Source organism: Desulfopila aestuarii DSM 18488 (assembly GCF_900143695.1).
GTDB lineage: Bacteria > Desulfobacterota > Desulfobulbia > Desulfobulbales > Desulfocapsaceae > Desulfopila > Desulfopila aestuarii.
Genome location: NZ_FRFE01000001.1, coordinates 1 through 230,686, shown reverse-complemented (window position 1 = coordinate 230,686; position 230,686 = coordinate 1). Strand labels below are relative to the sequence as shown.

181 protein-coding genes, 2 pseudogenes and 1 riboswitch (1 of these 184 cut by a window edge) are annotated in these 230,686 nt (G+C 50.6%); of the genes and pseudogenes, 117 read left to right on the top strand and 66 right to left on the bottom strand.

All coding sequences use genetic code 11. The features are described 5' to 3' along the window. From BUF15_RS00930 to BUF15_RS00920, 3 genes are all read left to right on the top strand, one after another. Positions 1–320: the 3' end of a hypothetical protein gene (locus BUF15_RS00930; RefSeq protein WP_073611557.1), read on the top strand. 568 nt of this gene lie to the left of the window's left edge; the window shows 320 of its 888 coding nt (coding positions 569–888); its start codon lies beyond the left edge, outside the window; its stop codon occupies positions 318–320. Between the two features lie 92 nt (positions 321–412). After that, complete coding sequence (pyrF, locus tag BUF15_RS00925; protein WP_073611556.1) at positions 413–1,126, top strand: orotidine-5'-phosphate decarboxylase; 714 nt, start codon at positions 413–415, stop codon at positions 1,124–1,126. Between the two features lie 75 nt (positions 1,127–1,201). After that, positions 1,202–2,659 (top strand): TrkH family potassium uptake protein, encoded by a 1,458-nt coding sequence (locus tag BUF15_RS00920; protein WP_073611555.1) that lies wholly within the window; start codon positions 1,202–1,204, stop codon positions 2,657–2,659. Positions 2,660–2,678: 19 nt separating this feature from the next. Here BUF15_RS00920 and BUF15_RS00915 read toward each other — a convergent pair whose 3' ends face one another. Further along, positions 2,679–3,389, bottom strand: a complete 711-nt coding sequence (locus BUF15_RS00915) for a FadR/GntR family transcriptional regulator (protein ID WP_073611554.1) — start codon at positions 3,387–3,389, stop codon at positions 2,679–2,681. Between the two features lie 440 nt (positions 3,390–3,829). On the opposite strand from BUF15_RS00915, the gene BUF15_RS00910 reads away from it, so the two are divergent. Beyond that, the gene (locus BUF15_RS00910; RefSeq protein ID WP_073611729.1) at positions 3,830–5,524 is read left to right on the top strand and encodes an L-lactate permease; all 1,695 of its coding nucleotides are present in this window, start codon (positions 3,830–3,832) and stop codon (positions 5,522–5,524) included. Between the two features lie 14 nt (positions 5,525–5,538). On the opposite strand, the gene BUF15_RS00905 is transcribed toward BUF15_RS00910, so the two are convergent. Beyond that, entirely contained in the window at positions 5,539–8,643 is a 3,105-nt protein-coding gene (locus BUF15_RS00905) for an MATE family efflux transporter (protein WP_073611553.1), read from the bottom strand. Positions 8,644–9,130: 487 nt separating this feature from the next. Here BUF15_RS00905 and BUF15_RS00900 point away from each other — a divergent pair, with 487 nt between their 5' ends. After that, complete coding sequence (locus tag BUF15_RS00900; protein ID WP_073611552.1) at positions 9,131–10,081, top strand: aldolase catalytic domain-containing protein; 951 nt, start codon at positions 9,131–9,133, stop codon at positions 10,079–10,081. Between the two features lie 81 nt (positions 10,082–10,162). Here BUF15_RS00900 and BUF15_RS00895 read toward each other — a convergent pair whose 3' ends face one another. Genes BUF15_RS00895 through BUF15_RS00875 form a run of 5 tightly spaced genes read right to left on the bottom strand, consistent with a single transcriptional unit; the run spans position 10,163 to position 15,222 of the window. Continuing rightward, positions 10,163–10,801 carry an ABC transporter ATP-binding protein gene (locus BUF15_RS00895; protein WP_073611551.1) on the bottom strand — a complete coding sequence of 213 codons (639 nt, stop codon included), beginning with the start codon at positions 10,799–10,801 and terminating at the stop codon, positions 10,163–10,165. Then, entirely contained in the window at positions 10,788–11,720 is a 933-nt protein-coding gene (locus tag BUF15_RS00890) for an oligopeptide/dipeptide ABC transporter ATP-binding protein (RefSeq protein ID WP_073611550.1), read from the bottom strand. The genes BUF15_RS00895 and BUF15_RS00890 overlap by 14 nt, the downstream gene beginning before the upstream one ends. An 8-nt stretch (positions 11,721–11,728) precedes the next feature. Further along, on the bottom strand, positions 11,729–12,601 hold the full coding sequence (locus BUF15_RS00885) for an ABC transporter permease (RefSeq protein WP_073611549.1): 873 nt from the start codon (positions 12,599–12,601) through the stop codon (positions 11,729–11,731). Then, positions 12,601–13,599, bottom strand: a complete 999-nt coding sequence (locus tag BUF15_RS00880) for an ABC transporter permease (protein WP_073611548.1) — start codon at positions 13,597–13,599, stop codon at positions 12,601–12,603. The genes BUF15_RS00885 and BUF15_RS00880 overlap by 1 nt, the downstream gene beginning before the upstream one ends. Positions 13,600–13,632: 33 nt before the next feature. Next, the gene (locus BUF15_RS00875; protein ID WP_143170591.1) at positions 13,633–15,222 is read right to left on the bottom strand and encodes an ABC transporter substrate-binding protein; all 1,590 of its coding nucleotides are present in this window, start codon (positions 15,220–15,222) and stop codon (positions 13,633–13,635) included. Between the two features lie 451 nt (positions 15,223–15,673). Here BUF15_RS00875 and BUF15_RS00870 point away from each other — a divergent pair, with 451 nt between their 5' ends. The 4 genes from BUF15_RS00870 (at position 15,674) to BUF15_RS00855 (ending at position 19,229) form a co-directional block, all read left to right on the top strand. Next, entirely contained in the window at positions 15,674–16,825 is a 1,152-nt protein-coding gene (locus BUF15_RS00870) for an AI-2E family transporter (protein ID WP_084553351.1), read from the top strand. A 167-nt stretch (positions 16,826–16,992) separates the two neighbouring features. Beyond that, the gene (locus BUF15_RS00865) at positions 16,993–17,604 is read left to right on the top strand and encodes a TetR/AcrR family transcriptional regulator (protein ID WP_073611547.1); all 612 of its coding nucleotides are present in this window, start codon (positions 16,993–16,995) and stop codon (positions 17,602–17,604) included. Between the two features lie 11 nt (positions 17,605–17,615). Continuing rightward, the gene (locus tag BUF15_RS00860) at positions 17,616–18,128 is read left to right on the top strand and encodes a PaaI family thioesterase (protein WP_084553301.1); all 513 of its coding nucleotides are present in this window, start codon (positions 17,616–17,618) and stop codon (positions 18,126–18,128) included. A 27-nt stretch (positions 18,129–18,155) separates the two neighbouring features. Continuing rightward, positions 18,156–19,229, top strand: a complete 1,074-nt coding sequence (locus tag BUF15_RS00855) for a hypothetical protein (RefSeq protein WP_073611545.1) — start codon at positions 18,156–18,158, stop codon at positions 19,227–19,229. 29 nt (positions 19,230–19,258) lie between these two features. On the opposite strand, the gene BUF15_RS00850 is transcribed toward BUF15_RS00855, so the two are convergent. From BUF15_RS00850 to BUF15_RS00810, 8 genes are all read right to left on the bottom strand, one after another. Beyond that, positions 19,259–19,912 carry a TetR/AcrR family transcriptional regulator gene (locus BUF15_RS00850; protein ID WP_073611544.1) on the bottom strand — a complete coding sequence of 218 codons (654 nt, stop codon included), beginning with the start codon at positions 19,910–19,912 and terminating at the stop codon, positions 19,259–19,261. A 345-nt stretch (positions 19,913–20,257) separates the two neighbouring features. Then, positions 20,258–23,005, bottom strand: coding sequence for a cache domain-containing protein (locus BUF15_RS00845; RefSeq protein WP_159441193.1), 2,748 nt, complete (start codon positions 23,003–23,005; stop codon positions 20,258–20,260). Positions 23,006–23,561: 556 nt separating this feature from the next. Then, a complete protein-coding gene (locus tag BUF15_RS00835) occupies positions 23,562–24,326 on the bottom strand; it encodes a DeoR/GlpR family DNA-binding transcription regulator (RefSeq protein WP_073611728.1) in 765 nt (254 codons plus the stop codon). Between the two features lie 186 nt (positions 24,327–24,512). Further along, positions 24,513–25,937, bottom strand: coding sequence for an L-fucose/L-arabinose isomerase family protein (locus tag BUF15_RS00830; protein WP_073611541.1), 1,425 nt, complete (start codon positions 25,935–25,937; stop codon positions 24,513–24,515). 16 nt (positions 25,938–25,953) lie between these two features. Then, on the bottom strand, positions 25,954–27,030 hold the full coding sequence (locus BUF15_RS00825; RefSeq protein ID WP_407642587.1) for an ABC transporter permease: 1,077 nt from the start codon (positions 27,028–27,030) through the stop codon (positions 25,954–25,956). 7 nt (positions 27,031–27,037) lie between these two features. Beyond that, positions 27,038–28,582, bottom strand: coding sequence for a sugar ABC transporter ATP-binding protein (locus BUF15_RS00820; RefSeq protein WP_073611540.1), 1,545 nt, complete (start codon positions 28,580–28,582; stop codon positions 27,038–27,040). A gap of 8 nt (positions 28,583–28,590) precedes the next feature. Continuing rightward, on the bottom strand, positions 28,591–29,271 hold the full coding sequence (locus BUF15_RS00815) for a DUF2291 family protein (protein ID WP_073611539.1): 681 nt from the start codon (positions 29,269–29,271) through the stop codon (positions 28,591–28,593). 117 nt (positions 29,272–29,388) lie between these two features. Beyond that, positions 29,389–30,261: a D-ribose ABC transporter substrate-binding protein gene (locus tag BUF15_RS00810; RefSeq protein ID WP_407642590.1), complete on the bottom strand. Its 873-nt coding sequence runs from the start codon at positions 30,259–30,261 to the stop codon at positions 29,389–29,391. Between the two features lie 319 nt (positions 30,262–30,580). On the opposite strand from BUF15_RS00810, the gene BUF15_RS00805 reads away from it, so the two are divergent. The 3 genes from BUF15_RS00805 to BUF15_RS00795 are packed head-to-tail and all read left to right on the top strand — an operon-like array spanning position 30,581 to position 33,860. After that, complete coding sequence (locus BUF15_RS00805; protein ID WP_073611537.1) at positions 30,581–31,408, top strand: transketolase; 828 nt, start codon at positions 30,581–30,583, stop codon at positions 31,406–31,408. After that, entirely contained in the window at positions 31,402–32,349 is a 948-nt protein-coding gene (locus BUF15_RS00800; protein WP_073611536.1) for a transketolase family protein, read from the top strand. Before BUF15_RS00805 ends, BUF15_RS00800 begins: the two co-directional genes overlap by 7 nt. A 20-nt stretch (positions 32,350–32,369) precedes the next feature. Further along, the gene (locus tag BUF15_RS00795; RefSeq protein ID WP_073611535.1) at positions 32,370–33,860 is read left to right on the top strand and encodes an FGGY family carbohydrate kinase; all 1,491 of its coding nucleotides are present in this window, start codon (positions 32,370–32,372) and stop codon (positions 33,858–33,860) included. A gap of 88 nt (positions 33,861–33,948) precedes the next feature. Here the strand turns inward: BUF15_RS00795 and BUF15_RS00790 are convergent, their stop codons facing one another. The 3 genes from BUF15_RS00790 to BUF15_RS00780 all read right to left on the bottom strand — a co-directional run bounded on the left by BUF15_RS00790 (position 33,949) and on the right by BUF15_RS00780 (position 36,241). Then, entirely contained in the window at positions 33,949–34,452 is a 504-nt protein-coding gene (locus BUF15_RS00790) for a response regulator (protein WP_073611534.1), read from the bottom strand. Between the two features lie 321 nt (positions 34,453–34,773). Beyond that, a complete protein-coding gene (locus BUF15_RS00785; RefSeq protein WP_073611533.1) occupies positions 34,774–35,382 on the bottom strand; it encodes a LysE family translocator in 609 nt (202 codons plus the stop codon). Positions 35,383–35,431: 49 nt separating this feature from the next. Next, a complete protein-coding gene (locus BUF15_RS00780; RefSeq protein ID WP_073611532.1) occupies positions 35,432–36,241 on the bottom strand; it encodes an AraC family transcriptional regulator in 810 nt (269 codons plus the stop codon). 284 nt (positions 36,242–36,525) lie between these two features. Between BUF15_RS00780 and BUF15_RS00775 the strand changes: the two genes are divergently transcribed. The 3 genes from BUF15_RS00775 (at position 36,526) to BUF15_RS00765 (ending at position 40,306) form a co-directional block, all read left to right on the top strand. Next, positions 36,526–37,218 carry a PEP-CTERM sorting domain-containing protein gene (locus BUF15_RS00775; RefSeq protein WP_073611531.1) on the top strand — a complete coding sequence of 231 codons (693 nt, stop codon included), beginning with the start codon at positions 36,526–36,528 and terminating at the stop codon, positions 37,216–37,218. A gap of 258 nt (positions 37,219–37,476) precedes the next feature. After that, positions 37,477–39,000: a sensor histidine kinase gene (locus BUF15_RS00770; RefSeq protein ID WP_073611530.1), complete on the top strand. Its 1,524-nt coding sequence runs from the start codon at positions 37,477–37,479 to the stop codon at positions 38,998–39,000. Next, complete coding sequence (locus BUF15_RS00765; protein WP_073611529.1) at positions 38,978–40,306, top strand: sigma-54-dependent transcriptional regulator; 1,329 nt, start codon at positions 38,978–38,980, stop codon at positions 40,304–40,306. Before BUF15_RS00770 ends, BUF15_RS00765 begins: the two co-directional genes overlap by 23 nt. A gap of 109 nt (positions 40,307–40,415) precedes the next feature. Here the strand turns inward: BUF15_RS00765 and BUF15_RS00760 are convergent, their stop codons facing one another. From BUF15_RS00760 to ilvY, 4 genes are all read right to left on the bottom strand, one after another. Then, entirely contained in the window at positions 40,416–40,796 is a 381-nt protein-coding gene (locus BUF15_RS00760; protein ID WP_073611528.1) for a hypothetical protein, read from the bottom strand. A gap of 313 nt (positions 40,797–41,109) precedes the next feature. Beyond that, entirely contained in the window at positions 41,110–42,528 is a 1,419-nt protein-coding gene (gene trkA, locus BUF15_RS00755; RefSeq protein ID WP_073611527.1) for a Trk system potassium transporter TrkA, read from the bottom strand. Positions 42,529–42,711: 183 nt separating this feature from the next. Next, positions 42,712–43,455 carry a 5'/3'-nucleotidase SurE gene (gene surE / locus BUF15_RS00750; protein ID WP_073611526.1) on the bottom strand — a complete coding sequence of 248 codons (744 nt, stop codon included), beginning with the start codon at positions 43,453–43,455 and terminating at the stop codon, positions 42,712–42,714. Positions 43,456–43,472: 17 nt separating this feature from the next. Then, the gene (gene ilvY / locus BUF15_RS00745; RefSeq protein ID WP_073611525.1) at positions 43,473–44,372 is read right to left on the bottom strand and encodes an HTH-type transcriptional activator IlvY; all 900 of its coding nucleotides are present in this window, start codon (positions 44,370–44,372) and stop codon (positions 43,473–43,475) included. Between the two features lie 286 nt (positions 44,373–44,658). Between ilvY and ilvC the strand changes: the two genes are divergently transcribed. Beyond that, positions 44,659–46,131, top strand: a complete 1,473-nt coding sequence (ilvC, locus tag BUF15_RS00740; RefSeq protein WP_073611524.1) for a ketol-acid reductoisomerase — start codon at positions 44,659–44,661, stop codon at positions 46,129–46,131. A 411-nt stretch (positions 46,132–46,542) separates the two neighbouring features. Continuing rightward, the gene (locus BUF15_RS00735; protein WP_073611523.1) at positions 46,543–46,857 is read left to right on the top strand and encodes a ComEA family DNA-binding protein; all 315 of its coding nucleotides are present in this window, start codon (positions 46,543–46,545) and stop codon (positions 46,855–46,857) included. 158 nt (positions 46,858–47,015) lie between these two features. Here the strand turns inward: BUF15_RS00735 and BUF15_RS00730 are convergent, their stop codons facing one another. The 3 genes from BUF15_RS00730 to BUF15_RS00720 form a co-directional block, all read right to left on the bottom strand. Further along, the gene (locus BUF15_RS00730) at positions 47,016–47,408 is read right to left on the bottom strand and encodes a rhodanese-related (seleno)protein (RefSeq protein WP_263577242.1); all 393 of its coding nucleotides are present in this window, start codon (positions 47,406–47,408) and stop codon (positions 47,016–47,018) included. After that, positions 47,405–48,685: a hypothetical protein gene (locus tag BUF15_RS00725; protein ID WP_073611521.1), complete on the bottom strand. Its 1,281-nt coding sequence runs from the start codon at positions 48,683–48,685 to the stop codon at positions 47,405–47,407. Before BUF15_RS00725 ends, BUF15_RS00730 begins: the two co-directional genes overlap by 4 nt. Before the next feature lie 197 nt (positions 48,686–48,882). Next, complete coding sequence (locus BUF15_RS00720) at positions 48,883–49,374, bottom strand: GNAT family N-acetyltransferase (RefSeq protein WP_073611726.1); 492 nt, start codon at positions 49,372–49,374, stop codon at positions 48,883–48,885. 38 nt (positions 49,375–49,412) lie between these two features. On the opposite strand from BUF15_RS00720, the gene BUF15_RS00715 reads away from it, so the two are divergent. Then, entirely contained in the window at positions 49,413–50,879 is a 1,467-nt protein-coding gene (locus BUF15_RS00715) for a sensor domain-containing diguanylate cyclase (protein ID WP_073611520.1), read from the top strand. A gap of 52 nt (positions 50,880–50,931) precedes the next feature. On the opposite strand, the gene BUF15_RS00710 is transcribed toward BUF15_RS00715, so the two are convergent. Further along, complete coding sequence (locus tag BUF15_RS00710) at positions 50,932–51,375, bottom strand: universal stress protein (protein WP_073611519.1); 444 nt, start codon at positions 51,373–51,375, stop codon at positions 50,932–50,934. A gap of 487 nt (positions 51,376–51,862) precedes the next feature. Between BUF15_RS00710 and BUF15_RS00705 the strand changes: the two genes are divergently transcribed. From BUF15_RS00705 to BUF15_RS00695, 3 genes are all read left to right on the top strand, one after another. Then, positions 51,863–52,852: a tetratricopeptide repeat protein gene (locus tag BUF15_RS00705; RefSeq protein WP_159441192.1), complete on the top strand. Its 990-nt coding sequence runs from the start codon at positions 51,863–51,865 to the stop codon at positions 52,850–52,852. Positions 52,853–52,927: 75 nt separating this feature from the next. Beyond that, complete coding sequence (locus BUF15_RS00700) at positions 52,928–53,587, top strand: hypothetical protein (protein ID WP_073611517.1); 660 nt, start codon at positions 52,928–52,930, stop codon at positions 53,585–53,587. 161 nt (positions 53,588–53,748) lie between these two features. Continuing rightward, positions 53,749–54,732, top strand: coding sequence for a vitamin K epoxide reductase family protein (locus BUF15_RS00695; RefSeq protein ID WP_073611516.1), 984 nt, complete (start codon positions 53,749–53,751; stop codon positions 54,730–54,732). Positions 54,733–54,899: 167 nt separating this feature from the next. Here BUF15_RS00695 and BUF15_RS26715 read toward each other — a convergent pair whose 3' ends face one another. Further along, positions 54,900–55,214, bottom strand: coding sequence for a hypothetical protein (locus tag BUF15_RS26715; RefSeq protein ID WP_143170588.1), 315 nt, complete (start codon positions 55,212–55,214; stop codon positions 54,900–54,902). A gap of 530 nt (positions 55,215–55,744) precedes the next feature. On the opposite strand from BUF15_RS26715, the gene BUF15_RS00685 reads away from it, so the two are divergent. From BUF15_RS00685 to BUF15_RS00670, 4 genes are all read left to right on the top strand, one after another. Continuing rightward, the gene (locus tag BUF15_RS00685; protein ID WP_073611514.1) at positions 55,745–56,152 is read left to right on the top strand and encodes a 4Fe-4S dicluster domain-containing protein; all 408 of its coding nucleotides are present in this window, start codon (positions 55,745–55,747) and stop codon (positions 56,150–56,152) included. Between the two features lie 8 nt (positions 56,153–56,160). Further along, a complete protein-coding gene (locus BUF15_RS00680) occupies positions 56,161–57,045 on the top strand; it encodes a CoB--CoM heterodisulfide reductase iron-sulfur subunit B family protein (RefSeq protein WP_073611513.1) in 885 nt (294 codons plus the stop codon). A gap of 68 nt (positions 57,046–57,113) precedes the next feature. Beyond that, positions 57,114–57,896 carry a 2Fe-2S iron-sulfur cluster binding domain-containing protein gene (locus tag BUF15_RS00675; RefSeq protein ID WP_084553295.1) on the top strand — a complete coding sequence of 261 codons (783 nt, stop codon included), beginning with the start codon at positions 57,114–57,116 and terminating at the stop codon, positions 57,894–57,896. Between the two features lie 39 nt (positions 57,897–57,935). Further along, a complete protein-coding gene (locus BUF15_RS00670; RefSeq protein ID WP_073611512.1) occupies positions 57,936–59,612 on the top strand; it encodes an FAD-binding protein in 1,677 nt (558 codons plus the stop codon). A 111-nt stretch (positions 59,613–59,723) separates the two neighbouring features. On the opposite strand, the gene BUF15_RS00665 is transcribed toward BUF15_RS00670, so the two are convergent. Both BUF15_RS00665 and BUF15_RS00655 read right to left on the bottom strand, forming a co-directional pair. Further along, complete coding sequence (locus BUF15_RS00665) at positions 59,724–59,933, bottom strand: rubredoxin (RefSeq protein ID WP_073611511.1); 210 nt, start codon at positions 59,931–59,933, stop codon at positions 59,724–59,726. 1,273 nt (positions 59,934–61,206) lie between these two features. Next, positions 61,207–61,602 carry a GatB/YqeY domain-containing protein gene (locus tag BUF15_RS00655; protein ID WP_073611509.1) on the bottom strand — a complete coding sequence of 132 codons (396 nt, stop codon included), beginning with the start codon at positions 61,600–61,602 and terminating at the stop codon, positions 61,207–61,209. A 373-nt stretch (positions 61,603–61,975) separates the two neighbouring features. Between BUF15_RS00655 and BUF15_RS00650 the strand changes: the two genes are divergently transcribed. The 8 genes from BUF15_RS00650 (at position 61,976) to BUF15_RS00615 (ending at position 71,615) form a co-directional block, all read left to right on the top strand. Further along, entirely contained in the window at positions 61,976–63,577 is a 1,602-nt protein-coding gene (locus tag BUF15_RS00650) for a peptide ABC transporter substrate-binding protein (RefSeq protein WP_073611508.1), read from the top strand. A gap of 146 nt (positions 63,578–63,723) precedes the next feature. Beyond that, entirely contained in the window at positions 63,724–64,647 is a 924-nt protein-coding gene (gene oppB / locus BUF15_RS00645) for an oligopeptide ABC transporter permease OppB (RefSeq protein WP_073611507.1), read from the top strand. A gap of 18 nt (positions 64,648–64,665) precedes the next feature. Beyond that, complete coding sequence (gene oppC, locus BUF15_RS00640; protein WP_073611506.1) at positions 64,666–65,559, top strand: oligopeptide ABC transporter permease OppC; 894 nt, start codon at positions 64,666–64,668, stop codon at positions 65,557–65,559. A gap of 2 nt (positions 65,560–65,561) precedes the next feature. Beyond that, positions 65,562–66,521 (top strand): ABC transporter ATP-binding protein, encoded by a 960-nt coding sequence (locus BUF15_RS00635; protein WP_143170587.1) that lies wholly within the window; start codon positions 65,562–65,564, stop codon positions 66,519–66,521. Position 66,522: 1 nt separating this feature from the next. Further along, positions 66,523–67,548: an ABC transporter ATP-binding protein gene (locus tag BUF15_RS00630; RefSeq protein ID WP_073611504.1), complete on the top strand. Its 1,026-nt coding sequence runs from the start codon at positions 66,523–66,525 to the stop codon at positions 67,546–67,548. 1,172 nt (positions 67,549–68,720) lie between these two features. Next, on the top strand, positions 68,721–69,566 hold the full coding sequence (locus BUF15_RS00625) for an NADH-quinone oxidoreductase subunit B family protein (protein ID WP_073611503.1): 846 nt from the start codon (positions 68,721–68,723) through the stop codon (positions 69,564–69,566). A gap of 2 nt (positions 69,567–69,568) precedes the next feature. After that, positions 69,569–70,882 carry a Ni/Fe hydrogenase subunit alpha gene (locus tag BUF15_RS00620; protein ID WP_073611502.1) on the top strand — a complete coding sequence of 438 codons (1,314 nt, stop codon included), beginning with the start codon at positions 69,569–69,571 and terminating at the stop codon, positions 70,880–70,882. A 157-nt stretch (positions 70,883–71,039) separates the two neighbouring features. Next, positions 71,040–71,615, top strand: coding sequence for a DNA-3-methyladenine glycosylase I (locus BUF15_RS00615; RefSeq protein ID WP_073611501.1), 576 nt, complete (start codon positions 71,040–71,042; stop codon positions 71,613–71,615). Between the two features lie 13 nt (positions 71,616–71,628). Here BUF15_RS00615 and BUF15_RS00610 read toward each other — a convergent pair whose 3' ends face one another. From BUF15_RS00610 to BUF15_RS00585, 6 genes are all read right to left on the bottom strand, one after another. After that, on the bottom strand, positions 71,629–72,312 hold the full coding sequence (locus BUF15_RS00610; RefSeq protein ID WP_073611500.1) for a D-lyxose/D-mannose family sugar isomerase: 684 nt from the start codon (positions 72,310–72,312) through the stop codon (positions 71,629–71,631). Between the two features lie 16 nt (positions 72,313–72,328). Further along, the gene (locus tag BUF15_RS00605) at positions 72,329–73,219 is read right to left on the bottom strand and encodes a ribokinase (protein WP_073611724.1); all 891 of its coding nucleotides are present in this window, start codon (positions 73,217–73,219) and stop codon (positions 72,329–72,331) included. A 122-nt stretch (positions 73,220–73,341) separates the two neighbouring features. Then, positions 73,342–74,268 (bottom strand): ABC transporter substrate-binding protein, encoded by a 927-nt coding sequence (locus BUF15_RS00600; protein WP_073611499.1) that lies wholly within the window; start codon positions 74,266–74,268, stop codon positions 73,342–73,344. Between the two features lie 176 nt (positions 74,269–74,444). Next, positions 74,445–75,461, bottom strand: coding sequence for an ABC transporter permease subunit (locus BUF15_RS00595; protein ID WP_073611498.1), 1,017 nt, complete (start codon positions 75,459–75,461; stop codon positions 74,445–74,447). Positions 75,462–75,474: 13 nt separating this feature from the next. After that, a complete protein-coding gene (locus BUF15_RS00590; RefSeq protein ID WP_073611723.1) occupies positions 75,475–77,025 on the bottom strand; it encodes a sugar ABC transporter ATP-binding protein in 1,551 nt (516 codons plus the stop codon). Between the two features lie 17 nt (positions 77,026–77,042). After that, the gene (locus BUF15_RS00585; RefSeq protein WP_073611497.1) at positions 77,043–78,248 is read right to left on the bottom strand and encodes an ROK family transcriptional regulator; all 1,206 of its coding nucleotides are present in this window, start codon (positions 78,246–78,248) and stop codon (positions 77,043–77,045) included. A 208-nt stretch (positions 78,249–78,456) separates the two neighbouring features. Between BUF15_RS00585 and xylB the strand changes: the two genes are divergently transcribed. The 4 genes from xylB to BUF15_RS00565 all read left to right on the top strand — a co-directional run bounded on the left by xylB (position 78,457) and on the right by BUF15_RS00565 (position 82,937). Next, positions 78,457–79,944: a xylulokinase gene (gene xylB / locus BUF15_RS00580; protein WP_073611496.1), complete on the top strand. Its 1,488-nt coding sequence runs from the start codon at positions 78,457–78,459 to the stop codon at positions 79,942–79,944. Beyond that, positions 79,941–80,843: a carbohydrate kinase family protein gene (locus BUF15_RS00575; protein WP_073611495.1), complete on the top strand. Its 903-nt coding sequence runs from the start codon at positions 79,941–79,943 to the stop codon at positions 80,841–80,843. The genes xylB and BUF15_RS00575 overlap by 4 nt, the downstream gene beginning before the upstream one ends. An 84-nt stretch (positions 80,844–80,927) precedes the next feature. Next, on the top strand, positions 80,928–81,917 hold the full coding sequence (locus tag BUF15_RS00570) for a beta/alpha barrel domain-containing protein (RefSeq protein WP_200802297.1): 990 nt from the start codon (positions 80,928–80,930) through the stop codon (positions 81,915–81,917). Between the two features lie 3 nt (positions 81,918–81,920). Further along, a complete protein-coding gene (locus BUF15_RS00565; protein ID WP_073611494.1) occupies positions 81,921–82,937 on the top strand; it encodes a carbohydrate kinase family protein in 1,017 nt (338 codons plus the stop codon). Between the two features lie 79 nt (positions 82,938–83,016). Here BUF15_RS00565 and BUF15_RS00560 read toward each other — a convergent pair whose 3' ends face one another. The 5 genes from BUF15_RS00560 to BUF15_RS00540 all read right to left on the bottom strand — a co-directional run bounded on the left by BUF15_RS00560 (position 83,017) and on the right by BUF15_RS00540 (position 89,919). After that, positions 83,017–83,511 carry a CBS domain-containing protein gene (locus BUF15_RS00560; protein WP_073611493.1) on the bottom strand — a complete coding sequence of 165 codons (495 nt, stop codon included), beginning with the start codon at positions 83,509–83,511 and terminating at the stop codon, positions 83,017–83,019. A gap of 283 nt (positions 83,512–83,794) precedes the next feature. Next, positions 83,795–85,570, bottom strand: a complete 1,776-nt coding sequence (locus BUF15_RS00555; RefSeq protein WP_073611492.1) for an SLC13 family permease — start codon at positions 85,568–85,570, stop codon at positions 83,795–83,797. 275 nt (positions 85,571–85,845) lie between these two features. Beyond that, a complete protein-coding gene (locus BUF15_RS00550; protein ID WP_084553287.1) occupies positions 85,846–87,669 on the bottom strand; it encodes a PEP-CTERM sorting domain-containing protein in 1,824 nt (607 codons plus the stop codon). Between the two features lie 476 nt (positions 87,670–88,145). After that, complete coding sequence (locus tag BUF15_RS00545; RefSeq protein WP_073611490.1) at positions 88,146–89,144, bottom strand: sirohydrochlorin cobaltochelatase; 999 nt, start codon at positions 89,142–89,144, stop codon at positions 88,146–88,148. Between the two features lie 113 nt (positions 89,145–89,257). Next, positions 89,258–89,439, bottom strand: a riboswitch (cobalamin riboswitch). A 108-nt stretch (positions 89,440–89,547) separates the two neighbouring features. Further along, complete coding sequence (locus BUF15_RS00540) at positions 89,548–89,919, bottom strand: DUF2237 family protein (RefSeq protein WP_073611489.1); 372 nt, start codon at positions 89,917–89,919, stop codon at positions 89,548–89,550. Positions 89,920–90,230: 311 nt separating this feature from the next. Here BUF15_RS00540 and BUF15_RS00535 point away from each other — a divergent pair, with 311 nt between their 5' ends. The 15 genes and pseudogenes from BUF15_RS00535 to BUF15_RS00470 all read left to right on the top strand — a co-directional run bounded on the left by BUF15_RS00535 (position 90,231) and on the right by BUF15_RS00470 (position 111,670). Further along, positions 90,231–91,382 carry an iron-containing alcohol dehydrogenase gene (locus tag BUF15_RS00535; protein ID WP_073611488.1) on the top strand — a complete coding sequence of 384 codons (1,152 nt, stop codon included), beginning with the start codon at positions 90,231–90,233 and terminating at the stop codon, positions 91,380–91,382. Then, on the top strand, positions 91,382–92,575 hold the full coding sequence (locus BUF15_RS00530; RefSeq protein ID WP_073611487.1) for a two-component system sensor histidine kinase NtrB: 1,194 nt from the start codon (positions 91,382–91,384) through the stop codon (positions 92,573–92,575). Before BUF15_RS00535 ends, BUF15_RS00530 begins: the two co-directional genes overlap by 1 nt. Continuing rightward, positions 92,572–93,912: a sigma-54-dependent transcriptional regulator gene (locus BUF15_RS00525; RefSeq protein WP_327021812.1), complete on the top strand. Its 1,341-nt coding sequence runs from the start codon at positions 92,572–92,574 to the stop codon at positions 93,910–93,912. The genes BUF15_RS00530 and BUF15_RS00525 overlap by 4 nt, the downstream gene beginning before the upstream one ends. A 388-nt stretch (positions 93,913–94,300) precedes the next feature. Then, positions 94,301–95,482 (top strand): iron-containing alcohol dehydrogenase, encoded by a 1,182-nt coding sequence (locus tag BUF15_RS00520; RefSeq protein WP_073611486.1) that lies wholly within the window; start codon positions 94,301–94,303, stop codon positions 95,480–95,482. A gap of 88 nt (positions 95,483–95,570) precedes the next feature. Then, on the top strand, positions 95,571–97,298 hold the full coding sequence (locus BUF15_RS00515; protein ID WP_073611485.1) for an aldehyde ferredoxin oxidoreductase family protein: 1,728 nt from the start codon (positions 95,571–95,573) through the stop codon (positions 97,296–97,298). 500 nt (positions 97,299–97,798) lie between these two features. Further along, entirely contained in the window at positions 97,799–98,560 is a 762-nt protein-coding gene (locus BUF15_RS00510) for a type 2 periplasmic-binding domain-containing protein (protein WP_073611484.1), read from the top strand. 25 nt (positions 98,561–98,585) lie between these two features. After that, positions 98,586–100,436: an ATP-binding protein gene (locus tag BUF15_RS00505; protein WP_073611483.1), complete on the top strand. Its 1,851-nt coding sequence runs from the start codon at positions 98,586–98,588 to the stop codon at positions 100,434–100,436. An 80-nt stretch (positions 100,437–100,516) separates the two neighbouring features. Then, positions 100,517–103,111, top strand: a complete 2,595-nt coding sequence (locus tag BUF15_RS00500) for a PAS domain S-box protein (protein WP_073611482.1) — start codon at positions 100,517–100,519, stop codon at positions 103,109–103,111. A gap of 649 nt (positions 103,112–103,760) precedes the next feature. Further along, entirely contained in the window at positions 103,761–104,942 is a 1,182-nt protein-coding gene (locus BUF15_RS00495; protein WP_073611481.1) for an iron-containing alcohol dehydrogenase, read from the top strand. Between the two features lie 75 nt (positions 104,943–105,017). After that, on the top strand, positions 105,018–105,251 hold the full coding sequence (locus tag BUF15_RS00490; protein WP_073611480.1) for a hypothetical protein: 234 nt from the start codon (positions 105,018–105,020) through the stop codon (positions 105,249–105,251). Between the two features lie 9 nt (positions 105,252–105,260). Continuing rightward, positions 105,261–106,259 (top strand): DUF6976 family protein, encoded by a 999-nt coding sequence (locus BUF15_RS00485; protein ID WP_073611479.1) that lies wholly within the window; start codon positions 105,261–105,263, stop codon positions 106,257–106,259. A gap of 123 nt (positions 106,260–106,382) precedes the next feature. Further along, on the top strand, positions 106,383–107,549 hold the full coding sequence (locus BUF15_RS00480; protein WP_073611478.1) for an FIST signal transduction protein: 1,167 nt from the start codon (positions 106,383–106,385) through the stop codon (positions 107,547–107,549). Positions 107,550–107,564: 15 nt separating this feature from the next. Further along, positions 107,565–110,012, top strand: coding sequence for a hybrid sensor histidine kinase/response regulator (locus BUF15_RS00475; RefSeq protein WP_073611477.1), 2,448 nt, complete (start codon positions 107,565–107,567; stop codon positions 110,010–110,012). Further along, positions 110,012–110,353: pseudogene (locus BUF15_RS28265) on the top strand (response regulator); the annotation flags it as partial. The gene BUF15_RS00475 and the pseudogene BUF15_RS28265, both read left to right, overlap by 1 nt. Positions 110,354–110,401: 48 nt before the next feature. Next, positions 110,402–111,670, top strand: a complete 1,269-nt coding sequence (locus BUF15_RS00470; RefSeq protein ID WP_234981070.1) for a PAS domain-containing sensor histidine kinase — start codon at positions 110,402–110,404, stop codon at positions 111,668–111,670. A 35-nt stretch (positions 111,671–111,705) separates the two neighbouring features. On the opposite strand, the gene BUF15_RS00465 is transcribed toward BUF15_RS00470, so the two are convergent. The 8 genes from BUF15_RS00465 to ppk2 form a co-directional block, all read right to left on the bottom strand. Further along, a complete protein-coding gene (locus tag BUF15_RS00465) occupies positions 111,706–112,104 on the bottom strand; it encodes an ACT domain-containing protein (protein ID WP_073611475.1) in 399 nt (132 codons plus the stop codon). A gap of 115 nt (positions 112,105–112,219) precedes the next feature. Next, positions 112,220–112,933, bottom strand: coding sequence for a two-component system response regulator BtsR (btsR, locus tag BUF15_RS00460; protein ID WP_073611474.1), 714 nt, complete (start codon positions 112,931–112,933; stop codon positions 112,220–112,222). Further along, on the bottom strand, positions 112,930–114,624 hold the full coding sequence (locus BUF15_RS00455) for a sensor histidine kinase (protein ID WP_073611473.1): 1,695 nt from the start codon (positions 114,622–114,624) through the stop codon (positions 112,930–112,932). Before BUF15_RS00455 ends, btsR begins: the two co-directional genes overlap by 4 nt. A gap of 120 nt (positions 114,625–114,744) precedes the next feature. Next, on the bottom strand, positions 114,745–116,073 hold the full coding sequence (locus BUF15_RS00450) for a TRAP transporter large permease (protein WP_073611472.1): 1,329 nt from the start codon (positions 116,071–116,073) through the stop codon (positions 114,745–114,747). Then, positions 116,070–116,573, bottom strand: coding sequence for a TRAP transporter small permease subunit (locus tag BUF15_RS00445; protein ID WP_073611471.1), 504 nt, complete (start codon positions 116,571–116,573; stop codon positions 116,070–116,072). Before BUF15_RS00445 ends, BUF15_RS00450 begins: the two co-directional genes overlap by 4 nt. A 98-nt stretch (positions 116,574–116,671) precedes the next feature. Next, positions 116,672–117,745, bottom strand: a complete 1,074-nt coding sequence (locus BUF15_RS00440; protein ID WP_073611470.1) for a TRAP transporter substrate-binding protein — start codon at positions 117,743–117,745, stop codon at positions 116,672–116,674. Between the two features lie 142 nt (positions 117,746–117,887). Beyond that, positions 117,888–119,633, bottom strand: coding sequence for a SulP family inorganic anion transporter (locus BUF15_RS00435; RefSeq protein WP_073611469.1), 1,746 nt, complete (start codon positions 119,631–119,633; stop codon positions 117,888–117,890). A gap of 122 nt (positions 119,634–119,755) precedes the next feature. Next, complete coding sequence (ppk2, locus tag BUF15_RS00430) at positions 119,756–120,574, bottom strand: polyphosphate kinase 2 (protein ID WP_073611468.1); 819 nt, start codon at positions 120,572–120,574, stop codon at positions 119,756–119,758. Positions 120,575–121,527: 953 nt separating this feature from the next. Here ppk2 and pta point away from each other — a divergent pair. Together pta and BUF15_RS00420 are read left to right on the top strand one after the other, a co-directional pair. Beyond that, positions 121,528–123,660 (top strand): phosphate acetyltransferase, encoded by a 2,133-nt coding sequence (pta, locus tag BUF15_RS00425; RefSeq protein WP_073611467.1) that lies wholly within the window; start codon positions 121,528–121,530, stop codon positions 123,658–123,660. Then, positions 123,657–124,862 carry an acetate kinase gene (locus tag BUF15_RS00420; protein WP_073611466.1) on the top strand — a complete coding sequence of 402 codons (1,206 nt, stop codon included), beginning with the start codon at positions 123,657–123,659 and terminating at the stop codon, positions 124,860–124,862. The genes pta and BUF15_RS00420 overlap by 4 nt, the downstream gene beginning before the upstream one ends. Before the next feature lie 206 nt (positions 124,863–125,068). Here the strand turns inward: BUF15_RS00420 and BUF15_RS00415 are convergent, their stop codons facing one another. Beyond that, positions 125,069–127,441, bottom strand: a complete 2,373-nt coding sequence (locus tag BUF15_RS00415; protein WP_073611465.1) for a TrbL/VirB6 family protein — start codon at positions 127,439–127,441, stop codon at positions 125,069–125,071. A 429-nt stretch (positions 127,442–127,870) separates the two neighbouring features. Between BUF15_RS00415 and BUF15_RS00410 the strand changes: the two genes are divergently transcribed. From BUF15_RS00410 to BUF15_RS00395, 4 genes are read left to right on the top strand one after another with little or no spacing between them, the layout of a single operon-like run. Continuing rightward, positions 127,871–128,059: a hypothetical protein gene (locus BUF15_RS00410; RefSeq protein WP_073611464.1), complete on the top strand. Its 189-nt coding sequence runs from the start codon at positions 127,871–127,873 to the stop codon at positions 128,057–128,059. Positions 128,060–128,108: 49 nt separating this feature from the next. Continuing rightward, positions 128,109–129,308: an efflux RND transporter periplasmic adaptor subunit gene (locus BUF15_RS00405; RefSeq protein WP_084553285.1), complete on the top strand. Its 1,200-nt coding sequence runs from the start codon at positions 128,109–128,111 to the stop codon at positions 129,306–129,308. A gap of 12 nt (positions 129,309–129,320) precedes the next feature. Then, positions 129,321–132,479 (top strand): efflux RND transporter permease subunit, encoded by a 3,159-nt coding sequence (locus tag BUF15_RS00400; protein WP_073611463.1) that lies wholly within the window; start codon positions 129,321–129,323, stop codon positions 132,477–132,479. Then, on the top strand, positions 132,472–133,896 hold the full coding sequence (locus tag BUF15_RS00395; protein ID WP_073611462.1) for an efflux transporter outer membrane subunit: 1,425 nt from the start codon (positions 132,472–132,474) through the stop codon (positions 133,894–133,896). Before BUF15_RS00400 ends, BUF15_RS00395 begins: the two co-directional genes overlap by 8 nt. Here BUF15_RS00395 and BUF15_RS00390 read toward each other — a convergent pair. Beyond that, positions 133,883–134,092: a hypothetical protein gene (locus BUF15_RS00390; protein WP_073611461.1), complete on the bottom strand. Its 210-nt coding sequence runs from the start codon at positions 134,090–134,092 to the stop codon at positions 133,883–133,885. The two genes, BUF15_RS00395 and BUF15_RS00390, sit on opposite strands and share 14 nt — an antisense overlap. Before the next feature lie 98 nt (positions 134,093–134,190). Between BUF15_RS00390 and BUF15_RS00385 the strand changes: the two genes are divergently transcribed. The 10 genes from BUF15_RS00385 to BUF15_RS00340 all read left to right on the top strand — a co-directional run bounded on the left by BUF15_RS00385 (position 134,191) and on the right by BUF15_RS00340 (position 148,261). Beyond that, complete coding sequence (locus BUF15_RS00385; protein ID WP_073611460.1) at positions 134,191–134,649, top strand: hypothetical protein; 459 nt, start codon at positions 134,191–134,193, stop codon at positions 134,647–134,649. A gap of 54 nt (positions 134,650–134,703) precedes the next feature. Further along, positions 134,704–135,993, top strand: coding sequence for an alpha/beta fold hydrolase (locus tag BUF15_RS00380; protein ID WP_084553282.1), 1,290 nt, complete (start codon positions 134,704–134,706; stop codon positions 135,991–135,993). Between the two features lie 14 nt (positions 135,994–136,007). Next, positions 136,008–136,769: an MlaA family lipoprotein gene (locus tag BUF15_RS00375; protein ID WP_073611459.1), complete on the top strand. Its 762-nt coding sequence runs from the start codon at positions 136,008–136,010 to the stop codon at positions 136,767–136,769. Positions 136,770–137,000: 231 nt separating this feature from the next. Then, positions 137,001–137,573, top strand: a complete 573-nt coding sequence (locus BUF15_RS00370) for a lipid-binding SYLF domain-containing protein (RefSeq protein ID WP_073611458.1) — start codon at positions 137,001–137,003, stop codon at positions 137,571–137,573. A gap of 124 nt (positions 137,574–137,697) precedes the next feature. Next, positions 137,698–138,705 (top strand): lipoprotein N-acyltransferase Lnb domain-containing protein, encoded by a 1,008-nt coding sequence (locus BUF15_RS00365; RefSeq protein WP_073611457.1) that lies wholly within the window; start codon positions 137,698–137,700, stop codon positions 138,703–138,705. A 2-nt stretch (positions 138,706–138,707) separates the two neighbouring features. After that, positions 138,708–140,618, top strand: a complete 1,911-nt coding sequence (locus BUF15_RS00360; protein ID WP_073611456.1) for an esterase/lipase family protein — start codon at positions 138,708–138,710, stop codon at positions 140,616–140,618. Between the two features lie 64 nt (positions 140,619–140,682). After that, positions 140,683–142,521: an SLC13 family permease gene (locus BUF15_RS00355; RefSeq protein ID WP_084553280.1), complete on the top strand. Its 1,839-nt coding sequence runs from the start codon at positions 140,683–140,685 to the stop codon at positions 142,519–142,521. 406 nt (positions 142,522–142,927) lie between these two features. Then, complete coding sequence (gene ppk1 / locus BUF15_RS00350; RefSeq protein WP_073611455.1) at positions 142,928–145,126, top strand: polyphosphate kinase 1; 2,199 nt, start codon at positions 142,928–142,930, stop codon at positions 145,124–145,126. A 110-nt stretch (positions 145,127–145,236) separates the two neighbouring features. After that, positions 145,237–146,706, top strand: coding sequence for a RimK family protein (locus BUF15_RS00345; protein ID WP_073611454.1), 1,470 nt, complete (start codon positions 145,237–145,239; stop codon positions 146,704–146,706). Positions 146,707–147,064: 358 nt separating this feature from the next. Next, positions 147,065–148,261, top strand: coding sequence for an amino acid aminotransferase (locus BUF15_RS00340; RefSeq protein WP_073611453.1), 1,197 nt, complete (start codon positions 147,065–147,067; stop codon positions 148,259–148,261). A gap of 96 nt (positions 148,262–148,357) precedes the next feature. Here the strand turns inward: BUF15_RS00340 and hypD are convergent, their stop codons facing one another. Next, a complete protein-coding gene (gene hypD / locus BUF15_RS00335; RefSeq protein ID WP_073611452.1) occupies positions 148,358–150,718 on the bottom strand; it encodes a trans-4-hydroxy-L-proline dehydratase in 2,361 nt (786 codons plus the stop codon). Positions 150,719–150,722: 4 nt separating this feature from the next. Further along, a complete protein-coding gene (locus BUF15_RS00330) occupies positions 150,723–151,634 on the bottom strand; it encodes a glycyl-radical enzyme activating protein (protein WP_073611451.1) in 912 nt (303 codons plus the stop codon). A gap of 319 nt (positions 151,635–151,953) precedes the next feature. Between BUF15_RS00330 and BUF15_RS00325 the strand changes: the two genes are divergently transcribed. The 5 genes from BUF15_RS00325 (at position 151,954) to BUF15_RS28005 (ending at position 155,311) form a co-directional block, all read left to right on the top strand. Further along, a complete protein-coding gene (locus tag BUF15_RS00325) occupies positions 151,954–152,358 on the top strand; it encodes a DUF4332 domain-containing protein (protein ID WP_073611450.1) in 405 nt (134 codons plus the stop codon). 307 nt (positions 152,359–152,665) lie between these two features. Further along, positions 152,666–153,001: a sulfurtransferase TusA family protein gene (locus tag BUF15_RS00320; protein ID WP_143170585.1), complete on the top strand. Its 336-nt coding sequence runs from the start codon at positions 152,666–152,668 to the stop codon at positions 152,999–153,001. 3 nt (positions 153,002–153,004) lie between these two features. Beyond that, positions 153,005–153,370: a DsrE family protein gene (locus BUF15_RS00315; RefSeq protein ID WP_073611449.1), complete on the top strand. Its 366-nt coding sequence runs from the start codon at positions 153,005–153,007 to the stop codon at positions 153,368–153,370. Positions 153,371–153,416: 46 nt separating this feature from the next. After that, complete coding sequence (locus BUF15_RS00310; protein WP_234981069.1) at positions 153,417–154,142, top strand: sulfurtransferase TusA family protein; 726 nt, start codon at positions 153,417–153,419, stop codon at positions 154,140–154,142. Between the two features lie 2 nt (positions 154,143–154,144). Then, the gene (locus BUF15_RS28005; protein WP_268753145.1) at positions 154,145–155,311 is read left to right on the top strand and encodes a cobalamin-independent methionine synthase II family protein; all 1,167 of its coding nucleotides are present in this window, start codon (positions 154,145–154,147) and stop codon (positions 155,309–155,311) included. 42 nt (positions 155,312–155,353) lie between these two features. Here BUF15_RS28005 and BUF15_RS00300 read toward each other — a convergent pair whose 3' ends face one another. Further along, complete coding sequence (locus tag BUF15_RS00300; protein WP_234981067.1) at positions 155,354–155,899, bottom strand: SRPBCC family protein; 546 nt, start codon at positions 155,897–155,899, stop codon at positions 155,354–155,356. Between the two features lie 97 nt (positions 155,900–155,996). On the opposite strand from BUF15_RS00300, the gene BUF15_RS00295 reads away from it, so the two are divergent. From BUF15_RS00295 to BUF15_RS00285, 3 genes are all read left to right on the top strand, one after another. After that, a complete protein-coding gene (locus BUF15_RS00295) occupies positions 155,997–157,214 on the top strand; it encodes a hypothetical protein (protein ID WP_073611447.1) in 1,218 nt (405 codons plus the stop codon). Between the two features lie 101 nt (positions 157,215–157,315). Continuing rightward, positions 157,316–158,125: a bifunctional hydroxymethylpyrimidine kinase/phosphomethylpyrimidine kinase gene (thiD, locus tag BUF15_RS00290; protein WP_200802294.1), complete on the top strand. Its 810-nt coding sequence runs from the start codon at positions 157,316–157,318 to the stop codon at positions 158,123–158,125. A gap of 23 nt (positions 158,126–158,148) precedes the next feature. Continuing rightward, complete coding sequence (locus tag BUF15_RS00285; RefSeq protein ID WP_073611445.1) at positions 158,149–158,724, top strand: flavodoxin family protein; 576 nt, start codon at positions 158,149–158,151, stop codon at positions 158,722–158,724. Between the two features lie 3 nt (positions 158,725–158,727). Here the strand turns inward: BUF15_RS00285 and BUF15_RS00280 are convergent, their stop codons facing one another. Together BUF15_RS00280 and BUF15_RS00275 are read right to left on the bottom strand one after the other, a co-directional pair. Then, positions 158,728–161,157, bottom strand: a complete 2,430-nt coding sequence (locus tag BUF15_RS00280) for a PAS domain S-box protein (protein ID WP_073611444.1) — start codon at positions 161,155–161,157, stop codon at positions 158,728–158,730. Positions 161,158–161,358: 201 nt separating this feature from the next. After that, positions 161,359–162,528, bottom strand: a complete 1,170-nt coding sequence (locus tag BUF15_RS00275) for an iron-containing alcohol dehydrogenase (RefSeq protein ID WP_073611715.1) — start codon at positions 162,526–162,528, stop codon at positions 161,359–161,361. 437 nt (positions 162,529–162,965) lie between these two features. On the opposite strand from BUF15_RS00275, the gene ilvB reads away from it, so the two are divergent. The 9 genes from ilvB (at position 162,966) to BUF15_RS00225 (ending at position 173,965) form a co-directional block, all read left to right on the top strand. Then, entirely contained in the window at positions 162,966–164,654 is a 1,689-nt protein-coding gene (gene ilvB, locus BUF15_RS00270) for an acetolactate synthase large subunit (RefSeq protein ID WP_073611443.1), read from the top strand. After that, positions 164,635–164,925, top strand: a complete 291-nt coding sequence (gene ilvN / locus BUF15_RS00265; protein ID WP_073611442.1) for an acetolactate synthase small subunit — start codon at positions 164,635–164,637, stop codon at positions 164,923–164,925. The genes ilvB and ilvN overlap by 20 nt, the downstream gene beginning before the upstream one ends. A 177-nt stretch (positions 164,926–165,102) precedes the next feature. Then, positions 165,103–165,303, top strand: a complete 201-nt coding sequence (locus tag BUF15_RS00260) for a cold-shock protein (protein ID WP_073611441.1) — start codon at positions 165,103–165,105, stop codon at positions 165,301–165,303. 140 nt (positions 165,304–165,443) lie between these two features. Further along, positions 165,444–166,274, top strand: coding sequence for a class I SAM-dependent methyltransferase (locus BUF15_RS00255; protein ID WP_073611440.1), 831 nt, complete (start codon positions 165,444–165,446; stop codon positions 166,272–166,274). A gap of 298 nt (positions 166,275–166,572) precedes the next feature. Then, on the top strand, positions 166,573–168,150 hold the full coding sequence (locus BUF15_RS00250) for an MBL fold metallo-hydrolase RNA specificity domain-containing protein (RefSeq protein ID WP_073611439.1): 1,578 nt from the start codon (positions 166,573–166,575) through the stop codon (positions 168,148–168,150). 1,028 nt (positions 168,151–169,178) lie between these two features. Continuing rightward, a complete protein-coding gene (locus BUF15_RS00240; protein ID WP_073611437.1) occupies positions 169,179–170,330 on the top strand; it encodes a TRAP transporter substrate-binding protein in 1,152 nt (383 codons plus the stop codon). 142 nt (positions 170,331–170,472) lie between these two features. Beyond that, positions 170,473–170,979, top strand: coding sequence for a TRAP transporter small permease subunit (locus BUF15_RS00235; RefSeq protein ID WP_073611436.1), 507 nt, complete (start codon positions 170,473–170,475; stop codon positions 170,977–170,979). A gap of 2 nt (positions 170,980–170,981) precedes the next feature. Then, positions 170,982–172,328 carry a TRAP transporter large permease gene (locus tag BUF15_RS00230; RefSeq protein WP_073611435.1) on the top strand — a complete coding sequence of 449 codons (1,347 nt, stop codon included), beginning with the start codon at positions 170,982–170,984 and terminating at the stop codon, positions 172,326–172,328. Between the two features lie 206 nt (positions 172,329–172,534). Beyond that, the gene (locus BUF15_RS00225; protein WP_073611434.1) at positions 172,535–173,965 is read left to right on the top strand and encodes a sigma-54 interaction domain-containing protein; all 1,431 of its coding nucleotides are present in this window, start codon (positions 172,535–172,537) and stop codon (positions 173,963–173,965) included. 57 nt (positions 173,966–174,022) lie between these two features. On the opposite strand, the pseudogene BUF15_RS00220 reads toward BUF15_RS00225, so the two are convergent. Beyond that, positions 174,023–175,594: pseudogene (locus BUF15_RS00220) on the bottom strand (acyl CoA:acetate/3-ketoacid CoA transferase); the annotation flags it as partial. Between the two features lie 416 nt (positions 175,595–176,010). Here BUF15_RS00220 and BUF15_RS00215 point away from each other — a divergent pair. The 13 genes from BUF15_RS00215 to BUF15_RS00155 all read left to right on the top strand — a co-directional run bounded on the left by BUF15_RS00215 (position 176,011) and on the right by BUF15_RS00155 (position 191,228). Next, complete coding sequence (locus tag BUF15_RS00215) at positions 176,011–176,805, top strand: SDR family NAD(P)-dependent oxidoreductase (RefSeq protein WP_084553274.1); 795 nt, start codon at positions 176,011–176,013, stop codon at positions 176,803–176,805. A gap of 11 nt (positions 176,806–176,816) precedes the next feature. Further along, entirely contained in the window at positions 176,817–178,100 is a 1,284-nt protein-coding gene (locus BUF15_RS00210) for an acetyl-CoA C-acetyltransferase (RefSeq protein ID WP_073611432.1), read from the top strand. Between the two features lie 184 nt (positions 178,101–178,284). After that, a complete protein-coding gene (locus BUF15_RS00205) occupies positions 178,285–178,824 on the top strand; it encodes a DOMON-like domain-containing protein (RefSeq protein WP_084553270.1) in 540 nt (179 codons plus the stop codon). Positions 178,825–178,871: 47 nt separating this feature from the next. Further along, positions 178,872–179,219 carry a DsrE family protein gene (locus BUF15_RS00200; protein WP_073611430.1) on the top strand — a complete coding sequence of 116 codons (348 nt, stop codon included), beginning with the start codon at positions 178,872–178,874 and terminating at the stop codon, positions 179,217–179,219. 81 nt (positions 179,220–179,300) lie between these two features. Further along, on the top strand, positions 179,301–179,954 hold the full coding sequence (locus BUF15_RS00195) for a lactate utilization protein (protein WP_073611429.1): 654 nt from the start codon (positions 179,301–179,303) through the stop codon (positions 179,952–179,954). A gap of 8 nt (positions 179,955–179,962) precedes the next feature. Further along, positions 179,963–181,810, top strand: a complete 1,848-nt coding sequence (locus BUF15_RS00190) for a peptidase U32 family protein (RefSeq protein WP_073611428.1) — start codon at positions 179,963–179,965, stop codon at positions 181,808–181,810. 265 nt (positions 181,811–182,075) lie between these two features. After that, positions 182,076–182,945 carry a putative selenate ABC transporter substrate-binding protein gene (locus BUF15_RS00185; RefSeq protein WP_143170584.1) on the top strand — a complete coding sequence of 290 codons (870 nt, stop codon included), beginning with the start codon at positions 182,076–182,078 and terminating at the stop codon, positions 182,943–182,945. Between the two features lie 71 nt (positions 182,946–183,016). Continuing rightward, positions 183,017–183,640 carry a phosphonate ABC transporter ATP-binding protein gene (locus BUF15_RS00180; RefSeq protein ID WP_073611427.1) on the top strand — a complete coding sequence of 208 codons (624 nt, stop codon included), beginning with the start codon at positions 183,017–183,019 and terminating at the stop codon, positions 183,638–183,640. A 1-nt stretch (position 183,641) separates the two neighbouring features. Then, positions 183,642–185,141 carry a PhnE/PtxC family ABC transporter permease gene (locus tag BUF15_RS00175; protein ID WP_143170583.1) on the top strand — a complete coding sequence of 500 codons (1,500 nt, stop codon included), beginning with the start codon at positions 183,642–183,644 and terminating at the stop codon, positions 185,139–185,141. A 192-nt stretch (positions 185,142–185,333) separates the two neighbouring features. Next, positions 185,334–186,905 carry an RNA-binding domain-containing protein gene (locus tag BUF15_RS00170; protein WP_073611425.1) on the top strand — a complete coding sequence of 524 codons (1,572 nt, stop codon included), beginning with the start codon at positions 185,334–185,336 and terminating at the stop codon, positions 186,903–186,905. 172 nt (positions 186,906–187,077) lie between these two features. Further along, positions 187,078–189,558, top strand: coding sequence for a PAS domain S-box protein (locus BUF15_RS00165; protein WP_159441191.1), 2,481 nt, complete (start codon positions 187,078–187,080; stop codon positions 189,556–189,558). An 84-nt stretch (positions 189,559–189,642) separates the two neighbouring features. Continuing rightward, positions 189,643–190,431 carry an RMD1 family protein gene (locus tag BUF15_RS00160; RefSeq protein WP_073611423.1) on the top strand — a complete coding sequence of 263 codons (789 nt, stop codon included), beginning with the start codon at positions 189,643–189,645 and terminating at the stop codon, positions 190,429–190,431. Positions 190,432–190,586: 155 nt separating this feature from the next. After that, positions 190,587–191,228, top strand: a complete 642-nt coding sequence (locus tag BUF15_RS00155) for a hypothetical protein (protein WP_073611422.1) — start codon at positions 190,587–190,589, stop codon at positions 191,226–191,228. Positions 191,229–191,292: 64 nt separating this feature from the next. On the opposite strand, the gene BUF15_RS00150 is transcribed toward BUF15_RS00155, so the two are convergent. Beyond that, a complete protein-coding gene (locus BUF15_RS00150; RefSeq protein ID WP_073611421.1) occupies positions 191,293–194,757 on the bottom strand; it encodes a DUF748 domain-containing protein in 3,465 nt (1,154 codons plus the stop codon). 312 nt (positions 194,758–195,069) lie between these two features. On the opposite strand from BUF15_RS00150, the gene BUF15_RS00140 reads away from it, so the two are divergent. The 3 genes from BUF15_RS00140 to BUF15_RS00130 all read left to right on the top strand — a co-directional run bounded on the left by BUF15_RS00140 (position 195,070) and on the right by BUF15_RS00130 (position 198,385). Continuing rightward, a complete protein-coding gene (locus BUF15_RS00140; RefSeq protein ID WP_143170582.1) occupies positions 195,070–195,642 on the top strand; it encodes a YkgJ family cysteine cluster protein in 573 nt (190 codons plus the stop codon). A 175-nt stretch (positions 195,643–195,817) separates the two neighbouring features. Next, complete coding sequence (locus tag BUF15_RS00135; protein WP_234981066.1) at positions 195,818–197,782, top strand: polysaccharide biosynthesis protein; 1,965 nt, start codon at positions 195,818–195,820, stop codon at positions 197,780–197,782. A 42-nt stretch (positions 197,783–197,824) separates the two neighbouring features. After that, positions 197,825–198,385 (top strand): sugar transferase, encoded by a 561-nt coding sequence (locus BUF15_RS00130; RefSeq protein ID WP_073611711.1) that lies wholly within the window; start codon positions 197,825–197,827, stop codon positions 198,383–198,385. Between the two features lie 30 nt (positions 198,386–198,415). Here BUF15_RS00130 and BUF15_RS00125 read toward each other — a convergent pair whose 3' ends face one another. From BUF15_RS00125 to BUF15_RS00105, 5 genes are all read right to left on the bottom strand, one after another. Continuing rightward, positions 198,416–199,675: an O-antigen ligase family protein gene (locus BUF15_RS00125; protein WP_084553268.1), complete on the bottom strand. Its 1,260-nt coding sequence runs from the start codon at positions 199,673–199,675 to the stop codon at positions 198,416–198,418. Positions 199,676–199,715: 40 nt separating this feature from the next. Then, a complete protein-coding gene (locus BUF15_RS00120) occupies positions 199,716–200,570 on the bottom strand; it encodes a glycosyltransferase family protein (RefSeq protein WP_073611417.1) in 855 nt (284 codons plus the stop codon). Between the two features lie 235 nt (positions 200,571–200,805). Continuing rightward, on the bottom strand, positions 200,806–201,249 hold the full coding sequence (locus BUF15_RS00115) for a universal stress protein (RefSeq protein WP_073611416.1): 444 nt from the start codon (positions 201,247–201,249) through the stop codon (positions 200,806–200,808). 135 nt (positions 201,250–201,384) lie between these two features. Then, entirely contained in the window at positions 201,385–201,900 is a 516-nt protein-coding gene (locus BUF15_RS00110) for an O-acetyl-ADP-ribose deacetylase (RefSeq protein WP_073611415.1), read from the bottom strand. A 76-nt stretch (positions 201,901–201,976) separates the two neighbouring features. Next, entirely contained in the window at positions 201,977–203,917 is a 1,941-nt protein-coding gene (locus BUF15_RS00105; RefSeq protein ID WP_073611414.1) for an acetoacetate--CoA ligase, read from the bottom strand. Positions 203,918–204,206: 289 nt separating this feature from the next. Between BUF15_RS00105 and trhA the strand changes: the two genes are divergently transcribed. The 4 genes from trhA to BUF15_RS00085 all read left to right on the top strand — a co-directional run bounded on the left by trhA (position 204,207) and on the right by BUF15_RS00085 (position 207,250). Next, entirely contained in the window at positions 204,207–204,896 is a 690-nt protein-coding gene (gene trhA, locus BUF15_RS00100) for a PAQR family membrane homeostasis protein TrhA (RefSeq protein ID WP_200802293.1), read from the top strand. A 126-nt stretch (positions 204,897–205,022) separates the two neighbouring features. Beyond that, on the top strand, positions 205,023–205,577 hold the full coding sequence (locus BUF15_RS00095; protein ID WP_073611412.1) for a DUF4136 domain-containing protein: 555 nt from the start codon (positions 205,023–205,025) through the stop codon (positions 205,575–205,577). A gap of 190 nt (positions 205,578–205,767) precedes the next feature. Continuing rightward, positions 205,768–206,652 (top strand): NAD(P)-dependent oxidoreductase, encoded by an 885-nt coding sequence (locus tag BUF15_RS00090; RefSeq protein WP_407642588.1) that lies wholly within the window; start codon positions 205,768–205,770, stop codon positions 206,650–206,652. A gap of 58 nt (positions 206,653–206,710) precedes the next feature. Beyond that, positions 206,711–207,250, top strand: a complete 540-nt coding sequence (locus tag BUF15_RS00085; protein WP_073611410.1) for a hypothetical protein — start codon at positions 206,711–206,713, stop codon at positions 207,248–207,250. A gap of 108 nt (positions 207,251–207,358) precedes the next feature. On the opposite strand, the gene BUF15_RS00080 is transcribed toward BUF15_RS00085, so the two are convergent. Beyond that, the gene (locus tag BUF15_RS00080; RefSeq protein WP_073611409.1) at positions 207,359–208,984 is read right to left on the bottom strand and encodes an ArnT family glycosyltransferase; all 1,626 of its coding nucleotides are present in this window, start codon (positions 208,982–208,984) and stop codon (positions 207,359–207,361) included. 397 nt (positions 208,985–209,381) lie between these two features. Between BUF15_RS00080 and BUF15_RS00075 the strand changes: the two genes are divergently transcribed. After that, on the top strand, positions 209,382–210,008 hold the full coding sequence (locus BUF15_RS00075; RefSeq protein ID WP_073611408.1) for a DedA family protein: 627 nt from the start codon (positions 209,382–209,384) through the stop codon (positions 210,006–210,008). 4 nt (positions 210,009–210,012) lie between these two features. On the opposite strand, the gene BUF15_RS00070 is transcribed toward BUF15_RS00075, so the two are convergent. After that, positions 210,013–211,359: a sigma-54-dependent transcriptional regulator gene (locus BUF15_RS00070; protein ID WP_073611407.1), complete on the bottom strand. Its 1,347-nt coding sequence runs from the start codon at positions 211,357–211,359 to the stop codon at positions 210,013–210,015. Beyond that, on the bottom strand, positions 211,356–212,951 hold the full coding sequence (locus tag BUF15_RS00065; RefSeq protein ID WP_073611710.1) for an ATP-binding protein: 1,596 nt from the start codon (positions 212,949–212,951) through the stop codon (positions 211,356–211,358). The genes BUF15_RS00070 and BUF15_RS00065 overlap by 4 nt, the downstream gene beginning before the upstream one ends. 407 nt (positions 212,952–213,358) lie before the next feature. On the opposite strand from BUF15_RS00065, the gene BUF15_RS00060 reads away from it, so the two are divergent. Then, positions 213,359–215,953, top strand: a complete 2,595-nt coding sequence (locus BUF15_RS00060) for a PEP-utilizing enzyme (protein WP_073611406.1) — start codon at positions 213,359–213,361, stop codon at positions 215,951–215,953. 45 nt (positions 215,954–215,998) lie between these two features. After that, complete coding sequence (locus tag BUF15_RS00055; protein ID WP_073611405.1) at positions 215,999–218,770, top strand: PEP/pyruvate-binding domain-containing protein; 2,772 nt, start codon at positions 215,999–216,001, stop codon at positions 218,768–218,770. Positions 218,771–218,777: 7 nt separating this feature from the next. On the opposite strand, the gene BUF15_RS00050 is transcribed toward BUF15_RS00055, so the two are convergent. After that, positions 218,778–219,470 carry a metallophosphoesterase family protein gene (locus BUF15_RS00050; RefSeq protein ID WP_073611404.1) on the bottom strand — a complete coding sequence of 231 codons (693 nt, stop codon included), beginning with the start codon at positions 219,468–219,470 and terminating at the stop codon, positions 218,778–218,780. A 457-nt stretch (positions 219,471–219,927) separates the two neighbouring features. Between BUF15_RS00050 and BUF15_RS00045 the strand changes: the two genes are divergently transcribed. From BUF15_RS00045 to BUF15_RS00005, 9 genes are all read left to right on the top strand, one after another. Further along, entirely contained in the window at positions 219,928–220,323 is a 396-nt protein-coding gene (locus BUF15_RS00045; RefSeq protein ID WP_073611709.1) for a cytochrome c3 family protein, read from the top strand. Between the two features lie 36 nt (positions 220,324–220,359). Next, on the top strand, positions 220,360–222,750 hold the full coding sequence (locus tag BUF15_RS00040; protein ID WP_073611403.1) for a molybdopterin oxidoreductase family protein: 2,391 nt from the start codon (positions 220,360–220,362) through the stop codon (positions 222,748–222,750). Between the two features lie 152 nt (positions 222,751–222,902). After that, entirely contained in the window at positions 222,903–223,208 is a 306-nt protein-coding gene (locus BUF15_RS00035; RefSeq protein WP_073611402.1) for a chaperone NapD, read from the top strand. Next, complete coding sequence (locus BUF15_RS00030; RefSeq protein ID WP_073611401.1) at positions 223,205–223,798, top strand: 4Fe-4S dicluster domain-containing protein; 594 nt, start codon at positions 223,205–223,207, stop codon at positions 223,796–223,798. The genes BUF15_RS00035 and BUF15_RS00030 overlap by 4 nt, the downstream gene beginning before the upstream one ends. Beyond that, positions 223,795–224,634: a 4Fe-4S binding protein gene (locus tag BUF15_RS00025; RefSeq protein ID WP_073611400.1), complete on the top strand. Its 840-nt coding sequence runs from the start codon at positions 223,795–223,797 to the stop codon at positions 224,632–224,634. The genes BUF15_RS00030 and BUF15_RS00025 overlap by 4 nt, the downstream gene beginning before the upstream one ends. 510 nt (positions 224,635–225,144) lie before the next feature. Continuing rightward, positions 225,145–225,954 carry a PEP-CTERM sorting domain-containing protein gene (locus BUF15_RS27595; RefSeq protein ID WP_073611399.1) on the top strand — a complete coding sequence of 270 codons (810 nt, stop codon included), beginning with the start codon at positions 225,145–225,147 and terminating at the stop codon, positions 225,952–225,954. Between the two features lie 331 nt (positions 225,955–226,285). Continuing rightward, complete coding sequence (locus BUF15_RS00015; protein ID WP_084553260.1) at positions 226,286–226,987, top strand: transglutaminase-like cysteine peptidase; 702 nt, start codon at positions 226,286–226,288, stop codon at positions 226,985–226,987. Positions 226,988–227,002: 15 nt separating this feature from the next. Then, positions 227,003–228,958 (top strand): bifunctional diguanylate cyclase/phosphodiesterase, encoded by a 1,956-nt coding sequence (locus tag BUF15_RS00010; RefSeq protein ID WP_073611398.1) that lies wholly within the window; start codon positions 227,003–227,005, stop codon positions 228,956–228,958. Positions 228,959–229,457: 499 nt separating this feature from the next. Beyond that, positions 229,458–230,686: retention module-containing protein (locus BUF15_RS00005; protein WP_143170581.1), on the top strand; the 1,229-nt coding region annotated here is incomplete at its 3' end.

Here is a 230,686-nt window from a genome sequence, read left to right as displayed (position 1 = left end):
TGCCGGCACCGATGGCGCCACCTGCGGCTTTAGATCAGGATACAATCCGGTTGGAAGCGGGAATTGTGATCACGTCATCCGGATGGTTGTCCGGGCTTGAGCGCTATTGCCGGGAAAAGCGTTATCATGAAAATCCGGCTCAGTGGAATCTCTTGCGAGAAGAGGGTCTGCAGCTTCGAGAAAGTGAAACTGATACTGTTCTCATGGAAAAACTGTCGGCGATATTAGCAACGATGAACGTCACCACGGAATTGGATGAAGTCATTGTCCAGTGCGGTGTAATCCTGCCGTTACTTGCAGGAGAGGACAAGAAAGAGTAAATAGACCATGCACCGAAAAACGATGGCGTATGACCTGAGTGGCAGGGCCAGAAAAGAGTCTTGCCGGTAAAATTTGTGAAAGAGAGAACACCATGAGTGAACAACATATTCCCTTAAAAGACCGTATTATTGTGGCGCTGGATGTGGACGACCCGGCAAAGGCCAAGGAGATGGTCAAAAAATGCGAGTCGCATATCGGATTCTTCAAAGTTGGTCTGCAGCTCTTTATGGCCGATTGGTTCAACATTGTCGACTGGATTGTCGACCGTGGCCATAAGGTCATGCTCGACCTGAAATTTTTTGATATTCCCGAAACGGTGAAACTGGCAGTAGAGCAGGTCAACAGCCGCGGTGTAACATTTGCCACCATTCATGGCAACGACCCGATTATTCGGGCTGCCGTCGAGGCGCGGGGCGATATGCAGCTTCTGGCGGTGACAGTCTTGACCAGTTTTGGCGAGGAAGACCTGCGAGCTATGGGGATGACCCAGTCTGTTGAGGATCTGGTCTATTTTCGTGCCAAACGGGCGCTTGAATTGGGCTGCGACGGGGTGGTCTCATCAGGGCTCGAGGCAGAGCGGATGCGGCGCGATCTTGGTGAAAAGCTGCTGATAGTCACTCCCGGTATCCGTCCGGGTGCCAATATTGAGGATTCCGGCGATGATCAAAAACGGATCGTCACCGCGGGCATGGCCATCGCTCATGGTGCCAACCATGTGGTGGTCGGCCGTCCGATCACCAAGGCCGAGGACCCGATTCGGGTGATCGAGCTGATGCAGCAGGATATAGTCGCCTCTGGCAGATAGCAGTATGACGAATCAGCAAACCCAGGAGTGTGCCGCCAGGATGTCGGCCAATTACTGCCAAGAGATACATCAGCTATGAATTACCGCTCGATTGCCAACGTCTTCGGTGTGCTCATGGTTGTTACCGGCTGCTCCATGGTGTTGCCGGTTATCTGCTCGCTGATCTACGGTGAGGATGATTTCAAGGCGCTCAGCTTTTCCGCCATGCTGGCCGTGATTGTCGGTGGCATCATCAAGCAGGTTTTCCGGAAGAATTACGATCTCAGCATGAAGGACGGACTGTTTCTCGCCACCTTCGGCTGGGTGATGATATCTGCCGTTTCGGGGCTGCCGTTTATGCTCTACGGTGCCATTCCCTCTTTTACCGATGCCTTTTTCGAGATGATGTCGGGGTACACCACCACCGGTGCCACCATCCTCACCGATATCGAAGTACTGCCACACGGGCTGCTCTTCTGGCGTAGCCAGACCCATCTGCTCGGCGGGATGGGCTTTCTCACCCTGACGCTTATCTTTTTGCCCCACGGCATGGGGGGGGTACGGATCTTTCGGGCAGAATCTAGCCCGGGCCAGGTGATAACCCGCGAGAAATTCAAGGCCAGAAACAAAGACACCATGCTCTGGCTCTGGTCCATTTATCTGGTGCTGAATCTGTTGCAGACTGCGCTGCTCATGTTCGGGGATATGTCACTGTTTGATGCACTCTGCCATGCCTTTGGCACTGTTTCCACCTCCGGTTATTCCACTAAAAATGCGAGTATCGGTGCCTTCAACAGTGCCTATATCGATTGGGTGACCATCGTCTTTATGTTTCTGGGCGGCATGACTTTTGTGCTCTTCTATCAGATGGTCAAAGGTGACTGGCGAGGGGTCGGCATTAACACCGAATTCTGGTGGTATGTGGGGTTTGTGCTGTTCTTTGCTCTGTCTGTGAGCTTTGTCCTGCACAGCAACAACACCTATCCGAGCTTTCTTGATTCCCTCAGGTACGGCACCTTCCAGGTGATGTCGCTGCTGACCACCACCGGTTTTACCACGGCGGATTACGAGCTGTGGCCCCAGGCCTCGCTGATGCTGCTTTTTACCGTCTGCTTTGTCGGGGCTTGCGCCGGTTCTACCACCAGCGGTATCAAGGTGGTGCATTATGTACTTATTTGCAAATATATGTACGCCACTATCCGCAAGATCTTTGTCCAGCCGATGACGGTCAACTCGGTCAGACTGAATGGCAGGCCAGTGGAGGCAGGGGTGGTTGATCTGGCGGTCTGCTATTTTATCATCAATATCTTTCTCGTGCTGTTCGGTGGGGTTGTTGTCGTTTTTCTGGATCCGGTCGATTATGTCACGGCCATGAGTTCGATTATCGCCACTCTCATGAACATCGGACCCGGCTTTGGATTGATTGGGCCCAGTGAGAATTATGCCTTTTTCTCCGATAGCAGTAAATGGTTCCTCTCCTGGAACATGATGGTGGGACGGCTTGAGATGTTTTCGGCACTTGTGGTCTTTCTGCCCGCGTTCTGGAAGAAGTGACGGAAAAGCTGGCGGCTCATCATTCTTTGGTTTTCTCTATAAAATTCTCATAATCCCTCCTGCTGTAGGAGATGTGCAGCCTAACCAGACTGCGGGCATCCTCGGCATCACCGCGTTTGACCGCCTCGAGAATCGGGCGATGCGCCTCGAGTACCTCAACCGGATTGTTTCTGCTTTTCACAAAACCGTTTAAGAACGTGCGGATATGGGCGGTGAGCGCCTCATGCATCAGCACCAGGAAATGGTTGTCGACAATGAGCGCCAGCTCCTGATGGAACTGCAGGTCCAGATAGGCCACCAGTTCGGATGGCGTTGAGCTGTCCACCTCCTGTTCGAGGATCATCTCGAGGCGCCGGATATCGGCTTTGGTACGCTGCTGGGCGGCGAGGCCTGCGATTTCACTTTCTATCATGGCCCGAGCGTCGACCAGTTCTTGCAACCGTTTTGAATCGGACAGAGCGAAGTGGGGAATGAGAATGTTCTTGATGGTGCTGCTCTGCAGGCGGTTCTGGACAAACGTTCCCTTGCCGTGGGAGGTCTCGATAATGCCCAGGGCATTCAGTCTGCTGAGAGCCTCGCGGAGAGCAAGTCGGCCCACACCAAGTTCTTCCTGCAACTTTCTCTCACTCGGCAGCTTGCTACCCGGGCTGTAATCTCCCTTGTTGATACGCTCGGTCAGCATGCTGACCACCATGTCTACGGTAGTTCCTTTCTCGGTCATCTTTTCCATAGTGAAATCTCGTATTGCGTTCTGTTGGCAGAGAGGATGAAGTGTAGGATGAGAACATATCATACCAGATAAAAGTTGATTACGCAGCAAAACTGCGTGGAGAAACAATGTATTGCGGGCAGATATTGTAGTAACAATCAATATAATAAGTAGTTATTAGACGTGTTGGGTGAAGTTTTGAAACATGACTTTCCTGATGAAAGAGGATTGTTCCGGAGATGTTTCATGATGGAACAGAAGTGAATATCTATTAAATAATTGATATACCATTGAAGAACCAAAGTAACGAAGTGTTGACAACTGGTATGATGAGTGGTAAGGGTGCAGATATTCTGTCCCTGAAGGGTGGGGATGAGCCGTATCGGCTGAATATGAAGGGATCAGCAATCCAAGGTATTGCCTTCTCTTTCCTCTTTAAACGAAAATGAGTGCCAATGCCTATGTCCCTACCAATGCTTGCCCTGACTGCCTGTCTGCCGATTGTTGTTGCCCTTGTACTCATGGTGGTTTTTCATCGGCCCGCCACCCAGGCTATGCCGCTTGCCTGGCTCGCTGCCACAATTGCGGCGATCGCGGTCTGGCAGGCGCCGCCGCTGTATGTGGCGGCTTTGACTTTGCATGGTTTTGTGGTTGCCGTCAGCTTGTTGATCATCGTCTTCGGTGCGCTGCTGTTGCTCTACACCTTGAGTGCGAGCGGTGGAATGGAGACCATTCAGGCCGGTTTTCGTTCGATCACAACCGACCCTCGTCTACAGTTCATTATCATTGCTTTTCTTTTCGGCGCTTTTATCGAGGGAGCTGCCGGTTTTGGCACCCCGGCGGCACTTGCCGCGCCGCTTCTGCTCCTGCTTGGTTTTCCGCCTTTGGCTGCCGCTGTGGTTTGTCTGATAATGAACACATTGCCGGTACCTTTTGCCGCTGTGGGGACACCGATCATCATGGGCCTCAGCTACTTGCGAGAGCTGGTGACGGGACTCGTCGCCACTGGCGTGCCGGATCTCGGATTTACTTCTGTCGAAACCTTCAACACCCTTATCGGCAAATGGGTAGCGGTGATCCATTTTCCCATCGGTTTTGTGCTGCCGATTGTCATGTGCGGGTTTCTCACCCGTCATTTCGGGCCGGGTAGATCGTGGACTGAAGGATTCGGCGCCTGGAAATTTTGTCTCTTGGCCTCTGTCTCCTTCTTGGTGCCGTACCTGGTCTTCGCGGTGTTCTTTGGACCTGAATTCCCGTCGCTTATCGGGTCGTTGATCGGCCTTGGCATCATCACCTGGGCAGCACGGCGAGGTATTGCCCGACCGGCAAAGCCGTTTCGCTTTGCGCCTGCAAGTGAGTGGCCGTCGGAGTGGACCGGTATTGTCAGTGCCGACACCGGTCATGAACCGGTGGCACGTATGAGTCAGTTACGGGCCTGGGCTCCGTATCTGCTAATTGGAATACTGCTGGTAGTAACTCGTTTGCCGGAATTGGGAATGAAAGATTTCCTGGCTGCCCGTAAAATCAGTTTTGATCATATTCTCGGGTTTTCCGAGGTGAGCGCCAGTATCCAGTATCTCTATCTTCCGGGGATTATACCGTTTACCCTGGTGGCGCTCTTGACTGTTCCCCTCCATGGCATGACCCTGGGAAAAGCAGCTGGAGCCTGGAAAAAAGCGGCTTTGAGTATCAAGAATCCCACCATTGCTCTGCTTTTTGCGGTGGCGATAGTATCGATCTTCAGGGGAACCGGGGTGAGTGACAACAGCCTTAATCCAAATGGTTACCCATCCATGCCCCTTGCCATGGCAGGGGCGGTGGCCGATATGGCGGGAAGGGCTTGGCCGATGCTCGCCGCCTTTATCGGCGGGGCAGGCGCTTTTATTACAGGTTCAAATACGGTTTCTAACCTGCTGCTGGCCGAATTTCAATGGGGCATGGCGGAAGCACTCAGCCTGCCACGCGATATTATCGTTGCTTCCCAGGTTGTGGGTGGGGCTATGGGCAATATGATCTGTATCCACAATATTGTGGCAGTCTGCGCAGTGGTTGGTCTGTTCGGCAAAGAGGGTGTTATTTTAAAGGCGAATTTCCCTATCTTTCTGTTCTATGGGTTAATGGCCGGCGGGATGACGCTTGCACTGATCGCCATCTGAAATTGCCAGGGGGCCTAAGCCCGGGCATGCCACTGTTGTTTGTCACCGAGTTTTTCCATGTCGGCCAGGTATTCTTCAGCCCGGTCGAGATAGAAGGCAAGGGGTTTTGCGAAATTCCTGCCCACCAGTCCGTCGACAAAGACCTGGCTGATCTCTTTTTGCCGGTTGAGAACCAGCTGAGACCGATAGAAGATCAGCCACTCTTCCTGTGACATCTCTTCAACCAGCATAACCAGCGCCTTGCGGGCCCGCGGCTGGTACATCCAGAAATACATCAGATCAAGGGCGTTGACGATGATGAGCTTCTCCTGGTCCCTTGCTTCATAATCAAGGGTCTGCATCATCATCTTCGGGGAGGCGAGCATTTCAAGCACATCCTCTTCCGGAAACTGCATATCAAGCTTGGAAAAGACGTAAAAGAGCTGGGAGATCTTGGAACGGTAACCGGTCAGTCTGGCCTTGATGTTGGTCTGTCTGTCGGCAAGGCCTTCGATCACGGCGGCAACACAGTCCGAGGCAAATTTTGAGATAATGGCTGCCCACTTTTGCAGGATGCCGCTGACATCCGGGATCCCTGCCATGGCAAGAATAGCGGCAACAAGGGAGTTCAATAGGATGGCGATGGGAATGGCCAGAATCGAGCGGAAAAAATTACCGATGGCGGCGCCTTTGGGTAAGCCGCGCAGGGTGTTGTGACTCGAGATATAGATACCGTTGGCTAGGCCCATAACCGCATACAGGGTGATGGGATCGGTGGCGGTGTTGATGCCGAATCCACGATCAAGCAGTAGGGTCTTGACCAGAAAATCCAGAAGCGGGACAGAAAAACCAGTATAGAGCAATGAGTCGGCTATCCGGCTCCAGCTGACCAGGGAGTTCCAGGGCAGTAGTGGCGAGCGCTTGAGTCCGCCGCCACCCAGCACCGACTGGATGATATTGCGTGAACCGGTGATACCAAACCAGATAAACGCCCCGAAATAGGCAAGCAGCCACCAGTCCTTGGTGAGGGCAAAGGTGAAAAAAGCGGGGATAAGACCAAAAAGGACCTTCAGACTGTTTTTGAGGTTGGTGTTGAGATACTTCCAGCGGTTGCCGATGGATTCAGCCTCTTGCTGTTCGTACATAAGCGAATCGGTTTCCGCTGCTTTGCTTACCCCCCCTAGCGTCGCGATATTGCCGGGTGCACCGGGATGGACCAAAAAACCGTCAATGCTCCAGTCGAACCATTGCTCTTTGCCACCTTTTGGGGAGAATCCCAATCTTTCCAAGAGACCTTCAGCTGTTCCCCCCAATCTTTTGTGCGCGTTTTTGGTCAAAAGAGCACTGACAGGGATACATTCCCGTCCACCTTTCTTCATCTCTTCCCGTACGGTTCGCCGGGCCCTCATGGGCAGGGTGTCGAGGACGACCAACCCCATGCCATGCCTGTATGCCGCCTGTCCGGTTGAACCGGAACCGATCCGAGAACGGAGTGTTCTCTTCTGGTAATAAGTATGAAATGTCTCAAGATTATAGAGGATATTCATCAGATCCTCTTTTCTCTCCACCATCTCTATCAACTCCTGCCGGATATGAGTTGTCTCTGTCTTATCTTCCGGCAGGAACTCAAGCTGCTTTTTTAACCGTAGATACTGTTCATCATGATCCCAGATAATGGCACGGATAACCCGTTTCAGGACGATGACGTTGTCATCGTTCAAGGCCTTTTGCAGGTCGTTGATCAGGTGGTAGCTTTTTTCAGGACTTTTGAGGTCGACCGCATCGCCAGCTGTACCGGGGCCTCCGGATATGAAGGCCGTGCCGTGGGCAGCATTGGTCAGATTATAGGTTTCAACATGGCTGATCATGCCCGCGCAGTTGAAGAGCAACTCAAGGGTGTCCTGGACCGAAAGGTTACTGAGATTGAGGGTAAAGCGTGAGCTGGAGTGAAGCGACAACAGCCGACTGAGCAGTTTTTCAGGTGCAACTGATAGAAGCGGTGGTAGATCGTCGCAATCCTGGGGTCGGGTCGGGTCGTGGAGTTGGGGATTTTTTGACGGTAACAGATAGTCGTTGATAATGGACTCGACCGAAGGTCTTTCAACGCGCCTGTTGGCATCAACAGGTGCATTTTCTGTTGGTGGAGCAGTGGTCGTTTGCAGGGTGTCGTGGATGAAGCGGGCCAGGTGCAGCAATGAAGGCTGACCAACTCCGACAAAAGATAAGAATTCATTGAGATCAAGCGGCGGCAGCGTCACCCCTGCTCTTGCACTTAATGCCAGTCGGTGCTGTTCATTGTATGTGTCCAGCACATCGAAGACGTATTGCTGCTGGTATTTCGAGACCTGGCGCCCATCTCTCATCAGTTCGATGGTCGAGTCTTCTTCTAAAAATTTTAAGAAAGAGTCGTTGTTACTGAAACCGTGAGGTTCCCAGGTAAAGCGCACATACTTGTCGCGAAACCTCGAAGAAATTTCGATGCCGACCTGCACCCGGATGTCAAGAATAGCGCTGGCCTCTATCAACTCCCGGACCACATCGGGACGGACATAATTATAATAAATGACAGTGAGATAGCGAATTCCTTTAATCCAGGCGTCCATGAGCAGGTGGGTCGGCGATTTGCGGCCTTTGGTGTTAGCGTCATGAACATGATCGTCGAAGGCAAACTGATTCCACTCCTCAGGCATCTCCAGCAGGTGGAAGCGGGCGAGTTCAGTCCGGACCTTGCGCGGGTTGCCGGTTGATACCATTCGGAAATCATGGGCCAGCTTCAACTGGCGAAGCTCATTGCCCCGGCTGCGCAGCAGCTCTTTCATTATCTGCAGCAGAACCCGGGCAGTATTCTTCTGGTAGAAGCTGCTGGAGGAGAGAAGCACCTCATCCCGCAGGGAGCGAAGTGCCCGTATTCTATCGCTTGGTGTGCCTTTTTCAAATGAGCCGAGCAGGCTGGCAATGGCATAGGCGATGCGTAGACCACGGGCTGCGGCCATCTCCTTAATCCCCTGGGGGTGCATGTGTTCGTTCAAAAGCGAGTGCAGGGATTGCGACTCGGCTTCCCGGCCGATAACATCATTCACGATTCGAAGGAGCTCGTAATCGTTCTTGTCGAAAAAAATGGAGGTCGATGTGTGTTTCATGGCTCGGACGCGGGATCAAGTTAAGGAAATGGGAAGCAGTGGCAGCGATCGTTTGGGTAATTATATGGCAGAGCTTTTGATATCACAAGAAAATCAGTAGGTGTGGCGTCTTGCGAGCATGATTGGATCTGTTTGCGACTATGGAGGCGACTATTTCATCAAAAAAGACCCTCTCAATTTGTGAAATATCATGGCAAACCTTTTTGTGGAGAAGTTTTGAATAATATTATTTGAAGCGCTATCGAATGTTAACTAAATACGTAAAATGATCGTCGAAGGTGAATAAAAAGCCATTAGCATTGACTATGAAGTTAATTTTTGTTAGTACGTGTTTCTCGTTGCGGATTTTCCCGTTGATGCAGCGGACAGAAATAAAAACATCAAGTGAGCTGCTTGCTTACGAGATCAACATGCAAGGCGACTCCAAAGGCGTTGTGAGAATGGTCTGCCATGGAGTTGGCACAAACACGTGATCAGGAGTTACGGAATGTTCAAGGAAGAGATCAAGGTAATCGATTGCACAGTTCGCGACGGCGGCCTCATGAACAAATGGCAGTTTAGCGAAACCTTTGTGAAAAATGTCTATAATGCCCTGGCTGATGCGGGTGTTGACTATATGGAGATCGGTTATCTCAGCTCAAAAGATGCTTTTGATGCCAAAGTATACGGCCCATGGAAGTTCTGTCATGAAAAGGATTTGAAAAAGGTCATTGGAGATAAGGAGAAGCGAATCAAACTGTCGGCAATGGCTGATATTGGCAGGATCGAGCTTGAGGATATTCCACTGGCTGCTGACAGTTCGCTCGACATGATCCGGATTGCCTGCTATGTCCACCAGGTGGACAAGGCCATCGCCCTGGCCCATCATTGTCAGGAGAAGGGGTATGAGGTCACCATTAACCTGATGGCGGTGTCCACGGTTGGCCTGCGTGAGCTCAATGAATGTCTGGAAGACCTCAACAAGAGCAAGGTCCCGGTCATTTATCTGGTCGATTCCTTTGGGGCCTTCTATTCCGAAGACATCGACACCCTCGCCCAAAAATATATCGAACGGTTGCCGGGAAAAACCATTGGCGCTCATTTCCACAACAACCAGCAGCTGGCTTTTGCCAACACTATCTCTGCCATCATAAATGGTGTCAACTACCTTGATGCCACTCTCTATGGTATCGGTCGCGGCGCTGGCAATTGCCCGCTTGAGCTGCTACTTTCTTTTCTGAAAAACCCGAAATTCAAGGTGCGGCCGGTCGTCAAATGTATTGAGGAGGAGATCTTTCCCTGGAGCCAAAAGATTGATTGGGGCTACTCCATACCATACATGGTCACCGGCACCATGAATCAGCATCCGAGAACAGCCATGGCACTCATGGAGTCGGAAGACAAGGACAAGGTGCTCGACTATTACGACTCAATCTGTAATGGGGGGGCTACTTCCTGATACCGTTGCAGCACTGAAGTCACCTTGAAGACAGTATGAGAACGCATGGTCGCTTTTTGAAGCGGCCATGCGTTTATTGTTTCAGGCGGCTATGGGTTCTCTGAGGTGAGAAGACGGGCTCTGTAAGCAAAATCCATTATCGATTCGATCACAGATACAGTTCAGCAGACTGGCGTCGTGGCTGATGGCGAGCACACCTACCTGGCGGCTTTTTGCCCAGCTGAGGACCGTCTGCCAGATAAGGGCCTGGGTAGCGGGGTCAAGCGATGCGGTCATCTCGTCGGCAATCAGGTAACGGGTAGCCGGGGTCATTGCGCGAATGAGGGTGATCCGCTGCAGTTCGCCGCCTGACAGCTCGTGGGGATAGCGTTCAAGCTGGTTAAGACCAATACCGAACCGTTGTAGAAGTTCCGAACAGTCAGTGTTGCCCTCGGCCAGGATTTTACCGATTTTCCAGCGGGGATTGACGGCCAGCTCCGGATGTTGAAAGATCATCTGTACAGGGGAAAAGCCGCTGGCAGGTAATGCTTGGTCGTTACAGAATATTATCCCGCTTTGGGGATGGTCAAAACCTGCCATTAGCCGCGCGAGTGTTGATTTGCCACAGCCGCTCGGACCTGGCAAGCCGACGATCTCACCGCTATTGATGGTACAAATTACTCCCTCCAGGAGCGGAATATCCTTATCGTAGCGATAACAGATCTTTTCAGCCCGCAACATGATTACACCTCACCAATTTATGATTGACCCTGCGAAGAGATGGTGCAGATTGCCGGCACCCCGGCCTTGCCTGGGGGCACCGCTCGGCAAACAGACAGCCGTTGCGGTTGAGGGTTGAGGATGATGGTGTCGGGGGGAGGCTCATAAAACCGTTTCTGGGCAGGGCTTGCCATAGACTCCTGGTATAAGGGTGCATGATGAGGTCATTTTCTTCCAGGGCCCGCGCTGGAGTTATTTCTACCGTCATGCCCTCATAGAGAACAACCAGTGTATCCGCTATTTGTACTCCGTTTTCGAGATCGTGGGTGATGAGGACCACACCTTTGCCCTGTGTGGCAAGTTCTTTCAGATGAGCTAGTGACTGTTCACTTACTTCGGGATCAAGGCCGGTTGTGGGCTCATCGGCGATGATGAGGTTAGCGTTTCCAGCGGTGGCGGTGGCGGTCAATACCCGCCTTGCCATTCCCCTCGAGATCTGAAAGGGATACATCGATTTTACTGTGTCGGCGAGCTGGTATCGAGCAAAGGTCCGGTCACAGCTTGTATGCGCAGTGTCGGCACACCTCCCACTGAGCCGTGCTGAGCGGTACACCTGTTTCCCAACCCGGGTGAGTGGATTGAGATGGGTAACGGATTGCGGGATAAGGGCGATTTCTCGACCACGCAGTTCTTGTATTCCTGCTGGCGATAACCGCTTGCCTTTAAATATGAACTCTCCTGACATCGTGGCATTTGCCGGTAGTAATCCGAGCAGGGCGTGGGCGACGAGGCTTTTACCGGCGCCGCTTGCGCCGATGAGTGCGACGATCTCGCCAGGTTGCACCGAGAGCGAAATATCCGAAACCACCGAAAGCGTTTCACGATCAAAAGAGGCGCGGTTTCGCTGAAAGGAGATGGAAAGATTATGTATTTCGAGCATGATGGTGGTCACTCCTGAGCGGTTCGAGGATCCAGCAGGGTTCGCAGATTGTTGCCAAGGATATCAAAGAGCTTGACCGTGAAGACCAGTGAAAGACCCGGCAGGATCGCCAGCCACCAGTAGCCTGTCGAAAGGTGTCGCATCGATTCGGAGAGCAGCATGCCGATCGAAGGTTCATGGGGGGTAAGTCCGAAACCGAGAAAGGTGAGACCGGCCGCATGGAGGATAGCGTGGGGAAACATCAGGATCAGGCCGATCATGAACTGGGGCAGTAGGTGGGGCAGCAGATGATGGAGGGCGATCCAGCTCGGCGTTTTCCCAAGTTTTCTGGAAAGGTGGATAAATTCCGATTCCCGCAGCTGCAGCAATTCTGCCCGGATGATTCTTGCCAGTCGTGGCCAGTGTGAAACCGCCACGGCAATGATGATGCCCTGTGGGCCTCCGCCGCAGGCAAAAGAGACGAGAATCAGCAGTACCAGATGCGGTGTAGCCATGACTGTATCGATCAAGAGTGAGAGAACGCTATCCACCCGTCGACCCATGGTGCCGGCCATGATACCCAGCACGATTGAGATGACAGAGCTGCATCCCGCCGCCAGAAGGCCGATGGCCAGGCTGCGACAGAGGCCAAGCACCGTACGGGTAAGCATATCCCGTCCGAGCCAGTCGGTACCGAACGGGTAGGCGAGTGATGGTGCCAGCTTACGATGGAGAAAGTCGATATCAAGTCCGGATCTCCCTAAAAGGGCGGCTGCTACAAAGAGCATCACCAGAAAGGTGATGCATGAAAGGCAGGCGAGCCAGGCCCGTGTGCGGTTGGTCAGTCGGGGAATGGGGGTGACGGCCGCCACTCTCGGTAACGAAATGGAAGGTGCACGCATCAGAGGGGTTCGCTCCTGTTGGTAATTCGTGGATCGAGTTTGGTGTAGAGGAGATCAGCCACGGTATTGCCTCCAAAGACAAAGATAGCACTGAAAAGAGTGATGCCGAGCAGCAACGGTACGTCGCCCCGGATGCCGGCATCGACCGTGGCCTTGCCGAGCCCTGGATACGAGAAGACCTGCTCGGCCAGTACTGAACCGCCAAACAGCTCCCCCAGGGACGCGAACTGCAGAGTGATGGCCGGGAGGGCGATATTCCTGAGAGCCTGGTGGACAGCCACTCCAAATCGGCTATCCCCCTGGGCCATGGCGAACAGCGCGTAGTTGCTGTTCATGGCATCTATCATCTTTTCCCGGGTATGGAGGGCGATCTGGGCAATTCCGATGACCGACAATGTGGCAGCTGGCAGAAGCAGGTGGTGGAGGTGCTGCCACATTGTCGCATCGGCGCTGGTGGTGCCTGGTGGATAGGCGCCGCTGATCGGGGTGATGCCGAGCTGGACCGAAAATATGGCCAGCAAAACCATGCCCATCCAGAACGATGGAGTGGAAGCCACGGTATAGGCGTAGAGTCTGATGCACCGATCAAGCAGTGAGTTTTTATAAAGGCCGGAGAGAACTCCGAGCACAAATCCGAATATACCGGAGAGAAGCCAGGCGCAGGCCATGAGGTTCAGCGAAGTGAGAAACCGTTTGGCGATGACCTCTGTAACCGGTTCGTTGAAGATCATGGACCGGCCCAGATCACCTTTCAATGCATTACCTGTCCAGAGGAAAAAACGCTCTACAGGTCCTTTGTCGAGACCCCAGCGGGCGACGATCAGCTGTTCCTGCTCCTGGCCTATCTGCATCCGGTCCATGCCCAGGTAAGCGGTTACGGGATCGACTGGCGAAAGGTTCACCAGGGTGAAGGCCAGGGTGGCGACCAATGCCAGGGTCAGCATAAGTCGACCAACCTTCTGGAGCCAGAAGCTGTGTATAATGGCTGATGTCTTCATAAGGATCGTTGTAATGGTTTGGTTGAATGCAGTTTAACGCCGCCATTTCCACTGTTCGATATTGGCAGTGATGGGCCAGCCATGGCCATGGGGCTCCACCTGGGAGTTACCGATATCGAGGTCCTTATGGACAAAGTAGGTGTGATCGAGATTGACCAGCCAGGCCCAGGCCGCGTCACCCCTGGTGTTAACCCCGGTGGCTCCGTTCCATTGGGCGGCTTTCCAGAACTGGAGGGATTCGTCAAAGCTGCCGGCGGCAAGTGCCCTTTCGAGGTTGGAGTCTACTTCGGGGTTGGTATAGAATCCGGCGTTGTTGTATTCGATACCTGCATTTTTGCTACTGTAGAGATGATACAGCTCGATGGGATCGTGGGAGCCCCAGCCGAAGACGATGACGTCCCGGTGCATGATCTTCCTGATTTCATCAAAATTATTCTTGCCTTCCACATGAGCTTTAATACCTACTTTTTCCAGCATATCAGCACAGGCCAGCGCCAGATACTGACGGACGAGGCGGCTGGCCGGGTAGACAATGGTGAATTCCGCTTTCAGACCGTCCTTTTCCCGGATACCGTCGTTGTCAGTATCCTTCCAGCCGGCTTTTTCAAGGAGAGTGACGGCACCTGTGAGGTCATTATCACTGATGGCATTTTCCTGATTGTCCCATGGCAATCCGTCACAGACCCCGAAGGCCGGGCGGCCATAGCCTTCCAGGATGCCTTCAACCAGGACCTGACGATTGAGGGCGAGGTTGACCGCTTTGCGGATCGCCGGGTCAGCGGTGACAGAGTTGCCGATGGGATAGCCTTCAGCGGTTTTTTGTCCGGTATTGGGAATAGTAGGAAACATCAGACCACGATTATCGACACTTTTGACTGCCCGCAGTACCATTTCAGGCAACTCCTGATGGGCCAGTGACTGGGGTACGACAACCATGTGAACCTTGCCGGCTTTTGCGGCAGCATATGAGGTGTCCTCATCGGTAAAAAGGAAGACGATTTTCTTGAAAAATGGAGGCTTGCCGAAATAGTTGGGGTTCGCTTCGGCGACCATCTGCTGGCCTTCGGTCCATTCGGTCAGCATGTAGGGACCGGAACCGATTGGCTTTCGGCCGTACCCTTCGCTGTAAGCATGCTTGGGGACGATACCAAGGGTGATCAGCCGGTTGATGAAGGTGGTGTCGCGCTGGTTCAGATAAAGAGTGAGGCTGTAGGGACCGGTGACCTCGACTCTGTCGAGGTGGGCCAGATCGACTTTACCGCCAGCACCTTTAGCGGTTGTGAAGGTGAACGCCACATCCTCGGAGGTGAGTGGTATCCCGTCGGAGAAGACCGCATCTTCCCGGATGGTGAGTTGCCACTGAAGACCATCTTGTGAAAGAGTGTACTTTGTTGCCAGCGAGGGGACAATCTGCAGCTTTTCATCACGTTTTAAGAGGGTGGACTGGAACAGCGGGTTGCCGTAGAGCCCCCAGCCGAGGATCGGATCATAACCTTCTTCCGGTTCGCCCTTGATGGCCAACATCAGGGTTTCCGTGGTAACAGCACCACTGGCGCTGGAGAAGGACAAGAGCAATGCTGTACATATCGAGAGTGCGAGACAACAGAGGAAACGGTTGGGCATGATATGCTCCTTACAGTGTTGAAGTGTTACGTAATCGGAAAACGTATTACTCGGTTGTTCGAAAAAACCGATTTCCAGAGGTATGGGGATGTACCGGAAATCGGCATTAGGGATAAAAGAGTCACACGAAATTATGATACGTGTGAAACCTAACCTTGCAGGTGATTGTTGTCAATACTTTATTTGAAGAAAATATTGTTTGATAATTGTCTGTTACAATGTGGTATTTTTCAATTTGATACACACTGGGAAACAGCTATTGCAGATGGAAATGGGGCATGCTTAATAAAAAATTGGGATGAAAAGAGTTGTTATCACAGACGGTTATCCCCGTTGTGACTGAAAACAGTAGTGTGTTTTATGAGTAAACTGTTATAAATACGGGAAGAATGGCAAGACGATTCTGTGTTGCCAGCTGATTGAGAATAAACGAGTGAGGTGAGTGGGCGGTATGAAGCGGGAACGTGTCCATAAAATTGTACTGTTGTCTCTGGTCTTACTGATTTCTGCGATTTTTTTGCAGATGATACATCAGTTCCTGATGCCGATGTTCATGGCTGGACTCTTTTCCGCCATGGCGATGCCAGGTCATCGGTGGTTGGCCCAGAGATTTGGGGAGCGCGAGAACCTGGCTTCCGTGCTGATTATTCTCGGTATGGTGGTGCTGGTACTGGCGCCGCTCTCCATGTTAATCGGGGTGGTGGTTGCCCAGGCGATAAACGTCGGCCAGTCGGTGACACCCTGGGTGCAATCGTTTATCCAGGAACCAAGCACCATCACGCTGTATCTTGAGAAAATTCCGTATTATCAGGAGATCTTGCCGTATCGTGATGTAATCATTCAGAAGGCCGGGGAGTTGGTGGGAACCCTCTCCACCTTTTTGATCGACTCGCTCTCGTCGGCAACCAAAATGACCATGAACGCCCTGTTCGGTTCGGTGATCATGCTCTATGTTATGTTCTATTTTATGACCATGGGCGAGGTGCTGCTGGAGCGGATTCTCTATTTCCTGCCACTCACCGACGATGACGAACGGATGCTCCTCTACCGTTTCACTTCAGTTACCCGCGCCACCATCAAGGGCACCATCGTTATTGGTATCATGCAGGGGACCATCTGTGGCCTCGCCTTTGCCATTGCCGGCATCAAGGGACCGGTGTTCTGGGGCAGCGTCATGGCGGTGACCTCTATTATACCCGCCTTCGGCACGGCGATTGTCTGGGGTCCGGCACTCATTATCCTGTTGCTGATGGGCGATTTTAGCGAGGCGATCATCCTCGGTGTGCTTTGTGGTGCTGTGGTGGGTAATCTCGATAATCTGGTACGGCCGCGTCTGGTGGGGAAAGACACGGAGATGCATGATCTCTTCGTTCTCTTTGGCAGTCTTGGCGGTATCTCGATGTTCGGGTTGCTGGGTATTATCATCGGTCCGATCATCGCCGCCCTTTTTATCACCATCTGGGAGATCTACGGCAAAGTTTTTCAGGAATATCTTCCCGATGTTGGGTTGATATTACGAAGCGGCAGAATACCAAAAGAGTGTGAAGCGCAACCGGCAGAAGAGAAACCACAATCCACAAAAGAACCGCAAAATCCGTCTTGACCAGCGCAAAAAAATTATCACGTCCATCTCCCCAATAAAAAGACAACGCCATTGATGGTTGACAACAGGCAATTGACTACGCTATTAAATGAATGTTCAATTAATTAGGCCGTGCTTCATTGAGCCAGCAGAAATAGCATTCTTACATAATTCGATGGGAAACAGAGGTGATAGAACGAAAGCGACAGAGCGCCATAGAGCGGAAACCTGCAATCCTGAAAGCTTTTTTTGAAGTTATAGAAAAAGAAGGATTTGAAAACGCCTCCGTGGCCAAGGTTGCCATGAAGGCTGGCGTACATCCAAGCCTGGTTATCCATTACTTCGGTACTAAAGAGAAGATGGTATTGGAATTGGTTGATGAGGTGTTAGCCACCTATGCCGACCTCTTCCGCCGGTTACCGAAAGATGGCCCTCCCCTTGAGAGACTCGAGCGACTGCTGCAGTTGGTCTGGAGCCGTGAGTGGCATGAGGCGGCCAGCTTTGCCGTCGTGTTTTCCTTTTTGGCACTCAGCCAGCGCGATGACGAGGTGCGTAAGCGCGTGCGGAATCTCTATAATAATTACCGTCGTTATCTTCAGGTGCAGGTGTGTTTTTTTGCAGAAGAGGGTGTAATTCGTATCGATGACGTGGAGGCGGCAGTTGAGGCGCTTATTTCCCTTTCGGAAGGATCGCATTATTTCTGTCGGTTTCATATCGATAATGGAACCTTTGACAGCCATTGTCAGCATATGATTGTGGCAGCCAAGAGAATCCTCGGTGTTCAATCGCCCGACATATAATACAGGAGGATATGATGTTTGAAGGAAAAGAGACGATGGCAGGCAACCTCTGGCAACCTTTGATAGCGGTTGATCGCGAGTGTTTCGGCTGTGGTCTGGAGAATCCGCATGGCTTGCAAATGTGTTTTGAGTCAAATGGAACAACGCTCAGGTCCACGGTCAAAATGGAGCAACGATTCAGAGGGTGGTCCAATCTCATTCATGGCGGTATTCTTTCCACTATGCTTGATGAAATGATGGGTTGGACGGTCATGATCCTGACCGGTAAATTCATGCTTACCAGGACAATGCAAGTGGCCTTCAAACGACCGGTATACATCGGTGCTGTACTCACTGTCACAGGCTCGATCAAAGAACGCGTGAGTGAAAAGCGGGTGCTGGTGAAGGCGGAAATTCGTGATGAAGGGGGACTCGTCTGCGCTGAATCGGAAGGGGAGTTTGCCCTTTTTACCCGGGAGCAGTTCCTGCGAATGGGGATTATGCCGGAAGAGGACCTTGCAGCCATGGCTGCTGCCATTTCGTAAAGCACAGGTAATCGTTGGGAGGGAACAATGGCTTCCGATCTACTGTTTCTGGCTGGTCATAGGGCTTATGAACGCATTCGCGCAGATGGCCTCAGCCCGGACGAGGTCCAGATGGTGGTGGGTGCATCTGGTGCCGCCAAATGGCTGGTGCTGCATGGGTTGGAAAGCGCAATTTTCGGACAGTGGTTTTCCGGTCGAACACAACCCCTCCATCTGTATGGGACATCTATCGGTTCATGGAAATCTGTGGCAGCGGCACGCAGAGACCCTGAAGATGGTTTCACCACTTTGGCCAGGGCCTACATTCACCAATATTACCAGGGGAAGATTACCTCCGAGCAGGTTGCACGTGAAACTGGCCGGATACTCGAGGAGTTTCTGGGGCCGGGGGTACCTGAAGAGGTGTTGGCTCATCCGTATTGCCGTCTGCATCTCTCCAGTGTTCGCTGTCGCGGGTTGCTTGCCTCCGATCACCCTCAGATAGAGCTGGCCGGCCTGCTAGCTGCCTGGCTCGCCAATCGATTTTCGCGCAGCCTGTTTCAAAAGCTCTGCCCCCCGACCCTCTTTTATGATCCACGTACTTCGCCGCCGTTTTTGGGTTCTGAAGAATTTGTTGGTGGCGAGGTTCAACTGACAACCACCAATTTCCGCCAGGCGGTTCTTGCCAGTGGCTCCATTCCCTGCGTGATGAAAAGCGTACGCACCATTCATGGAGCACAGCCGGGCTCCTACCGTGACGGCGGGCTATACCACTATCATCCAGCGTTTGATTTTCTTGGCGGTCAAAAAGGCATAGTTCTCTACCCGCATTTCTATTCGGAAGTGACTCTGGGTTGGCTCGATAAAGGGCGCAAAAGCCGTATCGCTGACGGTTGTCGTTTGGCCGATGTCCTGCTGCTTGCCCCATCCCCGCAATTTGTGGCAGAGTTGCCTTTTTCCCGTATTCCCGATCGCCGTGACTTCGTCAGCCTGGCTGGCCGGGATAGCGAACGGGTAGCTGCCTGGAATCGAGCTGTTACCATGAGCCGCAGATTGGGTGAGCAGTTTCTGGAGAGTGTTGAGTTTGGTGCGATCAGGGAGCTGGTGCAGAGAATTCCCTGAGGTGGGGAAAAGAAGTTTCAAATAATCTGTTATTGCAGGTCAGTGGGCAATGGTAGGCCGGCTTCGAGAATCATGGCCCGTGCCAGGGTGGCAGCGGCCGTATGATAGTATTTTTCGCTGAGAGCGTCTTCGCCGCGTGCCATTTCAATGCTTTTTCGCGCCATGCTGTAGAGCAGGATCTGGCCGTAGATAAGATCGGCCCAGGCGGCGGCGGCAGCATCCGATGCCTTTGGTCGAACAGATTGATAAAAGCGGGCCGTGTTTTCATTATCCGGCCGGTAAATGACTTCTATCAGGGTGGACATTGCAATAGTTGGTGAAGCGATTTCCCGCAGCAAAAGTCTTGCCTCCCATTCGGGACGATCCGGCCGGAAATGGTCATGGAATTTGCGAAAAACGGTGGTGCGGATAATTTCTGCCTGTCCTTCTGGGCTTTCCATCAGCCGCGGGTTCTCCTGCAGCACATCGGAAAATGTGGTGTGGTTGCCGCGAGCGTGGGCGGCGAGGCAGGTTTCGGTGTAGAGACTTTCCTTACTGCCGAAATGATAGTGGATAGCACTCTGTTTGACGTCGGCCCGATCAGCAATCATCCTGGTACTGACACCTTCGAAGCCGAACTCGGCAAAAAGTTCTCCGGCTGCGGCGATAAGGGCTGAGCGGGTGGCGGTGGACCTTCTCATCATCGTACTTTTTGATGTTGTCCGGAAGTGGGCCATCGATAAGGCGGATACAGAAAGAGAGTGCTCAAAAAACCCGGGAGGGGAAGGTTAAGAACCTTCCCCTCCCACTTGCGAACCGCTTGTTAAGAGAGATGGGGTAGGGAGATAAGCGATTCGAAAGAGTCTCGTGTATGAAAAATGATGCACCTGATAGAAATGCATCACTGATAGTTATCTGTAAAAACGATCAACCATTCAAGGTCAACTGATCGCCAATTTAGGTCAATCGACCTAAATTGTCAAGAACAGATCGACCATTTTGCCTGGATAAATGCGAAAAATATTCAACTATCCGCTGATGTTGTTGATCTATTGCTCGGTTGTACGCGTCGTGTGCGTCGTTGTATCTGGCAAATATTGTGCTTGAAGAGTCTTTGACAGAGCTGTAGGGCGATTCAGTGCCTGGGCGATGACTTGGCTGACCTGGGTCATGCTATAAGGTTTCCGTATGAAATTGCATAAGCCATGTTCTTTCAGGCTGACGAGGTCTGCAGCACGGGTAAAGCCGGAGGAGATGACGACTTTTACATCAGGGTCTATTGCTTTGAGATTGAAAAAGCAGGATGAGCCATCCATTACAGGCATGAGCATGTCAAGCAGCACAAGCGAAATGTGTTGCTGGTGCTGTTTATAGACTTCGAGTCCTTCCTTACCGTTTTCTGCCTCGAGAACGGAGTAGCCGAGCCGCTCCAGCATGCTTTTCGCAGTGATACGAACCACTGGCTCATCATCCACCACCAGTATACACCCTTCGCCACATACCAGCTCTTCAGGTATCTTTTCAACAGTGTCTTTAACGTTTGATAGTGGGAGGTATAAGCTGAATTCCGTGCCATGATCGATTTCGCTATAAACCGTAATAGCCCCCTTATGCTGCTGGACAGCACCATAGACTGCTGCAAGGCCGAGTCCAGTTCCCTTGTTGATTTCTCTGGTTGTAAAAAAAGGTTCAAAAATCCGTTTGAGGTTTTCCTTGGCGATGCCACAGCCGGTATCTCGAATTGTCACCTGCAGATAGGTGCCGGGGGTAATGTCAAAAGGCATATTCGAGCAGTACATTTCTTCCAACTCAATATTAGCTGTAGAAAATGTTAAGATTCCGCCATCCGGCATGGCATGCCCGGCATTTATGCCGATATTGAGCAGGCTGTTCTGGAGCTGACTCCAGTCCCCCATGACAGTGGTTGACTCAGCCTCAAGACGGGATTCTATGGAAATTCGCTTGTCGAGTGTTCTATGAAGAATATCAGTGGTGTCGGAAATGATGTTATGCACGTTGACAGATACAAAGGTGATCGGTTCCTTGCGTGAAAATGCGAGGAGCTTTTGGATCAACTCGCCGGCTCGAATGGAGGCATCAGTTATGATTTTAACGAGTTGCTGATTTTCGGGACCAACCCGCAGGCGCAGGAGCTCAGCGGAACCAACAATGCCACTTAGCATGTTATTGAAATCGTGGGCGATGCCTCCAGCAAGCTGTCCGACAGCATCCATCTTCTGGCTTTGGCGCAGCCGTTGTTCCATCTCGATACGGTCTGTAACTCGATCAATACGGATGACTGCTCCGGCCTTCTGAGGTGAGAACAATGGTGAAACTGTGATCTCTGAATATTCTGTTTTACCAAACTCGTCAGTTCGAAAATAGGGCAACACGAGAAGAGCTTTCTCACCAATCGATCTCTGCAATTGTTCCTGATGCTCAGACATTTCAGGAAAAACAGTAAACAGTAACTTGCCGTGTGCTTCTTCAGGGTGTAATCCTGTTGCGAGCTGCGCCTGTGCATTCCACAGGGTCACACACAGTATCTGGTCAACACCGATAATGATTGAAGGCATTGAGTTGATCATGCTGTCAAGGAAAAGTCTGTTTTTCTCCTTCTCCTGGTCTGAACGTCTCAGTTCAAGGTTCTTTTCCTCAAGTCCTGCCAGTGATCGGTTAAGCTCAGAGGACATCCGGGAGAAAGCGTAACCGAGGACATTGATCTCATCGATGTTATGGTGCTGCCAGTGAAAACGATCGCGATATGCGTAGAAAAGATCAACACCGTCTTTTAAGGTATGAAGCGGCGTTGAGATCACGTTGCTCAGTCGGATGATGATATAAAACAATGCGATTCCCATGAGCAAAACCATTGCCATGGTCAAGGTTTTCAGGTATTCGATCGGTTCGTAGATTTCACTGAGATACCCTGTGGCGACAAGATACCAATTGTACCCTTCAAGCTTATCGACAAAAGCGTATTTACGTTGTTCCGTCTCTTCTGATGGGTTTTTCCAGAGATAGGTGAGGTAACCGTCTCTGCTTGCCAGAAGAAGCGTGAGAATGTTTTCACCCTTACTGTTGACCAACGCAGTTCCGTCAATATTGGAAAACTCAGGATGAAGGAGGATTGTGCCCTTTTCATCAAAGAGAAAGAAGTACCCGCTTTTGTTGATGCGCACTGGACGTATGAGTCTGCCAAGCTCCTCGACATCGACAAGATCGACAAACTCATCCCGATATGAGGATGCTCCGACGATCCAGTTCCATTCGGGGAATTCGAGTACATAGGCAGCTTTTTTTCTAAAGCTGTTATCTGCAGGATTTTTCCAGTCGTACTCAGTGAATCCATGACGTGTGGCGGCCCAGGTTTTACACCCTTCAGTAGCAGTGCAATTACTCCCCGGGAGAAAAGGATGGAGGTCGAGGAAGAGTTGACTGTTCATTTCTTTGACAGCTACGAGATAACCACTCTTGCCGACGGTCTGCAGGTTGAAATGCATCTGAATTTTATCTTTAGCTTCCCTTTCTGTAAGTTTTCCGAGACGATAGAGGGCATATTGTTCTTCAATAAATTCAAGATTTTTTTCAGTTATGGCTCGCAGATAATTACTGATTGCGGTGCTGAGCAGTTCCTGGGCAGCGCGATGCATGTTCTGCTCAGTTTTTTGCAGCTCGATGTTGGCATTTTCCCTGAGATAAGAACGGACAAAGTGATAGTTTAGAAAAAAGATGGTGCTGATGACGATCAGGATGAAGGGGCCAAGATAGATCGATATCTGTGTTCGTATCTTCATAAAAGCCATCTGAAAAAGGAAAGTACCAACATCGTGTATTTCCATTGTAGGCAATTCCACACCCTTTTACAAAATCGCAGATCTCCAAAGACAGGGGAAAACCTGCTGGCCTGGCATGAAGTTAGACAATATTCTGAATCAATTCTATTTGTTATTGTCTAGCGTTGAAGGCAGAAAAATTCTTTGAGAGGATAGTTTTGGAAAGGGCCAGATGATCTTTCTACAACATCCCGGCCTAGACAACACTCGAGAGATTCGAATACATGAAGGACCTGTGTTATTTTGTCGAACGTTCTTTTAGGATGCCAAGGGCTTGGCCAGAATGGATAAACACCAGAACTGTGGTTGGTGAGCTTGGCACCACCACATCGCAATGGTTGTGCCAGCGCTCTTCATGTTGGAAACCCGTATTTTCTGTTACGCCGGGATGTGACTCAGGAGGAAGTTCTTCGACTGATGGCTGTTGGACTTTGGCAAAAGCAAACATCTGTTTGTGGATTCAGTTTATGCCTGGCGGAGACTGGGAAATGTGACAAAGTAAAAATAAGGAAATCAATTATTCTGCAATAATCACTTCTACTCCCATTTCCTGGAAACGGAGTCTGTCTTCATCTTTTATGGACTTGTCTGTAATAAAATAATCAATCAAATCCAGACCGCCTAAAGAGGCAAATGATACTTTCCCGATTTTCGTTGAATCGGCTAACAGAAAGACCTCCTTTGCTGCCTTTATCATAGCCTTTTTCACATATAAATCGTTAAATCCAGGATATGTCAGGCCAGCATCAAACGAAATTCCGCCGGTTGCGAGAAAAAGTTTGGAAGCATGCACATCGGTAAAAAAATCAGCAGCTTTTTCACCGGAAAGGGAAAGAGTCGGAGGCTTGAATTGCCCCCCAGATGAGAAAACGGTACAGTTTGGAATAGCACCGAGACGCAAAACAATATTTAAAGCATTAGTAATAATTTTCAGGTTCTGCTTGAGAGCTAGTCCTTCAATCATCTCCGTCGTGGTAGACCCGGCATCGAGAATAATAGTCTCCCCGTGATGGACATATTCCGAAGCTTTTTGTCCGATCAACCGTTTCTTATCCATGTTCTCGAGATGTTCGAGCGTCATGGTCTGCACCAATTGTGGTACAGATTTCAGAAAGGCCCCGCCATGTTTACGGGTTACATAACCTTCTCCTTCAAGCTTTTCGAGATCTTGGCGGATTGTGGGCTCCGAAACGTTAAAAAGCTTACTCAAGCTACTAACTCTTGCGCCTCCCTCTTCTCGAATAAGCTCGAGAATTTTTAATCTCCTTTGTTCTGCTAGCATCCCGATAAAAAAATCCTTGTTTTTGTTGAAAGACAGATTCAGATTGAGTTCTTTTTGCGAATTGACCTTGGCCGCAAGTCCCCCACAATACACCTTTTTATCTGCAATGCAAACTGTTCAAAGCTTTCACGCCGCTTATCTTGATCGAAGAAAATTCGTTCAGTTTCAAAACAAAATAATAGGTTATCACCGGTTATGGAACAGGTCCCATCCCAAATATTTCCCAATTGACTCTTCGAGAATATCAGCGACCTGGCCTCTGACCATAGCGACATGGTGCTCAAAACCGTTCTGACAGATATGGGCGAGCAGCTTACGTAACTCGGGAACCTTGCAGACCGCGATCCCGCCATCCATATTGAATGGATCATCGGTGAATTTTCCCTGGCCGAGATAGGATTTGATTTTCCCCCTCGGGTCATCGGTGGAAATCCTGAAATAGGTCATGGGCCCTGAGGCAACATGACCTTTCACTGCCCCAAAACAGTTTTCACGACCGAGGGTTTCGCCCAGAATATCGAGATCGGCAATTTCAGGGGTTATCCCCATGAATCCCTTTGGAAAATTACTACAATGCGTGTTGACGCATTTGTTTTCTTCTGAGCCATAATTATTATTCCAATCAAGAAAACCTGGCGGATTCCCGGATGCAAGCAGGAGAGCATACATGGAGACGGCCCCGGTGACATCTACTTCACAGGCACTTGGCATTGAGTTTTCTCCCATCATGCTCATGGTGAGGCATGATGCGCAGCCGTAGTTGTCCTGCATGGATGTCCAGCATTGGATAGCGCTTGCGACACATTCGTTACGTGCCATCCAGTCATTAACTGCTACGGAAAATTTCGTCTGCCGCAGTATCTGCTCTGATGGGATTCTGGCAGGAATATTGCCATACGCTTTTATTTCTGCGAGTTTTTCTTTGACCAGTTGGGCGTCATCGTCATATTTTGCTGCTGCTGCAAAAATTTCCGACAAGTCCACAGGGACAACGGTGATCCCATGAGCCTGAAGAATCTTTTCGCTATAGCGCACCGTTTGGAAAGCCGCTGGTCGGGCACCAATGGCACCTATTCTGGCGCACGAAAGCCCTTTTACAGTTCTGCATATAGCTGCAAATCGTTTGAGGTCATTCTGGAATTCAGGGCTTTTGATATCGCAGGTGTGCAGTGTTGTGTCCGTGATAGGGATTCCATACTGATACAGATTATTACACACAGATATTTTGCCGCAGAAAGCATCTCTTCTTGAAAAGACATCAACCTTATCCACATCATCATTGCAGGCCTGAACCATCACCGGCACACCAAGTTTAGCCAGATCCAGTGTCTGAACAATTCCAAGCTCGTCCCCAAAGTTGGGCAGGATGACAAGAACGCCGTCAATGCGTTCGGCATTTTCGCGGAAAAGTCTGGCATACAGTCTGGCATGCTCGATTGTTTCAACCGCACCATGGGGAGTTGCGTCCTCCGGTGCGATAACATAATCAATCGAAAGAGCGTCAAGTGATGCCAACAGTTCTTTTCTTGCAGATCCGCACAGAATGGGATTGAAGAAACCACGAGTACCGACAATTACACCCAAACAGCTCTTCTTATCTATAATTTTCATGACAATGTGTCTCCGTTTAATCTTCCGCCAAGGCTACTCTGCTTTGTAAATCTCTCTGGAACTGGTCAACTACAACTGCTGCCACGATAACTATGCCTTTAATTACCATCTGCCAGAATGTACTAACCCCCATCATAACCATGCCGTCTCCGAGAACACCGATAACCAGGGCCCCGATAATAGTACCGCCGATGGTCCCGCGACCGCCGGCAAGCGACGTTCCACCCAGAACTGCGGCAGCAATTGCGGTAAGCTCGAATGTCTCACCGGAGGCCGGGTGCGATGCCACCAGCTGTGAAGCAATGATCAAGCCAGCTATCGCTGCACAAAATCCAGCGAACATATAGACAAACATTTTTACCCTGTTCACTCGAACGCCAGAGAGCAAGGCAGCTCTCTCATTGCCACCTACCGAGTAAATATGACGGCCGAGTGGAGTACATTTGGCGAGGTAGGCTGCCGCAAGCCCGAGAACAACAAGGATGCAGATACTTAAAGGAATGCCAAGGATGGTTCCCGATCCAAGCCAGGGGAAACCGGTATTGCCAAGCTTTTCACTGCCAACGAGATTCGGAAATGTTTTCCCATCGGACAGAAGCAAAGCAGCACCCCTTGCAATATACAACAGGCCCAGGGTTGCAATAAATGGTGCTACTTTAAACCTGGTTATCAGAAAACCGTTCAGTGCTCCACATGCTATTCCGACTGCCAGGGTGATAAGAATGACCATGGGAAGGTGAAAATAGATGGTCACATTCATAAACGGTATATGCAAGCCGTTATAGATGAGACCACCTGCAACCATTCCGGCAAGACCAACAATGGACCCTACAGAAAGGTCAATTCCGCCTGTTATTATGACAAATGTCATACCGATAGCAAGAAATGCATAAATGGCGACATGTTTCACCATAATAAGCATGTTTGCCATCGACAGGAAATTGGGCGCCATTATGCTGAAATAGACGACTACCAGAAAGAGAGCAATAAAGGTCCGCAGCTTCAGGAGCAGCATGCCAAGCTGGAGGTTATTGCTTTTAACACTCCCTGCAGTTCCAGATACGGTGTTGATGTTCACGGTGAATCTCCTCAATCGAAAATTAATGCAGTGAGTGCTCTGTAACTTTATGTCCACTGGCCGATGCAGCAACAATCATTTCTTCGGTTGCCTCTTCCCGCAGGTATTCACCGGTAATTTTCCCTTTGCTCATAACCATGATGCGATCAGAAATTGCCATGATCTCCTTGAGTTCGGAGGTGACAAATATAATACCGAGGCCACGAGCGGCCAGCTTATTCATGATCCCGAACACATCACCCTTTGCACCTACGTCAATGCCCCGGGTTGGCTCATCCATAAGGAGCACTTTCGGTTCGGTCAACAATGCCTTGCCAATAACGACTTTTTGCTGGTTGCCACCGGAAAGTGAGCTGATAAGTACCTGGGGGCTGGCAACCTTGATTGAGAGATCGCTGATCATTGTGTGGACAGCTTTTTTGAGCTTATCGTTTTGGATGTGAATCCATTTGCGAAATTTCCGTATACTTGACAACGTCATGTTGTTACTGACGTCTAAAACCTGAACGAGCCCCTCACGCTGCCGATCTTCAGGGATAAGGGCAAGTCCGGCCCTGATATGATCATCCACGGTACCGATGGTGATATCTTTCCCTTCAATCAACACGTTCCCCTTCACCTCTTTCTGCAACCCCATTAAACACTCGAACAATTCTGAGCGGCCAGCCCCCATAAGTCCGTAAATACCGAGAATTTCCCCCCTGCAAAGCGTGAAATTCAGATGATCTACGGTGAAACCGCCACTCACTCTGGCAAGGCGAAGATTTTCAACCCGTAGCACCTCTTCTCCGGTAGATGTACTTGCATGCTTGATTTCACGATCGTTATCATCGCCAACCATATTTGCGATGATCCAGGGGACATCGATATCTTTCATCGGCGCCTCCTGCATGAGATTTCCATCACGCAGAACCGTAATATAATCTCCTATCTTGACCAGCTCTTCCAGGCGATGAGAAATATATACGATTGAAACACCGTGCTTCTTCAGGTCTCCGATCACGCGGAAAAGGACATCCACCTCCGCAGCTGAAAGAGCCGAGGTTGGCTCGTCCATGATAAGAATACGAGTATCCAGGGCGAGTGCCTTGGCGATCTCAACCATCTGCTGCTGGCCAATACGCAGATCAGCAACCTGGGCAGTGGCATCAATATCTGCTTCAAGCCGGTCCAGTAGCTTTTGGGCATGTTCAACTTGAGTTTTGTGGTCGATATGAATGCCAGCAGTTGCTATCTCTCTCGCAACAAAAATGTTCTCTGCAACATTCATATTCGGAAACAGGTTCAGCTCCTGATGAATCATTCCAATTCCGTAAGAGGCAGCATCATGGAATGACTGAATGCGAACATCTTCACCTTCAAGCTGCAGCACCCCTTTGGTCGGCACCTCGACACCGGCAAGAATTTTCGTGAGCGTGGATTTTCCAGCACCATTTTCACCGACCAGCACATTCACTTTGCCCCGGTACACATTGAAATCGACGCCGTTCAAGGCAACAGTTCCGGGGTAAAGCTTTGTGATATCTCGAGCTTTCAGTATAATATTTCCGTTCTCGTTTTCGCTCATGACACGCCCTACTCAACTTCAAGGGAGACTGGTGTGACACGTACCAGATCAGAATCCTGCAATTGGGTAAATGCCCCGGTAAATGAGACTTTTTTGCCCATCAGGTTATCTCGATCCAGAGTGCTGGTAACCTCTTTACCCACAATTTTATTCAGAGCATTTGACAGCTGGGCAAACTCAAGCTGATTGGTGAAATCCGTAAACGAGATAAAATCGAGGGAATCCCTGATCGAACTGCCCTTGAAAACAGGGCCGATCTGCAGCACCAGGTCTGAAGTTCCATCGCATGGAATCAAATCAACATCAATAGTTGAAGCTCTGGATTGAGTGTTAACGGCCACCACGTTGCCGCTTCCTTTGACCCTGAAATTCCAGGGGCTTCCTTCAGCTTTTTCACGATAGCCGAACTCATTTCCTGCGGCCTGCTGGTCCTTATGCCAAACCGGGAGAAGAGTCTCTAAAGGCAGGCTTTTTTCTTTGAAAAATGGAACGACCCTCTTCCCCCATATATTCTCAGCATATTCGTCTGCCTTGAAAGTGCCGCTGGCAAAATAAATATCTATTTTTCCATCATTTTCTTCCGACTTCTCCTCATCAGGGACTATCGTGCAGGATGAAATGGCGAAAATACAGATAAAAAGAACTATCTGAGCGATGAAGCGATCACCCGACCTATTAATGCTCTTCATAATATCCTTCAGCTAAAGAGGGCGATGTTAGTGGGTTTAGGCAAGCAGGTATGAGTCAGCGAACAATTGGTATAAGCTACTGTTCGCTGACTCATTTAAGGTACCCTGAAGAGGGTTTTACTTGAGTGCGAAGGTTTCAAGCTTACTGGCGTTTTCACTGTTGATAAGAACACAATCCATCAGCTGCTTCTCAGGAAGTCCTGTTGAACCTGTTTTCAAATACTTATCAGCCTGCTCTACAGCCATCTCAGCAATTCTGTATGCGGGCTGAAGAACGGTCGCTTTAATATCTCCGGCAAGAATTGAATCACGCACATCATTGGATCCGTCAAAGCCAACAACAATCACATCGCCTTTTCCGGCAGCTTTAAGTGCTGCCATCGCACCCATTGCCATGGTGTCGTTGCCACAGATAACACCTTGAATGTCCGGGTTTGCCTGGATTATTGATTCCATCTTCTCGTAGGCTTCGGTTTGGCTCCAGTTTGCGCTTTGACGAGCTACCATTTTCAAATCAGGATACTGATCGATAACATCGTGATATCCCTGAGAACGAATGCCGGCATTGGTATCAGACTCTTTGCCGACCAATTCAACAAAATTCCCCTTCTCTCCCATGAGCTTGACGAATTCTTCACCACCGAGCTTGGCACCCTGATAGTTATTGGAAACAATCTGGGCGATAGCTACATCAGTTTTGTTGATTTCCCTGTCAATCAGAAAGGTGGGGATGCCAGCCTTCTTTGCTCTTTCGATAGGTGCTATCGAGGCGTCTGCACCTGCGTTATCAAGAATTATCGCCTTCGCCCCACGGGCAATGGCTGTATCGAACAGCTCGCTTTGCTTATTGGCATCGTCATCATGGACCAACAACAGTGCTTCATAGCCAAGCTCCTTTGCCTTGGCTTCCGCACCGACTGCTTCAGACTTGAAAAATGGGTTGTCGGGGGATGGCGTGATGGCCACGATTAGCCCTCCGGCATAGACCATTGAAGCAGTTAAGAAACAACAAAATGTTACACCAGCAGCTAGCATTTTTTTCATGTTCCTTCTCCTTGTTTTTGATTTTTTACGAATGAAACAATAAAAGAAAAATTACACAAATCCATGCAAAAGTCAACAGCCTGTTAGACCAATTTCCACAAAAGGGCAACAAATAAGCATTAAAGCCTAATATCAATATCTTACTTGCAACCATAACGCTTGAGCGAGTCAACAGCAACAGGACTTGCTATTTTTTTCGTATTGATGTAAAAGCAAAATTATCGAAAGCTATCAATTTACGAAACATACATAAAAGGAGAAGGTGATGAACAATCCTTTTGAGTTTAATACTGAAGAAATATTACATGAAGTTAAAGAGATACGTAAAAACGTATTAAAGATGAACCATGGCGCAGGACAGGGTCACACCGGTGCAGACCTCTCTGAAGCCGACATCCTCGCTTCGTTATATTTTCGACTGCTAAGATACACAAAAGAAAATCCGCGAGATCCCCAAAGAGACCGTTTCATTCTCAGCAAAGGTCATGGCGTGGGAGGCTTCTATTGCACCCTGATGCAGGCCGGTCTTCTGGATAAAAATTTGCTCGGAACATATCTTGAGTTTGATTCGAAACTTCCTGGACATCCGGTACGGCAAAAAAATGATTTTGTTGAAGTGAATACCGGTGCCCTTGGCCACGGCCTGCCGATCGGCGTAGGGATGGCAATAGCTGCCAAAAAACAAAACCTTGATTATAAGGTCTACGTGCTGACCGGTGATGGAGAGTTACAGGAAGGGTCTAACTGGGAGGCGGCAATGACTGCATCCCATTACAAACTCGACAATCTGATCTGGATAATTGACAGAAATAATCTTCAGCTTGCAGATTTTACAGAAAACATAGTTGCTCTGGAGCCACTTGGTCAAAAACTCGAGGCATTTGGCATGGAATATCTAGAAATTAATGGTAACGATCCGGGAGCGATTATCAGCACCATTGAATCGCTGGCGCCAAATGGCAAACCAAAAGCAATACTTGCCAGAACCACCAAAGGTTGCGGTGTCTCCTTCATTGAAAACCAGCCAAGCTGGCATCACAAGGTTCCCACTGATGAAGAATTGTCACGAGCAATGGAGGAATTGTCATGTTAGGTAATTCCGTAGCACAAGATCTCAGGGACGTCATGGTTGACAGTCTTACATCATTGACTCGTCAAGGTCTGAACATTGCGGTGCTGGTGAGTGACTCGACCTCTACTGCTAAAATCGCCCCGTTCAAGCAGGAGTTTCCGGATAGATTGATCAATGTGGGTATTGCTGAACAAAGCCTTATCGGCACTGCAGCCGGCATGGCTCTTGGTGGTTTTGTTGCTGTAACAGCCAATGCAGCGCCATTCCTTGTTCACCGTGCCAATGAACAGGTGAAAAACGACGTTTGTTATTCGAATAGCAACGTCAAACTCATGGGACTTAATGCCGGCGTATGTTACGGTCCTCTTGCCAGCACCCATCATGCAATAGATGATGTGTCGATCATGAGAGGGTTTGGCAATATTTTAATCTTTACCCCCTCTGACGGCATTGAAGCCAGGCAGGTTTTTGCCTATGCTTTAAATTATGTCGGGCCTGTCTATATTCGAATGGACAGCGCAAAATTGCCAAACATTCATGATGAAGGTTATATTTTCCGTCCCGGCCAACCTGACATATTGCGACTCGGGAACGATATAACAATTATTGCCATGGGCTCCACGGCACATGAAGCAGTTGCAGCGGGCAAACTCCTTCAAGAAGATGGGATCAGTGCTGATATCATCAGCCTTCCATCTATCCGGCCACTTGAACCAAGTAAAATTGTTGAGTCTCTTTGCAAAACATCGCTTGCGATAACAGTTGAGGAGCACAGCCAGCACGGTGGAATTGGCAGCCTTGTCTCTGAGATTATCGCAGAACATGGGATTCAATGCCGCCTTAAGCGCCTTGGTTTTCCCGAAGGGAAATTTGCAGTATCCGGACCACGCGATGAGATGCGTAAGCACATTGGCATCGACGCTGCAAGTGTTGCCAGAACTGCAAAGGAAATGATCAAATAAAGGGAGCAAACGAAAGCCGCATGAGTGGACTCATTCTGACCATCGACCAAGGAACCAGCGGGACCAAGACCGTCCTCTTTGATAAGAAAGCTCAAATCATCGCCAGGGGGAATGTGGAATCTCTATCACTCTTTCCTCAACCAGGCTTTGTTGAGCAGGATCCTGTTCAACTGTATGAGAACACACTTGCTTCCGTTAATCTCTGCATCGCCGAGGCGAAACACAGCAACCCGGAAGTATTAAACCAAATTGATGCAATCGGTATATCAAATCAGCGGGAAACGTTTTTGCTCTGGGATAAGAAGGGAACCCCCTTATGCAATGCTATTATTTGGCAATGCAAACGCTCGATTCCAGTTTGCGAAAGGCTGAAAGGGACCGAGGTCGAAGATGAGATCAAGAAACGCACCGGCCTCCTTCTGGACCCATACTTCTCCGGAGCAAAACTTGCCTGGATGATCGAACACTCTCCCAGGGTGAAAGAAGCTGTCACCAGTGGGGAAGCTTTTTTTGGCACCATCGACACCTGGCTTCTTTTCAAACTGACCGCAGGTCAATCATATTTGACTGATTTCACCAATGCAGCACGAACGCTCCTCTTCAACATCCACACCCTTGATTGGGATGAAGTACTTATTAAGGCGTTTGGCGCTGAAGGAATACGCACCCCCAAGGCTGTGCCTTCTTCGTATAGTTTTGGTTCATCTGATTTTGGCGGTATTTTCCCGAAACCAATCCCAATTACCGGGATGATAGGCGATTCTCATGCCGCAGCATTTGGTGAGGGGTGTTTTCAACCGGGTCAGGCCAAAGCAACCCTTGGCACCGGCTCATCCATACTCTGCAACATAGGCTCGTCTCCGTCCACCTCAGCTCACGGCATGGTCACAACTATTTGCTGGAGCATGGAGAATAGGCTTGATTACGCCCTGGAAGGAATCATCGTAACCTGCGGAGCAACCATCAAATGGCTGAGGGATCAGTTGGGACTTCTCTCCTCAAGCGCTGAGACTGAAGCCATTGCACGCAGTTTGGATGACAACGGAGGGGTCTATCTCATCCCGGCATTTAGCGGAATGGGTGCACCGCATTGGAAAATGGATGCCCGTGCATCAATTGTCGGACTCACTTTTGGCGCTGACAAAAACCACATAATCCGGGCAGCTCTTGAATCTGTCGCCTATCAGGTAAAAGATGTTATCTCTTCCATGGAAAAAGACAGCGGTATCATCTTGTCTGAACTGAAAGTCGATGGAGGGATGTCCAGTAACCGCTGGCTCATGCAAATGATTGCGGACTTACTCGGTGTAAAGGTGGTCACAATTGGAATCGAAGAAGTTTCAGCACTGGGAGCAGCGTATATGGCTGGGCTAGAAATCGGCATCTTCAAAGATATTGAAAAGCTTACATCACTTCACGACACTATCGACAGTTTTAATCCAAATCCCGAAGCGGCTGAGATAGTAGCGAGTTACAACACATGGAGATCCATGATAAATAAACACTGCTAAAAATTCAGTGGTAATCTCTGGGTGGGGGGAGAAAAGAGCTATTCCGTTTCGCTTGAGAATGACGTGGCCTAAAACTGGGGATTGCGAATTACTGAGACTTTCCAGAAACCTTCTCAAGAATTATCTCAAGCAATCTTCCGTCAATGGGTTTGGGAAGGTAGACGTCCATGCCCGCTTTCAGAAAGACATCCTTGTCACCCGGCCTCGCGAATGCTGTCATGGCGATAATAGAAAGCCCATTACGATGACTGTACTTTTCACTTGAGCGCAGAATCCGTGACAACTCAACCCCGTCTATCTGTGGCATCTTGATGTCAGTAAGCAAGACATCGAAGGATTCGTTGTCTTGCAAAATCGTGAGGACTTCCTGACCGTTTTTGGCAGATCGGACTTCGTGGCCAAGTTTTGCAAGTACTCTGGAGAGAAATAGCCTGCTGATAGGTTCATCTTCGGCTATGAGAATGGAGAGGGAGCGGCGAGGTGGTTCTTCGCTACGGGTACTGACAGTTTTACCACTGGCTGTGCCAGGAGAATTTTTCTGAACACCGTGGGACGGCGATACAGTGTTCGATACTATGCAACTCTCTGTCATGACTGCTCCCTCAACATGGACGAACGGAAGATTCTCCTGTCAGCGTAGGATCTGATACTGACAGTGAGGCATGGCATGTCTTTCTATTGCGCTAGGTTGCGAGGTTAACACACCTGTTCGCATCAGCGGTAAAGTGGGGTGATTTCATTTGCTCAACGGTAGATGATGAAATGCTATGGAAACATGACAAGTTTACCGGAACCCACCCCTAAGATATCGTAATTGCCTATCTGAAGAACGGTGTTCAAACAACCCCAATATCCTACCATGCAGCAGGGGTGAGTTGCAATCCCTATTTATCAAAAGGAGTTGCGGTGATCTTTAGTTCAATAGCAAGGTCATACCTAAAAAGGCAAACACTGTGCCTGATGCCTTTTCCAGATAGAAGATCTTGGTACGCAAAATGGAAATGAACCTTGTCCGTTGCACCAGCAGTACAAGTAAACAATCCCAGCACAGTACCACTGAGGTCATCCACAATCCATAAAGGCATCGGGTTATAAAACCGGTTTCGGCTGAGACCATGGCGGTGAAAAGTGAAAGGTAGAAGATCATGTTTTTCGGATTGAGAATACCTGAGAGAAAGCCAAGGATGAACTGGCGGCCGAGATGCTGTTGCCCCAATGGATGACTGCCTGCCTGGTTGGCCGGTTGTTGACGGGGGGCTCTCAACAGGAGAATACCAAGATAAATCAGATAACAGGACCCACCGTAACGAAGGAGCGCAACAAGCCAGTCCCAGCTGCTGATTGCTTCAAGACCTAAAACAGCCAGGAGCAGGTAAACACCGTTTGCTACAGCGATACCAACGCAGATGGCAATACCGTAACGAAGCGGCAATCTGAGAGCGGCCTGGAGGATGAGAAAAAAATCTGGACCGGGACTCAAGAGGGCAAGAAAATGTGCAGTGGCAATACATATGAATTCCATATCAATCTCCTTTTTGTATGGGAGAATGATAGGAACTTTTCAAAAGAGTTTATTGTATGAAATTGACGCGGTATTCCTGTGGGGTGACGGTCGTCATGGCCTTGAAATGCCGATGCAGGTGGCTTTGATCGAAAAAGCCGCATTCAAGAGCCGTATCAGTGATGTCCTTTCCTTCACTCAGATATTTTCTGGCCAGGTTGATTCGGCAGTTCATCCGGTATGCGTGAGGAGTTATGCCGGTTTCTGCCTTAAATTTTCTGAGCAAGGTGTAAGGGTTTGCGTTAAGTGAAGCTGCAAGAGAGTTGAGAGTGAGGTCTTTATGAAGGTCTTCCTGTAACATTCGTTTCAGCAAGTCGATATCGCCGGATATCTGTTCTGTTGCATTCTGCGGGCTGCAACCCAAAAGAAAAACTGCACTGGCCAGCTCGACAAGGATTTGCTCCTTTTCCTGCAGATGGATGTCAGGCGCGAACAGTTGTTCTGCAGTCGAACAGTACTGTTGATAGAGAGCAGAATCGTCAATCCGGATAGCCGCAAACGGGATGAAATGATCGACCTCCCAGAGCGATTTCTGCACCGTCAGACACCAGTCAATATCGAGATAGAGCATGTAATAGCTGCGTTCAGCAGAGTTGAGGGTATTGCAGGAATGGAGCGCCTCCGGGTTTATCAAAGCCAGTGCTCCGGGGATGAGGGTGGCGATGTCGTTGCCGACCGTGTACTGCACCTGTCCTTGATCAACGGCTCCGATGCTGACTGTAGAGTGCATATGCGGTTTGAAAAGTGATTGGCTACTTTTCGAATACCGGCACTCAACAAAAGGCAGGGCCGGATCTATGAGGAATGTGTCACTCTTCATGCATCAAAGTTTGAGGTTGCTGAAAATATATTTAATAAATCCAAATAAATGGAGATTCGATATCCATTTGGTTGAGTTATCTTCATAACGCTGTTATCAGATTACACCACCTGATGTAGAAGTTGCAAAGCCGATTCTGCAATGACTACTCAACTTGACTATTTCTATTAGATAATAGGAATCATTAATGAAAATTGTTAACTGTGATGTACTATAAAACGAAAGTTCATCAGGAGCAGAATATATCGAGCAGATGTTTGAAATTTAGGGGGTTTGGGGGTTCTATGAAAAATATACATATGCAAGTTGCATTGTTGGTAGCCGCATTTTTGTTGCCATTTAATTATGCTAATGCGCTGCCAGTAACAGGACAGACAGTTAAGCTTTTTGATGGTCCTGGTACCACAGGTGGCGGGGCTTTCAGGATCGAGGTCACTGAATCAGGGATTGACTATACAGGTTTTTGTCTTGAGAGAAATGAGTATATCTCTCTGAGTGATACCTCGCCTCATCCATATAAGATTACCGGGGTTGATGATTTTGCCGCAAATGGTGGAGTTGGTGGGGCGGAAGATTTTAAGGATGTTGTCAGTAAAAAAACCAAATGGCTCTATGCTAATTACATGTTTGGGAATATCTGGTCGAATATAAACGGCGCTGAGAATTGGGCGGCCAATACAAAAGCAAACGCGGTTCAGAATACCATCTGGTATCTGGAAGATGAATGGACTGATGGAGAGTGGGTCGACCTGAAGGTTAGCAAGGATGCTTCTCATGCTCTGTATAGCTTGGTTTTGAGACAAACAGATTATAGCTTCAATGGCGTAGTGAAGGTGCTGAACCTGGTTGATGCAAATGGCATCTTGAGACAGAGCCAGCTTATCGGCGAACCCGTCCCGGAGCCGGAAACCATGATGTTGCTGGGTGCAGGACTTGTCGGCCTTGCCAGTATTTCACGAAGAGGGCGAAAAAAATAGTATCACCCGTGAGGGGATGTTAACGGGCTGCTTCAGATCATCTGGAGCAGCCCTTTTTTTTTAAAGTCTACGCACTCACTGGCAAGGCCCTTCAGATCCCGCATCTGATGATCCACTTGCTGAAAATGAGGCGAAAGGATAGGATAAAGCAGAGTACAATACTTTCATCCTATCGTTGTTTGAAAGAACAGCCTCTCTCTTTTAGAGCCGTGCCCGGCTTTCTTCTCCTTGAGACATTCTTTTTTGCGGAAACTGTCTATGACCGCTTTCGGAGCCGATTGGCGATCTATCAGAACCAAAATCTTCACTATAAGCCTGTTGCCGGTCATGGCACTCATTCTGGTGGCAGTGATAAATTATCGGCATTTAAGTGATCTTGGGCAGAGCGCTGAGCAGATTATGGCCCGGAATTACAGGTCGATAAAAGCTGCTCAGGAGGCTGCGAATATTCTTGAAACCAACCGAAATATTTTGCTTTCCCAGTTTTTCGGTGAAGGTAATCCGAATCAAACAACACATAGCAGCCGGGATCTTGGCCGGGCACTTGAAACGTGCCGTTTGCATATTGCCGAGCGTGGTGAAAAGCGGCTGGTAGAGGATCTCTGGTACCAATATCAAAAATATAATGAGATTATAGCGCGCTATGACACTGATGATCTTCCAAGTTATGTCGGAGAGTTCACCTCTCTTACATCGGAAATGGTCATCAGGCTCAATGATTTGGTGGAACTGAATGAACGAGGGATGGAATTGGCAGAACAGCAGACCCGCCAGCTGGCAAAGCGGGCCCAGAGACAATCCCTTGTTATTCTCCTGTTGGCAATCGGGCTGATTCTCCTGCTCAGTTTTCTGCTCTCTGGCCGGATTGCGCGACCCATCAGAAACCTCACAGACCAGCTCGTTGCAAACCATAAGAGAGGGGGGCGATACCCTTTTTTGCCGGTGCGAGGTGAAGATGAAATAGGGCTTATGACGGCAGAATTTAATCGACTTTTCGAGAGTTTGTCCCGTTATGACCAGCATAATGCAGCCATTCTGGCAGTGGAAAAAGATAAGGTTCGTCAGGCTGAGGAGGCGCGGACCAGATTCATTGCCGATCTCTCCCATCAGCTGAAAACACCGATGACGTCGCTTACCATGAGTGTAAATTTGCTCCATGACCGGCGGGATCGTCTGACCGGTGAACAGATTTCCATGCTGCTCGATACAGCAACAGATGACTGTGAACGAATGGCAAAGCTACTGAACGAACTCGTTGATATCGCAAGACTGGAGGCAATGGTCCGACCGGCGGTTCGGGAGCCGATCATGGTTACTGAGTTGATACATACAAGTCTGAGGCCGCTGGTCAAGCAGGCTGAGGAGAAAGGTGTGAGCCTGGTGCTGGAGATAGAGCCCGATTTGCCGGTCATAACTCTTGATACCACCCGTTTTCCCTGGATTCTTACCAACCTGGTGGGAAATGGTCTACGTTATACTGATTCGGGCGGTGTCATCACTATCGCTGTTACCCGGCAGTCTGGCAGCTTTGTTTTTGTCTGCCGGGATAACGGTTGCGGCATCGACCCGGACCATCTTCCCCATATCTTCGAACGATACAGCCAGTTTGCCGAAAGAGAGAAGATGGGGACTATCGGTCTTGGTTTAGCCATAGTAAAGGAAATTATTGAACAGCACGGCGGCGGTATTCAGGCAGAGAGTTTGCCTGGTCAGGGCACTGTTTTTACCTTCTGGATTCCCGAGCATAAGGATAGCAGCAATGCAGAAAGCATTATTGATTGATGACGACAGAAATATCGCCCAGACGCTCAGCATCTATCTTGCGGAGAAAGGATTCACGGTTTTGCAGGCCGGCACCGGCAGTGAAGGGCTCGCCACCTTTAAGCAGGAGAAGCCCGATCTGGTGCTACTCGATCTGCATCTTCCAGACGTGGGCGGAATGGAGGTTCTTGAGAAAATGATTGCCAGCGGGCTCTCCGTGCAGATAGTGGTGATTACCGCATACGCCACGGTGGAGACTGCTGTGAGCGCCATTCGGATGGGGGCCGCTGATTACCTGCCAAAGCCATTTGTTCCTGGGCAGCTTGACCTGCTGCTGGAAAAAATAGGGCGTATCAGGGTATTGAAAAAAGAAGTCGCGAGACTCAAAGGAATTTTCAGAGAAGGAGAACTGCTTACCCGTAGTCCACGAATGCGACACGTGCTTGAAACTGCGAAAAAGGCGGCAAAAGCCAGCGCTATTGTTCTGATAAGCGGTGAGAGTGGTACAGGTAAAGGGTTGCTGGCTAGGCTCATCCACCAGTGGAGCAATCGGGGTAACAAACCATTTATCACTGTCGACTGTGCCGGCTTGCAGGAGAATCTCTTGGAGAGCGATTTGTTCGGTCACGTGAAGGGTGCCTTTACCGGGGCGATGCGGGACAAGATTGGAAAGATGAGCATGGCGGACAGGGGGACCTTGTTTCTGGACGAGGTTTCAGAACTCCCCACCGTTGTTCAGGGAAAATTGCTTCGTTTCCTTCAGTACCAGGAATTTGAGCGATTGGGCGATCCCAGGACGCTAAATGTGGATGTCCGGGTAATTGCTGCTACCAATAAAGATCTGGAGGAATTGGTTCGGGATGGAATTTTCAGAAAGGACCTCTATTTCCGGCTGCGTGTGATCGAAATTTTCCTTCCTCCCCTGCGGGAGCGGGTGGAAGACATTCCACTTCTGCTGGAAGATTACCTCCGGCGTTTCTGTCTGGCCAATTCAATACCACCGAAAGATATCGATGAGACCGATATGCAGCTGCTGCAGCGTTACCCTTGGCCGGGGAATGTCCGCGAACTGCAACATGCTGTGGAGCGGGCGGCAGTGCTGTCAAGTAACAGCCGTCTGGAACTGAGAGATTTTCCACCTTACATTGCCGAATACCGGCATCCAGCCAAGGATGAAGAACGGTGTCTTATCAGCCTGGCTGAAATGGAGAAGCGTTATATTCAGGAGGTTATGCTACATTGCGGCTCGCTTGAGGGAGCAGCGGCAATTCTCGGTATAAATGCCACGACATTATGGCGTAAACGAAAGCAGTATCATTTGGACTGAACGTCAATATTGTGATCCCAAAAAGAAATGCATGGTCGTGCAAAATGCACGACCATGCATTTCAAAAGGATCGGACGGTTCTGTTGTCGAGACGGTGGGGTGAACTCGATCAGGCTGCTGTCATGCCCATTTTGCCACCTTGCGGGGTGGTAAAGCGATCATTGCGCGAAGAAGGACCATTCTGTTCATAAGCTGCGACACGTTTGCTGATACGTAGCATCTTCACAAATATTATAGAGGCCGCGATGATCGACAAGGCGATAAGAAGGTCAATTACCTTGAGGTCGCTTCTGTGAACGATGACATATTCGCCAATGAGCATAGGTCCGATGGCCAGGCAGCCGACAATAACGGGAACTATGAAGTTTGCCATGATAGCTTCGCAGGCCCATTTAGGTTGCCGCGGATTACGTGTCCCGAGATAGCAGATAGCAATGCTGACAATGCCCATTGCAATGCATACTGCGCCAACCAACAATCGTGTATCCATGAACTACTCCTTCTCACCAGATTCATTTGCTTGCCGGGTTGGACCTGTCCAGAGCCAGTTCCCGACGTCCCCACCGGCTGACCACCTGCGTGCTCATTTCCGGTATTTACAGCTGTGGCAAAGCAAGCGTCATGCCTGTTGGGTAAATATTGGTTATGAGAGTGAATATAGTGTGTTGGAGGCAATAGCGAGGGAATTCGTACGATTTTTCGTGCAAAATGCACGAAAAATCTCTGGATTGCATCATGCATTTTGCACGATGATACCGGGTGTTAATCTCCGATAGAAGGTCGACAAAGTTCTGCGTGTGCTTTTAACCCTGAAACAGTTTGCGGACGTCTTTCAGATAGAGGGAGGGGCAGATGACAATGACCCGTTCATTCTCTTTTATCTGGGTGTCGCCGACGGCAATGTTCCAGCCGTCTTCCCTTAAAACCGAACCGATGATCAGTTTGTCGAGGTAGAACGGATCGAGTTTTGAGAGCGGCCGGCGGGTAATCTGCGATTTGGGTGCGGCGATGAGTTCCACCACCTCGGCGTCAAAGCCATGCAGGTGGGCAACGGAGAAAAGTTCGTTTCGGCGAATGAATTTTAGAATTTCATTGCCAGCCATCACCTTCTTATTAAGGGCGATGTTGGAACCAGTGGTCTGGGCCAGCACCAGATAGTCCTCCTTGGTGACAAGCGAAATGGTTCTGGCCTCGGCGACATACCCTTTTGCCTGTCCCTTCGGCTGGCTTTTTCGCATCAGGTTTTTGGCCAGCAGGCAACTCATGATGTTGGTTTCGTTTTCGCCGGTGGTGGCGATAAAGGTGTCCATGCTGAGCAGGCCAGCAGCGGTGAGGACATCGGCGTCGGAACCGTCACCACAGAGCACCTCGGTGTTGGCAAGATTGTAGGAGAGTTCTTCGGCCCGGACCTCGTCATTTTCAATGAGGGTGACTTTCACCGATTTCTGCAACAGTTCGGCGACTCGCATTCCCACCATACCGCCACCGAGGATCATTGTTTTCTGCTGACGGTGAAGCCGGATGTCGGTGATCTCCATGAGCCTTGGCAGATGCCGGTTTGCGGCCATGATAAAGATCTGGTCGTTAGGGAAAAGTTCCTGCTGGCCGCTGGGGATTATGGTGCTGATCCCGCGGGCTATGGCCACAACCCTGAAGGGGAACTCGTTGAATTCGCGGGCGATGTCTTTCAGCTGTTTGTTGGCAAAAGGGGATTGATCGGTGATTTCGGTCGCGAGTAACTGGATCTGACCGTCGGCGATGTCGATAATCTCGTTACCGGCGTTTAGCTTGATGAGCCGGACAATCTCCTGGGCGGCAAGTTCTTCCGGATTGATGAGCAGGTCAAGTTTCAGGTCGCGGGCGGTGAGGATGGAATCTTCATTGCCGAACTGTCTCGAGCGAATCCTGGCGATTTTCCTCGTGATTCCAAATCTATCACCGATAATCGAAGCCATCATGTTAACGGCATCGTTGTTGGTGGCCGCGATCAAATAGTTCATCTTGCCGGCATCGGCTTCTTTCCAGCAGTCGATATCGAGGGCACTGCCTTTAATCAATCTGGCATCGATCTGGCCGTCGGCGCGGGAAAGCACTTTGGCGTCGGGCTCGATGATGGTGATGGCATACTCTTCGTGGGCCAGGCGCTTGGCGAGATAATAGCCGACCCCGCCGAGGCCGAGGATGAGGATATTCTCCTGGGGAGTGCTTCGTTGTCCGAACATGTTGACGTCCTGTCCGCCTACCCGGTGCGGTGACAACCACCACTACAAGGCTGGGCAACCGGATACCGGTGAAGGCGGGGGAAATAATGAGAATGTGAGGTTGTGCCTATTCTTGCCGGTTCATACCTGATCCCATGTGGCTTGTCAATGTTGGCAGGTAGCACTGAGCGGTGGCCGGAGAGGTCATTCCAGAGACCAGTTCTTCCTGATATGACTGATGCCGGAGTGGTTGGTGAGATCGAGTTGAATGGGTGTGACTGAGACATAGCCGTCATGGACCGCCTTGACATCGGTATCTTCACTCGAGTCTTTGACCGGAGTGCCGCCGCCGATCCAGTAGCGTTTGCGGCCCCAGGGATCTTCTGTTTCCTGGATCGCATTTTCCCATAGCCGCCGCCCCTGGCGGGTGATGCGGATGCCCTGGTGCTTGGATCCTGTCGGAACATTCATATTGATAAGGGTATTGTGCGGCAGAACTGTATCGAGAATCTTGGCGGCCATCTTGCGTGAGAGCTCGCCGGCCAGGGTGTAATCGAAGGGGGGCTCCCCTGCCAGTGAGACCGCCATGGAAGGAACAGAGTACATGGTGCCTTCCATAGCAGCGGAGACCGTGCCGGAATAGGAGATGTCATCGCCAAGGTTCGGACCGGCGTTAATGCCGGAAACCAAGAGGTCCGGCCGCCCTTCGAGAATCCGGCCAAGCGCCAGCACGACGCAGTCGGTGGGGGTGCCGTCAACGGTATAGGTGTCCTCGCCGATTCTGCGAACCTGTAGAGGTCTGGTCATGGTCAGGGAGTGGGAAACGGCTGAGTTGTCCCGGTCCGGGGCCACCACGACTATCCGGCCAAGCGGCTGAAGACTGCGTCGCAGAACCTGTAAGCCTTCGGCGTGAATGCCATCATCGTTGGTTACCAATATAATTGACATAGTTTTCCTCTTGCTGCTTATCGAGTACCTTCGTGATCAAAGGCCTCGCTGATAGCGATATCCCAGAACGCTTCAATAACCGGATTACATCTGTTTTTTGTGGCAGTACACACGCCGACTGAAAAAGACTCGAGCCGAGGCACGACATCAAGTATGCGTACCTGTTCTCGAAGTACACTCTGTTCAAGCACCAGCTGGGGGACAACTCCTACACCGCACCCCATACCGACCATGGCGATAATAGCCTCGTTGCCGGCTACCTGGGAAGAGATATTGGGGGTGATATGTTTTTCCCTCAACCAGCGATCAACCCGGTCGCGGCTGAGGCCGCGTTCGGGGACAATGAGCGGTGTGTGTTGCCAATCGATCGCACCATCGTTGTAAACCAGGGTCTGCTGGTGATTGCCGGGAGCGATGAAGATGAGCGGGGTCTGGATCAGTTCGATAAAATCGAGACCGTCCGGCTGCTGGTCGGGGAGAGCGGCAACCGAGATATCCGCTTCTCCATTATACAATTTAAAGAGCGCTTTGGCGGCGTCCCCGGTTTGCAGGTGTAGGACCACTTCTGGATGCGCTTCGCGAAATTTTCGAAAAATGGTTGGAAGAATTGAGAGGATTGCCGTGACCGAACAGTAGAGTGAGAGTTCTCCGCGTAGTACATTATCGCGGGAGAGCCTGTTCTGCAGCTCGCTCCAGCGGTGAATGGCCTCTTCGGCATATTCTCGGAACAGCTGGCCCGCCGGGGTGAGGCGGACCGAACGTTTATCGCGATGGAAAAGCTGACGGCCCAGCTCGTTTTCCAGCCGCTGCATGGAGCGGGTAAGGCCCGATGGCGTGATATTGCAGGCCTGGCTGGTCCGGCCGAAATGCAGGGTCCCGGCGAGATGCCGAAAGAGCTTGAGCTCACGTATGTTCATGAAGCGACACCCTGTTGTGGGGTTCATACCTGGTATGGCAGTAATTGCAAAATCTGCAATACTGTATCACGGACAAATCACTTGACGCAATAGACGTTTCCCAATATATGATAAGCTCGCAGAAAATCGCAAAACCTGCAGTACCATCCTGGTAATTTTAGGGAACAATACTGGATGCAGGTTTGTGACTTTTTTTGTTTACGCGTAATTCAGAAACACGTTTTCAAAGTCGGCAGTAAGGCAGACAACATGGCCGACCAACATACACACATCAGGGAGAATTGACATGGGCCAGAATTATTTCAACACCCTGCCGCTTCGTCGGCAGCTTGAAGAGCTTTCACAGTGCCGTTTTATGGACCCGTCGGAGTTTGACGGCGTTGAGTACCTCAAAGGTAAAAAAGTGGTTATCGTCGGCTGCGGTGCCCAGGGGTTGAACCAGGGTCTCAACCTGCGTGACAGTGGTTTAAATGTTGCCTATGCTCTGCGCAAAGAAGCGATCGATGAGAAGCGTCAATCCTGGAAAAATGCCACCGACAATGATTTCACCGTCGGCTCCTACGAGGAGATGATCCCCACTGCTGATCTTGTTATCAACCTGACCCCTGACAAGCAGCACACCAATGTGGTTTCCGCAGTTATGCCGCTCATGAAAAAAGGTGCCTGTCTCTCTTACTCTCATGGTTTCAATATCGTTGAGGAAGGCATGAAAATCCGGGAAGACCTGACTGTTGTTATGGTGGCTCCCAAGGCTCCTGGAACCGAGGTGCGTGAAGAATACAAGCGCGGCTTTGGTGTTCCGACCCTGATCGCGGTACATGGCGAGAATGATCCCAATGGTGAAGGTTGGGATATCGCTAAGGCCTACTGCTGTGCCACCGGCGGTGATCGGGCCGGTGTTTTGCAGTCCTCTTTTATTGCCGAAGTGAAGTCCGACCTGATGGGCGAGCAGACTATCCTCTGCGGTATGCTGCAGGCCGGTTCTCTCTTGCTTTTTGACAAGATGGTCGAGAAGGGAATGGATGCGGGGTATGCCTCCAAGTTGGTGCAGTATGGCTGGGAAGTGACCACAGAGGCGCTGAAGCATGGCGGTATCACCAACATGATGGACCGGCTCTCCAATCCGGCAAAGATCATGGCTTTCCAGCTCTCTGAGGAACTGAAAGAGATTCTGCGGCCGCTGTTTGAAAAACACATGGACGATATCATGTCCGGTCATTTCTCATCCACAATGATGAAAGACTGGGCCAATGACGATGCCGATCTGCTCAACTGGCGGAAAGAGTCCCGTGAGTCAGCATTCGAGAAAACCGCGAATGCTGATGTCGAGATCTCCGAGCAGGAGTATTTTGACAAGGGCATCCTGATGATCGCCATGGTCAAGGCCGGGGTCGAGTTGGCTTTTGATACGATGGTATCTGCCGGTATCAAAGAGGAGTCGGCCTATTATGAGTCTCTGCATGAGACACCGCTTATCGCGAATACCATCGCCCGGAAGAAGCTGTATGAGATGAACGTCGTTATCTCCGATACCGCGGAGTACGGCAACTATCTCTTTGCCCATGCCGCAAAACCGATGCTGGCTGATTTTATGAAGACCATTGACCTCGATGTGGTCGGCAAAGGTTTGGAGTTAACAGATAACGGCGTGGACAATGTAGAGCTGATCCAGGTGAACGAAGCTATCCGCTACACCGCGGTTGAAATAATCGGTGAGGAACTCCGATCGCATATGGGAGCCATGAAACCGATCTATTGATTGGAGGCAGTTTAGTTAAAAGTAGTAGTATTTACAGGCCCTCGCCGGTATTTTCCGGTGAGGGCCTTGTTTTTTCTGCCATATACTTTTGATTTTTTTTTCATAAAAAACAACCGGCATCTCTAAAATGTATGCTCTTTGGTAAGAAGAGGTTGTTACTCTGATCACAAATAAAGCGAGAGGGAATAGTCTCTTACAAAATATGCTTGTCAGGCGTGGTTTGCTGAGCGGTCATCTGCCCGATAACAGAATCTGACTGGATGATTGGGGGGATGTTAGACAAGATTATTGTGATGAGCTGTTTCCCTCTCTCTTTGCTTCTCCCGGCCGGGGAAACAATTTCAGTGTCAGCCGGACGCAATGTCCTGCAGATTTATTATCAATACTCAAGTTGTTGAGGGAGAAACATTTATGAAAAAGATGAGTCTGTTGTTTGTCGTTCTCTGTTTGTTTGTAACGGGTGCAACCGTTGTCATTGACGAGAGTTTCGCAGCCACCAAAAGTAGCTCACAGGCGGTGGTTCCGTTGGCTGATAAAGTAAATATCAACACCGCTGACGAGGCCATTCTTTCCACTCTGCCAGGAATTGGTGAAAAGACAGCGGCAGCCATTACCAGCTACAGAAAAGAGAATGGTAATTTCAAGTCAATTGACGACCTGGCAAGGGTGAAGGGTATTGGGGATAAGAAACTTGCCAAGATCCGCCCTTATCTCCAGGAGATATAATAGCAAAGAGCAGTAATTCATCCGATATTCGTAGTCAGAAAGATCACCACTCTCATACCACATACCCGCCAAAAGCCAAGTTTGCTTTTAGCGGGTATAATGCTTTTTGTATCTATCACATAGTATTGGGAGAGGGTGTTTCAAGAAGTATTTCATTACTATTTGGGAACGACCGGATACTGCTCTCGATACCAGGCCCGCCAGCCGCCTTTCAAGGCAAAAACATTTGTGTAACCAATATCGAGGAGTTTCTGTGCCAGACCGGCACTTGTTGCTTCGTTGGGTCAGGCGCAGTAAAGAACGAGCTTTTTATCCTTTGGCAAGGTCGTTGACCATTCAGCGAAATCCTCACCGCTTGCCCGGATGGCGCCCGGAATTTTGAATTCGCTGGTGGACCAGTCGCGTCCGGCCCGTACATCAAGAATGACCACTGAGTCTGAGTCGAGCATTCCTTTCAGTTCACTGATTTCCATGAGATTTATGGCACCGGCAAGTGTCGGTGATATGGAAAAGCAGAGCGTGATTAGCAATAGAAGAGTGAATTTTTTCATTGAGTATCTCCTTTGTGTTTGTGGCGAGGGGGGATTACCTCAAAGGCGGGTTGTTTCCACAACCAAAAAGCGCTGATTCCACTGGCAGCGGTCAGCGTCAACAAGATAAAGCGAAAAATTACTACAGCCTGGTGGTGCGATGCGGCCATAAAAAAGGCCAGACCTGTGAACAGGGTGGCGAGAACAAAGCCGTGCCATGCCCTGGCAACATTGTTACGATAAAGAATGCGGCCGGCGGCAAAGCAGAGAAGCGCAAAGAGCAGCAGCCAGAGCAGAAGACTGGCCTGAATATAGGTCTCGATAATATCATGACCAGCGAGCCCGCCAATCATGAGTGCACCAATAATGAGAGCAAACAGTAGGACAAAAAGTCTCTTTTTTCGTCCGTTCGGTGTATGACCGGGGAGCAGGTTCCGTTCGCCAAGCTCGGCGAGGGTCGAAGATGCCTGGTGAAAGAGTGTATTGACCGCGCCGCAAGTGGTACTGATGATGAGGCAGCCCATCAGGATGCGACCAGTTTCGCCAAGGATCTCCCTGGCAACCAGAAGGTGTGGGATAGTCGAGTCGAGCAATTGCTCATAGGGCACATATTGCAAGGAGAGCATGGCCCACAACAAAAACAGCGAAAGACAGAAGAAAAGTGCAGCCAGTGGCGGCAGGCGTGAGTCCCTGTTGTTACTGGGCGTCATATAATCTGTGCCGAGAAAGAGCAGGAGTGCGCCCACCGCAACTTCAGGGGTAAAAGAAAAACCAATATCCATGGAGACCGGCCGGCTGCTGGCTGGTCCTCCTAGACCGGCGAGGCAGAGAATGAGGAGGCAGAGAAGTCCCAGTCCGGCAAAAATTGGCTGAGCTGCCGTGACGATTCGTTCACCAGCCAGATGGAGCAAGGTGATCAGGCCGAGCAGCAGAAAAGCAAACCCGAAATTGGGGAACCAGTAGAGGAAAATCTCGTTGAAGGCAAACCCGGCGGAAACCAGGAGACCTGTGGGTAACAGCAGTACAATGGCTAACCGGCTAGCCAGAAGAAGGGACATGGCTGGAAGCCTTCCTGCACCTTGAATAAGGAGGCTAGTCTGACTGCATCGTCCGTTATTACGTAACGCAGGGTGGCGGATAAGAGCAATGCCGCGCGCGGTCAACAGGGCGGCGAACGCGAGTGCAACCAAGAACAGGGTCCGGTTGGCAGCAACACCGTTACCAAGCCGAACCAACGCATCCGGTGACAGCATCCAGCCTAGACTCAAGGCGGTAGCAATAATATAGGGCCACGCCATGAAAAATCCCCCTCTGTTGGCAAATGATACCTTCTATACGTGTAGATCACTCTATCAGCAAGAATAAGGAGATCCTTACAGTTGAACAAGGGTGGAACGGTGAAAATCTGCAATAGCAGGAAGTTAAATGGTGTGAGCGGTAAAAGTGAGATGTCCAGGGGACATGCAGCTGGTCAGCCGCCGATTAAACAGCGATACTATGACGTGGAAGGTCGGAATATCATGTCGAGATGGGCAATATCATCCTCAAGATACGGTTGAGAAACAGCAATAAAGCCGAGGTCTTCGTAGAATTTTTCAAGGTACTGCTGGGCCGAAATGGTGATGTCTTGACCGGGATAAGAAAGTTGCGTATGGTGCAGTGCCTGCTCCATCAGCAGTCGACCAATTCCTAGGCCTCTTGCTTGACCAGCAACGGCGAGACGTCCTATGGCGGGGGTGCTATATCTTTTCCCGGGAGAGAGGATTCGCAGGCAGCCCACGAGTTCGGCTGTTTCTTCGTTGGATTGCCGGTAGAGCAACAGGTGGAGGGCCTCTTCATCAAGACCATCGGCATCGAGATAAGGACAATTCTGCTCCACCACAAAGACCTGCTGGCGCAGCTGGAGCAAGTGGTAGAGTTCGCAGGTGGAAAGCGCATCAAACGTTCGCCACTGCCAGATGAAATGTCGATGTTCTCCTTGATTCATTATTTGCCTCTGTGAAACATTTTTGAGATTATCCATCTATGAAAAAGATTGATTCCCGATATAAGCTGCTCATTTTACTCACCGTGTTACTCAGCCTGGGCTTTATCGGCGGCAGTGCAATCAATTATCAAATCACCAAGACATCGATTCATCGTGAGATTGTCCAGAACGACCTGCCGTTGACCATGAACAATATCTACTCAGACCTTTCTTCTGAATTGACCCGGCCGATTCTTGTGGGTTCCAGCATGGCCGCCGACACCTTTTTAAAAGACTGGGTCATGGACGGTGAACAAGATGAGATGAGAGTGCGAAAATATCTTGAGGAAATCAAGGAGAAGTATAATTTCTTTTCCGCTTTTTTCATATCTGCCCATTCTCTGCGCTACTATCATTTCAAAGGTGTGCATAAGATCATCAGCCCCGCGAACAGTCATGACGCATGGTTCTATCGATTTATCAGTTCAGATAAGGATTACGATCTTGATGTGGATACTGATGAGGCGAGCACAAATGTCTTGACAGTTTTTATCAACTATCGGGTCGAGGATCAAGATGGCCGGCTACTTGGTGTGACAGGTGTCGGTCTGAAAATGGAGAGTGTGGCGGAACTTGTCGGCCAATACAAAGAGCGCTATGGACGTAATGTTTTTCTGGCGGATCGTAACGGATTGATTCAGGTGCATCAGGACACCTCACTCATCGAGCGTGTTACGATTGCTGAACTTACAGGGCAATCGATGGTTGCGGAAAAAATGCTGGAAATTACAGATGAACCTGAGAGTTTTGAGTATCAGCAGGGTGGTGATGCCATCCTTGTGAATGTTCGCTATATCGAAAATTTGAAGTGGCTATTGTTTGTTGAGCAGAATGAGACGGAGACGCTGCGTGAGGCAAAAATGAATTTCTTGCGGGCAGTGCTCATTGGGCTCTTCACTTCGGCCATTGTCGTTGTGATAACACTGATAACGATCAATCGCTACCAACGGCTCCTGGAAAAACTGGCGGTCTCCGATGAACTGACAGGTTGCGCCAACAGGCGAAAACTGGAAGAAGAATATGATCGGTTCGTCTATAGAGGAAATCGGTCAGGTCGTCCGTTTTCCTTGATTCTCATGGATCTGGATGGTTTTAAAGAGGTCAATGATACGCTGGGGCATCTTGAAGGTGATGAAGTGCTGAAGACAATCGCCGGCTTGATGGTAAAGGTTACCCGGCCAACTGACGTTCTGGCCCGCTGGGGCGGCGATGAATTCGCTCTTTTGACAGAGAGTTCACAGGACGACACGTTGATGATGGCAGAACGTATACGATGTGTTGTGGCAGATACGCCCTGGAACGAAAAACGTAACATCAAGCATGATCCGAGAGGCGATATCTCGGTTTCTCTTGGCGTTGCTGTTTTTCGGGAAAGGGAAACTTTTTCAGAACTCCTGCAGCGGGCAGACCTGGCCCTCTATCGTTGTAAACAGCTGGGAGGCAACAGAGTGGAAGTGGCCGATTGAGTCAAATCCACTCTGGATTTGAACTGCGTTCTCAGTTTTTCAAAAGAGACAGCTATTTATAGGGGTTCATGGTCATTGTCGGGCAGTGGACCGCTTTCAGGACCCTTTCCGCGACGCTGCCCAGCAGGATTTTCTCCAGCCCTTTGGCCCCGTGGGTGCCGATAATCACCAGGCCTGCGTCTTCTTCTTCGGCGAATTTGACGATAGTCTCGACAACTTCACCTTTGTAGACGATACCGCTGATGTTTTCATATTGCGATTTGTTATCGGCGATCAGGTTGGCCATAACCTCCTTGGCCCGTACAATACGTTCCTGATTGATGGTTTCAAGAGATGGGCTGCCAAGCATCATATCGCCGGCGGCATAAAACTCGGTCACATGAATAAAGCTCAGGTGGACTCCCATTTTTTTGGCAATATAGATGGCGAAATCAACGAGTTTCTGGGTGTGTTGTTCGAGGTCGACCGGGACCACGATTTTCGTAATTTCTTTCATGGCGTTCCTCCTTTCAGTTGAGTGGGACGATAGCGACACAAATTGCGCCACGATATGGAAGCCGGAACGGGCTTTTTTGGCATCTGTGTCTCAGCTTATGTTGCTCACTCTATATGTTATTATACGTCCAAAACCGTTATGATGAAAAGAATATTATGGAGTCCAGATGTTTCAGGAATAGAGCAATTACAATATTATCCGGAGGGTTCCTGGCGGTGCGGCTTGTTACTTTTCTGGAGATATGGTTCAATTACTCCAGACGATTGAACAATCTATCAGATTGCATAGCGTTGACAAAACGTGCTGACCTGCTGATGCTTTTTAAGCGTTGTATATACGTCTGTGTCTTTTTTGTGGTGGCTGCCACCATGAGAAACGGGCTAAGTTTTTAACGAAAATTGCATTCGGCAACGTTTCCTTTTAATGAAGTGCAAATACTTTCTGAAAGTATGTGATGATGACTGGCAAGCTCCAACGTTCTACCTTCATGAAGCTCTTGATCAAATACTCTTCTCTCGTTGCAGCGGTGTGTGTGTTGAGCGTTCTCTCTGGTTGTGTGGCCAAGGAGGTAGCCGAAAATTTTGCCAACACCGTCAAGGGCGATTACTACCTCTCAACTGATAATCATGAGGCGGGCGAGGAGTATTTTCGCCGTGAAGTTGAGCAAAATCCGGAAAATGTCCTGAACAATTATTATTACGGCAGGTTATTGTTGCTTTCGCATCGGGCCAAGACTGCCTTGCCCTATCTTAAAAAGGCTGCCAGCCTTGCGCCGGAAAATGCTGATTACCATTTCTGGATTGGTGCGGCCTATGGTAGTCTGGAACAAGGGAAAGAGCGTACGTTTTATCAACAGGCCTTACAGCTTGATCCGGAGCACCAGCAGGCTCTGACTGCGCTGGGTAATTCATATATGCGGAGCAAGCAGTATACAAAGGCGCTGCAGATGTATGGCAAGGCGCTGTCGCTCTGGCCGGAAAACCCGGGTGCTCTTTACAACAGGGCGCTGGCATTGTCGAAACTGGGGCGACATAAGGAGGAAAAGGATGCCTGGCACCGGTATCTTAGTGTCAATTCTTCCGGCCGATTGGCTCGAAATGCAGTGGAGCACCTGAATGCGCTTGGAGATTTCTCCTATCGCAATTACATTCTCGGTGCTCGCCTGGTGACAGTTAAGGCAATAGCTTTTGATCAATCCGGAACTGAAGTGGCACGAGCATCGCGTTCGAGTCTGGAGATGATTGGAGAGACGGCAGCCGGCATTGAGTCCGGTATGTTGCAGGTGGTGGTATACTACAAGGGAGATACGGAGTTAGCCAAGGCCCGGGCGTTGAGCATCCGTCGCCAGTTGCTGAAAAGTTCCCCTGAGCTTGGCCGGGAACGGATCGGTGTCAGCTGGTTCGGTGAGCCGCAACGGAACCGGAAGAAAAAATGGAATATCGAGGAATCTATTGATTTCTTTCTGATAAACAAATAGATAATGAGAGACATCCTGTTGTCTGTTATGCAGGCGAGGGTTGTGCCGTTCCAGAAAACATCTAAAGGAGGAAACATGAAAAGAACGTATATGCGTTGGTGTTGTGTTGTGTCGTGCGCGTTGTTGCTTGGCTGGAGCAGCCCGGTCTGGTCAGATGAGCCTCAACCTGATTCAACAGCTTATGCTGAGGGGAATGAGGAATCTCAGTATCAGAATGCGGCGCAGGCTCAGCATGATGCTGATCTGGCTGAGGCATATAATGAGAAGCTCGAAGCGGAGATGGTTTCAATTCAGGTGCAGTTGGAAGATGAAAAGAATCCGGCCATCATTGATGAGTTGAATGCGCAATATGATGAGCTTGCCAGCCAGAGATTGGATGAAGATGTCGAGAATTTTGCTGAGATGCGCGCAAACGGTATGGGTTGGGGGGAGATCGCCCATGAACTTGGGGTGCATCCGAGTGTGCTGGGCCTTGGTCATACGAAAATAAAGGGTATGAAGAGTGGCGATACCGAACTGGCCATGGCAACAACGATGGATATGAAAACCGGCAACAGCATGGGCCACGGCAAGGCGTATGACGATGGCGCGGGCACGAGTAAAAACGGTAATGGCAATGGTAAGACCCAGGGTAGCCAAAAAAATAAAAGTGATGAAAAGGGGAACAAGGGCGGTAACGGCAATGGCAACGGTGGCAACGGTGGCAACGGTAACGGCAACGGAAAAAACAAATAAGGCTTCAGCCTTCACTTGAGCATCTTTAATTGTCCCCTCCATATAGTGGCCGGAGCTGAGTAGGTCGGTGCCGGTCCATTGATTATGACACATTTCCACCAAATGATGATCTGCTGACTATGCTGTATCAACCCCACCGGTTTTCCGAGAGAACCCCTTCAATGATCAATTTGCAGATGCTGCTAGCCTTGGGCGGAGGCCTGCTAGCAGCGGCGCAGGCGTTGCTGATTGTTCTGCAGGGAAATATTCTCTGTCTAAACGACGGTTGTGAAATCGTTGAAAAGTTGACGAAGGTGCCGCCGATAGCCTTCAATGTCGTCGGCAGTCTCTTTTTCATGAGCGTATTTCTTGCACTCTGGCAGGGTGCCCGAGGCGTCAGGGGCTGGCTGAACCTGGCCCGAATTCTGCTATTGGCCGGAATGGCGGTAGAAGGCGTACTGATTGGTTTTCAGTACTATGTTGCCCAGGTGTTCTGCTCGTACTGCCTTACTGTTTTCTCTATTATCCTCCTGCTGAATCTGTTGATGGGCTGGCGGCAGCTGTTGAGCGGTCTGACGGTTACCGTTTCAGTGCTGATGGCATTTTCTGGTCTTCAATTTGTTCCCCATTTGCAGGCCGGAGAAGTCGCGCTGGAAAGTGGGGTCTATGGTCGCCTGGAAAACACGCAGTCGAGCACTGCACGCTATCTTTTCTTTTCGTCCAGCTGCCCTCATTGCGAAGATGTCATTGCGACGATTGATGATGACTTTGTGTGCAGTCTTGATTTTAATCCTGTTGATGAACTGCAGAAATCCCCAATCAACTCTCTGACATTACGACAGACGTATTCTCCTGAGCTCAACCGGACATTTCTGAAAAACCTGGAGATGCCTGAAATTCCGGTGCTGGTCGTGAAAGCGCCAGAAGAGGTTCGGGTGCTAAAGGGGAAGCAGGCTATCGTTGCCTATTTTGACAGCAACTGCCGAAAGAAGAAGGTGCCTGAAGAAGTTGTTTCAGGTTTATCTGGAACAAGCGTTCAAAATGGTACGAGCCCGGTCTTGCCATTTATTACACCAGCTCCAGCTGATGAGACATGTTCGGTTGATGTCGATTGTGAGGAGGACCCGCTAGCCGGAACTGCTGAAGACGCCACCAAGGCTGAGTAAAACCAGCCCCCCTTGAGTGGCTGACATGTAAGGATAGAGAAAAAAGATTGTTAAAAAAGCTCCAGGGAATAGAATTCCCTGGAGCTTTTTTCATTATATTGTGCCGTTATCCCTTCTTTTGGAATACCGGCGAAAGCTGTAATTGTAGACAGAGAAAGATGCAGCGGCTATCTCAAGAGGGCTTCGAGTTCTTCCTGGGTGAGCAGGGAGGGAGGGCCGCTGCAACGGCGTTCAAACAGGCGCTGTTCAGTGCCCTTGCGCCTATCAACACCAAGACGGCTGCGGGTGAGAGAACGAAGCCACGCAAGAAATGAGCGTTTTCGCGCCTGGTTACCTTTGCGCGGGTCAAGACGTCGTTCACCGGTGTTTCTTCTGTCCGGATTTTGTCGTCTGCAGCTATTGTGCGATCGTCGTTCAATTCCGTCCCAGGAGGACGTGCCGATTCGTGCGTTCATGGTATAAGCGGTTGGCTGAAGTTCCATTTCGCGCCTGCCGTTCCAATAAGAATCGCGGCAGGATTTCCCACGTAACATACATAAAAGTGATGTATGTGTAAGCAAAATACAGAAAACACTTGATTAATTAAGGTTTCGCCAACAGTTCCTCATTCTGAGGAACCTGAAATTACAGGGCACTCCGTAAATCTTTTCCTCATTTCATCCGGTCGGTATCCCCCTTTTGGCGGGTGCTTTTTGGATACTGCCGTTTTGGGCCGCAATGATTGCCTCTGCAATTGGCAAGAAAACGAATAATAAACAGCAATAGAATGAGGGCTCATTCATTATAAGGCAATTAAGTATATGTATATATGCAAAATAAAGGATGTTGATTTGGCGACTCCAATCTGTTATTACTCTATCGTGTTGTAAAGGTCTAATCTTTGGACAGCGCTGTTCCCTGAAGGGTGGTTTTCAAGTGGTGTCAATCTCAATATCCCGCTCTCCAGTCTGAAGTGGATGCTGTCTGTCAACGCCATCGGAGACGTACTACTGGATCCAGAACGAGAAGGAAAATGACATTGAAGATGAATGCTGGGACTCAATCACTGGAGTCGATACAAAAACTGAATGAACTGAGCGGCGAAAACGTCAAGCTCTGCATGCAGTGCGCCACATGCAGCGGTATGTGTCCCATGACGGCAGAGATGGACTATGGCCCCCGCAGGGTGATGCACATGGCCCAGTTCGGCCTCAAGAAACAGCTGGCGGAGATCAACACCTACTGGAAATGTGCCTCTTGCCATGCATGTACGGTGAAATGCCCAAGGGGGATTGATATTGCCAAGGTCATGGAGGCACTGCGTCAACAGAGCCTGCGCACCGGCCAGAATAAAGTTGAGCCTTCGCAGATGTCGGCCGAGACGATTGCGGATCTGCCGCAGATCGCCATGGTTGCAGGGTTCAGAAAATTGACCAGCTAAGGAGAGCAATGAAGATCAGTTACTATCCGGGGTGTACCCTCAAAACCAAAGCCAAAAATCTCGACAGGGCGGCGATTGCGTCCCTGGAGGCCCTTGGTGTCGAAGTTGAAGAAATCGACAGGTGGAACTGCTGCGGTGCTGTCTACTCACTGACGGCGGATGATCTTATCCATATGGTCGGACCGGTACGCAATCTTATTCGTGCCAAAGAGCAGGGCGCCGACAAGTTGGTGACCCTCTGTTCCATGTGCTACAACACTCTGGCGCGGGCCAATCAGCTGATGCGTGAGGATACGGTCAAACGTGATACGATCAATCGTTTCATGGACGATGAGATCGATTATGCCGGTGAAGTCGAGGTCGTGCATTACTTAAGCTTTCTCGAGCAGGAAATCGGTTGGGAAAAGTTGAAAGAAGCGGTCAAGGCGCCACTCTCCGATCTTAAGGTCGGAACCTATTATGGCTGTACCCTGCAACGTCCTGCCGATGTGGGCATCGAACCTTTTGGCAGCTACCTGCTCATGACCGGGATGCTGGAAGCACTCGGAGCAACGGTGGTGCCCTTTGCGGCAGCTGATAAATGTTGCGGGTCGTATCAGGTGCTTGGTGCGGAACCCGTTGAAAACAGTGCTGCGGCTGCAGTCATCAACATTGCAGGTGGGGCAGGGATTGAAGCGCTTGCCACCAGCTGTCCGCTCTGTGAATATAACCTCGGTAAACAGCAGAAGCAGTTACTGGCCAAAGAGAAGATCGGGGCCCCGGTGCCGACCTACTACTTTACCCAGTTGCTGGCCTTGGCCCTGGGACTGGAGGCAGAGGTCTGCCATTTTGAATTGAACGATGCTGCAAGCCTTGAGCTGTTAAAAAGCAAAAATTGCCTGGCCGCTGCCTAGAAGTTTGACAGACTCCTGGAGAGGCTCTGGAGATTCCACTATATTGCGCGAGAAAATGGAGAAAAACCATGTGTGACACAACAAAGACCCCCAAAGTAGCGACCGGAGACCGGGCCATTTTGCCGGAAGGCGCCAGGACCATTCCGATATTTGTGATGGGCAAAAAATATGAAGTGCCCGAAACCCTGACTATCATGAAGGCCATGGAGTTCGCGGGTTTCAGATTCCTGCGCGGTGCCGGCTGCCGTGGTGGTATCTGTGGCGCCTGTCCCACCGTTTACCGGATGGCTGGCGACTATAAGCTGCATTTCGGCCTGGCCTGCCAGACAGTGGTTGAGGCCAATATGTATCTGGCCCAGATCCCCTTCTTCCCAGCCAATAGGGCAAGCTTCAAGCTTGAAGAGATGGAAGGTGTTGCCGAGACCATTCACGCACTCTATCCTGAGCTATTCCGTTGCGTGGCCTGTAATCTCTGCACCAAGGCGTGTCCAATGGATGTCGACGTTCTCGGTTATGTCTCTGCCATGAAGCAGGGCAATATCGAGAAGGCTGCACGAATCTCGTTTGACTGCATCCAGTGCGGACTCTGCGCCAGCCGTTGTATGGGCGAGATACCACAGTATCATGCCGCCCAGCTGGCTCGCCGCATCTTTGCCCGCTATATCCAGCCGCAGGCAGAGCACCTGAAAAACAGAGTGATGGAGATTGAAGGTGGCAAATATGACCCGATGCTCGATGAACTGAGCGGCATGAAGAAAGAGGATCTCGAGGCCCGCTATGTGGCCCGTGAACGTGAGCCGGATCTGGCAGCTGCAGGTACCTGGCAGCCCAAGGACACCAGTCATCTTTAACAGACAACGAATCGACCATCCGGCACGAAGGAGAATATCATGGGATACACACCCGAATTACAAGAACTGATCAAACGAGTAGAAGCAACCCGCCCTGCGCGGGTGGAAATGGCCCGTCGCAATGAGCACTATCCGGCACTTTCCATGGCCGAACGGGAAACCGTACTGAGCAAGCACCATCCCGACTATCAGGCAGACGCCAAGATGGCGGTAAGGGTTGGCCCGAACAAGGGGGATGTTTTTCAGGAAGGCGTGGCACGACTGCTTGAGTCCAGGTCGATTGTCCGGCCCGGCCTGGTTGATCTGAACAAGATCGATCATGAAACCGACGTCCTGGTTATCGGTGGCGGCGGTGCTGGTACTTCAGCTGCGATCATGGCGGCTGACGGGGGCTGCAGGGTTATTGTTGCCAACAAGCTGCGCCATGGTGATTCCAACACCATCATGGCTGAAGGCGGCATCCAGGCAGCGACTCAGGAATGTGACTCACCCTATTATCACTTCCTCGACACCATTGGCGGCGGTCATTTCACCAACCAGCGTGACCTGGTGGCGGCGCTTGCCAAAGATGCACCCCTGTCCATCGCCTGGCTCGAAAAACTTGGCATGATGTTCAATAAACATGAAGATGGGCGTACCGTTGTCCGTCACTGCGGTGGTTCTTCGCGAAAGCGTCTGCAGTCTTCAGGCGATATGACCGGTGCCGAGATTATGCGGGTAGTTCGTGATGAGGCAAGAAACCGTGCTGATATGATCACCGTTCTCGAATTCAGCCCTGCTATTGAGCTCCTGCTTGACAGTGAGGGAAAATGTGCCGGTGCCATCCTCTTTAACATGGAGACCAAGGAGTTTTCCATCGTCAAGGCGAAAGCGGTGGTTTTGGCTACCGGTGGTTTCGGTCGTCTGCATATCAAAGGCTTTGCCACCACCAACCACTACGGCGCCACCATGGACGGTGTGGTCATGGCCTACCGGGCGGGCGTTGGCAATAAGTCGCTACACTCCACCCAGTATCATCCCACCGGTGTTGCCTATCCGGAGCAGAATGTCGGGTTGCTGATCACTGAGAAAGTGCGTGGTCTTGGTGCTCACGTATTGAATATCGATGGCGAGCAGTTCTGCTTTCCGTTGGAGCCGCGTGACGTCGAGTCCGCCGAACTCATCCAGGAAGCGATGGAGAAAGGCAAGGGTATCATGACTCCTACCGGTCGTGTAGGCCTCTGGCTGGATTCTCCGATGATTGAGGAACTCCATGGTCCGGGAACCGTGAAGAAGGAGTTACCGGCCAAATTCATCCAGTTTGAGCGGCATGGTATCGATATCAGCAAGCAGCCGATGCTGGTGTATCCGACACTCCACTATCAGAACGGTGGTATCAATGTTAATGGCGATTCCGAAACCATTTTGCCTGGCCTTTACGGTGCCGGCGAGGTCATCGGAGGCGTCCATGGCGAGAACCGGCTGATGGGCAATAGCCTGCAGGATATCATTACGTTTGGTCGTCGAGCCGGTATCGGCGCCGCCAAATATGTACAGGGCGGTGTTGAGGTGAAAGACCTGACCCTTGATCATGTGGTGAAGTTTGAGAAAGAGCTGGCCGAGGCTGGTGTTGAAAACCCTGCCGTGGCTCCGATCATTCTGCCAGACTATTCAACGGATGAAGTCGCCGAACGGCGCTGGCCGAAGGCGTTGACAGAGGGTGTTCCCGGTGTCTGATCTATAGAACACAGTTTGCCGTCATGCGGCGGCAATCACGATGTACAAGGCCATCGTTCCTCTCTGAGGGACGGTGGCCTTTTTGTTGTGCAGACCTGACATTGGGCGGAATCAGATCCCGTCCACCAGCACTGAGCCGGGACCGGCCAGTGGCCTGAAACTTTTTTTTGAAGCCTGGCAGAAGGGGCAGGACCAGTCATCAGGGAGATCTTTGAAGGCGGTGCCTGGAGGGGTGTCAGTTTTAGGTTCGCCTTTGTCTGGGTCATAAACATAGCCGCAGTTGGGAATCTGGCATTGATACATATCTTTTGGCAAAGCCATAGGTTCCTCCTAAAGTGGTTGATATAGGGATCAAAAATCTGCTGTAGCTGAACTTGCCCTGCGAACTGTACCTCATCGCTAACGTATCATGTTTTATTGCTTGATACCAATTCCTTTTCAGGCTTTCCATGTCGGAAGGCGAACGGGTTTTAGGAAAAGTGGGGTCACAAAGCGGGGCAGTTGCTTGAGCAACGCAATCGAAATGGCGATCAGTCTGAAAAAACGGATCGTATAGACAGTAAAAGATGGCCGCCTTGGTTTCATCTTCTTTCCTGTGGAATGTAGCCGCTGTCATTGCCCTTCATATGTTGAGGATCTCAAAGATCCCATGAGCCTGAAAGTCAAGAATCAGTGCAATTGTTCAGTGAGAAAAGCATCACAATTTTCGGGTGTTCAATGCTGGATCAAGTGCTGAGTTGAGTCGCCAATTCAACTGTGCTGGTTGGGGTTGATATATTTTGTCTGTTTTTCCAGACATGATTTCAGGCATCCGGACGACAGGTGGAAATGATGGCAATCATCTCGTTTTTGTGGATAAAAAAATATATAAAACAGAGTGTTATGAAAAATTAAATTACAGTATCAACGCCATCACCGCGAAAGAATGTCGATTATTCAATCTGATTTTGCAGAATCTCAAGTGAGAAATTGTTATAGAAAAAAGGCAAATAGGGAGCGAACAGCGGGATCAGGGAGGAATATGAAAGGGTGTCTACAGGATGCGTTGTGATGTCGTGGGGCTGTGGCAGGAGAGAATGTGATGCTTTACTTATAGTCTAAACATTCGAAAAAACATTGTAATGCGTTCGTTTGACGTGAGGGGTTCTCATGGGTTAAAAGAGCAGTTGATAAAAAATGACAAGATGAAAAACGCATCTGGCACGACCATTGCTTAAAGGAAACCGTACAGCACATTCCCCATGTTCTGTATTGATGTTATTGAGCCAGGATTGCCAAGCGGAAGCCTTTTGTATCGGTGGGGTGCAGAAACAGGTCGTAAGCTTGGCATTCCAGGTTCTCTCACTTCATCCCTTCAGGTCTATCTGGCATATAGGACCGTAAAACCAAAAGCGTTCCTTCCTCTTTGGAACCTTCTGGCGAAGGAATGACTCCTCCAGGGAAAGCAAAAGATTCCGTGCTGGAACAGGCAATTACTGGCAGCGTGTTCCGCCTGGATTCTTTTGCTTTCTTTGGCAGTGGAGTTTTCCTCTCTTCTTTTTTTCAGTGTTCAATAATATTTTCAACTTTATTATACGAGATTAGCAGGTTGGGCTTATAGCTCCTGCAAAACTTTCTTGACGATGTTGCCGTCGGCACTGCTGCCAAAATGGGCCATGATTGGTTTCATTGCCTGCATTTTGTTGGCGAACTGGGAAAAATCGATATTCTCACCGATCCAGTTACGGATTTCCTCTTCGCTGGCCTGTTGGGGAAGGTATCCCTCAAGTACGTCGATATAGGGTTGGTCCCCATCGCCGCCGGCTGCAATCAATTCCCGCTCAGATTTAATCAGTTTTTTAATGATGCCGATGACTGTTGCATCGGCGAGTTCTTTTTCCGGCTGTCGCTGGAACTCCCCGATTAAAATGCGGATTGCTCCAGTCTTGGCGGTATCCTTGGCTTTCATTGCTACTTTCAGTTCGCTTTTGATTTTTTCCTGTAAGCTCATATTGTTTCTCCGTTTGGGGATGTTCTGAAGTTGCTCATATCCTGCAGTAAATAATAGGTAAAGTGTACTCGCTGCGAGGGTCGTGGTCAATTTCAAACATCGCGACAGCTTGGGGACTGTAGAGAGGTCTATGTATGTCAAAAAACGAACATCGATTCCTATAATTGAAAAAAATCAGGTTACTGATTTTGTCTCAACTTATTGTGAATAAACAAACATCTGGTTTTGGTGTCCTATTGATGGAGTCTTTCGGGCTTGCTTAATCAGCCGGATGAGTATACAAATGTTTGTGGAAGAAGTTGCGAGTCGTTGTTTGGTGAAGTACTAGATTGCTGTTGTTGCGGTATTACTTAACTCACATGGGAGGATTTCTATGAGCGAAAAACGATGGCAGGGGCTGTTTGGACTGAAAAAATTATTTTGTGCGGCTTGTGTCTTTGCCGTAATGACTGCGGGTATCGCTTTAGCCGGCGGAAATCTCCGGGTTGCCTCAATGGGTGAGCCGGCCTCTCTTGATCCGCACAAAGTGAGTGGTACCTGGGAGAATTACATAGTTGGCGATATGTTTGTGGGTCTCACGACTGAAGATCCCAAATCGAACGCTATACCAGGCGTTGCTGAGTCCTGGACCATTTCCGAAGATGGCAAGACCTATACCTTTAAGCTCCGTCAATCTACCTGGTCGGATGGTACTCCTCTGACCGCCAATGATTTTGTGTATTCCATGCAGCGTATTCTCCTGCCAGAGACTGCAGCTGAGTATGCTTCGCTTCTCTATATAATTGAAGGTGCGGAAGCCATCAATTCCGGCAAAGCTGCTGCCGATACTCTCGGCGTCAAAGCCATTGATGACCAGACTCTGGAAGTAAAACTCACCGGTCCGGCCCCATATTTTCTCGAGCTGCTGACCCATTACACCGCTTATCCGGTACCAAAGCATGTTATTGACAAGGTGGGCAAAGACTGGACCAAACCGGAAAATATGGTTGTTAACGGTCCGTTCAAACTCGTTGAGTGGTTACCGAATACCCATGTAAAATTAACCAAGAATGACAAATATTATGACGTAGGTGCAGTCGTTCTTGATGATGTGACCTTCTATACCCAGGAGGATAGGGCCGCGGTCCAGAAGCGCTTCCGTGCCGGTGAAATTGATGTGGCTATGGATTTCGCCTCAGACCAGATCGACTGGCTGAAAGCGAATATGCCGGAGGAGACCCGTATCGCCCCGTACATGGGTGTCTATTACTATCCGATCAACTCTTCTGTTGCACCTTTTAACGATCTTCGGGTGCGTAAAGCTCTGAGCATGGCGGTCAACCGCGAGGCGATCTGCGACAAGGTGCTGAAGACAGGTGAGCTGCCAGCTTACTCTTTCGTGCCTCCCGGAGTATCGCACTATGAGCATCCTGCTGAGGTTGAGTGGAAAAGCATGCCCTATGATGAACGGATTAAGGAAGCCAAAGCGCTTTTGGCAGAAGCAGGTTTTACCGCCGATAAACCACTTGAGCTGACCCTGAAATACAATACTTCCGAGAACCATAAGCGTATCGCCGTAGCTGTCGCCTCTATGTGGAAGCAGATCGGTGTAAAAACGGAACTGTATAACGCCGAGGTCAAGGTACATTATGCCGACCTGAAGCAGGGCAATTTCCAGGTGGCTCGCGCTGGCTGGATTGCCGATTATAACGATGCCCAGAACTTCCTCTATCTGCTGGAAACCCGTACCGGTCCCAACAACTACGGCCGTTATTCCAATCCCGAGTATGATAAACTGATGCTTGAGGCTGAGGTTACTGCCGATCTCACCAAACGCGGTGAGCTGATGTACAAGGCTGAGTCGCTGGCTATGGCTGATCTGCCGATCATCCCGATTTATCACTATGTCTCCAAAAATCTCGTAGCAAAGAATGTCGTTGGATTTGAAGATAACTCCAAAGACATCCATCGCTGGAGATATGTAACCCTGAAGTAATATCAGTCAGTCGGTTGGGGAAGCGAGCAGCTTCCCCAACCGACGCTGTTGTTGAAAGGGGACCCACGGTGTCTCACGCCGGACTTCCTGGCTGTGCGCATCGATAACTTCCCCTGTTTGTCACTGGTTTATTCCCAGGAGTTTCTATGTTTGCCTACGTCGTACGTCGTCTTGGCAGCGCCATCCCGACCCTGTTTATTGTCGTTACCGTCGCCTTTTTCATGATGCGGGTTGCGCCCGGCGGTCCTTTTGACCGTGAAAAGCAACTGCCCCCGGAAATCGAGGCAAATATCCTCAAGGTCTATAATCTCGATAAGCCGCTTCATCAGCAGTATTTCGATTATATTGGCAATATTATCCAAGGTGATTTCGGACCGTCGTTTAAATATCTCGATTTTACTGTCACAGATCTCATCCTGGCAGGTTTTCCGGTCAGTCTACGGCTTGGTCTTGCAGCCATTTTGATCGCCGTGGTTTTCGGGGTTACTGCCGGGACCATCGCGGCGCTCAAGCAGAACTCAACTTTTGACTATATGGTGATGGGGCTGGCCATGACCGGTATCGCCATTCCGAACTTTGTCATGGCACCGCTTCTGGCGCTTGTCTTCGGGGTCTATCTCTCCTGGCTGCCGGTGGCCGGCTGGAACGATGGGGCTTTGCAGAACCAGATATTGCCGGTCATTACCTTGGCGCTACCGCAGATCGCCTATATTTCCCGGTTGACTCGGGGATCTATGGTCGAGACCATGCACTCCAATTTTATCCGAACCGCCAGGGCCAAGGGCTTGGCTGAAAAGATTGTCGTGGTGCGCCATGCCTTGAAAGGCGGGTTGCTGCCGGTCATCTCTTATCTTGGACCGGCTACTGCTGCGGTCATTACCGGCTCCGTGGTTATCGAAGCCATTTTCGATGTTCCCGGCATTGGCAGATACTTTGTCACCGGAGCTTTGAATCGTGATTATCCAGTGGTGATGGGCGTTGTCATCTTCTACGCGGTGCTCATTATTGGGCTGAATCTGGTTGTGGATCTCATCTACGGCTTTCTTGATCCGAGAGTAAAGGTTGAATAAGTGGCTACTACACCATTCATGAAAGACCAGCTGAACGGGCTGGAAATAGCGGAAACGGTCAAGGGGCGCAGCCTCTGGCAGGATGCGATGCGTCGCCTGATGCATAACAAGGCGGCCGTGGTCTCCATGGTGTTGCTGGGTATTATCGTGATACTGGCAATTCTGGCACCCTATCTCTCCCCATGGGCCTATGACGAGCCGGATTGGGGGTATGATTTTCCGGGTGCGCCCAATGGGGAACTCAAACATTGGTTCGGCACCGACGGCAATGGTCGCGATCTCATGGTTCGCACCCTGTTTGGTGCGCGTATCTCTCTGATGGTGGGTGTACTCGCCACCACAGTAAGCCTTTTAATTGGGGTGACCTACGGAGCGACCGCCGGCTTTCTCGGTGGCAGGATAGACAATGTGATGATGCGTATCGTCGACATTCTCTATTCGCTGCCCTTTATGTTCTTTGTGATCCTGTTGATGGTTTTCTTTGGTCGCAATATCTTTCTCATTTTCGTGGCGCTGGGTGCGGTCGAATGGCTGACCATGGCCCGGATTGTCCGCGGCCAGACCCTGTCAGTGAAGAAAAAGGAGTTTATCGAAGCGGCCCACGCTATTGGTGTCTCCAACTGGAAGATCATCATCAGGCACATCATTCCCAACGTCCTGGGTCCGGTCATTGTCTACATGACACTTACAATTCCCCAGGTGATCCTGACCGAGTCCTTTCTCTCCTTTCTGGGCCTTGGGGTGCAGGAACCGCTCACCAGCTGGGGTGTGCTTATTTCAGAAGGAGCCAAGCAGATGGAGTCGGCACCGTGGATGCTGATTTTCCCCGCTGTTTTTCTAGCTTTGACCCTCTTCTGCTTCAACTTTATCGGCGACGGCCTGCGTGACGCCCTCGATCCCAAGGACAGGTAATTATGCTGCTTGATGTTCAGAATTTGACGACGCGCTTTTATACCCACGACGGTGAGGTGTGCGCGGTAAGTGATGTGAATTTTTCCATTGAACCAGGCGAGTGCCTCGGCATCGTCGGGGAATCGGGTTCCGGCAAGACTCAGGTCTTTATGTCCATTATGGGTCTTTTGGCCAAAAACGGCCAAGCCGAAGGCAAGGCCTATTTCAATGGCAAGCAGATCCTCGGTTTAAACCCGGCGGAGCTCAATAAACTTCGTGGCGTTGAGTTCTCGATGATCTTCCAGGATCCGATGACCTCGCTGAACCCCTACCTGCGAATCTCCCGACAGATGACCGAGGTCCTGATGGAGCATCGTGGCATGGGTGAGGAGGACGCGACCAAGGCCTCCATCGATATGCTCGATCTGGTGGGAATTCCTGAATCCAGAAAGCGGATTGGCATGTATCCACATGAGTTCTCAGGTGGTATGCGCCAGCGGGTGATGATCGCTATGGCGCTCCTCTGTCAGCCGAAACTGCTTATTGCCGATGAGCCGACCACGGCGCTCGATGTGACCGTTCAGGCGCAGATTCTCGAACTGCTGGCCCGCCTTGGTCGTGAGCTGAATATGGCGACGGTGATGATTACCCATGATCTCGGGGTGATCGCCGGGCTGAGCGACCGGGTGGTGGTGATGTACGGTGGCCGCATTGTTGAACAGGCCACGGTGCATCAGGTCTTCAACGACCCGCAACACCCCTATACCAGAGGGCTTCTTGACTCCATGCCGAGGCTCGACGATCCAGGCAGCGACAAACTCTACACTATCGCCGGGCAGCCGCCCAACCTGCAGAATTTACCATCGGGTTGCAGCTTCGCCCCACGCTGTGAATTCGTTATGGAGAAATGCTGGACCGATCGTCCCGAGCTTGCAGAGATCGGTAGTGGCAGAATGAAGGCCTGTTATCTGGAGAAGATGTAAAATGGAAGCGACGACTACCTCGAAGAATAGTAATAGTAATGGTGCCCCGATTTTGTCGGTACGAGGCCTGAAAGTCTATTTTCCCATCTCCAGCGGCAAGTTTTTCGTGCCACCGATTCCCTTAAAAGCGGTGGATGATGTCAGCTTCGATCTCTATAGCGGAGAGGCCCTGGGCGTTGTCGGCGAGTCAGGTTGCGGCAAATCAACCCTGGGTCGGGGTGTCCTGCAGTTGATCGAGCCGACGGCTGGAGAGGTGGTTTGGCAAGGCCATCATCTGGAAGGACTGGGGCCCAAACAGATGATCCTCTATCGTCGTGATCTGCAGATTATCTTTCAGGATCCGCTGGCAAGTCTCAATCCTCGCATGACCATCGGTGATATTATCGCCGAGCCGCTTACTGTGCATTATCCCGAGCTATCAAAAGATGAGCGTAAACAGCGGGTAGCCAAAATCATGGAGGAGGTGGGACTGTTGCCGCAGATGATCAACCGCTATCCCCATGAGTTTTCCGGCGGTCAGTGTCAGCGTATCGGGGTGGCCCGGGCCATGATCTTGCGCCCTAAGCTGATTGTCTGTGACGAACCGGTTTCGGCGCTGGATGTCTCAATTCAGGCCCAGATCATCAACCTCATTCAGGATCTGCAACAGAGCTTCGGGTTGTCGCTTATCTTCATCAGCCATGACCTCTCCATCGTCCGTCATATAAGTCACCGTATCATGGTGCTCTATCTCGGCAATGTGATGGAGATAGCCGACAAGTTAAGCCTTTATGATGAGCCGAAGCACCCTTATACCAAGGCGTTGATCTCAGCCGTGCCGATTCCTGATCCGGAGCAGGAGAAGAACAAGCAGCGAATTGTACTCGAAGGTGATCTGCCGTCGCCGCTGTCACCACCTACCGGTTGCGTTTTCAGAACACGCTGTCCGATCGCTCAGCCGCTATGTGCCAAGGAAAAACCGCCTCTGGTGGATGCGGGAGCAAAGCATCAGGTTGCCTGCCATTTCTGGGATGCCGATATCAGGTAGCGTCCAAGGTTTTGTAGAGTGGGTGTCACGAAAAATGCTTTTGTGACACCCTGGTTTCTAAAATATGTAGTTGTAGCTCCTGTTGATGTAAGTGTATTAATTTGCGGTGTTAATCCATTTTTTATCCTTTCGCCAAAGTTATTTTTTCTCAAGGTATCCCTTCGTCGGCAAAAATCCGGTTTTTTTCTGTAACCAAACCGTGCGTTTTTCAAATTCCTGCCCAGATTGACAAGGTATATTGATTAACCATTTGATTGTATAGTAAAATGTCGACGATTTCTATCTGCCATGGAAGGCCATTGTCTTAAGATGATGACAGCGTGGTTGATGATACCACAAATGACTAGTTGTGAACGAAATTGGATCTGACTAAAAGATGTAAAACAGGTTTCTATTTCTTCGCTATTTTAGGCTATTAGGGGTGATGGACTGCGGGTTGCCGGGGAAAGAATGGGCTGTTTTAAGGTGCATGCTATTTCCATCAATGGCTGGGGCGAACAAGCAGGTGTGTCGAGCTTATTGGCCATAGTCCCGGTTAACTGTCAGATATTATGAATGATTGTCTGGACGATGCTATGTGGATGGGTCAGACTGTTGAGGGGGCATTCCACAAAATGCCTGACATGTTAAAAGACTAACTGTTCCGTTGGTATGTGGGTCATTGAGATGAATCCTGTTGCTCGTAAACGACATATGATGGATTGAAAAATAACATCATCTGCAAGTCAGAAATCTTCCCTATCTGTCTAATCTGTGGTCCTACCAGTGTACCTCGCGATTCGATCCCGCTCTTGTCATTTTTCCTATACTTCGCTAGAGTAGCAATTCAAATCCGACAGATTGAGGTGTTTACTGACTCTGCTGCTTTCAAAATAATGTATGGCAAATGTGGGTACTCATCTTTGCATATGAAGTAACTCATGACATCATTCCGTCATGATTAACAATAGTTGCATTCTTGAACTCGACCACGTGTAATCTGGTAAGACCAGTGAAGATTTCGCGTCGATCCTGGGTTTGAAGATGAGCCATCGATACGGTGACTTTAAGAACTCTGAATATTTCGTTTATCGTCTTCAGTTTGTGCTACCAAGCGATCTGCTGACGATGGACCACTCATTTGAAACCAACTCTTTTACGTATTCATGCTTGATAGAGCAAATGGAGGAATTATGCGTTTTGCTGTGCTGCAGCTGACAGGCTGTGCCGGGTGCGAGGTGTCGCTCTTGAATGCCGGTGAAGAACTGGACCTGGCAAAGCTTGCCTATATGCCGTTGGTCGTGACGGCCCATGACGTTCCTGGAGTGGATGTGCTCCTGGTTACCGGTGGTATCCGTACTGACGAGGACCTGTTGAAATTACGGGAATCGGCAAGTCGGGTGAAGAAGATTATCGCCGTGGGGACCTGTGCGATTTCAGGTGGAGTTGCGGGGCTGGGCGATAGACACGATATCCGTGAGCTGTTTCTGGCCAACACCCATCAGGGCCGTGTGCCGCGCATGTTACCCAAGTGCCGGCCGATCGATACCGAGGTGAAGGTTGATAATTATCTACCGGGTTGTCCGCCGGTGCCGAGCCTCTTTGTTCAACTGCTCAATGAACCTGAGTCGCTCAAATCCACCAGCATCGTCTGTAAGGAATGTGGGCGTCGAAAACCAAAAGATGTCAGGCCGACGACACTTGCCCATGAGATTCACAAAGACGCTGATCCAGAACTCTGTCTGGTCAAGCAGGGCCAGCTCTGCGTGGGTACCTCCACAAGAAACGGCTGTGGGGCGATTTGCCCGCGGGCGGGATTTCCTTGCGTCGGTTGCCGGGGGCCGTCCAACAACCTGATCGAAAAAGACGCGAATGCCTGGTTTAGCAGTCTGATCAAAGTATTTGCGCACATGACCGATATCGATTCGCAGGAGATTAGTGAGGCCTTGAAATCACCCCATCTCGCCCTGTTTTTGTTCCAATTTTCCGACTATTCAGATACTGAACTCGAGAGCCGACCCAAAGAGAAGGTGCTTTAATTATGACAACGACAATCCAGTTTCCTATTTCCCGTATCGAAGGCCATGCCAAGGTCGTAGTGGATATTGATGAAGGCAAGGTTCGTAATGCCCGTTTCCTGGCCCAGGAGTACCGGGGATTTGAACAATTTCTCCAGGGTATGCCTGCTGACCAGATGCCAGTGATTGTGCCCCGGGTTTGCGGGGTCTGTTCTACCTCCCATCATATTGCAGCAGTCGAGGCGCTTGAGCATGCTTATGGCATAACCCCTCCGCCAGTGGCTGAGGAGATCCGCCATTTGATGATGGTCGGCCAGTTGGTTCAGAATCAGGCCACCTCACTCTTCTTTTTCACCTTGCCAGATAAGCTTCAGGCCACCTCCATTTTTGGGGCTGATGAAAAGATTGGCCATGATATGCTTGGCAGTATCAGCAAGATGGCAATGGCCGTTCGCAAGATCGGCACCGAGCTCATTTCGGTGGCCGGCGGCCAGTTCATCCATCCGGTCAAGGCGGTGGTGGGTGGTGTGGTCTCCGGGATTGATCCAACAGCGGCAAAGGCCATGCGGGCCAAGATCAAAGAAGCGCTGCCGCTTGCCTGTAGTCTGTTTGACGAATACTGGCAACTCACTCGGAAAATGGAGCGCAGCGTCGGCAAGTGGGAGGACAACGATCCGTTCTATTACATGGTTGCTGTCGACAAGAATGATCCGACCCGTCCGGTCGATCATGTAACCATGCAAAAATCTGACGGTTCCGAGACCATCACTTTCAGGCCGCGTCAGTACAAAGAGTTCCTGCAGTTTCATCGGGTGCAGGACAGCTATTCGAGCAAGACCAGTTTTAATGATTTGCCGATCCGTGCCAACAGTCTGGCCCGCATGAACCTTGCTGAATCAACCGGCACCCCGATTGCTGACGGTTATCTCGAGCGGTTCCGGGTCGAGTTCGGAAGTCCTGCCCATCAGATTCTGCTCTTTGATCTCTGCCGTGGTATCGAGTTGATTAACGGCCTTGAGCGTGCCGACCGGATTCTGGCCAAAAACCTCTACGACGGCGAGATGAATGTGCCAGTGGTGCCGCGGGATGGCTGTGGTTTTGGTCTGGTGGAGGCCCCGAGAGGGCCGCTGATCCATCATTACCAGATCGAGAATGGTCTCATTGTCCGGGCCGAGTTTGTGATCCCGACCGTCCACAATAACTTCTCCATCGAACGGGCTCTCACGAGCATGGCCAAACGCTATGTCCATGAGGACCGGATTGACATGGGCCTTGACCGGGCCATGGGTTGGGTCGTGCGTGCTTTTGATCCGTGTATTGCCTGCGCCACCCACTGAAAGTATGTATAGCAGATATGTCGAGACCGCCTCTTCTGTGAGGGGCGGTCCATTTGTCATTTTTCCATCTGACTTTTTGAACAGGTTGGGCCAAATACATTGAAAATGGGTATGATGCCTGTCGGTATCGATTTTCAATTTACACAGGAGATATGGCATGAAAATAATTCGTTGCAAATGGTGCGATCTCAGCTCTCCGGAATATGTCAGGTATCATGATGAGCAATGGGGCGTGCCGGTACATGACGACAGGCTTTTATTTGAAATGCTGGTTCTTGAGGGGATGCAGGCCGGTCTGTCCTGGTTGTCGATTTTGAAAAAACGGGATAATTTCCTGAAAGCCTTTGATAACTTTGACGTTGTGAAAGTGGCCGGCTATGACGAGGAGAAGGTGGCAGCTCTCCTGCAGGATGCGGGGATTGTGCGTAACCGTTTGAAAATAAACGGCACCATTCGAAATGCACGATCTTTCCTTGAGATTGTTCGAGAGTACGGAAGTTTTGATAGCTACATCTGGAATTGGGTCGATTATACTCCAGTGCAAAACGATTACACGGACAGAAGTGAAATCCCGGCTGAGACCGATCTTTCCCGTCGCATTTCGAAAGATCTCAAAAAGCGTGGGATGACGTTTGTTGGTCCGGTCATCATCTATGCTTTCATGCAGGCAATTGGCATGGTCAATGACCATGACCCTGATTGCTTTCGTCGAGCAGAAATTGCAGCGATGTAATGCGTAGTATCCTCTACTGTGCAGGTGGATATTCGTTGCAGAGCAGGTGAACCGGCGGCTCGTCTTCGATAATTGCCGGGAACCGTTTTAACGGTTCAAGAAAACGGTTGTCGTTATCATCGTCGTTGACGTCGGACACCTCGCCGACGATGACGGTTCCCTTGCCTTTTTCTCCGTAAAACCTGTGATACATATACGGTTCGAGGCAGATAGATTCACCGGGCGTGAGGATCACTTTGTCACCAGATCCGCATTGCCGGGTGACCCCATCCACTGTAACGGTGAAGTTCTCATCGGAGAGTTCTTCCATACTGTCGGCCGTATACAGCTCGATGACGAGATTACCTCCTCCGCGGTTGATGATGTCTTCCCGCTTTTTCCAGTGAAAGTGCATGGGGCAGACCTGCTCTTCTTTCACGATCATGATTTTTTCAGCGTACCCTTTCGGGTACTGTTGCCGACGGTTATAGTTGCCGTTACGAATGGTAAACAGTAGCAGGCCCAGGCTGGGGTAGTTGTTTTCACCGTAGTCGGTGAGATCCCATCCTAACTGATTGTCCCGTATTTCGTCAGCCTCATGTCCCTTGCCGGCCCAGTCTGTTGGGCTCCAGAAGCCGAAAGGGGGGAGTTTGAATGAGATTGAGTCAAACAGTGTTTTCGCCTCGTTGATATAGCTGTTTACTTCAGATCGTTTCATAAGGATTTTTCACGAGTCAATGTGTGTTGCTGAAGGCTTTCGCCTCATCTAGGGTCGGTATTGAGTCGGCAGCACCATGTCGGGTCACACTCATTGCTGCTGCGGCAGTCGCGATTGCAAGTGCTTCGGGGATGTTGCCCGAGCACATATGGGAAGCAAGAAAGAAACCGATAAAGGTGTCACCGGCCCCGGTTGTGTCGACGGCGGTTACCTGTTTAGCCGGAGCAATGTGCTCGATATCACCTTTGACAAATAAGGCACCTTTGGCGCCCATGGTGAAGATGACCTCTGCATTGGGAAACTGTTTTCTCATCTGTTCGATGATGTCTTGTTGGTGCGTCAGCCCGGTAATCGCGGCAGCCTCGGTCTCATTAAGAATGAAGATGTCTACCAGTTCAAGAGGATAGTTGCTGATAGCAGGGGTGAATGGGGCCGGATTGAAAACAATCTTTAATCCCATCTCGGAGCTCTTTGAAATAATATGATCAACACCGGAAATTTCATTCTGGACAAGGAGGTAGTCACCCTTGGCAAATGTGCAAACAGTATCTGCTATTTCATCCGTTGTAATGCAGCGGTTTGCTCCTCCTGCTATGATTATAGAATTTTCACCTTCTTTTGATACCTGGATTACAGCATGGCCTGTGGGCGTATTGCCTTGGTGGACAAAGCGAGTATCGACGCCACTTTTTTCCAACTGTTCTTTTAAAAACAAGCCGTCAGCCCCGATTTTTCCGCCATGGTATACATCCGCTCCTGCCCGGGCGAGGGCAATGGACTGATTCAGGCCTTTGCCGCCACTAAAGCGATTGTATGAGGAGCAGGCAATGGTTTCGCCTGGTTGGACGAAGTGCTCGATATGATACACATGGTCAATATTGAGGGAGCCGAAGTTGAGTATTTTCATATGGCAGGTCTCATACTCCATAGGATGCTGCGTGTATCAGCACATCATGTCAAAGCTTCAGTAATGGCAAAGGCATCCAGATCGGAATGGATGCCTTTGCTCATGATATACAGTCTGCCGAATTATCTCTCAGAAGTCCAGCCTTTATACTCTCCAACATTTTCCCTGGTTACGAGGGTGGATGGCATGAGGATCATGCTTTCAGCCGGCTTTTCACCATTCAGAATCTTTACACCGACATCTACGCCCATCTGGGCCATGGCGTAGGGATCCTGGCTGGCTGATGCTTCAACCATGGTGTTGCCTTTGAGAGCTTCCTCAATATCAGGAGCGCCATCAACGGAGGTGATGATGATGTTGTCACGCTTGAGCTGCTTTGCTGCCAGATCAGTACCGATTGCCTGCGGGTCGTTGATAGTGAAAACCGCATCAATTTTCTGGAAACGAGTGAGATGCCCCTGCATGACGTTCAGACCGCCATCACGTGAGCCCTTGGCATCCTGGTCATCGGAAAGCACATTGATTCCAGGCGCTTTGGCAAATACGCTCCTACAGCCGTTAACACGGTCAATAACGGCGGAAACCTGAGGGCCGTTCTGGATAATAACATCACCTTTGCCGCCAAGTTTGTCAACGATGTACTGACAGGCAATTTCACCGGCCTGGACGTTGTTGGTCTGTACAGTTGCATCAGCACCTTTTGCGGAGACATCGACGGCGACAACCGCAATCCCCTCTTTCTGGGCACGTTTGATAGCCACTTCGATGGCGTTTGCGTCGACAGCGTTGATCAGGATCATATCAACACCCGCTGCGATAAAGTTATCAACCTGGGTGAACTGCTTGTTCAAATCGTAGTCGGCGGAAACAGCAATAACCTCAGCATTGGGATTGTACTCTTTGGCTTTGGCGGTGGCACCATTTACCATGGTGACGAAAAACGGGTTGCCTAAAGAGCCAAGGGAGATGCCGATCTTGTTCAGATCTTTCGCCTGGGCGCTTACAGTGCTCATTGCCAATACGAGTCCTGCCAGTAGAAGCTTCTTCATTTTTTACACTCCTCTTTTATGATAGTTGGATGGATGCCGACCTGTCACTATTAGCCTTGTGTGCCAGGTAATTGTACTGCGGTTAACTGGCAGCTACCTTGATGAAGGCACCTGCCAGGGGTTTGCTTTTGTGGTTGTATGCTTCTTGGGTCGTTGGATCTGTTTTTATGACGCCATCAACCTTTGCCGGATGTACTCAGGCGATACCTGTCAAGGGCCACCGCGCCGATAATGACGCCACCCTTGATGATAAACTGCCAAACATCCGATACACCGAGCAGAATGAGGCCGTTCGACAGCACTGCGATGATCAGTGCGCCAATAAGGGTTCCCCAGATTGTTCCGATACCGCCGACAAAACTGGTACCGCCAAGAATAACTGCGGCGATGGCATCAAGTTCGTAGGCAACGCCAAGCTGAATTCCGTTTGCCGCATAGAGCCGCGCTGCTGACATGACACCACCAAGACCTGAGAGCAACCCGGAAAGACTGTAGACGAACAGGAGCACCTTCCACACTTTTATGCCAGACAGCCGTGCGGCATCTTCATTGCCGCCCACTGCGTAAATGTGGATACCCAACACCGTTCTTTTGAGGATAAACCAGGAGATGATTACAACAGAGAAGGCGATAATCACCAGCCATGGCACTCCGAACAGCGATTCGTTGCCGATAAAGGCAAAGGGCAGTTCCGGATTGAAGACTGTGGTATCGTTGCCGGCGAGTCGGGCAATGCCCCGCATGGCCGTGAGGCCACCAAGAGTGACGATAAAGGGCGGTAATCTGAGCCCTGCAATAAGGCTACCGTTAAAAAGACCCAGTACGAGTCCTGCCGCCAAGCCGCCGAGAATGCCAATCATCCCGAAATTGGGAATTTTAGAGCATATCATGGCAACCATGGCTGATGCGGCCAGGATGGAGCCAACCGACAGGTCGATACCGCCGGTGAGGATGACAAAGGTCATACCGGCCGCGAGTACGATATTAATTGATGCCTGCTGGGCAACGATCGAGATATTCTGCCATGACATAAATCGGTCGGTGAGAAGCTCGAAACCGATACAAAGAATAATGAGCACAGGCAGCATGCCGACAATTCTGATAAAATTCTGAACCCGCTGTTTATGATCTGAGAGTCCCTGCAGCGTGTTAGTGCTTGCCGTGGTCTCGTTCGTGCTATTTGAGCTTTGCATCCCCAACCCTCCCTTAGATACGTTTTTCCTCAGCTTCAACATTTGCTCCGGTGGCAAAGTGCATGATGTTCTCCTGGGTGATTTCCATCCCAGTTGGGCCACCTACTTCGCCGCCTATGATTCCGTCCCTCATGACCAGTACTCTATCTGCAATACCGACGACCTCCGGGAGTTCGCTGGAAATGACGATGATGCCGATTCCCGATTGAACCAAATCGTCTATTATCTTGTAGATTTCAGATTTTGCCCCGACATCCACCCCGCGGGTCGGCTCGTCGAGGATTAACACCTTCGGTTCCGTTTCGAGAAGTCGCGATAGCAGCACCTTCTGCTGGTTGCCACCGGAAAGCTTACCGACTTCAGACCTCGGACTGGCAACTCTGATGGCCAGGTTCTTAATGGCGGATCGCGAACGATTTTCCGCTTTGGTCCTGTCGAGAATGCCTCCTTTTCTGGCATCGCGGCTGCACACAATGAGGTTGAGGTTATCGTGTACACTCATGTCCAGGAATACCCCTTGTGCTTTCCTGTCTTCTGTGAGGTAGACTATGCCTGCGTCGAGCGCCTGCCGAGGGTCCCGGATGTTGATTTCCTTTCCGTCGATCAGCATTTTGCCCCCGGTTTTCTGGTCTGCGCCGAATATGAGGCGGGCGAGTTCTGTCCTGCCGGAACCGACAAGTCCTGCAATGCAGAGCACTTCCCCTTGGTGGAGGGCAAAGTCACACTCCTTGACTGCCTTGTCATCCCGGAGCCTGCGAGCTTCGAAAATAACCTTGCCGCGACTTCCTTTCGCGTCGTGGTCCTTGGTGTAAAAGCCGCTGATGTCGCGGCCAACCATCATTTTCACCAACCTTTCAGAAGAGAGCTCCTCTCTGCTCAGCTGACCGACATAGGTGCCGTCCCTCATTACGCTGACTCGGTCGGAGAGTTCGTATATCTCGTTCATTCGATGGGAGATATAGATGATTGCCAAACCTTCACTTTTCAGCTTTTTGATCAGGGCAAACATCATGTCGGTTTCCCGCGATGACAGGGCGGTTGTCGGTTCATCCATTACCAGGATTCGGGCGTTGGCATGGATAGCTCGTGATATCTCGACAAGTTGCCGTTCGGCGATGGAAAGGTCGGCTACGCGGGTGGTTGGTCCGAAGGAGGCTCCGAGTTTTTCAAGTACGTCAACACATCCCAACTCCATGGACCTGCGGTCAATCATGAGGCCTTTTTTGAGCTCCCGTCCCATGTAGATGTTCTCAGCTACGGTGAGATTGGGAGATAGCGAGAGCTCCTGGTAGATGACGGCTATTCCGTACTCTTTGGCATCGATCGGGTTATTGATGGTGACCGCTTGTCCGTCAATCCTGATTTCCCCGCCGGCATCTGCCTGATAGGCACCGGAAAGGACTTTCATGAGCGTTGACTTTCCAGCCCCGTTCTCACCCATCAGGGAGTGAATTTCACCTGGGTATACTGTCAGCTGAACGTTCTGCAGTGCCTTGACTCCCGGAAAGGTTTTGCTGATGTTGAACATTTCCAGGATAGGTGTTTTGGCCTTGTTCTCACTCATGCTCGAAACCTCTGTATTCATTGGAGTGGTTTTCTGGGTGAAAAATTGTAGAAGATCGGCAGGCTAGCAGCGCCTACAGCGCTTGCATCACAACCAAAGGTGCCGGTCACCAGTTTTGGGGGAGACCATGCTTCGGGCATGTTCTCGTCAAGGGCTTTGGCGAGACGATCGCGCAACATTGTGACAAGCCCTCCTCCTATGTTGGCTTCCAGTACAAGCGTAGGGAAGTCGAGGAGGGATTTTGCAGAAATGATAGTTGGGATAAGAGCGTCGATACAGTCATCAGCCCACTCGTCGCTTTCCTTGCCATACGTCTGTACGGCAAGTTCGAGTTGGAGTCGGGTGCCTACCTCTATTCCTGGTCGACGGCTTAGCAGGTGTCTCCGCAAACTGTTCAGCGATGCCCTGTTAATGAGAATATCCCATTTTTTGTCGGGGCGTGTTGCGGAAGGTAATTTTGAGGGAGGGACTGCCATGGTTGCCACGTCGGCGGCATTGCCTGTGCTACCGCGCACGATGTCTCCCTTGAGAGCCAGCCCACCTCCGATGGCCGGCCCGAAAAAAAGATAGAGAAAGTCATCAACCTCTCTGCCTGCTCCATAAAAGAGCTCAGCAATGGCCGCAGCGGTACCGTCATTTTCGCTGTGGACAGGAATTTTTGTCGTATCCTCGAGTTGTGCTGCAAAATCAAACGAGTCCCACTGCTTGAAGCTCTTTTCCGGTAACCCGAGTTCTTTCAGCCAGCTGCCAAGGTGATAGGGGGTGGCAAGGCCTACTCCGGTGAGGCGGGAAAGGGATTCGGCCGGCATGGTAGCAAGCGCTGCGTTAATGTCGCTGCAGACGATTTCCAGGGTTTGTTCTGGTGGTGGGAGCTCCATCTCATTCGTGAATCTCGAGAGGATGTTGCCATCGAAATCGATCAATACCGTCTGGAACCCGTTTCTCTCCAGCCGGACACCAAGGCCGTACGCACCGGTAGGATTCAGGTGGATCATGGTGGCGGGCTGTCCCCGTTGACCCTCATGCCGTTTTTTTCCTGAGAGGATCAGATTTTGCTCCTCTAGAGACGAGACTATAGAGCCGACGGCAGCATTGGTGAGGTTGGCAATACGGGCGATTTCCGCTTTGGATGCATGGCCCATTCGTCGCAGGATCTGCAGAACCTTGCGCTCATTGTAGCGGAGATCCAATGGTTGCACCTGAAGAGGAATGTGAGGGATCATACGCCGCCCTGTTAATTAAATTAATAATCTTTAATTAAATGATATGTGGCAAAGACCGTGTTAAATGGCTAAAAATACGAATCATGATTAAATATAGAAGATAAATTTATTTACACCGGGTATGAATATGTGTCAAGATGTAATCGTCGAAAAGAGCAATTTACTGGTGATGCTACTGACTGAAAGAGAAACTATGTGAGAATTCATCATGATATGCACGTATCTCGGGATTGATATAGGGACTTCTGCCATAAAAGCGATACTGGTCAATGAGCGGGGAGAGGAGGTCGTCTCCGCTTCAGTGCCGCTCACCACAACCCGGCTGCATCCTTCTTGGTCGGAGCAGGAAGTGGATCAATGGTGGGGCGGAGTCATTGCCGCCATGACAGAACTGTGGAAGGACCAACGGGTGGATAAGAGTACCCTGAAAGGCATTGGCCTTACCGGCCAGATGCACGGAGCAGTGCTGTTGGATTCGGATTGCAGACCCTTACGTTCAGCCATTCTCTGGAATGATGGAAGGGCAGTGAACGAGGCAGCGTATTTGCAAGAACGCTTTCCCCTCCTGGCGAAGGAGGTGGGAGTGCTGCCGATGCCGGGTCTGACAGCTCCAAAGCTTTTGTGGTTAGCATCAAATGAGCCCGATGTGATGGAGAAAACTCGCTGGCTGCTCTCCCCGAAAGATTATATTCGCTACCGACTGACCGGGGAGATTGCCACCGATTATTCAGATGCTGCGGGAACCTGGCTGCTGGACCAGGAACGCAGAGTATGGTCCAAGGCTGCTGTCAATGCGGTCGGGTTGTCATTATCCCAGCTTCCCCCTCTAGTGGAAAGTGATGAGGTGTGTGGACATCTTACTGGTGAGGCGGCAAAACTGTTGGGAATTGCAGCTGATCTTCCTGTGGCTGGCGGAGGTGGTGACACCCCGGTAGGTGCGATCGGATTTGGCTGTGTCAAGGCTGGAGACGCCGTCGTGTCTCTTGGCACTTCAGCACACATCTTTAGTCCTACCGTTTCCTATAAACCAGCGGTGGAGAGTGTTGTCCACAGCTTCTGTCATGCGTTACCTGATCTTTGGTACCAGATGGGAGCAATGTTGAACGGAGCGTCGGCGTTTGGCTGGGTCTGTTCTCTGCTGGGCGAGGATGCAGGGGTGGTTGACGCAAGACTGCATGAGCGATACGATGGACCTGGTGATATGTTGTTCCTCCCCTACCTGACCGGCGAGAGGACACCACATAACAATCCGCATGCCCGGGGGGTATTTTTCGGTCTCAGCCCGACAACCGATAGGGAGTCGCTCTGCCAGTCGGTTATGGAGGGCGTGGCATATTCCATTGCCGACGGCCGGGATGCCTTAACCGGATCGGGAACAGTAATTCAACGGGCGGCGATTGGAGGTGGCGGGGCAAAAAGCCGAATTTGGGCACAGATCATTGCTTCGGTCCTTAATATTCCCATTATCCGATATCGGGGGAAAGAGCGTGGGCCTGCATTTGGTGCGGCACGGCTTGCCCGTTTAGCGGTTGAAGGTGGGAATCCATACGAATTGTGCCGGGAGCCTGAAATTGAGGAGGTCCTTGACCCTGACCAAAGCTATGTGGGACACTACCGGGAGAACCATCAACGGTTCAAACGTTTATATAGGCAGCTTCGTTCAGAGTTTCAGGGCGAAGGAGGAGATGTGCGATGAAAAATCAAGTTTCTGAAAGGCTGGTAATAGCCGGAATTGGCGAAGTTCTATGGGATGTGCTGCAGGATTCGGAAGAACTTGGCGGCGCTCCGATAAATTTTGCCTATCATGCCGGCGCACTGGGTGCTGAAGCGTATGCGATATCCTGTGTTGGAGATGATGGTCGGGGCATAGCGGCGTTAAAAGAATTAACGAAGCGATCCGTTTCGACGGATTACATTACCGTGCTGGCAGGTGCAACCACGGGATATGTCCTGGCGAAGGTGGATAGTCAGGGCGTTGCATCCTATACGTTTCCGGATGATGTTGCCTGGGATCGGCTGGTGATTGCTGATACAAACGGAACGCTGGGGCAGAGGTTGAGCGCGGTCTGTTTTGGCAGCCTTGCCCAGCGATCACCGATTTCGCGCAAGGCAATTGTCGATTATCTTGCGAAGTTGGGTCCGAATACTCTGAAAGTATTTGATTTGAATATACGGCAGAATTTCTATAGCCGGGAGATCATAGAGACTTCTCTTGAAATGGCGGATGTGCTGAAACTCAACGATGATGAGATTGTATTGCTTGGCCGGATGTTCGGGCTGGGCGGTGATGAAAAAAAACAGATGAGCCAGCTGGTCGAGCGCTTTTCGCTTCGTCTTGGTGTGCTGACGCGAGGAGGAAAGGGGAGTTTACTCATGTCACCGGAGAATATCTCTGATCATGCAGGGTATCCCGCAAAAATTGTGGATACCATAGGGGCAGGAGATTCGTTTACTGCGGCAACGGTTCTCGGGTTGCTGAAAGGCCATTCCCTTGACCAGATTAATGACCATGCCAACCGCGTAGCGGCCTATGTCTGTTCCTGCCAGGGGGCCATGCCTCCTCTGCCGGAGGATATGCTGATCCGGTCTTGTTGACCTGACGTGAACTGATTGAATGAGTGTATACCGTCTATTGCTGTATTCATTTTCTAAAAATGTATCTTTTAAGAGGAGATTTGTGTGATTAAGAGCCTGGATGTCAAACTCAAAACTATAAGGTCCGGTGCATACACGCCAAAGGACTTCATCATTGCGGATGCAAAAGACGGGGATATGGCCATGGGCATGGCCGCGCCCGGTCCGCATCCTACCCGCGCCGGTGCGTTTAAGAGCAAAGCGGATTACCTGGATGCCATGCGGGCCATGAGTCGCTCGGGACTGATCGACATCATGCTTATGTCGGCATCATCGGCAGGAGTCCTTGTCGGTGAAGGGCTGTTTACCGAGAGCCCTGTGACGCCCGCCGTTCGCCTCAACGATACCACAGACATCTGGTATCTTCGTGGCAACCGCTATATAGAGCAGCCGTCTGTGCCTTTTTCCACCATTGATGTTGAAGCGGCAACAGAATTCGCGACTCTTGGCCTATATTCTGTGACCTACTCCAACGACCTGTTGTGCGACTATGAAACCCTTTCGGCGTATAAGGAGTTCCGTGGTGTGGCCGCAGATGTGGGTATGCGTCATTTCCTGGAGGTATTTAATCCGCATCCTTCGGTAGACACCGGTCTGTCCGCTGAGGATATGGCCCTGTTTATCAACGATGCCATTGCCAGAACTGTCGCTGGTGTGGTGCCTGCACAGCAACCATTGTTTCTGAAGATGGCCTACAACGGACCGAAAGTCATGGAAGAGCTGGCGTCCTATGATCCTGAAGGATTGATCATTGGTATTCTGGGGGGATCCAAAGGCACCACCCGTGACACCTTTGAACTGATTTCCCAGGCTGAGAAGTATGGCGCCAGGGTGGCGCTGTTTGGCCGTAAGATCAATCTGGCCGAAGATCCAATCTCACTTGTGACATTGATGCGACGGGTGGTGGAGCGTGAGGTCTCACCGCTTGAGGCTGTACGTGCATATCATGATGAACTGTCAAAGAACGGCCTTTCGCCGAACCTCTCGCGTGACGAGGACGAGCAGGTCACAGAACCCATCCTCAAAAAAGGGTAAAACATGGGCGGAAACTCTGTGCTTTGTGGTGGCTGCTGGCTGGTGGACAAACCAAAAGTCGTGGACCACTGGCCGGATGAGGAAACGGTTGCTGTCATCCTGGAGGAAACGATTCAAGGTGGCGGGCCTGGCATGAATCTGGCGGTCAATCTGCGGCGGCTTGGAGGAACCTTTCCCCTGGCTGGTATCGGTGTCGTCGGTAACGATGCCGAAGGCCACTATATTCTGGATCGTTGCCGAGCGTACGATATCGACGCCAGTCGTATTGCCATTCAGGAAAAAGCACAGACATCCTATACCGATGTGCTGACGAATAAGATCAACGGCAAACGTACGTTCTTTCACTCTCAGGGGGCGAATGCACTGCTCACACCTGAGAGTTTTGCCAATTATCCTTCAGATGTTCGCCTCTTCCATCTTGGCGCTCCAGGGATTCATGATGGGATGGACGTTCCATGGGGTGACGACGCCAACGGCTGGGTATATGTATTAAGAAAGGCCAAGGCTGCAGGTTTACGGACGAATATGGAGCTTATCTCCCTCCAGCCAAAACGTTTGCGAGAGTTGGCCAGGCCATGTCTGCCCTATCTGGATACCATGGTTATTAACGATCTGGAGGTCGGAGCGCTGGCAGGTGAGGTCACCGCCTCACACGGTGAGACCGATGTGGAAGCCGTCAAGCGGGCAGCTTACAAGGTGCTGGATCTCGGTGTTCGCGACCTCGTGGCCGTACATTTTCCCCGAGGGTGTGTGGTCGCGGTGAAGGGAGAGGTGCCAATTGTTCATCCCTCCACCAAGGTGCCGAAAGAGGCAATCCTCTGCAGTGTGGGGGCGGGGGATGCCTTTGCCTCCGGTTTCATATTTGGTCTGCTTGAAGGGCTTTCCATGACGGAAACAATTCGATTGGGCCACGCTGCGGCTGGTGAGTGCCTTTGTTCTCTTTCCACCAATGAGGCTATTGGTACGGCCGCTGAGTGTCTGGCTCAGGCTGACGCCTGGGGGTGGCGTGAAACCATATAGAATATCTTGAGTTTCAGAATGCCCTGTAGCCTCAAAGGTAAGGCTACAGGGGCAGGAAACCATGATGTCAAAGACAATTTCAGGCAGTTTGGACAATTGCAGAGGTGTCGCAGAGAATGTCGGTGACAGCGTTGTAGACATCCCGAAGATAAATTATTCCCAATACCCGGCCATCGGTGCCGATAACCGGCAGTCGCCGGAGCTGTTCGGTCAGCATGATATCGGCGCAGTGCATCACCGAATCATGCATAGAGATGGTACGGACATCCTCTGTCATGATATCTCGTACCTTCATGGTGCGAACCTTTTCTGTCCGGTCCAGCCTCATTCCTTCCCAGCTTTCATCGTCGCTTGCCACCCCTTCCATATAGGCATAAGAGGGGATGATGAGCCGCAGGATATCCTTGGTCGAGACGATGCCGACCAGCTTCATTTCATTATCGAGTACGGCGATGCCATTGACCGAAAGGCCATGGCCCCGTTTGGTCCGTTTCATGACCTGGATTGCCTGCAGAACAGACATCTCCGGGGTTAACCAGTTGTGCAACGGTTCCATGATATCTCTGACTTTCATAATACCTCCCGGATAAAGAACGTTAAGTGGTGGACTGAAAGCAGCAGTGGTGTACGCATCAACATCTCTGTCACCATTGTAGGATAAATATAACACAACCTTGCGATAAGGATCAAATATATTTATGATGGCAATCAGGAGGATAGATGTGAGAGTCTGTCGACAATGAGCAGGTGTAGAAGCAGGTTGCCGGTGCATGTGGCAACCATGCTCATCATGGATGATCTGGTGGTACTTGCATTTATCGTAGTGCTTTTCTCAACCCTCAATGCCACAGGGCATGCTAAAATGGCCAGAAAATTGGAATCAAAAGCATACCGGCTATAACCACAAAGATGTTGAGCGGGATGCCGAGTTTTAAGTAATCCTTGAATCGGTAGCCGCCAGGGCCGTAAACCATCAGGTTGGTCTGGTAGCCGACGGGGGTAGCAAAGCATGCGGAAGCGCCGATGCAGACCCCGATGATAAAAGGCTTCGGGTCAACGCCAAGTCCCACGGCCGTGGAGATGGCAATGGGCAGAAGCAGCACGGCGGTGGCGTTATTACTGAGGATCTGGGTCGAGATCGAGGTGAGCAGGATCATGCCGCCGAGGATAATGGCAGGTGAAAATCCGGAAAAAAGCTCGAGAAAGGCCTCCGCATAAAGTTGGCTGGTGCCGGTCTTCTCCATAGCCGCACCGAGAGCGATGGTGCCAGCGATCAGAATCAGCACATCAGCCTGCAGCGCCCGGTAGGCGTCGCGCATCTGCAGGCAGCCGGTAATGATCATCAAGAAGGCGGCGGTGAGTGCACAGGTCATAATGTCGGCCAGACCAAGGGTTGCGGTACCCACCATGCCGATAAAGTTGACGATTGCCCATATTGCCTTGCGCTTATGGACGATTTCTTCATAAACATCTTCAATGACAATGAAATCCTGACCTGCCCGGATTGCTTCGAGCTTACTTTCCGAACACCAGATCAGGATGATATCACCGGTCTGCAGCCGTACGTCGAGGATCTGTTTTTCGCTGATATGCAGGTTGCTGCGCTTGAGGGCGATAATATTGACCTCCTGGTCCTGGGCGAGTTCAGTGTTGCTGAGCCGCCGACCACGCATGGAGGACTGTGGTGAAATAATCAGCTCGACCACGATAGGTGCGTCTTTTTGGGCACCGAGGAGCAGGCCATTTTCCGATAAAGGAAGCTCAACGCCTTCATTGTGAAGTACTGCCACCAAATCATTAAGCGATCCTTTCACCAGCAGGATATCGTCCGCCTCGACTTGGATGAGGTCGCGGCCAGGATAGTAGATATGGGACCGATTGATGACTTCCAACACTTCCATCTTTGGGTACTTTTCCCTGAATAATTCGGTCGATGCCAGGCCGATTAAGGCGCTTTCCTTGTTGATCTGCAGCTCGGCGAGATATTGCCGGTGCTCATTATCCTGAATGTGACAGACGGGATTGGCGAGCGACGGCAGGACCTTCGGGGCGGCAAACAGCAGAAAAATGATTCCGCAGATGGCAATGGGCACTCCTATTATAGCGAGCTCGAACATGGAAAGCGGGCCATAGCCGTAGTCGTTACTCAGGTCGCTGATGATGATATTGGTGGACGTACCGATAAGGGTGCAGGTGCCGGCCAGGATCGAGGCGTAGGAGACCGGGATAAGAAATTTTGAAGGGGAGAGGCCAAACTCGCAGCACATGGCCATCACCACCGGAATAAAGAGAATTACCACCGGGGTATTATTGATAAAGGCGGACATCAGCGCGACCACAAAGAGAATGACGGCAAGAGCCATCCTGAAATTGCCGTGCGCCATGCGAATTACCTGTCTGCCAAGAAATTCGACACCACCGGTCCGCATCAATCCCTTGCTCACCACAAACATGGCAGCCACGGTAACCACCGCCGGGTTGGAAAAGCCTGCCACAGCCTCTCGCGGGGTGAGGATCCGGCTCGCCACCAGCAGCACCATAATCCCGATGGCGGTGAGATCAACGGAGATCTTCTCTGTTATGAGGAGATAGAGGGTGGCGAGAAGGAGTGCGGTGATGATCAATGTTTCCATGTTCTATCTGTTAAAAAACCTGTTGTTTGAGGAAAATACTGATGAATACAACATGTTATTGTAACAATCTAAGCATTATTGCAAGCAGGGATAGTAAAAATTGGCTGGTGAGATACTAAAAGATATAGGGTTTGGACACTTGAGTGAGCAGTTTGGATGTAGAGGATTATGTGTCGAGGTATATGATGAATTTCATTGGAGTACCGGGATATAGGCGGTACTCCAATGTCGTGATTGTAAAAAAGGACCATTTAGGGATCTATTACACGAACTAATCAGGATTTTTTGCGATGCCAGAACCCTATTCCGGTCAGCCCGATGGCAAAGAGAGCCATGGTGCCAGGTTCTGGAACTGGAGCTATATATATGCCTGACATTTTTTTGCTACCGTCGTCTGAGAGCATGCTGGCAGTAATTGCCAGTCGACCATTGCGAAGACCATCTCGTTCAATACCGAAAGATTCTATAGTCATATCTGAAGCTGATGGGTCAAGAAATCCACTCTTCATGCCTTTTGTAAGGATGGTGAAAATATCAAATTGACCAGTTACGTCGGTTGCAACATCCAGGGCGCCATAAAGGCCTATTTCACCATTACTTTTCCGTGCCTTGAAAACAATGTCGTCGCCGTCAACAGCAAGAAAGGCGGAGGATCGCCAGCGAGGTAGTTCTGCCGAGTCATCTTCACTACTTTCGCCGGTTCCAGGAGGTTTCCCTGAAAAATTCCAGAACAAAAAGTCTTCGAAGTAGTCTTTCTGGTCCTCAAAAAGAGGTCCGGTTTGGGCCACGAGGAAAAGTTTGTCATTTAATGTATCAGCTAGAAAGATGCCTTGATTTTCAAGAACTTTAAGTGCCTCGCCCCCCTCGGGTTCTGTTTGAATACTGTTGCAATAGTCTAACAGATCTTTGTTGCCGTCAGGGCCACAGGACTGGGGGGTTTTAATCTTATTCTCGCCCCAACCAGCCCAGAAACCGACATATTGACCGTCGAACGAGAGAGCTTCTCCAAAAGCGCTGAGGTATGTATCAGCGGTTGTAGAATCATTTTTTTTAGGGACTACAGTATTAAACCCAGCAATCGTTTTCAAACCTTCATCAGGGGCGTCGATATCGAACATGAAGATCCCGCCGGCTGAAGGGTTTGCTTCATCATCGAGGCCGGTGAAAACCACTTTTCCATCAGCTGCGCTGGGTGGTGCTGTGGATCCAAAAAAGACTGGTTCATTATCAGTGCTATATTGTTGTCCTCCTGGGGTCGCTGCAGCTGGGATTTCGTCATGCCGCTGAGCAATTTTTACCACAGGCGATGGATTACCATCTGTGTCTCCGGCCATATCCTTATAATACACCCCTGTCATGGTTGGATCCCCCTGAGTTCTGTCGGGATCCGTCCAGTTGCCTTTAAAGGTAATGATACTGCCTATCGGAGACGGGGCTCCGGGAAATTGATCAAAGCGAACATCCGTTCCTGGTACTTGATAACCAAAGGTAGAGGCTTCTTTGGCATCAATGTTGCGAATTCCTGTTGTCAGGGAGTCCTTCTTAATTGAAGCGTATATGCCAGCTGTCCCACTGTGTGTCGTATCTGTTTCATCAGCATTGGTTACGCTTGTTGCAACAGATGGTTGCGATTGCCCGCGGAAAGCCAGGGTGCTGGAAGCCGCGTCTATACGGGGAAAGGATGGAAATTCATTGAATGTTCCTGCTTGAGCCGGTTCCTCAATATTGTTTGGGTCTGGAACTTCATCATTTCTCACGGCGACAGCTAGAATAGCTGAATCTGGTACTGACATATCACGGGTAAAAATACCACTGGTAGGCTCTCCTTTTTGTTGTTTCGCTTTGGCACGGGCCCTAAAGACGACCAGTCCTTCATCGTTAATGGAAGGCTGGTTATAGCTGAAAAAATATTCGTTTGATGAATTTGGTGCCTCGTTGGTGTTATTGACTACTGTCGTCCAAGTTGAGAATGGTGTGGCCATGGCCATGCCACAAGGCATGGCCATGATTGCCGAGGTAGACAGGGCAATCATGCAAAATTTACGTAATGATTTATTGCGCTCTAGGTTTTTGTTAGAATTTGTCGACAGATTCCTCATTGGTTTCCCTCCCCCGAGGTGTAGTCATATTGACTATGCTTCAGTTTTGCCGTGAAAAATTCAGGCCGTTCAGACTTGACCCTAACTCATTGGTGAGCATAATTGCAATAGTTTTTCGGTGCATCTGGTGGATAGGCAATTGGCAGGCATTCTCAAATTCAGATAGCGTCTTACAAGCATGACGGGTACCGCTTTTTCATTTTCGAGCCGCTCATGAAATGTGCCAGGGAATACGGTGTGATGGATGAATATTAACGTAATGTGGTATATATTTTTCTTATATTGAACCGAGGTATACACAAGACAAATCACATCTATAATGATTCAGGTATTTTTCGGTGAGGGTAGCTACGCGGAGAGAAGCGAAAGGAAGCAGATTAACCAGGTTTTGAAGGGGTAACAAACACTGGACTCCCTGCAATAATAAAGGAAGGGGATACCAGCTGCCACAGGTATCCCCCGGTGGTGCAGAAGGGTTATTTCAGTTCAATTCCCTTCTCTTTGGCCGCATCAGCGATGTGATCGACAAAAATCTGGGCGAAGGCGTTATTGGAGCCAAGGCCCTGTAGTACGGGTTGCACTTCGTAGCCTGCCTTGGTGAGGATTGATTTCCACGAATCTTCTTCATCACCTGCCATGTCGTTGGTGGCATGGTCACCGGCAACGATCATGAAGGGTCTCAGGATGACCTTTCGGTTGCCGGTTTGCTGTATTTCGAGAAGAGTATCCTCGACTGAGGGCACTCCTTCTACAACTCCGATGAAGGTTTTCACTTTTGGATAGACCTTGCGCATTTTCTGCACGGTCTCAGCGTAGATACCGGTGGACCAGTGTTCGTTGCCGTGGCCCATGTAGACCAGCAAGGCCCCCTCTTTTTCAGCCATGGCCGCATCGTCCGCCAGCGTTTTCACCACTGCATCAATATCCTCGTGATAGGGATATTGGTCGCCGGGAGCTCCAAGGGCAGGGCGACCCATGACCAGATTGGTGAACGGTTTCCACCTCTCCTTCATAGTAGTTATGGAGGCGAGCCCGTTGACATATTGTTGCAGATCGTAGGATTGCTCCATGTAGAACATGTGCGATGGCTGGACGATAATGTTGGAATAGCCTTCTTCCAGCAGGTCGCCGATGGTGGCGATGACGTTTTTGACATAAAGGACTTCTTTGGGAATCCCCTGATCAAGCCATTTCTGGGGATCTGCCTGCCGCTTTTTCCAGACGCTTCTGATGATGTTGGAGGTAAAGGTGATGCGGACTTCGGTGTTGGGGTACGCTTTGCGAACAGCGTTATCGATATTGATGATCGACTCAAGTCCTGCTGGGACGGTGGTGCCGAAGTGAGCAAGCACAATGGCGCTTTTCACTTCTTTGGGCTTGGCGGAACTGGCCTGGGCCCGGTTGGTGGGCAGGCAGACAAGAATGGCAAGCGACAGCACACTGCATATTAATAACATCCGGACTCGTAACGACATGTTTTCCTCCTCTGTTCAGGTTCGGTCCGAAAAAAAATCCCGGACCAATAAAATGATCCGGGGATGCCCTGTCGTCCTCGTCTCGCCAATGCGATGCTCCTTGTCCACGGAATTATCGCTACTCGTTTCAGGCAGGTCTTCTGACTTCCGGATCATTCTACTGGCTGCGTCTTCCCGACCTATGGTCAGTGACATCATGCAGAGTTCGTCCCCGGTTACAGCGGCGGGCCCGTCCCTGATTTACACAGGGTTCCCTTTTATGCTCATATCGAGCACCTGAAAGTGGTTATAGGAAACTGTTTCCCAGGAGAAATGTCAAGGTTGAAAACCTGAATTTACAAGGTGCTACAGTGTGCAATGGCATGTGGTCGTGACACGCTTCAGACTGTTCTGCATCTAGAATTCAGCACTGTTGCTCGTGGTAGGAATGGGTGAGAAGATCCTCAAGGCTCACGACTTCGAGTGCCGAACTCTCAGTGGCCATGAGAATCACCGGTGGAGCCACATCATGGTCGAGGGCCTCTTTCCAACGGGCAGCGCAGACACACCACCTATCACCGGGGTTAAGGCCGGGGAAGTCGGTAAAGGGTTGAGGGGTGATCAGATCGTTACCCTGTTCATAGGAAAACTGCAGGAATTCCTCTGTGACCCGAACACAGATCACATGACGACCGAAGTCGTCATCACCGGTAATACAGCTGCCCTCCCGGGTGAATCCGGTCATCGGATCAAGGCTGCAGGACTCTAAAGGTGTACCAAGAACGTTGTTGCTCATAATGAGAACCTCGGTAATAGGGGATGAAAGCACTTATATGCCTACAACTATAAGATATGAAAGCTGAGGTGCAATGGGTTGAGCAGATGGGCAATAATGTCAGAAGAGGGTTTTCTGACAAAAATCGTTGCGGAACAGGACAACATTGGTGATGTTAGTATGTATTGCTTACCTTCTATTGAAGGGAAAAAAACTGTAAGTTGAAATTGGCCATGAAAAAAATGCTAGGTGTCCCGGTGCGATAGTCGTGTGCCTTTTGTCTAAGGTAATTTGTACTTGATAATACATGAGTGGAGCGGAGGAGTGCGGTAATGGATGTCACCAAATTCGCGATCCCAGAGATCATATTTGGCCGAGGAAGCCTCAATTACGCCGGACAGTGCGCTCTCAGGCTCGGAGCCCGAAAAGTCTTTCTGGTCAGTGACAGCGGTATTGAAAAGGCCGGTTGGGTTGGTCGGCTGATGGATATTCTCAAGAAAGAGGGCATCGAGTGGGTCTACTACCCCGGTGTTACCTCGAATCCGCGAGATTTTGAGGTGGAGAAGGGTGCTGAGATGTACCTCAAAAACGGCACTGACGTCATCATCGCTATCGGCGGCGGCAGTGCCCTGGACACCGCAAAAGGCATTGCCATTATCGCCAGCAACGGCGGCAGAATCAGGGATTACGAAGGTGCCAATCGGGTGAGCAGGCCTCTGCCGCCTATGGTACTGATCACCACCACCGCCGGCAGTGGTTCGGATATCTCACAGTTCTGTATCATTACCGATGTTGAGCGGGCGGTGAAGATGTCGATTATCACAAGAACGCTCGTCCCCAATATCTCCATTGTCGATCCGCTCATCCTGAGGACCAAGAGCGAGACGCTCATCATCCACTCCGCCGTCGATGCCCTGGCGCATGCGGTCGAATCGTACCTTTCGACCATATCCTCGCCGTTTACCGAAATGCAGTCGTTGAAAGCTATCGATCTTATTATCCGGCACTTGCCCCGGGCGGTGGAGACCAGGTCGCTTGATGCCCTGGAAAAACTGTCTATTGCCTCGGTTGCGGCCTCCATGGCCTTCAGTAATGCGAGTCTTGGTGCCGAGCATGCGCTTGCCCATTCGCTGGGCGGACATTTCGATATGCGCCATGGCGTTGTGCATCCTATTTTGCTCACCGCGGTTATGCGGTTCAATCTCGATTTTGCCGAGACAAAAATGGGTGACATCGGCCGGGTGATTCTCAATACCAGCTATGGCTCACCGCGGGAAACGGCATTGGCCGGTATTGATAAGCTCGAGGAGTTTTTCGCTTCGTTCAAGGTCCCTTTGCGTTTCAGCCAGGAGATGATCAAGCCGGAAGAGCGGCACTATCTGGAGCCCATCTGCAAGATGGCGGTACATGATGCCTGCAATATCACCAATCCCCGGCCCGCTTCCTGGAAAGAACTGTTGAAAATCTGTGAAGAGGTGTGGTGATGAGATGTATTCCCTCATTGGAAGATCTGGTTGGCATTGAACATTGCAAACTTGGCTTTTATCAGGAGCTGCAGCGGAAGGTTGAGCAACTGAAAACATCGAATCTGGCGCTTGAGCAAAAACGGCAGGAAATCCAAGCGGTATTGGATGGCATTACCGACCTGATGCTTGTCTTAAGCGAGGATCTGCGCATCCAACGGGTGAATCACGTCTTTGGCCAATGGTTTCCCGGTGTCAAGCCGATCGGTCGCTACTGTTACGAGGTGTTTCGCGGCCAGACCAGTCGCTGCGATGACTGTCCGGCCCGCCGCTCGCTTGATCTTGGTGAAATCGTCAAGGATCTCTGCATCTATAAGATAGATGGCAAGTTCCGCCATTTTGATATCATCGCCTCGCCGCTCAAGACCGATCCGACCGGTGAGCAGAACGTGCTGCTCTTTAAACGAGATGTCACCATGGAAAAGGAGTTCCAGGCCAAGTTCAACCAGGCGGAAAAGATGGCGACAGTGGGAGCCTTGGCCGCAGGTGTTGCCCATGAGATCAACAACCCCCTCACTGCTATCAGCGGTTTTGCCGAGGGGCTGCAGCGGCGGATCAAACGACTCGAGGGGGTTGCTGAACCTGAACTTCTTGAGGATTTTAACGAGTACACCGAGACCATAATCAAGGAATGCCTTCGCTGCCGGGATATTGTCCAGACCCTCTTGACGTTCAGCCGTCCTACAGCGGCAAGTCTTGGTCCGCTCTCCATCAATCAGTGTGTCACCGATACCCTTTTTATCCTCAAACACCATTTAAAAGATATGGGCAAGGTCAGCGTCAAGCTTGAGCTGGAGCCGAACCTGGCCATGATTATGGGCGATGAGTCCCAACTCAAGCAGGTGATCATCAACCTCTTTACCAACGCCTTTGACGCAATCAACGGTTCCGGCGAAATTCGGATCATAACTCGCACCGGCGATGACAACATGATAGAGCTGGTGGTGGCTGATAACGGTTGCGGCATTCCATTGGCAAGCCGGGAGAAGCTGTTTGAGCCGTTCTATACAACCAAGCCGGTGGGCAAAGGTGTGGGTATTGGTCTTTCCACCTGTTACTCAATTGTGAACAATCATAAAGGCGAGATCACGGTGCTGAGCGAGGAGGGCCAGGGGGCTTCCTTTACCGTGCGTTTGCCGGGGCTGGGTGGATGATGGCTGGACAACAGGAAAAATATAACATTCTGGTTATCGATGATGAGGAACCGATCCGGCGGCTTCTGAAAAAGGAGTTGGCAACCGAAAACCGTGAGGTGCTGGTCGCTGAGGATGGCGCGGAAGCAATGGCCATGCTTCGCAGTAATTGGGTGGATGTGGTCATTATGGACCTGCGCCTGCCGGGAGTGCAGGATCTCGATCTGTTGATCGAAGTAAAGGAGTCGGTGCCGCACATCGAGGTGGTAATGATTACCGGCCACGGTGATATCGATATTGCTGTTCAGGCTATGAAGCTTGGTGCCTGTGACTTTATCCGTAAACCCTTTAACCTCGATCAGCTGGATCTCCTGGTGGAAAAAGCGCATCAGCGTGTGTTGTTGTCTCGGGAAAACACCATGCTGCGCCATTCACGTGACGAGCGGCCGCCGGTACAGTTTATTGGTAACTCGGCATCTGTGCGGGATATCAAGTTTCTGATTAACAAGGTCGCTCCGGCCCGTATACCAGTGCTGATCACCGGTGAGTCGGGGGTCGGAAAGGATGTGGTTGCCCGTCTGATACATGAGGGCTCGGTCTGTGCGGCACATCCGATGATCGTGAAGAACTGCGCTTCCTTGCAGAAGGAACTGGCCCGCAGTGAACTGTTTGGGCATGTGAAGGGTTCATTCACAGGGGCTTCCGAGTCTCGGGATGGCCTCATGGCCTATGCCCACGACTCCACCCTCTTTCTTGACGAGATCGGTGAGCTGCCCATGGAGGTGCAGGCCTCGCTGCTGAGGGCGCTTGAGACCCAGACCTATCGCCGGGTCGGTGAAAAGGAAGAGCGGCGGGTCAATATCCGTTTTCTCTTTGCCACCAACCGCAACCTGGCCCAAGGGGTGGAGCAGGGGAGTTTTAACGAGGCCTTTTTTCATCGGATCAATGCCTTTACCATCCATATCCCATCCCTGAAAGAACGTAAAGAGGACCTGCCGCTTTTAGTCGATTATTTCCTTACCAGAATGAGCCCGGACAATACGGTCTATCGCATTGTTGACAGGGCTATGGATTGTATCCTGAACTACAGCTGGCCCGGAAATGTCCGTGAGCTTCGTAATGTTATCGAGCGCTCCATTATTCTCGCCGAAAACAACATTATCACCGAGCGCTGCCTGCCGCGGGAACTGTTGTCGGTTGCCGAAGAGCATGAGGCCGGTCTTTCTCTGGAGTCAGTGGAGCGACATCATATCCTGAAAATCCTCGACTTCTATAACGGGAATCGCCAGAAGGCTGCTGAGACCCTCGGAATAAGCAGAAAGACGCTCTATCGCAAGCTGACGGGTTACGAAGAATAGCCTTGATGTCCTGCTAATATATTGTTTTTACATAATTGTCTGCAAGAGATCTCCGGCGCCTTATCCTGTTTTAGAAACCTGATTTCCAAAAAGGACGTTTTGACCCAAATCGTCCATCTTGCGGGTCATTATGACCCACCATCTGAATTGTCTTTTATTTACAGTCCATTACCTGCATCAATCTTTCCCGGCATATCCATTCGCATCTTCCAGTTTCTTGCCTTTGGGACAAAATGATCTTTTCATGATGTGCTTGAAACATTTTAACAATTGGTAATTATTGAAAAAATAAAACAGGCACGGCAATTGCTCTATAACACAGCAGTCGGGCGTTGAAACGCGCAGCAAGTACCTCAGAATAATTCAAACGAAGAAGGAAGGTGCAGTTATGGCAATTCGTGAAGAAGTCTACGGTTATTTCATTCCCAGTGTGACCCTGATTGGTATTGGTGCAGCAAAAGAGATTCCAGCAAAGATTAAGGCTTTGGGCGGCAGCAAGCCGCTGATAGTGACCGATAAGGGCATTACCGGTGCCGGTATTACCAAGCAGGTTACCGACCTGTTGGATGCGGCAAAGATGTCCTATGTTGTCTTTGACGAAACGATCCCCAACCCGACCGACAAGAACGTTCATGCAGGTGTCGAAATCTATAAAACACAAGGCTGCGACAGCCTGATCACCCTGGGCGGTGGTAGCTCCCATGACTGTGGCAAGGGTGTAGGTCTGGTCATCGCCAATGGCGGAACCATTCATGACTACGAAGGTGTAGATAAGTCCACCAACCCGATGCCTCCATATGTTGCAGTCAACACTACCGCCGGTACCGCTTCCGAGATGACCAGGTTCTGTATCATCACCGATACCAGCAGAAAGGTGAAAATGGCCATTGTTGACTGGCGTTGTACTCCAGGTGTTGCTCTTGACGATCCGATGCTGATGATGGGTATGCCGCCGGCGCTTACCGCTGCAACCGGTATGGACGCCCTGACCCACGCCGTTGAAGCCTATGTTTCCACCATCGCTACTCCGATGACTGACTCCGCAGCCGAAAAAGCCATTGAACTGATCGCCACCCATCTTCGTCCGGCCGTTGCTAATGGCGGAGATATAGTTGCCCGTGAAGGAATGTGTTATGCTCAGTATCTTGCTGGTATGGCCTTCAACAACGCCAGCCTTGGCCATGTCCATGCAATGGCCCATCAGCTTGGCGGTTTCTATGATCTTCCCCATGGCGAGTGCAATGCCATCCTCTTGCCCCATGTCAGCCGATTCAATCTGATCGCCAAAATGGATCGTTTCGTGAAAATCGCCCAGTTGCTGGGTGAGGATATCACCGGGCTTTCCAAACGTGAAGCAGCCGAGAAGGCGCTTGATGCGATCAAGAAGCTTTCAACCGATATCGGCATTCCGGCAGGCCTCATTGAGCTTGGCAAGCGGTATGGAAAAGAGGTGAAAGCTGAAGACATCGATACCATGACCGGTAACGCCCAGAAGGATGCCTGTGGAATGACGAATCCACGCCGGCCTACCGATGCGGATGTGAAAGCGATTTACACCGCCGCCCTGTAAGCAGAGATAGCTGTTGATTATTCGCGGGGCATGGGATTTCCCCATGCCCCGTATTTGTATTATTTTGTATTAATGAAATGGAGTTGAGATGGCGGATAAAATATTTCGTGTCAATATGACTGATCTAAGCGTCAGAGTTGAAGAAGTGCCAGCTGCCTGGCAGGGACTTGGCGGGCGCGGTTTGACCTCGACAGTAATTGCGGCGGAAGTTGAGCCGACCTGTCATCCTCTTGGGGCAAAAAACAAGCTGGTTTTCGCCCCCGGTCTTCTCTCTGGTACCCTGGCTGCCAACTCAGGCAGGCTTTCCTGCGGGGCCAAAAGTCCGCTTACCGGTACCATCAAAGAGGCGAACGCCGGTGGTACCTCTGCCCAGATGCTGGCAAAGCTTGGCATCAAGGCGCTTATCATCGAAGGGATGCCCGCTGGTGATACCTGGTACGGTCTGCAGGTTTCTGCCGATGGCGTGAAGATCAGTGCGGAAACGGAGCTGATCGGTACAGGAAATTATCAGGTGGTGCAGATCTTGAACGCCCGTCTTGGCGAAAAGACAGGGGTGATTACCATCGGACCGGCTGGTGAGATGAAGATGACTGCCGCCAATATCTCGATCAAGGATCCCGGTTCACGGCTGAGATCGAATGGCCGGGGAGGACTCGGCGCGGTGATGGGATCAAAGAAAATCAAGTTTATCGCCATCGAGCCGACCACAAAGATGGTCGAGATCGCCTGGCCTGAAGCGTTCAAGGAAGCGAACCGAACCTTTGCCAAGGCCCTGGTCGACAACCCGATCAGCCAGGCTCTGGCCCAGTATGGCACGAACGTATTGGTCAATATCATCAATGAAGCTGGAGCGCTGCCGACCAGGAATTTCACGTCAGGTCAATTCGAAGGCCATGAGCTGATTTCCGGCGAAACCATGCATGACCAGATCGTGGCCCGTGAAGGGCGGCCGAAGCACAACTGCCATCCGGGGTGTGTCATCAATTGCTCCCAGCTTTACAACGATCAGGACAAAAAATATAAAACTTCCGGCTTTGAATATGAGTCGATCTGGGCGATGGGTGCCGATTGCTGCGTCGATAATCTCGATCAGATTGCCGAAGCTGACTTTTTGATGGATGACCTTGGACTCGACACTATCGAGACCTCAGTGGCATTTGGGGTAGCGATGGAAGCCGGTGTTCTGGCCTTTGGCGATGGTACGGAAATGCTCCGGATGCTTAAAGATGAGATCGGCAAAGGAACGCCACTTGGTCGTGTTTTAGGCTGCGGTGCCGGCAGTGTGGGAAGAACCTTTGGCGTTACCAGGGTACCGGTGGTGAAGAATCAGGCCATTCCGGCCTACGATCCACGGGCCGTCAAGGGTATTGGCATTACCTATGCCACCTCGACCCAGGGCGCCGATCATACCATGGGCTATACCATCGCCACCAATATCCTAAACGTTGGTGGTCAGCTCGATCCGCTGAGTAAGGAAGGTCAGGTCGAACTGTCGCGCAATCTGCAGATCGCAACGGCGGCCATCGACTCTACCGGCATGTGTCTCTTTATTGCCTTTGCCGCACTCGATGATGCCGCCTGTCTGCCGGCATTAATCGACATGATCAATGCCCGTTACGATATCGCCCTTACAGCTGATGATGTGACCAATCTTGGCAAATTCATTTTGAAAACCGAGCGTGCCTTCAACCAGAAAGCCGGCTTTACCAGCGAGGACGACCGGTTGCCGGAATTTTTCAACGATGAACCGATCGCACCCCATAATGTAGTTTGGGACATCGATGACGCAACCATTGATTCCTTCTGGAACTTTTAACAACTTCTCTCTTGTTTGATGCGTTCCTCCGGGTAGTCCTCTCCTGCTACCTGTCCACCAGCCGTTACCGGCATGTTGATAAACATCGACATGCCAGTAACGGTTTCTTGCTTCAAGAGACACGCGTACGTGAAATTAATCTTGTCTGTATGTTGACACGCCATTGCCATTTAGAAGATGATAGAAAAGATGTTTGATTATTTTGTATGGCCTTGTTAGCTCTGAACTTGTTGTTCAGTTGCCAATCACTTTTGATGTTAAGAAAGGGTCGGGTAGTCAATGCGTACGAAGACCTTTACCGTAAAGGATCGGGGCCCTCATGGCGGGCAGCTACGTCGAGCGGTCTACCATAAATATACACCGGAGTTTTAACGATATACGCAGCAGGTAAAAGACTGTTTGTGTGCGGGACAATGATGAAATGACTGGCTAGGGGCAACTCTCGAAAAGCCGTGCACAATACAATAAGGTGAAATTGTTCCAGGAGGATTTGAAGAGTGATGATGAAATACCATCGCTTTATCGCCATGGTGGTGAGCTTGTTTTTGTTGCAGGCAATCAGTTCGGTTATGGCGGAAGATGAGAAGACCATTGTAACAGCTGGGCCGTCATGGGATCGGTTTACCAACGAAGATGGCAGTGGACTGTATCATGACATTATTAAACAGGTTTTTGCTGGATATGCAGTGAAACATTTTTATGTACCAACAGTGCAGGCTAATTCAATGGTTGCCATTGGTCGTGCAGATATAAAGATGTGTGAGACAAAAGAAATCGAACATCTGGTACTTGCTTCTTTGCCAATGTACGAAAACGATTTTTATGCACTTTATCTCCGTGAAAAGTTCGAGCCATGGGAAGGAGATCTCACGATCAAAGGACAAAGACTTGTGTGGAGAGAAGGATATTATTCAAAGATAGATTTTGCAGTACCTATTGATTTCACAGAAGTTCGAAGCGGTGAGTCGGCCTTGAAAATGGTTATATATGACAGGGCTGATTTCTATATTGACGACCTCAATCTGATAAATCAATCATTTGTCAACGCTGGCGAGAAGTACGACCCGGCAAAGTTTGGTTTGGAGATAGTTGGAACAAGGAAGTATTTTCCAGTGTTTGCCGATACGCCAAGAGGGCATAAACTCAGAAATCATTATGAAAAGGAGATCGAACGCTTGTATAGGGAGGGGGCACTTCAGCAGGTATATACGCATTGGAACTTTCGCATGCCAAAATTTGAGTTCGGCGTTTCAGGAAAGTAATCTGCTGATGCGAAGGAAGTAACCAATGAAAATCGTAAGTCTTAAATTAAAGATTGTACTTTCCACCGTACTCACCTGCACCTTAATAGTCCTTGCAATTTCTTTTATCGATCTTTTTCGATATCGAGAGGCAGAAAAGACAAGAATTCATGAAGAGTTTGTGAACTTTGAAAAAGGGGCCAAAGTTACCATCCGGGAAGCGGTCTGGCTGTATGACTGGAACATGGTCAGAACAATACTGGAAAGCCAGACAAGTCAGGTCATCAGTTTTGTTGAGATATGCGACAATAAAATTTCCAAATGCCTGCAACACGGTACACGGAACAAGAGCCCGTATCTGGAGTTCCAGACGTCAATATTGTACGAAGGCGGCGACAGTGACGATGAGATAGAAATTGGCAAAATTTACCTCCAAAGTCACTATGACACAATTCCGACCTATATATACAACGATCTCCCGAGGTTTCTGTTCACGAATATTCTGAGCGTCTTTGGGATAGCACTCATATTATTTTCTCTTTTTCACCGCCAGGTAATTCAGCGTCTGCTTATCCTTGAGCAGTATACCCGTAAAATCGATCTGAAAAAGATCGATAGCCTGGATCCACCAGTATGCAATGACCGCGTGAAATTCCGCGATGAAATTGACCTTCTTGCCGATGCAGTCTCTAACCTGATTGAAAAAACAAAGAATGAACTCGTACGGCGGAAAAATTTGGAACAGCAGCTCAATCAGGCTCAAAAGATGGAGGCTTTGGGCAATCTGGCCGGAGGTATAGCTCACGACTTCAACAATATCCTTGCAGCTATTCTCGGGTTTGCAGAACTCAGTTGTTTGAAGTGTGAGCCTCATTCTGAGCTTCACGGCAATTTGAAAAAAATAATAGGCGCAGGCCAGAGAGCGAGGAATCTGATTTCGCAAATTCTTGTTTTCAGCAGGAGAACAGACAGCCCTCAGGAGATCCTGACACTTGCCACCGTGGTTGATGAAGCACTTCATCTCATGCGGGTCTCTTTGCCGGCGAATATTCGGATAGAAACGGTTTTAGACCCTGATATACGGATTAAAGGCGATTCAACCCGGCTGCACCAGGTTATAATGAATCTTACAACCAATGGCGCACAGGCGATCGGTGATAGAAGTGGAACCCTTAAAATCGCACTTCGAGATGATTCTATCAATGGGCAACAGGCAGGAATATCCGTATTGCAGCCCGGACGCTACTGCTGTCTTGAGATTAGCGATGATGGCCCAGGTATACCTGATGAAATTCTGCCGAGAATTTTCGAACCATTCTTTACCACCAAACAATCCGGGAAAGGTACTGGCATGGGGCTCGCAGTCGTACATGGCATTGTTCACAACCATGGTGGAGCCATAATCGTCGACAGTACAGTCGGAGTGGGGACAACCTTTTCGATATATCTGCCTCAAACTGAAGAGGGCATTATCGAGATAGACAAATTGTCGGATACTCCAACAGGAAGTGGCCAAACTATTGTCTTAGTCGATGACGAAATTCAGGTGTTGGATATGGGTAAATCCATCCTTGAAGGGTTGGGCTACAAAGTGATGTCTTTTAATAAACCGAAAGAGGCAATTGCCTTTTTACAAGAAGAGAATTCGATAGATCTCGTTATCACTGACCTGACGATGCCTGAGATGAGTGGTGTAGAACTCGCAAATTCACTTAAAGTGCTTTATCCAAGTCTACCTATCATGCTCTGGACAGGCTATAAAGATGACATCGCTTCAGAAAGCTTGAAGGAAAACCTTATACATCGGATTCTGCAAAAACCATTTCATCTGGAAGACCTCGCCCAGGCTGTGAGTCAGGTCTTGGTGAATACCAACCCGACTCAACAACAACGGTAACCGTTAAGGAAACAGGTCGTGAATGATGGAATCGGGTTATCAGTCTTGCTCTATTCTGTGAGGAGAGGAATGCGTTTCTTATGTTGATCAATAGTGGTGCTGGAGCGGATACGCTTCATGAAGAGCATGTCATAGACCGGTTACATGAACGGCAATTGGAGCATCTGTTTTCCAATATGCGCATCTCGATGGTCGCATCTGGACTTAATGCCACCGTATTTCTTATTGTCCTCTTCAAACTTCTTCCCAGCGATACTCTGTTGTCCTGGTACGGAGCACTACTTTTGAGCCTCCTGCCACGTGCCGGTTTGCTGTTTGCCTATAAGGCAAATTCAACCCGCTTTTCCCATAAAGCATGGACGCGGCTTCTGCTGGTTGGTTTTTTTCTGTCAGGTTTTATCTGGGGTATAAGTGCACCTTTGTTTTTGACTGACCTGCCTCCCTTGGCCCAGGCCTTTCATATTCTTCTGTTGGGGGGGACCTTGACCGGTGCCGCAGTCTATCTCGCGCCGTTGTATTACTGCTTTGTGTGCTATGGTCTGGCGCATATTCTGCCAATGCAGTTGCTGCTTTTTTCGATGTCCGCAGATTCGATGTATCTTGCCATGGCCCTTATCCTGGCACTTTTTACGGTATTGATGTTTGTGGTTGCCTGGCGTGCCAATCAGGAGTTCGCAACCCTCTCTCTGCTGCAGTTGCGGAACGAAGGACTGCTGACAAAACTTGACGAGAGCGAGTACCTTTTCCGTACCCTGACCGAAAATACCGCTTCTGCCGTGACCCTGATTCATGATAACAGATTTGTATATTTGAACCCTGCCGCTGAGGCCATCACTGGCTATCGGTTGGAAGAGTTGGAAAACACACTCTTTACCAAAGTCGTTCATCCTGAATTTCACGACCTGCTTTTAGCCAGGGGCATGATGCGATTGCAGGATCCCAACAGTCCTGAGGTGCCTCGGAGGTATGAGTTCAAAATCCTCCATAAGGATGGTTCAGTGCGCTGGATCGACTTCACTCCGTCGGTCGTCGATTTCCAGGGGGATAAAGCCATTCTCGGCACGAGCTCCGATATCACCGATCGTATCCTGGCCCAGCAGGCCAGGCAGGAATCCGAGGAACGCTATCATGTTCTTTTTGAAGCGGCCAATGATGCTATCTTCGTGGTGGGCCTGGATGAATTTCACCAACCGGGAACCATTTTAGACGCCAACACGTTGGCTTGCACCTGGCTGGGCTATTCCCGCGACGATCTCCTGCAAATTGGTCCTCGTGAGATCACGCACTTATATGATCTCACGTACACCCAAGAGATGCATCGTCGTCTCGCACAAGACGGTAAGGCTGTCTTTGAGATGACGCTACGCTCCCGGAATGGGCAGCTTCTGCCGGTGGAAATTAGTGCTCAGACATTCACCTTCAAAGGGCAGCGAGCATCGTTGTGTATTGCAAGAGACATCCGTGAGCGTAAAGAAGCAGAAAAGCAGCTCATGGACGCAAAACGGCAGGCTGAGATGGCCAATCAGGCCAAAAGTGAATTTCTCGCCAGTATGAGTCACGAGATTCGTACCCCGTTAAATGGTCTTTTGGGTATGCTGCAGTTCATCCGTATGGGCGATCTGGATGCGGAACGTCGTCAGTATCTGGATGTCGCCATTAACTCGGGCGAAGGGCTGCTGGCAATTATCAATGACATCCTGGATCTGTCGAAGATAGAAGCCGGCAAGTTCGAGCTGGTAAACGTGATCTTTGATCTACATAGCCTGGTATACAGTGTGATGGAGATCTTTCGGTTTCCGGCTCAAAGCAAGGATGTGGTTCTGCGGACCGATATCGCAGGTCATGTGCCCCAGTTTATTATGGCAGATCAGGTGCGATTACGCCAGATTATGTATAATCTGGTGGGCAATGCGGTGAAGTTTACCAATAACGGTGAAATCTGCATTGTTCTGGATGTGCGTTCACTGGATGACCGGCAGGTTGAATTGGAACTCCGGGTGCAAGACACCGGTATCGGTATCCCGAAAGAGCAGCAGGAACGTCTGTTCGAGCCATTTGTGCAGGGGAGTTCTACCATGGACGCCCTGGCTTCGGGGACAGGTTTGGGGTTGTCTATTGTCAAGCGTATCGTCGGATTTATGGGAGGAGAGGTTCGGTTGGAGAGCAACGTGGACCAGGGTACAACTGTAATCGTATGTGTTCGGGCCGAAATTCCGGATCAGGAAGCGATTGCAGTATCCCAATCTGTAGCTCAGCAGATCAGTTCTCCTCTCTCCGTTGACAGGCTACGGGTATTGGTGGCTGAGGATAATAGCATCAACGAGTTGATGATCCGCAAGTCTCTTGAGAAACTGGGGCATGACTCGGTATGTGTTGCAGATGGAGAGCAAGCTCTGGATCTACTTAGACAGGAGACGTTTGATTGTGTGTTTATGGATATCCAGATGCCGAAGATGAATGGAACAGAAGCAACCAAACATATCCGAAACCAGACCTTTCAGGAGATTGATCCGCATATTCCCATCATCGCTTTGACAGCCAACGCATTGTCAGGTGATCGAGAAAAATTTCTGGCTATGGGCATGACCGAGTATCTTTCCAAACCTGTGTCAATTTCAGATATCGCAGCAGTCCTTGCCAAAATCTTTTCGGGTGAAATGATTTCTACCGATTAGGTTTCGTGGCTTTCTACATGAGGTCTGTTCTTCCACCAGGTAGCTCATTTTTTTTTTGGAATGCATGCCTAACAACTCACGCGCCCGAATCGTGCTGGTCTAGCGACTGGAAAATGCGATTCAATATGTTGGTAAAAGGTCTATTTTTTTCTCTTCTTGTTCACCCCTCATCTGGTTTGCCTCCCTGCCGTAATAGTACTACAGCATTCGTCCGGATGAATAGTACTCCCCAGCGCCTTGATTGTCACAAAACCTCTGTGCTAGACTAAATCAGTGACGGTCGCTGCATGAATGACCATTGCTGGAGTCATCAAGATAGCATCATCCGGAATGCGTGAAGATCGAGGTGTTTGATCAGGCATATACAACTGCATTCATGAGCCAAAGACGTCTTCGAAAGTACTCTTAACCTTCTTTTCTAAAAGAGTCGTAAACCTCCTTTCCTGAAAGATGCTAGTCGTTTGGAAAGTGAATTTTTTCCTGTCAACTGTGTTGCGGACAGAAAAGGAGGTGAAAATTCGACCTGTCCTAGCGTAATCAACCTATACAAGGAATGTTCCGTTCTTTGCAACAATTTCACTGAGATTGTAAAGGAACTTCCAGCTCTGTCCATGCAAGTAACCCTACAATTCAAAATGAGAGGTTCATCATGGCTATTCAAGAGATGGTCTATGGCTTTTTTATTCCCAGTGTCACGCTTATCGGTATTGGTGCAGCAAAAGAGATACCGAATAAAATCAAGGCACTTGGTGGAAAAAAACCATTAATAGTCACTGACAAAGGGATTACTGGTTGCGGTATTACCAAGCAGATTACGGAGCTGCTAGATGCTGCGAAAATGAAATATGAGGTGTATGACGATACAATTCCCAATCCGACTGATAACAACGTCCACGCCGGTGTTGAGGTCTATACCAAGAATAAATGTGATTCCCTCATTTCTCTTGGGGGTGGTAGCTCCCATGACTGTGGTAAGGGAATTGGCCTTGTCGTCGCGAATGGTGGCAAGATCCACGACTTTGAAGGTGTAGATAAGTCCAGCAAGCCGATGCCACCTTACCTGGCAGTCAATACCACCGCTGGGACTGCCTCGGAAATGACTCGATTCTGTATTATCACCGACACTTCACGAAAAGTAAAAATGGCCATTGTTGATTGGCGTGTAACTCCCGGTATCGCCATAGATGACCCGCTCTTGATGGTTGGCATGCCGCCGGCACTGACTGCGGCTACAGGTATGGATGCCCTTACTCACGCTGTTGAGGCCTACGTATCCACTATTGCTACACCCATGACCGATGCCTGTGCCCAGAAGGCTATGGAATTGATCGCCCGGTTCCTGCGTAAAGCAGTTGCGAACGGCACTGATCTTGAGGCACGCGATGGTATGTGTTACGCCCAATACCTGGCCGGCATGGCATTCAACAATGCAAGCCTTGGCCATGTTCACGCCATGGCGCACCAACTTGGTGGCTTTTATGATCTGCCCCACGGCGAATGCAACGCTATTCTCCTTCCCCATGTACAACGCGCCAACATGAACGCTAAACTGGAGCGTTTCGTTGATATGGCCAGGTTCCTCGGCGAAAATGTTGAAGGTCTTTCCATGCGAGCCGCTGCCGAGAAGTGTCTGGATGCCATCAAACAATTATCCACTGACATCGGTATACCCGCCGGGCTGATCGAACTTGGTAAGCGCTATGGCAAAAATGTCAGAAAAGAGGACATCGCCATAATGACCGGAAATGCCCAAAAAGACGCCTGTGGTCTGACGAACCCAACACAACTCAAGGATGCAGAGGTTGCTAGCATTTACGAGGCAGCTCTATAGTATTTCAATATTGTACTTGAGGGAATATCGCACTCAAGTGCAGATATTTTCCAGCCATCATGGAGGTATGTTCTCATGGATGTTCCCCCAAAAAATAAACCACAATGGAAAGATATCGTAACCGGGAAAAAGACCTATGAACTGAAATTTCTGGCGGCAAAAATTTTTCTCGGTCGCGCCGTACGTACTGTCAGTGCCGACCCTTCGCCGGCAAACATTAATGATGCTATAAATAACCTACACGCTCTATTTGAAAAGAATAGTGCGGCTCCCACAGTCCAAACCGATCTCAAAACCATCTTCGGATAAGGAGACATTATGCAACAGGACATTTTGACTTCAGCCGAAGTCGCGAAATTCATTTCAGAAGGCAAAACACTTTTACTTGCCGGGGATGAAGCACTCCTCGGTCAACTACCAAAAGGCAAGTGGATTGGGGGCACGATTCCTTATTTCATTTCACCTGAGCAAGGTGGCATGGTGTCAAAGGATAAGATTTTTGTTACCGACATATCGGCAATGGCCTCAAAAGTAGAGATACAGGCCTACGATCAGAATCAATTGGGTCAGGTCTATTGTGACGGAGGAGAAAGCGGTTTCAGCTTTATCATTATTCCGGCAATGAGCGAGGTACACAGTACTTTTGCTATCAATGCCCCGAATTATAAAGATTTTGGTGCACGACCCCTGATAGGCTGGATTTCAGGTGTACATCTTGATGACCTCGGTAAGATTTCACCCAAAGTTGTAAATGGCGAGTCGGGTGAGGTTCTTGAAAAAGCCGCCATTGTCATGCATGTCACCTTGCCACCGGGAAAGGTTATTGATGTCGGTATTGTGAATATTTTCGAACAAAGCGCCGGTGATACCTTGACCTTCCCCGATGATGGCTTTTCATGCACTGATGTTAACGTTAATGGGGTAAAGGAAAATTTCGCCGCGTATATTGAACGGAACAAGCTTGACACAAAACTCCCTCTGGTTGCTGATTATTATGGAGCATTGGTCAATATCAGCTTCCAGAATGTTGATCAGAATACCGGTGAGGTGGCGTTTTATGCACCTGTCTTCAGCGGGGTTCGATATAAACATGCCAAGGCTGTTGAGGACTATGCCTCAGCTTTTACTACGCAATTGCAAAAAATTGGATTGTCGGATGAAAGCGTGGTTTTTTCCTGTAATTGCATTCTTAATTACCTCTATTCCGGTCTCGAAGGCAAAAGCACTGCGCCATTTGTCGGACCGATCACCTTTGGTGAAATCGCGTATCAGCTGTTGAACCAGACACTGGTATACCTGCAGGTGTATGACAGTTAAGTGTTCTATCCACGTAAGAAGCCAGCTCTAACGAAAGACAGAGTGAAATCTCTATCTTTCGTTAGAGAACCTGGTAATCTTTAGGAGGTGGACAGTTATCTGACAAGACAAGGAATTTCTTGAATGAAGGCATTCAGCGCTGTTAGCACGGAAACAGATTCGTTCGAAGCGGGTAGAGAGGTTACCCGGCAGGTCATGAAGCAGGTCGTTGACAGGCCTGGCATGTTATGGGTCTTCGCTGATATAGGCTATGATCAGCAACAATTACTTGAGGGCATAAGTTCTGTTGCTGCGGGAATTCCGCTTATCGGCTGTACCACGGATGGCGAGATTTCATCTTCAGGCTTAAGCGAAAAGTCCGTTGTTGTTCTGGCACTGACAGCTGATACAACGCAATTTCATACTGCAGTAACAACATCGCTATCAGAAGACTCCTACCTTGCTGGAGTGAAAATTGGTGAAGCTTTTCAACACGTCAATCCACGGTATCTGCAGATTTTTTCCGATGGTCTGACCGGCAATGCGATGAAGATCGTTGAAGGAATTCACTCTGTTCTCGGTAAAGACGTCATCATTGCCGGCGGAACATCAGGGGATCGAGGATTTTTTTCCCAGACCAACCAATATCACAATGGTGCAGTTTATACCGATAGTGTTGTAGCGGTCGGCATTACAGGGGATTTGTCCTTCAGCACCGGTATCGGTTGTGGCTGGTTTCCGGTCGGGACTCCCAAATGTGTGACAAAATCCGAGGACAATGTGGTGTATGAGCTGGATGGGCAGCCGGCGCTTCAAGTATATGAGAAATTCCTTGGTAAATATGCCTCTCAACTGCCTGCTGTGGGTGTGGAGTATCCGCTTGGCCTGCTGGAGCCCGGCGAGGAAGAGGATGAGGACTATTTTCTTTGCCGTGCGACTATGGGTGTTGATCGAAAGGCTAACTCCATTATTTTTGCAGGTGATGTACCCCAAGGGGCTCAGGTGAAGATGACCATGGGCAACGAAGATGATGTGATTGGGGCAGCCAGAAAAGCAGCTGAAGATGCTGTAACTGATTGGAAAAAAAAATATCCAGATATCTCCCCCAAGGTCATTTTTATCTATAGCTGCATGGCCAGAAAAATTGTTTTAGGGTCAAGGATCGGGGAGGAAATAGCTGAAATACGTCAAATTGCAGGATACGAGGTACCTCTTATCGGTTTTTATACCTATGGCGAGTATGCTCCGGCAGGAAGACAAAAACAATCATGTTTTCTTAATGAAACCGTTACACTAACCTTGTTGGGTTAAAGCAAGTACCTCGTTATGTCAGAAAATACTGAACAAGAAATCAAACGACTGCAAAACCAGCTTGTCAGCGCGGAAAGGAAGTCCGAAATCCTGAGTAATATACTCAAAGAGACTGTTGCCGAGTATGATAATGCCATTCATGAGCTGAAAATGGCAAAAACCCTGGCAGATGAAGCCAGCCGCACGAAAAGTGAGTTTCTTGCCAACATGAGTCATGAAATCAGGACTCCGATGAATGCCATCATCGGCCTGACCAATCTGACGTTGAAAACAGATCTCACGATGATGCAGAAAGGTTATCTTTCAAGGGTTCGAGATTCTTCTCTTCTCTTGCTCAGTCTTATCAATGATATTCTCGATTTTTCCAAGATAGAGGCCGGAAAACTGGAATTGGAGAATAGCGAGTTCATGCTCAACCATGTCATAGACAGGGTGGCCAACCTTTTCAGGGAAAAGGTCGCCGAAAAAGGAATTGAGCTGTTCTACATCATAGAAAGAGATGTTCCGTTGCTCCTGATAGGTGATGCTTTTCGTGTCGGTCAAATCCTGATCAATTTGATTTCAAATGCCATAAAATTCACCTCGCAAGGTGAGATTGTCGTAAGGGCTTCAAAGAGTGATGGAGATCAGCTTGCTCTGCCTGACAAGGCGGAACTTCTTTTATCCGTTACAGATACAGGAATGGGCATACCTGAGGAAAAACTCAACACGCTGTTTGACCCGTTTACCCAGGCAGACGGAACTGTTACCAGAAAATTTGGCGGAACAGGTCTGGGGCTGTCTATTTGTCATCGGCTAGTGGCCCTGATGAATGGTCGCATTCAGGTGGAAAGCGAGGTCGAGAAGGGGACGACATTTAAAATCTATTTGCCCCTCGTCTATGCTGTGGAACAACGTCATTATTCATTGAAAAGTCCGTCATGCCTGACCGGTATGAATGTCTTGCTGGTTAATCCACAAGCTACCGGTCGTGAAATCCTGACAGAAATGCTTCAAAGCTTCGATTTTTCTGTGACTGCTGTGGCCTCCTTGCAGGATGGCGTTAAAGCCCTTGAAGAGGCTGCCTCAAACCATTTTTTTCGCCTGGTTCTTATTGATGCAAATAGTCCTGAAAGAACCAGTTTGATTATATCCGATACCATCCTCTCAAATCCTCGACTCAGCATCAATCAGCCCAAGATTATCATCATCACTGCATATGGTGGAGAAGATATGCATCTGCCGGCAAAGCTCTTGGGTGGACAAACAGGTATAGATCGCTACCTGATAAAACCGGTGAATTCGTCTGAACTCTTTAACTCGATCATGGAAGTTTTCGGGCAGCATGAAGCAATAGTACCAAAACTTACTACTGAAGGTGATGGCCTGACCGACATTGACAGTAGCAAGGTTCAGGGTGCCAGAGTCCTTTTAGTAGAAGACAACAGGGCGAATCAGGAGGTGGCTGTTGCCATGCTAAAGCAGCTTGGTCTCGATGTGGCGGTTGCTGATAATGGTCAAGCCGCTGTCGAAATGATTCTCCATTCCGCCTCAACCTTTGACCTTGTGATCATGGATGTCCAGATGCCAGTCATGGATGGATATGAGGCCACGAGAATTATCCGAAAAACATTTAAACACAGTGAATTGCCTATTATTGCCATGACTGCCCACGCGCTAAAGGGCGACCGGGAAAAATGTTTGAAAGCCGGAATGAACGACTATCTTTCAAAACCGATTGATGAAAGAGTCTTGTCTACAGTTTTGGTACAATGGATAACGTCTCAAAGATCTGAGCGGTCCACCGCCCGTCCTTCTGACGCGCACGCGGAATCTGCCTGGGAGAATATGCCTGAACAAATTCCCGGTTTTGACCTGGTTGCAGGCATGGGGCAGGTTATGGGCAATACGGGGATGTATAGAAAAATCCTGAAAGCCTCTCTCATGACATTTGAAAAAACAGCCGCTGCGCTCCCTCAACACCTCGAAAGCCACAATTATAAGGAGTTGGAATTCTTCTCCCATTCCATCAAGGGTGTTTCCGGGAACATTGGTGCCCAGGCGCTTTTTCAGGCATCGTCAGCGTTTAATGACATGTTGAGAAAAAAAGATCACGGGGACCTGCAAACTTTAGCTGAAACATTTGTCGGCGAATTGAATCGCGCTATCCAATCTTTACAAAACGTTTTTTCTCATGAACTATCCGACACTTCAGATGTTGGAACGAATGGTAACGATACGTTGGTGGATCTTGCCGCTGTTACACCGATACTATGTGAGTTGGACGTGCATCTCCGCAACAACAGCTCACGAGCGCGTCATTCTTTTTTCGCTTTGCAAAAGACCATGAAGGGCTTTAAGCAATATCAGCGACATATGGATTCACTGGAAAAGGCGGTGTATATGCTGGATTCGGACAGGGCGATATTGATCGTATCCCAATTGGCAAACCAACTCGGTGTACGATTACAGGAGTCGGATTAATGAGTCAGAACAAATCGTTAAAAAGGATTCTGGTGGTTGACGATCAACCCGAAAACATCCATATTCTCATAGAAAATCTCGAGTCACAATACGAAATCCTTTTTGCAACAAACGGAGAAAAAGCCTTAGATATCGTGTTCTCCCCCAACAGGCCTGATCTGATCCTACTGGATGTCATAATGCCGGGTATGAGTGGATATGAAGTCTGCGCCATTCTCAAGGAGCGCGATAGATCCCGTGATATACCTGTGATTTTCATCACTGCGCAGGGACAGGAAACAGACGAGACAACCGGCTTTCGTCTTGGTGCTGTTGACTACATCATCAAACCTTTCAGATTGCCGATCGTCGAAGCACGAATCAAAGCTGTTCTGCGCCTTGAAGAGGAGATGGAAAACAGGAAGATTCTGGCGTGCAAATTAGAGGATTTGAATAAAAATCTCGAAGAACGAATCAAGGAAAAGACGGCTGAACTGGAACAGGCGCATGAAAACCTCAAGGCCAATGAAAAAAAATTCCGATCAATTTTTGAGAATGCCATAGAAGGGATTTTTCAGAGTTCTCCTGATGGCCGTCTACTGAATACGAATGCTTCTATGGCGAGAATTCTTGGGTACTCATCCCCTCATGATCTCATTGCAACGACCCGCGACGCAGCACTCCTTTATGCCAACCCGGAAGAACGAAACGTGTTTCGGAGGTTGCTTGAGACGCGAGGGGAGATATCCGGATTTGAGACACAGTTTAAAAAATTGAATGGAGAAACGATATGGGTAATGTTGTCGGCAAAAGTCATCCGGGGAGAAAATGGTAACAACGATGGCTCCTACTATCAGGGTTTTCTTGTTGATATTACAGAAAAAAAGAGAGCGAGTGAATTGGAGTTGGCTAATGTCCGATTGCGTGAACTCGACGAATTGAAGTCAGTGCTCATGTCCACAGCATCCCATGATCTGCGTTCCCCTATGACAGCAATAATGGGTTACAGCAGCCTCATGGAGATTGATTTTCAAAAGTATTTTGAGCCATTGACTACAGATAATCCAACTCTGGCGGAGCAATCAGACAAGATTCTCGACCGTTTACGTGTAATCCAAAAAGAAGGCGATCGGCTAATCAGACTGGTTAATAATTTTCTCGATCTTACCAAGTTTGAGTCAGGATGTTTGGAATGGAACGATAAACTCATTTATGTAATTGATATTATAGAACATGCCGTGAAGGTGATAAAGGGCCAACAATCGAAAAAAAAGAAATTGGATATCACGGTAGAGTATAGCCCAGGAATACCGAGTATATACTGCGATCCCGACAGATTGATGCAAGTGATTATGAATTTGTTGAGCAATGCGGTGAAATTCTCCCAATCAGGAAGTGTCAGAATTACAGCAGGGACGTGCCAGAATAATAATATTGAAATACGGATAATCGATACAGGACCAGGAATCCCGGAAGCTGAAAGAGAAAATATTTTCAAAAAATTCTATCAGATTAGGGGAGATAAATTTCCTGCCGATTCAATTCCCAAAGGTTCCGGTCTGGGGTTGGCAATATGTAAACAGATTGTTAATCATTATGAGGGGAAGATTTGGGTCGAATCGGAAATCGACTGCGGAAGTACGTTCATTTCGCAGTTGCCAGTGGGGAAAAGTTCTTGAAAAGACATAAAAAAATCATAACACTGAACTCTTGTTTATACTGCGCCAAACTCTTGCAACGCCAATAGAGCTTCATTGGCTCTTTCTGAATGTACAAATACATGGTCGTGATAATATGCAGCAACAACATTTGCACTTATGTCATAAGAGGCCAGTTTTGCAGCAACAGCGGCAGTTAACCCGACTGCATCCAGACTTGAATGAACTGTTAGGGTAATTTGTTTAAATGTACTTTCATATGGTAATTGGGCTTTTTCTGCCGCTTCAACCGGAAGTATCAATGTTAAACCTTCTGATTCCACAAAACAGCCCAACGGATTCAAGTGTACATAATCGGTATAATTGCCTTCGACAGTACAAAACACATACTCGCCACGTTGTATTTCCGGGGTCATGGATTGCAGCAGTTCTTGTAATTCAACAATTCCAGCCATAATTATATTTCTGTTGTAGGATTATGATTTCATGATAAAAATCTGATCCATAGTCTGCCAAGCATAGTATAAGGTGAAAAGTCAATCAGCCGCTTGCGGTTATGATTTGGATAAATCAGATCAGCAGTTTTTTCTTGATGATCTTGAGATATCGCCTGCTCACCGGAATGAATTTTCCCGAGTGTGTACGGATTTTGGCAAGACCTGCTTCGAGCAGCACGATCTCGTTGATCGAATCGATATTGATCAGATACTGCTTATGGCAGCGGAGCAGCGCAGTGCGTTCCTCCAGGACCTTCAGCGTCACCTCTGTAAAGTATTCATCTGTTGCTGTCACGGCATGGACCCCGGCTGGGCCTGTGGAGATATATTCGATATCTCCAAGCTGAATGAGTTTGATACGGTTGCCGAGAAGGCAGGGAATTCGACGGATTGCTTCGGTCTCGTAGTTGGGCGGGCGGTTTTCACCGATGGTCTTACGGAGTTTGTCGATGGTGAGTGTGAGCCGTCTGCTGTCGACAGGTTTTAACAAGTAATCGAGAGTTTTTTCTTCAAAGGCCTTGAGGGAATACTGGTCATAGGCGGTGACGAAGACCACATGGGGCATTATCTCCTGGTTGATCATGTTAAGCAATTCAAAACCGTCTATCACCGGCATCTGAATATCGAGAAAGAGTACTTCCGGACGGAGTCGGTTGATGAGTTGTAAGGCCTCGATGCCGTTTCCGCAGGAGCCTAGGAGGTCAATTGCGCCGGTTTCCCCGAGGAGCGCTTCCATTTCTTCCCGGGCATGGAGTTCGTCGTCGATGATGAGCGCCCGTATCTTCATTCGCTACATCCTTTGGCTGGTAGGGTTATCTCAATAGTGGTTCGCTCCTGCGGCACAAAGGAGATGGTTACTCCATGCTGCTCGCCGCAGAGATTCTTGATCCGTTTTTCCACAATGCTCATTCCCAGCCCCTTTTTTCCACGCTCTTCAAAATTTCCGCCATTGTCTTCAACCACAATACGCACACATTCCGGCTCCCGCTTGGCGGAGAGTCGCACTAACCCCTGACCGAGCATATTGGAGATTCCGTGCTTGATGGCGTTCTCGACGATGGGCTGGAGGGTAAAAACTGGCAGCTTGAGTGAGAGAAGGGTTGGGTCGATGTCAATCTCCAGCTGAAGCTTGTCCTCGAAGCGGGCCTTTTCAATCACCAGATAGGACTGCACATGGTTGAGTTCTTCTTCGAGGGTGGCGAGATCGCCGGTTCGTTTCAGGTTTTTCCGAAAGAAGTTGGATAGGTGCATCAGCAGATCGCGGGCCCGATCGGCATCCTTTCTGGTGATGGCGATGATGGTATTGAGCGCGTTAAAAAGGAAATGGGGATTGACCTGAGCCTGGGCGAGTTTCAGTTCGGCCCTGGTCAGAAGTGTTTTTTGCTCGACATAACGGGAGTAGAGAATCTGATCGGAGAGCAGTTTGGTTATTCCCTCGCCCAAGGTTTTATTGGTAACGAGAAAAAGTTTGTTCTTCGGCTCGAAGAGGTTGATGGTGCCCACCAGTTCGTTGTCGACCCGGAGCGGCACACAGAGGACAGAGCCCAGCGGGCAATTTTCCGAACGGTTGCACCGCCACTTCTTTTCACCGCCGTCGGCGTAGACAATGCGGTCTTCACGGATGGCTTGCAGCGTTTCCGAGGAGGTGATCGTGTATCCCACCAGATGATGATCGTCTCCTTCACCAACAAATGCCAGGACTTTCTCCTTATCGGTGATAGCTACCGCACCCACGCCCGTTTCTTCCCGGATAACCGAGGCAACCTCACGTGCAGTCTCCATATCAAAACCGCGGCTGAGGATGGCTATGGTCTTTTCCGCCATTTTGAGGGCCTTAGCGGAAAAGGTCACACTCAACTCGTCATACATTTTCCGCTGGTCGCGGATGATAGAGACGAAGATGGCTGCACCGGTCGAGTTGGCAAGGATCATCGGCAGGGCGATAATGCGAACCAGGGCCAGGGCATCGTCAAAAGGTTGGGCGAAGATGAGGATAATCACCATCTGGGTGATTTCGGCAACAAGAGTTGTGAAAAAGGCGACCCAGGGGCAAAGTAGCCGGTGCTGCTGGTAGCGACGCACGAGCAGAATATGGACCAGTCCGCCGAGTAGCCCTTCTGTTGTGGTAGAGAGCCCACAGGAAAAAGCGGTAAAGCCCCCTAAAGAAAAGCGATGGAGCCCGGCGGTGAAACCGACCGCGCCACCTAGCAGCGGGCCACCGATAATGCCGGCGAGAACGGCACCGATGGCGCGGGTGTTGGCGATGGCGTCGTTAATGGGCAGGCCGAAATAGGTGCCGAGAATCGAGAAAACGGTGAAAATACAATAGAGGAACGGTAGCTGGCGCCAGTTGAGGGTGTGGATGTGAAAAGTCTTGAAAAACGGCGATTTGGTGAACAAATAGGCGATGACCAGAAAGACGGACATCTGCTGGAGCAGGGCAAAGATGTTGTTGAGAGAAAATGTCAGCAGATCCATGCAGTACCTCTTGGGAGCCGTTTCTCCGGAAAGGGGGGATGATCGTGCAACCTACCACAGGCAGGGCGGTTTTGAAACGAAATCCCCGCCCAGATGGATGTCGGGCGGGGACCGGTTCTTTTACAGCCCGTAGAGGTGCGGCATGATCACAATCGAAGCCAGCACCAGGACCTGAATCAGGATGAACGGCACTACGCCTCGATAGATGTCCACCGTCGAGACTTCCGGCGGGCAGACCCCTTTCAAATAAAAGAGGGAAAAACCAAAAGGCGGGGTGAGAAATGAGGTTTGCAGGTTCATGGCGATGAGGATGGCAAACCACATCGGGTCAATACCGATGACCTGCGAAATGGGCAGCAGGATGGGGACTACGATATAGCTGATCTCAATGAAATCGATGAAGAAGCCGAGCAGCATGATGGCGGCCATCGAAAGGATGAGAAAGCCCCATTTCTCACCAGGCAACCCGGTCATGAACTCCTCGACAAGAAGATCTGCCCCGGTGTAGACAAAGACCATGGAAAAGGCGGTGGCGCCGATCAGGATGGCAAATACCATGGCGGTGATCTTTACCGTTTCCAGCGAGGCGTCCATGACAATTTTCCTGGTCAGCTTGCGGTACATTGCTGCCAGTACCATGGCACCGAGAGCACCGACAGCGGCAGATTCGGTCGGAGTGGCGATGCCGGCGAAGATCGAGCCGAGTACCATAACAATAAGGGTCAATGGTGGCAAAATGGCGGTGAGCGCACGTCCTACTGAGCCCTTCTTTTCCTCTTCCGGCACAATGATTTGCGGTGCAACCCGCTTATCGACCAGGGCGATGATCACGATATAGAGGATATAGCAACCCACCAGCACCAGGCCTGGGGCCAATGCAGCTTTAAAGAGGTCACCCACGGGCAGCTGAAAAACATCGCCCAAGATGATGAGGACAATGGAGGGTGGGATGATCTGGCCGAGTGTGCCGGCCGCGCAGATCGTACCGGTGGCCAGCTTCTTGGAATAGCCATACTTCAGCATGACCGGCAGCGAGATGACTCCCATGGCCACAACTGAAGCGCCCACCACGCCGGTGGAGGCGGCAAGCAATGTTCCCACCAGAACCGTGCTGATGGCCAGACCGCCGCGTACCTTACCGAAAAGGATACCCATCGATTCCAGCAGTCTTTCCGCCAGCTGCGATTTCTGGAGGATAATCCCCATCAGGATAAAGAGTGGCACTGCCATCAGGATGGTGTTGTTCATGATCGAGTAGATGCGAAAGGGCATCATCGAAAACATCGAAAAGAACTCATCCGCTACTTCAATGAGAGTCGGATCGGGAAGCAGTTCAACCACGGCGGCGATGGCGCCGAAAAAGAGTGCCACAGAACCGAAGGTGAAGGCTACCGGGTATCCCACTGCAAGCAGGATGAGTGCTGCTAAAAACATGATTATGCCGGTCATGATCCTTTCCTCAGGTTGTTGATGTTTTGCAGTAAATAGCCGAACGCCGCGAAAATGAGAAAGGCGAATGAGAGCGGGATCATCCCCTTGATGAGAAAGCGGTAGGGCAGTCCGCCGGGGTCTTCGGAGATCTCGTTCATCACATATGCGTCATGGACAAAACCAAAGGAACCAAAGAAGATAAGCAACGCCAGAGGCAGGAGGAAGAAGAAGGTGCCGATAATATTGATATAGGCTTTGGTCTTGGGGAGCATACGGTCATAAAGGAAGTCGACCCGAACATGCGCTTCGTGCTGGAGGGCGACGCCTACGCCAAAGAGGATGATGACGGAAAAAAGGTGCCATTCCATTTCCTGCATGCCGACTGAACTGGCCCGGAAAAGGTAGCGCATCATTACATCATAGGCGACGTTCAAGACCATCAACAGGAGAGCGACAGCCAGGACAGTACCCATGCCGTTGACAATTCTGCCAATGGTTTTTTCAGTTTTCTCAAGCATGGCGGTAATTCCAGAAGAGAGGAGGGGCGGAGAGGGAGCCGTTCGGTCTGGCAACCGAACGGCTCTGCAAAGATGAGAAAATACCCTGCACGGCTATATTATTCAGCCAGCTCCTGGGTGGTCTTGATGTAGTTGAATTCGGAAATATTGGTCCAGGCTCTGGCCTTTTTCATGTAGGCTCGCTGGGAGTCGAGAACTTCCTTGAAGAAAGGGTCGCTGGCGGCATACTCGTCATAGAGTTCGTCAGCCGCCTTTTTCATCGCCTGGAGAACCGGTTTCGGGAACTCTTTTACCTCGATGTTCGGGAACTCGGTCTTCATCTGAGCCCATGCATCGGCGCTGTCGGCGAAATTATCGGTGTACATGTCGGCTGCAGCTGCCTTCATGGCGGTGACGAGTATGGCCTGATATTCCTTGGGCAGCTTGTCGAACGCTTTCTTGTTCACGAGGAACTGGAGCTCGGTGGCCGGCTCATGCCAGCCAGTGTAATAGTAGGGGGCAATCTTATGGAAGCCCATCTTGATGTCCATGCCGGGGCCGACCCATTCAAGGGCATCGATGGTGCCGCGGTCAAGCGAGGTGTAGAGCTCGCCGGCGGGGATGTTGGTGACATTGACCCCCAGTTTTGCGAAAACTTCACCGGCAAGGCCAGGAATCCGCATTTTCAAACCTTTCAGATCGTCAAGGGACTTGATTTCTTTCTGGAACCAGCCGCCCATCTGTACGCCGGTGTTACCGCCGGGGTAGCTGAGGACATCGAATTTCTCATAGGCTTTCTGCATGAGCTCCATGCCGCCTCCACGGTAGAGCCAGGCGTTTTGCTCATCGACATTCATGCCGAACGGAACCGTGGTAAAGAAAACGCTGGAGATGTCCTTGCCCTTCCAGTAATAGGAAGCGCTGTGACCCATTTCGTATTGGCCGCCTTTGGTCATGTCGAGGATGCCAAGTGCTGCTTTGTGTTTTTCCGCGCCTTCCACCCGGATGGTGAAATTGCCGCCGCTCATCTCCTCAACTGATTTCGCGAGATTGTTGCAGGCTGTGGCGAATGGGGTGAGGGTGGATGACCAGCTCATGGCCAGCTTCCAGCGGACTTTATCGGCAGCTAATGCCGGTGAAGCGAGTAGGGCGAAACCAACACATGCAGATGCGATACGAAACGTCAATTTCATTGCAACCTCCTTTGGATGATGGGATTACGTTCCCCTTATGGGAACCTTTTTATACTACCCAAGGCAAACGGATGACGAAAAGGTGCTATCTGTAAGTGGTCGAATATCCTGCTAAGCGGTTTTCTGATATGGATAACTGGTTTTATTCTTTAGTATCCCCCTGCTGGTGTTTCCAATTGTTGAATGCCTCAACCGCTGAGGTGAGTGTATGATATCTTTCCTCGTTACGGTAACGGAGGTTTGCTTTCAGCCAGTTTTCATCGAAAAACCGCCAAATGGAGGTTTTTACCCGGGCAAAGAGAAGTGTGATTCCTTTTGACTCAAGCTCGTCGCGGAGGTCACGAAGCTTGTGGAGCGCGGTGATATCGATATTGTTCACCGGACTGGCATCCACTACCACCCACTCGACTGGGGTGGGTGACCTGGCAATCTCTGTGGTGATGCTTTTCCGAAAATAATCGACATTAAAAAAGAGGATATTTCCGTCAAATCGATAGAGCATCAGACCCGGAATGGTGGTTGCTGCCGGGTGCTTGGATACATCATGGTACCCGGATAATCCTTTTATTCTGCCAAGAATTTGACAATATGGCTGTGACGCGACATGGAGCATCCAGAGCAGGGTGAGCATGATGGCGAGAAAAACGGCGGGGAGCACATCGAGGTAGAGAACACCCGCCGTTGTTATCAGTGAGAGGATCAGCTCCCGGCGACTGGCTTTATAGAGTTCACGAATGGAAGTTAGATCAAGAAGACCTATACTCGCAATGGCGACAATCGCGGCTAGGGCCGCATTGGGAAGCAGGGAGAGCGGGCCGGTGAAAAAGAGGAGAAAGAGGAGCATCGCGCCTCCGGCGACTATTCCTACCAGTTGGGTTTTTCCGCCCATGTTGTCATTGACGGCAGTCCGTGAGTCGGCACCGGTGACGGGAAATCCCTGGACGAGGCCTGTGGCTATATTGCAGACACCAAAAGCGATAAGTTCCTGATCAGCGTCGATATCGTACCTGTTGCGGCTTGCAAAGCTTTTAGCGGTCAGAATGCCGCTGGTAAAACTGATCAGGGCGATGCCGGAGGCATGTTTAAGAAGTCGCCTGAATGTTTCATTGTCGAAAGATGGGAAGTGGAGGGTCGGGATTCCTGACGGCACCGTACCGAGTACGCTCACCCCGCTTGCCTGCAATTGCAGAATCTTGACCGCTATTATGCTGAGTACCGTGACGATGAGCGGGGCGGGCAGGCGCGGGGCCAACCGTTTTATCAGTATCAGGGTGATCAAGGAAAACCCGCCAAGCAGCAGGGTGGGCGTGTGCGGCATTCCAACATTGTCGATCAGCTCTAGAAGCTTCTGGAGAAAATCGCCGCCCTCACTGTGGTAACCCAACAGTTTAGGGAATTGGCCTATAAGAATGATGATGGCGACACCGTTGAGGTAGCCGATGAGAATAGGCTGCGAAAGAAAGTTAGCGATAAACCCCAGACGACAGATTCCAAAGATAATATGACATAAACCGGTGAGGAGGGTAATGAGGACCATTAACTCCAGATAGTGTTGGGGATTGCCTCCAGCCATCGGGGAAACAGCTGCGGCGACCATGAGGCAGGTGGCTGCGTCCGGGCCGGTTATCAGCTGGCGCGATGAACCAAAGATGGCATAAGCGAGAAGTGGCAGTATGGCTGAGTATATGCCATATACAGCCGGAACCCCGGCAATTTCCGCATAGGCAATGCCCACTGGCAGAGCGACGGCTGCCACCGACAGACCCGCGAGGAAATCGTTACGGAGATAGCTCCGTTGGTAGTGTATAAATGTTTTCACGCCGGGGATGAAACGGTACAACCGCTGGCTGGCGGGGGAGCGTGTTGTTGTGTTGTCCGAATTTTGCATGTGTTTGTGTCAAGTGATGGGCGAATGCACATGCCTCGCGTTATGGGATGGTCGTGGTTGCACTGATCAATAAACGTCGCTATAGACGTCGGCGTTTATTGATAAGCGCAACCTTGTTGTGATCAATATTTTTCCGGGATGACTTTGAACGGATACTCTTTTTCTTTGTAGGACTTGCCAATCTTTCGTTTCGGCAGTTCCACCTTGTCTCGTTTTATCTCTTTGTAGTCTATGGTTGAGAGAAGGTGGGTGATGGTATTCAGCCTGGCGCGCTTCTTGTCGTCGGAATGAACAACGTTCCAGGGAGCCCAGGGGGTATCGGTGGCGGTAAACATCTCGTCGCGGCAACGTGTATATTCGTCCCACTTGTCGTAGGATTTGAGATCCATCGGCGACAGCTTCCAGATCTTCCTGGGATCATCGATCCTGGCCTCAAGCCGCCGGGCTTGCTCGTCGGGACTGACTTCGAGCCAGTATTTGATGAGAATGATGCCGGAATCGACCATCAGCTTCTCAAAGTTTGGCGTGACTTCAAGAAAACGTTGGGCGGCTTCTTCGCTGCAGAATCCCATGACCCGCTCGACTCCGGCCCTGTTGTACCAGCTCCGGTCGAAGATCACCACCTCGCCGGCAGCAGGCAGGTGCGGAAGGTAGCGCTGGCCATACATCTGGGATTTTTCTCGTTCTGTCGGGGCCGGTAGGGCCATGACCCTGAATACCCGTGGACTGACCCGCTCTGTGATGGCCTTGATCGTTCCACCCTTGCCCGCACCATCACGTCCTTCAAAGACGATGCAGACCTTGATCCCTTTATGTATAACCCACTGTTGTAGCTTCACCAGCTCGCCATGCAGTTTTGCCAACTCTTTTTCATAGGTTTTTCGATCGAGCTTCTTAGTCTCGACCTTTTCTTTTTTTTTCTTTGCTTTTTCTTTTTTCATAACAAACCTCTTTATGGGGTGGTCAGCTGGGTTGTGAAGACTCATCGGTTGGAAAATCTCTATTATGCCACGACCCGCCTGTCATGGAGAAAAGAGTTCCCCGTAGTTACGTAATACTGAAGAGCTGTCTGAAGGTATCCTGAAGAGAGACGTCGTGAAAGAAGACGGGTTGTCTTCCGGGTAGTGAGAGTCAGGATTAGTACCTTAAATGACTGCTCCCTAACATGTATATTATGTTTCTTGCTGCTTGTAAATCATCGAGACGAAGTCTGCGGTGGTTTTGGTTATAGAGGCGTCGCAGCTATTGAAGTTGCAGGGGAAACCGCTCTGATTAATCGTGCGAAGAAGAAAGATTTGTTAAGTGTATGTAATTAGTCAGTTATATTCCTTTTCCCGCTGCGCTTTTTGCGTCATTTGACCTGGTGCTGACAAGAGTTATCAGTCTGTCTGGTCTGACCATTGCGTCGAAATTGGTAATACCAATTCTGCATCTTGTTGATCATGGAAAAGCATTGCACGTTATTGCCGATAAAAAAATATCATATAGTAAAGAGATAAGCTGAGTCGTGACAATAGGAGTGAGAACAGGTGGTTTGGCATGCTGTGGTAATCTGGTATGAATAAGAACCGAGTTTCTAATTGGAATTGCGTCGAAAAAGATTGTTTCACCATTCCTGGTCGGCTATTATGGCGTAGCATTTTGCATGGAACTATGGTACGAAAGCTGTTTTTTTGTTCCCTGGTACGATGCAGCACCGTTGAAGGTGATTAATTTTGCAATTACATATGCCGTGTCTACGGCATGTTGTAAATGCAATGCTATTGCTATTGGTGTTTGATCGATAATCGGTGAGCCGGCAGAGGGTCAGAGACAGACAATAGTGCCGGAGAAATCAAAAACATCTCAATGAGGCGGGCTGGTTGTCACTCTGTGATGAAGCCAGCACAGGCGTATGTCGACAAATCTCTATATTACTGCCACCGAAGAACGCAGCGGCAAATCGGCCATTGTTCTCGGCGTGATGCAGATGCTGCTGAAGTCACTCGACAGGGTAGCTTTTTTCCGGCCGATTATTCACGAGACCGAAGAGGGCTGGGAAGATCCGGTCATCAATCTGGTGCTTGAACATTTCGATCTGGATATTGAATACGAAGATACCTTCGGCCTCACCCTGCAGGAAGCCCAGGAGCTGGTCAACTCTGGCCAGGAACCTCTGCTTCACGACATTATTCTCAATAAATACAATGCGCTGAAGTCGGAGTTTGATTTTGTCCTCTGTGACGGCACCGATTTTCGCGGCAAGGATATTGCCTTTGAGTCCAATATCAATACCGATATTGCTGCCAACCTCGGTGCTCCGGTATTGCTTATTTCCTCGGGCCGCAAGAAAGAGACCGAAGAACTGGTACGTTTGACCCAGCTTTCCATCGATGCTCTGGTGGAGAAAGGGGTCGATATTATGGCCTGCATCGTCAATCGAGCTGCTGCTAATGTGCAGGTTGATGATTTCAGCAGGATCCGGGCCAAAAACAAAGGCAATGCCGACACGAAGTTGCCTGTCTATGTGATACCCGAGCATCGTGAGCTATCCAACCCCACGGTGGCCGATGTCAAACGGTGGCTCGGTGCCCATACTCTTTACGGCGAAGAGGGGATGACGACCCTGGTGGAAAACTACGTGGTCGCCGCCATGCAGATCGGCAACTATCTCGACTATATTACCCCGGGTTCCATGATCATCACCCCCGGCGATCGCTGCGACATTATCCTTGCCACCATTGCTTCGCGTCTTTCCACTACCTACCCCGATATTTCCGGCATCATTCTCACCGGCAACCTGTTGCCTTCCGAGAATGTGTTACGTCTCTTAAAGGGGTTAAGTAACACAGTACCGGTACCGATTCTGACCACCGAGGGCCACACCTATCAGACTATCGAAAAGGTTGGCGAACTTTACGGATATATTGAACCACAGGATACCCGCCGCATCGCCACCGCCATCGGCGAGTTCACCAAGCATGTGGATGTGAAGGAGCTGGGTCGCCGTGTTGTTTCGGTGCGGCCGACCAGGGTCACTCCGAAGATGTTCGAATTTGCCTTGATGGAGAAAGCCGGCAGGAACCTGCAGCGGATCGTGTTGCCCGAAGGTACCTGCGACCGTATGCTCCAGGCTGCCGATATCCTTTTGCGACGCGGTGTGGCCAACCTGGTGCTGCTCGGCAATGAAGAGGATGTGCGGATGCGGGCGATCGGCTGCGGCCTTGACCTGAAGTGGGTCGAAATTATTGACCCGTCCCGCTCCAGCTTACTCAACTCCTTTGTCGATGAATATATGGAGTTGCGTAAACATAAAGGGGTCATCGAGGAGGTCGCTCGCGACCGGATGTCCGATCCCACCTATTTCGGCACCATGATGGTTCACAAGGGATTGGCCGACGGTATGGTCTCCGGTGCTGAAAATACCACCGCCCACACCATCCGTCCTGCGTTCGAGTTTGTCCGGACCAAACCCGGCATCTCGGTTGTCTCGTCGGTCTTTATCATGTGTTTGAAAGACAGGGTTTTGGTTTACGGTGATTGCGCGGTTAACCCGAATCCAACAGCACAGCAGCTGGCGGAGATTGCTCTTAGCTCCGCCGAGACCGCGAGAATTTTCGGGGTCGAACCGCGAGTGGCCATGCTGAGTTATTCCACCGGCAGCTCCGGCAAGGGTGAGGACGTGGAGCGCATTATTGAAGCGACTTCAATCGCCAAGGGACTGATACGCGAGCGCGGTCTCGACCTGCATCTCGAGGGTCCCCTGCAGTATGATGCCGCCATTGATCCTGAGGTTGCTGCCACCAAGATGCCGAACTCGGATGTTGCCGGCAAAGCCACAGTTTTTATCTTTCCCGATCTCAATACCGGAAACAATACCTACAAGGCGGTCCAGCGCTCGGCCAATGCCGTGGCCATCGGGCCGATCCTTCAGGGCTTGAATAAACCCGTTAACGATCTTTCCCGTGGTTGTACGGTAGACGATATCGTTAACACAGTTGCTATTACCGCCATCCAGGCACAAGCAGAAAAAGAGGTTAAAAAGTGAAAGTCTTAGTTATCAATTCAGGAAGCTCTTCTATTAAATTTCAGCTTCTTGACATGCAGGATGAGTCTGTGCTTGCATCCGGCCTTGTTGAGAGAATCGGCGAGGCTGAGGGTCTTATTAAGTGCGAACTTCGTCCAGATACCGACGCCGAGGAAGTTATCAAGATCCAGGAACCGGTTCCCAATCATGAGCATGGCATGCGGAAAGCGGTTGATCTGCTGACCGATGCTGACAAGGGTGTTATCAAGGATCGCAGCGAGATCGGTGCAGTCGGCCATCGTGTGGTTCATGGCGGTGAGGCATTTCATCAGCCGACCCTGATCACCGACGAAGTGATTGCAGCCATCGAGAACACTATTCCGCTTGCGCCGCTCCATAACCCGGCCAACCTCGACGGCATCAAAGTGGCCCGTGAGCTATTCCCGGCCGCACCGCAGGTGGCAGTGTTCGATACCGCCTTCCATCAGTCCATTCCGCCGCACGCCTATCATTACGCCCTGCCTATCGAGCTCTATGAGAAACATCGCGTACGCCGTTACGGATTCCATGGTACTTCCCATAAATTCGTGGCTGGTGAGTGTGCAAAAGTCATGGGTAAAAAGCTTGAGGATGTCAACATCATCACTGTGCATCTTGGTAACGGCTGCTCCATGACCGCCGTCGAGAAAGGCAAATCCATCGATACCACCCTGGGTTTGACCCCGCTTGAAGGTCTCGTCATGGGTACCCGTAGCGGTGATGTTGATCCGGCCATCTATGCGTTTCTGGCCCGCAACTGCGACATGGATATTGATGCCATCGACAATATGCTGAACAAAAAGTCCGGTCTCAAAGGGCTTTGCGGTATGAACGATATGCGCGATATTCACAGTGCCATTGAAAAGGGTGACAAGATGGCCAAGCTTGCCCTCGATGTACAGACCTATCGCAACCGTAAATATATCGGCGCCTATATGGCGGCGCTCGGTCATGTCGATGCCATTGTCTTTACCGCCGGCATCGGTGAGAACGACAACATTGTCCGTGAGAAAACGGTTGAGGGTCTTGAGGCCTTCGGCATCATTATGGACAAAAAGGTCAATGACCAGCGGGTGAAAAAGCCGACACTGCTCTCCACCAAAGAGAGCGCAGTGCAGATCTGGGGCATCCCGACCAACGAAGAGTTGGCCATTGCCCGTCAGGCTGTTGAAGTAGTCGCCTGATATTTCAAATTTTGCTGTGGTGGGGTATCTCCTGCCCTGCACAATGAAAAGCCCGAATCCTTTCTCGTGATCACGGAGAGGATTCGGGCTTTTTTCTTTCACTATATGTTCAGCGTTTCCAGTGCTGTAGTCTCATGTTCACTGAGGTTACAAAGGTTTGGTCTGGATTAAAAAACGGCGTAATTTCGACGCACTGGTTCTGGCAACTATCTTCTTCGTCCTCCTCCGTCACGGGAACGCTGGTGTCCGCCCGAGCGTTGAAAGTTCTGACGTTGGGATGAGCGACGCTCACCCGCACTTCTTGCCTGGGCATCTCGCTGTAATCCTTGTTGCACGTTTTTCGCATTGAGCTTCGGTCTTTGCTGGCCGGTTGCGGGGCGGGCAGCCTTTGCCTGGCTGGTTGCCGGTCGCTTGACAGTCTGGGAGGAGGCTGGCTTCCTGGCGACATCACGTTGGGCCGATGTCACCTGGTTTGTAGTTGCAGTTCGCTGGGTCCCGGATTTTGGTTGCGGCTTCAGACTATTCCAGTTGCCGTTTTCATACTTCTGCCAGCTGCCGCTGCTGTCTTTTTTATAGACATTGCCGTCACGGCCGGCATAGACATCTCCTGATCTGGTTTTTGCAACAGCTCCCTGGCCGGATCGGGTATTCCAGGCAGCAGCGCCGGTATTTTGGCCGGTTCGGATTCCTCCCGCACTACCCAGGGAGCCTGACCGGTATCCGCCTGAAACGGACTTTCCACCCCGCTCAGCGTAAAATCTTCCTGCTGAACCATATGCAGTGTTAACCCTGCCACCTTGAGCGTAACCGCCGGTATATGGATTGTAAGCCTGCCGCACACCTGCGCTGCCTGCCGGTCCGTAACGATAGGCACCGCGTGAATAGGTTCCGGTAGAAGGATTGTAGGCGGCAACCCGGCCGGCTCCACCATAGGGGCCGTATACCGAACGGGCGCCGGAATAGTAGCCGCCGTAGCCTGGATGGTAGGTGGCACGGACGCCATACGAATAGTGACTGGGGTAAGGATACCAATAGTCGTGGTGGTGATTATCTGCAATGGCTGCGCCAAGCAGCATGCCCATGCCGAACATCAGTACACCTTTGGCGGCGACATATTCTCCGCTGTAGCCGGAGGTCTGGCTGTAGACCACGGTGGTCGGCGTGGCTTCCTGAACTCTCACATAGGTGGCGTTATAATTCGGGTTGGTGGGAGGGACGGAATAGATGGCGTCAGGCACGCTGGCGGCAAGCTGCCATGGACCGGTAGGGAGGTCGGAAGTGAACCACATACCCTCGCTGCAACAGTAGTATTGGCCATTGACCATAAACACCTGGTTGGGGGTGTTGACTCCGTACTTGACTGTGGTCCCAGGGATGGCGGTGAATTGCGGCTCGCCCTGATAGACGACATCCATTTTTGGCGGGTTGCTGAGATCAACCGAGGTTGTTTGCGGAATCGAGGCGAGTAAGACTGCATCCTCGGCATCACGGGTACCGGGGACGGCTGCTTTGACAAAAGCTGCCGGGCTGTCATCAGGGATATTGCGGAAGTCATCCGGCAGATCATTGGAAGCCTCGCTCCATGGGCCGTCGAGGGTTTTGGTCCTAAACCAACGACCGGCAACCAGGTAATAGAACTGTCCGTCTCCTGAGTGGAGGAACAGTGTAGCGTCGGTATTACTGACCTGCAGCAGTTTTGTGTCCTTGATCGGGAGAAAAGCGGGTTCTCCTTCGGTGATGATCATTTCCGAAGGCTCGGTGGTGACGAACACTACCGGTGCTTGCTCGACAGGTTTGCCTGGAATGTTTTTGCGTACGTCGGCCCAGTTTTCGTCGTCGGGCAGCTGTAGCAATTGCGGTGGCAGCTCTCCTGCTGGTGTCCAGCTTCCCTTTATCGGATCATCGCTGGTAAGCCAGCTTTCCTCATCCAAGAGATAATAACGGCTGTTGGCCGTATCAAAGAAAACATCCCAGTTGGTGTTTGCGGCAAAGAGAAAGGACGGGTCACTACCGTTCACCGGTTTCAACTGTGGGGTGCCCATGAACATGACCAGGATCGCTGGCTGCTTACTGTAAAATATTTTCGGCGGTTCCAGGTTGACATCCACCGCCGGCTGGATGGACTGATTGTCTTCGTCCAGATAGGGCAGGACCCTATCGAGTGAGACGGTGATAGATTCCCTGGGTGGCAAAATCTGGTCGAAGGCGTTTCTCAGCTCCGCTTCTTCTTTTTCGGAAACGTTTGGGAATCGGATCTCCCGCTGATGATTGTTCGTTACCACGGTTCTGTTGTCGTGATCGACTTCCGTGTCTGCGGTAAATTCGGCGACACCGAATCGTTCCTCTTTTCCGGGTCCAGGGGTCACCGAGATGGCGGAGCGGAAATGGATGACTTTATACTCATCCCAGCTATCGACCTGTGGCTGATAGACGGTAACCTGTATGTCATCCCTCTCAGCCGATCTCGGCCAGCCAAGGTCGGCAGGAGATTCGGGATCTGATGACTCGGCCCGGACGGTAATGCCCATACCTAATCCAACCAGCAGCAAGAATAGGGTGCAGACATGCCTGAAATGCATAACGTCTCTCCTTCAGTAGTCAATCGTACTGGAAGTGCAAAAAATTCAGTATATTCAAGAGTAAAAGAGTTGAGATGAACAGCGGCAAGTCCGTGGTGCCGGCTTGCTATGTCATACGAACCAGGTGAGTGCAGAGAAGTACCAGGCCCTGCAACTATTCTACTCCTTATGTGTGTAAGAAGTGAAAGGTTTTTTAGGGGTATGATGACGTGTTGTTTATCATGAGATTCCCATCATGTCCTGTAGCTTGAAAAAATGTTGTCCCACAACTGTTTGCTGTATTGACGAAGAGGCATATTTTACTCAAGTAACTGTACAGATTATGTAAAAGATATTGCAATTCGAATTGGAGAACGGTTAGGGTTAATCAATTATAACTATTTGGTTGAGTAACGAGAAATCGGCGCAACGAAAAAAGCAGGCTGTTACATGGAGCGGCACCGGATCTCAGTTACTGACGACAACACGACTGCATCCGCTTCCCGATCTGGTGGAGCGTTTCATGTTATGGACTTTGGTGGTTTGGTGACAGGCTATGTGAGCCAGGGAAACGGCTCTGTGGCGGATTGGATTGCCAGGTATTCTCTGAACGGTGAAGGGCTTATGTTGGTCGGGTAACGTTCTGGACGGGCACTATTTATATATTTTGCAAACAGGAGTGGTTGGTATGAAGATTGAGCGAAACTCTGGTGGGCGTGCGGTCAGTATGCTTATGCTGGGCGGTATCATCCTGGCAGCCATGGTACTTGCGGGCTGTGAGAAAAAGCAGGAAGTGAAGGCACCTCCTCCACCAGCGGAAGTGAACGTCATCACTGTTACGCCGAAAGTCATTCCGGTTGAAGCCTCATTCGTGGCCCAGGTCGAAAGCGCCCATCAGGTGGAAATCGTTGCACGGGTGAACGGTTTTTTAGAGAAAATCCTCTATTATGAAGGTGATGTCGTCAAGCAGGGGCAGACCATGTTTCAGATGGACCAGAAACCATTCCTGGCCCAGGTCGAGGCAGCAAAGGGGTCCCTGGCCAACAACAAGGCTCAGCTCTGGACGGCCCAGGCTAACCTGAAAAGGGTTGAACCGCTGGCAAAACTCGATGCTGCGTCCAAGAGCGACCTGGATAACGCTATAGGTTCTGTGCAGTCGGCGGAAGCGGCAGTGCATCAGGCCTCAGCCCGCCTTGAGCAGGCAGAGCTCGACTTGAGTTACACCATCATCAAGTCACCGGTCACAGGGGTGAGCGGTGAATCCAAAGCCCGCGAAGGTGCCTACTTAAGCGTTGGGCCAGGGGGGGATTTGAGCTATGTGGCCCAGCTTGATCCGGTCTGGGTCACATTCAGTGTTTCGCAGAATCAGCTTTCCAAAAGCAGGACGGACGTTGCTGCCGGCAGGATCGTAGCTCCAGCCAATCATGAATACACCGTTGAAGTGCACCTTTCTGACGGCGGGATCTACCCACATAAAGGGAAGGTGAGTTTTATCGATCCCACCTTTAATCGTGAGACCGGCACCTTTCTTATCAAAGCTGAATTGCCTAACCCCGATTCGTTGCTGCGACCGGGCATGTTTGTGAAAGCCGTTCTGCAGGGTGCCACGCGTCCTGATTCCCTGACGGTTCCGCAGCGGGCGGTTCAGCAGACCTCCAACGGACAGGTGGTATTTGTGGTGAGCAGTGAAGGGAAAGCGGAGATCCGACCTGTTGTGGCTGGTGCCTGGGTCGGGCAGGACTGGGTTATTGAGCAGGGGCTCAATCCGGGAGAGAAGGTCATTACCGATGGCTTCATGCGCCTGGCTCCCGGCATGCCGGTGAAGGTTGTCGATGCACCTGTAGCCGGAGCGACCAAAAACTCTCCTTCCCAGTCCACAAAGAAATAGACGAGGTCCGTTATGGCAAAGTTTTTTATCGATCGACCGGTTTTTGCCATGGTCATTTCGATTGTTATTGTTCTGGGCGGATTTGTATCGATGCAATCGACACCAATCGCCCAATATCCGGACATCGCGCCGCCGACAGTACAGGTTACCGCCCTTTATCCAGGAGCCACCGCCGAGGTGATTGCCAACACCGTTGCCGCGCCGCTTGAGGCACAGATAAATGGTGTCGAGAATATGAGTTATATGCTCTCCACCAGTTCGTCGACCGGCAATATGACTTTGACCGTTACCTTTGAGCCCGGTACCGATCCTAATCAGGCCCAGGTCAACGTCCAGAACCGGGTCAGTCAGGCCAGTGCCAAACTGCCGGAGGTTGTCGCCAAGCAGGGGGTAACCGTCGAGACCCGCTCCCAGGCGTTTATGATGGCCGCCGCGTTTTACACCGACGACGATCGTTACGACCAGACCTATCTCTCCAACTATGTGAACCTGTATATTCTCGATCCCATAAAACGTCTGCCGGGCGCCAACCTCTCCAGCATGTTCCCCGTGCCGGATATAGCAATGCGCATCTGGCTGAAACCCGATCGTCTTGCTCAGCTGGGACTGACGGCGACCGATGTTTCCAATGCCATCAAGCGCCAAAATCAGGCCTTTGGTATTGGTCAGATCGGTCAGGCGCCGGCCACTGAAGGAATCCAGCAGAGCTTTGTGGTGACCACCAAGGGGATGCTCACCGATCCGTCTGAATTTAATGATATTATCATCCGTGCCGAAGCAGATGGCTCGGCAATTGTCCGTTTGAAAGACATCGGTCACGCAGAACTTGGCTCACAGAACTATTCCATGACTGTCAAGATCGACGGAAAACGGGCGGCGGGCGTCATTGTCTATCAGCAACCTGGAGCAAATGCCATTGCGACCTCGGCAAGAGTTCGCGAACTGATTGAGGAACTCAAGCCGGGTTTTCCTGATGGACTCAAATATAAATACGTTATAGATACCAGTGAGTTCACGGCAGCTTCCATTGAGAAGGTTGTCCACACCTTTTTTGAGGCGGTGGTTTTGGTTGTCCTTGTTGTTCTGCTCTTTCTTCAAAGTTTTCGAGCCACCTTTATTCCGATCCTTGCGGTGCCGATCTGCATTGTCGGCACCTATACCGGTATTTACTTTCTTGGTTTTTCCACCAACATGCTCACCCTCTTCGGTATGATCCTGGCTATCGGCCTGGTCGTTGATGACGCGATCATTGTGGTAGAGGCCGTCGAAGTGCATATGGCTGCCGGGCTTTCCCCTATCGAGGCGGCGAGAAAGGCGATGGACGAACTGTCCGGGGCTCTGGTGGCTATCGTTCTCGTCCTGGTTTCGGTGTTTTTACCCGTTGCCTTTCTGGGTGGCCTGACGGGTACTTTATATAAACAGTTTGCCATTACCATCGCGATATCTATGGTGATTTCAGGTATTGTGGCGCTGACCCTTTCCCCTGCCCTTGCTGCCCGCATTTTAAAACCTGGCGCCCATGAGAAGAAGGGCTTTTCCAGATGGTTCAACAAGAGTTTTGACCGTCTCACAGACGGTTACATAGTGGGTGTACGGTTTTTGATCAATCACAAGATCATCGGCCTCGGCCTTTTTGGCGGCGTAGTGTATGGGGTGATCCTCCTGTTCGGTATTCTGCCGGGGAGCTTTGTTCCTGCCGAAGATCAGGGGTATCTCTTTGGTGTCAATATCATGCCGGATGCAGCAAGTCTGGAGCGGACAACTTCTGTTTCTGATCAGGCTGTCAAGACCCTGCACGAGAATAATGCCGTCAGTTCAGCCTTTCAGGTTGATGGATATAGCCTTATCGACAGTCAGAACAAAACCAATTCCTCAACACTGTTTGTTGCGCTCAAGCCCTATGTTGAGCGCACAGGTGAGGATTCTGGCGCCTTTACTGTTCTCGACAATCTGCGCCGCAATTTCTCGGCCATAAAGGAAGGCATTGTCATTCCTTTGAACCCTCCATCCATACCCGGGCTTGGCACTACCGGCGGCTTTGAATTCTATATCCAGAATATGGCAGGGGCCAGCTCTCAAGATCTGGAAAAAATCACCAAAGGTTTCATAGCGAAGACCCGGGAGCGTGCCGAGCTGGCAGGAGTCTCTTCAACCTTTTCAGCTTCCCAGCAACAGCTCTATTTCGACCTTGACCGCAACCGGGCCGAACTGCTGGGTGTTCCTGTTTCCGATATTTATGGCACGCTCCAGGCATATTTCGGTTCTTCCTACGTGGCGCAATATGTCCAGTTCGGCAGGATCTGGCAGGTTATTATTCAGGCCCAGGCTGAATACCGTGATGAGCCGACCGATTTCGATCAGATTTATGTACGATCGACCAGGGATGGAGAAATGATCCCGCTTTCGGCTCTGGCAACGGTGCGCTATGTACCAGGGGCTGGATTGCTGCCCCGCTTCAACGGTTTTCCCGCAGCCAAGCTGACTGGCAGCCAGGCAACCGGCTACAGTACCGGTCAGGCGATCACCGCCATGGAAGAGGTGGCGAAGGAAGTGCTTCCTGATGGCTACGGTTTTTCATGGGCCGGACAAGCCTTTGAGGAAAAAAAATCGGGAGGTACCTCGAGTTCTGCCTTCATCTTCGGTCTGATCATGGTTTTTCTTATTCTGGCAGCCCAATACGAGAAGTGGTCGTTGCCGATCGGCGTCATGATGGCGGTACCGTTTGCCATCTGCGGTGCACTGCTTGCCACCTGGGGGCGTGGACTTGAAAATGACGTCTACTTCCAGGTAGGTCTGGTAACGCTCGTTGGTCTTTCAGCCAAAAATGCCATTCTCATTATCGAATTTGCGGTGGAGAATGTTCACCATGGCATGACGGTGGTCGATGCGGCGGTGGAGGCAGCCCGGTTGCGTCTCAGGCCCATTGTCATGACCTCGCTGGCTTTTATCCTTGGTTGCGTACCAATGGCGATTGCCACCGGCGCCGGTGCTAACAGTCTCCATGCCATCGGTACCGGTGTTATTGGCGGCATGCTTGCTTCCACAGCCGTCGCCTCGTTTTTTGTGCCGCTTTTTTTCGTTATTATTGAGAACGCTTCAGGACTGTTCACGAGGAAAAAGAAAACTATCCCGCCTGTTGCTGCTACCACAGGAGGTGATCATCATGCGTAAGTTGCTCTATGCCGGAATTGCTGTAACCTTTCTCTCCGGCTGTGTCATCAGTCCTGATTATCAACGGCCGGTTATCGATACTCCGGCGAACTGGACCGTCTCCTATGAGGCCGCGGCCGGGATGACCGACACGGCCTGGTGGAAGCAGTTTGGCGATCCGGTGCTCGATAAACTGATCGCCACGGCCTTGACTGATAATCTCGATCTTAAAGCGGCCACGGCCAGAGTCGATCAGTACCTCGGCCAGTGGCGTACTACCCGTTCAGAGGCCTTCCCGCAGATCGGGGCTTCGGCGTCTTTATCTCGTCAGCAGGATACCAAGACCGGACTGTCGCCGGGGGGACCACCTTACAGCGTGTATGGTGGAAATTTGAACGCCAGCTGGGAGATTGACCTTTGGGGTCGAATCCGCCGGGCCACTGAGGCGGCCCAGGCCGAGTTGATGGCAAGTGAAGCAGGCCGACGCACGGTACTGCTCACCCTGGTCAGCAATGTCGCCGGCAACTATATCATTCTGCGCGGCCTTGATCGACAGCTGGAGATTGCCAGGGAAACTGAACGGGCCTACGCCGAATCCCTGCGTATCTTTCGATTGCGTCATGCCCATGGCACCGTCTCGCAGTTGGAGGTGAGCCAGGTGGAGTCGGAATATGAAAGCGCCCGGCAGGCTATTCCAACCATCGAAGGCCAGATTGGCCGGCAGGAACATCTGCTGGCACTGTTGCTCGGCCACAATCCGGAAACGATTCTCCGCGGTCGGAGCATTGATCGGTTGACTCCACCACCGATTCCTGAAGAATTGCCGTCCCAGTTACTGGAGCAGCGGCCTGATATCATCGCCGCCGAGCAGGCGTTGGTTGCCGCCAACGCCCGGATAGGGGTGGCAAAGGCGCTCTATTATCCGTCCATCTCGCTTACCGGCGCCCTGGGTATTGCCACGATCCATTCTGATAAGATCTTTAACGACGACTCCGGTACATGGGGAATAGGGGGCGATCTGTTGGCGCCTATCTTCACCTTCGGCAATATCGAAGGTCAGGTGATGACAGCAGAGGCCGCTCAAAGGGAGGCCCTCTACAATTACCGGCAGGCAATTATTTCCGGTTTCCGTGAGGTGGAGGATGCGCTCATCGCCACTACCAAAGGTCGGGAGAGCCTGAACTTTAAAGAGCGCAGGGTCAAGGCGCTGGCAACCTATACCAATTTGGCAAAGGAGCAGTATGATGCCGGCACCACGAGCTATCTGCAGGTGCTTGACGCCAATCGCAGTTTGTTTGCCAGTCAGCTCGATTATGTTGAGAGTCAGACCGCAGTACTTGTCAGCCTGGTTGATGTCTACCGGACTATGGGCGGTGGTTGGCTGGAGATAGCCGATTTGGAAACAGCACGGGAGCCAGCTGACCTTATTCAGAAATGATGGCTGGATTTTTGACCTCACTGATGAAGTCAAATTCCGGGGAAAGTACAGGAAAAGCCAAGTGATTGCCCGGGCAATGGTGATGTGATGTTGCCGGTTGCGTTACCAGTGGCATGATGGTCGTGCGCATTTCTTGATAGTAGTCTGTTGCGGCTGTGTGCCGGTGATCAGGTGACTCAGATGCACTCACTATCATACGTACATCCTTCAGGTGTGTATTTTACTTATATTAAGCAGAGCCAGTGTGTGTTTTTTGTGTTGTAAATTTAATATCTTAAAAAGGAGAGAGATTCTATGCGTAAGGTGTTGGTGATTCTGCTGGCAACGGTGATGCTGACCATACCGTTTATGGCCGCCGCTGATGAGGCCGCAGATCTGAAAAAGAAGATTGTGATGGATCAGAAAAAACTCATGGTTATCGAAAACATGGAGTTTAGCGCCGAAGAGGCCGACAAGTTCTGGCCCCTCTATGAGAAATATCAGGAAAAACTCTTTGCCAACAGTCAACAGTACGCCAAGCTTATCGCCGCTTATGCCTCGGTGTATAAAACGATGACGGATACCGAAGCCCTGGTACTTGTTGATGAATACTACCAGGTGCAGGAAGAACATTTAGCTATTATGAAACAATTTTCCGATGATCTGAAAGTTGCTCTGCCCGGCCAGAAAGTTTTTCGCTACCTGCAGGTTGAAAATAAGATAGCAGCAATAGCCCGTTTTGAAATAGCAAAGCGCATTCCCATGGCTCAATAAAATGCCTGAACTATAGGTGGTGTGCATGAATTGTTTGAACCTGAAGGAGGAGAAATGTTGAATCAACTATTGAGATTGTTCGCTGTCTGTGTTTGCCTGCTATTGTGTTGCAGCCTGGCGAATGCCTATGATTATCCATTTGCCAACCGCTATGTTGCCACAGTAGTCGGGACACCGGCGGAATTTGCTGAGGTACTGCCAGCAGATATTCCCACGAAAATCGGCAAGATCAAGATTTTTCCGGATCGCAAGGTTCCCGGAGTACTGTGGAACATGGACGAGCTCTATTATTCGTATCAGCGGCAGGAGGGGCCTGCACCCCTGATCTTTCTTGTGGCCGGTACCGGTGCCAGCTTCAAGAGCAGCAAAATGCAGATGATGCAGCGGGCATTCTATAATGCCGGGTTTAACGTGGTATCGCTGTCATCGCCGACCCATCCGAACTTTATTGTTGCGGCATCTACCAGCAGTGTGCCGGGTGATCTGCAGGAGGATTCGGCTGATCTCTACAATGTCATGAAGGCGGTCTGGGGCAAACTCCAGGACAAGATGAACGTTACCGAATTCTACCTGACCGGTTACAGCCTTGGTGCGGCTCAGTCGGCCTTCATCGCCAAACTCGATGAGCAGGAGAAAGCGTTCAACTTCAAGAAAGTGCTGATGATCAACCCTCCAGTCAGCCTCTACAATTCAGTCGAGATTCTCGATAATCTGCTGGTCGATAATATTCCCGGCGGTTTGGATCATTTTAATGAATTTTACCAGAAGGTGGTCAAAGCCTTCGGCGAAACATATGCTCATGGTGACAAGGTTGAGTTTAACGATCAATTCCTCTATGAAGCATATAAATACAAGAAGCCGCAAAGTGATGAGCCTCTGGAGGCATTGATTGGTGTCAGCTTTCGGATTTCTTCCCAGAATATGGTTTTCACAAGCGATGTTATGACCAAGGCTGGTTACGTTGTTTCCAGGGATATCGAACTTGGTCGCCATGATCATATCACCCCGTATCTCAAGGTACTTGGACGGTTGACCTTCCTGGATTATTTTGAAGGTATTTTCATGCCGCACTTCAAGGCGCTTGATCCGAGTATTACCGAGTCGGCGATGATCCAACAGCTGAGCATGCGTTCCATCGAGAACTACCTGCGCACCTCCCCGAAAATCGGCATGATCCATAATGAAGACGACATCATCCTCCAACCTGGTGAGATCGATTACCTGCGTGACGTGTTGGGAAGCCGTGCGACGATATACCCGCACGGTGGTCATTGCGGCAATATGGCTTACCCGGAAAACGTGAACGCCATGGTCGGATTTTTCCAGAGCACTCAAAAGAATTAAGGGAGGGGATGATAATGCAGAACAACACGACCAGAAAGAGCGCTTTACTCACCATGGCCTTGCTGGCACTTCTGTTTGCTGCCGGCTGTGCCAAGAAACAGAACACGAACATTGCACCGCCATTGCATACGCCCGAGAACACCTTGAAGGAAAATGTCGAGTATGCCGTGGATGTTTACGATCCGCTTGAGCCCATGAACAGACGGATCTACACCTTCAATTACTATTTTGATAAATTCCTCTTCCTGCCGGTGGTGAATACGTATGAATTCATTATGCCGGACTATGTTGAGGACCGAGTATCAAACTTCGTCGACAACATTTTTGAGTTCAACAATTTCACCAACAATCTGTTGCAGCTTAAGTTTAGATCGACCGCCATAACCCTGGGCCGATTCCTGGTCAACTCCACCATCGGTGTCGCTGGCCTCTGGGATCCGGCAACAGGTATGGGCATGATACGGCAGACCGAAGATTTCGGCCAGACTCTGGGACATTACGGTGTTGGCAATGGCCCGTATATCGTTTTGCCGATACTTGGGCCATCCAACCTGCGTGACACCACTGGCCTGGTGACGGATGCCGTGGCCTTTGGCGCAGCCGGGCCGCCGGCCTGGGTTGACGATGACGACACAACCCTCATTTTCAACGGTGTTGCAGCGGTAGACAAGCGGCATCGTCAGTCGTTTCGCTACTACTCGACTGGCTCACCTTTTGAGTATGAGATGATCCGGATGCTCTATTCCTCAAAGCGGGAAATTGAAATCATGAAGTAGCAAGCCGCTCCTTCATGAAAGATCACATATTCAGTATTTGATGCAGTACAACCACAACCAGCATGATCCCCTTCATGTTGGTTGTGACTGTAGTTGTAGGATGCATTTTGCCAGAAAAGAAAATTGTTCCGAGAAGGTCTAGGCGAGTCTGTACCAGCGTGTTTTCGGGAAAACTCAAAAAAAAGATTTTGCCACGTACGGTGTTCAGCCGACGTAACAGGAGACGTTGCCATGAGACAACAATGGATTTTCAGGATCAATACCGCCATCATTATCTTGTTGGTTGTTACCGGCCTTACATTGACAAGCAAGCCGGCACGCGCTGCCAGCGGTGCGGAGATCAGCAAGGAGGTCACCTTGGCGCTGGAGACACTCTATGCCAGTTCACCGGCGGCAGTTGAACTTTCCAAAGTGGCGAAAGGTATTCTGGTCTTTCCTGATGTGATCAAGGCCGGCTTGGTGATTGGCGGTCAATATGGCGAGGGGGAGTTACGAATTGGTGGCAAGAACGCCGGCTACTACAATACCGTTGCCGCATCCTATGGGTTGCAGGCCGGAGCACAGTCGTTTGGTTACGCTATGTTCCTGATGACTCAGGATGCGCTGAGCTACCTTGGCAAAAGCGAAGGCTGGGAGGTCGGGGTGGGGCCCACCGTGGTTGTTATGGATGAAGGGCTGGCGAAGAATTTCACCACTTCGACGGCGCAGGATGATATCTATGCTTTTGTTTTTGGGCAGAAAGGGTTAATGGCCGGGATTGGTTTGCAGGGGTCGAAAATCAGCAAAATCAACCCGGACGAATAATTGGCAACAGTCCAATGCAGGGGTGTACGAGGCTGGAAAAATCCCTGCTGAAACCGCATCATGCCAGTCCGTTGGCAGATGCGAGGAAACGCCAGTCTCGAAAGAATTAAGGCAAGACAGCCATATGTTGAAGATAACAAGAATAATCTGTTTGGCCTTGACCTTTTTCTGTCTCGTTATCGCCACTGTGGTGGGAGCGCTTGCCATCTATTACTCCAACCTGCCGATGGTGCTGCGGCCGGTAGCTGCCGGGATTTTTGCGGTTGTGGCTATAGGTCTCATTGTATTCGGCCTGCGCCAGGGGCGTCGGTGGTTGTGGGGTGTGTTCCTGTTCCTGTTAGGTATTATGACAACCGCCTGGTGGCTTTTGATCCCGCCATCAAACAACCGGAGCTGGCAACCGGATGTGACGATTCTCCCTTGGGCTGAGGTAAGTGAGAATACGGCGACAGTTCATAATATCCGTAACGTTGAGTACCGGACGGAGACCGATTATACGGTTCGTCATTATGATCGCAGCTTTGACCTAACCACCTTGCAGAGCCTCGATCTTTTCCTCGTCTACTGGGGATCGCCCAGCATTGCCCACACCATGCTGAGCTTTGGTTTTGCCAACGGTAGCTATCTCAGCTTCTCCATCGAAACCAGAAAAGAGGTAGGTGAGGAGTACTCGGCTGTGAAAGGGTTCTTCAAGCAGTTTGAACTCACCTATGTGGTGGCGGATGAGCGGGATATCGTCCGGTTGCGTACCAACTATCGGCAGGGTGAGGATGTGTATCTCTACCGGCTTGACGTACCGATGGATTTCGCCCGAAAAGTGTTGCTCGACTATCTGAAAGAGATCAACAGCCTGAAAGATCATCCTGAATGGTACAGGGCCATTTTCACAAACTGTACCACCAGCATTCTGCGCCACACCACCCCGTTCAATCCGAATCCACGGTTCGACTGGCGGTTTATTGTCAATGGGTATCTGGATGAAATGCTCTATGAGAGGGGACTCATTGACAAGAGTCTTCCTTTTGCCGAGTTGAAGGAACGCAGCCTTATCAACAGGCAGGCAAGACTTGCAGACCAGGCAGATGACTTTTCCCATCTTATTCGTGCGGGACTTCCCGCGATGGAACCGTAACTATGCCCATGCACAATACGTCCACTATATTGAGTCGGTTCGTAGAGGCCATTCTCTTGCTGGCAGTTCTCTTCCTGGCTGGTTGCGCAACACCTATTGGTGTCACACAGGTGTCACCGCGGGATTTTTATAAGGATTCGATGGAGAGCCCCCTGACCGCAGGGGTGAGCAGCAACGGTACCAACATCGTGCTCCAGCGATTTGATCTTGCTAAGGAGTTCGAGCACAAACCGGCATCGGTTATCGAACAGCTCAATGACAAGGCTTTACACGACGAGAGGAGAGACATCCTGTACGCGCTCGCTGAGCTTTGCTATCTCTATGGTGAACGGCTGGTGAAGAGCAGCGAAACTGCCGAACAGTATCGGGCGCCTGATTACTTTCTCCTTGCCTCTGTGTATGCCTACCTGTTTCTGCTGGATGACCGGGCTGAGCCGCCACCCAATATTTTTGATCTTCGGACCCGTATCGCTTGCGACCTCTATAATTTTGCTCTATGGCGGGGAATGGCAACCCGTTGGGATGGTTCAATCCGTCTGAAGAGTGGAGTACGAAAACTTCCGGTGGGTTCCTTGGCTATCAACCTCGATCTGACGCAATTTCCGTTTCAGCTTGAGGATTTTTCAGGCTTTGAGCCAGTGGATAAGTACAATATCCGCGGCATATCCATTCGTAATCGCACCAAAGGGGTTGGCAGCGCCCTCATTGGCGTAAAGAATGAGAGCCAGAGACCATTTTCATCAAAGTCTGTGCCTGTGTCGATGTTTCTGGAGTTTAATGGTAATCTTGAGAAGTTAGCAAACGGAACGGCGACGGCCTCATTGCAACTCTTTTCAGCCTACGATGAGAACATTCTGGAAGTAAAAGGCCGCCATCTTCCCATCGAGACCGACATCACCACGCCGATGGCCTATGGCCTCGAGAGCTCGAAAATTTGGGATTTTGGACTTGGCGCATTCCTTGGCAAAGAGTTTCTCAACGTCCCGAATGGTCTTTATCTTGCCCAGCCCTACCAGCCGGGTCGTATACCGGTTGTCTTCGTGCATGGCACCTTCAGCAACCCGGCCTGGTGGGCGGAGATGTTCAACACCCTCTATGCCGATCCCATATTACGGCAAAAGTATCAGTTCTGGTATTTTCTCTACAACAGCAGTGCTCCTATCCTGGTCTCGGCCGCCGATCTGCGTGATGGGATACGGGCGAAAGTTGCCGAACTTGATCCAGAGGGAAAAGACCCTGCACTCAGGGAAATGGTTGTTGTCGGCCACAGTCAGGGCGGGCTGTTGACCAAGCTCACCGTTGTCGACACAGGAGAGAGTCTGGTCAGAACCCTGACCGGCAAAAACCTTGACGAGTTGGAGATGCCGGAAGATAAAAAAGAAAGTGCACGCAGGTTACTTGTGGTCAAACCCGTTACAGAGGTCAAACGGGTTGTCTTTATCTCTACTCCTCATCGGGGCAGTATCCTGAGCAAAAACTGGGTACGAACCCTGATACAAAAAGTCGTTACCCTGCCGGTGAAAATCATCGAGACAACCCTCACGCTCAATGATTATCTGGCCGATGATGTCAAGCGGATGATGGGCAGCGGCCAAGTGCCGACCAGCATCGACGGCATGTCTCCAAACAGCCCGGTATTGAAGACGCTGTCGGAAACTCCACTTGCACCCGACGTCACCGGGCACTCGATTATTGCGGTAAACGGTGACGGAGAACTCGAGACGGAAGATGACGGGGTTGTTGCCTACACCAGCGCCCATATTGACGGGGTTGAGTCGGAATTCATTGTCTACTCCGGCCACTCTTGTCAGAGCCACCCGTTCACCATAGAAGAGGTACGACGTATTCTCCTGGAACATCTCACGCTGGAGACGGCGTCTCGCCAAATTATTCAGGGACAATTGCAGCAATAACGAACGAGAACTTGGCTGAAGGCCATGGGCCATAAATGTTTATAGGAAAAAAGGGGAAGGAAATATGGATGTTCCAATGCTGACACCCGAGATGATTACCGTCTTCGCCATTCTGGGCCTGGTCGTCATTTTGCTGGTGTTCGACCTGCTCAGGGTGGATGTGGTAGGGCTTTTGGTAATGACTTCGTTGCCGCTTGCAGGATTGTTGAAGCCTGGCGAGGCCACGGCCGGCCTTGGTTCAACAGCCGTGGTGGTGCTGATCTGTGTAACGGTGATTGGCGCATCACTCAATAAAACCGGCATAATGAGTGTGGTTGCCCAGAAAATAATGAATGTGGCGGGTAAAAGCCAATCCCGTGTGGTGAGTCTTATTGCCCTCGCCGTAGCCCTGCCCTCGGCGCTTATGTCTAATGTCGGCGCGGCGGCCCTAATGCTTCCTGCGACTTTACAGGTCGCAAAAAAAAGCAGGATATCAGTTTCAAAACTGGTTATGCCCATGGGCTTTTGTGCCAATATGGGCGGCAACCTCACGCTGATTGGTTCGACGCCTTTTATCATATTAAACGATGTCATGGGACAGTGGTGGAAGACCAATCCTCCAGCGGACGGCGAAGCCTTCACCCCCCTTGGTCTCTTTGCTGTTACCCCGATTGGTATTGCCCTCTTGATTGGCACCATCACCTACTTCTTACTGATCGGTTGCAGACTTCTTCCTGCTGGGGAAGGTGCAGATGAAGGGCGATTAGCCAGCAGCAAACTTCGATCAATTTATGGCAGTGAGGTAGGCCAAGGTGTGGAGTTCGTGATTCCCCCTGGTTTTTCCCGGAAGACTCTTGGTCAGCTCGACTTGCGGGCGAACTTCAAGACATCCGCTGTTGCAGTGGCAAAAGATCAAGGAAAGACCAAAGTTATGGCGCCACTTAGCACCACCTTGATTGAGCCTGGTGATATTGTTCTGGCGGTCGGTAACGAAGAGAGTCTTCAGCGTATTATGGCTGAGCTGGGGTGGCAACCGGAAGCTGATATCAAGACCTTTGCTGCTGAGACATCTCCTGAAAAAGTAGGAATTCTTGAGGGGATCGTTACTGCCCGTTCAGGCTTGAATGGGCATACCATGGGCGAAATTCAGCTCAAGCAATTGTTCACGCTTAACCCGCTGGCGATCATGCGGGGGAATGAGATACATATTGAAAAACTGGACGGTATTATACTGAAGCCGGGTGATGCAGTTCTTTTGGCAGGTGGCTGGGATAAGCTCAAATATTTGCAGGAGAAAACAGAGATTGTCTATACCGAGAAGTTGCGCGGGGTGGAGGTCAGGGAAGAAAAAGCATGGGTGGCCCTGGCTGCCTTAGGGGCATTTCTCCTTCTTTCCATCTTTATGGGTATATCCCTGGCGGTGGCCGGTCTTGCGGCACTGTTGATCCTGGTGGTCGGCAAGGTTCTGCATATCGACGAGGTCTACAGGACTATTGAGTGGAAAACGGTCTTCCTTGTTGCAGGCCTTATCCCGCTTGGCGCCGCCTTTGAGAAGACCGGTGCCGCAAACTACCTGGCCGTTTCCATTCTTCAGCAGTTCAGCGGCATTACTCCTCTGATGCTGTATCTGGTTCTGGCTCTTCTCACCTCTTTTTTTGCTCTCTTTGTCTCCAATGTCGGTACTACCGTGCTCCTTGTTCCCCTGGCGATGAGCCTTGCCAGTCAGATCGGTGGTGATCCGAAAATTGCAGGGCTGGTGGTGGCCATTTCCTCTATCAACACCTTCATCTTGCCGACGCATCAGGTCAATGCTCTGATTATGCAGCCTGGCGGCTATAAGACCAGCGACTATATGCGGGTCGGCAGTGGTATGATGGTCCTTTTTCTGGTGATCCTGATGGGAATGCTAGCCATTTTTTATTGATGCTGCCAAGGCGGGAACTGCCTGCCTGTTATGTCGGCTACGTGGCTAACCGTAGACCCAAAAGCCCTCAAAGGTAGTAGATCCATGGGGAAAGACGTGTTGCCGGATCTGTTCCGAGGCATTTCGCGTCGGACATTCATGCATCAGCGACTGAAATTATGACAACCGGGGACCTTCAGCAGGGTGAGGACGTTTTTTCGTATACAGGCAGGGTTCATGGAAAAATAATCAATTCCTAACAGATGAACACATGTTTTTTGTGGTATGTATAAAGCCCTTGTAGTCCTTTGATTCAACATCGAATATTTCGATATTCCTGTTTCCATCTAGTGCAATCCCTTTCCCAAAAGCCTGGCGAATGCTATGATGAAGCTGAGATATTATCTATTTAGCCCGGAGCATTACCATGACATCCAATGATCAACCGAAAAAAACGGCCGCGGAGGCTGCCGCTCAGACGCCGGAAGCTGTCTCCACACGTATTCTCGACCTCGATAATCACGAATGGTACCTCAACCGTGAGCTGACTTGGCTTGCCTTCAACAAGCGGGTCCTGAATGAGGGGCGTGATCCGCGGGTGCCGCTTTTAGAGCGGGTCTTCTTTGTCGCCGTTGTCGGCTCAAACCTCGATGAATTCTTCATGAAGCGCATCGGCGGCCTCAAACAGCAGGTTGGTGCGGGCGTGAAAAAAGCGACCGTAGACGGCATGTTGCCCCAGGAGCAGATCGACGCCTGCTATGCGGTTGCCCAGGAGTTGCTGATCGAACAGCGGGTCCTTGAGAAAGAGCTGCGAGCTTTGTTGACCAAGGAAGGCATCCGTTTCTGCGTCTACTCCGACCTGACCGCTGCCCAGAAACGGGAGATGGCCGCCTATTTCAAAAAAGAGATCTATCCGCTGCTGACTCCCCAGGGTATCGACCCGGCACATCCTTTTCCCTTTATCTCGAATCTTTCGCTGAACCTGCTGACGGCGGTGAGTGAAGAGGCGGATAGTCAGGTCTATCTCAACAGGATCAAAATTCCTACCGGGGTAGGCGTGCCGCGCTTTATAAAGGTGGGCGGCAAGCATTTGTATATCACTTTTGAGGAGGTGATCGCCAATAATCTTGCCGAGTTGTTTCCGGGTATGATCGTCCACAGCCATTCGGTGTTCCGGGTAACGCGAAACGCCATTACTGAACGGATGGGTGAACAGGCCAACGATCTGCTGGCCATGATCGAATCGGCTCTTCGTGACCGGAAATTTGCCGATATTGTCCGTCTGCAGGTGGCTGGCGAAATGAGCCCTGTGCATCGCGGAATGCTGGCGGCCGAACTGGGGATCAGCGAGAAGGACGATGTCTTTGAGGCACCAGGCATTCTTGCTAAACGCGACCTGATGGAGATCTGGAAGATTGACCGTCAGGATCTGCATTATCCCATTCACCAGCCCTGCGATCACCCGCAGCTTATAGCCGAAGATCCAAATATTTTCCATGTATTGAGACATCAGAAGAACGTGCTGCTGCAGCATCCGTATGAATCGTTTGACAGTTCGGTGGAGCGGTTCTTGAAAGAGGCCAGCACCGATCCCAAGGTTCTGGTGATCAAGATGACGTTGTATCGCACCGGTTCCGAGTCACGCATCATTCGTTATCTGATCGATGCTGCTCAGAACGGCAAGCAGGTGGCCGTGGTTGTTGAGTTGATGGCACGATTCGATGAATCAGCCAATATCAAATGGGCAGAAGCGATGGAAGAGGCCGGTATCCACGTCACGTATGGCGTTATCGGGCTCAAGACTCACAGCAAGGTGACCTTTGTGGTTCGCCGTGATTACAACGGCCTGCAGCGATATGCCCACATTGGTACGGGCAATTACCATGCCGGTACTGCCCGTCAGTACAGTGATATCGGTCTCTTGACCTGCGATCCTGTCATCTGCAACGACATTACCGAGCTGTTCAACTACCTTACCACCGGTTATGCCCCGGTACGGAAGTACCAGAAAATTCTGCCGTCCCCCAATATGCTGAAAAAGGCGTTATTGAAAAAGATTGATCGAGAAATTGAATTGCATGCATCAGGTAAGGCGGGGCATATCCAGTTCAAGAGCAACGCCCTGGAGGACAAGGATATCACCAAGGCTCTCTACCGGGCCAGTCAGGCTGGGGTGAAGGTCGATTTGATTATCCGTGACAGCTGCCGTCTCAGGCCCGGCATCACGGGGCTGTCTGAAAACATTTCGGTCGTATCGATTGTCGGAAGATTTCTTGAGCATTCAAGAATTTTCTACTTTAAAAACGGCGGTGACGAGGAATATTTTATTGGGTCCGCTGACCTGATGAAGCGAAATCTCGAGGCAAGAGTTGAAGTGGTGGTGCCCATTGAGGACAAAAATTTGCATCTCCGGTTGAGGGAAATTCTCGACGTTCAGCTTACCAATAAGCGCAGCGTTTGGGAGATGCAGAGCGACGGCAGTTATGTCCAGCGGCGGCCCAAAGCCGGTGATGATCAGCGCACGGTCCAGGAGATTCTTATTGATCTGGCTGAAAAACGACTGGCAGCCTCGCCGCTTGCCAAAAAGAAAAAGAACAAGAAGGGCGGAGCCCGGAAACGGAACTGACCACCACCCTGCGAGGTCGATGAATCGTATCGCGCGGTCGAACAGAAAGTGGTATTGTCGCTTGAGATTTTTACGAGTCCATCAAGATTATCTCTATCCGGTAACATCCTGTGTCCATATTGGTAGTGATTGAAAATCCTGAAGAGTGTCCGCTGAAACTTCAGGGAGTTGAGCCGGTGGCGGCCAGAAGATACCTCACTGACAGTTCCTTCGCTGCCATGAAAGGGGTGCGCGTTTTTAATATCTGCCGCTCTTATCGTTATCAGTCCATCGGCTACTATGTATCGCTCTTAGCCGAGGCGCGCAGCCATAAGGCGATCCCGAGTACGACTACCATCCAGGATGTGAAGTCGATGGGCCTTATCCGGCTGGTGTCTGACAGGCTAGAGGAGTCGTTCCGACGTGCGTTCAACGGTTCTCAGGATAAGAAGGCTTCCATCAATATCTATTTTGGCAAAACGCCTGACAAGCGATTTGACTCTCTCGCCTCGGCTCTGTTCAAAGCTTTTCCCACGCCGTTTCTTCGTGCCGATTTCGTGCACACCAGCCTGTGGCAGATGCAGAATATCTCTCCGCTTGCCGTAAAGGATATTCCTGAAAGTGAGAGGGGGTTCGCCGAAATGGTGGCTTCGAGCTATTTTGCCGGCAAAAAGCTGCTTATCCCCAAACGAACGGTATCCCGTTGGGATCTGGCTATTCTCCATAACCCTGAGGAACAGCGACCTCCCTCAAGCGCCAAGGCTTTGAAGCTTTTTACAAAGGCGGCAGAAGCCTCAGGTTTTGCGGTTGAAATGATCACCAAAGAGGATTCCAACAGGCTCTCGCAGTTTGATGCCATGTTTGTGCGGGAGACCACCAATGTTGATCACCACACCTATCGAATGGCCAGGAAGGGGGCGGCCGAAGGACTGGTGGTTATCGATGATCCTGCCTCGATCCTGCGCTGCTCCAACAAGGTGTATCTTGCAGAGTTGCTGACTCGCAACAAGATACCAATCCCGCGAACCATGACTCTGCACAGCAAGAACATCGACAGAATTCTTGCTGAATTCAATCTGCCCTGCATCTTGAAACAACCTGACTCATCGTTTTCGCAAGGAGTCATTCTGGTGAAGGATCGCGAACGGCTTATCGAGGAAGCCAAACGGATGTTGAAAAAGTCGGACCTGGTTGTCGCCCAGGAGTTCATGCCGACCGATTTCGACTGGCGGATCGGAATTTTTGATGGCCGACCGCTCTTTGGCTGCAAGTACCATATGGCCGACAAGCACTGGCAAATCATCGGCAAGGACAAAAAGGGCAAGGACACTTTCGGCCGTTTCGAGACCTTTCCTGTCGACCAGGTGCCAAAGGCCGTTATCCGCACCGCAGTGAAAGCAGCCGGACTCATTGGTGACGGTCTATACGGTGTCGATCTGAAGCAGACCGAAAAAGAGGTGGTAGTGATTGAAATCAACGATAACCCCAATATCGATGCCGGAATTGAGGATCAGGTCCTTGGCCAGGAACTCTATGTCAAAATCATGGAGGTGTTCCGAAGTCGGGTTGAAGATCGAAAAAAAGGTGGTAAAGTCAGGTGATTGAAGAAGTTATATGTCGAGAATGCTGCCGGAAGTCGTATCACTTGCCATACCAATCAGCTTCAGGTTTTGATGGGCTACATTTTTTTCAGTTTTCTAATTGTTTTTCCTGCCGGGCACAGAGTCGTTTTCTGACTATTTTCTTCAGAAAAAAATACCTTTTTGCGATAAAAATGGTTTTTTTTGTTGAATCTGCTATTTTGCATCTATTGAAGAATACTCCCCAGCTTGCTGTTCCAGCATCCCCCTTGGGGTCATAACAGACGTCCAATCGCAATACGCGCACTGATGCTTCCGGCTATCAGTTGTTGCGAAAAATTCCTGATAAAACAAGACAAAACCTGATGTGGAGGCACAAATGTGGAAGAATATTGAGGCTGCACCGGCGGATTCCATTCTTGGATTGACCGAGGCCTTTAAAAAAGAGACAAATCCCAACAAGGTCAATCTCGGTGTTGGTGTCTATAAGGATGATGCCGGTAACACTCCGGTTTTAAAGAGCGTTAAAGCGGCGGAAGCGATCCTGCTGGAAAGAGAGCAGACCAAAAGCTACCTGCCCATCTCTGGCGATCCGATCTATGCGAGTTCGGTTCAGAAGCTGATTTTTGGTGAAGACAGTGAGGTGATCAGCAATGGCCGTGCTGCCACTGTCCATGCTCCGGGTGGAACCGGCGCGCTCCGGGTCGGAGCTGAGCTGCTGAAGAAATTCAACAGCCAGGCGAAGGTCTGGATCAGCAAGCCCACCTGGGCCAACCACAAGGGCATCTTTGCTGCCGCCGGTTTTGGCCTCGCTGAGTACAATTACTATGACGCCGCGAACATGTGTCTTGATTTCCCGGCGCTGGTGGCAAGCCTTGAGGCTGTTCCTGCCGGAGATATCGTGTTGTTGCACGCCTGCTGCCATAATCCGAGCGGTGTTGACCTCAATGAAGAGCAGTGGAAGCAGGTAGTGGCGATCGGCAAGGCCAAGGGCTGGATTCCGTTTCTTGATTTTGCTTACCAGGGATTCGGGGCAGGTGTCGAGGCAGATCGTTTTGCCGTGGAGCAGTTTGCCGCAGCGGGCGTCGATTTCTTCGTGGCCAGCTCTTTTTCCAAGAATTTTGGTCTTTACAACGAGCGCACCGGTGCATTGACCGTGGTGAGCCCCAACCGCGAGGAGTCGGTGGTGGCCATGAGTCACTTGAAAGTTACTGTGCGGGTCATCTACTCCAACCCGCCTGCCCATGGCGGTTTGGTTGCAGCCACAATATTGAGCGATCCTGCCTTGTATCAGCAGTGGCTGGGAGAGTTGAACGACATGCGTGAACGTATTGTCGCCATGCGCACCGCCCTGGTGGACGGAATTGCCGCTCGCGGCGTCGACCGCGACTTCTCCTTTATCAAGGAGCAGCGCGGTATGTTTTCTTTCAGTGGTTTAAACGATGATGTGGTGAAGTGGCTGCGTGACAATAAGGCAATTTATGTTGTTGGCGGTGGCCGGATCAATCTGGCCGGTCTGACATCAGCGAATATCGATTATGTCTGCGATGCCATTGCCGAGATTTTGAAGAAGTAACAGAAGAACAGTTTAGTAGCCTTTTATGCCGGAGCCCGCGCTTTTTTCAATGCGTTGGCTCCGGTATTCTTTTTTTCCCGAGACGATTTCTGTCGTCTACCCCAGTTCCTGTTCTGTTCGACTGATGATCTCCGCCTGGTGGTCGCGGTCGAGATCGATGAAATAGTCGCTGTACCCGGCAACGCGTACCAGCAGGTTACGGTAGTCGTCCGGCTGTTCCTGGGCCTTTTTCAGGGTCAGGGTGTCGACGACGTTGAACTGGATGTGATGCCCGCCGAGGGCGAAATAGGTTCGCACCAGCCCGCAGAGCTTGTCGAGATCCTGCTCACTTTGCAATACCGATGGCAGAAAGCGCTGGTTGAGGAGGGTTCCGCCGGATTTCACCTGGTCCATGCGGGAAAGCGATTTGATTACCGCGGTGGGACCGTTGCGATCCGCCCCCTGGGAGGGTGAGGTACCGTCCGAGATGGGCAGATGGGCCAGGCGGCCGTTGGCGCTGGCGCCCATCATCTTGCCGAAGTAGACATGGCAGGTGGTGGAAAGCATGTTCAGGTGATAAACGGTACCCTTGGTATTGGGCTTGCCGTCGATGGCTGCAAACAGATCCTGATAAACCCGCTGCATGATGGAGTCGGCCCGCTCGTCGTCGTTACCAAAAAAAGGTGTTTTATTCCAGAGCCTCAGGCGCAGTGGTTCGTTGTCTGCGAAGTTGTTGGCCAGTGCACCAAGCAGCTTTTCCATAGTGACTTTGCCACTCTCAAAAACATGGGTGCGGATAGCCGACAGGCTGTCGGTTACAGTACCGATGCCGCAGCACTGGATATAGTTGGTGTTGTAGCGCGGCCCGCCATCGTAATAGTCTTTGCCCTTTTCAATACAGTCACGGATGACTACCGAGAGAAATGGTGCCGGTGAATAGCGGGCATACATTCGCTCTATATAGTTGTTCACCCGGATCTTCAGGTTCACAACGTATTCAAGCTGACGGGTAAAGGCGCTGTAAAGCTCATCGTAATTGGTAAAGTTGCGTGGATCACCGGTCTCTATCCCCACCATTTTTCCGGTGAGAGGATCGACACCGTTATTGAGGGTGATCTCAAGCACCTTGGGGACGTTGAGATAACCAGTCAGGATATAGGCTTCCTTACCGAAGGCACCGGTCTCGATGCAGCCGCTGGTGCCACCCTCCCTGGCGTCTTCAAAACTTTTGCCGACACGCACCTGCTCCATGATCACCCCATCGGTATTGAACACCGACGGATAGCCATATCCTTTACGAATTACTTTTGCCGCAGCTTTCAAAAAACGGTCGGGAGTTTTGTTACTGACATGGACGCTTGGCTGTGGCTGCAGAAGGTGCAGTTCATCAGCTACCTCCAGGGCGATATAGCTTACTTCAGAACTGCCGTCTGTGCCGTCGGTACGCAAGCCGCCCAGATTGATCTGGGTAAAGTCGTTATAGGTGCCGCTCTCCTTGGCCGTGACGCCGACCTTGGGGGGCGCGGTGTGGTTGTTGACCTTGATCCACAGACAGCTGAGCAGTTCCTTGGCCTTGTCACGGTCAATGGTGCCGGCAGTGAGTTCACGTTCATAGAACGGCTGCAGATGCTGATCGAGATGACCGGGGCTCATGGCGTCCCAGCCGTTGAGTTCAGTTATCGTGCCGAGATGGACAAACCAGTACATCTGTATTGCTTCATGAAAGGTCTGCGGTGCATGGGCCGGGACCCGACGGCAGACGTGAGCGATGGTCAGCAGTTCGTCTTTGCGTTTGGCGTCAGATTCCTCTGCGGCCATCTTCTCGGCAAGTTCGGCATGACGTTCGGCGAAGATGATGGCGGCATCGCAGCTGATGGCCATGGCCTGGAGTTGTTCACCCCTGTCGGATGCTTCCGGGTCATGTGTAAAATCGAGCCGGGCGATGCGTTCATGTATGCGCGTCTTGAGATCGAGCAGACCATTTTCATAGATCAAGCCATCAAGGGCGGTGTGGCCGGGAGCACGCTGCTCCATAAATTCGGTGAAGAGCCCAGCCTCATAGGCATTACGCCACTCATCGGGCAGGTTATTGAAAATGCGTTCCCGCATGGAACGCCCCTGCCAGTAGGGGATCACCTTCTCTTTGTATGTCTCGATATCTTCCGGTGCGACCCGGTAATTGGTCATCGGCCGGTCGTTTAGGATCTGCAGGTCTTCAGCGCTGTGGCAAGTGAGTTCAGGAAAGGTGGAGACCGCTTTGGGCTCGGGGCCGCGCTCTCCCACGATCAGTTCATCATCACCGATATAGATGGTTTTATGTGTGCAGAGATATTTGAAGCAGAGCGCCCGCAGCACCGGCAGCGAGTGTTTACCATACTCTTCGCGATAAAAATCCGTTTCAAGCACGGCGCGCTCAATGGAAATGGAAGGATGGGTGGAAAAGCTTTTTTCCCGCAAGCGGGCAATTCTCTCGTTCATGCTGTTATCCTCCTATTGTGACCTGATGGCCAAACTGTTCCAGAATTTTCCGGACACGGGAAATGTCTTCTTTTGTTGGGCAATGGTTCCGTTCGCCGCGGTACCCTGTTTTCAATTTCGTATATTTTGCCGAGGCAAAATGGTGGTAGGGCAGAATGTCGATACCCGAAAGACCGGCCAGGCCCATGGCAAATCTGGCGGTTGCTGCAATATTCTCGTCGCTGTCGTTAATGCCTGCCAACAGTGGGATGCGGATGCGGAAGGCTGCACCGCTTTGGGCAAGCGCCTGCAGGTTGGCCAGAATCAGCTCGTTTGGCACCCCGGTATATCCCTGATGACTATGGCTGTCCATATGCTTGAGATCATAAAGAAACATCTCGGTGTGGCGGGCTACATCAAGCAGAGTCGCGGTGGGGGCAAGTCCGCTGGTGTCGACAGCCCGATGAATGCCAAGTTCGCCGCAACGTTTGAGCAACTCCAGAAGGTGTTCAGCCTGCTGGAGCGGCTCGCCGCCGGAAAAGGTCACCCCGCCGCCGGACTTGTCATAAAAAGCTAAGTCCTTTTCAATTTCCCGCATCACCTCATCAATACCGCTGTAATAACCGACAGCTTCATGGGCCAGGGCTGGGCAGATTTCTACGCATTCAAGGCAGGTTGTGCATCGCTCCAGGTCCCGGTGCAGTCCCTGCCGATCAACGGTCAGGGCATCCTTTGGACAGCCGTGGATGCATTCCCTGCAGCCGATACAGCGATCGCTGATGGTTACCACCTCGGTTTCGGCACGAATTCCTTCAGGGTTATGGCACCAGAAACAGCTTAGCGGACACCCTTTGAAAAAGACGGTGGTCCGGATATTGGGGCCATCATGCAGGGCGTAGCGTTTGATGGCAAAAAGAAGCGGATTTGATTGTCGCATTGTCGATCTGATGAGAATTCGTCAGAAAAATAATTCATCTTGGGCGATCATATAATCGTCTAGGAAACTAGATAACACAATATTTTCAGAAACGGCAAGTGTATGTATACAATTATTGCATTATAATAATAAATCTCATTATATTATTGACATTACCACACCTGTGCATAGCTTTCCAGATATACCATGCATCCTCGGTAAATTGATTCTATAGACTCAAGGTCGCAGTGTCGACTTGCCAGGGTGACGTGCCGGAAACATTGAAAAATGAGGTGCACGTACATGCAAACACAAAATGGCAACTGTGAGGTGAAGCGGTATGACACGAATTTCATCGATTGAAGGTATTGGCAATGTGTATGCGGACAAGCTGGCACGCGCGGGAATCACCACTGTAGAGAATCTGCTGTTGCTGGGCTCCACTCGACAAGGGCGCAAGGCCCTGGCTGAGAAACTGCAGGTGAGTGACACACTGGTGCTGAACTGGGTCAACAAGGCAGATCTTTTCCGGGTGAAAGGGGTGGGCAGCCAGTATGCCGGGCTCCTGGAAAACGCCGGAGTTGACAGCGTCCCGGAGCTGGCCCAACGAAATCCCGAGCATCTGCTGGTACAATTACAGGAGATCAATGACGCCCGTCATCTGGTCAGGTCAATGCCCTACCTCAAGCAGGTCTCCAAATGGGTAACGCGAGCACGAGAGTTGCCGCGGGTGGTCAATCACTGATTGAATCGTTAAGAGTTTCCCAACAGGAAGAAGCTGCGTTCCCGTTCAGGCTTATCAGCTTCTTCCTCCTCTCTGGAGAGTTTTCCACCTTTCGTTTCATCATATTTTCTGCTGTTGCCCATGGTTATAGGAATGATCGATAGGTGGCGCCTGTCCTATCGGATCTTGCTATTTGTCGAGTCGTCATTTTCTGGTTAAAAGTCTTTGCAGTCATGATGCATAAAGAGTGCATTTTAGAGAGGTTGCATAACATTCTCTTTTGAATGTGAAAAACTCTGCCTGGGACCGAAACGAAATGGAGAAGGAAATGCCGGAAGCACCGGTGAGAACAGGGCAGCGCTCTTGTCCGATGTCAACGATGGATGAGAGGGCGCCGGTAAACCATACCGAGCCGCCTCCGTTACCCGACTGGGAATTTGACGATGAGTTTGATGGGGGGGAAGAGACCTGCGGACGGGTTATCGTCAACCTCCATCTCTATATTCGTGACCAGAAACCGGGCCTGAAGATTCTCGTTATTTCCCGAGACCCTGGCGCGCCTGTGGAGTTACCGGCCTGGAGCCGGATGACGAAAAACGAACTGACCAAAATGCAACATCCCTACTATTTAATAACCCTAAAACCACATTTGATGAGGAGCTAAAAAATGGCCAATACTTTCTGTGTGACAATTACCCACTGCATGAGCGACCCGGATAAAGCAACCCTTGGCTTCGTCGTAGCCAATGCCGCTCAGGGCAGCGAAAAAGAGACCATGGTGTTTTTGAGTTCTGAAGGGGTCTACTGTGCAGTAAAAGAAGAGATGGCGAAGATCGATGAGGGCGCTCCCTTTGCCCCTTTAAAGGATCTGATCGAAAAATTCATCAAGGCGGGTGGCAAGATCTATGTCTGCACACCGTGCATGAAGAAACGCTCCATCACCGAGGCAGACCTGGTTGAAGGTGCCACCCCGGCCGGTGGTGCTGCGCTGGTTGAGTGGCTGTCTGCAGGTTCTCCAGCTGTAGCATACTGATTGAAACCATATCCACCGGGGAGGACTGCAAAGGATGAGTTTAGATGTGAGCACGATTACGCCTGACAAGGTGTTTGATGGAGGTGATCTGGATTGCGGATCCGGGCTGATTCTCCTGATTCGGGAACATATGATGCAAACCCCGGTGGATGGTATTCTTGAGATGCGAAGCCGGGAACCCACCGTGGCTGATGATCTGCCGCCGTGGTGCCGAATGGCTGGACACGAGTATCTGGGTAAGGTTGATGGCGATGGTTATACCAGATACTTCGTGCGGCGCGGCAACGGCCAGAAAGCCGAGGAGGAGGCGCTTGCCAAAGATAAGGAAGAGGCCAGGAAGTATGAATGGCGATTGCGGGCCCGTTCAACGGGTCATCTAAAGTCGACCATCTATGCCCGAAACTTCTCGTTTGAGATGGGGCAAGCGGCAAGCTTTGAAGAAAAGGATGCCAACCCCTCGGCTCTCGAATACCTGTTCGGTGCCCTGGCCGGATCGCTGACTACGGCGTTTGCAAGTGATTGTGCCCGGGAAAATATCGAGGTTGATGATATTGAGCTGACACTTACCGGCACGCTCAATAACGTCTTGGCCCATATGGGTCTTGAAGATGGCGACCCTTCCATTGAAAGAGTCGAGTGTAAATGTTTTGTCTCAACCTTTGATGATGAAGAGAAGGTTCGTTCGGTCTGGCAGCAGACTGTTGCCCGTTCACCCATTGTGGCCACACTGCAAAAGAGTGTGGATCTGCAGTTAAAACTAGCGATTGTATAAATATGGCGACCAATAACACATTTTTGACCACACAGGTCGGTTCCTGGCCCCGTTCTAAGACGATGCTGAAGGCGCTGAGAGGCTACCAGAAGGGCACGGTTTCCCGAAATGAATTCAACAATGTCGCCAATGACGAGATCCGACGCACGGTTGAACTGCAGGAAAAAGCCGGGCTTGACATCCTGGTGGATGGCGAGCACCGACGTGAGAGTTTCTACGCCTTTATCACCGACAAGGTGGCAGGAACAGCGTTGATGTCTCTTGCTGATATGCTCGATTACGTTGAGGATAAGGCAGCATTTGAGGAGATGCTGCGCACCATGGACATGCCGGCTTCGGCGGTGAAAAACCCGACCTGTGTCGGAAAACTCTCCCGTAAGGAGTCGCTGGCTCTTGGTGATCTGCGGTTTATGCGCAACCTTACCAGCAAACCGGTGAAAATCACCTTGCCGGGACCTTATCTGCTGACACGTTCGATGTGGGTGACGGCACTTACCAGAAAGGTGTACCGGAATCATAAAAAGATGGCCGATGATGTGGTCAAGATTCTGCGCGAAGAGTTGATCGATCTGCGGGATGCCGGTTGCGAATTCGTTCAGTTTGATGAGCCGGTGTTAACCGAAGTGGTGATGTCGGAGGAGTGTGAACGACGAACGTTTATGTGAGCAACCCTTGCTACCCGCCGTGATGCGGGTAAGGAACTGGAATTTGCCGCTGAACTGATCAACCGGATCGTCAAGGGTATTGACGGAGTGCGGATTGGCCTCCATATCTGCCGAGGTAACTGGTCAAAACAGGAAGAAGTGCTGCTGAAGGGCGATTACGCCAGGCTGCTGCCGGCGCTGCAGCCGATGCAGATCGATCAGTTTGTGTTGGAATATGCCACCCCTCGCGCCGGTGATATTGATGTGGTAGGAAAACATCTGGCCGATCGGGAGCTGGGACTTGGAGTTGTCAATCCAAGAACAGACGAAGTCGAGCCTGTGGAGTATATTGTGGCCAAAGCCGAAAAAGCCCTCGAGTATTATCGGCCCGACCAGCTCTTTTTAAATACAGATTGCGGTTTCGGCTGTTTTGCCAGTCGCTCGGTGAATGTGGAAGAGGTGGCTTTTCAAAAGTTGTGCGCCATCGTCGAGGCGGCGAAAATTTTGAGAAGTCGTTTTGGTTGACCTGAGGTTTGGCTGCGAGTTGTTTCCCTAATTACAATACGATCAGCCGGGGAACAACTGCAGCAGCCGGGTCTGCCGATAGGAAAAAATCCGTTCGAGTGTCGTCCTGACATAGAACCAGTGAAGAAATTCTCCGACCGCCCCAAAAGGCATGATGTAGGTGACCCTGTCACGGGAGAGCACACCAGCTTCAACCTCCTCTATCCCGTGGAAATGGTGCCAGAAGCGGAATGGCCCATATCTCTGTTCGTCCACAAAGCTTTCGCTTTCGCGGATATGGCGAATCTCGGTAAGCCAGGTTTGCCCCCCCAGGAGGGGAATGCGGATCCGGTATTCGATCATCAGCCCATTATACATTTTCTCCGGTGTCGGTGAAACGATCTGAAAATCGAGATCAGGCGGCGTGATGTCGTTGAGATTATGCGGATTCTGAAGAAATTTCCAGCACTCGCCTATGGTCGTGCCGAGAACTACCTCTTTTTGCAGGGTATGGATCATCGTGGTGTCCTGGGCAGGAATGTTCATCTGAGATGCCTGATTCTCGTGAAAAGAAGAGTAGCAGAGTTGTAGCAGGGACGCAAATGTCATCGCTACTTCTCCTTATGCCGTTGATTAGTGACATGTTGTGCTATACTTCTGATAAGGAGCGATGCCGGTTGAGGCAAAATAGAAGGAAACCCAAATCATGCAACTTATTCAGGCAAAAGTACGATGTGTTGAAGGGGTGCGTGACACCGGCTGGTTTGTGCCGGGTAGGGAGACGACTGTTTTTTATGGCCCCCGAGGGGGTGGTAAAACTTCGCTGTTGCAAGCATTGCAAACACTCAACCCTCCATATGATATCCACCGGGTAAAACCTTTTGCTGATCATCCTCGCGTCTGGAAGCAGAATGAATATGACCGTAGGGTGGTCCCGGAGAAAAAGACAGCCGTGTTTTTCGTTTTTTCCGCACGAGCTGAACAGGTTGTCCGGTTGGCGGACATCGATGCCGACCTGATCGAGACAGACCGCGTCGAGATAGGCCGTCGCCTTGATAACAGCCGCTGGACCAGCTTTGTCGAGCTGTCGGCCTCAAGTCGCTGGCGTGAGATTGCAGAGGATATGAGTGTTTTACGCCGTGCAGTTGCTGATTGGGGGGATGGGGCTGATACCAATTTTTTTAAGGGTTTAGGCGAGTCGGACCGGTTGCAGGGTGATGCTGCGGCGGATTGCTTACGTTGGCTGCAAAACATGAAGCATCTTCTTCCTGACGACCAGCATGAACGATATCAACGGTGTCTCTACCATATCCAACGGCGGCAGCGGTTTTACCAGGCCGAAGAGAAAATCGCACAAGAGCTGCCGCTTACCCTCTATCTCAATCCAGGTTGTGCTTTGCCGGATTCTTTTCGTGTTGATAAGATCATGAATGGCAGGACACGGGACGAGGCCCCGGTTGTGACGGATATGCTTTCTCTCATTTACCAGAAATATGATCTGCTGCGATCAGGAGTAACGCTTCAGCAACTGCAGGCGGAGGCTCAAAAGCAAATGGAGCCTATTGCACGGTTGTTACGGGAAAATGGTTGGCCGATTCCGGTCCTGAGTTCAGATAGCCAGCGGGTGTATTTTACAGATATCCCGAAAGACGTCTTTGGCCAACGCCTCTATCTCGTTGCACTTACCTGCTTGCTTGCTCAGTTATGCCATGGTGCAAGGCCGGTTCTTTTGCTCGACTGCTTTGATCATGGCATGGCCGGGGACGAGCGGTTGGAAATTACTCGTTTCCAGCAGCGGTTAGGGAGCTGGTGCCAGTTGCTGGTTGCAACGGCAGACGAAGGTGTGGCCGGTGCTCCTGGCTGGCAATCTGTGTTCCGGCTTGGCCCAGGTGGTCTGCGGGAGTCTGGGTTGGTGCCTTTCTGAATCATCACCTCCTGGCACCACTAAGACTTGTGGTGCAGTGCAATTTCCGTTAGATATGCTACCAGTTGTCGTTATATTTTATCCCAGGTTCACGAGGTGTGATGAAATCGTATACCCGTCTTTTGACCATAGCCGGCTCAGATAGCGGCGGCGGTGCTGGCATACAGGCCGATTTGAAAACATTTTCCGCATGCGGCTGTTACGGAATGAGTGGTATCACTGCACTTACGGCCCAGAACACCCGTGGTGTAACAGCCATTCATCCGGTGCCGTTGGACTTCCTGGAAGCCCAGCTGCGGGCGGTGTTTGACGATATTGGGGTTGACGCCATCAAAATCGGCATGTTGCACTCGGCCGAGGTGATCTCCTGCGTTGCCGGGTTGCTGAGGGAATATAACTGCCAGCGGGTAGTGCTTGATCCGGTGATGGTGGCGACCAGCGGCGATAAGCTGATTCAGGATGATGCCATCCAGGCCATGAAAGAACTGCTCTTTCCCGTAGTTGACCTTATTACCCCTAATATTCCGGAAGCACAGTTGTTGCTGGGCAGGAAAATCGAAAATGACCAGCAGCTGCGGGGTGCATGTCGTGATCTTGTGACAGCTCACTCCACTGCTGTTCTGCTCAAAGCCGGGCATCTTACAGGAGAGGAATTGCAGGATGTATTGTTGACCGCTCCTGGCGCTACCGAACACGTTTATAGTAGTAAAAGACTGTATACCAAAAACACCCATGGCACCGGCTGTACCCTCTCTTCGGCTATTGCGGCTTTTTGGGGCAGAGGGCTGGAACTGGCCGAAGCGGTGGGCAAGGCGGAAACCTATCTTCACCAGGCTATTGAGGCTGGCGCGGACTACGTGATTGGCGACGGGCATGGGCCGGTGCACCACTTTCATGCCATCTGGCGATAACAACCTAAAGAGAAGGTGAATCTATGCATATGGTGATTGTTCTGGGCAGCCCCAGAATAAGCGGCAACAGTGAAACTCTCGCCCGAGCGGTGGCGGAAGGGGTCGAGAACCATGGTGGCACGGTCGAGTATTTTCGGCTGAACAAGCTCTCGATCCGTCCCTGCCAAGGGTGCGGCGGCTGTGAAAAGAGCGGAGCCTGTGTCATTAAGGATGATATGACCCCGATCTATGATCAGATTGATAAGGCCGATCGACTATTGGTGGTGACCCCGATCTATTTCTATGCGCCTTCAGCCCAGACCAAAATATTTATTGACCGGATTCAGGCCCGCTGGGCGAGGCGGTACAGTCTGAAAGAGCGCTTCCGTCAAGGCGAGGGGCGGCGCGGCTATCTGCTGGCGACTGCTGCAACCAGAGGGCAGAAGCTCTTTGAGAGCAGTGAACTGATCGTTCGTTATACGCTTGATGCTCTTGATATGGAATGCGGTGAATCGCTGCTGGTCAGTGGGGTGGACGAGCGGGGTGCTGTGAAGGAACAGCAGACGCTTATTGATGAGGCCAAAGCGTTTGGGGAAAAGATCGGTACCGGGGTTTTGTAGCTTTCAGGATTTGTTGGAACTGAGGGCCCTGGCGAGCGTGGCGGCCAGGGCTACAGCGTCAACGGGCTTGGTGAGATACTCGTCCATGCCGGCGGCAAGGAAATTTTCCCGGTCGCCTTTCATGGCGTGGGCCGTAACGGCGATAATGGGAATGGTTTTCCCAGAATCCCGCCAATTCTCGCGGATCATTCTTGCCGTCTCTATACCGTCCAGTTCCGGCATCTGGATATCCATCAGGATGCAGTCATATTGCACAAACTTCATCTTGTCGATCGCCTCCCGGCCGCTGCCGGCGAGGGTAACGTCGTGACCGAGGTTTTTGAGCATGGCACTGATGACCATGGCGTTGATTCTCTCATCTTCAACCACCAGTATATTGGCTGGCGTCACGTTGCCATTTCTCGGCGTGTGGTGCCGCTCATCCTCACACTCCTCCCGCATTGCACTGCCAGGATAGGCCAGAATGGAAAACGTGATCGAAGTTCCTTCCCCCTCGGTGCTGTCGAGCTGAATGGTTCCATCCATGAGACTGACCAGCTGCTTGACGATGGATAGGCCAAGACCGGTACCCTTGTATTTCCGCTGGAATGAACCGTCGGCCTGGACAAATGGTTCAAACAGTTTGGAATGCATGTTCTTTGGAATACCGATACCGGTGTCCTCTAACAGAAAATTCAAACGAATCCGGCTGTTGTGTGCCGGCTCGCTATCGACCTGCAACCGGATTGAGCCTTTGGTGGTGAATTTCGCCGAATTTCCCATCAGGTTGAAGAGAATCTGCTGCAATCGTGATCTGTCTGCGCGGATATGTTCCGGTACCCTGGGTGAAAGTTGCAGATCAAGGCTGACTTTTGATTCGTCGATCAGTCCGGCAAAAGTGTAGGTAACCGTCTGGAGAAATTGACGGAGGTTGAAGAAGTTTTCCGCCAGATCGATTTTGCCGGCCTCGATCTTCGAAAAATCGAGGATATCCGTAATCAGTCGCAATAAACTGGTTCCGGATTCAATAGCGGTGTCGATATACCCCTTTTGCTGCTCGTCCAGCCGGGTTTCCTGCAAGAGCTGCAACATCCCAAGGATTCCGTTCATGGGGGTGCGGATTTCGTGGCTCATGTTGGCCAGAAATTCTGACTTGGCCTTATTGGCTGTCAGGGCCTGTTCTTTGGTCTTCTCCAGTTCTTTCTGGGTCTCCACCCGTGGCGTGACATCGCGGCTGACCCCCACGACTCCTTGGAATTCTCCATCTTCATCATGCATCGGTGAGGTGATGGTCTCGATCCAGATGGTTGAGCCGTTACCATGCAGCATCTCGAATTCCCAGAACTGCAGCTTATCGCTGACCTCTTCCTTATTCGCAATCTTTCGGTAATGTTCGTTGAACTGAGAAAGATAGGGGATCGATTTTCGCGGAAAGTGGCAGGGAAGAGGGACAGCCATGAATTCTTCCTGGCTGTAGCCGAAGGTCTCCTTGATAGATGGGGAAAAATAGGTAAATGCAAGGTTGGCGTTCATGGTCCAGATGACATCTCGAACATTTTCGGCCAGAAGTCTGTATCGACTGTCGCTGGCTCGCTTTTCCGCCAGGTTTTTCATGTCCTGGGTCACGTCCCTGCCTGAGCCAACGGTGCCGATAATGTTCCCGTCTGCGTCGAACATCGGAGCTTTGTGGACGTCCAGCATCATGTATGATCCCCGGACCAGTCCGTCTTCAAGGAATCGCCCGGCTTTCCCTGTCTCCTTGACGATATCGTCCGAATTTGCGCAAATTTCACCAAAGGTATGATTGTGACCGCGCTGCCGCTCCCGGTTGGCAAAATAGAGATCATTTTTACCAAGCGGCTCAACGTCGTTGTCACACATCAACAGATTGTTGCAGATGGCTTTATTGGCAAAGAGATACGAATTGTTGATATCTTTTGCCCAGATCATGTCGGGAACGGTGTCGGCCATGAGCCGTATCAGGCTGTAGAGCTCATGAAAACGCTCTTCACTTCGTTTGCGTTTCTCTTCTGCTTCTTTTTCGCGAGTGATGTCCTTGAATATCGAATAAATGGCCGGGGAATTGCCAAAGATTGTTTTCGTGGAGGAGATGAGAGTGTGTTTTTCCTGGCCATGGAGAGTTCGCAGTTTGGCTTCGAAATCGATAACTTTTCCATTCCGGTCCAGCTGGCTGAGAAACTCCTGCCGTCGTTCGAGAGTGACCCAATAATCCGGAATATAGATTCCGACAGCTTCATCCCGACTGAATTGGAAAAAATCCACGGCGGCGTCATTGATATAGAGAATGCGCTGTGTGGTATGGTTGATAACAACCATCGGGATAAGGGCACTATCCAGGAGCTGGGAAAAATCATGCAGATGGAGCGGCGACGTCCCGGAAAGTTTGCCGGCAGAGTCCGGCGCGTGAGGGGCTGAGTGGCCAGTTATCGACATATGGTATCGGCTCGTATTTGGAATAAATGACTGCAATAACCCCTTTGCTGATTGGCCTCAAACGGTGGCAGAGAAGCGGTGTCCTGCAAAATGAACATGCTTAACATACTATAAGGACTATAAAATGCAATTACTCTCCGTCATGGTCTGGCGAAGAACCAATGCATACCTGGTACCTTTATTCATCGACGTTTTTGCCTCTTAGAGGATTTCTTTCAGAACGGCTGTAAAATCGGCGTGCTCAAGTTGTACCGGGTTGTATTTACTGGTGGACTCGGCAATGATCCTATCGATATCCCCGGCAGTGACACCGAAATCATGTAATCCCCCGATGCCAAGTTCAACTGCCAGCTCTTCCAGATAACCGATAAAGCGATCCTGGCCATCTGCTGCTGGTAATGGGCAGTCGGCGATTATCTCCCCGAGTTGACTGTATTTGGACAGTGACTTTTCGTCGCTGCCATTTTCTCTCAGCCTGGTGAGAGTCAGTCGGTTGGCCGGGGCCATGAGCAGAGCACAGGCAGCCCCGTGGGGAATGGCAAAAAAACCACCCAGGGCAGATGCCATGCCATGGACGACACCCAGGCCGGCGTTGGCCAGCACGATACCGGAAAGATAGGAACCATAAGACATGTCGGCCCGGGCAGTCAGATCGGCACCGTTACGGCAGGCGACGGGCAGAGAACGTGCAACTGCACGGATACCGTCAAGAGCAAGGGCGTCGGTAAATGGTGAGCCGTTGGTTGAAAGATAGGCCTCCACCAACTGGCTGAAGGTGTCCATGCCGCAGGCGGCGGTCAGACCTGGGGGGCAACTGGTGGTGAGCGCAGGATCGATTACGGCAATGTTCGGGACGTAATTATCGTGGCGCAGGGATTTTTTGAATCCCTTTTCACCTATCTGGCTGAGAACCGCATTGCTGGTTGCCTCGCTGCCGGTACCGGAAGTTGTTGGTACGGCGATAAAGGGAACCTTGGCACCGCTTGTTTTTTCGGTGCCCACTCCTTCGAGAAAGGTGTAAACAGGTTTTCTTTCCATAAGCATCGCCGAAATGGCTTTGCCGCCATCAAGAACACTGCCTCCGCCGATGGCGACCACACAGTCGATACTGTTACGTGGATATCGTGTCCAGATGGCATCAATGAGCTGCGGTGAAGGCTCACCCTCGATCTGTTCGATGTGAATCTGTACACCTAGCTCCTTGAGTCCGGCTTGCAGGAGCGGCCAGTCGTTGCCATGGAGAAAGGACGTACCGCCGACTACCAGCAGGAGTTTCTTGCCGAAGGTGGTGACCAGATCCGGGAGCTTACGGTGGTTGCCCGTGCCGAAAACAAGAGCAGGAGTCGGTTTGCAGGAAAAAGACATATTCATATGATAACGCATAAGAAATTGATATTCATGGTGATGAGACACGACTGTTTGCAGCTTTTTTCAACATAAAGGAAAGGTGAATCAAGGGCAAAGGAAAAGAGAGGAAGGAAAAAGTAAAGGGTCTAATGATAATACCGCTTGACGCTCCCGGCTAATTTTGTTATCCAAAACCATAAAGTACATTCTTTTATTACGGACGAAGCCCACATGAATCATCGTATCACCAGCGCAAACGCAGTTTTTTCTCTCGCTCTAGCACTCATTCTCGTGAGTGTGGTGGTCGTGGTGTGCAACGTGGAGGGCGCAGCGCCGTAAAGGGAAAAAGAAAGCAATAATAAGCACTTCAACCCCCGTCGGCGCAAGCCGGCGGGGGTTTTTTTTGGCCTCCGCTTTCGCGGCCGGCAAAAAGAGGAATCACAACAAAGGAGAACCCACCAATGTTTACGATGAATGGCGCAGAACTGATTATCCGCCTGCTGGAGCGGCAGGGGATAACCACCATATCCGGCATTCCCGGCGGCGCCAACCTGCCGCTGTACGATGCGCTCTACAACTCAGCCTCGATCCGCCATATTCTTGCCAGGCACGAGCAGGGCGCTGGTTTTCTTGCCCAGGGAATGGCTCGGTCGACCGGTCGGCCAGCGGTCTGTTTTGCCACATCCGGGCCTGGAGCAACCAATATCATGACGGCAATTGCCGATGCCTATCTTGATTCCATTCCGGTGATCTGTATTACCGGGCAGGTTCCGGTGACCATGATTGGTACCGATGCTTTCCAGGAGGTTGACACCTACGGCATGTCTATTCCCATCACCAAGCATAACTTCATGATCCGTTCGGCGGTTGAGTTACTTCATGTTATCCCTGAGGCCTTTCGCCTGGCTATATCTGGGCGGCCGGGGCCGGTACTGATCGATGTACCAAAGGACATCCAGCAGGCTGAGATATCTTTTGATGAGTGGCCTGAGCAGGGTGTTCGGCTTGATTTTCCTCCTGTTGATGGAAAAGCATTGCGACAGGCTGCCAGATTGATCAATTCCGCCAAACGCCCGGTACTTTGTCTGGGTGGAGGTATCATCCACGGTGATGCTGCCAAAGCCGCAAGAGCACTGGCGGAAAAAAATATGATTCCCACCACCATGACCCTGATGGGACTTGGTGCCATGCCTGCCGGTGAGCAGCTTTCATTGGGAATGCTTGGGATGCATGCTGCCCGCTCAACCAATATGATTCTGCAGGAGTGTGATCTCTTTATCGCTGCTGGCGCTCGTTTTGATGACCGTGCTACGGGTAAGATCGTCGAGTTTTGCCCCGATGCCAAGATTATCCATATGGATATCGATCCCAGCGAAGTGAGTAAGCTGAAAAACGCCAACATCGGCCTTATTGGTGATGTCCGCTGTTCGCTGGAATCATTGTTGCCGCTCATCGAGGCAAACAGGCGGTCCAGCTGGATGAACCGAGTACGTATTCTGCAGGACGCCTATCCGCTGGCCACACGGGACATGGTCGTTCCAGATAAACCATACGGCATAATTCTGAAGGTGGCCGAGATGCTCGGTAGAGATGGCATTATCGCCACTGACGTTGGGAAACATCAGATGTGGACGGCTCAGGTCTATCCCTTCAATCGTCCTCGGCAACTGCTGACTTCCGGCGGGCTTGGTACCATGGGTTTTGGTTTGCCGGCGGCAATCGGTGCAGCGATCGCTCATCCCGACAAGCGTGTTGTCCTCTTCTCCGGAGACGGCAGCCTGCAGATGAATATTCAGGAGCTCGCCACAGCGGTTGAGCAGCAGCTCGATATCACCATCATTATCATGAACAACAATTCGCTTGGCTTGGTACGACAGCAACAGGGATTATTCTATTCCCAGCACCATTTTGCCTCTGATTTTCAGATCGACATTAATTTTGCGGCCATCGCCCGTGGTTTTGGGATGCGAGCCTATGATGTCGGACTGGAAGGCAATCTGGAGGAAATCCTGGAAATCGCCTTGAATGAGCGAGGACCCTGTCTTATCAATGCCCCTATTGGCAAGGAAGAAGAGGTGTATCCTATGGTTCCTCCGGGAGCGGCAAACATCAGCATGATTGGAGGACCCTATGCAAAACAGATCGCTTAAGCCAACAATGGTGCTGCAGCTGGAAGTGAATAATCATCCTGGGGTCATGTCCCATATCTGTAGTCTTTTTGCCCGCCGGGCCTACAATCTTGAGGCCATTGCCTGTGTGCCGATTGGATGTGGAGAGACAAGCTGCATCTGGTTGCAGGTGGATGAGGCAGACCGGCTGGAGCAGGTGGTCAAGCAGATTGAAAAGTTGCCTGATGTACGGGATGTCAGGCGCCAACCGGGTGAACATCCTGTTTTTGCAGGACTACATGACTTTGTCTGATAGTTTTTGAGAGGATGTCGGGCTAACCATGGAGCAGTGCCTGTTCGCTCCTTTTTGAGGATTATGCGTTCAATATTCCAAGATAATGTTTGTGTTTTCGACAAATATCGGTTTATAACAAAACGATGGAGCCGCAAACTGCGGTTGAGCGCTATCTTGAAAAAAGGAGCTTGAGTCATGGTAGAAGGTAAAGTGAAGTGGTTTAATGACGCAAAAGGCTATGGTTTTATTGAGCAGGAAGGTGAGAAAGACGTCTTCGTGCATTATTCCTCTATTGTCCAGGAGGGATTTAAAACGCTCAAAGAAGGCGAGAAGGTCTGTTTTGAGATCGTTGAAGGACCTAAAGGATTAACCGCAGAGAAGGTGAGCAGAGCTTAAAGTCTCGCTGTCACCATTTCTGTCCTCAGATAGATCGCCCGGAAAGTTACCGTAACTTTCCGGGCGATTTTTTTGTTGAGGCCGAGGCGGGCGCAAGGTACTGTTTGACGGTATTTGCTGCCCCTTCTCATGGAGAACAAATGTCTGTCAATTTGAAAGAATACCTGCGGGATATCCTGCCTCAGGAAGAGCTAGATCTCGTGGTTCGATCCTACGATGTGGTTGGGGATATGGCGGTGATTATTGTCCCACCGGAACTGGTCCACCGGGAACGGATCATTGGCGAGGCGATTCTCGATAATCTGAAACATATAAAGGTCGTCGCCAAAAGGAATGGCCTCTATTCAGGTGAGTTTCGCACCATTCCCCTCGAGGTGATTGCAGGTGAAAACCGCAAAGAGACAGTGCATCGGGAGTATGGAGTGAATCTACTGGTCAACCCTGAGGCGGTCTATTTTTCGGTGCGGAGCGGCACGGAGCGAAAGCGAATCGCCGATCAGGTCTCCGCAGGTGAAGAGGTTCTGGTGCTCTTTTCCGGTATCGCCCCCTATCCTCTGGTGATTGCCAAAAACAGTCGGGCCAGGGAGATTGTTGGCATTGAAAAAAATCCAGCGGCACACCGCTTTGGGCTGGCGAATCTTGCCGGAAACCGAAAGCTGAAAAACATTCGTCTCTATTGCGGTGACGTGGCGGAGATTTTGCCAAGTTTAGCCAGAACCTTTGACCGGATCGTAATGCCCCTGCCAAAAGGAGGTGAGCACTTCTTGCCCATCGTTTTCCAGGCACTTCGGTCATCCGGTATACTGCATTACTATGACATGCGGCACGAAAACGAGTTCGATGAAAGTGTGGCAGTGGTCATGCAGATCGCCCAGGATGCTAACCGTATGGTGCGCTCGACGACCGTGGTGAAATGTGGACATTGTGCTCCCCGCACCTATAGGATCTGCGTCGATTGTCGAATTGACTAGCCAGCATTTCTCCTCTACCTATATTGAGCCCTCTTTCAAGGTGTGTTTTGTCATTGAGCAGAGAAAGCTCTTGCCCAATGGCAATAACTTCGAATCCGACCTGGCCTCAACAGCTGAGAAATTCAGCCTGACCGGGAAATCTCTTGTTGTTTATCCGCACAGTTGGTATCCATTGGGAGCTTCATAAAAAAGCTGCAAACACCAAATGTTCGGGGATGTAGCGTGGAGTGAGTGTCTCCCGCCTCCCGGATTGTTTGCGGTTTTCGACGAGTTCATAATCACTATTGGGGGACAGTAGATGCATGTAACATTTCATGGGGCAACGCGAGAAGTTACCGGTTCGTTTCATATCATTACCACCGATGAGGAGAGAATTCTTCTGGACTGCGGTCTGTTTCAGGGGCGCAGGAAGGAAGCCGAGGCCAAGAACAGGGTGTTGCCGGTGGACCCGGCTGCTATCACCAATATCGTCTTATCCCATGCCCATCTTGACCATTCCGGTCGGATCCCGATGCTCACCAAGGATGGCTTTTGCGGCCATATTTATTGCACCCGGGCCACAGCGAGGGCTTGCGAATACCTCTTACGGGATTCGGCCCAGATCCAGGAAGGTGATGCCTCTTATCTCAATTATAAGACAGCCCGTAATTTTCTTTCTAAATTGAAAACTGGTGGAAAAGGATCGATTTCCAGAGAGGAAATGGCCGAAATTAAAAGTATCCTGAAAGCTGGTGATCATCGTCTGAACAGCAAGGAAATATTGGAAATTCTACACGAACATCAGCTGGAGGTGGTGGAGCCGCTGTACACCATCGAGGAGGCGGAAGACGCACTCCAATATTTTGAAGGGATTCCCTATAACCATGAAGAGAGTATCGGCAAAGGCATGACCTGCACGTTTTATGACGCCGGACATATCCTGGGCTCAGCAATGGCCGTTATCAGCAAAACCTGTAACGGCAGAACCCAAAACATCATGTTCTCCGGCGATCTCGGCCGGTTCAATAAGCCGATAATCCAGGATCCGACCCTGGAATTTGCCGAGGAGCATCGGCATATCGATCTTCTCATCATGGAGTCGACCTATGGCGACAGGCATCATGAACCTGTCAAGGATATGAAGCCGATGCTGAAAAAGGTTCTGCAGGAGACCTTTGACCGCGGTGGTTCCGTGATTATTCCCGCCTTTGCCTTTGGTCGGACCCAGGAGGTGATTTATTATCTCCATGAGCTCTATCTTGCTGGCGAGGTGCCCAGGGTGCCGGTCTACGTGGATAGTCCTCTGGCCACCAATATGACGCACGTCTTTGGTGAACATCCGGAAACCTACGATGAAGAGACCCATGTTACCTTTCTGGAGAACGGTTTGAATCCGTTCAACTTTGCGCACCTCAATTTCGTCCAGTCGGTAGAGGAATCTATGGCCCTGAACCGGGATACTCGTTCCCATATTGTCTTGGCTGGGTCAGGCATGTGTGAGGGAGGCCGTGTTCTTCATCACCTGCGGCATAAGATCCATGACGAGCGTAACACTATTCTGATTGTCGGCTATATGGGCGCCAACACTTTTGGTCGACAGATTCAGGAAAAAGCCGAAGCTTACGAAACGGATGGTCGTAAAGGCCAGGCTCCGCTGGTACGGTTCTATAACAAAGAATATCCGCTACGGGCCAAGGTCGTGACGCTTGGCGGCTTCAGTGGTCACGGTGATCGCGATGAGCTGATGCGGGTACTGAAAGAGTCAAACCTCGACATCAAAAAAATCGCCCTGGTGCATGGTGAGGAAGACCAGACCCTGGCTTTTGCCGACCACTTGCGTGAGGAAGGTTTCGAAGTGAATGTACCGTATCAGGGGCAGACGATGTATGTTCCGTAGCGGAAGAATGGTTGTCCGCTAGAGCCGGCTTAACTGGCACCGATGTCATCAGTATATTGAATATTGATATCAACTGGATGGCTGTGTCAGTTGATAAGCTAGGAAACATCGATTTCTCTGTTGAAACTTTCAAAGATTCTCCCCGCGACGGCCGATATGGTTCTGAGATGGCCGCCGTGGGAGAGTCTCCTGCTGAGCAGCTTTTCTAATACGTTAATCAAATAATATGTCATAATACCAAAGACATAATTATTTCATTTCTTCTCATAATTTCCATTGCAATACTCCCTTCATCATTGAAACGGTGGGGCATGTTCTTGCCGTTCCCCCTTGTCCGGAAAAAAAGACACCACAAGCGGATCAGACACATACAGATTATTGATGTTCCTTAAGAAGGATAAAATTCCGGATAGCCCCTATTGCATGTAACCGTATATTTAGAAACCAGTGTTTCTGAATGGTAGTCCAATGGGGGACTTGAGAGGAAGTCTCATTTGTCGGGGGCATGCCATGAAGTGTATGTCCTGTAATATCCAGACAATTGTTCTGCCGACGAGCAAAGAGTAGTCGAGAGCATCTTAGTCTGATTTTTCGGACTCGTTTTTGTATTTTCTGGAGGGCATCATTGCCATCACGACTAATAGACCAATATATCATTGTTTCTTAAGAGAGGTGGATGGAAGGATGCTAAAGAGCCTGGAGCAGCATATCAGGCAGTAGCTGTTAAGACGCGGGATAGCAGAGCAATTTCCTCTATATAATCCGATATTGTGGACTGATAATGGTCATTTTGGAAACCAGGTTTTCTTGCAACTTCATGTTGTGTAGTCATATCAATGATATGTGGATTAAAATTCATGTTGGCACGCATTGTGTATAGATAAAGTGTCGGCGAAATGGAGCGCAGCGGTCATCTGTGTTCACATTCTCGCCAGGTTGCTGCGGGGGATAATGTGGCAGCCACAAATGAAGGTGTGCCTTGAGTAACAGGGTGTGCAATCACAACAACAGTAAGGAGGAGTCGTTTCATGAAAAAGTTATTTGCTGGTGCGATCACCGCATGTCTGGCAGTAGGTCTGACCGTTGGTTCCGCTGATGCGGCCAAGCGTGAGAAGTTCGGTGTGGACAAGCGCCATGAAGAATTTAAACGCGTTAAAGTTGCTACCTCTTCTGAAAAGTTCAACTGGAAGATGGTTATGCCGTGGTCCAAAGGCCTGCTTTTCTATGATGTCGCCGTGCATTTCGCAGACAGTGTTCGCCTTGCTTCTGGTGGCCGTCTCGATATCAAAGTGTTCTCCGCTGATGAGCTTGTTCCGGCAATGCAGTCGTTTGATGCTGTTTCCAAGGGTTCTGCTCAGGTAGGTCACGACTGGCCGGGTTACTGGAAAGGCAAGAATGAGGCCTTCGTTGCCTACGCATCCGTACCTTTCGGTCTTGATGGCGAAGGTTACAATATCTGGATGCAGGAGAAAGGCGGTACCGAGTTGATGCAGGAGCTCTACGGACAGTTCGGTCTCTACGCTCTGCCGGGCGGCCAGCTTGGCCAGGAGATGGGTCTGTTCTCCAATAAGCGCGCCACCAAAATGGAAGACTTCAAGGGTATGCGTGTACGTACCGTTGGCTGGTACATGGATATTCTGAATAAGCTTGGCGCTTCCGTATCTCCGCTGCCTGGCGGCGAAGTATATCTGGCCCTTGAGCGTGGTGTTATTGACGCCGCCGAGTTCTCTTCTCCGGCCATGAACTACCCGATGGGTTTTGACGAGATCACCAAGTTTGCCATTCAGCCTGGTGTTCATCAGCCCGGTATCCAGTGCGCCCTGTTCTTCAATATGGATGCATGGAACAAACTGCCTGACGATCTGAAGTGGATCGTTAAAATTGCTGCCGCCGAGACCAACGCCTGGTCATATAACTGGATTAACGCGCTGAACGCCGATGCGATCAAGATGTTCAAAGAGAAGATCGAAATCGTCCAGATGGATGAGGCCACCGTTATCGAGTTCCGGAAAGTCACCAAGGCTTACGTGGATGAACTGAAAGCCAAGTATCCTGACGTGAAGAAAGCCATGGATAGCCAGGAAGCATTCCAGGAAGAATTCGCCATCTGGCGTGAAGCTCGTGGTGGCGCTACCCCGTGGCCATATGAGACCTTCATCTCTGGTAAAACTCACGAATAATTCTGCCTGAAGATGTCCTAACGCGAAGGGAGAACTTATCGTCCACAGCTTTTATTAAGGACACGGCCCTTTCGGTGAGTGCCGGGAGGGCCGTCTGGTTTGGTCGATTTTCTTAAATGGATTCAATGGAAAGGATACCGTGATGTTGTCAAAAATAGCCAAAGGCATTGATACGTTTAGCACCAAACAGGGTGAGTTTACTTCAATGCTGATAATACCTCTGCTTGGTGTTGTTCTGTACGAGGTGCTCATGCGCTACGGCTTCAACTCCCCAACTATCTGGGGTTTTGAAATGACCGGATTTCTGTATGGTATGCACTATATGTTCGGTATTTCATATACCGATGTACGAGGTGGTCATGTACGGGTGGATATCTTTACTGCCCTGGCTCCGAAAAAGGTGCAGGCTGCCATCGGCGCTCTCACCACCCTGGTACTATTTATGCCTGTAATGATCTGTATGACTGTCGCGTCTGGCAAGTATGCCTGGACCTCGATACAGGCTTTGGAAAGAAATTCAACTAGTTGGCAGCCGCCAATCTACCCGATCAAAATGGTGATGGCGTTGTGTTTCTTCTTTTTACTCCTGCAAGGTTTTTCTAATCTTATAAAAGACCTGCAGATTTTATTTTCTAAAGAGGAGCGCTAATCATGAGCCCGGAAATTATGACAGTGGCAATGTTTGCCTCCCTCATTGTAGCTATCACTTTTGGCCACCCTCTGGCCTATACCCTGGCGGCGGTCGCTACCCTCTTTGGCCTCATAGACAATGGCTGGAACGTTCCGGCTTTGTTTGATATGTTTGCCAATAACACGTATGGCCTGATGGAAAACTATGTTCTGGTTGCCATCCCGCTCTTTATTCTCATGGCGCAGCTGCTCGATCGCTCGAAAGTCTCCGACGAACTGTTCGAGAGTCTGTATGTTGTGCTGGGTGGTTTAAAAGGTGGATTGGGTCTCGCAGTCGTTGTGGTTTGTACCGTCTTCGCTGCTACCACTGGTATTGTCGGTGCTTCGGTTGTCGCCATGGGGCTTCTGGCAACTCCAGCCCTGATGAAAAAGAACTATCAGATGGAGATGTCGGCCGGTGTTATCTGTGCTGCCGGAACTTTGGGCATCCTCATTCCTCCGTCGATCATGATGGTCGTATACGGTGGTCTCACCGGTATGAAAGAGACCTCGGTCGGTAACCTGTTTGCCGCTGCGATCCTTCCTGGTCTACTGCTGTCCGGCCTCTATTTCGCCTACATTCTCATCCGCTGTAATATCAACCCGAAGCTTGGGCCGCCAATCAGCAAAGAGGAAGCCTCCAAGTATAGCACTGCCAAAAAGATCATGATGACTCTGAAGTCATTGATCCCGCCGATGGCCCTAATCCTCGCAGTTATGGGCACCATTCTGGCAGGTGTCGCAACTCCTACCGAAGCGGCTGCTCTTGGTGCATTCGGCGCGTTGATTCTGGCGGTTGTCAGTAGGAAATTCAGCTGGCAGGTCATGAAAGAGTCGGCGTATGCAACCATGAGCACTACCGCCATGGTTATGATGCTCTTTGTTGGCGGTAAATTCTTCAGTACCGTATTCCTGTCCATGGGCGGCGGTGATGTTGTGGCCGACGTTCTGATCGGTTCCGGCTTGAACAGATATGTTGTTCTTATCATCATGATGGCCATCGTCTTCGTCATGGGCATGTTTATTGACTGGGCGGCTATTCTGTTGGTTACTGTACCGATCTTCATGCCGATTGCCATGGAACTTGAGTTCAATCCGCTCTGGTTCTCCATGCTGATGTGCGTCAATCTGCAGACATCCTTTTTGACCCCGCCGTTTGGTTACGCGCTCTTCTATTTCAAGGGCGTTGCCCCCGAAGGGTATACCATCGGCCATGTCTACCGGGGCATTCTTCCCTTTGTTTTTCTGCAGGTGCTGGGATTGGCTATCCTTTTCTTTTTCCCGTCCATCGTCACCTATCTGCCTGAGTTGTTCTTTGGGCCTAGTTGATAGACGGAAAGTGACAGACTAGACCAATTTCCAAGTGAAATGCGAAAGGCCGCAACCGGTAGATCCGGTTGCGGCCTTTTTGCATTGAAGGACATGAGTGATTGAGGGAGGGATGACGACTGTTACCCTTGCCCATAGTGGGGGGATCTGTTATGGTGTGTAGCAAAACGGATACATGTAGTGGAAATGCTGCACCTGGAGGAGCGATGGAAAAGAAGGTGAAACTCACCAGCAAAGAGAGGTCAAGCTCGCGCGGGTTAGAGATGGCGGTGCAGCAACTGAAGGCTCTGAGATTGATCTTTGAGAATATTCATGATGGGGCATGTGTGACAGACGCAGAGGGGGTTATAACCCATTTTAATCGTCCCTATGGCCGATTTCTTGGGGTGGACCCGCAAGCGCAGATTGGCCGGCATATTACTGAGGTGGTAGAGAATACCAGAATGCATATTGTCGCCCGGACCGGCAAGGCTGAGATGAATGAGAGCCAATCCATCAAGGGGCAGAATATGCTGGTTCAGCGTATTCCCATCAAGGAAAACGGCCGGGTTGTCGCTGTGTACGGCCAGGTGATTTTTAAGGATGTCAAAGATGTGGGGAAGTTGGCCCAGAAGCTGTCGGAGCTAGAGTCGCGGGTGCGTCTCTATCAGAAGGAATTGAACTCGCTTCGTTCCACTCGTTATACCTTCGAATCGATTGTTGGCAGCAGTGAACCGATGACGCGGCTGAAAAGCGAGGCATTAAAAGCTGCCTCCACCAATCTGGCAGTGTTGATAGCTGGTGAATCGGGGACGGGGAAGGAGTTGTTTGCCCAGTCGATCCATAATGCGAGCAGTCGTCGAGATAAACCGTTTATCCGATTGAACTGCGCAGCAATCCCGAAGGATCTCCTTGAATCAGAGTTGTTTGGCTACGACAAAGGGGCCTTCACCGGGGCCAAAACAGCTGGTAAGCCGGGGAAATTTGAACTGGCCCACACCGGTTCGATTTTTTTGGATGAGATTGGCGACCTGCCTCTGGAGATGCAGCCAAAACTCTTACGGGCTCTTGAGGAAAAGGAGTTTGAGCGGGTGGGAGGCAACCGGATGATCAGTTCCGACTTTCGACTGCTTGCAGCCAGTAATCAGAACCTGGAGGAAATGGTAGCCAAGGGTACGTTTCGTTCCGATCTCTATTATCGATTGAACGTTGTTCCATTGCATATTCCACCACTTCGGGAACGTGGGCGTGATGTGTTACTTTTGGCTGACCATATCCTGCAGCAGATCGTTGATGGGACGCCGGGAAGGGAGGTCACCTTCACACCTGCAGCAGAGGAGTTGCTCGTGAGGCACAATTGGCCGGGTAATGTGCGGGAGCTCAATAACGTGATTGAGCGGACCCTGGCAACCTGTGAAGGAGACCGGATCACTCCTGCCGACCTGCCGTTTTACCTGCATCGAAATCAGTTGGCTGTGAGCCCTGAGCAGCATTCGCTCTTAAAAGATGTTGTGGCCAAGGCGGAAAAAAGTGCCATCGTCGACGCCCTGAAAATTGCAGAATATAATAAGGTCAAGGCGGCGGAGATACTTGGAATTCATCGAACGTTGCTCTATAAGAAGATCAGCCGTTATGGGATTTCTCTGATCCCGGGTTAAACTGAAACCGGGATCAGAAAAGGTTGGAGATGCTTACTCTGTCAGTTGTATAGCCTGCATTGGGCCAGCTTTGAAAATCCGGGGTTCCATCAATTTTGGTGGAGCGTGCATGATCGGGCTGAAATCCATCAGGTCGAGAATATCCTTTTTCAGGTCTATACCCGGCGCGATTTCGATCAGTTCCAACCCCTCGTTGGTCAGCTGGAAAACACAGCGTTCAGTGATATAGAGCACCTTCTGGCCGCGTTTCATCGCATACTCGCCGCTGAAGGTGATGTGTTCGACAGTGCCGGCCAGGATCTTTCTGCAGTTCCCTTCCTGGGCGATGTGGAGTTTGCCGTCGTCGATTGTGATTTCAAGGCCTCCTGCGGTAAAGGTTCCGAGGAAGATGACCCGTGCCGCGTTTTGACTTATATTGATAAAACCGCCCGCACCCGCGAGTTTGCTGCCGAATTTGCTGACGTTGACATTGCCGTGCATATCGGTTTGGGCCATTCCCAGGAATGTTATGTCGAGGCCACCGCCGTCATAAAAATCGAACTGGTACGGCTGGTCGATGATGGCTTCGCTGTTGACCGCAGCTCCAAAACTTAATCCCCCGGCTGGAATACCACCAATCACGCCGGGTTCGGCGGTGAGAACGATCTGGTCCAGAAGGTCCTCTTCGGTTGCCACTTCAGAAACGCCCTCCGGCATACCTATGCCAAGGTTCACGATGTCGCCTGCCTGCAGTTCAAAGGCGGCGCGGCGGGCAATAATCTTGCGTGGCCCCATCTCCATTGGCGGCAGTGATTCGAGCGGCACTTTGATCTCGCTGCTGTAGGCCGGGCTGTAGCGTTCACCGAAGGTCTGCCAGTGATTCTCAGGCTCAGCGACTACGACATAATCAACAAAAATACCAGGAATCTTCACCTGTCGGGGATTGAGTGAACCACGTTCGGCGATGCGCTCCACTTGGACGATTACCTTTCCGCCTGAGTTATGGGCAGCTATGGCAATGGCCAACACTTCGAGAGTCAACGCCTCTTTTTCCATAGTGATATTGCCGTCAGGATCGGCAGTCGTACCCCGAATGAGGGCGATATTGACTGGCAGTGTCTTGTAGGCCAGGTATTCGTCGCCGTCAAAATGGATGAGCTCGACCAGATCTTCGGTGGTGGCTTCATTGATCTTGCCGCCGCCATTTCTGGGATCGACAAAGGTTCCAAGGCCTACCTTGCTGATGGTACGTGGTTTCTTCGCTGCAATATCGCGAAACATGGTGGAGATCACACCTTGGGGCAGGTTATAGGCAATGATCTTGTTTTCCACCGCCAGCTTCTGCAGGGTAGGCACAAGTCCCCAGTGGCCGCCAACAACCCGGCCGACCATGCCCTCGTGACCGAGATGGTTGAGGCCGCGGGTCTTGCCGTCTCCCTGGCCTGCTGCATAGATAAGACTCAGATTTCGAGGCTGTCCGGTGGCGAGGAAGCGTTTCTCCAGGGCAATAGTGAGCTGTTCGGCAAAGCCGATGCCGACAAAACCGCCAGTTGCGATCATATCCCCATTTTGGACGACATCGGCAGCTTCAGCTGCGGTGATGACTTTATTTTTTTTCTTCTTTGCCTGTATTGTGTTGTTTGAACTCATGATCTACCACCTGCCTGGAGAATTACATATCACTTGTCCGGATACAAATTGATCCGAGCAACCTGCTTATACCTTACTTTACATAAGCAAGTATTATGCCGTTACCGGTGTTGCCTGAAGTTCACTGATAGATGGTTGCATTATCGTTTCACCTTTGGGTAAATGGCAAGGACCTTGCACTATCCGTCTGTATGGCAAAAAAAGGATTACTGATTCAGCGGAATGAGACGAAACGGGCGAAAAAGATGATAAGTTGTTACTGTCGTTTACGTAACGCACCATAGGAGCGGAATGCTTGCCCGTGTTGTGATTGTCTTTGTTATTATGTCAGTAGGTTAGTGCAAATTGTATGCAGGTTTATTATTGTCATTCGGCCAACTGAAAGGTGACGGACTGGCAGCAAAGTGGAGGAGATTATGTTGACTGTAAAAGGTTCCGTGGCGGTTATTACCGGCGGCAGTGGTGGTATTGGCCGGGTTCTGGCGGAATACTGGCTGAAAGAAGGTGGCAAGGTGGTAATTGCCGATGTGCAGGAGGCCGCATTGCTGGCGGCTGAGAGCGAGATGAAGGAGATCAGCGCAGATGTGGCGACTGTTCTCTGCGATGTGACCAGTGAGGAGGACAACAGCAAGCTGGCGAAAACGGCAATTGAGAGGTTTGGCGCAATCAATCTGGTGGCCCCTTTTGCAGGGATTACCGGTGATGGTCTCTTGATTAAAACCGACCGTGAGACAGGTAAGGTTGTCGGGAAAATGTCGCTTGACCAGTTCAAAAAAGTCATAGACATCAACCTGACCGGGGTTTTTCTCACAGTTCGCGAGTGTGTTGAGCAAATGGTCAATCATGATTGCAGGGGGCTGATCTGCTTAGTTTCGTCAACAGGTTCACTTGGTACCGCCGGCCAGATCAACTATTCATCGTCCAAGGCGGCGATGTCGGTTATGCCCAAGGTACTGACGGCCGAATTCTTTCGGCGAAATCTCGCCGACAAGATCCGCTGTATGGCAGTTGCTCCTGGTTATGTCGGAACCGCAATGGTAAAAAACATGGACGAGCGGGTTATCGGCAAGATTATTGAGCAGGTGCCGATCGGCCGTCTCATAGAGCCGGAGGAAGTGGTTTCACTGGTAGCTGAACTCTATAAAAACGAGGCCATGGCGGGCGAGACCGTGTTCATTCACGGTGGTCTGCGTCTTGGTTCAAAAGGTTAGGAGGAAGCAAAATGCGTGATGTGGTGATTGTGAGCGGCAAAAGGACCGCGATTGGTGCCTACGGCGGTACATTGAAGGATACACCGCTGGTTGATCTTGGCGCGGCAGTATTAAAGGAAACACTTCGCTCCGCCGGCTTGCGGCCAGTGACCAGCGAGGAGTGTAGCAAATTTGCTGCAGAGGCGATTCGCGATGAGGGACGGATTGCTCTTGAAGAGCAATACAACGATTTTGATCAGACTTTGCAGCCCATTGAGGTCGATCAGGTGATCATGGGCAATGTCCTGGCTGCCGGGCAAGGACAGAATACTGGCCGACAGGCAATGATTCGGGCTGGAATTCCAAAAGAAACCAGCGCAACCACCGTCAACAAGCTTTGCGCTTCCGGCATTGAGGCCGTGGCACTTGCCACCCAGGCTATCCGCTGCGGTGATTCCGAGGTTATCCTGGCCGGCGGCATGGAATCCATGAGCCGGGTTCCCTACGCACTGCCTAACGCCCGTTGGGGCCAGCGTATGGGCGATGGCCAGATGGTTGACCTGATGGTCTATGACGGTCTCTATGAGATTTTCAACGGCTATCACATGGGTATGACCGCAGAGAATATCGCGGCCCGTTACGGTATCACCCGTCAGGAACAGGATGAGCTGGGTGCGCTCAGTCATCAACGGGCAATGGCAGCGATTGCCGGCGGAGCGTTTACTGATGAGATTGTACCGGTGGCCATTCCCCAGCGAAAAGGCGATCCTCTGCTTTTTCAGGTTGATGAACGCCCGATGGAGACAAGCACCGAGAAAATGGCCAGACTACGTCCCGCCTTCAAAAAAGATGGTACTGTCACAGCAGGTAACGCCTCAGGCCTAAACGATGCGGCAGCAGCTTTGCTGATTATGTCTGCTGAGAAAGCAGCACAGCTGGGGTTGAAACCGCTCGTTAAAATCAAGGCGCATTCCACGGCAGGTCTTGATCCGGCCTACATGGGTCTTGGACCGATCCCTGCGGTGCGAAAGCTCATGGCTAAGCATAAGCTCACCATTTCCGATTTTGCAGGTATTGAGCTGAATGAGGCCTTTGCCGTCCAGGCCATCGCCTGTATGCGCGAACTCGGCTGCGATATCGAGAAAACCAACGTGCTGGGTAGTGGCATTTCCCTTGGTCACCCCATCGGCTGTACCGGTACCCGGATACTAGTGACCCTGATGCAGCGCATGAAGCGTGAAGATCTTTCGCTCGGTCTGGCTTCGCTCTGCATTGGCGGTGGGCAGGGTATGGCCATGGTTCTGGAGAACTGTTGATGTTCTGACGTGTATTGCTGCATTTCGTGAGAGCGAGTGGCAGGATGAAGGGGAGGGCGTTTGCGCTTTCCCCTTCACGTTTTTAGCGCAGTTGTTACAATAGATGGCTGACTGCAGCCCATGTTTTGTAGCATTTGTACTTGCTCATTATTTCTGATTATTGTTCATCTATATGGGAAGCTTCGTGGCACGATCGACGACATTTCAACTCATCCCTTTTTCGACAGAGGCGGATGGGCAACTGGCGGTAACCGGGATCGTCTCCCGCAATGGCCGCTGCCTCACACTCAGTTATCAGTTGTCGGGTGATATCGGTTTATTGCTTCTCCCCGACCAGGTTGATGTGCCGAGTCGGTGCGATGAGCTGTGGCGGGCAACCTGCTGTGAGTGTTTTTTTCGGGTTGTCGGACACTCCGAATATTTTGAGCTGAATGTCTCGCCAAGTGGCAACTGGAATGTTTATCATTTCACTGGTTATCGGGCAGGAATGACAGTGGAGGCAGCTGTTTCAGAACTCGAATCCCAGACCTCAAGGGAGGGTGGAAGATTTACTCTCCATTGCGCTGTCCAGCTGGACGGTCTTGTCGGGAGCAGAGACGAGGTTGAGATCGGCGTGAGCTGTGTGCTGCAAAACAGCAATGGCACAACAAGTTACTGGGCACTGTCCCATCCGGGACAACAGCCCGATTTTCATCATCCCGAGGCCTTTATGCTGCGGCTGTAACGCCGGTGGGAAGAGATATCGATACGGACGAAAGGAAGGGAGGGAGCATGAAGAAAATTGCGCTTGTGGCATACCAGGGTGAGCTGATGTGTTTTTCCCATGTGATGTTGTATGCCCTCGATTACGCTGAAAAAGGCTATGAGGTAGCGGTTATCATTGAAGGCGCTGCCACCAAACTGATTACTGACCTGGCTAAGCCAGAGACACCCTTTGCCGCGCAATATCGGCAGCTCAGGGAGCAAGGGTTGATTGCCTGTATTTGCAAGGCCTGCGCCACGAAAATGGGCACCTATGATGAGGCGAGAGAGCAGGGTTTGCTCATGGGTAGCGATATGCATGGTCATCCTTCACTCGAACATTATACCCGGCTCGGTTATGAAGTGATGACGTTTTAATGAAGATCTTTTCGTTGCCATTCTCAAATTTGAGGTTGTCGCGGGAGTATCAATGAAGTTGCACAGGTAAAGGAGACGGTAGTGAACGAACCGATAGCGGAGTACTGGAAGATCCGGCTCGACGAGCTGAAAGAACAACTCGAAAAAAACAATTTTGAGGTTTTTATGGCCGCCACTGCGGCGGAAGCCGGCGAGCTGGTGATGAACAAACTGCTGCCGGAAAGCGGAGCAAAGAGTGTTGCCTACGGTGGCTCTATGACCATGAAGGCGGCAGGTCTCCATGACGGTCTGGCGACGCTGACGGATATCGAGGTGCTGCGTTCGGATGCGCCCAATCTGTCGGTTGAGGAGAAGATTGAACTACGCCGCCAAGGGCTGTTGGTCGATTTCTACATTAGCGGCACCAACGCTGTTACTGAAGACGGTCATCTGGTGAACCTTGATATGATCGGCAACCGTGTTGCAGCCATTACTTTTGGCCCCAAACAGGTGGTGATTCTGGTGGGACGCAACAAGATCGTTCCCGATCTCAACGCGGCGATGTACCGCATCAAGGAATATGCTGCACCGGTCAACACCATGCGACTCGATATGAAAACCCCTTGCGTCAAGACCAGCCACTGTGAAGACTGTAAAAGCCCGCAGCGGATCTGCAATACCTGGACGATTACCGAAAAATCCTTTCCAAAGGGACGGATCAAGGTTGTGCTGATCAATGAGGAGCTGGGCTTTTAGGCCTCTGTATGCAGCACCCTCTTGAACTTCTCGCTCCCGCGAAAGACCTTGCCTGCGGCATGGCGGCAATCAATCACGGCGCTGATGCGGTGTATATCGGTGCTCCCCGTTTCGGGGCAAGGGCCGCTGCTGGCAATAGTCTGCAGGATATCGAGAAACTGGTGGTTCACGCCCACCAGTTTTCGGCCCGAGTCTATATTGCACTCAATACCCTTTTTACCGACCGCGAACTCGATGAGGCGGTCCATTTGGCTCATCAGTTGTATAAAATTGGTGCTGATGCCCTTATTATCCAGGACATGGGGCTGCTGGAGTGCGATTTGCCACCGATACCGCTTCACGCCTCGACCCAAACCAATAACCGTACCGTGGAGAAGGTACGGTTTCTTGAACAAGTGGGCTTTCAGCAGGTGGTGCTGGCTCGTGAGTTGAGTCTTGACGAGATCCGGGAGATCAGGGCGGCCACAACCGTTCCCCTTGAATGCTTTGTCCATGGCGCACTCTGCGTATCCTATAGTGGTCAGTGCTATATCAGTGAGATGGTCAGCGGTCGAAGTGCCAATCGCGGCGAGTGCGCCCAGTTCTGCCGTCACCAGTACACGCTGCGCGATGCAGCCGGCAGGGTACTGGAAAAAGATCGTTATCTTCTCTCGTTAAAGGATCTTGATCTTTCGGGTCATCTTGCGGAACTCATTGCGGCCGGTGTCAGCTCATTCAAGATCGAGGGGAGACTGAAGGACATAAACTATGTCAAGAACGTCACAGCCTACTATCGGCGACTGCTCGATAACGAAATCGACAACGATTCCAAGCTGGTTCGGGCTTCATCTGGTCGCTGCAGTTTTGCCTTTACCCCTGACCCTGCTAAATCGTTTAATCGTGGCCGAACCGAGTATTTTTTGAACGGGCCGAGAAATACCCCCGGTCAGCCGGATACCTCAAAATCCCTGGGCGAGTTGCTCGGCAGAGTGGAAAAGTCGGAAAAAGGGGCGTTCACTCTCAGAACCGCTGTTGTCCTCCATAATGGTGACGGTCTTTGCTATTTTAACAGCGATGGCTTGCTGGTAGGTTTGAAGGCCAACCGGGTGGAAGGCAATAAAATATTCCATCGTGAACGGATTTCGCCGCCGGTGGGCACGGAACTCTACCGCAATCATGATGTAGACTTTATCAAACACCTGCAGGCGAGTGAGCAGTGCCGCTCGCTGCAGGTAAAGGTGCTGGTTGAGGAGACTGCTGAAGGGCTTCGTTGCCTGCTGGAGGATCAGGATGGCATCTGTTCGCAGCAGGAGTTGCGGTGTGAAAAAGAAGTAGCCAGACAGCCGGGGATGAGTAAAGGCCTTATCGAGCGGCAGATGGTCAAAAGCGGTGGCACTGTCTTTGAGGTGACGGATCTGAAAGTGCAGGTTGACGATGCACTCTTTGTGCGGGCTGCAGAGGTAAACGAACTCCGACGGCTTGCTTTTGCCGGACACTTGCAGGAACGGCTGCGCAGCTATCAACGTCAGAAGAGTGCCTTTCTGGTGAGTGACATCCCTTGGCTTTCTTCTCGGGTTACCTATCTCGACAATATCACCAACAGCAGGGCGGAAGCGTTTTACCGAAGACACGGGGTGACGGATTTTGACTTTGCCAGAGAGGGGCTTGCAGGTGAGGACGATGTGGCACTCATGACCACCCGATACTGTATTAAGGCCCAGCTGGGTCTCTGTCCAAAGCTGGCAGGCGGTAAGGGCGTCCAAATTCATGAGCCGCTGAGCCTTGCCGACAACACTGGGGAGTACGAACTGGAATTTGATTGCCGACGATGTGAGATGGTGGTCAGAAAGGGGAGGATTTCGGGCAAAAAACGATAACAGCTGTGCGGTGGGTAACCTACAGGGCCGGGTATGCATCAGAGCATACCCGGTCTTTTTTTTTATGGGTTTTGGGTTAATGCCGAATTTAACCTTCCGGACATTCTGAAATATTGGAATGGCCTATGGCAGAGATTGAATAGATCCAATGTAACTATTGGACCTGGAATCATTTTATGAGCATAGTGGAATGCAGGAATAATTGTCAAAAGGAAAATTCGTTTAGTTTTTCAATATGATACCAGTTATGTGGAGCAAAATGCGCATGAAGAAATGTTCAATTGTTATGCTCTTGCTTGTTTTGGCTGTTGCGACCATTTTGCCTGTTGCTGCTATGGCAAAAGAGTTCAAGTTTACGGCGATTCCTGATCAGGATACGGCCCGCTTGCAGGAACGGTTCGGTAAGATCGCTGATTATCTTACCGAGCAGCTGGGATTCAAGGTCACCTATGTGCCGGTGAAGTCTTACTCTGCCTCCGTACAGGCGTTCAAAAACGACGATGTGCAGATGGCCTGGTTCGGTGGACTCTCCGGTGTCCAGGCTAGGCTGGCGGTTCCTGGTTCTGTCGCTGTTGCCCAGGGTGAGGAGGATGAACATTTTGTCTCCTATCTTATCGCCCATCATTCAACAGGGCTTGCTGAGGGTTCAACGATCCCAACAGGCGTTGCAGGCAAGACGTTTACCTTCGGCTCAAAGGACTCGACTTCAGGTCGTTTGATGCCGGAGTATTATATCCGGGAACAGTTTGGTAAGAGTCCGGAAGAGCTGTTTGCCACCGTCGGCTTTTCCGGTGATCATTCCAAGACCATTGCCCTGGTGCAGTCAGGCAGTTTCCAGATCGGTGCTGTGAATTTCAAGGTGTGGGAGAAAGAGTTAGCAGAAGGAAAAATCGATACGTCCAAGGTTACCGTCATCTGGAAAACCCCGGAGTATCCCGACTACAACTGGACCGTGCGCGGTGATGTTGAAAAAGTCTTTGGTGAAGGCACGATTGCTAAGATTCAGAAGGCCCTGATTGAAATTACCGATCCGGTGTTGCTTAATGCCTTCCCTCGAAAGCGGTTTATTCCTGCCGACAACACCATGTACCAACCGATTCTCGACACCGGCCGGGCTATTGGTATTTTCCGATAACGTATGGTAACCCAGTGAGTGCATATCTATCGGCAAAAAGTTCTCCTCTGCTGTCACTAACAGAGGAGACTATGGCCTATGGCGACACGGTGGTACTTAGGGGCATCTCCCTTACGATCAAAGCGGGAGAAAAAGTAGCGCTGATTGGCCGCAGCGGGGCAGGTAAGACCACTTTGCTGCGGCGCCTTTATCAATTGAATCCCAGGGATTGTGCCTTTATTCATCAACATCAAGCCCTGGTTCCGCAGCTATCGGTGTTTCATAATATCTATATGGGCAGGCTGGATCACCATTCCGTATGGACAAATGTGCTCAATCTTATTCGCCCTTCAGCGAAACACCGGGCGGAGATTGAGCCCATTGCCGCCCATCTTGGACTTGCCGATAAGCTATTCACACGGGTCGGAGAGTTGTCCGGGGGACAGCAGCAACGAGTTGGTATTGGTAGGGCGCTCTATCGCGGCGGTCAGGTCGTAATGGCGGACGAGCCGGTGTCCTCTCTTGATGTAGTGCAGCGCGAAGAGATCATGCAACTCATTGTCGAGGCGGGCAGTACCGTGATCTCGTCGCTCCATTCGGTCAGTTTGTCGCAGAGGTTCTTTGATCGGGTCATCGGCTTAAAAGACAGCCAGATCCTTTTTGACCTGCCGGCTGATTCCGTTTCCAATGCGCAGCTGGCGGAGCTTTACTGTTGACATGCTGCGCACCAGCCTCTGGTTTGTTTTCATCGCTGTTGGAGCGTTATTTGTTGCAAATATCTCCATCACCACTCTTGAACCCTGGGGGGAGCTGCAAAAGCTTGGGCTAGGCCTGCTCACCCCTGATTTTCTCAGTCTGCCTGGGTTCTGGCAGGCGCTCATTAACACGGTCAGCTTTGCCCTCATCGGCATCAGTCTGGCAATAGTGTTTGGCTGGTTGCTGTCTCTCTTTTTTTCTCTAACTCCTGTTCGTCTCTTTTGTGGTTTTATCAGGGCTATCCATGAGCTGTTCTGGGCGTTCATCTTCATGCCCATCATCGGCCTGAACAGCCTCTGTGGTATCTTGGCTATCGCCATCCCCTATGCGGGAGTTTTTGCCAAAGTGTATGCGGAAATCCGCCAGGAGTCGGATCAGCGTCCGGCCGAAGCCCTGGCCCCGAACACTTCCCGGGTCAGTGGTTTTTTCTATACAACCCTGCCGATCATCTATGGCGAGTTGAAAAACTATACCTCGTATCGCTTTGAGTGTGCTTTGCGTTCCAGTGCCATATTGGGCTTTATAGGGTTGCCGACCATAGGCTACCACTTGGAGACCGCCTTTCGGGAAGGTATGTATAGTGAAGCGGCGGCCCTGCTCTATAGTTTTTATCTGCTGATCATCTCGATCAGGTTCTGGGCGAAACCGCGCCTGCTGGTGTTTGCCTGTATTGGGGCAGTGCTGTTGACCTCCTGGGATGTGTCGTTGTCGTCTGCCAATATAATCCGCTTTTTCACCTACGATATTCTGCCCTGGCCCATGCGGGCGGAGGGCTACTATACCGGTACCCAGGCGGTAACATTGCCGTTTGCTGCCATTGGGGCCTGGTTGCTCGAAGTGATGAAAACGGAGGCGCTACCTGGTATCTGGCAGACAATGGTGCTTACCCAGATCGCTTTGGTGTGCACAGCGGTGTTGACCTTGATGGTCTTCCCTTTTGCCAGTCGCAGGTTTCACTCGGCCGGGGTGACGGGTACCACCCAAATGTTGCTGGTGATCCTGCGTACTACCCCGGAATATATCCTGGCCTATATCTTCCTCATTCTCTGGGGACCGTCGATGCTGCCGGCAATTCTGGCGATGTCTCTTCATAACGGCGGCATTCTTTCCTCTATCACGGCTGGAAACGTCAACTTGCTGCAGCTACCGTTTGATAGTTCGACCAGCAGAATCAACCGCTATCTCTATGAAGTGCTGCCCCGCTGTTACGGCCAGTTCCTGGCCTTTCTTTTTTATCGCTGGGAAGTGATCATGCGGGAGTCGGCCATCCTCGGCATTCTGGGGATCACCACCCTTGGCTATTATATCGATAGTGCCATCTCGAGCGATCATCTCGATACGGCACTCCTGCTCATTGTCGTCACCGCGATGCTCAATATGGTGATAGATTCTCTCTCCCAGTTCCTTCGTCGCAGTCTGCGCATCTCTGCACATCTGAAAGTCGAGCTGCCAACCTCCTAAGCTGAACACAACACCACGGCTGTTGCTCAAGGACAGATCTTACCGATGCCGGTTTGGCGAGAAGATGCCTTGAAATTGTCTTTTGCGAATGGTGAAGATATGCGCTAGGTTGTGGTTTGCGACCGGCGGAGGTTATTTTTGTGAAGCAGTACGCATTAAGGTCTCTAGGATGGAAAATAATCCATAGCAATTATGACAAATCAGAACAAGCAGACTGGAATTGCCGCAATTGTTCGCCGTGGCATGCCTTTTATCATATCTTTTATTATCCTGATCGGGATTCTGCTGTTGGTCAACGGCTATCAATACTGGAGGATGAAAGATGATCTGGCGGCAACCGTTATCAAGGCAGTAAGTGATGCTGAATTGAAAAAACTCCAGACGTTTATCGAAAATGTTGAAAATAAGCTGACAATGGTGAGGGAGTGGGGGAAAAGTGGGCTGCTCGATATAGAGAGAATCGAAGAACTCAACAAGCAGCTTCTCCCCTTTCTCCAGCACGAACAGGGATTCAGCGGTCTGGTGATGGCCAACAATAAGGGGCGGGAGTATTTTCTTACGCGACATGAAAGCGGTTTTCTGGTTCGGAGAGTGGAGCAGTCGGAAGATGTCGCCATCATGAATTATCAGTTATGGAACAGTGCCGGTACGCCCGGAGCTGAGTGGCAGCAGAAGGGGAAGTATAATCCTGTGCGGCGACCGTGGTTCAAATTGGTTGATGATCTTGATTCGATAAGCTGGACAAGTCCATATACGTTTTTCGAGTCCCAGGAGGATGGGGTAACGGCTTCCATAGGGTGGAAGAATACCGGCGGGCAGTCTGGGTATACGGTTTTCGGTATTGATATCCTGCTCAGCAACATAGAACAGTTACTGGCCGATGCCGGAATTCAGGTACAGGCCGATTTTTTCCTGGTCAACTCCTATGGTGGCACATTTTTGGCCAGGCATATCTTGGATAATGGTATTCTTTCCGAAAATGTGCAGGCTGTATTGCCGGAAATTGAACGTCGCTGGGAGGAGGCTGGGCGTCCTGCCAGATCGTTGACCGTTGTAAGATACAACGGCCAGAAATGGCTGGCGTCTCTTCAGCCACTTCTTCATGAAGGGCGATCGTTGTGGGTGGGAGTGGTGGTGCCGGAGAAGAAACTGCTGCAGGGATTCAATACGCGCCTCTATGCAATTGACCTCGTCGATGTTGTAACGGTTTTGCTGATCAGCCCATTACTTATGATCTATCTTTGGAAGTCAGGAGTATGGCGCCATCCTGATTCGGGTACACTTGCCCCTGAGGTTCGTCTGCAAAACTGTCTCAGGGAAGGTGAAGGAGCAGGGATAGAGTTTAAGTCAAGTGTTAGAATGAACCTGCGTACAGGCAATCATGGCAAAGAAATTGAATTAGCCTGGTTGAAAAGTGTTGTGGCCTTTCTTAACAGCAATGGTGGCGTTCTGCTGATAGGTGTTGACGATCATGGCCAGATTATCGGGTTGGAAGCGGATGGTTTTGAAAACAATGACCGGTGCCTTCTCCATATAAAAAATCTCATTCATCAACACATTGGTGCAGAGTTTTCATTATGCATTGAAATAACAATAGTTGAGGGCGGGGCAGATCAGGTTGCTATGTTGGAATGCCGGCCAGCTTCGAACCCTGTCTTTCTGATGGTGGGGAAAAACGAGGAGTTTTATATTCGCTCCGGACCATCGTCCACCAAGCTTTCCCCCAGCCAAATGATACAGCATGTCATGGGGAAGGAACCTTGACAGATATCTCGATATTGCATGACTTTGATTGGATTGCTGTATAATTATAGTGTGCCCATCTACTATGAGATGCGGCAATAGCTGCAAATATTGGTTTGTGAAGAAGATATGTTTTATCTAGATGGTATGGAAACTTGGCAGCTGTGAGGCTGGGGCGGAGCACGCAAAGGACATGGCAGATCAGACAGTTCAGAAAAACAGTATAAGACAAATGAGTCCAGGGCAAGGGGATGAGCTGGGAAAGAGAGATCTCGCCAGCCACAGGGCGGAAAAAGTCAACCGCGTTCTCTATGCGATTGCCAATGCTGTCAATAGTACTCCGGATCTCGACAAACTGTACCAGGTTATCCACCAGGCGTTGAGTTCGATTATCGATGTCACCAATTCCTTCATTGCCATAGTCAACAGCGAGAAGAAAACCCTTTTTTTTCCATATTATGTTGATACGGTGGACAAAGATTTCTCACCGATTACCGATTTTGATACCGGTAACTCACTGACGGGTCTGGTCGTGCTTCGCCGTGAACCGTTGCTGTTGAGAAGCCAGCAGTTACAGGAACGGGCGCAACAGGAAGGGATCTGGGGGCCTACCCCGCTTATCTGGATGGGGGTGCCTCTGATGATCCGTAATGAGGTCATTGGTGTCATTGCCGTACAGAGCTATACCAACCCGGATATGTACACCGAAGACGATCTGCAGCTTTTGTCGGCGGTATCAAACCAGATTGCCCTGGCCATTGACAGAAAGCAATCCCTTGACGATCTGCGTGAAAGCGAACGTCGTTTTCGGCAACTGTTCGAACAGTCCAATGATGCAATTCTCATTTATGACGGTGAAGGTACCATTCTTGACTGCAATGTCAGAGCTACTGAGCTGTTGGGCTATCCGCGGCAGCAGTTGCTGGCGTTAAATGTTTTCGACCTGCATTTTCGAGAAGACCTTGCGGCAATTCAGCAAATTTTCAGAGACGTTGAGAAGAAGGGGGATGCCCGCTACGAAACGGCGTTCAGAACCATGGTCGGGGTGCGGGTGGAGGTGGAGATCAGTGCCCGGCTGATCGAACAGAAAATCGGCGGGACGATCCAGGCGATCATCAGGGATGTGACATCCCGGAAAAGTGCTGAAAGGCGATTGTTGGAAAATGAGCAGAAATATCGAAATCTTTTTTATAATGCTCAGGTCGGCCTCTTTCGCAGTTCCCCTGAGGATGATGCCATTCTGGAATCCAATGACGCTTTGGCCCGGATGGCAGGTTATGAAAACCGCCAGGATTTTCTTGCCAACTTTTCCGTCGGCGGGGCATATCTCAATCCGCTTGACCGCCAGCATTTTCTCTCGGTGTTAAAAAACAGAGGGGGAATCACCAACTTTGAAGCGCCGTTGCGCCGGAAAAATGGGGAGGTCGGCTGGTTTCGGTTTACCGCCAGCTACTATCCGGAACATAACTGGATAGAAGGGGTGGTCGTCGATATTACAGAAATGAAACAGGCGACGGAGGAGAAGTTTCTTCTCCAGAAAAAGCTGGAGCAATCACGCAAGATGGAGGCTCTTGGCATGCTGGCCGGTGGCGTGGCGCATGACCTGAACAATATCCTGGCAGGGATTATCAGCTACCCTGAGCTGATGTTGCTGAGATATGGAGATCAGCCCGAGCTGAAAAAACCACTTGAAGCGATTCTCGAGGCTGGGAACAGGGCAGCTATGATTGTTGCCGATATGCTGGTCATTGCCCGCAGTTCAGCGAGTGTCATGGAGCATCGCGATGTGCACGAGCTGATAGAGGAGTATCTTCTGTCCCCTGAGTTTGTTAAAATAGAAGCATCCTATCCGGATATCAGTATCAGGACAGAGTTGACAGCGCCGCATTCGATTATTTCCTGTTCTACGGTACACGTAAAGAAGTGTCTTATGAACCTTGTCACGAATGGCTTTGAGGCTATAGAAGGTTCCGGTACTGTAACAATTTCCACTCGTACCGGCAGAATGCATCCGGACTCACCAGAAAACGACGCCATCGTCGTGACGGTTCAGGACACCGGCAGTGGTATCCGGCAAGAGGATGTCGAGCATATTTTCGAGCCGTTTTACACCAAAAAGATGATGGGGCGCAGCGGTACCGGCCTGGGATTGACAGTGGTGTGGAATACGGTACAGAATCATGGTGGTCGCGTGCAGGTTGACAGTTCGCTACCAGGTACATCGTTTATTATCACTTTACCTGTTGTGACTGTGGGTGGGGGGGCGATTGATAAATCGGCGAAAACATCGAGGGTGCTCAGGGGAAATGGGGAAACCATCCTGGTGGTGGATGATGAACCGCAGCTGCGAGAGATAGCCTGTCAGCTTCTCGGTGCTCTTGGCTATTTGGCCTATGCGGTAGAGTCTGGGGAGTCGGCCTTGACCTGGTTGAAAGAGCAGCGTGCTGATCTGGTCCTTCTCGACATGCTGATGGAGCCTGGCATGAACGGTGCAGAAACATATGAGAAGATCATAGCTCTCCATCCCGGGCAGAAAGCGGTTATAGCCAGCGGCTTTTCTGAAAGCGAGGACGTGAAGGCGGGAATGCGTTTGGGCGTTGGCGGCTTTATCAGGAAACCGTATACCATGGAGCAACTTTCGCAGGTTGTGCACAAGGTGCTGTCCGCTTGTTGAGCAAATGGCTGAAAGTTGTGACGCAGAGATTGCGTTGAATTTGACGACTCGCCAGCCTGGTTTCTTGCAAGGGTCTTGAACTATATGGAATTACCATCAAATGTACCGGTGCGGGCGGTGCAGGTTGCTCGCAGAATCCAGCTTCGCAGGTTCCCGTCGGAATCTGCACTGGCCGTCTCCCCTATGGTCTTTTCCCAAGGTGATAAGGGGTATGTGGTGCTGTTTCGCTATGGGGTTGTCGTGTTTGTCAATATTTCTCCTCTTGAACAGCAGCATCTCATCGAAAAGACTCTCAGGCCTTTTTTGGAAGGAGAGGTGGAGAGGGCTGAGGAGGAGACGTTCGAGGTTGTTGTCAGCCCCAATCAGGATGAGCGGGTGAAAGAGGATCGCATCATGCTTCGCGATTTGTCAATACCCAGGCTGCAGCTACTCTCGGAGATGATGGCCAGGTCGGTTCTGCTGGCCAGTTACGAAACCAGAATAACGCAAGGGTTTGACCTGGTGGAACCGATGGCGGAACAGCTTGCGGCGAGCCGGGGCGTGCGCAGTGGTCGGAAGCTGTTGCAGACCATTGGCACGGCACTGACGACCGAGCATGACATGGTCGGCCGGGCGGCGGTGGCGGAAAAACCCGATCTGCTCTGGGAGCATAGCGAGTTGGAAGGACTCTATTTGATGCTTGATGTCGAATTCGAATTACGGGAGCGAGACAGCGCACTTGCGCGGAAAATCGATCTGGTCTCACGCACGGCTCAGACGGCTCTGGAGTTGCTGCAAGCCAGACGGAGTTTGCGGGTGGAGTGGTATATTGTCATTCTTATCGTGGTGGAAATTCTGCTCACACTGTTCGAGCTGTTTGTTCGTTCTGCCTGAGAGGGTTCTCTGTATTTTGAACTGAAACAGGGTGGCGCTCTTGGAGCGGTGGAAAAAGATATTGTTCTGCGGGTGCTCATCAGATAGTTTACGACAAATGAATGCTGCTGTTATCAGATTCTTATGGAGTAAACATATTTTACAAAAGGAGTGTTATGAAAGTTTTCCGATTCAGCCACCGCTCGTTATCCCCTGTTGCCTGTATGGTCCTGTTGTTAGTGATTGGACTGTCATCGTGCACGACCAGAAACCGGTTGCTTTCCTCGTGGATTGATCCGGCTGTCGTGGGTTCGGGGCAAAAGATTGAGGATACTCTGGTCATTGGGGTGGCGAGGGACGCGACTGTCCGGAGATTGTTTGAGAATTCCTTTGCACGGGGACTGCAGCGGGAGGGTGTGCGCTCTTTTAAGGGCAATACTGTTGAAGCGGTGAAGGAGGTCGTAAATTATGAAACAGTGGTACAGGCTGCTAAAGATACCGGCGCTAAAACGGTATTGATAACGCGGCTCGCCGATTATTCAAGAACCACCAGTACGGGTGATTCTGTCGGCCGCATTTATGGGGTGCTTAAGGATGCGCCCATGGATTATGGAATGATGATCGCCAGCACAACTGAAAGCACCAGTACCAGCAACAAGCTTAAGCTGGAGTTGGAGTCGCACCTTTATGACGTAGGTACCCGGAAGCTGATCTGGTCAGGCAGATCGGAGGTGACTGATCCGGTGATGACCAACAAGTTTATTGATACCGCTACCGGCCTCTTCATTGCGGATTTGAAAAAGAATAAACTTCTCTGAGAAAAAAGATGGGCAGTACATGGTAACACGCTCTGCAGGGAGAACCTGCAGAGCTTTCTCCTTGCTATTTCACCTCTAGCATAACCATCGGCTTGGCTTCTTTAGCCGTATCGATTACCGGGTCGCTGACCAGAATCCGCAGTTTATCAATGCCGTTCTTGTCGATCAGAAAAGCGGTGATTGTCGCAACCCGCTGCTGAGCAAGTTGCTCCAGCTGTTTTTGCATCTCTGCATCCGGTTTTGCCGGTTGCTCCTTTTTGCCTTTCTTTGATTTGCCATCCTCTTCTTTTGGTTGAAGTTCACTAGGTGTGATATGCGGTGTGAGGCGTAAATCCTGGTCTTTGTTGTCCGTCAACATCTTCGCGATTCGCTTAAGATAATCCTTGTGCTCGTCGGTCAACTCCTGGGCTTGGGGCTCGAAGATTACCGGCGGCAGATCCACCTGCAGCATCTTCTCGCCAACCTTCATTCCCACGTAAGCGAGCGCCGCGTAGGGTCCCAGAGTGTAGACAAAATAGGAGGAGGCCGCAGAAACGATGGATTTGTTCAGCGCTGTTACGATGATTGAGGCAATGCCGACGTTGAGATTGTCGAGTGGTCCGCTGATGGGGATGTCGAGTGAGATGTTGCCATCACCGTCACGCATCATGGCCAGCGCGGCGTCGAGGGGAACCGGTAGCTGGTTGTTGAGTTCGGCTGCGAGCTCAGGTGATATGGTATCGGTTTTGAGATTGGCCAGCACGACGTTGTTTTTCATGTCGATTTTGTCGCCTGCAAGGGCAACCTTGGTCGTCAGTTTCAGGTTGCCGCTTGAAAGGGCTGTGCCCACTGCCTGAACGGTATAGGGTGAGAGGCTGGTCAGTGGGTAATTTTTCAGTATCAGATCGAGTTTGAGATCCGGTTTTCTTTTAAATGGCTTAATGATGCCAGCTATTTTCAGCGGCGCTTTTTTCTCAAGTTTGCCTTCCAGCAGCAGTTCAGATCCCTTGTCTGGCTGGGTCGAATCGAGAGGTTTAAGAGAGAACTTTTCGATATTGAGGCTGGTGGCGTAGGGTACCGCCATGGTTTGATCGCGAAAAGCGAGAGTGCTGTCCTTGCTGATAGTGATGGCGGCTATCTGAATGGGCATGGCATTTCCGGCGGGTTGTTCGGGTCCTTGCTGTTTCGCTGCCGGGGCTGCAGTTGGTGTGGCGTTGGCCTGGGTTGTTGTCTCGGCAGCAATGAGTTTGCCAGTTTTCATGGCTGCCAGCTCACGGGAAAAATTCATTTGGCCATCTTTGTCTCGAGTAATATTCACCGCCAGCTTATCGAGAGCAATAGTTCCACTTTGCAATCCGCCCTGTTGATCCCAACTAAACGTATCGGTGATAAGTTTTGCCAAAGAGAGAACCGGTTGTGTATCTTTTTCTGTGGGGGGAAGGAGTGTGAGGTCTGTCAGCGCGATATCCTTCGCCCCGAAGTTTCCTTCTTTGCCAACCACAATGTTATTCATTCCCAGTTGGCCAAGTGTGGCCAGTTCACTATTGTTGTGGGTTGCGGAGGTTTGCAGGTTGTGGACATCAAGACTTTCAAAGGAAAAGGTGGAGAGATCGTCTGTACGAAATTTAGCGAGATGAATTTCGGGAATACTCACAGCAAGTGGCATGTCACCAGGAATACTTGCTGTGATCTTGGTGGTGCGGATTTCACTGGCAGAAATTGAGGTGGTGCTGGTGTTTGCGAGATCTGAGATGACGAGCTTTTCAAACTCGACGTTCATTGCTTCAGCTTCGCTTCCCTGTTTCAAGTTAAACGTACTGATTTCTAAACCACTTTTGCCACTGAGAGCTAACTGATTGCCAAGGGTGAGCGAGGATTTCGTCTGTACCTTGATTTGCCCCTGCTGCATCTGCATTGGTGGCTCGGTTAGTTCTGTGGCAAGTGATGTTGCTGCCAAGTTACCGTCAAGGCTGACTTGAGTTGTGTTGTTTTCACTGGTTAACGTCACATCGGCTGCGCCGTTCCAGGAGATATCCTTGCCTTTAACACCAAGAGGGGTCTCTGAACCGGATTTTTTCAGGTCAATACCACCAAGCAATAGACCGCCTTTGCTTGCAACTTTTTTATCCTTGCCTGCAGCGTTATAGCTTACCTGTCCCTTCCAGGAAAGAGTGTCTTCAGTAAGGGAAAGATCTGGCAGCTGCAGATTGATGCTGTTCATGCTCAGTGAACCGTCATGGGCTAAGGCTAGCTCTTCACCGAGAGATAGATCGATTTCTCCATCGAAGTCGATGGATTCGTTTTTCAGCGAAAGGTTCGCTGTGGGCAGTTCCAGAAAGAGCCCACGAATAGCCAGCTGGCCACCTTGGGTTTCGACTTTGCTTTCCGTGCCTGAGGCTTGATAGCTCAGCTGTCCCTTCCAGGAAATCGTATCTTCTTTCATTAAAAGATCTGGTATTTGCATGTCGATGCTGTTCATGGTGAGTGAACCGTCATGGACTAAGGAGAGCTGTTCGCCGAGGGTCAGATCGATTTGCCCATCGAAGTCGATGGACTCGTTTTTCAAAGCAAGGTTTGCTGCCGGCTGTTCAAGAGCAAAACCGCGAATTGCCAGTAAACCGTCGGTGTCAACTTCGGCAGGCTTACCCGACGGAGCCCCATAATGTACACTGCCATCCCAGCTGATTGTTTGGGCAGCGGTTTGAAAATCACTGTTTCCAAGATCGGTTTTTTCAAGAGAGATGATTCCCCGATAGTCAGTAGCCATCCCAGCTGTGTCAGACATGGTGAAGATCACTTGACCCTTCATGCCGAATAGGCCGTTGAGTTTGGGCAGAGATGATGCAAGGAGCTTTTGCAGTTCATTGAGGTCGAAAGCTGCAATTTCGATATCTCCGTTTACCTCTATATCGGGATATACCCTCAGCGGGTCGAGGGTGAGCGTTATTGGACTGTCATCAATTTTGCCCTGTAACTTAAATATGCCTGCGTTTTTTCCCTGAGTGGTAAATCTGTTCAACTCTGCCTGATCGATTGTAAGAGTCATGTCGATTTCGGGTGTTTTGACATGGATGCTGCAATTTTCGATCAGGACATTATCCGCACGAAATCCCCAACCCGGGCCGGAGGGATCCGGTGGGTCAAGAGTCTGCTTTTTAGGTGCACCACCCGACATAGTGAAAGAACCGTAGCGCCATGTGCCATCCTCGTATTGTTCAATTTCGAGGTAAAGGTCGCGGTATTCAGATTTTTCTACCCGGACACTACGGTCAAAAAGAGAGGTAAGATCGAGATCGATGACAAGGTTGGAGTGATGGAGGATTGAACGCTTTCCTCCCTGGACATCAAGGCTGCCGAGAGTAATCCTGCCAAGAAAGGGGTTAAAGGAAAGGGTGTCTATGGAGGCACTTTCGGCTCCGTTTTTCACAAGCCAGTGGATGAGGTAATATTTAATACCGAGCGGCAGGAGGGCTACAAAAAGGATAAGGGATGCAACAAGTCCAAGGCAAACTTTTACCCAGCGTTTACGGATGAGATTTTGTATGGTCATGTGTTGTCGGTTCTCGGTTGTTTGTGGCAGCGTCGGTGGACTGGGGGGCAGCACCACCTGCAGCCGGATTAAATTACAATGTGTTCAAGGGCCTGATAAGAATATCTGGATAAAAGCTGATTGCTAAAAAAGGAAAGGGAAAACAGGCCCGGAGACTCTTTTTCTCTGCAAAAAAAATTCTATCCTTCTGAGGAGTTCGATGAATGATTGTGTCTTTTATTTGTACGCACAATAGAAGTGTATTGCAACCCATGAGATTCCTTTTCCAATAGCTGTTGGGCATATCGTCGAAATAAAGTATAGTGCGGTTCATTGAATCTCTATAAAAAACAACCGAATCATCAGTTCCAACCTATGACATCACCAATCAAACGATTACCTGCTCCTGCTCAACACATTCGTGAGGCGTATCGTCAACTCGTTGCCGAGATTGATGAGCTGGCGAGAGAACTTGCCACAACTCGATTTCCCAATGTCCTGCAGTGCAGGCCCGGTTGCGATGAATGCTGCATGTGCTTTTCAGTCCTGCCATTGGAAGCAGCCATTCTGGCCGAGGCGATGAAGGATGTCCAGTTACCAAAACATGGCAATACTGAAAAATGCGTGTTGCTGTCTGGCGGACTTTGTCAGGTTTATACAGCTCGCCCGATTATTTGCCGCACCCAAGGGCTTCCGCTTGGTTATGTAGATGAATTTGCAGGAACCATTGAAGTGTCAGCTTGCCCGTTAAATTTTACGGATGATTATTCTTTTGGCGAAGACGATTTGCTTTATATGGATGACTTTAACCGACGTTTTGTGAAACTCAACCATGAATATTGCCGCTGCGTTGGCCTTGATCCTGGGGGGCGTATTCCATTGGCTGGGTTTTATCAAAATAAGTAAAGTATATCTTTGAACAATTTTAAATAACTGCTATTCCTGGGAGTATTGTTTTTTTAATTTGCAATTAGCTTAATTTTCAGGTTAAGCAGGTTGCTGCATTTTTCGGACTCTGCAAGCAGAAGCTCCATAAATCAAGTGGCATATTGCCGCTATTGTATGTGTCTTGACTGGATTAATGAGAAAACAGCGTCTCAATACATTTTTTGATCATATCAGAATATTCCGTGGTCTCATGGTGAGAAAGACTTTTTGGGTGGTCCTTTTCACCGATATTGTCTTGATTGCGGTTTCACACGTCCTTGCTTACGCAGTACGTTTCGATTTTGAGCTGTTTTCTCAGAGCAATCGCATAATTGGGCTCTTCCCTTTTTTTGTTGCTGTAAAAATCCCGGTTTTCTATATCTTTGGCTTGTACCGAGGAATGTGGCGCTATACCAGCATAACGGATTTACTGAATATATTTAAAGCTGTTTGCGTTTCTTCAGGATTTATCATCATGTCGGTCCTCTATCTGAATCGGTTCGAAGGGTTTTCCCGATCGGTTTTCTTTATGGATGGCGTGTTCTGCTTTTTGCTGGTTTGTGCTCATCGGGGAGTTATACGTTATGTGTTGGAAGATGGTGAAATGTTCAAATGGCTTCCGTATCGAATTAAAACGAATCGGCAGATTCGAAGACTGTTGCTTGTTGGCGCCGGAGCTGCGGCAGAAAAAGTCATCCGAGAAGTTCGTGATAACCATGGTGTACCATATGAAGTGGTCGGTCTCGTGGATGATGATTATAGGAAACAGGGGCTGAAAATCCATGGTATTCCCGTGCTGGGGAAGACAGTTGACCTGAAGGAGAGTGCATTACGGGTCAGTGCTGAGGAGATTTTGATCACCATAGCCTCTGCAACGGGGGAGCAGATGAAGCGGCTGGTCGATATCTGCCGTGAAACGGCATTACCCTTTAAGGTGCTGCCCAGTATGGGGGAAATTATCAAGGGACGACTGAGCGTATCAGCGATTCGCGAAGTGGACTACAGAGATTTGCTTGGAAGGCCGGTGGTGAGCCTCGATCAGGAAAAGATAGGCTCTCTCATAACCGGGCGTACTATCATGGTGACTGGAGCAGGTGGCAGCATCGGTTCCGAGCTCTGCAAACAGCTAGTACGGTATGCACCTGGCAAGTTGATCCTCCTTGATGCGGCAGAAGAAAATCTGTACAAGCTGCAGATGGAGCTTCATCACACGATAGGATTTCATAATTATATTGCGGTGCTTGCTAAAATACAGAATGAATCTTTGTTGGATGCTCTCTTTGAGGAGCATGCGCCTTCAATGGTGCTTCATGCTGCAGCGTATAAGCATGTTCCATTGATCGAATTAAATCCATGGGAAGCTGTTTCCAATAATATTCAAGCTACCAAATGTTTACTAGATGTAGTTGCTCGCCACAATATTGAGCGTTTTGTGCTTGTTTCCACCGATAAGGCAGTTCGTCCTACAAATGTTATGGGAGCGTCCAAGCGGCTTACAGAGATGCTTATGCTGTCGCATAGCAAGAGGGGGAGGGGAACTTCGTTTATGGCGGTTCGGTTTGGCAACGTTTTGGGTTCCTCTGGTTCTGTAGTCCCGTTGTTCAGGCAACAAATTGCACAAGGGGGTCCAGTAACAGTGACTCATCCGGATGTAACTCGTTATTTCATGTCAATTGATGAGGCTGCTCAACTTATCTTGCAAGCAGCGACAATGGGTTCAGGGGGGGAGATATTTATCTTGAAAATGGGACAACCCGTTAAAATTGCAAACCTTGCTCGGGATTTGGTCAAACTGATGGGGTATGAGCCGGATGTAGATATTAAAATCATTTATCAAGGGCTGAGGCCAGGTGAAAAACTCTATGAGGAGTTGATAACTGAAGGTGAAGGGATTGTGCCAACAGCACATAAAAAAATAATGGTATTACAAAGCAATGGCCAGGCCAACAGGGTGGGCGAGGATGTCCTCAGTGAATTGTTTGACTGTTCGATGAGATATGATGCAAGGGGAATTAAAGATGCTTTGCGACGTATTATTCCTGAATACCAACCTGATAAACATGCAGATGCTGTTATTAAAATAACGACCAATATTGATTCATCACAATTAGTTGTCTGAATCTGAATATGTTCGGAAGGAATACTGGTGGATTTTCAGAAGATGAAACGAGGATTTGATCTGTTCCTAGTTTTTATAACAGCAACCTTGCTTTCAATACTAATATTCATGCTGTTTGTATTAGTAAAAGTAACATCGCCAGGTCCTGCTCTTTATTGGTCGGATCGGGTGGGCAAGAATAATAAAATATTTCGAATGCCGAAATTTCGAAGTATGTATATTAGCACGCCATCGGTGGCAACACATCTGCTTCGGAATCCTCAATTGCATCTTACACCAATTGGTTCTTTTATTAGAAAGTATAGCTTGGATGAATTACCGCAACTTTGGTCAATTTTGATTGGTGACATGACTTTTGTTGGCCCGCGTCCGGCATTGTTTAATCAAGATGATTTGATTTCATTGAGAACAGAACAAGGGGTAGATAAACTTGTTCCTGGTTTAACAGGTTGGGCGCAGATTAACGGCCGCGATGAGCTGCCAATTCCAGAAAAAGTACTATTGGACGTTGAATATCTTCACCGTCGCTCATTTCTTTTTGATATTCAAATCCTGTGGTTAACCTTGAAAAAAGTTATACGGCGAGATGGTGTAACTCATTAAATAAAAGGTTGGCAATCAGTGGAATGGCCGTTATTTACCAGGAATTCTGATTGAGAAAATGAAGAAAAGAAAAACTACCAGAGTGGAAAGGAATATTTTGTTTCCTAAGATGCTAAGGTTGAACTGAGAGATAAGAAAGAAAGAAAGCATTGCAAATAAAAACTCGTACCGTTTACGATGTATTATTTCCTTGGTAATGATCACTGTAACAGTAGAGAAACTCAGTAGGCCAGTTACACCAAGGAACAATAGTATTTCGAGAATACTATTGTGTGTCCCGCCAAATTCTGGAATGCCTATGTGCCTATAATCGATCATGCCATGGCCAACTATTGGCTTTTCCTGAATGAGACTGACGGCATTGGACCAGATGGTAATCCTGAGGGGATCGGAAAACTGGAATATTGAGATGAACCTGTTTGCTAAAGGCTCATGAAAGAAAATCATTGCGAGTGAGGTTGTCAGGAGAAGAGCGACGCTTTTTCTATGAACCAGCAGAAGATGCTTATTATTTATTGCCATCATAAAAAGAAAAATTGTTGCTGCAATCCATGAAGACCTTGATTGTGAAAAAAGAAGAGCAAGTATGAACGAACAAAGTAATGTTATCAGTAAAATGAAGCTTTTTTTGTGAGACTTGCGGTGTTCATGATCATATTGCAAACTAATAGACGCTGTAATGATTCCCGCAAGCATTACAAGGCCAAATGGGTTTCTGTTATATACAAAGCTTGAGATCAACTCATCACTTCCCATCTTGTAAAAGCCCTCCAAAATACCGGTGATACTGTAGAAGCTCAATGAGAGCAATATGTAAACGAGTATTCTGTACTTGGAGAACATTTTTTGCTCGTAAAGGTAGAGCCAGGCAAACAGCATGAAAATATATCGGTAGATGAATTTCAATATCGCAATCCAACTCTCATGGTTGGTCAATTCACTGAATGAATTCGAAATAATCATCGAGACTATGATCGTTGTGAGTGCTAGGGCAATATCTGAATATTTTGAGAGGAAATCCAGGAAAGAAGTTGAATTTCTGCCAACAATTGCACAATGGACGATAGCTGTTAACACGATGAGTCCGGTGCTTATCTCGTAGAGAGAATTTTTGGCGGGTATTGAAATCAACCAGATAAATATGAGGATGTTGGTGGATTTCTCCCAAATGTTCAGCTGGCGGAATAGATGCAATTGGTCTTGTAATGTACTGGCTAGGTTCATTTCGATATTGTAAGTCGTAGCATGGGATGCAGGGTTGAAGTGGAAATAACCAAGGCTGCAGCGCATTACAGAGATGGTAGCCCTTTATCTCGCATAATTTGTGTGACTAAAGAAATCCCCTGAATGTGGATTCCATCCCTGAAATAATGTCAGACATATTGAGAATTCTCTCTCTTGCGGAGTGTTTCTGAAAATAGAGCCTTCTGCCTGATTCTCTTATTTCTTTACACTTATCCGTATTGTTTGAATAGTACTGCATTAACTCTGCAGCTTCATCTGGTTCGTGAAACCAAACAAGGTGCTTATGGTTTTCAAACATCTGTTCAATCTCAGGATAATGTCGCACCAAGGCAAAGCCACCGGAAGAGAGGATATTGTAGAGCCTGTTTGAGGTATAGCCAGCCACTGGCAGGCTAATGCTCAAACTGAAAGGAGTTTGATTGTAGAGCCAGACCTGATCTCGTGTGTTTTTTTCACCACTGATAAGGTGAACTTTGAATTTTCGAGACAAGGCCTCCAGAATAGCGGCTCTATCGTGATGATATTCATTGTTCTCGGTGGAGCCGAGAAACACGACATCCCAGTCTATCTTTCGTCCTTTCAAACAGCTGGATTCTATTCCACATTGTGGCATGTAATACGATGGTACACCGAACAGGTCGGAATATTGTTGCAATGCCTCTGTCTGGCAGAGAAAAATTGCATCAAAGTTGACGTCTGCCGAGTTTTTGAGCTCTTCGGCTTCCCTTAGATCATTCATCCACCAAACAACCGGGGTTGAATGTTTTTTATAAATCATAGGAAGCTTGTTGTAGAAGAAAATGACAAGTTCATAGTTGTCAAAGAGGTGCTGCTTATTCATGGGTATGAGATCGACAAGGCCCGTATTTTTCACTGCAGTAGCTATCGGTCCATACCTGAACTTTTTTTTTGATACAGCAAAGGCAATTTTTTTTCGCATAATTCTTTTTAAAGCTTTTCAACAACGAAGACGTCTTTAAGGAAGAGTACATGGGCCATATAATAACAAACCGGTAACATACTACGTTGCGTGTCGAATTTCAGCTGTTGAAATCGAAAAGTTACCCAGAGATCGAAAAATGGATGCGGAAAAGGTTGAACGGGAGCTGAGGTGAGAAAACCTGACAGCCTTGATATGAAGTAGGCTGTCAGAATGCATTGCCATATTCAGTAGTTCACCGGTACGGATTCATGATCAGCACCGGGCAATGGGCATTTTTCAACACTCGTTCCGCGACACTGCCGAGAAGGATCTTCTCTAGGCCACGTTTGCCATGGCTGCCCATGATGATCAAATCACAGTGTTCCTCTTTGGCACATGCCAGGATTTCATCGACGGTGTCACCCATGAGTACGCGGCTGGCGCATTTTTGTCCCTTGTCAGCCGCCTCCTGAACAATTTTGTCCAGCGCCTTCCTAGCCGCTTCTTTTCTGCTGGTGTTGTAGTCGTCGTAGGTTGGGTTGCCGAGCGCCATTTCTCCCATAACAATGAATTCCACGGTATGGAGAAGGATCACTTCTGCCTCGAATTTACTAGCAATATTAAGCGCGTACTCAACTAATTTCGTGGTGTTTTTGTCTAAATCGACCGGGACAATGATTTTTTGAAAATTTAACATGGTCACTCCTCCTTTGGCATAGGTTCAACAGGATGTCATGCAAAACGGTGATTCTCCTTTAAGCCTATCAAATAGAGTGGGCCAATCCAAGTTTTTACGTTTCCCGGCAACATCTTTATTCTTTTGAAGAGATGATCAGGGTGTAGACGCCAGCTGGCGATGGAGTTCACTATAAACCGTTTCGTTAAAGCAGGCGAAAATGACCTTTTCCAGATTATTATTTTCTTTAATGGCTCTCACCACCTGAAGAAAAGCGATTTCACAGGCCCGCTCCACCGGAAAACGATAGACACCGCAGCTGATCGCCGGAAAGGCAATGGATGTGATAGCATTCTTGCTTGCCAGTTCGAAGCAACTACGGTAACAGGAGGCCAGTAACTCTTCTTCGTTGTTGTGGCCACCGCGCCAGATTGGGCCGACTGTATGAATCACAAACTTTGCTGGGAGTCGGTAACCACCGGTGATTTTGGCAGAGCCGGTTGGACATCCACCTAGTGTTCGGCACTCGGCAAGCAGTTCCGGGCCGGCAGCCTTGTGAATCGCTCCATCGACACCGCCCCCGCCGAGCAGGGAGTTGTTGGCGGCATTAACGATGGCGTCGACTTCGAGTGTAGTAATATCCGCTTGTATAATTTCGATTGAATTTTTCATGCCGTTCAGCCTTGGATTTCAGGGTTGTATTGGTTGTAATGGGCTATTGATCTGTGCTAACGGATCTTTACTCCTTTCATCTCAGTTCTGGCAGGTCCCGATACAGCTCCAGCGCTTCCGGATTGGCGAGCGAGGTAATATTTTTCACTTCACGCTCATGGATAACCTCGCGTACAGCCAACTCAACGATTTTCCCGGATTTGGTACGCGGGATGGCATCGACTTGTATCACTCGGGCCGGGACGTGGCGTGGGCTGCATTTTTCCAGTATCGTTTTTCGGATTTTTTGGGTGAGTTTTTCGTCCAAAGTGTGTCCAGGCTGTAACACCACAAAGAGAATGACGCGCTGGTCGTTCTCCCATTCCTGGCCGACCACGATTGCTTCCAGAACTTCTTCAAGCTGCTCTACATGCCGGTAAATCTCGGCGGTACCAATACGCACTCCACCCGGATTCAGGGTGGCATCTGAGCGACCATAGATAATAAAACCGTTGTGCCGGGTTCGCTTCACATAATCGCCGTGATGCCAGATGTTGTCGAAACGGGCAAAATAGGCATTGTGATATTTCTGTCCATCCGGATCGTTCCAGAAATATATCGGCTGCGAAGGAAATGTCGCTCTGCAGACCAGCTCGCCTTTTTCGTCCAGGATTGATTCCCCATTCTGGTCGACGACATCGACAGTCATACCCAGACCGGCGCATTGGATCTCGCCACGATAAACCGGCAGTATCGGGCAACCGATGATGAAGCAGGAGATGATGTCGGTACCGCCGGAGATGGAAGCGAGGTTGACATCCTTTTTGATGGCCTCATAAACATAATCGAAACTTTCCGGAGCGAGCACCGAGCCGGTTGAGCAGATGGTGCGGAGTTGCTGCAGATCGACAAGCTCTTTGGGTCGCACCTCCCGTTTTTTTATGGTGTCAATATATTTGGCCGAGGTGCCGAAAAGGGTTATGCGTGCCTCATCGGCATAACGCCAGAGCACCGTATCGTCTGGCGCAAAGGGCGAACCATCGTACAGCACCAGCGTTGCCTGCGAGGCCAGGCTGCTCGCCAGCCAGTTCCACATCATCCAGCCGCAGGTCGTGAAGTAGAACACCCGGTCGCCAGGGTGAATGTCGCATTGCAACTGATGTTCTTTCAAATGCTGGAGCAGCACCCCGCCGGTTTTGTGAGTAATGCATTTGGGTTTGCCGGTGGTGCCAGAAGAGTAGAAAATACAGAGCGGATCATTAAAGCCCATGGGGGTAAAAATTGGGGAGGTGTTGGCAAAGCGCTCGAGAACCTTGCGCCAGGGCATGCCAGGCAGATTTTCACTTTCCCCAGTGAGCGGGATTATCACGATATGGCGAAGCGTTGTGAGGGTTGTGCCGATTCTTTCCACCCGTTCGCGCAGATCGATAGTTTTCCCGTTATAAAAATAGCCATCGGCGGCGAACAGCACTTTGGGTGTGGTTTGTCCGAAACGGTCGACAACACTTTCATAACCGAAATCTGGGGAGGTGGATGTCCAGATCGCCCCGACGCTGGCCGTAGCCAGCATGGCCACCACGGTTTCCGGCATGTTCGGTAGATAACCGGCAACCCGATCGCCAGGCCGTATGTCAATTGATCGCAGCCAGGCTGAAACCGCTCCCACCTGCTGATGCAATTGCCGGTAGCTTAGGCTGTATTCGAGTTTATCCTCAGCCCGGAAAAGCATGGCCGGGGTCTCATCGCAGCGACGCAGCAGGTTTTCGGCAAAATTGAGTTGCGCCTCTGGGAACCAGCGGGCATGCTCAATGTCGTGGCCATCAACCAGGACCGTTTCGCCCTTATCGCCGATCACGCCACAAAAATCCCAGACGAGTGACCAGAACTGTTCCGGTTCGGTGGTTGACCATACATGCAATGAAGGATAATCACCATATCGGTTCCCCGTCTTGTCGGCGACAAAATCCATAAACTGCATCAGCAGTGAATTCGCTATTCTCTCCGGGCTCGGGGTCCAGAGTCTACCGTCCAGCTCCATACGCGTCCTCCTCTGTAGGTAGCGTTTGATAACAACTGACAAACGGCAATTTCTGTTTACAGTAGTATAGCACAGGGTACCGGATTTAAATGTGGGAATCCGGAAACTCTGCTGATGCTGGTGTCAGTCACCAGAAGGAAAGGCAAGCTGCACCAACTCATACTCTTTACGTTGATGCCTGGAAAACATGTGGTGTGAGATAATGAAAAAGGCTAACATGCAGACAGCAAAATCGCACCATTTTATAGTTTGGTGAGCTCAGTCACCAATATCGTACACATTTTACCCAATGAGCCCGACTCACGATCAGATGAAAAATGCCAAGGCGGCTCAGCCGCGCTACCCACTCCGTGAAGAGATTGCCAACGCCATTACCCACGGGATAGGAGTGCTTTTTGCTATTGCCGGCCTGGGGGTGTTGACCGCCTTTGCCAGCCTCTACGGAGATGCCTGGCATATTGTGGCCTGTTCCATTTTCGGGGGCACGATGATCTTGCTCTACACCGCTTCGACCCTCTACCACTCTATCCACTGGCAGAGTGCCCGGCCGGTGCTGCGCATCATTGATCATTGCGCCATCTTTCTGTTAATTGCCGGGACCTATACGCCGTTTACCCTGGTGAGTTTGCGTGGCCCCTGGGGCTGGTCGCTCTTTGGCATAATCTGGGGGCTGGCCGTGGCCGGTATTTTGCTTGAGATTTTTCTTACGTCACGGCTCCGTTATCTCATTATAGCCCTTTATGTCGCTATGGGTTGGGTGATTGTGGTGGCGATCAAGCCGATGTTGAGCGCGGTACCGTCCGGTGGCTTGATTCTGTTGCTGGCCGGCGGCCTCTGTTATACTATTGGCGTTCCTTTGTATATTAAGAGAAGTATTCCTTTCAATCATGCCATATGGCATCTCTTTGTTCTGGCCGGAACTGTTCTTCATTTTTTTGCGGTCCTGCTCTATGTGATTCCGGTGCTGGGCTATCAGTGACAAGACGGCGAAAGGGGGCGAAACCTCTTGATGCATGCAGGGAAAAGATCTACCTTTCCTGTATTGGGGAATGTTTGTGGTTCCATAGTACATTCCTGCTGTCAGGTTGAGGGAGATGGAGATGCTATGAAATGGTGGGCGTATTTCGGTTGGTTATCTGTTGTTCTTTTGCTGGCTGGTTGTTCCCAGGTGCAGGTCAGTCAGGACTATCGGCCGGGGCTGGATTTCTCCCGTTTTCGCTCCTATCGCTGGCAATCCACTCCATCTCCTGCGTCAAGTGACATTCGCATCAACAATCCCCTCCTGCAAGAGCGCTTCCGGCAGGCAATCGACGGAACACTCACCCGGCGTGGATATCTGCAGGCTGCTGCTGCCGATTTTCTCGTGAGCTATGATTACTCGATCCAGACCCGGATCGAATCAGAACCGATTGGAACCTCAATCGGTGTAGGGTATGGTCGATACTACAATTACGGTGCGGTCGGTATCGGTACCGATATTGGTGTCCGTCAGTATGATGTTGGTGTGCTGGTCATCGATTTTACCGATGCACGAACCGGTGCTCCTCTCTGGCGGGGAAATGCAACCCAGCTGGTTACCACCCATTCAACACCGGAAGATACCACCGCCTTTGTTTACAGGATGGTCGATTCTGTTTTGTCCCAATTTCCTCCACGCTGAAGAGCGTGAAAGTGTTTCCACCCGCTGCCTTTTTTTGCGTTTGACAAAAGATTGAAAAGAGCGCTCTGCTCTGTTACTCTGGCTTTTGATATCGCAAGCCTATATCCTTTAACAATTCAAATATACTGAAAAACTAACGAGGTGTTTGTCTGGGCACCGTTGTTTCAATCAATTTCACCACAATAAGGAAATCACAATGGCATTGACCACAGAAAATACAGTTGTCGGCTTTATTGGTATTGGCGTGATGGGAAAAAGTATGGCACGCAACATCATGCGGGGCGGTTACCCGATGCATGTCTATACCCGAACCAAGGCTTCAGCGGACGAATTGCTCGCTGAAGGAGCAGTCTGGGAGAATTCTGTCGCCGCACTGGCAGCAAAATGCGATGTTATTTTCACCATTGTCGGGTTTCCACCCGATGTGGAAGAAGTGTACCTCGGTGAACAGGGGATTCTTGCCCATGTTCGTTCTGGCAGCTATGTGGTGGACATGACCACTTCGCGACCCGATCTTGCAGCCCGTATTGCCGAAGCGGCGGCGAAAAAAGGCGTGCATGCTCTCGATGCCCCCGTCTCCGGTGGTGATATCGGTGCGCGCGAAGCGCGGCTTTCCATCATGGTGGGGGGCGACAAGGAGAGCTTTGAGGCGGTGCTGCCGTTGTTCCAGTTGATGGGCAAGAATATCGTACTCCAGGGAAAACCTGGCAGCGGTCAGCACACCAAGATGTGCAACCAGATCAATATTGCCGCCATCATGATGGGGGTCTGTGAGTCCTTGGCCTATGCGGCGAAGTCGGGCCTTGATCCGGCGACCGTGTTGAAATCTATTGAGAGTGGGGCTGCCGGTAGCTGGAGCCTTTCCAATCTGGCGCCAAGGATCATCAAGGGCGACTATGCTCCCGGTTTTTATGTGAAGCATTTTATCAAGGATATGACCATTGCTCTTGAATCTGCAGAGGCGATGGGGGTGGACTTGCCTGGCCTGGCACTGGCCAGACAGCTCTATTCAAAGCTTGCGGCGGAAGGCGGCGGCGATGACGGCACTCAGGCGTTGTTCAAGCTCTACAGCTGAGGTGAAGGTGTTCCATGTGCTAAGGTTATAAAGATTTTTCCCAGTGAGTAATATCCGTATGAAAAAATTGTATATCGGCAATGACAACACGGTAGTGCTAACCTGTCCCGCCTGTGACAAGGCAAAGGTGGTTGATGTGAGTCGCTACCTGGGCTCGGATGGACCGATCAATTTCACGTACCGATTTCAGTGCGATGATTGCCGCTGCGGGCACAGCAGCTGTAAGGAATGTGTCCGGGAGAATTGCACCCTGGGCCACGTCAATACTGTTCAGTTGGAGCGGCGAAAGATTGCTCGCAAGGAGTTGTCTTTGAGCGGTATATTCCTGCCAAACACCAAAGACGTCATGCAGGTAAAAATTCTTGATATCTCAAGGAAAAGTGTGCGGGTGGAGTTTCTTGGGCACACCAAAGCTGACGATGGTGGTAAAGGCATCGTCGACTTCCTGTTGGATGACCCCAAAGAAACACGGGTACGGAAAAGTGTGCTGGTGGAACGGTGCGAGGGGAAAGAAGCTGTGCTGGTCTTTCAGGATGAGCAATCCTTTTCCGCCGCCGATAAAGCGATAGGTTTCTACCTGATGTCCATCGATCAATAAAAAAAAAAATCGGGGCGACACAGCACTGCTGTGTCGCCCCGATTTTTCCATTTGTCATTCTATCGAATGCCGGGATTGATCCTCATGGTCCCCGCATTGCCAATCTCCCTACTTGTCCTCTTTCCTTTTTAACAAGTCGGCCAAAAAAACGGCATTTTCAGTCGTAACACCAGGTTGAAAGAGCAATAACCAGCCACCTTTATATGGTTCCGCCATGACACCCTCTGGCAGCTCAGGGAGCTTGGCAGGTTTGAAATTGAACAGCAGGGCGGCGTCCGGTGCTGTCGTGGCGATGGTGGAGATCGCCTGTCCATAGAGGGGGATTACCGGCTTGGTGAGGCGTGCCGCAAAATGGAACTGATCATCAAGCTTTCCGGGATAGACAGCAACCCTTTGATTCTGCTGATCTAGATCCGCCACTGCTTTTGACACCCCGGAAAAACTGTAATTGGCATGAATTGGCCCGCTCAGGCCAATATGCACCATGAGAAAGAACAGGGCCATGGCAATGGTCATTCTGGTGGTGGAAACCGCGAACTGTTTCTGGCCTGGTTTGATAAAGGCAAGACCGGCAATCAGTGGACATAAACCAAGCCAGAAAGGGAGTTGGCTGATGAATCTGGCGGAGCTGCCGTGGATGGGGAGAAAGGGCAGAACTGTAATCGCCGCAGTAATCAGGCCACAGATGGAAAAGAAGAATATCCTGTCGAATCTATTCCCTTCGACCTGCTGCACCGCACCAAGAGCAATCAGGATAGCCGCTGCTGGCAGGAGGGGCAGCAGGTAGTGAACCTGTTTTGCGCTGACGAGCGAGAGAATGATAAATGCGGGCAGCAGGATGCTGACCAGAAATCGGGTACCTTCATTTTTTTTGTCGGCCCGCCAAAAGCCGCGCCACATTGGCATCCAGCAGGACCAGGGGAAAAAAACCAGTGGCAGGATGAGTGGGTAATAGTACATGGGGCGTTGATGGTCAAATGCCTTCACCATTCTGCCTGCTGTTTGCCCAAAAAGCAGGGTGTGGCCATACTCTTCACCGCCCGCCCAGGCTGCTGGCAAGGCCCAGGAGAGCGCAACGATGCTGCCGATGACAAAAGCCAGGAGCAGCTCTCCGTACCAGCGTTTCCAGGAAACGGCCAGGGTTTTCGTCCACCATGGGGCAAGAAGCAACGCGGGCATCACATAAACAAGTATAATTGGTCCCTTGGCTAAGACACCACCACCGATGGCGAGCCCCATGAACAGCCACCATCGTTTGAGGGTGCCAGTGGCACCGCGATAGGCGATGAGATATCCAAGGAGTGCCATGCAGCTCATCAGCGTATCGAACATGGTGAGGCTGGCCAGAATGGCCCAGCAGAGCATGCCGAGCAGGATAAACGGCGTAACTTTTTGTACTTCCCGAAACTGCGGGAACAGGCTACCGGCAAGATTGCGACTCAAAAAGAGGGCCACGAGCCCGCAGAATGGAGCAGTGAGTCGTGCGGACCACTCCTGAACATCCCAGAGCCACCAGCCGAAGTTGATGAGCCAGAAAAGGAGTGGCGGTTTATGGCTGTAGGGCAGGCCGTTAGTGTGCGGTACCAGGTAGTCGCCGCTCTGCCACATCTCCCAGGCGACAGAGAGATAGCGGGTCTCATCAATGGGCATGGCGGGACGGGTCAGGACGGCAACCGCGATAAGTGCCATTGCGAGCGGCAACCAACTCCATTGGGTAACATCTTGTGCTTTCATGTGGAACTCTTTGTTGTTCGGAAAAAAACGTTGTGTATTCAATGTGATGATAGGTGGCGTAGGCCGCCAGCTTATCGGGTGGGGCAACGATGGCCCATCATACATTAATAGCATTGAAAGATGAAGAGATTATGAAAAGAGCCCGAGGGGGGGCTGTACAGTGACGCCTTTCGGCAATATTGTTCCTCTGTCTGGCCGAAGGGTATCTGAAGAACGATGCTCTCTACTGCTGAACGTTCTTCATGGAACCTTCACTTATGTGAAGTATCAGGGAGTTGTAAAGGCTGCATGGTCATAGGTATATGCTTCCTGCAATTAAAGCAAAATGACTGTAAGACCTAGCCCAGGGGCTGTACATTGCACATGGGCAAACAACTATTTGTAACAGGAAATATCTATGTTCCACCAGTTTGTGCTCTGGCTTTCAACAACGGTGAGCCAGTGGGGATATCCGGGGATTGTGGTACTGATGGCCATTGAGTCGTCGTTTTTTCCCTTTCCCAGTGAAATTGTCATTCCGCCGGCTGCTTATCTCGCGGCGACAGGTTCAATGAAACTGAGTCTGGTAATGCTGAGCGGCACCGTGGGCAGTGTATTGGGTGCGATTTGCAACTACCTGCTGGCCATGTATCTTGGTCGGCCATTTCTTGAAAAGTATGGCAAGTATCTGCTGGTGAGCAATGCATCCCTTGTAAAATCAGATGCGTTCTTTGGCCGTTACGGGCATGTTTCCACTTTTATCGGTCGGCTGCTGCCGGGTATTCGTCAATACATCTCGATTCCTGCCGGTTTGGCCAGGATGAATTTCCCGCTATTTTGCGCGGCGACAGGGTTCGGTGCAGGGCTCTGGGTGGTTGTTCTTGCCTGTGCCGGGTACTGGTTTGGCAAAAATGAAGAGCTGATGCTGAATAACCTGCGACGTGGTTCGTTCCTCCTGGCCACCATTGCCGCTATTCTGGCGGTCGCTTACTGGTGGACCAAACGAAGACGAAACGGGATCTCGGCTAATCGGCCATCCCAATAACTGTTCAGTTGGTCTGGATGGCATACAGCTTCATCTTTTCCCAGAGATTTTTCCTGCTGATGCCAAGTAACTCTGCTGCATCCTGTCGCACACCGCCAGCTTTGTTTAAAGCTTTCAGGATAACTTTCTTTTCCGTACGTGCCAGTGCTTCAGCCAGCACCAGTGACTGGTTCGAGTCGTGAATCATCTCTTTGCCTCTCAGATCGGACGGCAGGTCGGCGAGACCTATGGTCGGTTCCTGGGCCAGCACCGAGGTGCGTTCGAGGATGTTACGCAGTTCGCGGACGTTGCCGGGGAAATCATAATCGAGGAGCCGGGCCATGGCCTCCGGGGCGAGTGACATCGCCACCCCACGCTTCAAACTGAAGTGATGAAGAAAGTGCTGGGTCAGCTCCGGGATATCCTCTTTTCTGAACCGAAGCGGTGGCAGCTTGATAGGGATGACCCGCAACCGATAAAAAAGATCCTGGCGGAAGTTCCCCTTTTCCACTTCAACACTCAAATCCTTGGCGGTGGCGCAGATGATCCGCACGTCAACCTTGACCGTGCGGTTGCCGCCCACCCTGTCAAGTTCGCGTTCCTGCAGGACTCGTAGCAGTTTTGGCTGGAGCGCCAGGGGCAGGTCGGCGATTTCATCGAGCAGCAGGGTGCCGCCGTTGGCCATCTCAAACTTACCGATCTTCTGCTTGACCGCACCGGTAAAGGCCCCTTTTTCATGGCCGAACATCTCCGACTCCATCAACCCTTCGGGGATAGCAGCACAGTTCAGCCGGATATAAGGCTGTTTCCTACGTTTGCTGGCTGAATGGATTGCCTCCGCCACAAGTTCTTTGCCGGTGCCCGATTCCCCGGTGATGAGAATGGAGGCGTCGCTGGGTGCGGCCTGTTCTATCAACCTGTACACCTCCTGCATGGCCGGACCGGAACCGATCAGCTGCTGTTGTTGCTGGCGGCAATGGTCTTCCAGTGAGATGTTGCGCGCTTTTAAGTTCTGGACTGCCAGGATGCGGTTGATGCGGATTACCAGGTCGTCCATATCAAATGGTTTCAAGAGATAATCCGCAGCTCCCTGCTGCAGGCAGGCGATGCCGCTTTCGACGTTGCCGTAGCCGGTCATCATGATGATATCGGTATAGGGTGCGACCTCACGCACATGCTGCAGTAGTGCCATGCCGTCAAGATTGGGCATCCGCACATCTGAAAGAATGACCCGGTAGCTGTTGCGATCGAGCATGGCTATGGCCTCTTTGCCGTCAGTGGCCACGTCGACCTGCCAGTTGTACTTCTGCAGCCGATCCTGGATGGTGATCCGCATAATTTCATCATCTTCGGCGAGCATGATCCTGATCATGATTGTTCCTCTTGGTATGTGGGAAATGTTTCCGAAGATTGCTGGCTGGTATCGCAATTCTGTTCAACCGGTAAAGTAACGAAAAATGTAGTTCCTTTCCCCGGCTCAGATTCTACCTGGATCGCCCCACCCATTTTCTGGACGAGTGAGTAGGTGACAGCCAGCCCTAGTCCGGTACCCTCGCCGACCTGTTTTGTGGTGAAAAACGGATCGAAAATTTTCGCTATGATTTCAGACTGAATACCGTAACCGGTATCTGTGATGCTGATGAGAAGGTTACTGTCTTTCTTGGTGGAACGTACCGTAAGCTTTCCTCCTGCCGGCATGGCCTGGATAGCGTTCAAACCGATATTGACAACGATCTGTTTGATCGCCTCGGTATCGATGCAATACGCGCCACCGATTCCCAACTCAAGGATAAGCTCTATCCTCTTCATTTTATAGCCAAGCAGGGTAAAACATTCGCGAATCTCAGCGTCCACATCCACTCTTCGCAGCTGTAGCGGATGGTTGCGCCCGAAATTGAGCAGCTGCCGCATGATAAGCTCAATGCGCTGAAGTCCCTTGTCCAGAAGCGGGAGGTAGCGGGCGTGCAGCTCGAGATCATCCGGGGCATCTTTCATGTTTTTGACGCAGTTCCGAAGACCACCCAGGGGGTTATTCACCTCGTGGGCGATACCTGCCGTTATCTGACCCAGTGCCGCCATTTTTTCATTGTAAAAGGACTGCTCGGCCGCCTGTCGCAACTCTTCTTTTGAGGATTCGAGCCGGGTGCAGAGCGACGAAAATCCCTGCGCGAGATGGCCGATCTCGTCGTTGCCGGATGGCAATTGGGAGATGAGATCCCGCGAAGCCGGGTAATTATCCATGGCATTTTTCAAGCGGGTGAGCCTGCTGGCAACCAGGGCATGAAAGAGAAACGAGAGGATAACGGCAATGGCGACGATGGAGACAGCACCGTAGAATATGATAGTGCGGTTATTGCGTGCGATGACCATGTCGGCCCAGTCGATAGGGACGGTGATGCTCAGCGCCCCCCGGATGTCGCCAATCGCATAACCGTGCTTCGCATGGCAGGGCAGACAGCTTTCCTTCACCATCAGTGGTGCGATATAACGGAGCACCTTGGTATTATGGTTGCTAGAAATTTCCATGTATTCGTCGAGTTTTTCCTTTTCGAACCGTGTCAGGCTAGCCCGCTCGAAGTCGTCGGGAGCATTTTGTGGGTTAACGGGTTTGAGGCTCGTGACCCTGAACCAGCCGAAACCGGCATCTCTGGCGTAATCCGAAAGCTCACGAGTGACCATGGCCGGATTCCGCATAACGAGAGTGATGCCGTCCCTGGTTTCCAGGTTGGGATAATCGAGAAAAGGATTTTCGCGAACCGTATCGGTTTTGATCACAAATAGCCCGTGGTGGTCTGAGACCCACTCGCGGGTGAGAATGAGCTGGTGGTGCAGCATCCGGGCCTGATGTTTCGCCTGACCTATGACAAGATCATTTTGCAGGCCGGAAGTGTAATAGATGATGGTGGCGTAGGTGAATGCCAGGACCGTCCCGATAATGAAAATGAACTTATATTGCAGCTTCATGAAAACTCCATGTCCAAAAATATTTTCAAGAGCTGCATGCATATGGCATTCCCGCTGGTTGATTCGGCGTTAGGGCATTGAAATTGAGGACGAAGTTGTATGGCACAGAGGAGGGACTGATATGAAATGTTACCATTCGGTAACTTAATGTGTCAAGAGATGTTACCAAATAGTAAATGTGGACTGTGTTGTTGTCGTTGAGGTGCAGCAACCAAAGTCATCGTGATTACCGGTTTTGCAACTCGGGAGACAGCCAGGGAGTAGCATCTGAAGGGGGTGGTCGAATTTATTGCCGAACCATATAAAGCTCGTGATATTATTGTTTGTGTTAAACGGATCGAAGACGAGATCAATAACCAACGCGACCATTGGCCACTGCCGGCATAATAGAGGTGCGGAGCATATTCATGGGCTGGAAGGAGTTGTGGAGAAAAAAGAAGAGTCGGCAGTCGGCAGCCGGAGAGATCAATATCTGGCGTCTGCAGGCCCTCCTCAATAACTTTCGGCGTATTCTTTTACAGAATAACGCGATTTTGGAAGAGATGAACCGGCTGGAACGTACTCTCGGCGGCGAGTTCATCTTTGACAAGAGGTTTCTTGAAGATGCCGTTCGCTCGCTTTCCTCGCGGGTGCATCATGTCACCTATAACCTTAATGCCCTGACCGGGAACGGATATATCTCCCTTTACGATACCTATCAGGAGATACGCACAATTCTTGATGATATCCTTTCCGGAAGCACCCGGGCATTGTCAACTGTACCGGTGCTGCCGCTTTCGAGTGTGGGCTGGGAACTGGAGCAGCTGGTGGGTGTCGACCTGGTCTGCCTGGCGGAGCTGCAGAATCACTCAACCATTCAGGCGGCAGATGGTTTTATCGTCACTTCCGGGGGAACCTGGATTCTTCATGAGCGGCCGGCAACATTTATTCCTCACTACAAGGGATTTACCGCCGATGAGGTGCGGGCCGGAATCGCTGAACAGCTCCGGCGTCTTCTGGGGAAACGGCAGACCCGGCGGTTTTCGGTGCAGGCAACGAGGATCGACGAGCAGATCGACCAGGTCAGCGAGCTTGCCCGGTTCTATCTGGTTCCGAATGTGAAAAAAGGCGTGGTTGCAATCGAGACCGACCCGCCGACCTTTGCCCCTCTTCCCTTTCGCTCCTTTGCAATCGGTGAATGGGAAGGCACGGAACCGGAACTCTGGGTTGAGCGATATCGGCACGCTGTTGAAGAAATAATTCATTTTCTTCATTCTGCCCAGGTAGAGGGTGAGCCGGACAGCAGTGAGCTGGTCGTGATCTTTGTCCGCACCGCACCGCAACCGGCAGTCAAGGGGACGGTGGAAAGCCGCAGAAGCGGCAAGGAAGCAATTGACACGCTGACAATTATTGCCCGTTCCAGCGAATCGACCGACCCACCGGATATGTTCAAGTTGCGGCGCACCTATCCTTTTGAGCCTGTACAATCGATGATATCGACCCGGCCGGAGGGGTATCGTTTTGCTGACGGTCAGCTGGCCACCGGACAGGGTGTAACCCGGAGCGGTGTCAGCTGTGAACGGGGATCTGCGCTCGTCAGTTCAACCCTTCTCAGGGATCTGGCAGAAACTGCAATGGCCCTGGAACGGCTCCTGGGCATGCCGGTAACCATCGAGTGGGAACTGCTGGAAGATGGTTCCTGCCACATAACCCAACTCTTCCAGATGCAGGCGGAGCTTGATATGACAGCAGCGGGGGATCTAGCCGATGCCGAGGCCGAAGCGGTTATCCTCTGTCAGGGCGGCCATGTGGTCCAGTCCGGCGTGGGTGCTGGACGGGTCATTCATGTCGGCGATGAGATGTCTGCGGCTGATTTTCCAGCCGGAGCCATTGCTGTAGCCCGCTTTGCGTCCCCCCAGCTGACACCGGTTCTCCAGCGTGCTGCTGCAGTTGTCACCGAATATGGCACGGCAACGGGACATCTGGCGACGGTGGCCAGGGAGCTGCGGTTGCCGGCTATTTTCGGGGTAGCAAGAGCTTGCTCCCTGCTGCCGCCGGACACCGAGGTGACTGTCCATGCCGGAGAGGCGAGGGTGTATCAAGGCGTTATCGATATCCTCTTGAGAAAGGGCACCGGGGAACTGAGCTTTTCACCGTTTGACCTGGAATACCGGATGCTGCGGCGATTGTTGCGCTTTATCATGCCGCTCAGCCTTATCGATCCCGATGCAGCCAACTTCTCGGCCGAAGGCTGTCGGACCATGCATGATATCATCCACTTCTGCCACGAGAAGGCGGTGAATGAACTGGCCCATTTTCAGGAACGCAGGCCCGGTCTCGGTGGTATCCGCACCAGAAGGATGGCGCTTGGCGTGCCTATGGATATCAGGGTTCTCGATATCGGTGGTGGTTTGATCGCCGAACCGAAAAATAATCCGATTCCAGACGAGGTTCTCTCAGAGCCATTCGCCTTTTTTCTGCAAGGGCTGCTGCAGCCAGCGGCCTGGGCCGGTGATTTGCCGTCACTGGGACTGAGGGATATTGTGTCGTCGATGCCCCGTTCCATGGGGATACTTACCGGTCCTGTTGAGTCGCTCGGGGAAAACCTGGCGATTGTCGGCAATGATTATATCAATATCAGTCTGCGGCTGGGGTATCATTTCAGCGTTATCGACGCACATCTGGGCAGTGATGACAGCCGCAATTACGTCTATTTTCGGTTTGCCGGCGGCCTCGCCGACCCTGAACGACGGGAGCGGCGGGCCCGGTTTATTCACGATGTCCTGAAGGCCATGGACTTCAAGGTTTCAGTCAAAGGCGATCTGGTTATCGGCCGGATCAAGTCGGACCAGCCGGCGATCCTCCGTGCTGCCCTGTCGGTGCTGGGGGCCCTGACAGCCTTTTCCCGGCAGAGGGATACGGCCTTGTATAGTGACGAAGATGTCACAGCTCTCTTTACCCTGTTTACGGATACCTTTTTAGGGACTTTTCACCAGGTTGTGTCGGAAGTTTATGATCTCTGAAAATGGTTATATCGATGTTTTTTAGAAAGAAAAGGCGAGATTGTTATGCTTGACCGACTGAGCCGATATCTTCAGGAGAAGAAAGCGCTGCGTGAGCAAGAGGCCCTGGTGGAGCTGAAGGGGCGCTATCATGCCTTCAGGATCTTTCTTGAAAACAACGGCAGGGCCCTTGAATTGATCGTCTCTATCGATGGTCAGTTGATCCGGCAGAAAGGGGGCGAGCTTCGACAGACAACAGAGGAACTGCTCAGCATAACCTGTGAACTGGTGGATGGGCTGAATCTGCTTTCAGAAGACCGCTACACAGGCCTTTATGGCCTGCATGGCAGTATGGCTGCCAGGGTCCGTGAGCAGCTCGACCTGCTGGAGAATCGGCCGGCCGCCCATCGCCCCGCCTGCCTGCCACTGTCCCATCCCGATGCTGCCGACGCAAGCCTCTTTGGCAAGAAGGCTGCGACCCTGGCCCGTCTCCGGCAGCTGTCTCTACCGGTGCCTGACGGATTTATCTGTTCAACGACGGTCTGCAGCGGTTTTATTGATGAGACGGGACTCGCTGGAAAGATCCGGGAACAGCTGCGAAGAGTCGAGAAAAATCTGGAAGATTTGACTGTGGCGGCCAATCGGATCAGGGATATGATCCTCGAAACGCCTCTGCCGGCGGGAATCCAGACTATGCTCGAAGAGGCCTATGCCCGGTTGGCTCAGGATAATCGGCGTGTCATAACTGAAAATGGCACCCTTGCCATTTCGGTGAGGAGCAGCGGGGTTTCCGAGGATGGAGCCGATTTTTCCTTTGCTGGCCAGTATACCTCGGTCTTGAACGTTCAGGGCCGAGCCGCACTTTTTGATGCCTATCGCGAGGTCATTGCCAGTGCTTTTAGTGCCAGGGCCATTTCCTATCGCAGTAACGCCGGGATGTCGCCCCTTGAATTTGATCTGGCGGTGCTCTGTCAGGTGATGTTTACGCCTGCCTGCGCCGGTGTTCTCTTTACCCGCGACCCTTCTCAACCGGACAGTGGGCGGATGCTGATCAGCGCAGTCCCGGGGTTGGGGACGTCGGCGGTGGGTGGTTCTGTTCCTGCCGATCTCTATTATCCCCCACGGGTGGAGCCGGTATGCGTTCCCTTTCAGGGAGTGCGTGAATACCATTCCCACGACCAGAACAATTCGGTGGTTCATGCCGAAAAACTGCTGGAAGGTGCGACGATCTCACGCAAAACAGTGAGGGAGGTTCCCGTTGCCGGTGGCGGTTTGCGAATAGAAGACGTACCGGAAGATGAAGCTGATCAGCCATTGCTGCCGGTTGCGGTGTTGGAAGAGTTGACCCGTCTTGGTGAGATCATTGAAAGTCTGGAGCGAAGGGTACAGGATGTGGAATGGGCATGGTCACCCGCCGGTGGAATATCGATTCTCCAGGCGCGGCCATTGCACCTGGCCGGCTCATCGGAGGGGCGCCGGATTCGTCTGCCGTCGGTGGCGGCGCCCCTCGTGACCGGCACCTGTGCCTCATCGGGCAAGGCCATCGGCCAGGTCCGTATTGTCCATTCCGGTGCTGAGCTCAAAGAATTTCGTGAACTGCTGCTGAATGATCCCCAGCTTGATCCGCCGATTCTTATCCTTCCCCAGAGTATTGTCGACGCGGCATATCTGCTGAAAGAATGCAACGGGGTGGTTATCGATGTGGGTAATCCCACCGATCATCTCTCCTGTGTCGCCCGGGAATATGGCATCCCGATGATTACCGGGGCTGAAACGGCCATTTCCTGCCTGCAGGACGGCCAGTGGGTTATTGTTGATGCCGACAACGGCCTGGTGTTTAAGGCACCGGAGTCGGTGAGAAAACAGCCGGACCCGAATCGTCCGGCAGCTGACAAGAGGAGGAAACGGCTCCAGATCGATGTCGAAAAGACGAAAGATAACAGCGGGGAGGAGAACATTTCCCCTGAGCGAAAACTCTTTCGTGAACTTGTTGTACCGCTCAATCTGACCGATGCCTTCGGGCCGACCTTTTCACCACGGGAATGCCGGTCGATACACGATATTATCCGCTATACCCATGAAATGGCGGTACTCTCCATGTTCAACGCCGGTGATATGGTCATGGAACATGCCGGCAACCTCCTTCATCCCCTGGAAATCGGTATCCCCTTCATGTTTCTGGTGATCGATGTGGGTGGGGGAACCCGTATCCGCAGGAGTTCCAAAATCCGTGAGCATCTTTTTGCCCAGACTCCGCTTGGTATGGATGATATCCTCTCGATTCCGCTTCGGGCGCTCTGCGAGGGGCTGACCACTCCTGGTCTCAACTGGCACAGCGGGCCTGATGTGGAGGCCATTTCCGGCATTTTTTCCCGTACCATGTTCGATTCCCGGGGGGCGAGACCGGTAGGTTCGTTTAACTATGCCCTGACAGCGAGGGATTACCTGAACCTCAATGCCCGGCTGGAATTTCATTTTGCCATGCTCGATGCCGTCTGTGGCAGGAACTCTCACGCCAACTATATCCGTTTTCGTTTTAAGGGGGGTGGTGCCAGCCAGGAACGGAGTCATCGGCGCGCTGTGTTCCTGCAGCGTGTGCTTGAAGAGAATGCCTTTTATACTTCTGTCGTCGGTGATCTCATAACGGCTTCCTTAACGGGGGCCTCCAAAGAGGTGGTGTATAAACGGCTGGTGATGTTGGGGCAGCTCTTTGGTTTCAGCCGGTTCCTGGATGGAGTGATGTCAAACGACGAGGTGCCCCTGGCGCTGGCCCGGCAATTTCTGGCCGGTGATTTCGACACCCGCTCAGTTATTACGAAAGAAGAGCAGGATAAATGAATACTACTCAGGCGTGGTAAAAATTTCTGGCCGGCAATTCCACGGCGGTGAGGAAGTTGCCATAGACAGCCCCGGTGTCGATACCGATCCTATCCGGCAGTACCAGTGGCAATTCAAACGGCGTGTGGCCGAAAACCATGGTGTAGCCGTATGTGGCCGCATTTGGCATGGTGAGCCGTCTACTGGAGAGCAGCATTGATTCCGCCAATTCATTGTCACTTTGGTCATACACACCATTTTCCATCGCGCCGATTATCTCCATATTGATATCAGCATGGGTGAACACCGTTTTGTCGGCAATATAGGCAAAAGCAAGGGATAGCAGGAACTCCCTTTGTGCGCTGGAAAATGTGGAGAGTCCCTGAAGTTGTCGTACGGTTGAACCGAAACTGTCAATCGTTGCCGCGATACCCATTTCCCGGAGCATGCTCAGGGTATCCGCGTTGCCGGTGGCATGATATTCAAGGAGGGCCTGCTCATGGTTGCCTTTGAGGAATATGGCATTGCTGCAGGTCTCTTTCACCTCGATCAGGAGGTCGAGCACCTTTTTTGAATCCGGTCCCCGGTTGATATAGTCGCCTAGAAAGACGAGGGTATCTGTCTCACGATGAAATGGCAGACGTTTGAGCAGGGTTTCCAGTTTGTTGAAACATCCATGGATGTCGCCGACGGCAAAAATTCTCGGTGCTGCTGTTGGCATGTATCATGCTCCAAAAAAATGTTCTGCTATGGGGGCTATTGTCCTCCCCGGATCCCTTTTTCATCCACAATGTAAGCATGAATGTAATTATTTCCCATCTGAAAGAGGAACGGATTGCTGAGTGTGTCGTGTTGGGTGTCGGCATGATACAGAAAGATAATTACAAAAATTGCGCCTGACTGATAACTGGATCATTTTGGTCGTTGGCACTATAATGAGCTAGACTTCAGCGTTACCAAATGGTGACCGGTTGGCTCCATGAGCGTTACCCGAAGGTAACATTGCTGGATCGTTTCCGTTTATGTGTATGAAATATTGAAATAAAACAATTGGAATATTGTTTGCATAATCAATCCAATGATGTGATTTAAGGGGTAATGTCCCGTGTAGCCATGAAGTGTTGATGCTGACGGCGGCCCGGGCACATGAAAAGTATCCACACAACAGAGGGAGGTTGATGGTGAAAACACAGGTACGGGTAAAGAAGACGGCACTGATGCTGGCTGCATTTGGCCTGATGCTGTTTGCGGGGGCGGTTCAGGCTGGCGCGAGCGAAAAGGCGGCTCATCCTGAACTGAGCGAGCAGGAGATGCTGATTGATTGTGCAGCGTGTCACAAAGAGGTAACTCCAGAGGTGGAGAAAGAGTGGAATGACTCCGTGCACGGCATTGGTATGGTGAAGTGCTACCAGTGTCACGGTACGTTTGAGACTTTTATGGTCGAACCCACGAGGGAGACGTGCGGTGCCTGTCATGCCGACAAACTCGAGAATCATGCCGAGAAGCAGGGCAAGGCTGCGAATACGCCATGCTGGGAATGTCATGTTCCCCATTCGTTTCAAGCAAAAAAATAACAACGCGTATTCGACTAACAGCAAGGAGACACAATCATGACACAGACCAGACGAGATTTTATCAAACGGGCTGCGGCCCTTTCCGCCGCCTCCTATGTGAGTATGAACCTGCCGATCGACAAGTCCAATATCGCCAAAGCCGAAGAGGGGGTGGCCTGGCATCGCGGCAGTTGCCGATTGTGCGGCGTCGGCTGCAGGGTTGAGCTGGGTGTAAAGGACGGCACTCCCATTGGCCTCCGCGGTGTGAGCGAGTCGCGCACCAACTTCGGTTACGTCTGTATGAAGGGTATGCATTTCTGGAAGTGCATGCGCCATCCGGACCGCCTCACCAAGCCGCTCTACCGTGAGAAGAAGACCGATAAATTTAAGGAAATCAGCTGGGAGCAGGCACTCGATATCGCTGCCACCAAATTTGCCGAGGCCCATAAGGCGGGCGGAGGAAAGGCTGTTGCCTATTACGGTTCAGGCCAGGCGCTCACTGAAGAGACCTATTTCTTCCAGAAGGTGATGCGCGGTGGTTTGCAGTCCAATAACGTTGAGGGCAACCCGCGGCTCTGTATGGCCAGTGCGGTTGGCGGCTATCTCACATCCTTTGGCGCCGATGAACCGATCGGCGGCTACTCCGATATTGAGAAGGCACACTGCTTCTTTATCATCGGTTCCAACACCGCAGAGGCCCATCCTGTATTGTTCCGGCGGATCATGCGGCGCAAACTGGATAACCCGAATGACGTCAAGGTGATCAACGTCGATCCGCGTGTCTCCCAGACCTCGCGTATTGCCGACAAGCATCTGCAGTTCAAGCCGGGGACCGACCTGGCCCTGTTGAACGGTATGGCTAATGTTATCATTCAGGAAAAGCTCTATGACGAGGGGTTTGTCACAACCTATACTTCGTTTAAAAAGGGCAAGGGAGAGGAGAGCAATTTCGACGAATATGCGGCTCAGGTGGCGAAATACACCCCGGAAATGGTAGCAAAGACCTGCGGCGATGCATTCACTGCCGATGATGTCCGTGAGGTAGCCCGATGGTTTGCGACCTCAAAGGGGACCCTTTCTCTCTGGACTATGGGCCTTAATCAGCGGAAGCAGGGGGTCTGGGCCAACAACCTGATGCATAATCTTCACATCCTCACCGGCCAGCTGATGAAAGATGGTGCCGACAGCCTGTCGCTCACCGGTCAACCCAACGCCTGTGGCGGTGTACGTGAAGGTGGTGGACTCTGTCATATCCTGCCAGGCCATCGGCCAATCGAGGTTGAGAAGCTGCGAAACCAGGTGGAAACAGCATGGGGCGTGCCTGCCGGCCGAATTCCGGAAAAACCGGGTATGCACACCATGGCAATGTTTAGCGCGGTGAACGAGGGCGCGATTAAGGCTATCTGGATCAACTGCACCAGTCCGGTCCAGAGTTTGCCAAACTGCACTCTCTACAACAAAGGTATGGATCGTGAGGATGTCTTTATCGTCTGCACCGATATCTTTCACACCCTCACCACCAAAAAAGCCAACCTGGTATTACCCACAGCCTTTCATTTTGAGAAGACCGGTGTTTACGGTTGTACCGAACGTCGTTCGCAGCTCACCAGAAAAGCGATCGATTCCCCAGGTGATGCCAGGCCGGAAGTGTGGATCATCCGTGAATGGGCCAAAAAGCTGGCCGAGAAGATGAACGATCCGGTCATTACCCAGTGCATCAAGCCGTTTGAAGGGTTGGAGGAAGGCTATGCGCTGCCCAAGGCGATCTGGGACGAATACAGCCAGAAACTGACCGCGAACCGCGATAACGACCTGCGTGGTGCCACTTACAAGGTGCTTGAACAGATGGCCGATGGCGTGCAGTGGCCGGCGCCCACCGAGGAGTATGCGCTTACCGGCGGTACCGTGAAGAAGTTTGTCAAAGGCCGTGATCCGATGGCCGACAGCGAATCGAAGAATGATCTGCCCTATCAGTTTTACGGCCCAGCCCATCCGGACAGGAAATTGTGGATCTGGCAGCGCGAGCAGGCTGATCCTGAAGAGATTCCGGATGCCGAGTACCCGTTCTACCTCTCCACAGGCCGGATCATCGATCACTGGCACACCATGTCCATGACCGGTCGCGTACCGGAACTACTGAGAGCCAACCCCTACGCCTATGTCGAGGTGAACCCGAAAGATGCCGCGAAACTGGGGATCAAGCCGGGGGATATGGTTGAGGTCAAGTCGCGAAGAGGGGTGAACCTTCTGCCAGCCAAGGTGTACGAGGGACCGATCGAGGGCATGGTCTTCGTCTACTGGCATGACCAGCATGAGGACCGGATGATCAACAAGGTCACCAAGGATGCCTATGATCCGGGTTCCAAGGAGCCGGAGTTCAAGATCTGCGCGGTGCAGGTGAAGAGGGTGTCGGGGCCGCAAGCTCTTACCCCCTACATCGCGAACTAGTTCAAGGACCGATACGAACCGATCTCCTTCGTCACCGTGGAGTTTCGCAGCGTTTTACTCTAGCGAAACTCCACGTTCCTCGGATATCAGATCGTCTCGGCCCTTGAAATGTGCGGAGTTGTATATTGAACTTACACGAAAAGAGAGGGAACATGCCTATTGGCGGAGTAGTGATCACCAGCGTACCTGAGAAAAAGGCGTTGGTGCTGGCAGGGTTGGCGACTATCAGTGAGGTCGAGGTGTATGGGGACGATGCGGCTGGCAATATCGTCGCTGTCCTTGATACGGAGACCTCTGAGGAGATGGAGACGATTATTGACCGGATCAACAAGGATGCCAATGTGCTAAGTGTTGGCATGACCTATCTCAACACCGAAGACGAGGCCGAGCGGCTGGCTCATGGCGAGCGGTTGGCCAAGCCGTTCGGGTTTAAAAAAGCTTTGGCCAAAGACGAGTGAAACGCCGCTTTTTTTTACAGTTGCTGGCAACGGGTTTGTCCGGGCTGGCTTTTTCGCCGCGAAAAACCGGGGCAGCCATTCTGAAAAGTCCGATAGGGACGAACCGGTTGCGGCCACCAGGAGCGGTGCCGGAAGAGTTGTTCCCGGGAAAATGCATCCGCTGCGGCCGTTGTGTTGAAGTTTGCCCGTACCGTTCCATTATCATGCTTGATATCCGGTACGGGATTCATGCCGGAACCCCGTTCATTGAGGCTGAGAACGTTCCCTGCTACCTCTGCATGAAATGTGTAGATGTCTGTCCGACTGGCAGCCTGCAACGCATTCGGCAGCCGGAAACCCGCATGGGGCTTGCCATCATCAACACCTTTACCTGTCTCGCCTATGAGGGCATCACCCTCTGCCGCACCTGTTACGATAAATGCCCCTTTGTCGAGAAGGCCATCCGGCTTGAGCAGCTCAAACCTGTGATCGATGAACAGCACTGTACCGGTTGCGGCATCTGCACCAACGCTTGTCCGGTGACCACTGCTGATGGGAAAAAGGCGGTGAACATTGAGCCGATCTACGCCAGTGACAAGGTGACGCCATGAGCGTGGCAAAGAGTTCGAAAACGCCAGCTCTTCAAGTTATACGCTGGTCCCATCGTCGGCTGATTGTGCTTACCGGTGCCTTCATGCTCATCGCTATCAATCCGTTTCTCAATTATTTCCTGCAGATCGATTTTGTCCAAGGCTGGTATCAGTCGCTTGGTATCGGTAGTCTCTGGTTTGTATCGCCTCTGGAAGGACTGGAGAGTCTGCTCATCACCAAATCGGTCTATATGCCGGCGCTGGTGGGGATGCTGATTCCCGTTATACTGGCGTTTCTTCTTGGCCGGGTGTTCTGTTCCTGGCTCTGCCCGGTGAGTTTTCTGCTTGAGTTGCTGGACCGGCTTCGCCGAGCCATAACTCGGCGCCGCCATCTCCATAACAAATTGGTTGTGGCCAAGAGACTACTCTGGTTCACCCTGATTGCGGAGTTTCTACTTAGCATGATCCTTGGCGCGCCGCTTTTCGTCTTTCTCTCGCCACCTGGTTTGGTAGGGCGGGAGATCATGATGGCAGTTTTTTTCCACAAACTCGCGCTTGAGGGCGTTGTTCTCCTCGTGGTTATTGTGCTTGAGTTTGTCACCCGAAGGATGTTCTGCCGCACCTTCTGTCCACTTGGTGGTCTACTGGCACTCATCGGCAGTCATCGTCGCCTGGTGGTCCAACTGGACCGGGAGGCCTGTACCCATTGCGGTCTCTGCAACCGGAGTTGCCCCATGGGATTGCAACCGGAAGAAAATGAGGCAAAAACAGCATATTGCTGGAACTGCGGTGAGTGTTTGGAGAGCTGCCAGGATAATGTGCTTGCCTTTACCTGGAGAAAAAACGGGAGTGGCTAAACAACCAGCAGTATTGACATGATGCATTGAGGAAGCCAGTAGCTTTGATACAACAATTGTTGTCGGTTTTACGAGACATGGATGCCCTGTTTACTTTTGTGGGAAAAGAGTATTGTTTTGTGGTCCGTTTTTCCGGAAACAACGTTGTCGTTTGTGAAATCATGAACAGTTGGTCGTTTGAGGTATGTTACATTGTGCTTTGATATTAATAGGCTAATTTCAGTTATTCGAGCTGTTCCGCATACGCTTTTGGGAGCATTTAATTCATGACCTCAAGTACGGAAATACGGAAAGCCTATCGTGGTGATGGATTGCTGTTGGTTGACTGTGTTTGTTTGAGTTGATCCGTCATGTCACTGAAATAGGCTACTTATTCTTGATTTCTTGATCGCTATCAACATGTGCATTTTCGGCATGATAATTGCTGTAAGTTGGCGGGGAAGTCTGATAGTAAGGCAATAGATGTTGTGACGCTGTTAAGAAATTTTAGGGGTGGAAAGGGGAATGAGTATGAAGAAAAGCATGAAAACTGCAGCAGTGACACTGTTTGCAGGTTGTTTGGTGATGCTTGGTAGCAATGCTTTCGCTACCTTGGCGAGTGTTTTTGGACCTGGCACTGGCTGGACGCAGTTTCAGGAGGGAGGGACAAGCGAAGATGTGACTTCGTGGGAAGTTACTCCTGGAGTTGGTGGTCAGGATTTCGATGCTGAATATCTGCTCTACAAGTTAGAAGGAAGCATACTCAATTTAGGGCTCCAGACAGGTTTTGATTTGCTTGATGGTCATGTGCATTATCCAAGTAAAAATTACTATGCTGGTGACCTGGCACTCTCTTTTGATAGTGATAATACTCAATACGAGTATGCTGTCGATTTTGGACTATTTACCGCGGATTATCAGAGTGATACGGTCGATGCTGGTTCAGGTGATGGTAAGGATGAACAAGGGCTCTACAAGGTGAAGACATGGAATAAAGATATCTACTATGACGGGACTTCTGGTAGACACGATTCAAGTCCGTTTGCAATGGATGACAAATATTTTGGCCTAGAGTTGAAATATAGTAATGTTGGAGAATATACTGACAATTCAAACGTGAAATCCTATTACCGAATTGTAGCATTTGATCTGGTAGATGTTCTCGGTGAAGAATGGAACACAGAATTTTTGACAATTGATGCCCATTGGACCATGTCCTGCGGCAACGACGAGATTAACGGGCGAATTGAGATTGATCCTGTTCCTGAGCCTGCCACCATGCTGCTCTTTGGCACCGGTCTGGTTGGTCTGACAAGTGTGCTTCGTAGACGAAAGAAGTAATAAAAAACAGTACTGTTGATAAAAGGGCTGTTTCAGTATATCTGAAGCAGCCCTTTTTGCGTTCTCAGAAGAGCGGAAAAGCATAGTCCTCTGCTGGCATCATCTTTTCTTTCTGGAAAGAACCTGCAGAGAATGTGGAGAAAAATGTTGATTCTATGCTATGGTTGGATAAATGTGTCCCGGTTTGATATTGTAAGCTGTTTGAAGTGAATTGTTTCTAAAGAAAATCAGATAAGGTAGCAATTCTGGTGAACTCTGCCATTGCGACTTGGTATGAACGTGAAAACATCCCGGCCTGACAGGCCTAATTGCTGCAATCGCAAACGCATTCATGCGGGTTGACTTCGTGTTGCTGTTGAAACATCTTTGCAACGTTCGTTGTCAATTTGCCCGGTTTTCCCTGCTCTTTATTTCCCTCTTTTTTGTTCTCGGCATAGTCCAAAGCAAAGATATCTTTACCCTTCCAGAATCCCTCCTCCAATCAGTGGAATCACAATACGGTAACCCTGCCAAGCGCCGGCTTTTAGCCTGGCAGGCGCTCATCCGTGACGATTCAGCAACTTCGGATAAGGAAAAAATGGACAACGTGAACCGATTCTTTAACCAGTTGCGCTTCGTCAATGATAAGAAGCTCTGGGGAAAGAGCGATTATTGGGCCACGCCGGTCGAGTTTTTATCAAGAGGCGCTGGGGATTGCGAAGATTTTGCACTGGCCAAATATTTCACTTTGAAAGCGCTTGGCGTCGAAGAGGAAAAGCTGAATATGACCTATGTCAAGGCGCTGGAACTCAACCAAGCCCATATGGTTGTAACCTACTATGCTGTTCCCAACGCGATTCCACTTGTTTTAGATAGTCTGGTGTCAGATATTCAACCGGCGACCAGCAGAAAAGATTTATTGCCGGTATACAGCTTTAATGGCACTGGGCTGTGGCTGGCCAAAGCCCGTGGCAAAGGACAGCAGGTTGGCGGAAGTGACAGACTCAAACGATGGCAGGATCTCTTGAGTAGAATGCCAGAAGGATTGAACTGAATTAAAGGATTTACCATGACGCTTTACAGACAACTCCTCATTTTCACAGTGATTCTCTTTGTGGCGCTTTTCGCCGGTATCTGGGTGGAAAAGTTACACAGTACCCGTTCGTTTCTTGTCACTCAACTGGAGTCTCATGCCCAGGATACAGCGACTTCGCTGGGGCTTTCCCTGTCTCCGGTAATGGTGGATAATGACATAGCAACAGTTGATACAATGATCAACGCGGTATTTGACCGAGGGTATTACCGGGTGATCAGCTTCAAGGATATGGAGGGAGAGGTTATTACCGAGCGGATACTCAAGGTTGAAATTGCCGGTGTACCCGACTGGTTTGTCAATCTTGTTCCCATCAAATCCCCGAATGCCGAATCACTGGTGATGGCGGGCTGGAACCAGGCAGGAAAACTCTATGTCGAGAGTCACCCGGGCTTTGCGTATCAGACCATGTGGGAAGCCATGGTAAGAATCAGTATCTATTTTTTACTTTCTGTTTCCACTGTTTTGCTCCTGGGTGGATTGGGTTTACGTATGTTGTTGAAACCTCTGAAGCAGGTTGAGCTGCAAGCGGAAGCTATCTGTCGCCGGGAATATCATATTCAAGATAAACTGCCGAAAACCAGAGAGCTGCGCCAGGTGGTCAATTCGATGAATCGTATGACCAATCAGGTGCGCGAAATGTTTGCCAGCCAATCAAAGATTGCCGAGAATTTGCGGCGAAAGGCCTACAGCGATCAGGTGACCGGTCTTGGCAACAGACGCTATCTGTCGGCGCAGGTGGAAGCACGTCTGGAAGCAGCGCAAGGGGTGGCGCGTGGAGCCTTGTTGATTGTCCAGCTTGAAAATCTGAAAAAAATTAATGATTTTGACGGGTTTGCAGCAGGTGACACCCTGTTGAAAAAAGTGGCCGACATCCTCAAGCAGGAGACACAAGTGATTGATGATGTGGCATTGGCGAGATTGACAGGTGGTGATTTTGGCATATTCATTTCGGCAATCGATCCGGCTGATGTCAATAGCGTGGCAGAGAGTATAAGCCGAAATATCAGAAAATTAGCTATTGAGGTCGACAGCCAGGTTGAGAACATCGCTCATGTTGGCGGTGTCACATATGATTATGTTCCAACACTGAGTAAACTTCTTTCAGAAGCGGATAATGCACTCCAGGGTGCCCGTCGGAAGGGGGCGAATCAGTGGCTTGTTGCGGAACTTTCCTCTCAAGAAGATCAGACAGTAAAAGGAAAAATATGGTGGAAAGAGACGCTTGAAGATGTATTGGCAAAGGATGATATTTTTCTCTATGGCCAGCCAGTAGTCAGCAGTGCGGATCACAGTCGGGTGTTGCACCAGGAACTTCTTTCCCGCATTGCCATGCAATCTGGCGAGATTGTCAGTGCTGGTGTTTTTGTGCCGCTGGCTGAGCGGTTACAGCTTGTCTCAAAGCTTGACATGGTTGTCCTCGCAAAAGTTTTTGAGCAGAAAGAGAAAATGGCAACCTTGAAAAGTATAGCTGTCAATATCTCGCCATCGTCGCTTGGCGATTCGCTTTTCGTGAAGTGGATACTTGCACAGTTACAGCGCCTTCCGGGCAATGCACCCCATATTATTTTTGAATTTTCGGAGTATGGGGCTGTTCAGTATATCGATTTGGTCAAGGATTTTTCACGAGAGGTCCAGGGCCTCGGGCATGGGATCGGGCTTGACCATTTCGGTCAGAGCTTTGCCAATTTTGGTTATCTGAAGTCATTACGACCTGAGTATGTCAAAATCGACCGCGCGTTTACCAAAGAACTGGAAAGTGATCAGGGCGACAGTGAATTTTTTATCGGAGCTCTCTGTGGCGTGGCACATAGCCTGGATATTCGCGTTATTGCAGAAGGTGTTGAGCGTGACGATCAGGTAGCAATGCTACTGGAGTTGAATATCGATGCCCTGCAGGGTTACTTGTTCGGTCAGCCGCAGCAGGTGTAGACCGATGCGCTGAGTTTGGGCGAAAAGACCTTTTTGCAAGAGGCTCGAACTTAAAAAAATACTCTCTCAGAGCTTGGGAAAGTTCCCCTTCCTCATTTGTCCAATGGAGCTACCTGGTTCATCCTGAATCAGGTCTATCCAAAGGACTGTCTGTCATCGCATTTCTCATAACGACTGAACCGATATTGTTAGGCTTCCGGCAGAGTATGTTGATGGAATGTCGACGTTTATCGCCTGTGTAAGTTATGTCATATTTGGGTTTGTTATTTGTCAGGTAACTATCTAAAAAATCAGAACTAGTCAATATGACTATTTTTGCTTAAATGGCGATAATTGTACTTTGGTACAATTCAATTCCTCTGCCGTTTGACATATAACAGTTATCACGGTGTAGCAGAAATGTTTTGAAATACAGAAATTGGCGATTGAACGATATGTCGAAGGACATGATCGTTGTCAGTTGGCAGTTTTCAATATCAGCAATACATATGGTGAAAAAATGACTCAATCAGGAAAAGTCCAAGCAATTTCAGGTCAGGTAACAGCACGCACTCCAGAAGGACAGGTTCGTGAACTGCATGTTGGCGATCTGGTCTATGAAAATGAAATTATTGAGACATCTGCAGGGGCAACTCTTTCAATCATCCAGCCGGATGGCAACCTGCTGGCCCTGGATGCGAATGAGCAGCTTCTCCTTGATGAGTCAGTAAACGGCACTATTGATCCCACCGATGCCAATGTTCAGGAAGTGGCCGAGCTGCAGCAGGCAATCGTCGAAGCCATTGCCAATGACCAGAATATCGATGACCTGCTGGAAGAGACGGCAGCAGGGCAGGAAACAAATGCAGGCCCTGCAGGCGGCGATGCTTATGACTTTAGAGCCGGCTACCATGCTGGTGATACATCAGCTGGTAGTGTTGGAGCCTATTTGCTCGATAGTGAAAACGCGCGAACCGAATATGTGTATGACCAATATGTTGGTGATGAACCGGACGCTGAGGCTGTCATTGAACCTCCAGTACAAGAAGAGAATCTTCCGCCTACTATTGAGGTGACAGGAGCAACCATCGTGGAAGGTGAGGCAGAAGCCGGTACTGTTGCCGCAACCTTCGTTGTTGCCGATGCAGATGGGGATGTGCTGAGTGTTGACTTTACCCCTGGAACGAACGAGGAGGGGTATTATGAGATTGTTGGTGGAGAGGTTGTGCTTACCGAAGCTGGTGCAGACCATGTCAATGAAGGTGGTGAACTTCCAGATGTCCAGCTTACTGTAACTGATGGCCAAGATAGTGCAAGCGACAGTGCTTCAGTAACAATTGATACCAACAGCCCACCATTTGCCGAAGACGATACTGCCTCAGTCACAGAAGACAGCACAATATCTGGCTCCGTTGCCGATAACGATTACGATATTGATGGCACCATTGTCAGCTACACCCTCAATGGCGAAACACCCGAGGGAATCACATTTGATCCAAAAACTGGAGCATACACTTTCGACGCGTCAAGTTACGACTCCCTCGCAGAAGGCGAAACCCAGACTTTCAATATCGAATACACAGTTACTGATGATCAGGGGGCTACTGATACCGCCACTCTAGCAATCACTGTCACCGGCACCAACGATGCGCCGATCGCCAACGACGACACCTTGAGTGCGACCGAAGATACTCCGGTAACGTATACCGCCGCTCAACTCTTGGGTAACGACAGCGATATCGACGGGCC

Bases quoted from the DNA above. Each gene is read 5' to 3' on its own strand.
- BUF15_RS00565 (WP_073611494.1), top strand. From the start codon at position 81,921: ATGGGCGGAAACTCTGTGCTTTGTGGTGGCTGCTGGCTGGTGGACAAA.
- BUF15_RS00455 (WP_073611473.1), bottom strand. From the start codon at position 114,624: ATGGATCTGCTGACATTTTCTCTCAACAACATCTTTGCCCTGCTCCAG.
- BUF15_RS00605 (WP_073611724.1), bottom strand. From the start codon at position 73,219: ATGAAAATACTCAACTTCGGCTCCCTCAATATTGACCATGTGTATCAT.
- BUF15_RS00470 (WP_234981070.1), top strand. From the start codon at position 110,402: ATGGAAAACAGGAAGATTCTGGCGTGCAAATTAGAGGATTTGAATAAA.
- ppk1 (WP_073611455.1), top strand. From the start codon at position 142,928: ATGACATCCAATGATCAACCGAAAAAAACGGCCGCGGAGGCTGCCGCT.
- BUF15_RS00045 (WP_073611709.1), top strand. From the start codon at position 219,928: ATGGTGAAAACACAGGTACGGGTAAAGAAGACGGCACTGATGCTGGCT.
- BUF15_RS00250 (WP_073611439.1), top strand. From the start codon at position 166,573: ATGCATGTAACATTTCATGGGGCAACGCGAGAAGTTACCGGTTCGTTT.
- BUF15_RS00615 (WP_073611501.1), top strand. From the start codon at position 71,040: ATGAAAATAATTCGTTGCAAATGGTGCGATCTCAGCTCTCCGGAATAT.
- BUF15_RS00780 (WP_073611532.1), bottom strand. From the start codon at position 36,241: ATGAAGAGTGACACATTCCTCATAGATCCGGCCCTGCCTTTTGTTGAG.
- BUF15_RS00560 (WP_073611493.1), bottom strand. From the start codon at position 83,511: ATGAAAGTCAGAGATATCATGGAACCGTTGCACAACTGGTTAACCCCG.
- BUF15_RS00805 (WP_073611537.1), top strand. From the start codon at position 30,581: ATGAACAATCCTTTTGAGTTTAATACTGAAGAAATATTACATGAAGTT.
- BUF15_RS00200 (WP_073611430.1), top strand. From the start codon at position 178,872: ATGAAGAAAATTGCGCTTGTGGCATACCAGGGTGAGCTGATGTGTTTT.
- BUF15_RS00600 (WP_073611499.1), bottom strand. From the start codon at position 74,268: ATGAAGAAGCTTCTACTGGCAGGACTCGTATTGGCAATGAGCACTGTA.
- BUF15_RS00435 (WP_073611469.1), bottom strand. From the start codon at position 119,633: ATGCAAAATTCGGACAACACAACAACACGCTCCCCCGCCAGCCAGCGG.
- BUF15_RS00910 (WP_073611729.1), top strand. From the start codon at position 3,830: ATGTCCCTACCAATGCTTGCCCTGACTGCCTGTCTGCCGATTGTTGTT.
- BUF15_RS00235 (WP_073611436.1), top strand. From the start codon at position 170,473: ATGTTGTCAAAAATAGCCAAAGGCATTGATACGTTTAGCACCAAACAG.
- BUF15_RS00850 (WP_073611544.1), bottom strand. From the start codon at position 19,912: ATGATGAGAAGGTCCACCGCCACCCGCTCAGCCCTTATCGCCGCAGCC.
- BUF15_RS00735 (WP_073611523.1), top strand. From the start codon at position 46,543: ATGAAAAAGATGAGTCTGTTGTTTGTCGTTCTCTGTTTGTTTGTAACG.
- BUF15_RS00905 (WP_073611553.1), bottom strand. From the start codon at position 8,643: ATGAAACACACATCGACCTCCATTTTTTTCGACAAGAACGATTACGAG.
- surE (WP_073611526.1), bottom strand. From the start codon at position 43,455: ATGTCAATTATATTGGTAACCAACGATGATGGCATTCACGCCGAAGGC.
- BUF15_RS00520 (WP_073611486.1), top strand. From the start codon at position 94,301: ATGGCAATTCGTGAAGAAGTCTACGGTTATTTCATTCCCAGTGTGACC.
- btsR (WP_073611474.1), bottom strand. From the start codon at position 112,933: ATGAAGATACGGGCGCTCATCATCGACGACGAACTCCATGCCCGGGAA.
- BUF15_RS00895 (WP_073611551.1), bottom strand. From the start codon at position 10,801: ATGTTGCGGGCTGAAAAGATCTGTTATCGCTACGATAAGGATATTCCG.
- BUF15_RS00885 (WP_073611549.1), bottom strand. From the start codon at position 12,601: ATGCGTGCACCTTCCATTTCGTTACCGAGAGTGGCGGCCGTCACCCCC.
- BUF15_RS00165 (WP_159441191.1), top strand. From the start codon at position 187,078: ATGGCAGATCAGACAGTTCAGAAAAACAGTATAAGACAAATGAGTCCA.
- BUF15_RS00845 (WP_159441193.1), bottom strand. From the start codon at position 23,005: ATGAAGATACGAACACAGATATCGATCTATCTTGGCCCCTTCATCCTG.
- BUF15_RS00055 (WP_073611405.1), top strand. From the start codon at position 215,999: ATGCTTGACCGACTGAGCCGATATCTTCAGGAGAAGAAAGCGCTGCGT.
- BUF15_RS00300 (WP_234981067.1), bottom strand. From the start codon at position 155,899: ATGACATTTGCGTCCCTGCTACAACTCTGCTACTCTTCTTTTCACGAG.
- BUF15_RS00395 (WP_073611462.1), top strand. From the start codon at position 132,472: ATGCGTAAGTTGCTCTATGCCGGAATTGCTGTAACCTTTCTCTCCGGC.
- BUF15_RS00540 (WP_073611489.1), bottom strand. From the start codon at position 89,919: ATGAGCAACAACGTTCTTGGTACACCTTTAGAGTCCTGCAGCCTTGAT.
- BUF15_RS00775 (WP_073611531.1), top strand. From the start codon at position 36,526: ATGAAAAATATACATATGCAAGTTGCATTGTTGGTAGCCGCATTTTTG.
- BUF15_RS00495 (WP_073611481.1), top strand. From the start codon at position 103,761: ATGGCTATTCAAGAGATGGTCTATGGCTTTTTTATTCCCAGTGTCACG.
- BUF15_RS00595 (WP_073611498.1), bottom strand. From the start codon at position 75,461: ATGCAAAGCTCAAATAGCACGAACGAGACCACGGCAAGCACTAACACG.
- BUF15_RS00655 (WP_073611509.1), bottom strand. From the start codon at position 61,602: ATGAGCTTACAGGAAAAAATCAAAAGCGAACTGAAAGTAGCAATGAAA.
- BUF15_RS00920 (WP_073611555.1), top strand. From the start codon at position 1,202: ATGAATTACCGCTCGATTGCCAACGTCTTCGGTGTGCTCATGGTTGTT.
- BUF15_RS00915 (WP_073611554.1), bottom strand. From the start codon at position 3,389: ATGGAAAAGATGACCGAGAAAGGAACTACCGTAGACATGGTGGTCAGC.
- BUF15_RS00035 (WP_073611402.1), top strand. From the start codon at position 222,903: ATGCCTATTGGCGGAGTAGTGATCACCAGCGTACCTGAGAAAAAGGCG.
- BUF15_RS00830 (WP_073611541.1), bottom strand. From the start codon at position 25,937: ATGAAAATTATAGATAAGAAGAGCTGTTTGGGTGTAATTGTCGGTACT.
- BUF15_RS00340 (WP_073611453.1), top strand. From the start codon at position 147,065: ATGTGGAAGAATATTGAGGCTGCACCGGCGGATTCCATTCTTGGATTG.
- BUF15_RS00725 (WP_073611521.1), bottom strand. From the start codon at position 48,685: ATGGCGTGGCCCTATATTATTGCTACCGCCTTGAGTCTAGGCTGGATG.
- BUF15_RS00210 (WP_073611432.1), top strand. From the start codon at position 176,817: ATGCGTGATGTGGTGATTGTGAGCGGCAAAAGGACCGCGATTGGTGCC.
- BUF15_RS00680 (WP_073611513.1), top strand. From the start codon at position 56,161: ATGAAGATCAGTTACTATCCGGGGTGTACCCTCAAAACCAAAGCCAAA.
- BUF15_RS00240 (WP_073611437.1), top strand. From the start codon at position 169,179: ATGAAAAAGTTATTTGCTGGTGCGATCACCGCATGTCTGGCAGTAGGT.
- BUF15_RS00870 (WP_084553351.1), top strand. From the start codon at position 15,674: ATGAAGCGGGAACGTGTCCATAAAATTGTACTGTTGTCTCTGGTCTTA.
- BUF15_RS00085 (WP_073611410.1), top strand. From the start codon at position 206,711: ATGAAAAAATTGTATATCGGCAATGACAACACGGTAGTGCTAACCTGT.
- BUF15_RS00295 (WP_073611447.1), top strand. From the start codon at position 155,997: ATGCAACTTATTCAGGCAAAAGTACGATGTGTTGAAGGGGTGCGTGAC.
- BUF15_RS00700 (WP_073611517.1), top strand. From the start codon at position 52,928: ATGAAAAGAACGTATATGCGTTGGTGTTGTGTTGTGTCGTGCGCGTTG.
- BUF15_RS00785 (WP_073611533.1), bottom strand. From the start codon at position 35,382: ATGGAATTCATATGTATTGCCACTGCACATTTTCTTGCCCTCTTGAGT.
- BUF15_RS00095 (WP_073611412.1), top strand. From the start codon at position 205,023: ATGAAATGGTGGGCGTATTTCGGTTGGTTATCTGTTGTTCTTTTGCTG.
- pyrF (WP_073611556.1), top strand. From the start codon at position 413: ATGAGTGAACAACATATTCCCTTAAAAGACCGTATTATTGTGGCGCTG.
- BUF15_RS00835 (WP_073611728.1), bottom strand. From the start codon at position 24,326: ATGCTAGCAGAACAAAGGAGATTAAAAATTCTCGAGCTTATTCGAGAA.
- BUF15_RS00665 (WP_073611511.1), bottom strand. From the start codon at position 59,933: ATGGCTTTGCCAAAAGATATGTATCAATGCCAGATTCCCAACTGCGGC.
- BUF15_RS27595 (WP_073611399.1), top strand. From the start codon at position 225,145: ATGAAGAAAAGCATGAAAACTGCAGCAGTGACACTGTTTGCAGGTTGT.
- BUF15_RS00280 (WP_073611444.1), bottom strand. From the start codon at position 161,157: ATGTCGATAACTGGCCACTCAGCCCCTCACGCGCCGGACTCTGCCGGC.
- BUF15_RS00855 (WP_073611545.1), top strand. From the start codon at position 18,156: ATGGCTTCCGATCTACTGTTTCTGGCTGGTCATAGGGCTTATGAACGC.
- BUF15_RS00490 (WP_073611480.1), top strand. From the start codon at position 105,018: ATGGATGTTCCCCCAAAAAATAAACCACAATGGAAAGATATCGTAACC.
- BUF15_RS00635 (WP_143170587.1), top strand. From the start codon at position 65,562: ATGCTGCTTGATGTTCAGAATTTGACGACGCGCTTTTATACCCACGAC.
- oppC (WP_073611506.1), top strand. From the start codon at position 64,666: ATGAAAGACCAGCTGAACGGGCTGGAAATAGCGGAAACGGTCAAGGGG.
- ppk2 (WP_073611468.1), bottom strand. From the start codon at position 120,574: ATGAAAAAAGAAAAAGCAAAGAAAAAAAAAGAAAAGGTCGAGACTAAG.
- BUF15_RS00315 (WP_073611449.1), top strand. From the start codon at position 153,005: ATGGCCAATACTTTCTGTGTGACAATTACCCACTGCATGAGCGACCCG.
- BUF15_RS00530 (WP_073611487.1), top strand. From the start codon at position 91,382: ATGAGATGTATTCCCTCATTGGAAGATCTGGTTGGCATTGAACATTGC.
- BUF15_RS00410 (WP_073611464.1), top strand. From the start codon at position 127,871: ATGGAGCGGCACCGGATCTCAGTTACTGACGACAACACGACTGCATCC.
- BUF15_RS00800 (WP_073611536.1), top strand. From the start codon at position 31,402: ATGTTAGGTAATTCCGTAGCACAAGATCTCAGGGACGTCATGGTTGAC.
- ilvN (WP_073611442.1), top strand. From the start codon at position 164,635: ATGCAAAACAGATCGCTTAAGCCAACAATGGTGCTGCAGCTGGAAGTG.
- BUF15_RS00445 (WP_073611471.1), bottom strand. From the start codon at position 116,573: ATGCTTGAGAAAACTGAAAAAACCATTGGCAGAATTGTCAACGGCATG.
- trkA (WP_073611527.1), bottom strand. From the start codon at position 42,528: ATGTTCGGACAACGAAGCACTCCCCAGGAGAATATCCTCATCCTCGGC.
- BUF15_RS00480 (WP_073611478.1), top strand. From the start codon at position 106,383: ATGAAGGCATTCAGCGCTGTTAGCACGGAAACAGATTCGTTCGAAGCG.
- BUF15_RS00275 (WP_073611715.1), bottom strand. From the start codon at position 162,528: ATGAATATGTCTTTTTCCTGCAAACCGACTCCTGCTCTTGTTTTCGGC.
- BUF15_RS00710 (WP_073611519.1), bottom strand. From the start codon at position 51,375: ATGAAAGAAATTACGAAAATCGTGGTCCCGGTCGACCTCGAACAACAC.
- BUF15_RS00450 (WP_073611472.1), bottom strand. From the start codon at position 116,073: ATGACCGGCATAATCATGTTTTTAGCAGCACTCATCCTGCTTGCAGTG.
- BUF15_RS00670 (WP_073611512.1), top strand. From the start codon at position 57,936: ATGGGATACACACCCGAATTACAAGAACTGATCAAACGAGTAGAAGCA.
- BUF15_RS00500 (WP_073611482.1), top strand. From the start codon at position 100,517: ATGTTGATCAATAGTGGTGCTGGAGCGGATACGCTTCATGAAGAGCAT.
- BUF15_RS00820 (WP_073611540.1), bottom strand. From the start codon at position 28,582: ATGAGCGAAAACGAGAACGGAAATATTATACTGAAAGCTCGAGATATC.
- BUF15_RS00230 (WP_073611435.1), top strand. From the start codon at position 170,982: ATGAGCCCGGAAATTATGACAGTGGCAATGTTTGCCTCCCTCATTGTA.
- BUF15_RS00025 (WP_073611400.1), top strand. From the start codon at position 223,795: ATGAGCGTGGCAAAGAGTTCGAAAACGCCAGCTCTTCAAGTTATACGC.
- BUF15_RS00505 (WP_073611483.1), top strand. From the start codon at position 98,586: ATGAAAATCGTAAGTCTTAAATTAAAGATTGTACTTTCCACCGTACTC.
- BUF15_RS00590 (WP_073611723.1), bottom strand. From the start codon at position 77,025: ATGAGTGAGAACAAGGCCAAAACACCTATCCTGGAAATGTTCAACATC.
- BUF15_RS00065 (WP_073611710.1), bottom strand. From the start codon at position 212,951: ATGAAGCTGCAATATAAGTTCATTTTCATTATCGGGACGGTCCTGGCA.
- BUF15_RS00440 (WP_073611470.1), bottom strand. From the start codon at position 117,745: ATGAAATTGACGTTTCGTATCGCATCTGCATGTGTTGGTTTCGCCCTA.
- BUF15_RS00150 (WP_073611421.1), bottom strand. From the start codon at position 194,757: ATGACCATACAAAATCTCATCCGTAAACGCTGGGTAAAAGTTTGCCTT.
- BUF15_RS00130 (WP_073611711.1), top strand. From the start codon at position 197,825: ATGAAACGAGGATTTGATCTGTTCCTAGTTTTTATAACAGCAACCTTG.
- xylB (WP_073611496.1), top strand. From the start codon at position 78,457: ATGATATGCACGTATCTCGGGATTGATATAGGGACTTCTGCCATAAAA.
- ilvC (WP_073611524.1), top strand. From the start codon at position 44,659: ATGGGCCAGAATTATTTCAACACCCTGCCGCTTCGTCGGCAGCTTGAA.
- BUF15_RS00160 (WP_073611423.1), top strand. From the start codon at position 189,643: ATGGAATTACCATCAAATGTACCGGTGCGGGCGGTGCAGGTTGCTCGC.
- BUF15_RS00060 (WP_073611406.1), top strand. From the start codon at position 213,359: ATGGGCTGGAAGGAGTTGTGGAGAAAAAAGAAGAGTCGGCAGTCGGCA.
- BUF15_RS00575 (WP_073611495.1), top strand. From the start codon at position 79,941: ATGAAAAATCAAGTTTCTGAAAGGCTGGTAATAGCCGGAATTGGCGAA.
- BUF15_RS00120 (WP_073611417.1), bottom strand. From the start codon at position 200,570: ATGCGAAAAAAAATTGCCTTTGCTGTATCAAAAAAAAAGTTCAGGTAT.
- BUF15_RS00390 (WP_073611461.1), bottom strand. From the start codon at position 134,092: ATGATAGTGAGTGCATCTGAGTCACCTGATCACCGGCACACAGCCGCA.
- BUF15_RS26715 (WP_143170588.1), bottom strand. From the start codon at position 55,214: ATGGAACTTCAGCCAACCGCTTATACCATGAACGCACGAATCGGCACG.
- BUF15_RS00715 (WP_073611520.1), top strand. From the start codon at position 49,413: ATGAAAAAGATTGATTCCCGATATAAGCTGCTCATTTTACTCACCGTG.
- BUF15_RS00105 (WP_073611414.1), bottom strand. From the start codon at position 203,917: ATGGAGCTGGACGGTAGACTCTGGACCCCGAGCCCGGAGAGAATAGCG.
- BUF15_RS00185 (WP_143170584.1), top strand. From the start codon at position 182,076: ATGAAGAAATGTTCAATTGTTATGCTCTTGCTTGTTTTGGCTGTTGCG.
- BUF15_RS00610 (WP_073611500.1), bottom strand. From the start codon at position 72,312: ATGAAACGATCTGAAGTAAACAGCTATATCAACGAGGCGAAAACACTG.
- BUF15_RS00170 (WP_073611425.1), top strand. From the start codon at position 185,334: ATGACAAATCAGAACAAGCAGACTGGAATTGCCGCAATTGTTCGCCGT.
- BUF15_RS00550 (WP_084553287.1), bottom strand. From the start codon at position 87,669: ATGAGGAATCTGTCGACAAATTCTAACAAAAACCTAGAGCGCAATAAA.
- BUF15_RS00320 (WP_143170585.1), top strand. From the start codon at position 152,666: ATGCCGGAAGCACCGGTGAGAACAGGGCAGCGCTCTTGTCCGATGTCA.
- BUF15_RS00890 (WP_073611550.1), bottom strand. From the start codon at position 11,720: ATGCTCGAAATACATAATCTTTCCATCTCCTTTCAGCGAAACCGCGCC.
- BUF15_RS00630 (WP_073611504.1), top strand. From the start codon at position 66,523: ATGGAAGCGACGACTACCTCGAAGAATAGTAATAGTAATGGTGCCCCG.
- BUF15_RS00765 (WP_073611529.1), top strand. From the start codon at position 38,978: ATGCAGAAAGCATTATTGATTGATGACGACAGAAATATCGCCCAGACG.
- BUF15_RS00875 (WP_143170591.1), bottom strand. From the start codon at position 15,222: ATGCCCAACCGTTTCCTCTGTTGTCTCGCACTCTCGATATGTACAGCA.
- BUF15_RS00015 (WP_084553260.1), top strand. From the start codon at position 226,286: ATGCGGGTTGACTTCGTGTTGCTGTTGAAACATCTTTGCAACGTTCGT.
- thiD (WP_200802294.1), top strand. From the start codon at position 157,316: ATGAAATCGTATACCCGTCTTTTGACCATAGCCGGCTCAGATAGCGGC.
- BUF15_RS00070 (WP_073611407.1), bottom strand. From the start codon at position 211,359: ATGATCAGGATCATGCTCGCCGAAGATGATGAAATTATGCGGATCACC.
- BUF15_RS00405 (WP_084553285.1), top strand. From the start codon at position 128,109: ATGAAGATTGAGCGAAACTCTGGTGGGCGTGCGGTCAGTATGCTTATG.
- BUF15_RS00795 (WP_073611535.1), top strand. From the start codon at position 32,370: ATGAGTGGACTCATTCTGACCATCGACCAAGGAACCAGCGGGACCAAG.
- BUF15_RS00620 (WP_073611502.1), top strand. From the start codon at position 69,569: ATGACAACGACAATCCAGTTTCCTATTTCCCGTATCGAAGGCCATGCC.
- BUF15_RS00705 (WP_159441192.1), top strand. From the start codon at position 51,863: ATGAAGCTCTTGATCAAATACTCTTCTCTCGTTGCAGCGGTGTGTGTG.
- BUF15_RS00255 (WP_073611440.1), top strand. From the start codon at position 165,444: ATGTCTGTCAATTTGAAAGAATACCTGCGGGATATCCTGCCTCAGGAA.
- BUF15_RS00370 (WP_073611458.1), top strand. From the start codon at position 137,001: ATGAGACAACAATGGATTTTCAGGATCAATACCGCCATCATTATCTTG.
- ilvB (WP_073611443.1), top strand. From the start codon at position 162,966: ATGTTTACGATGAATGGCGCAGAACTGATTATCCGCCTGCTGGAGCGG.
- BUF15_RS00475 (WP_073611477.1), top strand. From the start codon at position 107,565: ATGTCAGAAAATACTGAACAAGAAATCAAACGACTGCAAAACCAGCTT.
- BUF15_RS00285 (WP_073611445.1), top strand. From the start codon at position 158,149: ATGCATATGGTGATTGTTCTGGGCAGCCCCAGAATAAGCGGCAACAGT.
- hypD (WP_073611452.1), bottom strand. From the start codon at position 150,718: ATGAACGAGAGAATTGCCCGCTTGCGGGAAAAAAGCTTTTCCACCCAT.
- BUF15_RS00365 (WP_073611457.1), top strand. From the start codon at position 137,698: ATGTTGAAGATAACAAGAATAATCTGTTTGGCCTTGACCTTTTTCTGT.
- BUF15_RS00650 (WP_073611508.1), top strand. From the start codon at position 61,976: ATGAGCGAAAAACGATGGCAGGGGCTGTTTGGACTGAAAAAATTATTT.
- BUF15_RS00180 (WP_073611427.1), top strand. From the start codon at position 183,017: ATGGCCTATGGCGACACGGTGGTACTTAGGGGCATCTCCCTTACGATC.
- BUF15_RS00040 (WP_073611403.1), top strand. From the start codon at position 220,360: ATGACACAGACCAGACGAGATTTTATCAAACGGGCTGCGGCCCTTTCC.
- BUF15_RS00415 (WP_073611465.1), bottom strand. From the start codon at position 127,441: ATGCATTTCAGGCATGTCTGCACCCTATTCTTGCTGCTGGTTGGATTA.
- BUF15_RS00135 (WP_234981066.1), top strand. From the start codon at position 195,818: ATGAGAAAACAGCGTCTCAATACATTTTTTGATCATATCAGAATATTC.
- BUF15_RS00190 (WP_073611428.1), top strand. From the start codon at position 179,963: ATGCAGCACCCTCTTGAACTTCTCGCTCCCGCGAAAGACCTTGCCTGC.
- BUF15_RS00815 (WP_073611539.1), bottom strand. From the start codon at position 29,271: ATGAAGAGCATTAATAGGTCGGGTGATCGCTTCATCGCTCAGATAGTT.
- BUF15_RS00510 (WP_073611484.1), top strand. From the start codon at position 97,799: ATGATGAAATACCATCGCTTTATCGCCATGGTGGTGAGCTTGTTTTTG.
- BUF15_RS00375 (WP_073611459.1), top strand. From the start codon at position 136,008: ATGCAGAACAACACGACCAGAAAGAGCGCTTTACTCACCATGGCCTTG.
- BUF15_RS00555 (WP_073611492.1), bottom strand. From the start codon at position 85,570: ATGGAAACATTGATCATCACCGCACTCCTTCTCGCCACCCTCTATCTC.
- BUF15_RS00900 (WP_073611552.1), top strand. From the start codon at position 9,131: ATGTTCAAGGAAGAGATCAAGGTAATCGATTGCACAGTTCGCGACGGC.
- BUF15_RS00545 (WP_073611490.1), bottom strand. From the start codon at position 89,144: ATGTCGTTACGAGTCCGGATGTTATTAATATGCAGTGTGCTGTCGCTT.
- BUF15_RS00485 (WP_073611479.1), top strand. From the start codon at position 105,261: ATGCAACAGGACATTTTGACTTCAGCCGAAGTCGCGAAATTCATTTCA.
- BUF15_RS00125 (WP_084553268.1), bottom strand. From the start codon at position 199,675: ATGCGCTGCAGCCTTGGTTATTTCCACTTCAACCCTGCATCCCATGCT.
- BUF15_RS00525 (WP_327021812.1), top strand. From the start codon at position 92,572: ATGATGGCTGGACAACAGGAAAAATATAACATTCTGGTTATCGATGAT.
- trhA (WP_200802293.1), top strand. From the start codon at position 204,207: ATGAGCCCGACTCACGATCAGATGAAAAATGCCAAGGCGGCTCAGCCG.
- BUF15_RS00155 (WP_073611422.1), top strand. From the start codon at position 190,587: ATGAAAGTTTTCCGATTCAGCCACCGCTCGTTATCCCCTGTTGCCTGT.
- BUF15_RS00215 (WP_084553274.1), top strand. From the start codon at position 176,011: ATGTTGACTGTAAAAGGTTCCGTGGCGGTTATTACCGGCGGCAGTGGT.
- BUF15_RS00010 (WP_073611398.1), top strand. From the start codon at position 227,003: ATGACGCTTTACAGACAACTCCTCATTTTCACAGTGATTCTCTTTGTG.
- BUF15_RS00260 (WP_073611441.1), top strand. From the start codon at position 165,103: ATGGTAGAAGGTAAAGTGAAGTGGTTTAATGACGCAAAAGGCTATGGT.
- pta (WP_073611467.1), top strand. From the start codon at position 121,528: ATGTCGACAAATCTCTATATTACTGCCACCGAAGAACGCAGCGGCAAA.
- BUF15_RS00380 (WP_084553282.1), top strand. From the start codon at position 134,704: ATGTTGAATCAACTATTGAGATTGTTCGCTGTCTGTGTTTGCCTGCTA.
- BUF15_RS00400 (WP_073611463.1), top strand. From the start codon at position 129,321: ATGGCAAAGTTTTTTATCGATCGACCGGTTTTTGCCATGGTCATTTCG.
- ilvY (WP_073611525.1), bottom strand. From the start codon at position 44,372: ATGAACATACGTGAGCTCAAGCTCTTTCGGCATCTCGCCGGGACCCTG.
- BUF15_RS00360 (WP_073611456.1), top strand. From the start codon at position 138,708: ATGCCCATGCACAATACGTCCACTATATTGAGTCGGTTCGTAGAGGCC.
- BUF15_RS00880 (WP_073611548.1), bottom strand. From the start codon at position 13,599: ATGAAGACATCAGCCATTATACACAGCTTCTGGCTCCAGAAGGTTGGT.
- BUF15_RS00355 (WP_084553280.1), top strand. From the start codon at position 140,683: ATGGATGTTCCAATGCTGACACCCGAGATGATTACCGTCTTCGCCATT.
- BUF15_RS00535 (WP_073611488.1), top strand. From the start codon at position 90,231: ATGGATGTCACCAAATTCGCGATCCCAGAGATCATATTTGGCCGAGGA.
- BUF15_RS00790 (WP_073611534.1), bottom strand. From the start codon at position 34,452: ATGACAGAGAGTTGCATAGTATCGAACACTGTATCGCCGTCCCACGGT.
- BUF15_RS00050 (WP_073611404.1), bottom strand. From the start codon at position 219,470: ATGCCAACAGCAGCACCGAGAATTTTTGCCGTCGGCGACATCCATGGA.
- BUF15_RS00585 (WP_073611497.1), bottom strand. From the start codon at position 78,248: ATGATCCCTCACATTCCTCTTCAGGTGCAACCATTGGATCTCCGCTAC.
- BUF15_RS00515 (WP_073611485.1), top strand. From the start codon at position 95,571: ATGGCGGATAAAATATTTCGTGTCAATATGACTGATCTAAGCGTCAGA.
- BUF15_RS00330 (WP_073611451.1), bottom strand. From the start codon at position 151,634: ATGCGACAATCAAATCCGCTTCTTTTTGCCATCAAACGCTACGCCCTG.
- BUF15_RS00770 (WP_073611530.1), top strand. From the start codon at position 37,477: ATGACCGCTTTCGGAGCCGATTGGCGATCTATCAGAACCAAAATCTTC.
- BUF15_RS00225 (WP_073611434.1), top strand. From the start codon at position 172,535: ATGGAAAAGAAGGTGAAACTCACCAGCAAAGAGAGGTCAAGCTCGCGC.
- BUF15_RS00720 (WP_073611726.1), bottom strand. From the start codon at position 49,374: ATGAATCAAGGAGAACATCGACATTTCATCTGGCAGTGGCGAACGTTT.
- BUF15_RS00465 (WP_073611475.1), bottom strand. From the start codon at position 112,104: ATGGCTGGAATTGTTGAATTACAAGAACTGCTGCAATCCATGACCCCG.
- BUF15_RS00760 (WP_073611528.1), bottom strand. From the start codon at position 40,796: ATGGATACACGATTGTTGGTTGGCGCAGTATGCATTGCAATGGGCATT.
- BUF15_RS00175 (WP_143170583.1), top strand. From the start codon at position 183,642: ATGCTGCGCACCAGCCTCTGGTTTGTTTTCATCGCTGTTGGAGCGTTA.
- BUF15_RS00385 (WP_073611460.1), top strand. From the start codon at position 134,191: ATGCGTAAGGTGTTGGTGATTCTGCTGGCAACGGTGATGCTGACCATA.
- oppB (WP_073611507.1), top strand. From the start codon at position 63,724: ATGTTTGCCTACGTCGTACGTCGTCTTGGCAGCGCCATCCCGACCCTG.
- BUF15_RS00810 (WP_407642590.1), bottom strand. From the start codon at position 30,261: ATGGTCTATGCCGGAGGGCTAATCGTGGCCATCACGCCATCCCCCGAC.
- BUF15_RS00110 (WP_073611415.1), bottom strand. From the start codon at position 201,900: ATGAAAAATTCAATCGAAATTATACAAGCGGATATTACTACACTCGAA.
- BUF15_RS00080 (WP_073611409.1), bottom strand. From the start codon at position 208,984: ATGAAAGCACAAGATGTTACCCAATGGAGTTGGTTGCCGCTCGCAATG.
- BUF15_RS00675 (WP_084553295.1), top strand. From the start codon at position 57,114: ATGTGTGACACAACAAAGACCCCCAAAGTAGCGACCGGAGACCGGGCC.
- BUF15_RS00860 (WP_084553301.1), top strand. From the start codon at position 17,616: ATGATGTTTGAAGGAAAAGAGACGATGGCAGGCAACCTCTGGCAACCT.
- BUF15_RS00075 (WP_073611408.1), top strand. From the start codon at position 209,382: ATGTTCCACCAGTTTGTGCTCTGGCTTTCAACAACGGTGAGCCAGTGG.
- BUF15_RS00685 (WP_073611514.1), top strand. From the start codon at position 55,745: ATGACATTGAAGATGAATGCTGGGACTCAATCACTGGAGTCGATACAA.
- BUF15_RS00695 (WP_073611516.1), top strand. From the start codon at position 53,749: ATGATCAATTTGCAGATGCTGCTAGCCTTGGGCGGAGGCCTGCTAGCA.
- BUF15_RS00325 (WP_073611450.1), top strand. From the start codon at position 151,954: ATGACACGAATTTCATCGATTGAAGGTATTGGCAATGTGTATGCGGAC.
- BUF15_RS00115 (WP_073611416.1), bottom strand. From the start codon at position 201,249: ATGTTAAATTTTCAAAAAATCATTGTCCCGGTCGATTTAGACAAAAAC.
- BUF15_RS00625 (WP_073611503.1), top strand. From the start codon at position 68,721: ATGCGTTTTGCTGTGCTGCAGCTGACAGGCTGTGCCGGGTGCGAGGTG.